General features: G+C 39.6%; 160 protein-coding genes, 2 tRNA genes and 2 rRNA genes (1 of these 164 only partly in view). 86 read left to right on the top strand and 78 right to left on the bottom strand.

The genetic code is table 11. From position 1 onward, the window contains the following. The 3 genes from ACH30E_RS15855 to ACH30E_RS15845 form a co-directional block, all read left to right on the top strand. Positions 1–2,191, top strand: a 23S ribosomal RNA gene (locus ACH30E_RS15855) (it extends 616 nt beyond the left edge of the window). Positions 2,192–2,261: 70 nt separating this feature from the next. After that, positions 2,262–2,372: ribosomal RNA gene (gene rrf, locus ACH30E_RS15850) — 5S ribosomal RNA — on the top strand. A 933-nt stretch (positions 2,373–3,305) separates the two neighbouring features. Further along, a complete protein-coding gene (locus ACH30E_RS15845; RefSeq protein ID WP_490825754.1) occupies positions 3,306–4,589 on the top strand; it encodes a sensor histidine kinase in 1,284 nt (427 codons plus the stop codon). A gap of 1 nt (position 4,590) precedes the next feature. Here the strand turns inward: ACH30E_RS15845 and ACH30E_RS15840 are convergent, their stop codons facing one another. From ACH30E_RS15840 to ACH30E_RS15815, 6 genes are all read right to left on the bottom strand, one after another. Continuing rightward, positions 4,591–5,475 carry an aldo/keto reductase gene (locus ACH30E_RS15840; RefSeq protein ID WP_294992038.1) on the bottom strand — a complete coding sequence of 295 codons (885 nt, stop codon included), beginning with the start codon at positions 5,473–5,475 and terminating at the stop codon, positions 4,591–4,593. Between the two features lie 103 nt (positions 5,476–5,578). Then, on the bottom strand, positions 5,579–5,968 hold the full coding sequence (gene rbp / locus ACH30E_RS15835; protein ID WP_294992035.1) for an RNA-binding regulator: 390 nt from the start codon (positions 5,966–5,968) through the stop codon (positions 5,579–5,581). A 260-nt stretch (positions 5,969–6,228) separates the two neighbouring features. Then, positions 6,229–6,675, bottom strand: coding sequence for a 50S ribosomal protein L9 (gene rplI / locus ACH30E_RS15830; protein WP_294992032.1), 447 nt, complete (start codon positions 6,673–6,675; stop codon positions 6,229–6,231). A 167-nt stretch (positions 6,676–6,842) separates the two neighbouring features. Next, on the bottom strand, positions 6,843–7,106 hold the full coding sequence (rpsR, locus tag ACH30E_RS15825; protein WP_133473151.1) for a 30S ribosomal protein S18: 264 nt from the start codon (positions 7,104–7,106) through the stop codon (positions 6,843–6,845). 2 nt (positions 7,107–7,108) lie between these two features. After that, the gene (rpsF, locus tag ACH30E_RS15820) at positions 7,109–7,462 is read right to left on the bottom strand and encodes a 30S ribosomal protein S6 (RefSeq protein WP_294992028.1); all 354 of its coding nucleotides are present in this window, start codon (positions 7,460–7,462) and stop codon (positions 7,109–7,111) included. 941 nt (positions 7,463–8,403) lie between these two features. Further along, positions 8,404–9,447, bottom strand: coding sequence for an endonuclease/exonuclease/phosphatase family protein (locus ACH30E_RS15815; protein WP_490825616.1), 1,044 nt, complete (start codon positions 9,445–9,447; stop codon positions 8,404–8,406). Positions 9,448–9,622: 175 nt separating this feature from the next. Here ACH30E_RS15815 and ACH30E_RS15810 point away from each other — a divergent pair, with 175 nt between their 5' ends. Both ACH30E_RS15810 and ACH30E_RS15805 read left to right on the top strand, forming a co-directional pair. Beyond that, a complete protein-coding gene (locus tag ACH30E_RS15810) occupies positions 9,623–12,121 on the top strand; it encodes a TonB-dependent receptor (protein WP_490825615.1) in 2,499 nt (832 codons plus the stop codon). Between the two features lie 9 nt (positions 12,122–12,130). Continuing rightward, positions 12,131–13,471: a DUF5689 domain-containing protein gene (locus tag ACH30E_RS15805; protein WP_490825614.1), complete on the top strand. Its 1,341-nt coding sequence runs from the start codon at positions 12,131–12,133 to the stop codon at positions 13,469–13,471. Between the two features lie 54 nt (positions 13,472–13,525). On the opposite strand, the gene ACH30E_RS15800 is transcribed toward ACH30E_RS15805, so the two are convergent. Beyond that, the gene (locus ACH30E_RS15800) at positions 13,526–20,068 is read right to left on the bottom strand and encodes a cadherin-like beta sandwich domain-containing protein (RefSeq protein WP_490825613.1); all 6,543 of its coding nucleotides are present in this window, start codon (positions 20,066–20,068) and stop codon (positions 13,526–13,528) included. 168 nt (positions 20,069–20,236) lie between these two features. On the opposite strand from ACH30E_RS15800, the gene htpG reads away from it, so the two are divergent. Together htpG and ACH30E_RS15790 are read left to right on the top strand one after the other, a co-directional pair. Continuing rightward, positions 20,237–22,081, top strand: a complete 1,845-nt coding sequence (gene htpG, locus ACH30E_RS15795; RefSeq protein ID WP_490825612.1) for a molecular chaperone HtpG — start codon at positions 20,237–20,239, stop codon at positions 22,079–22,081. A 106-nt stretch (positions 22,082–22,187) separates the two neighbouring features. Further along, positions 22,188–23,213 carry a 2Fe-2S iron-sulfur cluster-binding protein gene (locus tag ACH30E_RS15790; RefSeq protein ID WP_490825611.1) on the top strand — a complete coding sequence of 342 codons (1,026 nt, stop codon included), beginning with the start codon at positions 22,188–22,190 and terminating at the stop codon, positions 23,211–23,213. A gap of 1 nt (position 23,214) precedes the next feature. On the opposite strand, the gene recJ is transcribed toward ACH30E_RS15790, so the two are convergent. Continuing rightward, positions 23,215–24,912, bottom strand: a complete 1,698-nt coding sequence (gene recJ, locus ACH30E_RS15785) for a single-stranded-DNA-specific exonuclease RecJ (protein ID WP_490825610.1) — start codon at positions 24,910–24,912, stop codon at positions 23,215–23,217. After that, positions 24,912–25,874: a polyprenyl synthetase family protein gene (locus tag ACH30E_RS15780; protein ID WP_490825609.1), complete on the bottom strand. Its 963-nt coding sequence runs from the start codon at positions 25,872–25,874 to the stop codon at positions 24,912–24,914. Before ACH30E_RS15780 ends, recJ begins: the two co-directional genes overlap by 1 nt. Positions 25,875–26,083: 209 nt before the next feature. Between ACH30E_RS15780 and ACH30E_RS15775 the strand changes: the two genes are divergently transcribed. Then, on the top strand, positions 26,084–27,601 hold the full coding sequence (locus tag ACH30E_RS15775; protein ID WP_490825608.1) for an OmpA family protein: 1,518 nt from the start codon (positions 26,084–26,086) through the stop codon (positions 27,599–27,601). Positions 27,602–27,713: 112 nt separating this feature from the next. Here ACH30E_RS15775 and hxpB read toward each other — a convergent pair whose 3' ends face one another. Further along, complete coding sequence (gene hxpB / locus ACH30E_RS15770; RefSeq protein ID WP_294992004.1) at positions 27,714–28,379, bottom strand: hexitol phosphatase HxpB; 666 nt, start codon at positions 28,377–28,379, stop codon at positions 27,714–27,716. A 129-nt stretch (positions 28,380–28,508) separates the two neighbouring features. Here hxpB and ACH30E_RS15765 point away from each other — a divergent pair, with 129 nt between their 5' ends. Continuing rightward, positions 28,509–29,276: a lysophospholipid acyltransferase family protein gene (locus ACH30E_RS15765; protein ID WP_294992002.1), complete on the top strand. Its 768-nt coding sequence runs from the start codon at positions 28,509–28,511 to the stop codon at positions 29,274–29,276. 7 nt (positions 29,277–29,283) lie between these two features. Here ACH30E_RS15765 and ACH30E_RS15760 read toward each other — a convergent pair whose 3' ends face one another. From ACH30E_RS15760 to ACH30E_RS15740, 5 genes are all read right to left on the bottom strand, one after another. After that, on the bottom strand, positions 29,284–29,799 hold the full coding sequence (locus tag ACH30E_RS15760; RefSeq protein ID WP_294992000.1) for an acyl-CoA thioesterase: 516 nt from the start codon (positions 29,797–29,799) through the stop codon (positions 29,284–29,286). 67 nt (positions 29,800–29,866) lie between these two features. Then, entirely contained in the window at positions 29,867–30,970 is a 1,104-nt protein-coding gene (locus ACH30E_RS15755) for a mandelate racemase/muconate lactonizing enzyme family protein (protein WP_490825607.1), read from the bottom strand. Between the two features lie 16 nt (positions 30,971–30,986). Continuing rightward, the gene (locus ACH30E_RS15750; RefSeq protein ID WP_490825606.1) at positions 30,987–32,087 is read right to left on the bottom strand and encodes an FAD-binding domain-containing protein; all 1,101 of its coding nucleotides are present in this window, start codon (positions 32,085–32,087) and stop codon (positions 30,987–30,989) included. After that, entirely contained in the window at positions 32,084–32,566 is a 483-nt protein-coding gene (locus tag ACH30E_RS15745) for a flavin reductase family protein (protein WP_490825605.1), read from the bottom strand. The genes ACH30E_RS15750 and ACH30E_RS15745 overlap by 4 nt, the downstream gene beginning before the upstream one ends. 10 nt (positions 32,567–32,576) lie before the next feature. Then, complete coding sequence (locus ACH30E_RS15740) at positions 32,577–34,076, bottom strand: cryptochrome/photolyase family protein (RefSeq protein ID WP_490825604.1); 1,500 nt, start codon at positions 34,074–34,076, stop codon at positions 32,577–32,579. Positions 34,077–34,133: 57 nt separating this feature from the next. On the opposite strand from ACH30E_RS15740, the gene ACH30E_RS15735 reads away from it, so the two are divergent. The 12 genes from ACH30E_RS15735 (at position 34,134) to ACH30E_RS15680 (ending at position 46,040) form a co-directional block, all read left to right on the top strand. Beyond that, the gene (locus tag ACH30E_RS15735; RefSeq protein ID WP_490825603.1) at positions 34,134–34,847 is read left to right on the top strand and encodes an SDR family oxidoreductase; all 714 of its coding nucleotides are present in this window, start codon (positions 34,134–34,136) and stop codon (positions 34,845–34,847) included. Between the two features lie 400 nt (positions 34,848–35,247). Continuing rightward, positions 35,248–36,429, top strand: a complete 1,182-nt coding sequence (locus ACH30E_RS15730; RefSeq protein WP_294991986.1) for a proline dehydrogenase family protein — start codon at positions 35,248–35,250, stop codon at positions 36,427–36,429. A gap of 296 nt (positions 36,430–36,725) precedes the next feature. Further along, positions 36,726–37,520 carry a thymidylate synthase gene (locus ACH30E_RS15725; protein WP_294991983.1) on the top strand — a complete coding sequence of 265 codons (795 nt, stop codon included), beginning with the start codon at positions 36,726–36,728 and terminating at the stop codon, positions 37,518–37,520. 95 nt (positions 37,521–37,615) lie between these two features. Next, positions 37,616–38,110, top strand: a complete 495-nt coding sequence (locus ACH30E_RS15720; RefSeq protein WP_294991980.1) for a dihydrofolate reductase — start codon at positions 37,616–37,618, stop codon at positions 38,108–38,110. 11 nt (positions 38,111–38,121) lie between these two features. Beyond that, a complete protein-coding gene (locus tag ACH30E_RS15715) occupies positions 38,122–38,613 on the top strand; it encodes a hypothetical protein (protein ID WP_294991978.1) in 492 nt (163 codons plus the stop codon). Positions 38,614–38,617: 4 nt separating this feature from the next. Beyond that, a complete protein-coding gene (locus ACH30E_RS15710) occupies positions 38,618–39,415 on the top strand; it encodes an O-methyltransferase (protein ID WP_490825602.1) in 798 nt (265 codons plus the stop codon). A 156-nt stretch (positions 39,416–39,571) separates the two neighbouring features. After that, positions 39,572–40,693 (top strand): Re/Si-specific NAD(P)(+) transhydrogenase subunit alpha, encoded by a 1,122-nt coding sequence (locus tag ACH30E_RS15705; protein WP_490825601.1) that lies wholly within the window; start codon positions 39,572–39,574, stop codon positions 40,691–40,693. A gap of 134 nt (positions 40,694–40,827) precedes the next feature. Beyond that, on the top strand, positions 40,828–41,136 hold the full coding sequence (locus ACH30E_RS15700; RefSeq protein WP_294991971.1) for an NAD(P) transhydrogenase subunit alpha part 2: 309 nt from the start codon (positions 40,828–40,830) through the stop codon (positions 41,134–41,136). A 36-nt stretch (positions 41,137–41,172) separates the two neighbouring features. Beyond that, a complete protein-coding gene (locus ACH30E_RS15695) occupies positions 41,173–42,609 on the top strand; it encodes an NAD(P)(+) transhydrogenase (Re/Si-specific) subunit beta (RefSeq protein WP_490825600.1) in 1,437 nt (478 codons plus the stop codon). Between the two features lie 268 nt (positions 42,610–42,877). Further along, complete coding sequence (locus ACH30E_RS15690; RefSeq protein ID WP_490825599.1) at positions 42,878–44,233, top strand: methyltransferase RsmF C-terminal domain-like protein; 1,356 nt, start codon at positions 42,878–42,880, stop codon at positions 44,231–44,233. Between the two features lie 156 nt (positions 44,234–44,389). Continuing rightward, complete coding sequence (locus ACH30E_RS15685) at positions 44,390–45,331, top strand: LysM peptidoglycan-binding domain-containing protein (RefSeq protein WP_490839012.1); 942 nt, start codon at positions 44,390–44,392, stop codon at positions 45,329–45,331. A gap of 7 nt (positions 45,332–45,338) precedes the next feature. Continuing rightward, positions 45,339–46,040 carry a rhodanese-like domain-containing protein gene (locus tag ACH30E_RS15680; protein ID WP_490825597.1) on the top strand — a complete coding sequence of 234 codons (702 nt, stop codon included), beginning with the start codon at positions 45,339–45,341 and terminating at the stop codon, positions 46,038–46,040. Here ACH30E_RS15680 and fmt read toward each other — a convergent pair whose 3' ends face one another. Together fmt and ACH30E_RS15670 are read right to left on the bottom strand one after the other, a co-directional pair. After that, positions 46,041–46,961, bottom strand: a complete 921-nt coding sequence (gene fmt / locus ACH30E_RS15675) for a methionyl-tRNA formyltransferase (RefSeq protein ID WP_490825596.1) — start codon at positions 46,959–46,961, stop codon at positions 46,041–46,043. It abuts the gene before it with no gap. 84 nt (positions 46,962–47,045) lie between these two features. Then, complete coding sequence (locus ACH30E_RS15670) at positions 47,046–48,353, bottom strand: exo-beta-N-acetylmuramidase NamZ family protein (RefSeq protein ID WP_294991956.1); 1,308 nt, start codon at positions 48,351–48,353, stop codon at positions 47,046–47,048. A 171-nt stretch (positions 48,354–48,524) separates the two neighbouring features. Here ACH30E_RS15670 and ACH30E_RS15665 point away from each other — a divergent pair, with 171 nt between their 5' ends. Further along, positions 48,525–48,980 carry an FKBP-type peptidyl-prolyl cis-trans isomerase gene (locus ACH30E_RS15665; RefSeq protein ID WP_294991953.1) on the top strand — a complete coding sequence of 152 codons (456 nt, stop codon included), beginning with the start codon at positions 48,525–48,527 and terminating at the stop codon, positions 48,978–48,980. Positions 48,981–49,041: 61 nt separating this feature from the next. On the opposite strand, the gene ACH30E_RS15660 is transcribed toward ACH30E_RS15665, so the two are convergent. Next, positions 49,042–49,587: a hypothetical protein gene (locus ACH30E_RS15660; RefSeq protein ID WP_294991951.1), complete on the bottom strand. Its 546-nt coding sequence runs from the start codon at positions 49,585–49,587 to the stop codon at positions 49,042–49,044. Between the two features lie 91 nt (positions 49,588–49,678). Here ACH30E_RS15660 and pepT point away from each other — a divergent pair, with 91 nt between their 5' ends. Together pepT and ACH30E_RS15650 are read left to right on the top strand one after the other, a co-directional pair. Further along, the gene (gene pepT, locus ACH30E_RS15655; protein WP_490825595.1) at positions 49,679–50,917 is read left to right on the top strand and encodes a peptidase T; all 1,239 of its coding nucleotides are present in this window, start codon (positions 49,679–49,681) and stop codon (positions 50,915–50,917) included. A 48-nt stretch (positions 50,918–50,965) separates the two neighbouring features. After that, on the top strand, positions 50,966–52,678 hold the full coding sequence (locus tag ACH30E_RS15650; protein ID WP_490825594.1) for a GMC oxidoreductase: 1,713 nt from the start codon (positions 50,966–50,968) through the stop codon (positions 52,676–52,678). Between the two features lie 96 nt (positions 52,679–52,774). Here the strand turns inward: ACH30E_RS15650 and ACH30E_RS15645 are convergent, their stop codons facing one another. Together ACH30E_RS15645 and ACH30E_RS15640 are read right to left on the bottom strand one after the other, a co-directional pair. Continuing rightward, the gene (locus ACH30E_RS15645; protein WP_294991942.1) at positions 52,775–53,965 is read right to left on the bottom strand and encodes a Gfo/Idh/MocA family protein; all 1,191 of its coding nucleotides are present in this window, start codon (positions 53,963–53,965) and stop codon (positions 52,775–52,777) included. Positions 53,966–54,073: 108 nt separating this feature from the next. Then, complete coding sequence (locus ACH30E_RS15640; protein ID WP_490825593.1) at positions 54,074–55,249, bottom strand: nucleoside permease; 1,176 nt, start codon at positions 55,247–55,249, stop codon at positions 54,074–54,076. 122 nt (positions 55,250–55,371) lie between these two features. Between ACH30E_RS15640 and ACH30E_RS15635 the strand changes: the two genes are divergently transcribed. After that, on the top strand, positions 55,372–56,106 hold the full coding sequence (locus ACH30E_RS15635; RefSeq protein WP_294991937.1) for a ThuA domain-containing protein: 735 nt from the start codon (positions 55,372–55,374) through the stop codon (positions 56,104–56,106). A gap of 12 nt (positions 56,107–56,118) precedes the next feature. On the opposite strand, the gene ACH30E_RS15630 is transcribed toward ACH30E_RS15635, so the two are convergent. Then, on the bottom strand, positions 56,119–56,781 hold the full coding sequence (locus tag ACH30E_RS15630; RefSeq protein ID WP_294991934.1) for a cupin domain-containing protein: 663 nt from the start codon (positions 56,779–56,781) through the stop codon (positions 56,119–56,121). 70 nt (positions 56,782–56,851) lie between these two features. Further along, positions 56,852–58,015, bottom strand: coding sequence for a trans-sulfuration enzyme family protein (locus ACH30E_RS15625; protein ID WP_490825592.1), 1,164 nt, complete (start codon positions 58,013–58,015; stop codon positions 56,852–56,854). Between the two features lie 94 nt (positions 58,016–58,109). On the opposite strand from ACH30E_RS15625, the gene ACH30E_RS15620 reads away from it, so the two are divergent. The 3 genes from ACH30E_RS15620 to ACH30E_RS15610 are packed head-to-tail and all read left to right on the top strand — an operon-like array spanning position 58,110 to position 59,945. Beyond that, positions 58,110–59,153: a homoserine O-acetyltransferase family protein gene (locus ACH30E_RS15620; protein ID WP_490825591.1), complete on the top strand. Its 1,044-nt coding sequence runs from the start codon at positions 58,110–58,112 to the stop codon at positions 59,151–59,153. Between the two features lie 27 nt (positions 59,154–59,180). After that, a complete protein-coding gene (locus ACH30E_RS15615) occupies positions 59,181–59,357 on the top strand; it encodes a DUF6728 family protein (protein WP_490825590.1) in 177 nt (58 codons plus the stop codon). Positions 59,358–59,384: 27 nt separating this feature from the next. Then, a complete protein-coding gene (locus tag ACH30E_RS15610; RefSeq protein WP_294991923.1) occupies positions 59,385–59,945 on the top strand; it encodes a hypothetical protein in 561 nt (186 codons plus the stop codon). Between the two features lie 206 nt (positions 59,946–60,151). On the opposite strand, the gene lpxB is transcribed toward ACH30E_RS15610, so the two are convergent. Next, positions 60,152–61,264, bottom strand: a complete 1,113-nt coding sequence (gene lpxB, locus ACH30E_RS15605) for a lipid-A-disaccharide synthase (RefSeq protein ID WP_490825589.1) — start codon at positions 61,262–61,264, stop codon at positions 60,152–60,154. A 237-nt stretch (positions 61,265–61,501) separates the two neighbouring features. Between lpxB and ACH30E_RS15600 the strand changes: the two genes are divergently transcribed. Both ACH30E_RS15600 and ACH30E_RS15595 read left to right on the top strand, forming a co-directional pair. Next, complete coding sequence (locus ACH30E_RS15600) at positions 61,502–61,864, top strand: BlaI/MecI/CopY family transcriptional regulator (RefSeq protein ID WP_294991917.1); 363 nt, start codon at positions 61,502–61,504, stop codon at positions 61,862–61,864. A gap of 4 nt (positions 61,865–61,868) precedes the next feature. Further along, positions 61,869–64,631, top strand: a complete 2,763-nt coding sequence (locus ACH30E_RS15595; protein WP_490825588.1) for an N-acetylmuramoyl-L-alanine amidase — start codon at positions 61,869–61,871, stop codon at positions 64,629–64,631. 66 nt (positions 64,632–64,697) lie between these two features. Here the strand turns inward: ACH30E_RS15595 and ACH30E_RS15590 are convergent, their stop codons facing one another. Both ACH30E_RS15590 and surE read right to left on the bottom strand, forming a co-directional pair. Beyond that, positions 64,698–64,991 carry a hypothetical protein gene (locus ACH30E_RS15590; protein ID WP_294991911.1) on the bottom strand — a complete coding sequence of 98 codons (294 nt, stop codon included), beginning with the start codon at positions 64,989–64,991 and terminating at the stop codon, positions 64,698–64,700. Beyond that, positions 64,991–65,779 (bottom strand): 5'/3'-nucleotidase SurE, encoded by a 789-nt coding sequence (gene surE, locus ACH30E_RS15585; RefSeq protein WP_294991908.1) that lies wholly within the window; start codon positions 65,777–65,779, stop codon positions 64,991–64,993. The genes ACH30E_RS15590 and surE overlap by 1 nt, the downstream gene beginning before the upstream one ends. A 204-nt stretch (positions 65,780–65,983) precedes the next feature. Between surE and ACH30E_RS15580 the strand changes: the two genes are divergently transcribed. Together ACH30E_RS15580 and ACH30E_RS15575 are read left to right on the top strand one after the other, a co-directional pair. Next, positions 65,984–66,739: an XRE family transcriptional regulator gene (locus ACH30E_RS15580; RefSeq protein ID WP_294991906.1), complete on the top strand. Its 756-nt coding sequence runs from the start codon at positions 65,984–65,986 to the stop codon at positions 66,737–66,739. Between the two features lie 108 nt (positions 66,740–66,847). Then, positions 66,848–69,310, top strand: coding sequence for a DUF5916 domain-containing protein (locus ACH30E_RS15575; protein WP_490825584.1), 2,463 nt, complete (start codon positions 66,848–66,850; stop codon positions 69,308–69,310). A 12-nt stretch (positions 69,311–69,322) separates the two neighbouring features. Here the strand turns inward: ACH30E_RS15575 and ACH30E_RS15570 are convergent, their stop codons facing one another. The 8 genes from ACH30E_RS15570 to guaA form a co-directional block, all read right to left on the bottom strand. Next, the gene (locus tag ACH30E_RS15570; protein ID WP_490825583.1) at positions 69,323–70,225 is read right to left on the bottom strand and encodes a histone deacetylase family protein; all 903 of its coding nucleotides are present in this window, start codon (positions 70,223–70,225) and stop codon (positions 69,323–69,325) included. Next, entirely contained in the window at positions 70,222–70,875 is a 654-nt protein-coding gene (gene pdeM / locus ACH30E_RS15565) for a ligase-associated DNA damage response endonuclease PdeM (protein ID WP_490825582.1), read from the bottom strand. The genes ACH30E_RS15570 and pdeM overlap by 4 nt, the downstream gene beginning before the upstream one ends. Positions 70,876–70,910: 35 nt before the next feature. Further along, positions 70,911–73,376 (bottom strand): ligase-associated DNA damage response DEXH box helicase, encoded by a 2,466-nt coding sequence (locus ACH30E_RS15560; protein WP_490825580.1) that lies wholly within the window; start codon positions 73,374–73,376, stop codon positions 70,911–70,913. Continuing rightward, positions 73,373–74,971: an ATP-dependent DNA ligase gene (locus tag ACH30E_RS15555; RefSeq protein ID WP_490825579.1), complete on the bottom strand. Its 1,599-nt coding sequence runs from the start codon at positions 74,969–74,971 to the stop codon at positions 73,373–73,375. Before ACH30E_RS15555 ends, ACH30E_RS15560 begins: the two co-directional genes overlap by 4 nt. Next, positions 74,968–75,981, bottom strand: a complete 1,014-nt coding sequence (locus tag ACH30E_RS15550) for a ligase-associated DNA damage response exonuclease (protein WP_490825577.1) — start codon at positions 75,979–75,981, stop codon at positions 74,968–74,970. Before ACH30E_RS15550 ends, ACH30E_RS15555 begins: the two co-directional genes overlap by 4 nt. Positions 75,982–76,068: 87 nt before the next feature. Further along, complete coding sequence (locus ACH30E_RS15545; protein ID WP_366517231.1) at positions 76,069–76,242, bottom strand: DUF2256 domain-containing protein; 174 nt, start codon at positions 76,240–76,242, stop codon at positions 76,069–76,071. Between the two features lie 41 nt (positions 76,243–76,283). Beyond that, positions 76,284–77,480, bottom strand: coding sequence for an ABC transporter substrate-binding protein (locus ACH30E_RS15540; RefSeq protein ID WP_490847355.1), 1,197 nt, complete (start codon positions 77,478–77,480; stop codon positions 76,284–76,286). After that, positions 77,471–79,006, bottom strand: coding sequence for a glutamine-hydrolyzing GMP synthase (gene guaA, locus ACH30E_RS15535; RefSeq protein WP_294991883.1), 1,536 nt, complete (start codon positions 79,004–79,006; stop codon positions 77,471–77,473). Before guaA ends, ACH30E_RS15540 begins: the two co-directional genes overlap by 10 nt. A gap of 118 nt (positions 79,007–79,124) precedes the next feature. Between guaA and ACH30E_RS15530 the strand changes: the two genes are divergently transcribed. After that, complete coding sequence (locus ACH30E_RS15530; protein WP_294991880.1) at positions 79,125–79,847, top strand: head GIN domain-containing protein; 723 nt, start codon at positions 79,125–79,127, stop codon at positions 79,845–79,847. A 90-nt stretch (positions 79,848–79,937) separates the two neighbouring features. Next, positions 79,938–81,137: an MFS transporter gene (locus tag ACH30E_RS15525; RefSeq protein WP_490825573.1), complete on the top strand. Its 1,200-nt coding sequence runs from the start codon at positions 79,938–79,940 to the stop codon at positions 81,135–81,137. An 83-nt stretch (positions 81,138–81,220) separates the two neighbouring features. Here ACH30E_RS15525 and ACH30E_RS15520 read toward each other — a convergent pair whose 3' ends face one another. Continuing rightward, on the bottom strand, positions 81,221–82,945 hold the full coding sequence (locus tag ACH30E_RS15520; RefSeq protein WP_490825572.1) for a M14 family metallopeptidase: 1,725 nt from the start codon (positions 82,943–82,945) through the stop codon (positions 81,221–81,223). 30 nt (positions 82,946–82,975) lie between these two features. On the opposite strand from ACH30E_RS15520, the gene ACH30E_RS15515 reads away from it, so the two are divergent. Both ACH30E_RS15515 and ACH30E_RS15510 read left to right on the top strand, forming a co-directional pair. Continuing rightward, positions 82,976–83,656, top strand: a complete 681-nt coding sequence (locus tag ACH30E_RS15515) for a response regulator transcription factor (protein WP_490825571.1) — start codon at positions 82,976–82,978, stop codon at positions 83,654–83,656. Positions 83,657–83,669: 13 nt separating this feature from the next. Continuing rightward, the gene (locus tag ACH30E_RS15510; protein WP_490825570.1) at positions 83,670–85,049 is read left to right on the top strand and encodes an ATP-binding protein; all 1,380 of its coding nucleotides are present in this window, start codon (positions 83,670–83,672) and stop codon (positions 85,047–85,049) included. 56 nt (positions 85,050–85,105) lie between these two features. Here ACH30E_RS15510 and rpsT read toward each other — a convergent pair whose 3' ends face one another. Beyond that, positions 85,106–85,360 carry a 30S ribosomal protein S20 gene (gene rpsT, locus ACH30E_RS15505; RefSeq protein ID WP_294991865.1) on the bottom strand — a complete coding sequence of 85 codons (255 nt, stop codon included), beginning with the start codon at positions 85,358–85,360 and terminating at the stop codon, positions 85,106–85,108. Positions 85,361–85,717: 357 nt separating this feature from the next. Here rpsT and ACH30E_RS15500 point away from each other — a divergent pair, with 357 nt between their 5' ends. From ACH30E_RS15500 to ACH30E_RS15490, 3 genes are all read left to right on the top strand, one after another. Beyond that, positions 85,718–88,465 (top strand): 2-oxoglutarate dehydrogenase E1 component, encoded by a 2,748-nt coding sequence (locus ACH30E_RS15500; protein WP_490825569.1) that lies wholly within the window; start codon positions 85,718–85,720, stop codon positions 88,463–88,465. 43 nt (positions 88,466–88,508) lie between these two features. Next, a complete protein-coding gene (gene odhB, locus ACH30E_RS15495; protein WP_490825568.1) occupies positions 88,509–89,729 on the top strand; it encodes a 2-oxoglutarate dehydrogenase complex dihydrolipoyllysine-residue succinyltransferase in 1,221 nt (406 codons plus the stop codon). A 97-nt stretch (positions 89,730–89,826) separates the two neighbouring features. After that, the gene (locus tag ACH30E_RS15490) at positions 89,827–91,005 is read left to right on the top strand and encodes an RsmB/NOP family class I SAM-dependent RNA methyltransferase (protein ID WP_490825566.1); all 1,179 of its coding nucleotides are present in this window, start codon (positions 89,827–89,829) and stop codon (positions 91,003–91,005) included. 5 nt (positions 91,006–91,010) lie between these two features. Here ACH30E_RS15490 and mnmA read toward each other — a convergent pair whose 3' ends face one another. Further along, the gene (gene mnmA / locus ACH30E_RS15485) at positions 91,011–92,120 is read right to left on the bottom strand and encodes a tRNA 2-thiouridine(34) synthase MnmA (protein ID WP_294991854.1); all 1,110 of its coding nucleotides are present in this window, start codon (positions 92,118–92,120) and stop codon (positions 91,011–91,013) included. A 222-nt stretch (positions 92,121–92,342) separates the two neighbouring features. On the opposite strand from mnmA, the gene ACH30E_RS15480 reads away from it, so the two are divergent. From ACH30E_RS15480 to ACH30E_RS15465, 4 genes are all read left to right on the top strand, one after another. After that, a complete protein-coding gene (locus ACH30E_RS15480; protein WP_294991852.1) occupies positions 92,343–92,795 on the top strand; it encodes a single-stranded DNA-binding protein in 453 nt (150 codons plus the stop codon). A gap of 105 nt (positions 92,796–92,900) precedes the next feature. Further along, positions 92,901–93,983, top strand: coding sequence for an Ldh family oxidoreductase (locus ACH30E_RS15475; RefSeq protein ID WP_490825565.1), 1,083 nt, complete (start codon positions 92,901–92,903; stop codon positions 93,981–93,983). A 339-nt stretch (positions 93,984–94,322) separates the two neighbouring features. Beyond that, positions 94,323–95,642 (top strand): aspartate kinase, encoded by a 1,320-nt coding sequence (locus ACH30E_RS15470; RefSeq protein WP_490825563.1) that lies wholly within the window; start codon positions 94,323–94,325, stop codon positions 95,640–95,642. A gap of 82 nt (positions 95,643–95,724) precedes the next feature. After that, positions 95,725–96,972, top strand: coding sequence for a carboxypeptidase-like regulatory domain-containing protein (locus ACH30E_RS15465; protein WP_294991845.1), 1,248 nt, complete (start codon positions 95,725–95,727; stop codon positions 96,970–96,972). Positions 96,973–96,979: 7 nt separating this feature from the next. Here the strand turns inward: ACH30E_RS15465 and ACH30E_RS15460 are convergent, their stop codons facing one another. The 3 genes from ACH30E_RS15460 to bioA form a co-directional block, all read right to left on the bottom strand. Beyond that, the gene (locus ACH30E_RS15460; RefSeq protein ID WP_490825562.1) at positions 96,980–98,530 is read right to left on the bottom strand and encodes a hypothetical protein; all 1,551 of its coding nucleotides are present in this window, start codon (positions 98,528–98,530) and stop codon (positions 96,980–96,982) included. A gap of 36 nt (positions 98,531–98,566) precedes the next feature. After that, positions 98,567–99,058 (bottom strand): hypothetical protein, encoded by a 492-nt coding sequence (locus ACH30E_RS15455; protein ID WP_294991840.1) that lies wholly within the window; start codon positions 99,056–99,058, stop codon positions 98,567–98,569. Positions 99,059–99,221: 163 nt separating this feature from the next. Continuing rightward, a complete protein-coding gene (gene bioA / locus ACH30E_RS15450; protein ID WP_490825560.1) occupies positions 99,222–100,490 on the bottom strand; it encodes an adenosylmethionine--8-amino-7-oxononanoate transaminase in 1,269 nt (422 codons plus the stop codon). 119 nt (positions 100,491–100,609) lie between these two features. On the opposite strand from bioA, the gene ACH30E_RS15445 reads away from it, so the two are divergent. Genes ACH30E_RS15445 through ACH30E_RS15430 form a run of 4 tightly spaced genes read left to right on the top strand, consistent with a single transcriptional unit; the run spans position 100,610 to position 104,547 of the window. Then, entirely contained in the window at positions 100,610–101,170 is a 561-nt protein-coding gene (locus ACH30E_RS15445; RefSeq protein WP_294991835.1) for an RNA polymerase sigma factor, read from the top strand. Then, positions 101,160–102,623 carry a hypothetical protein gene (locus ACH30E_RS15440; protein WP_490825559.1) on the top strand — a complete coding sequence of 488 codons (1,464 nt, stop codon included), beginning with the start codon at positions 101,160–101,162 and terminating at the stop codon, positions 102,621–102,623. Before ACH30E_RS15445 ends, ACH30E_RS15440 begins: the two co-directional genes overlap by 11 nt. A 53-nt stretch (positions 102,624–102,676) precedes the next feature. After that, a complete protein-coding gene (locus ACH30E_RS15435; RefSeq protein ID WP_490825557.1) occupies positions 102,677–103,936 on the top strand; it encodes an LVIVD repeat-containing protein in 1,260 nt (419 codons plus the stop codon). Positions 103,937–103,953: 17 nt separating this feature from the next. Beyond that, complete coding sequence (locus ACH30E_RS15430; RefSeq protein ID WP_294991828.1) at positions 103,954–104,547, top strand: hypothetical protein; 594 nt, start codon at positions 103,954–103,956, stop codon at positions 104,545–104,547. 8 nt (positions 104,548–104,555) lie between these two features. On the opposite strand, the gene ACH30E_RS15425 is transcribed toward ACH30E_RS15430, so the two are convergent. After that, entirely contained in the window at positions 104,556–105,044 is a 489-nt protein-coding gene (locus tag ACH30E_RS15425; RefSeq protein ID WP_490825556.1) for a YdeI/OmpD-associated family protein, read from the bottom strand. After that, entirely contained in the window at positions 105,028–105,945 is a 918-nt protein-coding gene (gene queG, locus ACH30E_RS15420; RefSeq protein WP_490825554.1) for a tRNA epoxyqueuosine(34) reductase QueG, read from the bottom strand. The genes ACH30E_RS15425 and queG overlap by 17 nt, the downstream gene beginning before the upstream one ends. Before the next feature lie 198 nt (positions 105,946–106,143). Between queG and ACH30E_RS15415 the strand changes: the two genes are divergently transcribed. From ACH30E_RS15415 to ACH30E_RS15400, 4 genes are all read left to right on the top strand, one after another. Beyond that, positions 106,144–108,159, top strand: a complete 2,016-nt coding sequence (locus tag ACH30E_RS15415; protein WP_490825552.1) for a transglutaminase family protein — start codon at positions 106,144–106,146, stop codon at positions 108,157–108,159. A 285-nt stretch (positions 108,160–108,444) separates the two neighbouring features. Beyond that, a complete protein-coding gene (locus ACH30E_RS15410) occupies positions 108,445–110,448 on the top strand; it encodes a DUF3858 domain-containing protein (protein ID WP_490847354.1) in 2,004 nt (667 codons plus the stop codon). A 14-nt stretch (positions 110,449–110,462) separates the two neighbouring features. Then, positions 110,463–112,487 carry a transglutaminase family protein gene (locus ACH30E_RS15405; protein ID WP_490825550.1) on the top strand — a complete coding sequence of 675 codons (2,025 nt, stop codon included), beginning with the start codon at positions 110,463–110,465 and terminating at the stop codon, positions 112,485–112,487. A 5-nt stretch (positions 112,488–112,492) separates the two neighbouring features. Beyond that, entirely contained in the window at positions 112,493–114,388 is a 1,896-nt protein-coding gene (locus ACH30E_RS15400; RefSeq protein ID WP_490825549.1) for a DUF3858 domain-containing protein, read from the top strand. Between the two features lie 9 nt (positions 114,389–114,397). Here the strand turns inward: ACH30E_RS15400 and ACH30E_RS15395 are convergent, their stop codons facing one another. Further along, complete coding sequence (locus ACH30E_RS15395) at positions 114,398–115,426, bottom strand: serine hydrolase domain-containing protein (protein ID WP_490825548.1); 1,029 nt, start codon at positions 115,424–115,426, stop codon at positions 114,398–114,400. Between the two features lie 153 nt (positions 115,427–115,579). Here ACH30E_RS15395 and clpB point away from each other — a divergent pair, with 153 nt between their 5' ends. The 4 genes from clpB (at position 115,580) to ACH30E_RS15375 (ending at position 120,290) form a co-directional block, all read left to right on the top strand. Continuing rightward, positions 115,580–118,183 carry an ATP-dependent chaperone ClpB gene (gene clpB, locus ACH30E_RS15390; RefSeq protein WP_490825547.1) on the top strand — a complete coding sequence of 868 codons (2,604 nt, stop codon included), beginning with the start codon at positions 115,580–115,582 and terminating at the stop codon, positions 118,181–118,183. A gap of 336 nt (positions 118,184–118,519) precedes the next feature. Further along, complete coding sequence (locus ACH30E_RS15385; protein WP_490825546.1) at positions 118,520–119,044, top strand: YdeI/OmpD-associated family protein; 525 nt, start codon at positions 118,520–118,522, stop codon at positions 119,042–119,044. A gap of 45 nt (positions 119,045–119,089) precedes the next feature. Beyond that, positions 119,090–119,665, top strand: a complete 576-nt coding sequence (locus ACH30E_RS15380; protein WP_294991798.1) for a TetR/AcrR family transcriptional regulator — start codon at positions 119,090–119,092, stop codon at positions 119,663–119,665. A gap of 67 nt (positions 119,666–119,732) precedes the next feature. Then, entirely contained in the window at positions 119,733–120,290 is a 558-nt protein-coding gene (locus tag ACH30E_RS15375; RefSeq protein WP_490825545.1) for a hypothetical protein, read from the top strand. A 654-nt stretch (positions 120,291–120,944) separates the two neighbouring features. Here the strand turns inward: ACH30E_RS15375 and ACH30E_RS15370 are convergent. Together ACH30E_RS15370 and ACH30E_RS15365 are read right to left on the bottom strand one after the other, a co-directional pair. Next, on the bottom strand, positions 120,945–121,712 hold the full coding sequence (locus ACH30E_RS15370; protein ID WP_490825544.1) for an NIPSNAP family protein: 768 nt from the start codon (positions 121,710–121,712) through the stop codon (positions 120,945–120,947). A 9-nt stretch (positions 121,713–121,721) separates the two neighbouring features. Further along, positions 121,722–123,020: a M20/M25/M40 family metallo-hydrolase gene (locus ACH30E_RS15365; protein ID WP_490825543.1), complete on the bottom strand. Its 1,299-nt coding sequence runs from the start codon at positions 123,018–123,020 to the stop codon at positions 121,722–121,724. Positions 123,021–123,323: 303 nt separating this feature from the next. Between ACH30E_RS15365 and ACH30E_RS15360 the strand changes: the two genes are divergently transcribed. Both ACH30E_RS15360 and ACH30E_RS15355 read left to right on the top strand, forming a co-directional pair. Then, positions 123,324–124,208: a DUF4382 domain-containing protein gene (locus ACH30E_RS15360; RefSeq protein ID WP_490825541.1), complete on the top strand. Its 885-nt coding sequence runs from the start codon at positions 123,324–123,326 to the stop codon at positions 124,206–124,208. A 307-nt stretch (positions 124,209–124,515) separates the two neighbouring features. Beyond that, on the top strand, positions 124,516–125,730 hold the full coding sequence (locus ACH30E_RS15355) for a TCR/Tet family MFS transporter (protein WP_490825540.1): 1,215 nt from the start codon (positions 124,516–124,518) through the stop codon (positions 125,728–125,730). Between the two features lie 5 nt (positions 125,731–125,735). Here the strand turns inward: ACH30E_RS15355 and ACH30E_RS15350 are convergent, their stop codons facing one another. Together ACH30E_RS15350 and ACH30E_RS15345 are read right to left on the bottom strand one after the other, a co-directional pair. Beyond that, positions 125,736–126,251 (bottom strand): RidA family protein, encoded by a 516-nt coding sequence (locus ACH30E_RS15350; RefSeq protein WP_490825539.1) that lies wholly within the window; start codon positions 126,249–126,251, stop codon positions 125,736–125,738. Positions 126,252–126,519: 268 nt separating this feature from the next. After that, positions 126,520–128,343 carry a M61 family metallopeptidase gene (locus tag ACH30E_RS15345; RefSeq protein WP_490825538.1) on the bottom strand — a complete coding sequence of 608 codons (1,824 nt, stop codon included), beginning with the start codon at positions 128,341–128,343 and terminating at the stop codon, positions 126,520–126,522. A gap of 248 nt (positions 128,344–128,591) precedes the next feature. Between ACH30E_RS15345 and ACH30E_RS15340 the strand changes: the two genes are divergently transcribed. The 7 genes from ACH30E_RS15340 to ACH30E_RS15310 all read left to right on the top strand — a co-directional run bounded on the left by ACH30E_RS15340 (position 128,592) and on the right by ACH30E_RS15310 (position 134,513). Further along, on the top strand, positions 128,592–128,795 hold the full coding sequence (locus ACH30E_RS15340) for a cold-shock protein (RefSeq protein ID WP_294991776.1): 204 nt from the start codon (positions 128,592–128,594) through the stop codon (positions 128,793–128,795). A 125-nt stretch (positions 128,796–128,920) separates the two neighbouring features. Further along, complete coding sequence (locus ACH30E_RS15335; RefSeq protein ID WP_490825536.1) at positions 128,921–129,742, top strand: purine-nucleoside phosphorylase; 822 nt, start codon at positions 128,921–128,923, stop codon at positions 129,740–129,742. A 65-nt stretch (positions 129,743–129,807) separates the two neighbouring features. Continuing rightward, positions 129,808–131,841: a putative porin gene (locus ACH30E_RS15330; protein ID WP_490825535.1), complete on the top strand. Its 2,034-nt coding sequence runs from the start codon at positions 129,808–129,810 to the stop codon at positions 131,839–131,841. A 55-nt stretch (positions 131,842–131,896) separates the two neighbouring features. Then, the gene (locus ACH30E_RS15325; RefSeq protein ID WP_490825534.1) at positions 131,897–132,289 is read left to right on the top strand and encodes an HYC_CC_PP family protein; all 393 of its coding nucleotides are present in this window, start codon (positions 131,897–131,899) and stop codon (positions 132,287–132,289) included. 110 nt (positions 132,290–132,399) lie between these two features. Beyond that, entirely contained in the window at positions 132,400–132,861 is a 462-nt protein-coding gene (locus ACH30E_RS15320; RefSeq protein WP_490825532.1) for a heavy-metal-associated domain-containing protein, read from the top strand. Positions 132,862–132,986: 125 nt separating this feature from the next. Continuing rightward, positions 132,987–133,496 carry a heavy-metal-associated domain-containing protein gene (locus ACH30E_RS15315; protein ID WP_490825531.1) on the top strand — a complete coding sequence of 170 codons (510 nt, stop codon included), beginning with the start codon at positions 132,987–132,989 and terminating at the stop codon, positions 133,494–133,496. A 204-nt stretch (positions 133,497–133,700) separates the two neighbouring features. After that, on the top strand, positions 133,701–134,513 hold the full coding sequence (locus ACH30E_RS15310) for a hypothetical protein (protein ID WP_490825529.1): 813 nt from the start codon (positions 133,701–133,703) through the stop codon (positions 134,511–134,513). 7 nt (positions 134,514–134,520) lie between these two features. Here ACH30E_RS15310 and ACH30E_RS15305 read toward each other — a convergent pair whose 3' ends face one another. Continuing rightward, complete coding sequence (locus ACH30E_RS15305) at positions 134,521–134,670, bottom strand: hypothetical protein (RefSeq protein ID WP_490825528.1); 150 nt, start codon at positions 134,668–134,670, stop codon at positions 134,521–134,523. A gap of 651 nt (positions 134,671–135,321) precedes the next feature. On the opposite strand from ACH30E_RS15305, the gene ACH30E_RS15300 reads away from it, so the two are divergent. The 3 genes from ACH30E_RS15300 (at position 135,322) to ACH30E_RS15290 (ending at position 141,329) form a co-directional block, all read left to right on the top strand. Beyond that, positions 135,322–135,705: a hypothetical protein gene (locus ACH30E_RS15300; protein WP_490825526.1), complete on the top strand. Its 384-nt coding sequence runs from the start codon at positions 135,322–135,324 to the stop codon at positions 135,703–135,705. A 119-nt stretch (positions 135,706–135,824) separates the two neighbouring features. Next, the gene (locus ACH30E_RS15295; RefSeq protein WP_490825524.1) at positions 135,825–140,177 is read left to right on the top strand and encodes a CusA/CzcA family heavy metal efflux RND transporter; all 4,353 of its coding nucleotides are present in this window, start codon (positions 135,825–135,827) and stop codon (positions 140,175–140,177) included. A 9-nt stretch (positions 140,178–140,186) separates the two neighbouring features. Next, positions 140,187–141,329, top strand: coding sequence for an efflux RND transporter periplasmic adaptor subunit (locus ACH30E_RS15290; protein ID WP_490825523.1), 1,143 nt, complete (start codon positions 140,187–140,189; stop codon positions 141,327–141,329). Between the two features lie 126 nt (positions 141,330–141,455). On the opposite strand, the gene ACH30E_RS15285 is transcribed toward ACH30E_RS15290, so the two are convergent. Both ACH30E_RS15285 and ACH30E_RS15280 read right to left on the bottom strand, forming a co-directional pair. Further along, on the bottom strand, positions 141,456–142,094 hold the full coding sequence (locus tag ACH30E_RS15285) for a Pr6Pr family membrane protein (RefSeq protein WP_490825522.1): 639 nt from the start codon (positions 142,092–142,094) through the stop codon (positions 141,456–141,458). A gap of 78 nt (positions 142,095–142,172) precedes the next feature. Next, positions 142,173–143,396: a 4-hydroxy-3-methylbut-2-enyl diphosphate reductase gene (locus tag ACH30E_RS15280; RefSeq protein ID WP_490825521.1), complete on the bottom strand. Its 1,224-nt coding sequence runs from the start codon at positions 143,394–143,396 to the stop codon at positions 142,173–142,175. Between the two features lie 362 nt (positions 143,397–143,758). On the opposite strand from ACH30E_RS15280, the gene ACH30E_RS15275 reads away from it, so the two are divergent. After that, on the top strand, positions 143,759–144,487 hold the full coding sequence (locus ACH30E_RS15275) for a 3-keto-disaccharide hydrolase (protein WP_490825519.1): 729 nt from the start codon (positions 143,759–143,761) through the stop codon (positions 144,485–144,487). Positions 144,488–144,552: 65 nt separating this feature from the next. Next, positions 144,553–146,433: an ABC-F family ATP-binding cassette domain-containing protein gene (locus tag ACH30E_RS15270; protein WP_294991735.1), complete on the top strand. Its 1,881-nt coding sequence runs from the start codon at positions 144,553–144,555 to the stop codon at positions 146,431–146,433. A 9-nt stretch (positions 146,434–146,442) separates the two neighbouring features. Here the strand turns inward: ACH30E_RS15270 and ACH30E_RS15265 are convergent, their stop codons facing one another. The 3 genes from ACH30E_RS15265 to mqnB form a co-directional block, all read right to left on the bottom strand. Next, positions 146,443–147,543 (bottom strand): DNA alkylation repair protein, encoded by a 1,101-nt coding sequence (locus tag ACH30E_RS15265; RefSeq protein WP_490825518.1) that lies wholly within the window; start codon positions 147,541–147,543, stop codon positions 146,443–146,445. A gap of 62 nt (positions 147,544–147,605) precedes the next feature. Then, entirely contained in the window at positions 147,606–148,442 is an 837-nt protein-coding gene (locus ACH30E_RS15260; RefSeq protein WP_490825516.1) for a 1,4-dihydroxy-6-naphtoate synthase, read from the bottom strand. A 133-nt stretch (positions 148,443–148,575) separates the two neighbouring features. Further along, positions 148,576–149,244 carry a futalosine hydrolase gene (gene mqnB / locus ACH30E_RS15255; protein ID WP_490825514.1) on the bottom strand — a complete coding sequence of 223 codons (669 nt, stop codon included), beginning with the start codon at positions 149,242–149,244 and terminating at the stop codon, positions 148,576–148,578. 422 nt (positions 149,245–149,666) lie between these two features. On the opposite strand from mqnB, the gene ACH30E_RS15250 reads away from it, so the two are divergent. The 4 genes from ACH30E_RS15250 (at position 149,667) to fabD (ending at position 152,506) form a co-directional block, all read left to right on the top strand. Then, a complete protein-coding gene (locus ACH30E_RS15250; RefSeq protein ID WP_294996831.1) occupies positions 149,667–150,077 on the top strand; it encodes a 6-pyruvoyl trahydropterin synthase family protein in 411 nt (136 codons plus the stop codon). 328 nt (positions 150,078–150,405) lie between these two features. After that, positions 150,406–150,816 (top strand): 6-pyruvoyl trahydropterin synthase family protein, encoded by a 411-nt coding sequence (locus ACH30E_RS15245; protein ID WP_490825513.1) that lies wholly within the window; start codon positions 150,406–150,408, stop codon positions 150,814–150,816. Beyond that, positions 150,779–151,498 carry a GTP cyclohydrolase I FolE gene (gene folE, locus ACH30E_RS15240; protein ID WP_294996836.1) on the top strand — a complete coding sequence of 240 codons (720 nt, stop codon included), beginning with the start codon at positions 150,779–150,781 and terminating at the stop codon, positions 151,496–151,498. The genes ACH30E_RS15245 and folE overlap by 38 nt, the downstream gene beginning before the upstream one ends. Before the next feature lie 114 nt (positions 151,499–151,612). Next, complete coding sequence (gene fabD / locus ACH30E_RS15235; RefSeq protein ID WP_490825512.1) at positions 151,613–152,506, top strand: ACP S-malonyltransferase; 894 nt, start codon at positions 151,613–151,615, stop codon at positions 152,504–152,506. 55 nt (positions 152,507–152,561) lie between these two features. Here the strand turns inward: fabD and ACH30E_RS15230 are convergent, their stop codons facing one another. From ACH30E_RS15230 to ACH30E_RS15220, 3 genes are all read right to left on the bottom strand, one after another. Beyond that, on the bottom strand, positions 152,562–153,026 hold the full coding sequence (locus ACH30E_RS15230; protein ID WP_490825511.1) for a GNAT family N-acetyltransferase: 465 nt from the start codon (positions 153,024–153,026) through the stop codon (positions 152,562–152,564). Between the two features lie 16 nt (positions 153,027–153,042). Further along, complete coding sequence (locus ACH30E_RS15225) at positions 153,043–154,866, bottom strand: serine hydrolase (protein ID WP_490825510.1); 1,824 nt, start codon at positions 154,864–154,866, stop codon at positions 153,043–153,045. 65 nt (positions 154,867–154,931) lie between these two features. Further along, positions 154,932–156,155, bottom strand: coding sequence for a trans-sulfuration enzyme family protein (locus ACH30E_RS15220; protein ID WP_490825509.1), 1,224 nt, complete (start codon positions 156,153–156,155; stop codon positions 154,932–154,934). Between the two features lie 54 nt (positions 156,156–156,209). On the opposite strand from ACH30E_RS15220, the gene ACH30E_RS15215 reads away from it, so the two are divergent. Both ACH30E_RS15215 and ACH30E_RS15210 read left to right on the top strand, forming a co-directional pair. Further along, the gene (locus ACH30E_RS15215; RefSeq protein ID WP_490825508.1) at positions 156,210–156,701 is read left to right on the top strand and encodes a DinB family protein; all 492 of its coding nucleotides are present in this window, start codon (positions 156,210–156,212) and stop codon (positions 156,699–156,701) included. A 135-nt stretch (positions 156,702–156,836) separates the two neighbouring features. After that, the gene (locus ACH30E_RS15210) at positions 156,837–159,236 is read left to right on the top strand and encodes a hypothetical protein (RefSeq protein WP_490825507.1); all 2,400 of its coding nucleotides are present in this window, start codon (positions 156,837–156,839) and stop codon (positions 159,234–159,236) included. A 134-nt stretch (positions 159,237–159,370) separates the two neighbouring features. Here the strand turns inward: ACH30E_RS15210 and ACH30E_RS15205 are convergent, their stop codons facing one another. The 5 genes from ACH30E_RS15205 to ACH30E_RS15185 all read right to left on the bottom strand — a co-directional run bounded on the left by ACH30E_RS15205 (position 159,371) and on the right by ACH30E_RS15185 (position 165,215). After that, entirely contained in the window at positions 159,371–160,426 is a 1,056-nt protein-coding gene (locus ACH30E_RS15205; RefSeq protein ID WP_490825506.1) for a phytase, read from the bottom strand. A 65-nt stretch (positions 160,427–160,491) separates the two neighbouring features. Continuing rightward, entirely contained in the window at positions 160,492–163,347 is a 2,856-nt protein-coding gene (locus ACH30E_RS15200; RefSeq protein WP_490825505.1) for a TonB-dependent receptor, read from the bottom strand. 206 nt (positions 163,348–163,553) lie between these two features. Continuing rightward, positions 163,554–164,543, bottom strand: coding sequence for a beta-ketoacyl-ACP synthase III (locus ACH30E_RS15195; protein ID WP_490825504.1), 990 nt, complete (start codon positions 164,541–164,543; stop codon positions 163,554–163,556). After that, entirely contained in the window at positions 164,536–164,967 is a 432-nt protein-coding gene (locus ACH30E_RS15190) for a type II toxin-antitoxin system VapC family toxin (RefSeq protein ID WP_490825503.1), read from the bottom strand. The genes ACH30E_RS15195 and ACH30E_RS15190 overlap by 8 nt, the downstream gene beginning before the upstream one ends. Next, positions 164,964–165,215, bottom strand: a complete 252-nt coding sequence (locus tag ACH30E_RS15185) for a DUF6364 family protein (RefSeq protein ID WP_294996871.1) — start codon at positions 165,213–165,215, stop codon at positions 164,964–164,966. The genes ACH30E_RS15190 and ACH30E_RS15185 overlap by 4 nt, the downstream gene beginning before the upstream one ends. 66 nt (positions 165,216–165,281) lie before the next feature. Between ACH30E_RS15185 and ruvA the strand changes: the two genes are divergently transcribed. Both ruvA and sov read left to right on the top strand, forming a co-directional pair. Next, complete coding sequence (gene ruvA / locus ACH30E_RS15180; protein WP_490825502.1) at positions 165,282–165,872, top strand: Holliday junction branch migration protein RuvA; 591 nt, start codon at positions 165,282–165,284, stop codon at positions 165,870–165,872. Positions 165,873–165,910: 38 nt separating this feature from the next. After that, the gene (gene sov, locus ACH30E_RS15175; RefSeq protein WP_490825501.1) at positions 165,911–173,242 is read left to right on the top strand and encodes a T9SS outer membrane translocon Sov/SprA; all 7,332 of its coding nucleotides are present in this window, start codon (positions 165,911–165,913) and stop codon (positions 173,240–173,242) included. A gap of 278 nt (positions 173,243–173,520) precedes the next feature. On the opposite strand, the gene ACH30E_RS15170 is transcribed toward sov, so the two are convergent. From ACH30E_RS15170 to ACH30E_RS15150, 5 genes are all read right to left on the bottom strand, one after another. Continuing rightward, positions 173,521–173,594: transfer RNA gene (locus ACH30E_RS15170), tRNA-Pro, on the bottom strand. Between the two features lie 110 nt (positions 173,595–173,704). Continuing rightward, positions 173,705–173,793 (bottom strand) — tRNA-Ser (locus ACH30E_RS15165). A 135-nt stretch (positions 173,794–173,928) separates the two neighbouring features. Further along, positions 173,929–175,362, bottom strand: a complete 1,434-nt coding sequence (dnaA, locus tag ACH30E_RS15160) for a chromosomal replication initiator protein DnaA (RefSeq protein WP_294996551.1) — start codon at positions 175,360–175,362, stop codon at positions 173,929–173,931. Between the two features lie 141 nt (positions 175,363–175,503). After that, the gene (locus ACH30E_RS15155) at positions 175,504–176,436 is read right to left on the bottom strand and encodes a bifunctional metallophosphatase/5'-nucleotidase (RefSeq protein WP_490825500.1); all 933 of its coding nucleotides are present in this window, start codon (positions 176,434–176,436) and stop codon (positions 175,504–175,506) included. Then, a complete protein-coding gene (locus ACH30E_RS15150; RefSeq protein ID WP_294996555.1) occupies positions 176,426–177,169 on the bottom strand; it encodes a 5'-nucleotidase C-terminal domain-containing protein in 744 nt (247 codons plus the stop codon). Before ACH30E_RS15150 ends, ACH30E_RS15155 begins: the two co-directional genes overlap by 11 nt. A 111-nt stretch (positions 177,170–177,280) precedes the next feature. Here ACH30E_RS15150 and ACH30E_RS15145 point away from each other — a divergent pair, with 111 nt between their 5' ends. After that, positions 177,281–177,655, top strand: coding sequence for a DUF3127 domain-containing protein (locus tag ACH30E_RS15145; protein WP_294996558.1), 375 nt, complete (start codon positions 177,281–177,283; stop codon positions 177,653–177,655). A gap of 263 nt (positions 177,656–177,918) precedes the next feature. Next, positions 177,919–179,538, top strand: a complete 1,620-nt coding sequence (locus tag ACH30E_RS15140; RefSeq protein ID WP_490825499.1) for an NAD(P)/FAD-dependent oxidoreductase — start codon at positions 177,919–177,921, stop codon at positions 179,536–179,538. 605 nt (positions 179,539–180,143) lie between these two features. Here the strand turns inward: ACH30E_RS15140 and ACH30E_RS15135 are convergent. From ACH30E_RS15135 to ACH30E_RS15115, 5 genes are all read right to left on the bottom strand, one after another. Then, entirely contained in the window at positions 180,144–180,782 is a 639-nt protein-coding gene (locus tag ACH30E_RS15135; protein ID WP_294996564.1) for a response regulator transcription factor, read from the bottom strand. Then, positions 180,779–181,519, bottom strand: coding sequence for a sensor histidine kinase (locus ACH30E_RS15130; protein WP_294996566.1), 741 nt, complete (start codon positions 181,517–181,519; stop codon positions 180,779–180,781). The genes ACH30E_RS15135 and ACH30E_RS15130 overlap by 4 nt, the downstream gene beginning before the upstream one ends. 8 nt (positions 181,520–181,527) lie before the next feature. Next, positions 181,528–182,205 carry a hypothetical protein gene (locus tag ACH30E_RS15125; RefSeq protein ID WP_490825498.1) on the bottom strand — a complete coding sequence of 226 codons (678 nt, stop codon included), beginning with the start codon at positions 182,203–182,205 and terminating at the stop codon, positions 181,528–181,530. Positions 182,206–182,214: 9 nt separating this feature from the next. After that, positions 182,215–182,640 (bottom strand): hypothetical protein, encoded by a 426-nt coding sequence (locus ACH30E_RS15120; RefSeq protein WP_490825497.1) that lies wholly within the window; start codon positions 182,638–182,640, stop codon positions 182,215–182,217. A gap of 95 nt (positions 182,641–182,735) precedes the next feature. Further along, a complete protein-coding gene (locus ACH30E_RS15115; protein WP_294996576.1) occupies positions 182,736–183,731 on the bottom strand; it encodes a zinc dependent phospholipase C family protein in 996 nt (331 codons plus the stop codon). A gap of 150 nt (positions 183,732–183,881) precedes the next feature. Between ACH30E_RS15115 and ACH30E_RS15110 the strand changes: the two genes are divergently transcribed. Together ACH30E_RS15110 and ACH30E_RS15105 are read left to right on the top strand one after the other, a co-directional pair. Continuing rightward, entirely contained in the window at positions 183,882–184,817 is a 936-nt protein-coding gene (locus tag ACH30E_RS15110) for an ABC transporter ATP-binding protein (RefSeq protein WP_294996579.1), read from the top strand. A gap of 44 nt (positions 184,818–184,861) precedes the next feature. Then, entirely contained in the window at positions 184,862–186,202 is a 1,341-nt protein-coding gene (locus tag ACH30E_RS15105; protein WP_294996582.1) for an ABC transporter permease, read from the top strand. Between the two features lie 102 nt (positions 186,203–186,304). On the opposite strand, the gene ACH30E_RS15100 is transcribed toward ACH30E_RS15105, so the two are convergent. The 7 genes from ACH30E_RS15100 to ACH30E_RS15070 form a co-directional block, all read right to left on the bottom strand. After that, complete coding sequence (locus tag ACH30E_RS15100; protein WP_490825496.1) at positions 186,305–187,615, bottom strand: gluconate:H+ symporter; 1,311 nt, start codon at positions 187,613–187,615, stop codon at positions 186,305–186,307. Positions 187,616–187,640: 25 nt separating this feature from the next. Further along, on the bottom strand, positions 187,641–188,798 hold the full coding sequence (locus ACH30E_RS15095) for an endo-1,4-beta-xylanase (protein WP_490825495.1): 1,158 nt from the start codon (positions 188,796–188,798) through the stop codon (positions 187,641–187,643). Positions 188,799–188,819: 21 nt separating this feature from the next. Continuing rightward, positions 188,820–189,656, bottom strand: coding sequence for a fumarylacetoacetate hydrolase family protein (locus tag ACH30E_RS15090; protein WP_490825494.1), 837 nt, complete (start codon positions 189,654–189,656; stop codon positions 188,820–188,822). Positions 189,657–189,662: 6 nt separating this feature from the next. Next, positions 189,663–190,658, bottom strand: a complete 996-nt coding sequence (locus ACH30E_RS15085; RefSeq protein WP_490825493.1) for an SMP-30/gluconolactonase/LRE family protein — start codon at positions 190,656–190,658, stop codon at positions 189,663–189,665. 9 nt (positions 190,659–190,667) lie between these two features. Next, positions 190,668–192,386, bottom strand: a complete 1,719-nt coding sequence (locus tag ACH30E_RS15080) for an IlvD/Edd family dehydratase (protein ID WP_490825492.1) — start codon at positions 192,384–192,386, stop codon at positions 190,668–190,670. Positions 192,387–192,670: 284 nt separating this feature from the next. Then, positions 192,671–194,230 carry a SusD/RagB family nutrient-binding outer membrane lipoprotein gene (locus tag ACH30E_RS15075; protein ID WP_490825491.1) on the bottom strand — a complete coding sequence of 520 codons (1,560 nt, stop codon included), beginning with the start codon at positions 194,228–194,230 and terminating at the stop codon, positions 192,671–192,673. A gap of 10 nt (positions 194,231–194,240) precedes the next feature. Beyond that, on the bottom strand, positions 194,241–197,402 hold the full coding sequence (locus tag ACH30E_RS15070; RefSeq protein WP_490825490.1) for a SusC/RagA family TonB-linked outer membrane protein: 3,162 nt from the start codon (positions 197,400–197,402) through the stop codon (positions 194,241–194,243). Between the two features lie 219 nt (positions 197,403–197,621). Between ACH30E_RS15070 and ACH30E_RS15065 the strand changes: the two genes are divergently transcribed. The 5 genes from ACH30E_RS15065 (at position 197,622) to ACH30E_RS15045 (ending at position 203,463) form a co-directional block, all read left to right on the top strand. Beyond that, positions 197,622–198,500, top strand: a complete 879-nt coding sequence (locus tag ACH30E_RS15065; RefSeq protein WP_490825489.1) for a helix-turn-helix transcriptional regulator — start codon at positions 197,622–197,624, stop codon at positions 198,498–198,500. 18 nt (positions 198,501–198,518) lie between these two features. Continuing rightward, positions 198,519–200,036, top strand: coding sequence for a gluconokinase (locus tag ACH30E_RS15060; protein ID WP_490825488.1), 1,518 nt, complete (start codon positions 198,519–198,521; stop codon positions 200,034–200,036). 36 nt (positions 200,037–200,072) lie between these two features. Further along, complete coding sequence (locus ACH30E_RS15055; protein ID WP_490825487.1) at positions 200,073–201,161, top strand: bile acid:sodium symporter family protein; 1,089 nt, start codon at positions 200,073–200,075, stop codon at positions 201,159–201,161. Positions 201,162–201,379: 218 nt separating this feature from the next. Then, entirely contained in the window at positions 201,380–202,150 is a 771-nt protein-coding gene (locus ACH30E_RS15050; RefSeq protein ID WP_490839011.1) for an RraA family protein, read from the top strand. A gap of 32 nt (positions 202,151–202,182) precedes the next feature. Continuing rightward, entirely contained in the window at positions 202,183–203,463 is a 1,281-nt protein-coding gene (locus tag ACH30E_RS15045; RefSeq protein ID WP_490825485.1) for a mandelate racemase/muconate lactonizing enzyme family protein, read from the top strand. A gap of 60 nt (positions 203,464–203,523) precedes the next feature. On the opposite strand, the gene ACH30E_RS15040 is transcribed toward ACH30E_RS15045, so the two are convergent. Beyond that, complete coding sequence (locus ACH30E_RS15040; RefSeq protein ID WP_490825484.1) at positions 203,524–204,654, bottom strand: Gfo/Idh/MocA family protein; 1,131 nt, start codon at positions 204,652–204,654, stop codon at positions 203,524–203,526. Between the last annotated feature and the right edge of the window lie 4 nt (positions 204,655–204,658).

The following is a 204,658-nucleotide window of genomic DNA, read 5'->3' as shown; positions in this document are numbered from 1 at the left end:
CTGGCGAGGTTAAGTTCATATTTAACGGAGCCGAAGCGAAAGCGAGTCCAAATAGGGCGATTAGTCAGTTGGGGTAGACGCGAAACTTTGTGATCTATCCATGGGCAGGTTGAAGGTTAGGTAAAACTAACTGGAGGACCGAACCCGTTGACGTTGAAAAGTCTTGGGATGACCTGTGGATAGGGGTGAAAGGCCAATCAAACTGAGAGATAGCTCGTTCTCCCCGAAATGTTTTTAGGAACAGCGTTGCATATAGAAGTTTATTAGAGGTAGAGCTACTGATTGGGCTAGGGGGCTTCACCGCCTACCAAACCCTGACAAACTCCGAATGCTAATAAATATCTGCAGCAGTGAGGCTTTGGGCGCTAAGGTCCAGGGCCGAGAGGGAAATAACCCAGATTAGCAACTAAGGTCCCTAATACGTAGTTAAGTTGATCAAACGAGGTGGGATTTCTATAACAGCCAGGATGTTGGCTTGGAAGCAGCCATTCATTTAAAGAGTGCGTAACAGCTCACTGGTCGAGAGATCCTGCACGGAAAATAATCGGGCATCAAACTACGAACCGAAGTTCTAAGTTTCTACCTTGAGTAGAAGCGGTAGGGGAGCATTGAAATCTGCACAGAAGGTGTACGGCGACGTATGCTGGAGCGATTTCAAAAGAAAATGTAGGCATAAGTAACGATAATTAAAGTGAAAAACTTTAACGCGAAAAGTCTAAGGTTTCCTGATCAACGTTAATCGGATCAGGGTTAGTCTGGTCCTTAGGAAAACCCGAAAGGGGCATCTGATGGAAAGCTGGTTAATATTCCAGCACCTGCTATGCATTAAAAGTGACGCAGGGACGTGGTGGTTGCGTACGGACGGAAGTGTACGCCTGAGTGGAGTCTTCGGACAAAGCGAAATCATAAAATCCCTGCCAAGAAAAGCGAGTATAGCAGCCAGTACCGGAATCCGACACAGGTAGACGGGATGAGTATTCTAACGCGCTCGGGTGAGCCGTGGAGAAGGAACTAGGCAAATTGACGCTGTAACTTCGGGATAAAGCGTACCAGCCGCAAGGCTGGTCACAGTAAAATGGTACAACCAACTGTTTAACAAAAACACAGGGCCCTGCAAAAACGTAAGTTGACGTATAGAGCCTGAAACCTGCCCGGTGCTGGAAGGTTAAGGAAGGGTGTTCGGCGCAAGCCAAAGCTCCTGACTGAAGCCCCAGTAAACGGCGGCCGTAACTATAACGGTCCTAAGGTAGCGAAATTCCTTGTCGGGTAAGTTCCGACCTGCACGAATGGTCTAATGAGTTGTACACTGTCTCCTCCACGAGCCCGGTGAAATTGTAGTATCGGTGAAGATGCCGGTTACCCGCCACGGGACGGAAAGACCCCGTGAACCTTCACTACAACTTTGCATTGATTTTGAGCAACAAATGTGTAGGATAGTTGGGAGACTTTGAAGCAGTGTCGCCAGGCATTGTGGAGTCATCGTTGAAATACCAACCTTTTGTTGCTTAGAACCTAACCCTGAACAAGGGGACATTGCATGGTGGGTAGTTTGACTGGGGTGGTCGCCTCCTAAAAAGTAACGGAGGCTCGCAAAGGTACCCTCAGTACGGTTGGTAATCGTACGTAGAGCGCATTAGTATAAGGGTGCTTGACTGTGAGGCAAACACGCCGAGCAGGAGCGAAAGCTGGCTAAAGTGATCCGGTGGTTCTGCATGGAAGGGCCATCGCTCAAAGGATAAAAGGTACTCCGGGGATAACAGGCTGATCTTACCCAAGAGCTCATATCGACGGTAAGGTTTGGCACCTCGATGTCGGTTCGTCACATCCTGGGGCTGGAGAAGGTCCCAAGGGTTCGGCTGTTCGCCGATTAAAGTGGCACGTGAACTGGGTTCAGAACGTCGCAAGACAGTTCGGTCCCTATCTGTGGTGGGCGCTAGTAAATTGAGTGGACATGACCTTAGTACGAGAGGACCGGGTCGTACGTACCGCTGGTGTATCTGTTGTGCCGCCAGGTGCAATGCAGAGTAGCTATGTACGGACAGGATAAACGCTGAAAGCATCTAAGCGTGAAACCTTCCACAAGATGAGTTTACTTTTAAGGGTCGTCAAAGACTATGACGTTGATAGGCTATAGGTGTAAAGCTGGTAACAGCAAAGCCAAGTAGTACTAATTGCCCGTAAGCTTTATTTTTTTTCTTGTTATCATTTCCTTCCCAATATGTAACTTATTGTCACTGGTTTATTACCATGATTTAAAATCTTATGGTGGTTTTGCCGGGGGTGTTCACCTCTTCCCATTCCGAACAGAGAAGTTAAGTCCCCCATGGCCGATGGTACTTGCGTTTTGCTGGGAGAGTAGGTAGCTGCCATATTTATTGAGCCTCATCCGCCTTGTGCTGATGAGGCTTTTTTATTTTCAGAATTTCATCAGTCAAATAATAACGGATCAATTGTATGTTCAGCCTCATGAGCATAGGAGATTCGGTAGCTAAATATTTATTGAGCCTCATTGGCCTTGTGCTGATGAGGCTTTTTTATTTTCAGAATTTCATCAGTCAAATAATAACGGATCAATTGTATGTTCAGCCTCATGAGCATAGGAGATTCGGTAGCTAAATATTTATTGAGCCTCATTGGCCTTGTGCTGATGAGGCTTTTTTATTTTCAGAATTCCATCAGTCAAATAAATGCGGATCTATTGTGTGTTCCGTATCATGTGCATAGGAGATTCGTTAGCTAAATATTTATTGAGCCTCATCAGCCTTGTGCTGATGAGGTTTTTTACTTTCAGAATTCCATCAGTCAAATAAATGCGGATCTATTGTGTGTTCCGTATCAAGTGCATAGGAGATTCGGTAGCTAAATATTTATTGAGCCTCATTGGCCTTGTGCTGATGAGGCTTTTTTATTTTCAGAATTTCATCAGTCAAATAATTGCGGATCTATTGTGTGTTCCGTATCATGTGCATAGGAGATTCGTTAGCTAAATATTTATTCAACCTCGTTTTTTATTAAGGAGGGTTCTTCAACCTACAATTTATCCTGCCTCTGACTATTGGTATCCACCTATAATAGCATAAATGCTCAATAATTCTATTCTTGAGTCTATTACCAGGTTACGAATTTGCTGGAATAAGACAAGCTAATACACTATCATTTCTGATCAGCCCCTCAGTTATTTAGATTTTATTAGCTTGAATTAAAAATTTCCAAATATGTTAAGCAAGAATTTTCTTCTTAACTAATTAAAGCAATGGATTCTTCCTCTATATTTTGTTATTTTACACTAAGCCCCATTTTATCCAATGACCAAGGAAAAGAAACGTAACCTGCTCCAACAGTTTCTCCGCATAGGGGTTCATCCTGACTCGGGTTTTATTGAAACACAACAAACCCAAATGTTCAATCTCTTTATTTTGATTGGAGCACCTTTTGCCATAATTTCTCTGATTATAAACCTTAGTCATTTCGATTATTTCCCCGCCACAGTTAATATCGTACAATTAGTCAGCTTTTCAGTTGCTTTTTGGGTTTCTGTAAAAGGCAAATACAAACAACTTAGGGTGGTTATCCTTATTAGCCTTACAATAATGGCAATGATTGCTTCTTATAAATACCATAACTCAGGGGAATACCGCTTCCTGGTGATGATACTAGCTGCTATTATTTTCTTTGATAAAAACTGGCAATACCTATGTTATGCTTTAATAACTGCTGGCTTCTTTGTTTTTATAAGATTAACCTATAATCCTAATTTGGAGATCATGCCACTGGCTGAACTTATGGCTACCTGTTTAAAAATGTTCTTGCCACTTTTGCTCTTTATCCTTGCTTTACTTTTTTTTAAAATCATTTATTTCAAGAATCTCTACCAACTTGAAAATGCAAATATGGAACTCCGGTTTGCACGAGATCAGAAAGACAGGATACTCAGTACTGTAGCACATGATTTAAGAACGCCAATTTCAAATATTGCAGGCATCGCTAAACTGATGCAATCCGATACACTTTCAAAAGAAGAGCAGCAGAAAATGTTTACACTTATTGACCAGGCGGCCCACAGTGGATTGATGCTGATCAATGACCTATTACAACATAATGATAAACGCGATGCTGAATCGCAACAATCAATGGTTGACTTAAACGAGCAACTTAGTGATTGGTATCCTTCTTTTGAATTCAGGGCCAGAGGGAAAAAGATACGCATCAATATGCAATACTGCAGTGATGCCTTACCGGTAATTATTGATTGTGATAAAATGGAAAGGGTATTTGCAAACCTTATAACCAATGCCATTAAGTTTAGTACTGAATATTCAAATATCTTAATTTATACAAGGAAGGAAGATGATTTTGCAGTGGTATGTGTAGCGGATCAGGGTATCGGAATTCCACCAGAAAAACTAGAGAGTATCTTCGATTTATTCGGAGATGCTAAAAGAACAGGTACTGCAGGAGAGCAAAGTTTTGGTATGGGACTTTCCATTTGTAAACAAATCATAGAACAACATAAAGGCAATATTAAAGTAACCAGTGAAGATGGTAAAGGAACAAGTTTCTTTGTTCGTATCCCCTTAGCAGATAGCTGATTCAGGCAACATCTTCGCCACTTGATGCAGCTAATAATTTGAACCAATCTTCCCGATCTAATATAATAGCAGCAGCATTTTTGGCCTGTACCAGCCGTTCAATTTTCGTAGTACCTATAATGGGCAATATATTTGCCGGATGGCGATGTAACCAGGCTAATAAAATTTCGTTGATGCCCGTTCCATATTTTTCTCCAAGCTTTGATGCCATAGAAACAATACTTCTGAAGCGTGGATGACTGTCATCATTTAATATCCCTCCACCAAGCGGAGCCCATGCCATTGGAACTATTTTATGCTCCATGCAATGCTCAAGCATGCCATTACTAAATGGAGGAAGATGCAAAATCGAAATTTCCAATTGATTGTATTCAATCTGGGTATATTGCTGAAGCAGGTTTACCTGGTGAGGTAAAAAATTGGAAACACCAAATTGAAGAATTTTACCCTGCTGTTTTAAATGAGCAACAGCCGAGGCTACTTCTTCCGGATTTAATAATGGATCCGGTCTATGTATTAGTAGAAGATCAAGGTGATCTGTATTGAAATTTTCCAGTGACTGCTCTACAGAACTAATGATATGTTTTGCAGAGGTATTGTATGATTTAATTTGGTGCGAAGGTCTGTTATCACTCATCATCTGAATACCACATTTACTGATGATGCGTATATGGGCACGTAAGGCGAAATTATTTTTAAGTGCTTCGCCAAACTCTGCTTCAGTTGTATAATCTCCATAAATATCCGCATGATCAAAAGCAGTAACCCCATTTTCTAAACAAGCTTCGATCATAGCCTGGTATTCACTTGTAGTAAAACCTGCGCCCCATTTGCCCCAGCGCATACAGCCGGCTACAGGTGCTTTAATAACAGATGCTGCATTCATAGATACAAATTAATGAATCCGAAAGAAATAGCAATCTAACCTACTTCTATAAATAAAAAACCCCGACCAGGGTCGGGGTTAAAGATTCGTAGTTGTGTGTAGATTAATATCTGTTAAATCCACCGCCACCACCGTTTCCACGATCGCGGTTGTATCCGCCACCGCCTCCACGGTTTCCACCACCAAATCCGCCACGGCCACCGCCGCCACCAAAGCTTTTCTTTTTAAAGCCACCTCTTTCACCTTCAGGGCGTGGAGTAGATTCGTTTACTACAATTTTACGACCAAGCACTTCAGTATCGTGCAGGGCGCTGATTGCAGTGCGGGCTGCCTCATCATCAGACATTTCAACAAAACCAAAACCTTTGCTGCGGTCATTGTTGAATTTGTCGGTAACGATTTTGGCACTGGTTACTTCACCATAAGGAGTAAACAGATTCTGCAGATCATCACTGGTCATGTTCCAGTTCAGATTTCCAACGTAAATGTTCATTTTTTTAAAAAAATTAAGTGATCAAAAACCAATGAGAAATAAGTAACCAAAAATCCTGAAACATTTACGTGAAAACGTTCTGAGATATGGAAGACCTTTCATTGGACTACCGAAGATAATGAATTTGGGGGATTGACAAGTTTTTTTCAGTCTTCTGGCTGTTTAGGTCAAAAAAGGCAAAAAATACCGGTTTTTCGGTATAAAAAAGCCCCGATTTCCTAAAATCAGGAAAATCGGGGCCAAAATTGTATTTCAGACGACTATTCGCCTACTACTTCAAAGTCGATTTCAGTAGTGTTGCCATTACCAAAATCAATAGAAGCTTTGTAAGCACCCAGCTCTTTTACTTCATCCACAATGCTGATGCGTTTACGGTCGATCTCGTAACCTTTTTGGTCGCGGATAGCACGTGCAATCTGCAATGAGGTGATAGTGCCGAAGATTTTTCCGCTGGTACCAGTTTTAGCACCAAGCTTAACAGGTGATGCTTTCAATACATCGATCACTTTAGTGATCTCAGCCAGCATAGCTGCTTCTTTCTTCGCCTGAACCTTCAAACGCTCTTCCAGTTGTTTGAGATTTGACGGGTTTGCTTCTACAGCGAACTTCTGAGGAATCAGGAAATTCCTGGCATAACCATTCTTTACGGTTACCAGTTCATTACGACCACCCAGATTGTCTACGTCTTGAATTAAAATTACTTGCATGTTTGTTTTTTTAGTTCCCAAGAGCCCAGAGTAATTTTTGTCTCTGTCTCCCGATCTTTTCGGGGTTAGGGAAGGTGACTAATTGGATATAATTCAAAAATCAAAAGTCAAAAGTCAAAAGCCAAAACATTTTTTGATTTTTGACTTTTGATTTTTGACTTTTTAATTTATTTCAGCAAATCCGTTACATAAGGCAACAGCGCCATCTGGCGTGCTTTCTTAACTGCATCAGATACTTTACGCTGGTATTTCAGTGAGTTACCACTTAAACGGCGAGGCAATAATTTACCTTGCTCATTGATGAATTTTTTCAGGAACTCAATGTCTTTATAATCAACGTATTTAATGCCATATTTTTTGAAGCGGCAGAATTTTTTCTTAGGCTTCTCCTGTTTAATAGCGGTCAGGTATTTGATCTCATTCTTTGCCATGATTAACCCTCCGTTTTTTCAGTTACAGCAAATCCGCCATTTCTCTTTTTGTAGTTGTACTCGACGGCGTATTTATCGAGTTTAGTGATCATGTGACGCATTACCTGCTCGTCACGTAAAAGCTGAATTTTCAGCTTTTCATTGAAGTCGGTTGGCGCACTGTACTCCAGCACCCAGTAAATACCGGTTGTTTTCTTCTGGATTGGGTAAGCCAGTGATTTTAATCCCCATGGGTTGCTGAATACAGTAGATCCACCATTTTCTTTGATGAAATCTTCGTACTTCTTCTGAGTAGCTTTGAAATCTTCCTCAGAAAGCACCGGAGTGAAAATCACCATCAATTCGTAATTACTCATTACCTGAATTTTTAGGTTTTTAAATTGGTTTTTCCCAGTGGATTCCCCCAACAGTAACGAAGGGAGAAAATCTGCCAATAACAGATTTGGGGCTGCAAAGGTAAGGAATTGGGTGGAAATAGCGAAGGAAAATCCGAAACTTTGGACTATTTAAAGGTCCAAAAAAGCCATTTCAATGTAAATATAGCTGTGGTGAGCGTATGAGTAACAATTATTGCCGTTCTGGGAAAATTGACTGCGAGCCATCAGAGTTGCGTATGATTGAACGCAGATTGTCATGATTTTCAAGATTTATCATGATAAACTGGACCGATTAATAACAGACAATGCAATAGCGTTAATCTAATATTTTTATAACCAACCTATTATAAAATATCTAATTCGAAGGCCCAGATCATTGAAATAGTAACAGAAAGCCTAAAGTAACCACCGATTAAGGCTCGTGGCTCATAGCCATTGCTGTCCTGGGAAAATTTGCTAGCATCTTCTGAGCCACAGGCTACATGCCACAAGCTGCAAGCAATTAGTAAACCAGACATTAAACGGGAGCCAGGTAATTAGGGAAGATAAAAATGAATAAATACAATCAGTACCCGTGGACAGACCTTCATTGGCATTGGTGTCAAGCGCAGCGATGACAGACTAAATCATGCGTAGCAGATTTAGTCAGAGGCCAATGTAGTCTGGGAACGGGTACGGGGCCATTCGGCCCAGGAGTAATATTCAATTTTGACCAGACGAGTGATCGATTTTATTCAGTGTCAAAATGGAATAAAGATTGCTAAACCCTTAGTTAAGGCCGATTTAAAAAGTAAGGGTTCTATTTTCAACTTACGTCAAGATGATTGCTGCAGAAGCATTTCAGAGATAGATGCTTTTTTTACCGGACAGCAATGGCTCATAGCCAAATTTTCCCCGGACAGCAATTTTTTTATTCATTATTAATCCATTATACCCTTCAATAAAACCACATAAGTTGGAAAATGGTCACTATATCCGCCCCTGTACCGATTCCCATCCCAGGTTCTCATAGGGTAACCCTTGTATTTGCCCGTGAATTCTTTTAGATATGCCGGATTATAAATATGCTCACGATAAAAATGAAACCCCTCTTCTTGCTTACCCAGTAAACTCTGCGACAGTATTATCTGATCAAATAACCCCCATCTGTCCCGGTGCGCCAAAGTGCCTATTCCATTGTTGAACCACGAAACCCAGGGATTATACAATTCCCCCGGGTTTAATGCATCCTTCTTACCCTTTGCCTTTAAGCCAACACATATGCTTTTATCAATCGGGTCATCATTCATATCTCCCATAACAATCAACTTGGCAACTGCATTTTTCTTCTGTATAGAATCAATGTGCTTTCTGCAAACCGCAGCCGCAGCCATGCGGGCAGGTGCACTTCTTTTTTGGCCACCTCTTCTGCTGGGCCAGTGATTTACATAAATATGCACCGTGTCATTCTGCAATAACCCCTTACAGTATAAAATATCCCTTGTGTAATAGGCATCTTTACTGTTACCTGGCAACGACACAAATAATTTTTGCGCATCAAGCGGAGTAAAATAAGCAGGGTTATAAAGTAAACCAACATCAACACCTCTTACATCTTTTGAAGAAGCATGAACGATATGATAATTCCTTTTTTTGATCAATGGGTGCTGAACCAGAAACTGTAATACTGTATCATTTTCAATTTCTGCGACACCGAAAATAGCTAAACCATCTTCAGTATATGATTTTCCAATATCAGCAATTACACCTGCCAATTTATTCAACTTGTCTTTAAAAATAGTAGTACCATATTGCTTCAATCCCTTTGGTGTAAAATCATCATCATTGATCATTGGATTGTCAATAGTATCATACAAATTTTCAAGATTATAAAAACCAACCAACGCCAATTGATAACGCTTCAACTGAGCCGATGCACACAAGGCGAATATTAAAACAATACAACACAAAAAAAATGTTTTCATAGCGAATGATTATTTAATTATTGCGCTAAATACAATTTTTTGCGACCGTATTTTCCGCAAAAATGATCACTGGTGATGCATAATATTTTGCACCTGTTTATTTTGGCAGAAATAAATAATCATGATTCATTTTTTATGTGTAGTTGTGTGCTTGGTTAATATAAAGACATGCGCAGTGAATAGGATAAAAGCAGATACCATACCACTGAAATATGACAGCAGTATCTTACAGAATTTTTTTAATCAGGACGCAGTTGCATCAAATGCAGTTCTGCTTGATGAGGAGGAGAGAGGGTCAATAACTAATTCAATAGCTCCCTTGAATGGAGAAAAAGAAATTTTTCTTCAAATGGCAGCCTTTCAGTTCAGCGCCATGAGATACCGTTATCGGGGTTATGATGCTTCTTTATCCGCCACTGTAATCAATGGATTATGGATGAATGACCTGCATCAAGGTAATCCCGCCTGGTCATTATGGAGTGGCTTATCTCAGGTAATGCGAAATAGTATCGATTACACTTCGAACCGTTTTCAGGATAACTGGCTTGGCGATCCGGGAATAACAACATGTATTGATATGCGTGCATCGGCACAACGTAAACAGTTACAATGGGGTTATGCAACGTCAAACAGAAATTACACAAACAGGTATCATTTTTCTTTAGCAAAAGAAACAAATAGCAAAGGGTGGTCATGGGCAATCGCTTTTAATATGCGCATTGCAGACGAAACATATCGGATAGGCTGTAATTACAGATCAACATCCTATTATGTTGCTGTTGATAAACAACTGAAAAATGCCGGAATAATTTCATGCATTGTATTTGGGTCACCACAGCAATATGGAAAACAAGCAGGTATTACTATGCCTGTTGCAAATTTGTTTGGTACGCAATACAATCCCAACTGGGGATACCAACAAGGTCAGAAAAGAAATGCTGCAATGGTTAACCAACATTTACCCGCCGGTATTTTAATGCACCAATTAAACCTTAATAACCGTACAATTTGGGAAACCAGTTTTGGTGTGATTACCGGTAAACGAACAGATACAGGATTAGACTGGTATCAGGCTGCAGATCCACGACCTGATTATTACCGCTATCTGCCGGAGTTTCAGGATGATAGTGTATTGCGTATTCAGGTAAAAGATATTTTATTGGAACAAGAAAGTTTGCAACAAATTAACTGGCAGCATTTTTACTCTGTCAACCGAAATTCATTAGCGCAAATTGAGCAAATAAATGGATCGAATGAAAGTATTCGTGGAAAAAGAGCCCATTATCTGTTAGATCAAAAAACAATTCATACCCAAAAGTTTCAATTCAGTAGCACTTATAGATCCAGGTTGAATAACTCCTGGAATATAGCCACTGGCATTCAATACAGCTACCAGCAAAATCATTATTATAAAACAGTATTTGATTTATTAGGCGCAGATTTTTATGTAAACTGGAATCAATTTGCAGAAACAGTATTTCCATCAACGATTGATGTTAAGCAGTTTGATCTTGATAAGCCCAATAGGATATTATATAAAGGAGATAAATATGGTTACGATTACCTATCATCCATTTCCTTTTCCAATATTTGGGCACAATCAGCTTACACAGGTAATAAAATAGATTTGCTATTAGCTTTAAGACTATCAAAAACTGAATTTTTACGAAAGGGACTTGTCCGAAATGGATTATTTCCCAATCAATCGAAAGGCAAATCTCCTGCAAGCCATTTTTTTAATCCTTTAGCTAAACTGGGTATTCTTTTTAAACTAAATCCAAAAAGCAGTATAGGTTTTTTGATGCAAGTACTTTCAAAAGCACCGCAGTTCGACAACGTTTTCATTTCACCTCGGATGCGTAATACAAAGCAGGAAAACCCGGTGAGCGAACAAGTGTTGAATATAGAAACGAACTATAAACTGCTCCTGAGAAAATATAGAGTAGGTATCAGTTTTTATCATACGAATATTCGTAATGGGATGAATGTGCTTACTTTCTACCATGATGGATACCAGCAATTTGTAAACTACGCGATTCGAAATATAAACAGACAATATACTGGTATTGAGTCGTCATTGAGTTATGAATTGAATGAGCAGCTCGAGTTTGCACTGGTATTTGCGAAAGGATTCCATCGGTATACAAGCAGACAAATGGTTACAGTGAGTTTGGATAATAATGAATCCTTATTGGACAAAATGGAGGTTTACTCGCAAAATTTCCGGGTTGCAGGATCTCCGATGCAGGTGAGTGGAATAAGCTTTAAATACAGAACAAATAATGGATTATTAGTGCAATTAAATGGCAGTCATTTCCAGGATCAATGGCTCGAGTTCAACCCGCTTAGGCGGACCTACGAATTGCTTGATGGTATCGTAAAAGGATCAGAACTGTGGTATAAAATAATTTCTCAGCAAAAACTGCCGACCACTTTTTTAATGAACATGTTTATCGGAAAAGGATTTTCAATAAAAAAATTTTACCAGCGGACACCCTTACGCCTTTTTTGTTCACTCAGTATAAATAATCTCCTGAATAAGCAAGGCATCATTACTGGTGGGTATGAACAACTTCGTTTTGATCAGGAAATGAAAGATCCAGATAAGTTTCCACCAAAATTATTCTATGGGTATGGATTGAATTATGCTTTATCAATAACAATAAGTCTTTAAATCGCTAATATGATAACAAAAAATACCAGGTTCTTCTTTTTGTCGATACCTGTTCTTATGGGTATTTCCAATTGTAATAAATCATTTGATGAGCCGCCTGAATATACTGTCCCTGCTATAAAATCGAATAAAAGTATTGCAGGTTTGAAACAATTACATCTTTCGAACAACTTCGAAAAGATATTAGAAGATATCATTATTGAAGGTGTTGTAATTGCAAATGATATCACCGATAATTTCTATAAATCTATCGTAATACAGGATTCAACGGGAGGTATAACCATCCGTCTTGATGGTTACTCTCTATTTAATAAGTATCCGGTAGGTGAAGGAGTTTTTATTCGATTAAAAGGGTTATGGATGGGAGATTATGCTGGCATGATACAATTGGGTGGAGGAGTAGATCGTTCTGATCCATTGTCTCCTCAATTATATTCCATACCCCAACCTTTGTTCGACAGGGTAATTGTAAAACAACGTAAACAAATTGCTTTATATCCCAGAAAATTACAAATCAATGAGTTGGCAGATAGCTTGCAAAGTACCTTGATTACATTAACCAATGTTGAGTTCGCAGCATCTGATACAGGCAAACCTTATGCTGATGCCATCAATAAATTAACGGGTAGTCATACCCTGCGAACATGTGGTATAGGTACCGTATACGTTAGAACAGGTGGTTTCGCAAGCTTTGCCGAGGCATTAACAGCGAGGGGGAATGGTGAAATTACCGGCATATATAGCATCTTCAGGACCCAAAAACAATTGTTGCTTCGTGATACAAACGATGTGCAGATGAATGGACTTCGTTGTACCGAGGCTGGACCTAAACAATTATTTTATGAAGATTTTTCGGGGCAAAAAACAGATAGTAGTATTCAATTGATAAACTGGCAAAATATATCAGAAACAGGTGATCGGTTTTTTCTGGCAAAATCTGCATCTGGAAATACATTCGCAGAGATTAGTGCCTTTGCTACCAGAGAACAATCTGTCATCAGTTGGCTGATACTACCTTCTATTGATCTGGATCATTCAGCAAATGAATTCCTTCGATTTCAAACTAAAGATGGGTTTGATAACGGCGCAGTCTTACAGGTGCTTTACTCAACTAATTATGATGGAATTACTCCCTGGAAAGCCCGCTGGCATAAGCTTGATGCGGTTATTTCCAAAGGAACAGGCTCAGGTTATGCTAAGGAATGGATCAGTTCAGGCGACATTAACTTACATGCCTTAAAAGGAAAGATACATATTGCTTTTCGTTATGAAGGAAATGATCCTGCTGTGCAAGTGGCAAAACTTACTACTACATTTCGTGTTGATAATATAGAAATACAGGGGAACTAAAAATGCCCCGAAATTTCGGGGCATTTTATTATTCTGATTACTGGCAGGTTGGAATTACCTGATTTTTATAAGCTGCACTACTTTTCTTTCTTTTCCTTGCACCAGTTCGGCAAAGTAAACACCAGGATTAAGTTGATGGCCTACCTGAACTGTACTATTTGCATTAAGATTATTCCTGCTTTCAAGAGGCTGACCGGAAACATTGAAAATCCTCAACTGAACCGGTGTAGTAGCTTTAGCAGATATTTTTAATGTAAAGAAGGTACGGCTTGGGTTCGGCATCACTGTTACTTTCAGTGTTTCTGCATTTTCAGAAATGGCGACTTCTTCACCTAAAGTTTTACCACTTGTAATTAACAGGTTATTGCTGGAAGCTACTGTATTCTGTGTGCAATTGTTATTATTCCAGATAATGGTTCCTCCTTTGCTTTCAACTTGTTCGGCGATAAATAAGCCTGTCATATATATGGCTTCATTATTGCTGCTCCATTTTCCATTTCCTTTATTCTCAGCAGTAACTTTTAATTTACCATTTGGCATATACACATTAGCAGTTACGCGAACATCATCCCCTTTAACCTGGAATTTTTCATCATCACATTTGGTATCACCCATATAGAATGTTACTTTATAATTATCCGGATTCACCTGTACGCGATCCCCGATACTAACTTTCTTACTCACTTTCACCTGGGTAGTACCATTGAATCTTACGTTGCTATAACTGGTTTTTCCGCCCTCTTCTACTATCAACTCTTCAATGTTAACTATAGAAGCAGTGAATCGGATCTGCGCTCCTTTCTCAGCCTTTATGGTTCCAAATGTGTTGCCATGTAAAGTAACAGTCGCATTTTCTTTAATGGTAATATCATTGTAATTACCATTTAAAGTAGCCGTAGTATTCTTCTGAACACTGGTGTTTGCAAGATTCCGTGTATTACTTGTGTTATAGAACATTGTTGGTAATGTCACTATAGCTGAACCATATAGCCTGTTTGGAATTAGGATACCTGATCCATCTAATTTAATCATTGGAGCTTTTACGAAAGCTCCCGGAGCCGCAACAGAACTATTCTTATCGAACGACGCTTCTCCTCGACGATTCATTACCCCAACACTGCCACTGTTAACTTTATTTGATTCTCCAAGTTTTACTTCCTCATAAGCAAGAATGGTATAGCTATTCACCAGATTTTGTTTCTGGAAAGTATAAGAAGTTGCATTACTGCTGCTACATCCTGCCTGGTTGGTAATAACAAGCGTATAAACTCCATCAGCATTGGTTAATCCAAGGTTTAACTGAGCACCTGTACCCACTATTGTATTATTAAAGTACCACTGGTAAGTATAATTACCAGGATTGCCAGACAGTGTAAACTGATTACAGAAAACATCTGGCTGAGAAGTGGTTATGGTAGCTGTAGGCAGAGCAGAAATGGTTACAGTGAAGTTACAAGTGTTAGTATTGCCATTGATGTCTGTAACCGTAATCAATACGTTAGACTGCCCAGGGTTGAAAATACCACTGATGTCTCCACCATTTCCACTGCGAATAGTGGCGCCTGAGATACTATATTGAACAGAAGCTATACCACAATTATCGCTAGTGCCAATGGTTGGAATAGTATATTGGTTATTGGCTGTTTGACATAATGAAAGATTTGCAGAACAGGTAATTTGAGGTGCCTGATTATCAGTTACCAATACTGTTTGAATCACAGATTTGGTATTTCCATTTACATCCGTTGCAGTCCAATTAATAGTAGTCGTTCCAACAGGGAAAGCATCTGTTAATAATAAGCCATCATTTCTTATTCCCGTTAAAGTTGCGATACCACAATTATCTGTAGCCTGCGGAGGTTGAATACTAATTTGAGCATCGCATCTTCCTGTTTGTGCCGATATTGAAATAGAAGCTGTGCTGATAACAGGTAATTCATTATCAATTACGATTATTTCCTGTTTAGCAGTATCAGTAACATTGCCATGTATATCAGTTACAATCCAAGTAACTACTGTAGTGCCAATTGGAAACTGGCTAGGCGCATTATTAGTTACTGAAGCGATACCACAATTATCTGCAACAACAGGAGTTCCGAGAGAATTAATGGTCGCATAGCAAGTGCCGCTGTTATTTATAACGCTTACTGCCGCCGGGGCTTCTATAGTCGGTTTTTGGTTGTCGGTAACAGTAATTAATTGTTCTTGTGAACTTGTATTACCATAAATATCAACAGCAGTCCAGTTAACTTTTGTTACGCCAACAGGGAAAGAAGTTGGAGCATTGCTGCTGATCGAAACAATTGTATTAAATCCTGTAACGGTTGGTGTTGGTAATAAAGTTGTAGTAGTACATGCACCTGAGTCAGTGAAAAATCCTAGATCTGGCACAGATATAGTTGGTTTACTGAAATACCTCCAATCGTATTTAGTAATAATCGGGAAGTGATCTGAAGTAGTACTTGCAAAACTGTTGATCAAAGACAAAACATCTTTATAGACCTGCGCAGAATTTTGCACATAGGCCACGCTCATTTCATTTGAAGCAATCACATGATCGATCATATCAGGGAAGGAAGCTGTAGAGCTGTTGCCGGTTAAACTTAATGGTAAAGTTAAAGATGAATAACCTTGTACATCATTGAGGAAAGCACTGTAAGAGCTTGCCGTTACAGGAGCCATCTCTGTGGTGATTGTTTTATCCAGATCATCATTCAGATCACCGAGTATAAGGAAGCGGCTATTAGGGAATGCAGCATCAAGTGAATCTTTTAATTCATCAGCACCTGCTTTTCTCCTTCCGTAAGCTTCAATTTTATCGGCTGTATTACCCGTATTGGCTTTTGCATGAACCACAATAAAGTTTACCACACTGGTAGCCCCATTAAGGGTAACTTCTGCTTCCATCATAAATGGAAATCTTCCGCTAGCCCAACTATTGTAGGCATTACCTGCACTGGCTTTAAGAATTGGCCGGGTGCTTAATTTTTTTACGATGTCTTTATTATAAATAAATCCAAGTTTCTGGGCACCTGCATAATCCGGATCATTTACATCATCGGCATAAGAACCATAAGTATTTACAACATAGCCATAATTGCCCGGTAATGATTCTGCAACTGTTTTGAAACGAAGTGTATCAACAATTTCCACAAGGGCATAGATATCTGCATTAAGCGCGTTCAATACAGTTTGTACATTTTGTTGTTGTAAATCTTTATTGGTAGGTCCCAGTCCGGATGCTGTACTACCAAACCATTCCAGGTTCCAGTTAACCACTTTTAAGGTTCTGAGTGAAGTGCCGGATAAACTCATTCCCTGAATAATATCAGCAGCATCACCAATTACAGCGCTTACTGTTCCGTTATAGTTTTGGTCAGCGGTTGTTGGACTAAACCTTACATACACTGTTTGACGGCTGTTTGCGTTTGCAGCCGGGATAATAATGGTTGAAGTGAAATTATTGCCATCTATACTTAAACCAAATCCAGCAGGTACAGAAAGCGTGATAGCTTCATTTACATTATACCCTTCAACTGATATGGAGCGCGGCGTTGAGTTTTGTCCGTTAGCTATATAATCAAAAGCAATATTGCCTCCTCTAATATCAACACCAGGTTGGGCCGGTGTCGCAGAGTTAGTGATGCTGAAATCATCTAAAGTCCACCTGGCCGCATTTAGTGCAGGCGAAGAGGTATAAACAAAAGCGATGTAAACATTTGATGCTTTGTAAGCAGATAGATCTATTTGATCGCTGGTGGTCCATACATCAGATTCCGGTTCTGCAAAACGGCCATTAATTTCGGTCCATTGTGCCAGATTCGGATCACCTGCTCCTGTATAATTTGTAGACACCATCAATTTCAATGATGGTCCTGCAAAACGTACACGGGAAGCGAAACTTAAGATAGGATAGTCAAATCCTGCGATATCGAAAGCTGGTGAAATCAACCAATCTTCATTTGTTTGTGCACCACTCACAAATCCATTCATCTGTACTCCATTACCTGTTTTACCAAAAGTAGTACAACCCCATACCTGTGCACCTGTTACACTGTACTGGGTGAAACCTCCCGGTAAATTATTAACACAGTTATTAAAATTGAAACTGGTAGGAGCTGCACCTGTGCTAAAGCTCCATGCATTAGCGGCAATGCCTCCAAAAGCATTACCACCCAGATCGAGCACTGTACCTGCATCAAGCGTGATATAATAAGATTTGAATGCAGCCAGTTGCGTATTAATGCTGATGGTTTCAGCAGCAATGCTTACAGCAGCATCATTTATATCAAATACCTGACTACTTCCATTGGTTACATTATGGATAGTAATATTTCCAGATCCCGGAACAATTGTTTCATTAAATGCAATGGTGATTGCATCAGGCGGTGTAATGCCACTTGCTCCCTGATTCGGATTGTAACTTGTTACTACCGGAGCGGTAACATCACCAGGAGTATACCCACGAACGATCAGGTTATCGATACTGATTTTTGGTCTTGAACCCGTTGAGCCACCAGTTCCATTGTAATAATAAAAACGCAAACGGGCATTTGGATTATTACTAAAGTTCGCAGGAAGTGCTATGCCAGATACTATTCCACTTGAAGGTGTATTATTAGTGATGTTTAATACAGCCGCACCGGTCATTTCAGTAAAATTAATGCCGTCGATACTGCCATAAATACGAAGAGAACCTTTTCTGTCGCCCGTACTATTATTAATGGATGCCCAGTTGAAACTGATTGTTCCAGCATTTACACCAGTGAAATCGAGGAATAGATCAACTGCTACAGCAGTAGTATTATCCGATGAGCCGGTAGACAATAACACTAAATTTCCACTTCCTCTTTGAACACCACCTGAAGAGCCACTGCTAAAGCTTGCGGTGGAAGTGGTAGTTCTGATACCATTGGGTATTGTTCCAGTATTGTTGATGGTAACAGGACCAAAATTAATGGCTCCATTGTCTGAACTAAATCCATTAGACCAACTAGCAATATTGTCAAAGTTTTGCGAATAGGCTAGTAATGGTTGTTGAGCCATTATAACCGGTTGTGCGGTAGTAGCAAAACTTTGTTGAGGTCCATAAGCAGTTCCACCTTCATTAGTAGCAAATGCTTTTAAGTAATAAGTAGTATTAGGAGAAAGGTTGTTCAGTAATGCATTGAATGAATTGCCTGAAAGATTAGTTGCATTTACAACAATGCCTGTTCCATTGGCAAAATTGGCAGTGGTGCTATATTCAAATCCATAAGCGCTGATATTGGAGCAACCACTAAATGTTATGTCAGCACCAAGTATAGCACTTGAGGCAGTAATGTTTGAAGCCAATTGTGTATTAACAGAAGCGCTGCTGTTTACGCCTGTACCTAAAACAGGGTAAGTTAAGGTAGCGCCTCCTCCCGATAGGCTGAGGTTGTCATCATAAGATTGTATAGCAGTGGGAGTAAAGCGAACATAGACTGTTGTTAGACTTAAACTATTTCCCGAATAACTAATTGTTAATGTATTCGCATAAGTACCATTGGCTGCGTTTGATAAAGTAAAGCCCTGGGGGGCTGTAATAGTAATATCAGTTCCATTGAGATTATTACCATTTATGTTGAAATTGCTTTGGCCATTAGTATTTATACAAATGTTACCAAAATCAACCTGTGCCGGATTGGTAAACAGTGCCGGTATTCCCGGGGCCTCACGTGTTATTTCAATAGAATAGGTTGAAGTAGTAATACCATCTTGTGCAGTAACAACAATATTGATATTATTAATTCCTGTATTCAAGGAAACCGAAGGTGATGCTGTATTACTGGCAACATTTACACCATTCACCTGAATGCCTGAAAGCGGATCTGTAGAAACAGGTGTTATGGTGATTGCGTTTGTTGATGATGGTACTGTTGCGCTATATGTAAAAGTCCCCGAACTAAAAGATGGTGTAATACTACCTGTACTTAAAGTGATATTTGATAGGGTTGAAATATTGGTAGCTTGCGTAGCACTAACTGATAGAGATAAATCATCTATGCGCCAATTGCTGGTATTGGCAGAGGCAGAACCTGCTCCATTGAAACCATAAATACGAAAGGTAACAGCTTGCGTTGCACTAAAATTAATACCTGTATGACTTTTCAGCGACCAACTGCTATTGTTTGCAATGGTGCCTTGAATGATATCACTTGAAAAATTGTCTGCACTAGACCTGAGTGTATAAGCCTGAGGTCCTGTTCCTGTACTTCTTGTACCAAATTGTATACCTGTCAGGTTAATTCCAAATCCTCCTGATGGAGTAATGGTAAATTCAAAATAGGCAGAGCCATTTGCTGCCTGATTCAAAGTACCAATTCTTGCTGCTATACCAGCATTGCCACCAGCCGAAAAGCCGGTATATCCGCTGGATGCAGAAACTGTGGTGATTAAGTCATTTGTAGTACCATTATTATTTCCTCTGGAAAAATCAGAAGTAACAATATTTGCAGTGTTTATTGTAGGAGATGCTGTGTTGAAATTCCAACTGATTGTTTGTGAACGGGAAATTATACCAATCAGCAGCAGGCATAACATTCCCAGGGAACGGCCCAGGTAGAGTTTTCTCATGGATTAGGTTTGTTTTGGAAAACAAATGTAGCATTCCGCCTGAAATGACATTTTTTCCCGGGAATAAACTATTATTAATTTTCAATAAAGTGGATAACTTGTCAACCTGTCAGTTTTCCCCGGTTTGGTACTTTCTTTGCTCAGTAGCCCGAAAAATCAGTATAGTATATGCAAAAAGGCCAGATTCGTGTTCAAACAGAGAATATTTTCCCCATTATCAAGAAGTTCCTGTACAGCGACCATGAGATTTTCCTCAGGGAACTGGTAAGTAATGCAGTAGATGCCAGCCAAAAACTGAAAACCCTGTCTTCACTCGGAGAAGCCAAAGGTGAACTGGGCGATTTAAGAATCGATGTAATCCTTGATGCGAAGGAAAAAACCTTAAGTATTATTGACCGTGGTGTTGGTATGACTGGTGAAGAAGTAGACAAATACATCAATCAGGTTGCTTTTAGCGGGGCAGAAGAGTTTGTAAATAAATATAAAGATGCGAGCATTATAGGTCATTTCGGGTTAGGATTCTACAGTGCTTTTATGGTGAGTGATAAAGTAGATATTCACTCAAAAAGTTTTAAAGAAGGCAGTGGGGTATTCTGGAGTTGCGACGGTAGTCCGGAATTCGAGCTTTTTGAAACAGATTATAATGAAAGAGGAACTAAAATCGTATTGCATATTAATGAGGAAAGCAAAGAATTCCTGGAAGCTTCCCGTATAAAAAGTATCCTCGATCGTTTTTGTAAATTCTTACCGATACCCATCTATTTTTCAGAAGTTGGAGAGAAAAAAGAAGGGGAAGAAAAACCCATCAATAACAGTAATCCAATCTGGATTAAAAAGCCTTCAGAACTTACGAAAGAAGACTATGAAAATTTCTATCGTGAATTATATCCATTTGGCGAAACACCTTTATTCTGGATTCACCTCAATGTAGACTATCCTTTTAATCTTACAGGGGTGCTTTATTTCCCTAAGATTAAACAGAGTTATGAAATACAGAAAGACAAAATCCAACTGTATTGTAACCAGGTATTTGTTACAGATGAGGTAAAAGACATTGTTCCAGAATTCCTGATGTTATTGCATGGTGTAATTGATAGCCCTGATATTCCGTTAAATGTAAGCAGAAGTTATTTACAGGGTGATCCAAATGTGAAGAAAATCAATGCACATATCACCAAAAAAGTAGCAGATAAGCTTGAAGAAATTTTCAGAAACGAACGATCTTCATTTGAAGAAAAATGGGAGAGTCTTGGCTTATTTGTGAAATATGGAATGATGACCGACGATAAGTTCCTGGAGAAAGCCAATAAGTTTTTGGTGATGGAAGATACAGAAGGAAAATTCCATACAATTGACGAGTATAAGACAGCAACAGAGGCTTTACAAAAGAATAAAGACGGGAAACATATTATACTATACAGTACAAACCCGGTGCAGCAGGATGCTTATGTCCAGGCATGCAAAGGAAAGGGCTACACTGTAGTAAAAATGGAAACACTGGTAGATGCTGCTTTCATTAATACCATGGAAATGAAATGGGAAAATGTAAGCTTTGTTAGGGTAGATGCAGATATCGTAGATAACCTGATTGATAAACAGGAAGGAAATGAAACCATTTTAAGCAGTGAAGAAAAAGATCAATTAAAAGAATTGTTCAACCTCAATTTTGCTGACTTGCACGTGACTACAGAGATTAAGGGACTTAGTCCTGAATCAGCTCCGGTAATTGCCACACGTCCTGAATTTATGCGTCGTATGAAAGATATGGCAGGTGTAGGTGGTGGTATGACGGCCTTCTATGCACAGATGCCGGATGAGGTAACACTTACTGTAAATGGTAATCACCCTATATACCAGCAGGTGCTCAAGGCCGATGATGCAGCTTTAAAAGAAAAGCAGGTAAGAAACCTGGCGGATCTTGCATTGCTTTCACAGGGGTTATTAAAAGGGAATGACCTGACAAGTTTTATAAATAGAAGTGTAGAGTTATTGCAAACTGCATCAGGTAAATAATATAAAACGATACAACATCATAAAAGCTGTTCATGGAAACATGAGCAGCTTTTTATTTGCTCACCTGCTGAATATCATTATTTTCATATAGCACAATAGGAAGTTTATGGAATACCGCATTTTATCGATTATCAGAAATACACCAAATGCATCTTCCTTTGTGTTAGAGCCAATTGATCAGGAAATAAACTATGTTGCCGGGCAGTTCATCACATTAATTTTTAAGAATAGAAATAATGAGGAAGAGAGAAGGAGTTACTCTATTTCATCCTCTCCTTTGCTAGGGGAACCACTCAGGATAACAGTAAAAAAAATTCCTAATGGTATTTATTCCCGCCGGCTGGTAGACCATGCCAGACCGGGAGATGTTTTACAAGGATTACCACCTGCCGGTTTTTTTATTTTACCAGAAAAAGTTGAAGCAAAACAGCCATTCATTTTTTTTGCGGCAGGCAGTGGCATTACACCTATAATTGCCCAAATAAAAACATTGTTGCATTTGCAGCAGGAAAATGAGGTTGTACTTGTTTATAGTAACAGGTCGATGCAGGACACTATTTTCCATGAAGAATTACGAGCACTTGCTGTAGCATACCCACGGTTTTTAAAGATTCATTTTCTTTTTAGTGATGCAAAACATTTTAAAGAAGCTAGATTAAGTGCACCAATTGTCTCGGAAATAATCGGAAAGTATTTTCCGCATTCTCTTGAAAAACTACAGGTTTATTTGTGTGGCCCTTTTCAGTACATGCTGATGATTACATTGGTGTTAAAGGGACTTGGGCTAAAAGACGAGCAAATCAGGAAAGAGCAGTTTGAAGTTCACAAACCTGTTATCAACCCAAAACCACCTGATATGGATCCACATATTGTATACGCAAGTGTTGGAGGGAAAACATATCAATGGAGTGTGCAATATCCGGAAACAATATTACAGTCAGCAAAGAGACAACAAATTGAGTTGCCATATAGTTGTGAAAGCGGGCAGTGCGGTACCTGTGCTGCATTGTGCACAAGTGGGGAAGTATGGATGTTTAAGAATGAAGTATTAATGGATGATGCAATTAAGCAGGGAAAGATATTAACCTGTACAGGGTATCCGGTTGGTGGTGATGTTGAACTTCGTTATTGAGTTATTCGCTTATGCGCAGGTCGATCATTTTTAATTGAATATTTTTTTCACCGTTCCACTCATTTTCGTCAAGGGTAAATACAAGATCAAGAGGCTTTTGTTGTTGCAGTAAATGGAATTTATGTGCCATATTGAAACCTATTCCTGTGAAACTAATCTTTTGCTGTTTTACCACAAAGCGGATATGTTGTTCTTTTACAATTTTTGAGAAGCCTGTATCTGTAACTCCTCTTGCAATAAAAACGGGCTTTAGGTTTTCTGGACCAAAGGGTTCCATCTGGCAAAGAATACCAAACATAGTAGGTGTGATTTCCGAAAATTGAATAGGGGCATCAATAACAATTTCTGGAATAAGTTGAGCTGGTGTAATCTGTTGTTGAACGGCAGCTTCGAATGCGGCTGCAAATAAAGAGACTTGTTCTGGTAATAAGGTCATACCAGCAGCGGCGAAATGTCCACCATAACCTAATAAGTGTTCCCGGCAGGCATGTATGGCTTCATACAGATTAAACCCTGCTACACTTCTTGCACTACCTGCTACATAATCTCCACTCTTTGTGAGAACCACTGTAGGGCGGTAATGTTTTTCTATTAGTCTGCTTGCTACAATTCCTACAACACCTTTATGCCAATGTTCCTGGTATACAACGGTTGATTTTTTATTGTTGTGTTCAGGGTCGGCTTCAATCAGTGCCAGTGCTTCTTCCGTTATTGAACTATCTGCTTCTCTTCTGTCGGCATTATCGCTGTGTAACATTTCAGCAAATGATAAAGCTTTCTTTGGGTCTTTTTCAATAAATAATTGAACAGCTTTTCTTGCATCATCCATCCTGCCTGCTGCATTTACACGAGGGGCAATAATAAATACAAGGTTGGTGATATGCATGGTTTTTTGTACACCCGCAAGTTCCATTAATGCTTTGATGCCTGGACAGGGTTGTTGATTTACTTTTTGTAAACCATAATAAGCCAATATCCTGTTTTCATCTGTTATTGGAACAATATCTGCTGCGATAGCAGTGGCTACCAGATCGAGGTATGCTAAATGTGTTTCATCCGGCAGGTTAAGTTTATCACTAAGGGCCGACATTAACTTAAATCCCACTCCGCAACCACATAATTCTTTGTAAGGGTAGGGGCAGTCGGTTTGTTTCGGGTTAAGAATAGCTACTGCAGGCGGTAGTATTTTGTCGGGCAGGTGGTGGTCGCAAACGATAAAATCAATCCCTAATGTTTTTGCGTAGCTGATGAGGTCAGCAGATTTAATACCACAATCGAGTGAAACAATCAGCGTGAATCCGTGCTCTTTTGCGTGGTCAATTCCCAGCTTAGAAATCCCATAACCTTCGCGATAACGGTGTGGGATATAAAAATCAACACTGTCGTAGATACTGCTCAGGTACTGGTACATAGCGGCTACCGCAGTGGTTCCATCTACATCATAATCACCAAATACCAGTATTTTTTCATGTTGATGAAAGGCAGCTAATAATCGGTCAACTGCTTTTTCCATGTCCTTCATCAGCCATGGACTATATAACTGTGTAAGTTGAGGGCGGAAAAAATCTTTGGCTTTTTCAAAAGTATCGATACCGCGTTGAACAAGGATGGAACAAATAGTTTTATTGATCTTGAGTGCTTCGTATAAAGCTTCTGTACGGGTTGGATCAGCGGGTAATATGTTCCATCTTTTATCCATCAATAAGTTCTGTCTGTAGTGTAACGTACCAATTCTTCAAGGGCATCTCTAACAGGTGTTTGGGGGAAACCGTGCAATATGGTTAATGCTTCGTCGCGAAAGGCAAACATTTTTTCTGTTGCATATTGAATACCCCCTGTTTCTGTTACTGCGTCAATTACAAACTTTACTTTTTCTTTTTCGGTGTTTTCATTTTTAACGATATAAATAATCTTTCTTTTAAGATCAGCGCTACAGTTATTAAGGGTATATATTAATGGTAGGGTTAATTTTTTTTCCTTGATATCATTTCCGGTGGGTTTACCTATATCCATGCTGCCATAATCAAAGAGATCGTCTTTGATTTGAAATGCCATGCCAACTTTTTCTCCAAATAACCTCATTTGTTCCACTTTTTCGGGGTCGGTAAAGGTAGTGGATGCCCCTGCGGCGCAGGCGGAGGCTAAAAGAGAGGCGGTTTTGCCATTAATTATTTCATAATAAATGGATTCCTTAAGGTTCAGGTTACGGGCTTTTTCAATTTGGAGTAATTCTCCCTCACTCATCAGTCGAACAGCTTCGGAGAGTATCCGTAAAACCTCATGGTCTTTATTATTAAGTGATAACAAAAGGCCTTTTGATAGTAGATAGTCGCCTACCAGTACGGCAATTTTATTTTTCCAGAGGGCATTAATGGAGAAAAAACCCCTTCTTTCGAGGGCATCGTCTACTACATCGTCGTGTACCAGGGTAGCAGTATGTAATAGTTCCACAAGCGACGCTGCACGGTAAGTGCTATCATCAACCTCACCCCCCAGCCGGGCACTAAGCAGTACAAACATGGGTCTGAGCTGCTTTCCTTTACGTTTTACGATGTATTGCATGATCCGGTCAAGAAGGGCCACACGGCTTTTTACGGCCTCCCTGAAATGCACTTCAAACTGGATTAATTCCTCTGATATTATCTTTTTTGCTAATTCCATGGTCAGAATATGATGCAATATAGGCTGACGAACCCATAATAAAACGCAGAAAAGCAGCGTTTTAGGCTTGGTTTAAGTCTGGTATGATGATTGTAGTAAAAATGCTACAACAATATAAGGCAAGAAAATTGGGGATTTGTATCCTAAGACTTAAATTTGCAATGTTTTCTTAATATCAACAAGTTCTCATTAAATATCAATCAATTATTATGGCAAGCAAAAAGAACATCTTAGCACTAGCACTGATCGTACTGGTACAGTCGATCGGTATGGCTCAAACGGATTGGGGTTGGGATTGGAAGGACACATCCAAAATTTCGGTAAAGAAATTGCCCCAGCATAATGAGTTTATCAATAACCAGTATCCCTATCCTGCTAAACCACGTAGTCAGTGGGAATTAGGCTTCGGTTTAGGTACAGGTAATGTAATTGGGGATGTAAACAGCAAACTTGGTTTTACCGGTACTGTTTCATTAAGAAAAGCATTAAGTAATGTGTTTTCTTTAAGAGGATCTTACACCGGTATGGTTGGATCTTCTTCTCTGAAAGGTAATCCTCCTGCAGCAAGACCAATTGGTTCAAGAGGTTACAAAAACCAGAGCCACCTGCTTGGTTTTGATGTGATCGCATCTTTAAACACAATCAGCAACTACAGAGGTAACCCGAAAGCAGACATTTATTTACTTGCCGGTTATAGCTTTGTTGCTGCAAATGTTGCGTTTAAAGACATTGATCCTAACGGTAGCAGACGTTTTACACCAGGTTTAAATAATGGCAGATGGCCAGGCAGCAGCGAATCGCTGATTGGTACAAGTGGTGACTATGGTTTCTTCCATGGTTTTAATACCGGTTTAGGTTTTGCTTACAAACTGAGCAAAAAAGTAAATATTGGTTTAGAGCAGAAATTTGCTTTCATAGCAACTGGCGGATATGACTACCTCGATGGTTATGCTGTTGGTAATAATTCTGATTTCTACAGCTTTACTACTGCAAGATTAAACATCAATATTGGTAATAGTTCTAAGCGTGTTGAACCTTTGTGGTGGCTTAATCCAAACAACTTCGTTTACAACGAGTTGAACTCACCTCAGCACATGAAAATGCCTAAAGTGGTATTACCAGATGCTGATAAAGATGGCGTTACTGATCAGTTCGACCTCGAGCCTAACACACCTGCTGGTGCTCCTGTTGATTCTCATGGTCGTGCAAAAGATACTGATGGTGATGGTGTTCCTGATTACAAAGACAAAGAACTGTTGACTGCTCAAAAATGTTTCCCTGTAAACAATGATGGTATCGGTACTTGCCCTGAGCCAGCATGTTGCAAAGAGATCAAAGACATGATCGCTAACATGAAGCCTGTTGAAGCAGCTCCTCAGTGTAATATCGGAAGCTTACCAAGCATCCAGTTCAAAGGAAAAGCTACTTTATCTAAAGACGCTCAAAACATCCTGAATGGTGTTGCTGCAAGAATCAATGCTAACCCTGCTTGTAACATTAAAGTAATTGGTTACGCTGCTTCTAGCAAAGCTTCACAGCAATTAAGCTGGGATCGCGTTAATGCAGTTATCAAATACCTGGTTGAAAAACAAGGTATTTCTGAAAGCCGTTTCATCTTTAGCTATGGTCAGGATGGCGATGCTAACACTGTAGATCTTCAAGGTACTGTAGATGCAGGTCCAAACACTGTTCCTGCTCCACATCCAAATCTGAAAAGCAGAAACTAATCACCTGATTAGTTAACAATAACAAAAAGCCCCGATCATTATTATGATCGGGGCTTTTTGTTATTGTTGTCCATAGTCCATAGTCTATTGACAATTGACAATTGACCATTGACTAACTTCCTCCAACTAATTCAAAATGCAACTCGCCAAAATTCTGTAAGGAAGAAAGTTTTAAATCCGCCGCACCCCATCTTTCGTCTTTTAGCTGACTAACATGTGGTACAATAACACATTTCATCCTCGCCGCTTTAACGGCAATCATTCCATTAAATGAATCTTCAAAACAAATACAGGATGTAGGCTTACTATCTAATGATGCTGCACAGTTCAGGTACACTTGTGGATGAGGTTTTCCGTATGCAAGCGATTCAGCAGAAGCAGTGGCATGCAGGTATTTTTTTATCCCGCAGATCTCAACGACCAGATCAATCAAAGATGGAGGTGAGGAGGTTGCCAAACCAATTTTAAACGACTTACGTTGGAAGAAATCAAATATGTAAGGAACGCCCGGAAGAACTTTTCCTTTCTGCTCAATTTTAGCAAGAACCAACTCAACAATCTTTTGCTCGGCCCTTTTTTGCTCCCCTTCACCTATATTAAAATACTGAAACCACCACTGTACAAATTCTTTGGTTCTTAAACCTGTAGTGGTTTTATACTGCTCTTCTGAAAGACTAACGCCATATTCATGAAATAACTCAGTAGCTGCTTCATTCCATAATGGCTCACTGTCGATCAGTAAACCATCAATATCAAAAATTACGGTATCTAATTGCATGGCATTTTTTTACTCCGCAAAAGTATTTCTATGTACCTATTAAATACACCATTAACAGGCATTTTTTAAACAATCACCTAACAATTTGATTACATTCCTTATTTTGCAAAGATTGCCAATGTAAACCTTATGCGAATAACGGAGCGTTTGAGACATATAAAACTGGTTCGTTCAATAGTATATGCAGTTGTTGGAGCTTTTTCATATCCCGGACTTGCATGGATCAATAAAATAAAAATTGAAGGGACAGAGCACCTGGAAAAATTGCCCGGGAAAAACGTACTATTCGTAAGCAATCACCAGACTTACTTTGCCGATGTAATTGCATTCATACATATTTTTTGCGCTGTTAAATGGCGAAGACAAAACAAACTTGGTTTGCCTTTTTACCTGCTTAATCCTTTTACCAATGTTTATTTTGTGGCTGCAGAAGAAACCATGAACGGGAACTGGCTCAGCCGATTATTTAAACTGGCGGGTGCTTTAACAATAAAGCGTACCTGGCGTTCAGAAGGACAGGAAATCAGCAGAAACAGAGATGAAGCGGATACCCAAAAGATTGACCAGGCTTTAAACAAAAGTTGGGTAATCACTTTCCCGCAAGGTACTACCAAACCATTTGCTCCAGGAAGAAAGGGAACAGCACATATCATTAAAAACAACCAGCCAATTGTTGTTCCGGTAGTGATCAATGGTTTCTGGAGAGCCTTTAATAAAAAAGGACTCAGCTTTAAGAAAAAAGGATCTACCCTTTCTATCAGGTTTAAAGAACCGATGGTGATAGATTATACACAACCCGTTGATGAAATACTGAATCAGGTCATGGATGCAATAGAACAAAGCAAAGACTACATGATGCGTGGAAAACATCATTTGCTGTCAAAACTCGATAAATAGATTGTTCTTATTCTTTGATGAATAAAGCCTTAAGTTCATTTGCATCATCGGGCTTCATTTTCCCAGCAAGTATCAGCCTTATTTGTCTTCTTCTGAGTGCGCCGTCGAATAATTTCTTTTCCTCTTCTGTTTCAGGAACAAGCTCAGGAATTTTTCTTGGTTTACCATTTGGATCAAGCGCAACAAAGGTGAAAAATGCTTCATTGCTTTCGTATTTGTATTGGTGAAGAAGGTCTTCGCCCCAAACCTTGATATGGATTTCCATGGAGGTATTAAAAGCACGGCAAACCTTTGCCTCTATATGTACAACATTACCCAGTTTAATCGGATTCTTAAAACTCAGGTTATCAACTGATGCAGTCATGCTAGGAGTATTACAATGCCGTCCGGCAGCGATACCGGCAGCAATATCCATCCAATACATCAAACGTCCACCCATTAAATTACCAAATGTATTAGTGTCATTGGGTAACACCAACTCATTCATAATGGTAAAACTTTCACTCACTTTTTTTGCTTCCATTGGGCGCTAATTTCGGCAAAGATACGTTGACCATGCCTATTCCTGAAGGTTAATAACAGTTTTGCAATTATATAACGCAGTGAACACTTGCATGACGTTCAAAAAACGACTGGTCCACATCGGCACCAATACCGGGTGTTTCATCCAATAATAATTGCATGCCATCATATTTTACACCGCCAACTACGGGGTCTTCTTTATGGCCCAGTAAACAGGTGTCAAGGTCATAAAAACGGATATTCTCATAAGCCATGGCGAAATGAACTTTTGCGGTAAGTGCAACCCTGCTCTCAAGCATCCCACCCAGCATACACGGAATGTTATTAGCCTCTGCTACCTCGTTAATCCTAATAGCTTCACGTATTCCCCCGCTTTTGGCAAATTTTATATTGATGTAATGGCAGGCTTTATTTTTAATAATTCTTTTGGCATCATGGTGCGTGAATACGCTTTCATCTGCCATAACCGGAATAGGAGATAATGCACAGAGTTCAGGTAATAATTCATCGTTCCATTTACGCATGGGCTGTTCACAAAATTGTATCTGGTAATCACCCATTGCTGTTAATGCTTTTACTGCGTCTTCATAACTCCAACCCTGGTTGGCATCAATTCGTAGAATAATATCATTGCCAACAGCTTCGCGAATAAGTTTGATTCGCTCAATATCATCCTCAACTTTTTTCCCAAGTTTTACCTTAATCATTTTCACCCCTTTTTCTTTAAAAGAAAAAGCAGTTGCTGCCATTGACGCCGGATCACTGATGCCAATAGTTAAATCACTTTCAATTCTTTTCTGTTTACCTCCCAGGAATTGATATAATGGCTGTCTTGCATGCTGTGCAGCAATATCATACAAGGCAAGGTCGAAAGCACTTTTAGCTGTATAGTTGCCAGCAGTAAACAAATCGAGTTCTGCTAATCTTTCCTCTATCTCAAGTGGGTTCTTCCCTTTCCATAGCATCGCAAAATCTTTGGCCATCTCATAACAGGTAGCTTGTGTTTCTGCTGCAATCATGGGAAATGCAGAACACTCACCTTTACCGGTTATGCCTTCATTGGTATGAATACGGATAAACAAATTCTGCGCATATTCCATAGTGCCGGTGGCAATGGTAAATGGCACCATTGGAATGGAATATTTATAAATTTCAATAGAGGAAATAGTCATGCGCGAATTTCAGTAATTATTGCAAAAACCGTTCACATTTCTTCCAATAACTAAAAAATGAGGGATAATAGCCTTTGATTTCCGGAAACATCCAATTCCTTTCCTCTTTAATCCCACTGTAATGGTTTGATATGGGATGTTCTTTGTAATGAATGCTGGTAAAACCTGCACGGCTCACCAAATCATCAAAGGAGCCACAGAATATTCTTATACCGGGTATTTGTGCTTTTGCAAGCGAAATGATAAAGGATAAAACCCGATCACTCACCGGATATTTTTCAAAAAAATCAGGTTCCAAAAGCAATACCCTGTTACCCTTTTCATGCATATGCCATTTAGGATCTATCTGGTAACTATTGTATACAAACAATGGGGCATTGGGTAGGCTAACCGGTTCTTCAGATTCAGGTAGTGTAGTGGTTAAATGCAATGGTTCTGAAGCTTTAAGCTCATCAGGTACATCCAAACTGGCTAATGAGGTATAATCCACATCCAAATAGGTATTCGTTTGAACTGAACCCGTATAAGTATTGATATTCTCTTGATTGGCTATATATTTTTTACTACTAAAACTCCCTGTAACCCATTGCCAGCTAAGCGCATTACTGGCAAGGTCGCCATCAAGCAGGTGGTAATACATCCATTGTGCGGGAACCGACCAATGTGCTTTGCCAATATTACATGCAAGCATTGCAGCATACATCCTGCAATGGTTATGCATATAACCGGTTTGATATAACGTTTCAATTGATTGGTCGATAGCTTCTATCTTAGTATCCGCGTTTAATAAAGCGGTAGGCATTTGGAAATGTAAAACCCCAGATTGCGTCTGTTTTAGATCTGAGAAAATTGCTGTTCCTTTTACCTGCCATATTCTTTGGTAATATTCTCTCCAGCCTAATTCCTGTAATAATTTGATGGATTGGTTAATAGGGAATGAAGCCATTATCTTATCACGCAGTTGTGGTAGATCAATAACACCTCTTGATAAGTATGGGGATAGTCTGGTTACTGAACCATTTAAAAAATTCCTTGTCCTGGCATACGCCACAGGATCAATGGCATCAATCCATTCCTGAATATGTTCGAGGTCGGTGGGAAAGAGCGTAATACTCATATCCTGATCAACTTATGTGTTCTTAATGTATTCAAAGTGAGTGGCTCACCGTCGTTTAGGTTTTTCCAGGCAGTAACATCGCAGAGAAACCCAGTATGATCTCCGGCATTCAACTGTGTAATGACAGAAAGTTTCATAACTGCTAATGCATCTTTCAATACAGGAAAACCTTCCCAGGTAGAGAGTAATTTTCTTTTAGCTAATCTTCCAATCTTATCAATATCATGGCCTGATTTTTTACCCAGCAACTCAACAAGTCTGTATTGTTTAGCCGACAGCAATTGTAAAATGAAAACCGGATTTTGTTGTACATACTCCAGGGTTTTGGTGCCTTCATATATGCCACAGAAATACCTTTTTGGTTGCATACTGATCTGGCTGGCATATGTTATGATATGCATGTTATAATGTTCGAAACCATCGGAACTACTCACTGCATACACTGGCAGGTCTATTCTGTTCCACGGACGTTTAGGCATTTGTAAACAATTAATTTGATAAGCTATGTAAGAAGGTTGTTGCATGTTGCAGGTGCTTGTCTTGCTTTTCTTTTGGCATTTTATCGAATGTTTTCAAAAGCATTCCCAATCTCGGATTCGAGGCAAAAAAATCACGATGGGTATGCATAAAACGCCAAAACAATGCATCCCAGACTTCCTGCCATGGACCTGCAGGATAGTTGCTCATTTTGCGTATATAATTACTGCCACTGATATATGGCTTTGTGGTCATGAGTCCTCCGTCTGCAAACTGTGTCATACCATAAACGTTTGGAACCATCACCCAGTCATAGGCATCAATAAACATTTCCATAAACCATCGATATACTTCATCCGGATCAAATTCACACAGTAACATGAAATTACCCAATACCATCAGTCTTTCTATATGATGCGCATATCCACTTTGCAGTACCTGTTTAATTACGGTATCTATCGGCAGGATTCCGGTGTTGCCAGTCCAAAAGCTGGGTGGTATTTTTCGGGTGAACCCCCAATAATTTTTAGTTCTTTGTTTGCCTTGTTCTCTGATATATACGGCTCTTATAAATTCACGCCATCCTGTGATTTGTCTGATAAATCCTTCCAATGAATTTAAAGGGATATCTTTTCTGGCAGCATAACTAATGGCTTGATCAATAATTTCCTGGGGATTTATTAAACCAATATTTATTAATGGGCTAAGCACACTATGATGCAGAATGGGTTGATGCATTACCATGGCATCTTCATATAAACCAAAATCTGCAAAACGAGTTTCTAAAAAATCATGTAACCATAGCAAAGCATCTTTGTGGTTAATAGGATAGAAATGTGTCTTTTGCTGGTTAAATGGATTTCCTGCATTGCCGGGGTTGGTACCAAAAAATTGATCAACATATTCAATAGCCGAAATCACATAATTGTTAACCTCCGGTAATTGATAGTCAGGAGGTGTAGCTTTTGCAGGATATTTCGCCCTGTTGTCTACGTCGTAGGTCCAACGACCTCCAAGAGGTTGTTGGTTATTATTTACCAATAAATTTCTTTTCTTTCGCTGATAGATATAAAAATCTGTTTGAAAGTAATGCTTTCGTTGATTGAAATAGGCATGCAGTGTTTCAGAAGTATTTAAAAAATTCGGACTCTCATATATTACCTGTGTTAATCCAGATTCAATACATCCTTTTGTTATTCTTTTTTGAAGCCAGTCATCTACAGGGTCAACCAAATGCAGGGTGGTATAATTTTTTTGCTGTAGATATGGTATGAGTTTACGCAGATCGTGTAAAGAATCTGTTGCTTCAACATAAAACACCTGGTATCCTTTATTTCGTAGTTCATCTGCATAGTGCATCATAGAAGCCCTGTGGAAAACCAGTTTCTGTTTATGAAAACGGTATTGGGTAAAGAACAGTGATTCTTCTATTAGCCAGGTATCCCTGTTTGGTTTAATTGCTGGATTATTTTCAAATAACTGGTGCGGAAATACCAGGCATGCTTCTTTCATAATAGATTCCTAAAACAAATTCGATCCTGTATTGTTTATTTCATTTAAAAGCAAGGCATGGAAACATTAAAGGGTAAAACAGTATTATTAATTGGGGGAACAGGTGGAATTGGCAGTCAACTAGCAAAGTTGCTCACTGGCTCTGGGGCAAAAGTTTATATAACAGGTAGAAACAGCGAAAAATTAGCAGTTGCTGGTACAATTGCCGGCATACCCGCTGATAGACAACTTAGTTTAGATATAACCGATGAAGAAGGCATTAATAAAACAATAGCATTGGTACAGCAGGCTGGTCCGATCGATATACTCATTAATGCAGCAGGTATTGGTATTATCAAACCTTTGGAATCATTAACTATAAAAGAGTTTACGGATACATTGCAGGTAAACCTTATAGGCAGCTTTTTACTCATGAAGGCAGTACTACCGGGCATGAAGGAGACCAAGAAGGGTTTGATCATTCATATTCCAGGGGTATTGGGAAAAGTACCGATGGCTGGTGCAGCCGCCTATTCGGCCAGTAAATATGGCCTCGTAGGAATGATGCAGAGTATTCGGGAGGAGCTCAAGCGCACAGAAATCCGCATAACCAATCTTTTTTTAGGTGGGGTAGATAGCCCTTTTTGGGATGGTATCGACCTCCGGGTCCAAAGGGAGAAAATGATTGTTGCCGAAGAAGCAGCCAGGGCTATCTGGTTTCTTTGCCAGCAACCGCCCAGTGGCGTAGTAAGCGAAATGGTATTGCAGCCTTTTAACCATCAGGCAATTTGATATTATTTATCATTGTTGTCAGGGGAAAATAGGCTGCGAGCTTCTAGCCTCTAGCCTCTAGCCGCTAGCCTTGATTGGTGCTTGTTTTAGGCTATCTGCTTCTATTTGAATAACTGACAGGGCTTGCGAATTTGGTTTTTAAAAATCCTATTTAAAATAAATATTCAACTACCATATTTACGCTTGCGGATGGTTAAATTATTAGCAAAAAAAGGCTAGTAGCCAGCAGCTAGTGGCTAGAAGCTGTTTTTTCCCCTGACAGCAATGATTTGCAGCTTGCCGCTTGTGGCTTGCAGCCAAATTTCCCCGGATAATAGTGATTATTTATTCCTCCGATCCTGTAAAATCTTTTTTTTAAGCGATCTAGCACCGATATTCGCACTACGAACGAACGTTAGCAATGAATATTTCTTTTGACAATACCGAAAACGCATTTGCGTATAAGTCCGATAAGGAGCTGAAAAGTGCCAAATTACTATTCAGCAGCATGGGGTATCCATGGTTTGTGCAATTAGGCACCCGCCTTACTCCCTTTATTATGAAAACAGGACTACCTGTTCATGGGATTATCCGTAAAACGATTTTTAAGCAATTTGTCGGGGGAGAAACATTAGAAGAAACAGCGGGTGTAGGAGCCACTTTAGGAAAGTATGGAGTGCAGGTAATTCTGGATTATGGTGTTGAAGGAAAAGAAGGCGAAGAAAGCTTTGATCATGCAACGGAAGAATTTATCAGGGTCATCAATTACGCCGCAACCCAGTCTAATATTCCTTTTATCAGTATTAAAATAACCGGATTGGCAAGATTTGCACTATTGCAAACCTTGAATGAAGCCCCTCGTTTAAGAAGTGGTATTCATGACCATGAAGTAGAAATTGATGAGTGGGATCGTGTAAGAGAAAGAATGTACGCGATCTGCGAGATAGCCGCTGACAAAGGTATTGGTGTATTGGTCGATGCCGAAGAAAGCTGGATACAGGACCCCATCGACCGTTTAACCATGGAAATGATGGAGGCCTTCAATAAGAAAAAAGTAGTGGTTTATAATACCATTCAGCTTTACAGACATGATAGGCTGCATTTTCTGAAATTATCGCACCAGATAGCGGTAGAAAAAGGCTTTTTATTAGGGGTGAAACTCGTTCGTGGGGCCTATATGGAAAAAGAAAGGGCACGTGCAAAAGAGAAGGGGTATCTGTCCCCCATTCAACCAGACAAATCTGCTTCTGATCGTGATTATGATCTTGCAGTTAGGTATACTATCGATCATATAGACCAGATAGCCGTAATTGTAGCTTCCCATAATGAAACCAGCAACCTGCTGGCAGCCGAGCTACTCGACCAGAAAGGATTGGCGCACAATCATCCACATATTCATTTCTCTCAACTATATGGCATGAGTGATAATATTACTTTTAACCTGGCCAAAGAAGGGTTTAGCGTTAGCAAATACCTTCCTTTTGGACCAATAAGAGATGTTATCCCATATTTAATGCGTCGTGCCCAGGAAAACAGTAGCGTAAGCGGACAAACCGGCCGCGAACTTTCCCTTATTAAGCGGGAACTGGCAAGAAGAAAATAGGCTTCAAGCTGCAGGCCACACGCTGCAAGCCTTGATAGGTGCTTATTATAGACTTTCTGCTATTAATAGAACACAGATTTTCATGATTTTCAAGATATATCATGATAAATCCTGAAAATCATGAAGATCTGTGTTCCATCATACGCGACACCTAAAGTTCGCAGTAAAATTTCCACGGACAGCAATTGCTTGCCGCTGCGGCCAAATCCCCCTCTAACATCCTCCAAGAATTCACAGCTTCTCAACATTCTTTACGCAATGATTCATCATCAGCCTGAGTATTGTATTTTGCGCCCATGCAGCAATATCATCAGCTTCTTCAGCATATATTAGACAATGGGGTACAGAAAACCGATAGAACAGGTACAGGTACCATCAGTTGTTTTGGGTACCAGATGCGTTTTGATTTAGCAAAAGGCTTTCCGCTGGTAACCACCAAAAAACTGCATTTAAAAAGCATTATCTACGAATTACTCTGGTTTCTACGCGGTGAAACCAATATTCAATATCTCACCGAACACGGTGTAAGTATCTGGAACGAATGGGCAGATGAGAATGGGGATTTAGGTCCGGTGTATGGAAAACAATGGCGCAGTTGGGAAGGTGCAAACGGAGAAACCATCGATCAGGTAACAGATATCATTCAACAAATAAAAAAGAATCCGGATAGCCGTCGTTTAATTATCAGTGCGTGGAATGTAGCTGAATTACCTAAAATGGCACTAATGCCCTGTCATAGTCTTTTTCAGTTTTATGTAGCAGACGGAAAACTCAGTTGTCAACTATACCAGCGAAGTGCCGACGTATTCTTAGGAGTACCATTTAATATTGCTTCCTATGCATTGTTAACTATGATGGTTGCCCAAGTATGTGGTTTACAATACGGAGATTTTGTGCACAGCTTCGGCGACGTTCACTTATATAATAATCATATAGAACAGGCAAAACTTCAATTGAGCAGAACGCCATTTGATTTACCCGTTATGAAAATCAACCCGGAAGTAACCGATATCTTTGGTTTTAAGTTTGAAGATTTTACACTCGAAAACTACCAAAGTCATCCCCATATCAAAGCCCCGGTAGCTGTGTAATTTTTTGATCTTTGAATTTTTGATCTTTGATTTTTTGGGCTTACAGTACAATCAAAGATCAAAAATTCAAAGATCAAAAGAACTTATCTTTGGGTATGATCATTTCACTCATTGTGGCAGCCGGAACCAATAACGCAATTGGGAAAGACAACCAATTACTTTGGCATTTACCCAAGGACCTTCAGTTTTTCAAAAAAACAACCTGGGCCATGCCGGTAATTATGGGCAGAAAAACATTCGAATCATTATCGGGTAAGCCATTACAAGGCAGACTCAATATCATTATTACAAGGCAAAAAGACTGGCAACCGGAAGGTGTTACTGTGGTACATTCATTGAAAGATGCCATCTTTGTAGCCGCATCAGCAGATTATAAAGAAGTATATGTAGCCGGGGGAGGAGAAATATATAAAGAGGCATTACCAAAAGCGCACAAAGTGTACCTTACAAGGGTACAAACATCGCCAGAAGCAGATACCTTTTTCCCTGAACTTCCGCCAGATGAATGGCAGTTGTTATCTGACGAAACTTTTCCCCAGAACGAAAAACATGCCTATCCATATAGCTTTCAGTTATGGGAGCGTAGGTAAAATGAATTGATATGGCTTTTATAGAACCTGCATTCACTTTTACCGTCCCTTTTTTATTAGCATTTTCATTTTTGGGCAGTGGTGTTTATAAACAATATGCAAAAGCGATACTCGCAGCCACCAATCTTATATTTATTCTGTATGCCATTTTTCTAACAAATCAACTTGTTGAAATGGCTCGCTTTGGCCAAGAATTAATGCGCAATTCAGGAATAACTGTAGAAGAATTACCTCCTTTTGAACCTGATGCATTTTTTTACAGGTTAATGGCATTGATTTTATTACCCTGGTTATTTCTTATAAGAGTAGTGCGCAATACACCTTGGTTATCAATTATAATATTGTCTGTTATTTTTATGGGAGGAGCAGGTTCAGGCAATTATTTTGACCTAACCTTTAAGATACTACATTACGTTAGTTTACTTTGCGGCGTTTATGCGTTACTTTGGCTGCTCAAAGAGTTGCCGTTCCAAAGAAAGAAGCGGTTGATCAAAAATATTTGAGTCTATGTATTCACCTTTTAGCCTGGGATTAAAATACTTGTATTATTATCTTACCGCATCTAATGGCAAAGGACATGGAATTCATTCTCCTTTTGTGTTCGAGTTTACGATGCGGGTGTTAAACGACTCAAGACAGTTTTATGCTTATGAGCCAATCGAAGATCTAAGAAGCCAATTGCAAAAAGATCAACGCTCAATTTTAGTGGAAGATTTTGGTGCCGGATCAAGAAAAACAGCTTCTTCTCAACGCATTGTTTCAGCAATTGCAAACGCTTCTTTAAAACCCAAAAAATACGGGCAGCTATTATTCCGTATGGTAGATTTCTATAAACCTACTCATTTACTTGAATTAGGTACTTCTCTCGGAATAACCAGTAGTTACCTGGCAATGGCAAATGAAAATGCTTTCCTTACAACCATGGAAGGAGCATCCGCTGTAGCTAATATAGCGCGCGAAAATTTTCAAAAATTAGGGATAAAAAATGTCCGGCTAATAGAAGGAAATTTCGACCATACATTACCTGAATGGCTTAATGACAAACCAACAATTGATCTCGCATTTATTGATGGGAATCACCGTTTTAAACCTACCATGAATTATTTCAATCAATTGTTGCCCTACTTACATGAACATAGTATACTGGTTTTCGATGACATACATTGGAGCCGTGAAATGGAACAGGCATGGAGCGAAATCCAAAAGCATGAGGCAGTATCACTTTCCATTGATTTATTTTTTATTGGAATCGTCCTTTTTAAAAAGGATTTTCATGTAAAACAGGCAATCACTATACGGTTTTAAAGAATTGACCTTTAAGGGTGAAAAAAATATAAAGTTGGTTAAAATAGGGTAAGACTTTTTAATGTTTTAAAAGGGTAGAAAAGACCTTTGTCTGTTTATACCGATTGCATAAAGAAAGCCAGTCAGCCTTTGAGAAAAAACACCTAAATTGAATCCATGATTCTCGGCATATTAAGCGAAAAAAATAAAGACAAAAGAGTATCGCTCCTTCCAGAACAGGCAGATACACTGGTTAAAAAGAATATCACTGTTTGGATTGAAAAAGGGGCCGGAGAAAGCGCATTTGCTGCGGACCAAACTTATGTCGACAAAAATATCCTTGTTCAGGATAGGAACACTATTCTCAGCCAATCTGATTTATTATTATGTATACATCCGCTTGATGAACCAGATATCGCTTTACTAAAAGCAGGTCAGGTTATTATTGGGGTATTTCAACCTTTGTTTAATGTGGCATTGATGCAACAATTGGCTGCCAAACAGGTAGTATTGTTTAGTCTTGATATGATACCCCGCACAACCAGGGCGCAAAGTATGGATGTATTGAGCAGCCAGGCTAATATAGCTGGATACAGGGCTGTGTTATTGGCCGCCACTTTGTTTCCTCGATATTTCCCGATGTTTATGACTGCTGCCGGTAGTATACCTCCAGCGAAAGTGCTTATCATAGGTGCGGGTGTTGCTGGTCTGCAGGCAATTGCCACTGCACGAAGACTGGGTGCAGTTGTTGAAGTTTCAGATACCCGTCCTGCTGTGAAAGAGGAAGTAATAAGTCTCGGTGCAAAATTTATTGAAGTAGAAGGAGCGGCCGATGCATCGAAAGCTGGCGGTTATGCTGTAGAGCAATCGGAAGAATTCAAACAAAGACAGCAACAAAGACTCGCAGAATCAGTAGCAAAATCTGATATCATCATTACAACTGCGCAAATACCTGGAAAGAAAGCTCCACTGTTAATCAATGAAGCAATGCTGAAAACCATGAAACCTGGTAGTGTGATCATCGATCTTGCAGCAGCAACAGGTGGAAATGTGTTTGGATCAAAAAATAATGAAACAACTGAATGTTATGGCGTAACCATCATGGGTAACAGTAATCTTTCTGCTGATATGCCATGGGATGCCAGTAAATTATACGGAAAGAATGTCCTTAATTTTCTCCAATTAATAATTGATAAGGAAGGAACATTAAACCTCAATTTTGAGGACGATCTGGTGAAAGGATGTTGTATTACAAATGGAGGAAAGGTGGTGCATGAGAGGCTGATGGCTGATCGCTGATCGCTGATGTCGGATATTGGATATTCGATGTTGAATATTGGATGTTGGACAGGGTAGGGCGTGTAAATTAAATAATTTGACAATTTGCCATTGACAATTCACCATTGACAATTCACATATAAATAATCATATTGATGGAAGCAATACTAAACTGGGTACAAACGCATATCGAAATCATATACATCGTACTACTATCCATTTTTCTGGGTATTGAAGTGATCGGTCGTGTACCAAGTGTGCTGCATACTCCATTGATGAGTGGAGCCAATGCTATTCATGGAGTGGTTATTATTGGTGCTATTATCGTGATGGGAAAAGTAGAGCCCGGTAATTATGTAGCATTGGTTATTGGATTTCTCGCGGTTGTACTTGGCACTTTGAATGTAGTGGGAGGATTTGTGGTGACAGACAGAATGCTTGAAATGTTTAAAAAGAAGAAATAGAAAGTCCTTGTCTAAAGGATACAGAAAATAGTAGTTATGGAATTAAGTTTGCTCACCGTTTGTTACCTGATAGGTTCGTTGACATTTATCATCGGACTAAAAATGTTGTCGCACCCCGATACTGCAAGAAAGGGAAACCTGGTAGCTGCTGCAGGTATGGCAATAGCTATTTTCGGAACCATTTTTTTATACCAGGAAGAAGGTCACAAACTGGGCAATTATGGATGGATTTTTGGTGGATTGATTCTTGGAACCATCATTGGTGTTTTAGCAGCTAAAAAAGTAAAAATGACCGCCATGCCCGAAATGGTGAGTCTGTTTAATGGAATGGGTGGCGCCTGTGCTGCACTGATTTCATTTATTGAATTTGGACATATTAAAGAGTTGCTTTTAAGTAATTCGGCTGAATCGGCTTCAGGTATTGAAATAAATACAGGCACACTTATCACTATTTTCCTCGGATTAATCATAGGTTCCGTATCATTCGCAGGTAGTGTAATAGCCTGGGGTAAACTGAATGGTAAAATCAAAGATTTCTCATTTCCCGGACAACAGTTATTTAACCTGGTTTTATTTGCAGCCACTTTAATAACAGCCGGATACCTCGTTTTTAATCTCACTGCCGAAAACTATTGGCTGTTTTATTGTATCGCTGCCGCTTCGTTGGTATACGGGGTCTTATTTGTTTTGCCAATAGGTGGTGCCGATATGCCGGTAGTAATTTCCCTGCTCAATTCATTCACAGGAGTTGCTGCAGCATGTGGTGGGTTCTTATACGATAACCAGGTTATGTTAACCGGAGGTATACTTGTAGGTGCTGCAGGTACCTTACTTACCATCCTCATGTGTAAGGCAATGAACAGAAGTCTTACAAATGTTTTGATTGGCTCTTTTGGTGGTAGCGCATCTGGTGGCGGAGCTTCATCGCAGGGGCCACAGGGAAATTATAAAGAGATATCAATTTCAGATGCTGCGGTATGCATGGCTTATGCCAACAAAGTAATAATTGTGCCTGGTTATGGATTAGCAGTAGCACAGGCTCAACATACCTGTCATGAGCTGGAAAAATTACTCGAAGAAAAAGGGGTAACCGTAAGTTATGCAATACACCCGGTAGCAGGCCGTATGCCCGGACACATGAATGTGCTACTTGCAGAAGCAGACGTGAGTTATGATAAACTGCAGGAAATGGAGCAGGCGAATGATGAGTTTAAAACCACCGATGTGGTATTGATACTGGGGGCCAATGATGTTGTGAACCCAGCCGCAAAAACAGATCCTTCATCACCCATCTATGGAATGCCGATACTGGAGGTAGAGCAGGCGAAAACTGTGATCGTAAATAAACGAAGCATGAAGCCTGGGTATGCAGGTATTGAAAATGAATTATTCTTCCAGCCAAAAACATCGATGTTGTTTGGAGATGCTAAAGCTGCACTGCAGAAATTAGTTGCAGAGATCAAAGCACTTTAAAAAACAAATTAATACCATTGTTGTCTGGCGAAATTTAGCCACGAATTGTTAGTGTCGCGAAGGATGAAACACAGATCTTCATGATTTTCAAGATTTATCATGATATATCTTGAAAATCATGAAAATCCGTATTCTATTAATAGCAGAAAATCTATTATAAGCACCTATCAAGACTTGCAGCTTGCAGCCTGAAGCTTGAAGCCAAATTTCCCCGTACAGTACTGACTTAAAACCATATTTGTTACCATGAGTGAACTACCTTTGTAATATGCTAGTTCCACAGGCACTTATTGAATCATTGAAGGGTGTTCCAGGCTTTAATGAGACTTCCTTTTGCAATGTTCATGCCTCTGGCGAACAGGTAACTTCCATTCGTTTCCATCCCCAAAAAAAATCTTTAATAGCGGAACCCTGGGAAGGAGAAACTATACCATGGTGCCCAGATGGTTTATACCTTTCTGAAAGACCTTCCTTCACCCTCGATCCATCTTTCCATGGAGGAGGCTATTACGTACAGGATGCAAGTAGCATGTTTCTCTGGCAAATGTTACAACAATTAGTAGCAGATTCAACAGATAAAAGAGTACTTGATCTTTGTGCTGCACCCGGAGGTAAATCAACTTTATTGTCTTCCTATTTTAAGGGAAGCCTTGTTGTAAGCAATGAAGTAATCAAATCAAGGGCATCCATTTTAGTAGAGAATATTGTAAAGTGGGGTGATGAAAATGTTATTGTTACGAACAATGATCCTGCACATTTTTCTTCTCTCGGAAATTATTTTGATGTATTAGTAGTTGATGCTCCCTGCAGTGGTAGTGGACTTTTTCGCAAAGATCCTGATGCAGTTAATGAATGGAGTCCCGAGCATGTTCAGTTATGCAGCCAAAGACAACAAAGAATATTATCAGATATATTGCCTGCTTTGAAGGAGGGAGGTATTCTGATTTATGCTACCTGCTCTTATTCAAGTGAAGAAGATGAACAGATAGCTGATTGGTTGGTTGGAGAAATGAATATGACCTCTTTGGATATTACTACGGAAGAATCCTGGGGCGTTGTTTCAACCCATTCGGCAAAACATAATGCCAGCGGATATCGTTTTTATCCTGATCGATTAAAAGGGGAAGGATTTTTTATCGCTGCATTTCAAAAAAATAATAATGATGCAACAATCGGAAAAGGCAAAACTGCATCCATCACTAAACCTACCAGGCAGGAACTTGAACAGATTAATTCTTTTATTTCAATTGATGCTGCCCATCATGTATTTAAACAAGCTGACCAGTTTAAGCTAATCAATCAAAAATGGTTGGATGATTTGAGTATCCTTGCAGGCTCATTATATATACGTAAAGCAGGAGTTGAACTGGGAGCACTAAAGGGTAAAGATCTGGTACCCTCACATGAACTCGCAGTGAGTGTGATACCCAAAACTTCCTTTAATCAGATACAGGTAAATAAAGAGCAAGCCCTGCAATACCTCCGACGTCAGGATCTATCAATCGAAGCTCCAAAAGGGTGGAACCTTGTACAGTTTGGTAACCTCCCATTAGGTTGGATAAAAGCACTTCCCAATAGAATCAATAACTACTATCCACAGGAATGGAGAATATTAAAGCAATAATGCCGAAACTCCCTAATAATAATCCAGTTCCGATAAAGATTATTAACCAAAAAATAGTTACCGACTGAATACTTCAGATAGCGCTTTTCCCTGATTTATTCACCGATTCTCTGTTTTACTTCTTAAATTTGCCATTTCCATCCCCCCGATAGAGTTATGATGAAATATTGCTTTTTTATACTTGGACTTATATATGGATTTGCAGCTTTGGGCCAGCAAAAATTAGTAATTAAAGGGAAAGGAAATGCCAGATATATTGAACATAAAATAGGTGAAAAAGAATCATTGTCATCACTTGGCAGGGCCTATGGCATATCAGCATCTCAATTGGCAAAATTTAATGGTAAAAGTCCATCATCTCAATTATCAAAAGGAGGGATGATAAAAATACCTGTTAAACTACAGGATATTCAACTTAATGCCCAGGGAACAGCTGTATACCATGTTGTAGGAAAGGGAGAGAATCTTTTTAAAATTGGGCAGTTGTACAATAAAGCTACTGTTGCCCAACTAAGGAAAATCAATAAATTGAGTGTTTCTACAGTTAAGAATGGGCAGGAAATTATCGTAGGATATCTGAAAACCAATATCGATCCGCAACCAGCGCCAATCGTAAAAACAGCAACTCCTGAAGCAGTAGTTGCTGAAAAAAAGCAGGAGCAAACGCAAGGTTATCACCAGGAGAATGAAGCACAAGTAGAAGTGGAGAAAAAAACTACCTCAACTATAGTTGAGGTAAAGAAAGAAACGCCTGTTGTTAACCAACTCCAGGCCCCTGATGAAGGATTCTTTACCTCATTGTACGTAAAACCTGATGCAGCTTCTACACAAAAAACTGTTTCAGGTGAGGCTTCAACATTTAAAACAATCAGCGGCTGGACAGATCGCAAATACTATATTTTAATAAATGATATTGCGCCTGGTACTATTGTTCGCATTACTGCTTCAAACAATAAAAGCATATGTGCAAGAGTACTGGGATCTTTGCCTGTTACAAAGGGAGCGGAAAACCTTTTATTGCGTATGAGTAATTCTGCAGCTTCCGTTTTAGATATGAAAGATGCTCAGTTTACCGTAACGCTCAGTTTTTTTGAATAATACCATTATGAAAAATCTAGCCTACTGCCTTTTTGTATTCCTCTTTGGTATCGCATCCTGCGACGGGAATGCACAGGCCAAATTGTCTGTTGAAGTAGCTTCTTTTGATGAGAAACTACAAATTGGTCAATTTCAGTTGCTGGATGTTCGAACAGCAGGTGAGTATAAATCCGGGCATTTGGCAAATGCGCTGCAGGCAGACTGGTTAAACAAACAACAATTTGAAGAAAGAACTAAACACCTAGACAGATCGAAACCTTTACTGGTATATTGTGCTTCAGGTGTAAGAAGTGAGCAGGCAGCAAAATGGTTATTGCAGCAAGGTTTTAAAGAAGTGTATAATTTAAAAGGTGGAACATCAGCCTGGCAGTTAGCAGGAAAAAAACTCGAAGCTGCCGAGGCAACTAAACAAATGGAACTTGCAGATTTTGAGAAGAAAATAAAAGTATCCGGTTTTGTTTTGGTGGATGTTGGCGCTGAATGGTGCCCTCCCTGTAAAAAAATGGAACCAGTACTTGCTCAATTAAAACAAGAACTCGGAAATCAATACCAATTGGTAAATGTAGATGGTGGAGCAGATATAGATGTAATGAAAGCTGCCAAAGCCTCCGTTTTACCCACATTCATACTTTATAAAGATGGAAAAGAAGTTTGGCGCAAAGAAGGTATCGTGGACATTGAGCAATTTAAAGCTGCACTTAAACTGTAACTATTTTACCCGGTAACCACGCAGGAATTCAGAAGTAGTCATTCTTTTTTTGCCTTCTAACTGAAGATTCAATACATCAATATACCCATCGGCACAACTGAAACGTAGATAGGTTTTTCCATCTGTTTGCATTGTGCCAGGAATGTCCTGAACAGGATCCGCTATTTTTTTACTTCCAAAAATTTTCAAAACCTTTCCATCCAAACTGGTTAATGCGCCAGGGTAAGGAGAAAGACCACGAATCAGGTTGTGTATTTCCGTAACAGATTTATGCCAATCAATTTTACAGGTATCAGTAAAAATTTTGGGAGCATGTTTGATTGAAGCAGTTCCAATTATTTCATCCTGTGCCTGTTCTTTTAGTGAGCCTTGTTCAAGTTGTTGAATCGTTTTAACTAAAAGGTTGGCACCGAGTATTTTCATTCGATCATGCACTTCCCCCGCAGTTTCATCAGGACCAATAGAAAAACGGTCTTGCAATAAAATATTACCGGTATCTATTTCATGTTTTAGCTTAAATGTTGTTACCCCGGTTTCTTTCTCACCATTTATTACGGCCCAGTTTATGGGTGCCGCACCACGGTATTGGGGTAATAAAGAGCCATGGAGGTTAATGGTTCCCAAAGGAGGCATGTTCCATACTATTTCGGGTAACATCCTGAATGCAACAACAATTTGTAAATCGGCTTTTAACTCCTGCAATTGAGCGATAAAATCAGGACTCTTCAACTTTTCCGGTTGAAGTACGTTCAAGTTTTGCGCAACTGCATATTGTTTCACTGCACTCTGTTGTAATTGCAGACCCCTTCCTGCTGGTTTATCAGGTGCGGTTACAACAGCAACAATATTGAATCCGGCTCTTACCAATGCATCTAATGATGCAACTGCAAAATCGGGAGTGCCCATGAATATGATACGCATAGAGGAGAGGGGTGAATGGTCAATTGTGAATGGTGAATTAGCATAATGTTTCTATTCACCATTCACAATTGACCATTCACAGTTTTATTCAAAATCTAAATACAATAAATACTTCTTCCTGATTTTTTTGAAAGATTCAATACCAGGAGCCCAGCTATCCCTGATTTCTTTTTCGGTTTTGCCGCTTTTTATCTGTTCCATCAGTTCATTACTTCCGGCGAGTTTGTTAAAGAAGTAGTCCGTAGGTTTTTCACTTTTTGGTTTGATGAAAAAGTTTTCTTTGTCCGGGAAAAGTTTGTAAGCTTCCAGCAGGTATTTCAGTTGAATCTTATTATCTACTTTCTTCAGTACATCTTCATTTTTACCGTACAGGTTCCATCCATAACTCTGTCTGTCTTTTAATTTAGGCTCTTTTGCACCATCTCTGCTGGTAGGCGTGAAAGCGTACATGTTTTTTGGAAGATATGGATGTCCAAAAATTGAAAATGGATGATCCGTTCCTCTGCCTTCACTCAATACCGTTCCTTCGAAGAAACAGGTACTTGCATACCAGTAAATAGAGGGCATATCAGGGAGGTTTGGAGAAGGTTTTACCGGTAATTCATAATGACTCTTATGGGTATACTGTTGGTTTTTGATCACCTGAAAATGGAAAAGGGTATCAGGTGGAGAATTTTTAGCACGCTGATAATATTCATAGCGTTCATTTGCTTTAGGCGACAACCATTTCTCACCGGCGAGCATCAATGCATATTCGGCCATAGTCATGCCATATACAACAGGTATAGGTTGCATACCAACAAAGCTTTTATAGGCGGTGTCTAAAATAGGTCCATCCACATAAAACCCATTCGGGTTTGGTCTGTCAAGAATCATCAATGGCTTGCCGTATTCAAATGCAGCTTCCATGAATTCTTGTAGGGATGAAATATAGGTATAGAAACGCGTACCTACATCCTGAATATCGAATAGTAATACATCAACATCTGCCAGGTCTTCCGCACTTGGTTTTCTTTTCTTGCCGTATAATGATACTACCGGAATACCTGTATATGGGTCAATATAATTATCAATCTTTTCTCCTGCATCAGCAGTTCCCCTGAAACCATGTTCTGGTCCGAATGCTTTGGTGATTTTTACACCTAAGGTAAATAAGGTATCGACCAGGTGGCGTTCGCCAATAGTTGCAGTATGATTGGCGAAAATACCTACACGCTTTCCTTTTAATAAGGGGAGGTATACTTCTGTTCTATAGGCGGCTGGAATAATTTTAGCCTCTTTTTCTTCTTTTTTGGCAGCAGGCTTGGTCTTCAGGTCTTTTGCATTTTGCACTTGAGCATTGAGACTCAATGCAATAGAAACAGAACAAAACAGTGAGAATATTTTCATCATATAAGGTCTTTAAAATGCGAAAGTTAACAAAAAATACTTGCCTGCACTTGCTTTACAGGTTGTACTTTTGCCGTCCGGCACGTTTTAATAACAACTTAACCTTTTCCCCCGTTTTTCGGATGTCAATGCTAAGCTGCGCGTTCCGTATTCTTTATCTTATAACAAAATAGTATGCAACAAGTAAAAAAAGGTGATACTGTAAAAGTTCATTATCACGGCAAATTAACCAATGGAACTACATTTGATTCTTCTGAAGGAAGAGAACCATTGGAATTTGAAGTGGGCGGAGGAATGGTTATTCCTGGCTTCGACGAAGGTGTTACCGGAATGGCAATTGGCGAAAAGAAAACAATACATATTCCTGCAGATCAGGCGTATGGTCCAAAGCAGGAAGAAATGATCATGGAATTTCCCCGTGATCGTTTTCCGGAAGATATGGTTCCTGAAGTGGGTATGCAACTGAATATGAGTAATGGTTCTGGACAAAATTTTCCAGTTACGATTGCTGAAGTGCGTGAAGTAGTTGTGGTGCTCGATGCTAACCATCCACTTGCAGGGGAAGACCTTATTTTTGACCTTGAACTGGTAGCAATTGAAGGTGGAAGTCCATTGATTATTATGCCTTAATAAAATAATACAGCAATAAAAAACCCCGATTTATCGGGGTTTTTTATTGCTGTATACTTAATCAGGGTCTTCGTAACCACCATCCCAGCCAGAGCCCTGTCAGGCCCCAACCTGCAATTGCATCAATCAGGTGTGCCATTAAATCGCGGCTTTGAAACCAGATATGGTTCGTGTATGGGCCCTGAAGAAAAATAATTAACCCAACGGCCAGACTTGCCGATAAAACCGTCATAAAAGACATCGTTCCCATTTTCTTAAATAGCCAACAAACGAGCAGGAGTATTACAATATTTGTGGCTAATCCCCTTGCCATATTCATACCCATATTCATGTTCATAGACTTGTGGTAATGAATCTGTGCCCATGGCTTTCCATCCATTTCTTCATACAATTTCTCCTGTTCTTCACTCGATGCATTATCAGGGGTGTTGGGCAGAAAATAACTTCCATCTTCTGTAAACTGGCTATTCAGGTATTGCATAATACTATCCTGCTTAGGTGTATAAGCTTCAGCAGATCTGTGTAAACCAGAGGCTGTCCAGGAAACAAATTGCCAGAGGAAAAGAATAATGGCACCTACTAAGGAACCAATAATGGTTTTTTTCATATGGTTGTTTTTGATTGCTTACAAAATATAAAACGAATTGCTTATTTGCAAGTATCCGGCTATACGGCATTTGTTTTTATTATTTTGCAGCATGTTTCAACAATATCAATTTACAGTAGCAGAAAGGTTTATGCGTTATGTACAGGTTGATACGCAGAGCAACCCGGAAAGTGAAAGTTTTCCCAGTACAGAAAAACAAAAAGACTTGTCGGTAATACTTGCCCATGAATTGCATGCGATAGGTATTGAAGCGGTAGAAACGGATAATTATGGATATGTCTATGCAACCATACCAGCCACTACCACAGAAAAACTTCCTGTAATTTGTTTCTGCAGTCATGTGGATACTGCTCCTGATTGCAGTGGCACAGGTGTAAAGCCATTATTGCATAAAAATTATCAGGGGCAAGCGATCATTTTACCAGATGATCCTACACAGGTAATTACAATGGAAGATTATCCTTACCTGCAAACACAGATAGGGAAAGACATTATTACTGCAAGTGGATTGACGCTTTTAGGCGCAGATGATAAGAGTGGTGTTGCTATAATAATGGAGATGGCACAATTTTTAATGCTTCACCCAGAACTGCCACATGGAACCATCAAGATATTGTTTACTCCAGATGAAGAAGTGGGTAGGGGAACTGATAAAGTAGATATCCAAAAAATCGGTGCCGATTTTGCCTATACACTTGATGGAGGCGCTTTAGGAACTTATGAAGATGAAACCTTTAGTGCCGATGGTGTGGTAATTACCTTTTTTGGTGTTAGCGCCCATCCAGGATATGCAAAGGGTAAGATGGTGAATGCACTAAAAATTGTATCTGAATTGCTTGCAATGTTGCCAACTAATGAATGGTGTCCTGAAGCAACAGAAAAACGAGCGGGCTTTGTTCATCCTGTTCACATAGAGGGAATAGCTGAAAAAGCAAAAGTGGAATTTATCATCAGAGATTTTGAAACAACAAAACTGGCTGTTTATAAAGAACGTTTGCAGAACTTGTGTGAACAGCTATTGCAACGTTTCCCCGGTGCTACCTATAGTTTTGAAATAAAAGAGCAATACAGGAATATGAAGGAAATCCTCGACCAATATCCTGAAGTGAACAAGAGGGCTGAAAAAGCCTATAAAGCTGCCGGTTTAACCCTTCAGAAGGAACCAATAAGAGGAGGTACAGACGGAAGCAGGTTAAGTTTTATGGGGTTGCCAACAGCGAATATATTTACGGGTATGCAAGCCATACATAGTAAGCATGAATGGGTTGGTGTATACGATATGGAAAAAGCAGTGGAAGTACTGGTTAAATTAGCTTGTAATTTGGACTGAATGATGTAATTTAAATGGCTTTTAAACATACACCCAAAACGATTAGCCATGTCCGATACTGCATACCTGAATAACAAAGCCAATAATCAAAATAGTTTTGATGCCATTGTAGTAGGTTCAGGCATTAGCGGTGGTTGGGCCGCAAAAGAATTAACAGAAAAAGGACTAAAAGTGTTGATGCTTGAAAGAGGAAGACCTTATGAGCATATAAAAGATTACGACACTGCAAATAAAGATCCCTGGGAAATTCCACATCGAGGTAAAACAACTGCCGCACAGAAAAAAGCTTTTCCCGTGCTCCATAGAGGTTGGGCTGCAAGTGAAGTGGTAATGGATGATTGGGCAAACGAACAGGATTGTCCCTATACAGAAATAAAACCCTTTACCTGGTGGAGGAGTTATCAATTAGGTGGTCGCTCCGTTTTATGGGGACGCCAGAGCTATCGTTTAAGTGATCTTGATTTTGAAGCAAACTTAAAAGACGGCATTGCAGTAGACTGGCCAATTCGTTATAAAGACATGGCTCCATGGTACGATTATGTTGAGCGCTTTGCAGGTATCAGTGGATCAAAAGAAGGATTGGCGCATTTACCTGATGGACAGTTTCTGCCTCCCATGGAATTAAACTGTGTTGAACAGGATGTTGCAGCAAGAATAAAAAAAGCATACAACAACAACAGACGACTTATCATTGGTAGGGTAGCTAATCTTACAGCGCCAATTGAAGGAAGAACACAATGCCAGTTTAGAAACAGGTGTTGGGAAGGTTGTCCTTTTGGAGGATATTTCAGCACCCAATCATCTACCTTACCTGCAGCAATGAAAACGGGAAATTTAACCGTGAGACCATTTTCAATAGTCACTAAACTGATCTACGACAAAGACAGTAAAAAAGCAACCGGCGTTGAAGTGCTTGATGCAGAAAATAATCAGACCTATGTCTACAATACAAAAATAATTTTCCTTAATGCTTCTGCGCTAAACTCTACCTGGATACTCTTCAATAGCGCTACTGATATTTGGCCAGGTGGCTTAGGTAGTAGTAGCGGCGAATTAGGACATAATGTAATGGATCACCATTATAACCTTGGCGCATCAGGAAGGGTTGAAGGATTTGATGATAGATATTATTCAGGCAGAAGGGCAAATGGTTTTTATATTCCCCGATTTGTAAATATGGGTAATGATAAACGTGATTACCTCCGTGGGTTTGGATACCAGGGAAGTGCCAGCAGGGCAGGATGGAGCAGAGATGTTGCCGAATTATCTATCGGAGCAGATTTTAAAGATACCTTAACTGAACCAGGTAACTGGAGCATTGGTGGTACTGGATTCGGTGAAATATTACCTTATCATGAAAACAGGATCATGCTCGACAAACAGAAAAAAGATAAATGGGGTTTACCGGTTCTGGCTATGGATTGTGAGATGAAAGAGAATGAATTGAAAATGAGAAAAGACATCATCGCAGAACTGCAATCAATGCTTGACGCTGCTGGTGTAAAAGATATCAGAACTTGGGATAGTGGCCATGCATTGGGTCATGGTATACATGAAATGGGCACAGCCCGAATGGGTCGTGATCCCAAAACTTCCGTACTTAATGGTTTTAATCAAGTATGGGATGCACCAAATGTTTTTGTAACAGATGGCGCTGCTATGACATCCTCCGCCTGTCAAAACCCATCCCTCACCTACATGGCCCTAACAGCCAGAGCCGCCGACCATGCAGTAGCTGAATTGAGGAAGGGGAATTTGTAGGGGGCAGACCATGGTCCATAGTAAGAATTAAACTGAGAAAATCTATAATGTTTTCCTACCATGGTCTATTGACTATGGACTATGGTCTATACTCCACTATATAATCCGCTCACTAATCTTTCCTGTCTGCTTGTCTTTGAGGATTAATTTCTTAGTTCCGAAATGGGTCATTTCTTCTTTGATGAGGTAATGTTGGTCATCAAATGAAACGAGATGACTTCCTTTACTTAATCCGGTTTGTCCACGCCAGATGTCTAATGCAACAGGCTCCCATTGTTTGGTTTTAGCAGATTTGTAAGCTGCATCAAGGATCGCATTTACAACATACCCGTCATAAAATGTTTCTTTAGGGTCTATACCTTTTTCCATGGCGTTGAACATGTCCATAAACATGTGGTTATACCCAAGTTCATTGAGTTCATCACCAACGGGGAAAAGCCATCCGGTATTGCTTTCAGCTTTTTCAGCAACGTAGTCTGCACCTTTACCGGTAGTAAACATATCGAATCCAGTACGTAGAAAACTGTTGATCCAAATGGTGCCTTCACTTCCCATTACTTCATCACGAAGATCGAGGCCACCACGAAAAGTCCAGCTAACTTCAAACTGACCAATCGCTCCGTTTTCATATTTTACCAATCCAATGGCATGGTCTTCTGCATCTATTGGTTTAACCTGCGTATCGGCCCAACACATTACTTCAACTGGTTTGATGTCTTTACCAATATAACTTCTGGTAATTTCTACGCAATGGCATCCCAGGTCAAGGATACATCCACCACCTGCCTGTTCAATATCCCAGAACCAGTCACTATGTGGGCCAGGGTGTGTTTCCCTTGATTTCGCCCATAGTATCCTTCCTAAAGCGCCATTCTTAACGCTTTCCATTGCCTTGATAAATTTCGGGGTATATACCAGGTCTTCAAGGTATCCATTGAAAATACCTGCTTCTTCTACGGCAAGTAGCATGCGTTTAGCCTCTTCCGCATTGCGTCCCAAAGGTTTGGTGGTAATAACTGCTTTTTTGTGTTTGCAGCACAACATAACAGCAGCTTCATGGAGGTTATTGGGTAATGCAATACATACTACCTCAACATCAGGATGCGCAATGGATTCTTCCATGTTAGTGGTCCAATGATCGCATTGATAATCATCGGCAAACTTTTTTGCACTTTCCTCTCTGCGTGAATAAATGCTGGTGATTTTATCCCGGCTTCTGTAACCCTGTAAAGAGTCGGCATAAAACCGACCAATAAAACCGGAACCGAGCATGGCAATTTTTTTCATAGTGTATGTTTGTGAGATGTGAATTGTCAGTTGTGAATGGTCAATTGTGAATGGTCGGTTCGAAAATATAAATAATTCACCATTGACCATTGACCATTCACCTATCGCTTATTTCTTTTCTTTAAAAAACAATAAAAAGTAAACCAGAACGCCCATTGCTATGTAGGCAGGAACGTACCATATATTCAGCCAGTTATGTGTTTCTCCTGTTTTATAGAGGTCTACAATATATCCGCTGAACCATGTTCCTATAAACATACCAACACCATAGGTGGCGAAAGTGAATAGTCCCTGTGCCGCATTTTTTATTTTGGCACCTGCTTTTTTCTCCGTGTACATATATCCTGTTACGAAAAAGAAATCATAACAAATACCATGTAAAACAATTCCCGCATATAACATCCAGTTATTCGAGCCTGCATCGCCATAAGCGAAAAATATATAACGCAATATCCATGCACTCATGCCCAACAGTAGCATATTTTTTACGCCGATTCTGTTAAAGAGAAATGGTATCGCGAGAATAAATACTGCCTCTGAAACCTGACCCAAGGTCATTTTACTGGCAGCATTTTCAAAATTCATTTCATTCAGAAAAGGATTGGCAAAACCATAGTAAAAAGAGAGTGGAATACAAACCAGAATGGCTGCGATAAAAAATATCAGGTATGGTTTCTCTTTAAATAACACAAATGCTTCTGTTCCCAATGCTTTGGAAGCAGAACCATCAGCACCATTGGGTGGCGTATTTGGAAGCACAAAACTTAAGATGCCAAGACAAACAGATACTGCGGCGGCCATATAAAAAGTGGATGCTGTTTTCTCAATTCCCAACTGGCCAATCAACACTCCTGCAACTATCCAGCCAAGCGTACCGAATACCCTGATCCATGGGAACTGTTTACCCGGATCGGTCATTTGTGAAAAAGCTACACTATTACTTAGTGCTATGGTAGGCATATATAATAGTGAATAACCAAGTATTACCCAATAGAATATGGTGCTATCTGTTATTTGCGTTGCGAGAAAAAGCAATACTGCCCCTATTAAATGAAGTACACCCATTATTTTTTGGGCGGCGAAATATCGGTCAGCAATCATACCAACAAAAAATGGAGAGATCATGGTGGCAATTGCCAGGGCGCTATAAGCGGCACCTATTTCAACACCCGTTGCATTTAAATGGGTACCCATATAGGTTCCCATGGTAACATACCATGCACCCCATATAAAATATTCGAAAAACATCATGGAGGCCAGTAAGGATCCGGTTTTGTTGTTCATAAAGCTGTTGGTTTATCTTTTTAGTCGGTAAAAAATAAATGTAAACAATATTCCCGATCCATATCCGATTAGTCTGATAGCACTTATTGTATTTTTCGGCGTATCTTGTTACAAACTTATTTATGAAAAAGTATATATCCAGACTGGCAATCTGTATTGGAGTTGTGATGGGTTGTTTGCTGGTATCGATGACCCCATTTAAAAAGACAAAATCTGTCCTGGTGTTTTTTGAAACCAAGGGGTATTACCATGAGTCAATACCAACTGGTGTAGCGGCCATTCAATTATTGGGGCAGCAGCATAATTTCACAGTTGATACATCAAGAACATCAGATCCATTTACAGATGATCAGTTGGCAAAATATGATGCAGTAATTTTTTTAAGCACAACGCAGGATGTATTGAATGAGGAAGAACAGGCAGCATTTCAACGTTTTATAAAAAAAGGGAAAGGTTTTGTAGGTATACATGCAGCCACTGATACTGAATACAAATGGCCCTGGTATAATCAATTAGTAGGTGCTTATTTTAAAAGTCATCCAAAACAGCAAGATGCAGTATTGCATATTGTGAACAAGAAACATAGTGCTACCAAACATCTTCCAGATACCTGGAAACGCTGGGATGAATGGTATAATTTTAAAGATATCCAACCAGGTTTAAAAGTTCTGATCACACTGGATGAAACAAGTTATACCGGAGGTGAAAACGGAACCAATCACCCAATTAGCTGGTACCATTCTTTTGATGGTGGAAGGGCTTTTTATACAGGATTAGGTCATACACATGAATCCTATGCAGATCCTTTATTCCTGCAACATCTGTTGGGCGGAATAACTTATGCAATGGGTAAATAACGGGGAGAATATTTACGGTAAATTGAAGAAATCGATTTCGCTATTGTATTTCAGTTTGGTAGCGGCAGACCATTCATAAATACTGGCCAATCTTTTCCATTCACCTTCAACCTTTTCATAAATCCAGAAAGTACCTTCTTTCGAGAAAATATTACTTTTTCCGAGATAGAAAAAGCAGAGTGTGTTATTTCGTAAGAAGAACGGCACGCTGAAATGTTGTATCTCCATGCATATCTTCTGCTGCGGCTTTAATTTGCTATTGTCTGTTTTACTAAGCAGTGGATCAATATTTTCCAGGGGAATCATGTAGGCAAAGGGAAACATTTTTGGTGGCCAGCTCATTTTTTTGATGGCATCCAGTTGTGTTACAATATACCTTCTTTCTTCCAGCGTAAACCTGGTTTTTCTTTTTACATAAGTAGCCTGATCGGGATCCCACTCTTTATATACTTTATCAGATAAGAAAGTCTCCTTTACTTTATTGATAATATTCGAATCAACCTTATTAGAATAGAAGAAAGTATCACATTCCTGGTAAGTAAATGGACGGTCATTAAACCAATTGCTATAAATATCCCTGATTAAGGAGGCAGACGATGAGCTTTCCTGTGCAGCAATCTGCTGGAAAACGGTCAGCAATAACAAAACGAGATATGTTTTTTTCAGCAATTTCATGAATAGGATTACGAATCCTTAAAGATATCCATGATTTCTATACGAAATACCGATCAGTATTAGAAGGTTATTAGACCAATGCCTGTAAAATATCTGCCAAAATATCCTCTTTATGCTCAAGACCCACTGAAATCCGGATCAGTCCTGGCGTGATATTCACTGCCTGTCTTTCCTCTTCCGTAAGCTTGGCATGGGTTGTACTGGCAGGGTGGGAGGCAATACTGCGGGTATCTCCAAGGTTGGCGGTTAAGGATAGTATCTGAAGCTTGTCCAGAAAACGGCGACCTGCTTCTATGCCACCTTTTAGCTCAAAACAAACAATGCCCCCGCCATTTTCCATTTGTTTTTGGGCAATAGCGTATTGGGGATGACTCTTGAGAAAAGGGTATTTTAACCAGCTAAGAGAAGGGTGGTTTTCCAATGCAGTTGCAATATGCAAGGCATTGGAAGCATGTCTTTCCATACGAACATCCAGTGTTTCAAGGCTTTTACTCAAAACCCAGGCATTAAAAGGAGAGAGCGCAGGACCGGTACTTCTGCAAAAAAGGTAGATATCTTTAATCAATTCTTTTTTACCTACAACCACGCCGCCCAATACACGACCCTGACCATCAATCCATTTGGTAGCGGAATGAACAACCAGATCGGCACCGAATTCAATAGGACGTTGATTAACCGGCGTAGCAAAACAGTTGTCTACATTCAGTATAATGCCATGCTTCTTAGCCAGTTTGCCAATCATATCAAGATCAAGCAGATCCAGTCCGGGGTTGGTTGGCGTTTCCAGATAAATCATCCTGGTATTAGGTTTTATGGCCGCTTCCCATTCATCGGCGGTAGCCGAGGCTGCAACATAAGTATGCTCAATACCATATTTAGGAAGGTATTTTGAAATGACTGTATGGGTACTGCCGAAAATCGAATTGCAGGAGAGCAGGTGATCGCCTTGCTTCATCAAGGCCATAAATGAACCGAAAACAGCGCTCATGCCCGAAGCTGTTGCATAACCGGCTTCAGCTCCTTCTAACACACAAATTCTGTCAACAAATTCCTGTACACTTGGATTAGAGAACCGACTGTAAATATTGTCATCAGTTTCATCTGCAAATGCGGCTCGCATAGATTCAGCATCTTCAAAACAAAAACTACTGGTCAGAAACAGGGGAGAAGCATGTTCCATTTCATTGGTTCTTTCGATCTGTGTTCTGATGGCATTGGTAATTTTATGGGGCATGTTGACTATTTAAAATGGTATTAAATGGAATGATTGGGATATTTGTCAAGATTTTTACAAATGTAATTCACTCCTGCCCTTATTTTGCTGTTGAATGAGTAATAATCAATTGAAATACTTTGATAGTAAAGAGCCCTTTATTTTAGAATCCGGCTCTACATTACCTGCGCTTACTATAGCTTACCATACTTATGGCACATGGAAAGGTAATGCCTCGAAAGTTGTATGGGTTTGTCATGCCTTAACCGCAAGTGCCGATTGTGCCGATTGGTGGAAGGGCTTAATTGGAGAAGGCTATTTGATTAATCCGGATGAATATTTCATTGTTTGTGCCAATATACTCGGCTCCTGTTATGGAACAACTGGTCCGGTGAGCATTAATCCGGAAACCTCGGCTCCTTACTATGCCAGTTTTCCGCAGGTAACTATCCGTGATATGGTGAATGCGCATACTTTGTTAAGGCAGCACCTTTCAATTGATACGATCCACTTACTGATTGGCGGGAGCATGGGCGGATACCAGGCATTAGAATGGGCACTGATGGAACCAACCGTAATTGAAAAAATGTTTTTAATTGCTACTTCTCCATCTGAGAGTGCCTGGGGAGTTGCAGTGCATACAGCACAGCGACTTGCCATTGAAGCCGATTATACCTGGAAAAATGCGGATGAAAAAGCAGGAGCTGCCGGGTTAAAAGCAGCCCGTGCCATAGGCATGCTTACCTATCGGAATTATGGAATATTTCAGGAAGCACAAACCGATCCCGATCCTGAAAAAATTGATGGATTCCGGGCATCTTCATATATCAATTACCAGGGCGAAAAACTGGTGAAACGATTCAATGCATATTCATACTGGCTGCTGACCAAAGCGATGGACAGCCACCACCTCGCCCGCAAGCGGGGAGGCGATTTAATAGAAGCCTTACATCGTATTAAGCAACCTGTATTAATTATTGGTATCGATAGTGATATACTTTGTCCGGTAGACGAACAAAGATTTATGAAGCAGCACCTTCCCAATGCTACACTTGTAGAAATTGGATCAACTTATGGCCATGATGGATTTATTATTGAAACCCAGCAAATTACTGCTCATTTGGGCCCATGGTTACATAAGCAGAAAACTCCCGAATAAGCAGTAATTTTGTATAAACAGGTAGTTATGGGCATTTTCAGACAACTCGCAGAATACCTCTACATCAAAAAGAAAGATCCGAACCAGGAACGTACCCAATGGATGAAATACATGCATGGGATGAACCGGATCTCACTACTAATGTTTATTGCAGCAGTATGTATCATTATTTTTAAACTGGTAATACTCCCTCTTTTCCGATAATACATCCCTTTTTTTATAAATTCAAGGATGAAATCTGGAGCTGTGATACTACTGCTTGCATCCTGCTTATACGGAGTATTATCCAATGCTCAGGTAGCAGATACCATTCCGTGGCAATCTAAGCAAACCCTCAATTGGACAGATTATAAGGGATTACCTGATGATCAATCTCATTTTACTGCACTCACACATGCTGAAATTAAATACAAAGTTACTGTTTATAAAACCCTTGCTAGATTTGAGTTTGTTACTTTGTTCATGAAGAAAAGTTCCTGGACAAAAACCAAGCGAGACGCTGTATTACTTGAACATGAACAGATTCATTTCAATATTGCAGAATTACACAAGCGAAAGATGATGGAGATATTGAGTACAGAAAAGTTCTCTTATAATGGGTTTGAAGCAACGATAAAAAGTATTGGTGACTCAATTAATTTGTTACGACATCGTATGGATAATGCGTTTGATGCAGAGGTTGCAAATATGCAGGATAATATACTGGTAAATAAATGGAAGAAAGAAATCGGGGAAGCATTGGACAAGCTTCGTTTATACGACCGCAACAATATATTTATCTCCTTTAAATAATTATTTTATTAAAAGAAGGAGAAGGGGTACTGTACGCGGCAGCTCTTTACTTCATTTTAGCGTTGGATAGAACACGGATTATCATGATTATTATGATTTGTCAAGATAGATCTTGAAAATCATGATAATCTGTGTTCTATTAATAGCAGAAAGCTTTAATGTCCGTCAATCAAAGCTCGCAGCTAGAGCTTAGTCAGTAGACTCCCTTAAGAAGCTAGCAGCCAAATCTCCCGAGCGGCTAGTTGAGAAGCATTACCTCCTTCCGACAAAACCTGCCATAAAGCATCATAGTCTGATAATATTTTTTGACGGTATTGATCGTCATTAAGGATAAGCGACAATTCAGTCACCAGGTTTTCAGTATTTAATTCATGTTGAATCAATTCTTTTACCACAAGTTTATCCATAATGAGGTTTACCAGGGAAATATATTTTATACTGATTAGTCGTTTAGCAATCTGGTAACTGATATTACTTCCTTTATAACAAACAACTTCGGGTACTTTTAGTAAAGCTGTTTCAAGTGTTGCCGTTCCGCTGGTAACAAGAGCGGCTTTTGATTTTAATAACAGATCATAAGTTTGATTGCTAATACTGCTAACATTTGGAGCTGTTGAAAGGAAGGGCTGGTAAAAATGGTCGTCTAACCCCGGTGCTTTAGCTACCACAAATTCGTAGTCAGGAAAATGACTGGCTACACTGAGCATGATGGGCAGTTTTTTAGCTATTTCCTGTTTGCGACTTCCCGGAAGTAAAGCAATAATATTTTTGTGTTGATTTGGATCGCTAATTTTTTCTGCATCCTTTGTTTTCTGTTCAATTACTTCTACCAGTGGATGTCCGACATATTCAACATCCCAGTTCCATTTGTTTTTATAGTAATTTTTTTCAAAAGGAAGTATACAAAGCATTTTGTCGATGCATTGTTTCATTTGTTTAACCCTGTTTTCTTTCCAGGCCCAAACTTGCGGCGAAATATAGTAGGCAATTTTAAATCCTTCTTGTTTTGCCCATGATGCAATGCGAAGGTTAAAGCCGGGGTAATCAATTAGTACCAATACATCAGGTTGCCACTGCTTAATATCGGTCTTGCAAAATTTGATATTGCGTATGATAGTTGGCAGGTTCATTACTACTTCGCTAAAACCCATAAAAGCCAGGTCCCGGTAATGTTTAACAAGCGTGCCTCCTGCATTTTGCATAAGGTCGCCACCCCAACAGCGGATTTCTGCCGAAGGGTCTTGTTTTTTTAAAGCCTTTATTAGGTTACTGCCATGCAAATCACCACTGGCTTCACCGGAAATGAGGTAATATTTCATTGTCAATTGTGAAATTTGAAGCGTGAATGGTGAATGGTGAATTGTGAATAAGAAGGATTAAATAGCCGCTTTACAAATTCACCATTCACCGTTGACAATTCACATATCATCCCGCAAATTACATTCCTACCTACGCATAACAGCCTTAATGGGAATTTATTTTTTATTTAACTAAAAAAATAGTTGTAAAACTAAAAAATTAGTTTTAGGTTTGTAATGAGTTTAAAATAATCCCCCATGAAGCCATTAACAAAAGCAGAAGAGCAGATAATGCATAGTATCTGGAAACTGGAAGAGGCATTTTTAAAAGATATTCTTGACCAGCAACCGGAGCCCAAACCACATTCAAATACCGTAGCCACTATATTAAAAATATTGGTAGAAAAAGGGTTTGTGGGTATAACACCGGTGGGCAGGATGCATCGTTATTATCCATTGGTATCTAAAGAAACCTATTCATCGAGTAGCATACGTAACCTGGTGGAAGGATATTTCGAGGGGTCATTCAGTGAGGCGGTTTCATTTATGGTGAAACAGAAAGATATCAGTGTACGTGAATTAGAATTGTTGTTACAGGAGATTAAAAACGCTAAAAAATAACCCTATGCTAAGTGCTGCCTATTATTTCCTGCAGGTAATACTTTGTAGTGCCATCATGATGGGGTATTACTGGATTGCATTACGCAATAAAAAGTTTCACCAGTATAACCGGTTCTACCTATTGACAGTCGCTGTTTTTTCATGGATGGTTCCACTGGTAAAAATTCAGTGGGTAACAGAATCTGCAAGCCAGCAACAAGTTTTTCGTTTTTTATCGGTAGTAGCAGATAACAATTCAGAAATAGAAGCAGCGATAGGTACGAAGGGATATCACTGGAGCCTGGAGGGCATTGTGGAAATTGTTTATTTAACGATATCTGTTTTATTATTATCGTTCATGGTTAAAGCAGTGTACCGGATTTACCAACTGCTTAAAACGCATTCCTGCAAACAGGTAGGAGATGTATTTCTTATCATCACCCAGGTTAAGGGGACGCCCTTTTCTTTTTTCCGATATATTTTCTGGAATGAAGCAATCGATATCCGAAGCGCATCGGGTAAACAGATACTTCAGCATGAATTAACACATGTGCAACAAAAACATTCTATTGATAAGTTGCTCATTCAGCTTATGCTGATACCCGGATGGTTCAATCCATTTTTCTGGCTACTCAAAAAGGAAATGGAAATGATCCATGAATTCATTGCAGATAAGAAAGCGGTTGGGGATGGCGATACGGCTGCTCTGGCGCAAATGTTGTTAACGGCTGTTTATCCAACACAACGTTTCGAGCTTACGCATCCGTTCTTTTTTTCACCCATAAAAAGGAGGTTGCAAATGTTAACCAATCATAAAAACCCAAAATTCAGTTATATCCGCAGGCTACTCATTTTACCACTTTTGGCAGTAGTTATTGTTTTATTTGCTTTCAGAAACAAAGAATACAGATCACTACATCCGATTTCAGTAAAGAATGTGCTGGAAAGTGTAATACAGGATGTCCAATCTTCACAACTAAAGGATGTATTTGTAACGGGGAATAAAATAGACGTTTATGCCCCCGTAAAATTGTCACGCACCTATCGCGTTGTAATTCATCCAGGTCATGGTGGCGATGATAAAGGGGCAAGAGGTATTAATGGTACAACAGAGGCAGTCTTAAATCTGCAATTGGCGAAAATGTTAAAGGAGAAAAACCAAAACCCCAATCTGGATATTGTACTAACAAGAAATTCAGATGCCTACCAACCAGTTGAGCAAACAGCAAAGGCAGCCAATGAATTATCTCCTGATCTGTTCCTGTCTATTCACATGAATAGCTCAGGAGCTGTCCAACAAAATGGAAAACTAAAAGGAGATGCTTCACTAAAGGGAGCGGAAATATTTGTTGCTGAAAAATCTAAAGCCTTTGATTATGAAGAGAGTTATCAATTGGCGAATTGGATCGGCAATATGTTTAAGCAGTCACAGATTACGTTTTCTGGAATCAAAAGCAGGCAAAAAGGTATTTATGTATTACAGGCAGTAAAAAGTCCTTCGATACTGGTAGAAGCGGGCTATTTAACAAATAAGGACGAAGCTTCTTTATTAGAAAACCCTGAATACCAGGAAAAAATTGCGCTTGCTTTATTGAAGGGTATTGAACAATATTTGGCGACAAATAAAACCAATCGAAAATATACTGTTACGGATGCTCCGCTTGACTCAAAAAGTATAATAGGAACACCTATAAATACGGCAATGTTAACAGGAGATAAATCGACCATATTTACGTTTGCTGGAAATGTCCAAACAATAAAGAAAGATGAGAAAGGTAATTTGCAATACATAAGTCTTGAAGGTAACCCATCTGTAAGGGTTATTGGGAACGGCCAGTCTGCAGATAGTATCTTGTATTTGCTGGATGGAGATAAAATAAGCTACCAACAATTGAATGGAATTAATTCAAACAGCATTAGTAAAATTGATGTCATCAAAGATCCGACTTCGGTAAAAATGTATACTGAGGATAATGTGAAAGGAGTGGTATTAATAACTTCAAAGAAAAGAGCAGATTTTGAAGCAGTGCGTGAAACACATGTAAATAAGGCATCTGGTGAAACTTCTACGAACACTAATATCTCAATAAATACAAATCGATCAGATAATGGGGTTATTCAAAAACAAGAACCCGTATCATTTCCTGGCGGAGAAATAGCTTGGCGGAAATACCTGGAGCGAAACCTGAATACGGCCATTCCTGTTGAAAATGGAGCTGGGAACGGGAAGTATATTGTAAAGGTTTCGTTTATTGTTGATAAGCAAGGAAAACCAAGTGAAATAAAAGTTATAGATGATCCGGGATATGGCACTGCTGCGGAAGTAGTTCGTATAATTTCAAAAGGGCCGAACTGGGTGCCTGCAAAAGTAAATGACAAACCTGTTATATCAAGGTTTGAGAAAACAGTAACTTTTGTGATTAGTGATGGAGATGAAGGGACATCAAAAGTGAAAGATGTTCAATTAGAGAAGGTTTATGCAAAACTAAAGGAGCCCCCTTATTTTCCTGGCGGAATTGCCGCATGGACAAAATACCTTGACAGAAACCTTGATAAAAATATTGTGAAACATAAAGGTGGGCCAATCGGAAAATATACTGTTCTATTAACATTTCAAGTAGATGAACAGGGAAGAATAAGTAATATAACTTCCAATGATCCAGGTTATGGTGCCAAAGAAGAAGCAGAAAGAATGTTGAAAAAGGGGCCAAATTGGAAACCTGGAATCTACGAGGGTAAACCTGTTAGGGCTGAGCACACACTAAGTATTACTTTCGTGAATGCCTGATTTTTTATAGCCACAGATTCACAGATTAGAACCGAATAATCTGTGAATCTGTGGCTATAAAAAATCCTACACAAACCACTTAAATGATAAAGCTACCAGTGCATAGATACAAGTAGCTATAAATACCCCTTTGGCTGTTTGGTCTTTCTGGCGATTAATATAGAGGGTAAAAACAATTGCATTTGCAATCAGCGACAGACTGATTATACCAGTAAGCATCGAAGGGTTTTTACGTATCAGTTGTAAAAATTCCTCAAAACTAAACAGCCTGAATTTTACCAGGTAATACACAAAGAATCCTAGCACAGGTGCCAGAAAACCCAATATCAATCCAAGCCGGAGATGATCTTTTTTAAACATCAGAATTTCCATTTGGTTTCGAGTTGCTGTTTTAGCTTATAATTTGTCAGGTCAAACTGAACAGGAACCACACTTACAAAATTATTTTTCAAGGCCCACACATCGGTATCTTTTCCTTTATCGAAATTTACAAACTCACCAGTGAGCCAATAGTATTTTTTACCATGGGGGTCCTTACGCTCATCAAACTCTTCTTCGTACTTAGCATAAGCCTGTCTGCAGATTTTGATACCCTTAATCAATTTTTCCTCTACTGCAGGAATATTTACATTGAGGCACAAGTGTTTGTCCAGACTTTTGCCTTTTAATAATTGCTGAACAATGATTCTCGCGTATTTTCCGGCAGCGCTAAAGTCTGCATCTATACTCAGGTCCAATAAACTGAATCCAATACTGGGAATACTTTCAATCGAAGCTTCCAGTGCTGCAGACATAGTACCGGAATAAATAACATTGATGGAATGATTGGCGCCATGATTGATTCCGCTCACACATAAATCGGGCTTACGATGTAGGATTTTGTCAACGGCAATTTTAACGCAGTCGACCGGAGTACCACTACAACTATAAGCTTCTATTCCATCAAAAGTATTCGACTTCTGTAATCGCAGCAGTTGCCCAATGGTAATAGCATGCCCCATTCCGCTTTGCGGTTTATCAGGTGCTACTACTACTATTTTACCTAATCCTTTAACGGCTTCTACGAGCGCCCTAATTCCCGGAGCATTAATGCCATCATCATTCGTAACGAGAATAACCGGTTCTTTCTGTTTACTTGTTTTAGACATAGATGCAAGATACAAACTGTAGGCGGTGAATGGTGAATTGTGAATTGTCAAATACTTGCTAACGCAAATCAAAATTCAAAAATCAAAAATCAAAAGTCAAAATTGTGGTTTTGGGGGCTTAGCCGTTTTTTTTGCCCAAAGAGGGAAAAAAATAAATTTGGTAAAACTAAAAAAATTAGTATTTTGCAGCTAAATCAGTTAGCTATGTCAAATGCTGGAAAGAATTTACGCTACCTCCGCAAGCTTCGTGGCTGGACACAGGAGGAGTTCGCCAATAAGCTCAATATTAAAAGGTCGCTGGTAGGGGCCTATGAAGAAGAGCGGGCGGAACCAAGACTGGAAGTGGTAAAACAAATTTGCCACATATTTAAGCTGAGTATGGAAGAATTTCTGCTCAAAGACCTTACTGCAGCCAAATCTGGAGGCTCCTACATGGAAAAACGCCGACAGCTTAAAATGGAAGCCGCGGTTGCAGAAGTAAGGTTTGTACCTGTAAAAGCTGCAGCAGGCTATCTGGCAGGTTATGCAGATCCTGAATTTGTAGATGAGCTGAATACTTTTACCTTACCCATGTTATCACCCGGACAATACAGGGCTTTTGAAATAATTGGAGACAGTATGCTACCCACACCAAGTGGAAGCGTAATCGTAGGTGAAAAAGTGGAAGACCTTGAAGATGTGAAAAACAGCAATACCTATGTTGTATTATCCAAAAATGAAGGGGTTGTCTACAAACGCATCATGAAAAATAATCGCCTCAAGAATAAAATCACCTTGATCAGCGATAATCCACAATATGAGCCCTATAATGTAAGCTCAGAAGATGTACTTGAAGTTTGGAAAGCAGTATATATACTCCAGAAAGCAAATGCAGGCCCACGTTGGGATGTAAACCAACTCGCCGGCATGGTGAATAACCTTCAGGAGCAGGTAACCACACTGAAGAAAAAATTAAATTGATAATTAAGATGAATGAAACTCCCGGTTAAACTTCAACCGGGAGTTTATTTTTCTGCCGCTGATACAATTTAATTGATCAGCAAGGTTGATCTACTATTTTTGCGATAGATGAGAAAATTAACAATATTGCTTGCCTTCATGGGCTATACTTCTATTGCCCCAACCCAAGCTCAGGAAAGATCTGTTGCCGCTTTAAAAATAAACTCAATCATCAAAATTGACGGCCGCCTGGAAGAATCAGCATGGAAAGATGCTGCAAGGGCGGACAGCTTCATACTCAACAGCCCTCAATTCGGTATTCCCGCGAGTCAAAAAACGATTGTACACGTATTATACAACGATCAGGCCATTTATATAGGCGCATATCTTTACGATGATCCCACATTGATCAGAAAACAACTTACCTCAAGAGACGGAGAACAAAGAAATGATGTAGATTATTTCAGCGTATTCCTCGATACCTATAACGACGACCAAAATGGTTTTCAATTCCTGGTAACTTCAAGAAATGTGCAATCAGACGGAAGACTACTACCCAGTCTTAACTCACAGTTTGGTCCTCCTTCCGATTATACATGGGATGCTGTTTGGGAAAGCAGGGTTCATATGCAGGAAGATGGATGGTCGGTTGAAATGAAAATACCCTATTCAGCTATTCGATTTTCTAAAAAAGACATACAAGACTGGGGTATAAATTTTCAACGCTACAGCCGCAGAAACAATGAAAGCTCCTATTGGAATAAGGTAGATCCTAACCAAAATGGTTTTGTAAATCAGTTCGGAAATATTACCGGGATAAAAAACATCGTACCACCTCTGCGACTCTCTTTTCTTCCCTATGTTACGGCAGGAACAAGGATCGTTCCCTATGCCAAAAATCCCACAAAAACAGAATTCCTGAGAAATGGTGGGATGGACCTTAAATATGGTATCAATGAAAGCTTCACCTTAGATGCCACATTGGTACCCGATTTTGGACAGGTTATTTCAGATAACGTAGTACTTAATCTATCTCCTTTTGAAGTGCAGTTTCAGGAGAATAGGCCCTTTTTTACAGAAGGTATTGAACTGTTTAATAAAGCGGGTTTGTTTTATTCAAGAAGGGTCGGTAATACACCCGGAGGGTATAACACAGTACGGAACATGGTAAACAATGATCCCAACCTGAAACTGATTTCAAACCCTGGGATCACACAACTATACAATGCTTCCAAATTTTCCGGTAGAAATAAAAAGAAACTGGGTATCGGCATTTTTAACGCACTTGCAGCACCCATGTATGCGGAAATAGAGAACAAAACGACAGGAGCCATTACACAGGTTGAAACAGAGCCTTTGACCAATTATAATATCATGGTGTTTGACCAGGCATTGGCTAACAGATCGTCCTTTACTTTTACCAATACCAATGTATGGAGAAGTGGGGGAGCAAGAAATGCAAATGTGAGCTCGGCAGATTTAAACCTGTTTGATAAAAGCAACCGGCATAATTTTAAATGGAGTGGACGATTCAGTAATATTACCGGAAAAGATCCTTATAGTGGATTTACCCATGTTTTATCCTATGCTAAAGTAAGTGGGAAACTTCAATACCTGTTTCAGAACGTTGTTGAATCAGATAAATACGATGCCAACGATCTTGGTTTTTTATTGGCACCAAATGAAGTTACTACAGTGGGAAGAATCAGTTATAACCAGTTTACACCCACTAAAAAATTCCTCAGTTACAACTACAGTTTAACGCTTACACCTACCTATCTGTATAAACCTTTTGCGTACTCCAATTTTACCATTCAGGCGAGGGCATTCTGGTTCTTTAAAAATTTCTGGGACCTGAGTATCAACTTTAACTGGCAACCCGATTGGCAAAGAGATTATTTCGATTTACGTACACCAGGCCGAATGATCCGCAAAACCCCTTATTGGTTTACCAGCGCAAGTGGAAGCAGTGATAGCAGAAAAAGATATTTTTTTAGGTTTAATCTCGGATTTGCCGAATCTCCTATTCCTAATGATCCATATTTTGCAGCTACTATCGGACAACGTTACCGGTTCAACGAGCATTTTAGTCTTGATCTTGAACTTCGACGCGATATAGACAATGGACAATTTGGTTATGCTTATCGCGATGCAGGTGGAGAGCCGATTGCAGGCAGACGAAAAATTACCAATTTCACTACATTGATTAATGGGATCTATAATTTCACACCACGAATGAATCTTACACTTCGTGGAAGACATTATTGGAGCAAAGTAATTTACCAGAGCTTTCATAACGTAACAGCCGATGGGTGGTTAACACCCAGACCATACGTAAATGGCTATGACCAGAATTTTAATGCGTTTAACCTCGATATGTTTTATACCTGGGATTTCAAATATGGCAGCAGGTTTGTAATTGGCTGGAAAAACTGGCTGGGTACCGATTTCCCGATTTCAGGTGCCTCAAACAAAAATTACCTGAATAATTTCAGACAGGTATTTCAGCAACCACATGGTAATGAAATTACCTTCAGGCTCATCTATTTCATTGATTACCTGAGTCTGCAAAAAAGAAAAAAAGAAAGTTAATCGGCCAACCTGTTATTGATACATAGCAGCAGCAAGTCTGAAAGTGTTACAATGTGCTTCAACAATGGTTAATACATTAGGCGAGTAGCCGCCACCCATTGCAACAGTTACTGGTATTTTTTTATCGCGAAGTAAGGTGAAAACAAACTCATCGCGTTCTTTGCATTCGTTGAGACTAACTTTTAATTTTCCAAACTTATCCGTTTCAAGAATATCCACACCTGATAAGTAAAATGCAAAATCAGGTTTTACTGTTTCGATTAAGTGTGGAAGATGCTTGTGCAATAAAGCTAAATATTCTTTTCCTGTAATACCATCTGCTAATGGAATATCCAGATCAGATACTTCTTTGTGAAAGGGGTAATTATGTGCCCCATGCATACTGAAAGTAAAAACCGAAGCATTGTTTTCAAAAATTTTCGCAGTGCCATTTCCCTGATGCACATCGAGATCAATGATAAGAATCTTACTGGCTCGCTTGACAAATAACAAATGATTAGCTGCAACCGCCATGTCATTTAATAAACAAAATCCTTCACCCCTGTCTCTGAATGCATGGTGCGTTCCACCCGCTACATTAAGCGCAATGCCATTGTTTAAAGCATGATAGCAACAATCGATCGTACCCTGGGTAATTATTAATTCTCTCTCTGTTAATGCAGGTGATTGTGGGAAACCAATTTTTCGTTGCTCAGAGGCAGTGAGTGTTTGTAGGAGCAGCTTATCCAGGTATTCCTTAGAATGCGTAAGTAATATTGTTTCTTCTTTACAGGGTAGGGGAGCAAAAATATTCTCTTCCGTAATGCATCCTTCATGCAATAATTGACCAGGAATAAGTTCATACTTAAGCATAGGAAACCTATGTCCTTCTGGTAAAGGGTGAGCATATATGGGGTGGTGTGCAATGTAGATCATTGAATCTTTATGATTGACTGATTCACAATGGCAAAAACATGATCCTTTTTCTTTGGTTCAACAATTGCCAAACCAGAAAAATGACTAAAAGCGGGAAGTATACAATTCCTGTCGGTAAAATAAAAACACGGAAAACGCAATGATTGTTTGCCAGCTCCTCTGATTATACATCCAGGATGAAGATGTCCTGAAAAAACAAACAAATCCTCAGTACCATCAAAATCAGCATCGTCATGAATAAAAAGGAAAGATTTCGAATGATATTGATCCACCAGATCAATCGCTGCCTCCTGGTACCACTCTTTTCGAAGGATATCGTGATTACCTTGTACGAGGATAAAAGGAAGAGATTGAAGATCATTTCTCCACTTAAGAAAGAAGTCCATTTCCCTGTTTTGCAGGCTATGGAAAAAGTCGCCAACTATTAATACTTTATCAGGTTTAAAAAAACTGATCTGGTGAAATAATCGTTGCAAATCCTGCTGATACACAGATTGAGGAACAGCAATGCCGCTTTTTCTGAAATGTCCGGTCTTGCCAAAATGCAGATCGGCAACAATCAATATTTTTTCTTCCTCCCAAAACAAAACCCTTTCTGGCGATAACCAGAAATGTTGTTCACGTAAAGTATGTAAAACAGGGGCTGTCATGAAGTTTGCAAAGATAATGGGGAAGATGTGATTGATCAGAGAAGTTGTTGTTGCATCCGCCTTACCCTGTCTTCTAATTGTTCAGACGACATATTTTCACGCATACTGTCTACTTTTATCGGAAAACAGAATGGGGTAAGTTGTTTAGGAAATTGAAGGATAATTTTTCCATGTACAATCCTGTTTAAGGCATTTCTTAGTCTTATTTCTTCCATCTGCTGGTCGAACACTTCCTGGTAAGCCTGTCTGAGTAAAAGATTATTGGGCTCATAATCACTGAACACTTTAAATAGTAAAGATGCAGATGACTGCAGGTGCCTGGCTTTTTTCTGTTCACCCGGAAACCCTTGAAATATTAATCCGCCTATAACGGCAATATCCCTGAACTTTCTTTTGGCCATTTCAATGGAGTTCACGCTTTGCGTGATATCCTGTAATAAATTATCGGTACTGAATAATTCTTTTACATTGCTGTCATCTAACGGAATAGGCTGATCACTCAGGAGTTCAAAACCATAGTCATTCATCACAAAAGAAAAAGTAATGGGCATTAATCTGCTCATCCGCCAGGCGAGCAATGCTGCCATGGCTTCATGAACAAGCCGGCCTTCAAACGGGTATACAAATAAATGAAAACCATCTTTGGTTTCAATTTGCTCTATCAGTAGCTCATTTTCTTTCGGAATATGTGACAAAGATTCCTGCAATTCAAATAATGGTGCAAGTGCCAATAATTCTGGTTCATCAGCGTTAGCAAGAAGTGCCCGGTCGAATGTTTTGCGTAACATGAGCCCGAGATTAGCACTTAAAGGCATACGACCACCCATCCAACTTGGTACGATCGTTTTTTTTGAATTAGAAAGTTTTACAGTTACCGTCATTTCCTTGATGCCGATCAACTCCAAATTGCGACCAGCAAGTGTAAATACAGTTCCTGGTTCTAATCTACTGATAAACCACTCTTCAATTACACCAATGAATTTGCCATTCATCAGTTTTACTTTCAGCATGGCATCGCTTACAATGGTACCAATATGCATCCGATGGCGCATAGCTATTCTTCTGCTTGTTATGCTATAAATGCCATTGATGATTTCTACTTTCCTGTATTCATCATATTGCTGAAGTGCCGTGCCACCCTGGGTTATATGAAGTAGGGTGTCTTGCCATTCCTGCTCCTGTATATCGGCAAAGCAATAAGTACTTTTTATTTCTTCCAATATTTCATTTGGCCTAAAACCTTCGCTGATGGCAAGGGTGCAGAGGTATTGTAAGAGAACATCATAGGCAAGTAAAACAGGGTCGCGACTTTCAATAACATTTGTTTTTGTAGCAGCTTTTAAAGCCGCTGCTTCTACCAGTTCGAGTGAATGGGTTGGAAGAAAAAATATGCGGCTCACTTCACCCGGTCCATGGCCACTTCTTCCGGCACGCTGTAAAAAACGGGCAACCCCTTTGGGCGATCCGACTTGTATTACCGTATCTACCGGACGGAAGTCAACACCCAAATCAAGACTGGCAGTACAAACAACTGCTTTTAATTTTTGTGTATGTAAAGCGTCTTCCACCCATTCCCTTAACTCCTGTTCAATACTTCCATGGTGCAGAGCAATAGCGCCAGCAAGTTGAGGGGCAACAGTTAGTAGTGTCTGATACCAGGTTTCTGTCATGCCCCGCGTATTGATAAAAATCAAAGTTGTATTGCTTTCTTCAATGATGGGTACAATTTGGTGAGCCAGTTTTATACCCAGGTGACCAGCCCAGGGGTACTTTTCTATTTCATCCGGAATAATCGATTTTATGTCAATTTGCTTTTCTACCTGTGCACGTATAATCACTCCTTTTTTCTTTAAGGGTGATAACAAAACATCTTTGGCTTGCTCGAGGTTACCGATAGTTGCACTGATACCCCATAGAGAAAGTGTTTGTTTATTTATTTTGGAAAGAGCGGTCAAACGCGAAACAGCAAGCTCAACCAATACGCCTCTTTTGCCCCCTAATAACTCATGCCATTCATCAATGGCGATTATTTGCAGGGTTTTAAAAACATCAGGATATCCTTTTTGTGCTAACAGTAAATGCAGGCTTTCTGGTGTAATAATCAATACCTCCGGCATATTTCTTTTTTGGCGCTGTCTTTCAGCGGTATCAGTATCGCCATTACGAACACCAACCTGCCAGGGAACATCAATTTCACGCAAAGCTTCCTGCATTGCACGTGATATATCTTTTGCAAGTGCCCTTAGCGGGGTTACCCATAATAGTTGTAATCCATTCTTTTTAACGGAGCGAAAATCTGTTGGGTGCTGATTGATATAATTGATGAGGGCACCCAAAAAAACAGAAAATGTTTTACCACAACCAGTCGGTGCATTTACCAATCCGCTTTCACCTTGTATTATATGCTTCCATGTTTCTTCCTGAAATGCAAAAGGCTTATGTCTTTTAGAAGACAACCATGCAGATATTATTTTATAACCAGGTGTTTGTTGGAGCTTCATTTTCCGTATACAGCCAGTAGCTGTTTTAAGTCGTCTAAAGTATTGATTTCATCAGGTTTTTTATCTTTCCGCCACCTGTTTATTCTTGGGAACCGTAGAGATACTCCACTCTTATGCCTGTTAGAAGCTGCAATTCCTTCAAATGCAATTTCGAAAACAAGTTCCGGTTTAACTGTTCTTACAGGCCCGAATTTTTCAATGGCATTGTTTTTTACAAAAGCATCTACTAAAGCAAATTCTTTATCTGTGAGTCCGGAATAGGCTTTTGTAAAACTTACCAATTTATCGCCATCTCTTACAGCGAATGTATAATCCGTATACAGGTTGCTTCTTCTTCCATGTCCTTTTTGGGCATAGATCATAACTGCATCAATGGTTAATGGATCTATTTTCCATTTCCACCAATCCCCTGTTTTTCTACCCACTTGGTAGCTGCCAGATTTTCTTTTAAGCATTAGTCCTTCAGCAGCCTTATTTCTTGCATTTGTTCTGATTACCGTTAATTCCTGCCAATTGGTAAATGCAATGGCATCAGAAAGTAAAAGGGTAGGGCTGTCGCCAAATTGTTTTAGTAATGCTTCAAGATATTTTCTTCTTTCTGTAGTAGGTAAATGTCTTATGTCATTTCCTTCCCATTCTAATATATCGTAGGCGAAAAATGCTACTGGTGCTTCCTGGAGTTGTTTTTTACTGATGTTTTTTCTTCCTATCCTGGTCTGTAAAACACTAAAGGGAAGGGGTACACCATCTTTTGCGGGCATTATTTCTCCATCCAATACTGTTCCCTCTGGCAACTGTGCAGCAAATGCAAGGTATTCGGGAAATTTATCGGTCATTAATTCTTCTCCGCGGCTCCATACATAATGTTCGCCATTCCTTTTAATAATCTGACCACGTATACCATCCCATTTCCATTCTGCTAACCATTCATCCGGAGCACCTAATTCTTCCAATGATTTATCCAGTGCATGAGCTAAGTAAAAAGGGTATGGCTTTGAGAAATCAGTAGCTGTATTACCTTCTAATACCAATGATTCAAAAGTCATCTGCTGCGGATCCCAATTTCCACTGATCCTATGAGCAATCAAAGAGGCATCGGTTTTAGTTAATTTCGATAAGGCATTTACCATCATTTTTTGTGAGATGCCAATCCGAAATCCTCCTGTAATTAATTTATTGAACACAAATAGTTCATCTTTCGATAATAATGACCAGGCGTTTGTGATGAAAGATTTTTTATCTGCTTCATCCTTACTTTGTAAATCAATAAGGGCTTCAACATAATGATATAATGGTAGACTTTCCTTATCTAATTCAGGCGCAGGGATGAGTAAGCCAATTGTTTCGGCAAGATCACCTACCGTATGATAACATTCTTCAAACAGCCATTCTTTAATATCCGTTATTTCAACGCACCATTGTTTGAGTTGTGTAGTGGTAACAGTTCGTTTGGGTCTTCTACCTGTGAATAAAGCAATTACCCATACTTTGTCTTTTGAAGCTGCAGTAGAAAAATAGGCAGAAACTGCCTGTAGTTTTTCGTTTGTACCTGAAGAACTGCCCAATTCTTTTACCAATGATGCAAATGCTTTCATATTTCATCATGGTTTTCTTTGAGTAATATATCTTCCTCTCCATAAGCCGTTTTAACTTCTGCGGCCTCAATACCTTTTTCATTTAGATAGCGACTTAATACCGACTGAAACCCATGTGTTACAAAAACTTTTGAAGCACCAGTCGCATTAATAGCTGCAAGTAATCCATTCCAGTCGGCATGATCACTTAAAGCAAATCCTGCATCTGTATTATTTCTTCTAAAGTTTCCCCTTACCTGCATCCAACCACTACATACTGCAGTGGAATAAGGTTGAAATTTCTTCATCCAGCTACTTTCAAGAGCGCCTGGTGGAGCTATGATAACCGATTTGCTAAATGTTGCTTTGGGCATTTCTGGTGTAACTTTTTGTACCTGAGGAAGTGAAATGCCATGATCCTGTAAGGCCTTATGTGTGTTCCAGATAGCACCATGTACAAAAATTTTATCCGTAACAGGACTTATCGCCTGCAAAATTCTTTGTGCCTTTCCTAAGCTGTAGGCAACCAGTATACTGACTTTATTATTTTCCTGGTTTTGACTAATCCATTGCCCGATTTTGTCGAACATTTTTTGTTGTGGTTCCCATTGATAAATGGGTAATGCAAAAGTGGATTCTGTAATGAATGTATGGCAGGGTACCGCTTCAAAGCTACCGCTGATACCATCGGGTTCTGTTTTATAATCACCACTCACGACACATATTTCACCTTTATATTCAAGACGTATTTGTGAAGAGCCAATGATATGTCCGGCAGGATGCAAGGAAATTTTTACGCCGTTTTTATAGAGCGGTTCACCCCAATTTATGGCTTGTGCATTGATGTTACCAAGTCTTAGACCTAATATTGGCAGCGTATCTGTATGACATAAATAATGTGCAGAACCCCAGCGTGCATGATCGCTGTGTGCATGGGTAATAACGGCAAAATCAACCGGACGCCAGGGGTCAATATAAAAGCCTCCTGGGTTACAGTAAAGTCCTTTTTCTGTAAAACTAATTAGTGGCATTTCCGGTTATTAAATTGGCAAATAAAATGGCAGACTTGTAATAGTTGAACTAAAGCCATACCCATAAATTTAATCAGATTGTATGAGTCAGGGTGCAGGTTTATAAGGATTGACTGATATTTTTAATTTCCGGCATTTGTCCGAACAATATTTCACTTCATTCCAGACTTTTTCCCATTTTTTACGCCAACTAAATGGCCGATTGCAGGTTGCGCAGGTCTTTTGGGGTAGCTGTGATTTATTGCCTTTGAATGTTTTCACATCCTGATCAACAAGTAAAAGAATATTTTGTTGAATGCTGTTTAATTAACGGAGCGAATTTGCCCATCTATTTTGCGGATATAATAGAGCTTTTTATTTTCCAGGTAATCAACCGCATTTGGGCTTGTACTGTAAGGATGAACTGGTTGGATGTTTAAATCATTAAACTGTTTAAAACTATTGTCGTTGATATTAGCCAGGAACTGATTACCATGTTTCAATAATAGTTTGGTAAAATGGTACATTGCTTCAAAACCTTTGAATACCATATCACTTGGCCTGCCAGAAAATTTGGTACGGTATGTATTGGTGATTTCAAGTCCAAGTTTATCTGTCCTAACAAAATGATAAGGCGTTGTATAAATGATTTCAATATTTCTGTCTACCCCTCTTAAAGCATCCCAGGTAGGCATACCCATTGCAATACTTCTGTATCGTTTCGATTCACTTAATGATTTTACCAGATTGATACCAAAAGTTTCATTGAGTGAGCCGCAAATAATGAGGTTTTGTTTGTTGCTGTCTAAATATTGAATTACATCGCTGGTAGTAAAACTATCTGTTAATTCAACCGTTTTAATTTTTAAAGGAACGCCTGAATTGCTTTTGCCAATTTCATTGAATGTGGATTGTATCAGGTCTTCAACGGCACCATTTCTTCTGAACATGGTAAAATTGCTGGTAGGGTAAACACGTTGCAGGTAGCGATAGATGCCTTCCAGGTGTGTTTTTAGCGTGGGGTTGATGATTATAAAGTACGGGTTTTCTGTAATGCCGCCATCATTTGGGTAGGTTGGTGATATCAGAGGAATTTCAAACTCCAGTGCAAAATTGGCCAGTTCCTGGATTTCGGTTCTGCTGCTAAAAGAGGCAATAATTAATGACGCCTCCTTTAATGTGCTGTCAGCTATTGCGGTACTAATTCCGTTTGGTGCTTTGGTATCATAAAAGACTACTTCAACCGGAGCCTCTTCATTACCAAGTGAATCTATGGCCAGCATCACTCCATTATAAAAATCCAGACCGGGCATCATATACCTGGGAAGTATCTGGCTGCCTAACCTGTAAGTACCATCTTGTGTAAATACAGAGTCCAGATACACTGGTGCAAATACAGCAATCTTGTGTATTTTTTTATCGGTTGTTTGTGCAGTAAGACTTACACTCACCAATAAAAGGCAAAGCACTAATTGTATGATATTTGGTCTTAACCCCATGTATTTTAAAACTATTCCCATTCAATGGTTGCAGGTGGTTTACTGCTGATATCGTAAACAACCCTGTTTATTCCTCTTACATTGTTAATGATTTCATTAGAAACATGTGCAAGGAATTCATAAGGCAGGTGTGCCCAGTCTGCGGTCATACCATCTACTGAAGTTACGGCTCTTAATGCAACTGTGAACTCATAAGTACGCTCATCTCCCATAACGCCTACACTTTTAACAGGTAATAGAATAGCGCCAGCCTGCCAAACCTGGGTATATAGGTTATGTGATTTGAGTGCTTTGATATAAATATCATCAGCGGCCTGTAATAATGCTACTTTCTCCGCGGTAACTTCTCCTAATATCCTGATAGCCAATCCAGGTCCAGGGAATGGATGTCTGTTAATCATATCTGCAGGTATGCCCAGTTCAAGTCCAACTCTTCTTACTTCATCTTTAAACAAATAACGTAATGGTTCTACCAGATCAAGGTGCATGGTGTCCGGTAAGCCGCCTACATTGTGGTGCGATTTAATTGTCTGAGATGGACCATGTACACTTACGCTTTCAATTACATCGGGGTAAATGGTACCCTGACCGAGGAATCGAACACCTGCTACTTTTTTTGCTTCTTCCTGAAACACATCAATAAACAATCCACCAATTACTTTTCGTTTAGCTTCAGGGTCTGTTTTGTCTTTAAATGCATCGTAGAATAATTGTTTGGCATCTATTCCCGTTACATTTAAGCCGATTGTTTTATAGGTATCCAGTACTTGCTGAAATTCATCTTTTCTCAATACGCCATTATCTACAAAAATTCCGTGCAGTCTATCGCCGATGGCTTTACTGATTAAAGTAGCTGCAACCGTACTGTCAACTCCACCACTCAGCGCCATGATTACGTGGTGGTCGCCGATTTGTTGTTTTAACTGTTCAACAGTTTCATGGATAAAAGAAGCGGGAGTCCAATCTTGTTTACATCCACAAATATTCACCAGAAAATTGCGGATTATTTTTTTGCCCTCTGTTGAATGATAAACTTCCGGGTGAAACTGGATGCCGAATAAAGCACAGGTATCATTGGTTGTTTTCTTGAAAGCTGCAATTGGAATACTTTCAGTAATCGCAGTTATTTCAAATCCTTCAGGTAAGGCAACGATTGAGTCGCTGTGGCTCATCCAAACCTGTGAATGGTTGGCAATTCCCATTAATAACTGGTCTTCTTGCTGAATTTCCAGTTTAGCCCTTCCATATTCTCTTTTATTAGATTTATCGACCCTGCCGCCAAAGTTTTTTGCGGTTAACTGGGCTCCATAACACACTCCGAGTACAGGTACTTTACCGATCATTGCGGCAATATCAACATTTGGTGCATTTTCCTCATTTACGCTGAATGGTGATCCACTTAAAATGATGCCTTTTAGGCCTTCTTCAAAGGTAAAAGCCTTATGAAAAGGGATGATTTCACAGTATACATTGGCTTCACGAACGGCGCGGGCAATCAGTTGGGTATACTGACTACCAAAATCAAGTATGAGGATTTTTTCTGTCATGGCGCGAAGGTAAATGAATTTTTGGAGGCGCTCAAGTGTATCAGCGGTTATAAAAAGACGGGGAATGGTATAGGATTCCCTGAGCTTTTTGATATTTTCGGGTTCTTAAAACAATGCTATGAGAACTTTATTGGTGATTTTGGCCATTATGGTCACTGCTGCTTCCTGTATATTTCTGGATGGCGAACGGGTAACAGGAAACGGGAACATCACTGTAGAAGATCGTGTTGGTTTGAATGCACATCGGATAAAACTGGCCGGTTTTATGGATGTGGAGCTTCGTCAGGGAACCGGAACAGAGGTAAAAGTAGAAGCAGATGATAACCTGCAGGAATATATCATTACAGAAATGGATGAGGGTGTTTTGGTGATTAAAACCAGAAATAATGTGCGGATGATCAATAGTGAGCGGATTAAGATATACATCACTACGGACCGACTGGAGCTCTTAACCTTATCCGGATCCGGTAATATCATTGGTATGGATAAGTTTACTGGTTCAGACAGGTTGAAATTGCGGGTTTCGGGAGTTGGTGACCTGAAGTTGGATCTGAATACGCCTGAACTTGAAGCTGAAATAAGTGGTAGTGGATCATTGGCTTTATCAGGTGAAACCCGGGATGCAAAAATCACGATTAATGGGGTAGGTAATTGTAATGCAGACAATTTAAAGGCAGAAAATGCCACTGTGAAAATATCAGGAAGTGGAGACGTGAAAATATTTGCCGATAGCAAGCTGGATATAACCATTCGGGGAGTTGGGTCTGTTTATTATAAAGGTGAGGCCTCCGTATCACAAAAAATAAGTGGTAGCGGGGAGGTCAAACGTTTGGAAGAATAAAAGATCAGGTAACTCAAATGGGTTACCTTTTTTATTTGAAGTAATTAACCTTATCCCCTGAAAATATAGTACGACGTTAAAGCCGATGTTATGAATTGGAAAGAAAGGATTTTATTGATATTGCTGGCCAGTGTAAACTTTACCCACATCCTCGATTTTATGGTGATGATGCCCCTGGGTAATTTCCTGATGCCTTACTTTAAAATTAGCCCCGCACAGTTTAGTGTAATAGTAGCTTCCTACAGTATCAGTGCTGCAACATCTGGTTTTGCCGCCGCTTTTTTTGTAGATCGTTTTGATCGAAAAAAGGTATTGTTATTTGGATATACCGGGTTTATAATCGGAACCATTTGCTGTGGTATTGCACCTAGTTATCTTCTTCTGCTTGCGGCACGTATTACTGCAGGATTATTTGGCGGTCTAATCGGGGCGCAGGTATTAAGTATTGTGGCAGATAGTTTCCCTTATGAGAAAAGGGGGGAGGCAATGGGCATACTGTTTTCAGCCTTCTCACTTGCATCCATCGTAGGTGTACCGGCAGCCTTATACCTTGCAGGATGGTCAGGATGGCATACACCATTTTTGGCTATTGGTGGATTAGGGGTACTCATTATTATACTTTTGAGCAAATACCTGCCAGCCATGTCTGGTCATATTCACGGTGTTAGGGTAAAGCCATTAGAAATGCTGAAAAATGTGGTTAGTAGCCGAAAACAATTAGTAGCACTTGGATTGTCAGGTGCATTGATGTTGGGGCACTTCCTGATTATTCCTTTCTTAAATCCATACATGGAATTCAATGTTGGATTTACGGATACACAGCGGAATATGATTTATATGGTTGGTGGACTCGCAACATTTTTTACCTCGCCGCTGATAGGAAAGCTTGCAGATAAGTATGGTAAGCATAATACATTTATCTTTTTTGCCCTCGTATCACTGGTGCCAATCTTCTTAATAACCAATATGCCGGCAATTAAATACTATTATGTATTGATGGTTACCGGTATCTGGTTTGTATTGAGTACTGGTAGGGGTATTCCGGCGCAAGCTATTATCAGTAATGTGGTACCCGCAGAGCAAAGAGGAAGTTTTATGAGCTTCAATGGTTCAATACAACAACTATTTTCAGGTATAGCATCGCTGATCGCCGGTGCCATAGTTATCAGCAAACCAGATCATACCATCGTGCATTATTCCTGGGTAGGCTATCTCAGCATAGCTATCGTGCTAAGCTCAGTATTCATTGCGCGTAAGTTATTGCAGTATGAAAGGGCAGGGAGTTTATAGTCGATAGTCCATGGTCCATGGTCCATAGTCCATAGCAGAACAACTACTATGGTCTATGGACTATCGACTATGGACCAAGATAACTACCTCAATCTAAACACCGGATACCTCATGTGTGCGGGTTCGTAGTAGGGTGATTGCTTGTAGACAAAATCCAGTTGCGCATTTGCGTTGGCGGCAAATTTTTCGTCGGCTTTTTTCTTGTTTTCCAATTCGGTTCTTAAGGCAGGATTTGCGGCCAGATATGCTGCTGCAACATCTTCCCAGCGATAATTACTGTAACCTTCTTTTTGTTGCAGTATCGCATCAAAAAAGTTCCAGGAAAAATAACTGTCGTCTGCTCCTGGTTCCAGGGTTTCAATTAAGAAACGGTCGGCGGCCTGACCGGTATAAATAAGGTAGTCGCCTTTCAGGAATTGTATTTTTTCGGTATGGGTAGTAAACTTCATGCCCGATTGTCTGTAATGCTTTTCAAAAACCCTTGTAGAAGTACGGTAATCGCCCAGTTTAGCTACTTCCACTTCAATAACCGTATCAGCTTTCAGTCTTTGCATGTTTACCTTATTGATCTCCAGCAAACTGATTACTTCATGCCAACCTTGTGGAATCAGGTAAGCTGTTGGTTTTTTAACCCATTGCTCGCCTTTAAAATAATTGTAGTATTTGATTTCTTTGGTGTAAGGCTTTGTTCTGTCGTAATAGGTACGTTTCATACCTGTTACATCACTGATTTTTTGGCCTGATTCATATCCGAGGAATTTCACTATATCATGTTTAGAAGTATCAACGCGGTATGTCAAAGGGAATTCCTGTTGATTACGAACAGATTCAATGGCTTTTTTTCTTGTTTCTTTAATAGCAGTAGCTTGCTTGGTGGTTTCTTCAATAAAAGTCTGCATCAATGCATAAGTGCTTTTAACCCTTTGTTCAAAGGGTTTCAGCATATGCGTTTCGGGCATAAAAGCCATTGTTTGAAAAAGGGTTGCATAACCACTACTGTACCTTGGGGCATCATAAAAACCCACCCAGTTTCTTTCCGGATTTCCTCCTTCAAAACTTACATAAGGCACCAATGGCCAGTTTTTTTCCTGCATGCCTTTATATAATGATGGCTCTAATACATCATGCAGGTATTCACCCATTACAGTTCCTAATTTACTATGCTGTGAAGTAAGCAGGGTCATGGTATGCTGGTAATCGGCACCATCGCTTACATGGTTGTCGACAAGTATATCCGGATTGAGGAAATGAAAGATTTTAGCGAATTCTTTAGCGTTCCTGCTATCACTTTTAATAAAATCCCGGTTCAGGTCGAGGTTCTGCGCATTGCCCCTGAAGCCATAACTGAGTGGTCCTTCCTGGTTTACCCTTGAAAAACGATTCCTGTTCAAACTGCCTCCTATATTGTATATAGGAATAATGCCCAACACCACATTGTTAGGTGCTTTTATTTTTCCAGTCACGAGATCACGCAATAACATCATACTTGCATCAATACCATCAGGCTCACCTGGGTGTATCCCATTATTGATCATAATCACCACTTTATTTTCCTTGTGCCATTGAATGGGATCGTGTTTTCCGTCTGTGCTGAAAAAAACGAGGTGCAGGGGATAACCCGCATCTGTTAACCCGAATTCCTTGATTTTAATGGTCGGAAATGCGGCATCCAATGCTTTGTAATAACGGATACAATTTTCATATGTAACCGTTTCCTTGCCAGCTGTTTTTTCAAAAACAGTTTCCCATTTCTGGGCAAATAATGCAGTTGCGAAGAATAGTTGTAGGAGAAGCAGTATTTTTTTCATTACTTTCAAGTTGAAAATTTATTCAAAGTAATGGAAAACCCGCATAGTATTTTACTTGTTGAGGATGAGGCAAAGCTGGGACAGATTATTCGTGATGAATTAAAGCGTCAGGGATACCTGGTTGACCTGGCTATAGACGGCCGTGAAGCCGAACAGGCTTTTAAGACTAAAACCTATTCTATTATACTGCTCGACGTAAACCTGCCCTATAAAAGTGGGCTTGAACTTTGTAAGGAATTCAGGCAGGCGAATAAAACTGTACCGATTGTGATGTTAACTGCAATAGGACAAATACAGGATAAAGTGGAAGCTTTTGATTTAGGAGCGGATGATTATCTGGTTAAACCATTTCATTTTGAAGAATTATTTGCCCGCGTTAAGGCATTACTGAAAAGAGCCGAAAAATCTCCCGAAGAAGAAAAGATAATAGTTGAGGACCTGATCATCGATATGAAAAATAAATCTGTGACAAGGGGAGAGCTGGAAATCAATCTTACGGCAAAGGAATTTACCCTGCTTACCTTGTTGGCCAGAAATCGCGATAGGGTGATCTCAAAGCAGGAAATACTGGAAAAAGTATGGGACCTCAGTTTTGATACAGGCACAAATACGATTGAAGTATACATTAGTTTCCTACGCAACAAAATTGATAAACCATTCGAACATAAACTGATCCTTACCAAACCGGGATTTGGTTATTATATCAAATAAATTATAACCAGGGATGAGTTTCAGACTCCGTTTTGCCCTTCGGTTCACTTTAGTCCTTGGACTGATACTGCTGATTAGTTTCGGTAGTATTTATTTTATTTATGGAAGTTTTCGTCAGCATGATTTTAGCAACCGGCTTAGTGCAGAAGCGGTAGATATGCATGATGTATTATCAAATAGCAGACATGCCGATTTGAATAGAATGGTGAAAGCAATTAATGAATTACATGGCGGGATCAGTGAATCGAGGGTTATAGCCATACGGGATTCTGCTAAACGGGTTTTTGTTACCGATCCAACTTATTCTGATAGTAATATTGTAGCGTCGCTTTTCGATAAAATCCAACCCGGTACCGATATATCTGAAAAATATGGTGACCGTCAATATATCGGGATGCATTTTACAAAGCCCAATATTCAAATGATCATTTCTGGTATCGACAAACCTGGCATGAAACGATTGCAGGTGCTTAGTATAATTCTGTTGGGTGTGTTTGCTGTGGCATTGATTGGTGCTGTATGGCTTTCATTTATTTTCAGCAACCAGGTGGTAAAACCCATTCTGGCACTGAGCAAACAAATGGAAGCAAGTTCAGTAGTAGATCTCCGCAAACGAATTCCTGAAAATGGAGAATTCGCAGAAGTGAACCTGATTGCAAAAAATTTCAATGAAATGCTGGTCAGGCTGGAAAAAACCTTCGAATTCCAGCGAAGTTTTGTACACCATGCTTCGCATGAACTAAGAACTCCGCTTGCCACCATGCTGTCGCATACAGAATCTGCATTGGCTAACCGCCTTACAGAAGAAGAATACCGGATTGTTTTGGGCTCATTAAGACAGGATCATGAGCGAATGATCGAACTAACCAATTCTTTGTTGTTGATTTCTCAGTTTGAACAGCAAGGGTTTGATCAATCATGGCCAGTGTGCAGGATAGATGAAATTTTGTACGATAAGATCAGTATCAACATGAAAATGTTTCCTGATTTGAGTATTTCCCTTGTGTTCCTCAATACTCCCTCTTCTGATGATGATCTTACAATAAAAGGCAATGAAGCATTGCTGAAGTCAATGTTCAGTAACCTCATTCGCAACGGATATTATTACTCTACGAATAAAAAGGTGGAGATATTATTGGAAATAGCAGACAAGTCAGTGATGGTTCATGTAGATACGAAAGGGGAGCATCTGGATGAAACAGAGCGGGAAAAGATCATGATGCCTTTTTTCCGTGGAAATACTGCCCGTCAGAAAAAAACCGCTGGAGCAGGATTGGGCCTCACCATTGTTCAGCGAATCATTAACATGCATAAGGGCTCATTGAAATATTCCGCTATGCCAAACCAGGTAAATCGGTTCACAGTAATATTGCCTAAAGCAAAAGATGTATAAATAAAAAAAACCAGCCAAAGGCTGGTTAGTTATTTTTAGACTTAATTACTTAATAATTAAGCAGTTGCTGTAGCTTTCTTAGCCAGTTTGCTCTTCAGGTTAGCAGCTTTGTTTTTGTGGATAATACCACGCTTTGCTAACTTGTCGATCATAGAAACAACGTCAGGAAGTTGCTCGGTATACGCCTTTGCATCGGTACCGGCTTTCAGGTCGCGGATAGCGTTACGGGTTGTTTTACCATAATAACGGTTACGATCGCGACGCTTAGCAGCTTGTCTCACATCTTTCTTAGTAGCTGAATGATTTGCCATGTTCTGTTTTTTTCAGGACGGCAAAGGTAAGGACTGGAAGCCAAAAAGGGAAATTTTTTTTAAAAAAGTCGGAAAGTCCGGGAGTCCGGAAGTCCGAAAGTACATATTTTGGACAGGATAATGCCCTCCCCCCTCAATTCTCCCGGACTTTCGGACCTTCCGACTTCCGGACTCTCCCCCCATTTCTTTCTGACTTTCCGACTTCCGGACTATTCCTCCCTCATTTCTTCCGGACTTTCCGACTTTCCGACTTCCGGACTCTCCCCCCCAAATTGGTTAAAATTTAGGCATTTTTTCTGCCTTCAATGACCGATATTTGCCAACCTGAATTTTCAATAGGAAGTATAATATCTACCCATGAAGGATTTTTCGTATATCACAAACTCACATCCAGCCTATATTGAGCGTCTTTACCAGGAATTTATTCAGAACCCGGAGTCTATCGATCCCGATATGAAAAAGTTCTTTGAAGGGTTCGATTTCGCCGTAGCAAATGGTTCTGGTGCACAGGCAAATTTGAATGGAGCATCTTCAGGAACAGATAGTGGGATTGATTGGATGAAAGAGATTAAAGTATACCGTTTAATCCTGGGGTATCGGAACAAAGGACATTTACTTTCTAAAACAAATCCAATCCGCGCAAGAAAAGACAGAGGCGCTAACCTTGAGTTGTCTTTTTTTGGTTTATCAGAAGCGGATATGAACACCGTTTACCAGGCAGGTAACCTGATTGGTTTAGGGGCAACTACACTTAAAAATATACTGAACCATCTTGAGAAATGCTATGCATCAAATGTTGGTATAGAATTCAAATATATCAGTGATCAGAAAAAAATAGACTGGCTCACCAATGAGATGGAAAGCAAGTTTACACAACCACTTTCACTCGATAAGAAAAAACGCATCCTGGAAAAACTTAACCAGGGCGTTATGTTTGAGAAGTTTCTTCATACAAAATATATTGGTCAGAAAAGGTTTTCACTCGAAGGTGGAGAAACAACCATTGCTGCATTGGATAGCATCATCAATGTTGCTGCCAACAATGATGTACAGGAAGTAGTGATTGGAATGGCGCATAGGGGACGATTGAATGTTCTCGCCAATGTAATGGGAAAAACCTACGAACAAATATTCAGTGAATTTGAAGGCACTGCAGTAATGGATCAGACCATGGGTAGCGGCGACGTAAAATACCACATGGGATATGGCAGTGAAATACAAACACCCGACCAAAAAACCATCCACCTGAAACTGATGCCCAACCCTTCACATCTTGAAGCAGTTGATCCGGTGGTCGTTGGTTTTGCAAGAGCAAAAGCAGATGTTTTGTACAAAAGTGATTTCGATAAAATTCTTCCTATCCTGATACACGGTGATGCGTCTGTTGCCGGACAAGGTATCGTTTATGAGGTTTTGCAAATGAGCAGACTGCATGGTTATTACACAGGAGGAACCATACATTTTGTCATAAATAACCAAATCGGTTTCACAACCGATTTCGATGATGCAAGAAGTGCGGATTATTGTACTTCTATTGCTTCAATGATTCAGGCACCAGTGCTCCACGTAAATGGCGATGATGCTGAGGCCGTTGTGAAATGTGCAGAAATAGCCACCCGTTACCGTCAGGAATTTAATGCGGATATTTTCATTGACATGGTTTGCTATCGCAAACACGGACACAATGAAGGCGATGATCCAAAATATACCCAGCCTCAACTTTATGCACTGATCGATAAACACCAGAATCCACGCGAAATCTATACCCAGTTCCTGATGCAAAACGGTGAACCCGATGCACAACAACTGGCAAAAGAAATGGAGAAAAAATTCTGGGCCGATTTACAGGAACGTCTGGATGAAGTAAAACAAAATCCACTTCCCTATAAATACCAACAACCAGAACTGGTTTGGAAAAGCCTGGGCAAAGCTACAGAGGCCGATTTCGAGCAATCTCCTGATACGGCGATTACCCCTGAAGTATTCAAAACCTTGTTTGAAAAACTAATGCAATGGCCCGCTGATTTCAAACCGTTGAAAAAAGTGGAGAAACTGTTGCAGGATAAAATCAAACTCCTGGAAACAGAACAAAAAATTGACTGGGCAACCGCTGAACTACTTGCCTATGGATCAATATTGTTGGATGGAAATATTGTACGCATGAGCGGACAAGATGTTAAGCGTGGTACATTCAGCCATCGTCACGCAGTGTTGAGAGATGAAAACACCAATGAAGAATACAATCGCCTGAATCATTTTCAGGAAAACCAGGAAAAATTCAGGATTTACAATTCCTTATTAAGTGAATACGGTGTTTTAGGATTTGAATATGGATATGCCATGGCTAACCCGAATGCGCTCGTTATTTGGGAAGCTCAGTTTGGTGACTTCTGTAACGGTGCACAAACTATGATTGATCAGTTTATTTCGGCTGGTGAACAAAAATGGCAGCGTCAGAATGGAGTGGTGATGTTATTACCGCATGGATACGAAGGTCAGGGTCCGGAGCACAGTAGTGCCCGATTGGAGCGATTCCTGCAAATGTGTGCTGAACTGAATATGGTGATAACCAATATTACCACAGCCGCCAACCTGTTCCATTCACTTAGAAGACAACTCGCCTGGAACTTCCGTAAACCAATGATTAATTTTTCACCAAAAGCGAATCTCAGAAACCCTGGCACATACAGTAAAACGACTGATTTTACCAGTGGTGGTTTTAAAGAAGTAATTGATGACGCTTATGTTACTGATCCGGCACAGGTTAAAAAAGTGTTGCTCTGTAGCGGTAAAATATTCTATGAACTGGCAGACAAACAGGAAAAAGAAAACAGGGGAGATGTTGCTGTTGTAAGACTGGAACAAATCTATCCGTTGCCTCATAAGCAATTGGAAGCACTGTATAAGAAGTATAGTAAAGCAACCTGGTTCTGGGTTCAGGAAGAACCATTGAATATGGGAGCAGCTTCCTTCTTGCAAATGAACCTTAAAAACATCAATTTCGGAGTAATCAGCAGAAATGCGAGCGCTGCAACGGCAACAGGTTATGCTAAAGTGCATGCTGCAGAACAAGCAGAAATTATTAATACAGCTTTCGGTATCTAATCAATAAATAGAATTGAATTTATAATTATAAACAGGTAATTCGATGATCGAAATAAAAGTACCAACAGTAGGAGAATCCATCAGTGAGGTTACATTACTTAAGTGGACCAAAAAAGATGGCGAATGGGTTGAGCGCGATGAAGTAATTGCCGAACTAGAAAGTGAGAAAGCCACTTTTGAGGTAAATGCTGAACAGGCAGGTATACTAACTACAGTTGGTAAGGAAGGAGATACACTCAATATTGGAGATGTACTGGCAAAGATTGATGAAACCGCTGCTAAACCCGAAGGGCAGCCAGCACCAAAGGAAACACCGGCTGCTGCAGCTCCGGCTGTAAAAAATGAGGCACCTGTTACCGCTGTTTCAAATGATATCAAAGCAACGCCTGTTGCTTCCGCAATTATCGCAGATAAAAAAGTTGATCCAAGTTCAATCAAGGCAACCGGTGTTGGTGGTAAAATCGTAAAACACGATGTACTGGAAGCTTTATCAAACCCTGGTAAAAAACCATTGGTTGCCGGAGGAGAATTGTTTAGCAGAAATGTACGTCAGGAGAAAATGAGCAACCTGCGTAAAACCATCAGTAAGAGACTGGTGGAAGCAAAGAATACTACTGCTATGCTAACAACCTTTAACGAGGTTGACATGACCAGGATCATGGATGTGCGTAAGCAATACAAAGACAAGTTCAAAGAATTGCACGGGGTTAACCTCGGGTTCATGAGCTTTTTTGCCAAAGCTTGTGCCATAGCACTGGGAGAATGGCCTTCTGTGAATGCTTATATTGATGGCGACCAATTAATTTACCATGATTATGCTGATATCAGTATAGCAGTAAGTACCCCCAGAGGACTTACCGTACCCGTTATGAGAAATGTGGAGAGCCTGAGCATGGCAGATGTAGAGAAAAAAGTGGTTGAACTGGCAGGTAAAGCAAGAGATAGTAAATTAACCGCGGAAGATTTACAGGGAGGAACATTTACCATTACCAATGGAGGCGTTTTTGGTAGCCTGATGAGTACCCCTATCATCAATATTCCACAAAGTGCTATCCTGGGTATGCATAAAATCCAGGAAAGACCAATGGCCATAAACGGACAGATAGTTATCCGTCCAATGATGTACCTGGCACTTAGCTACGATCACCGCATTATTGACGGAAGAGAAAGCGTAAGCTTCCTTGTTCGTGTGAAAGAATTACTCGAAAATCCAGAACTACTTCTTTTCGGAAAAGATCCGGTTAAAACCTTACTGGAAGTCTAAGCTTTATAATTCTCACGAAATTGCTGTAACTTAATTGGGAGGATCGCTATGATGGAAATCATCATAGCGATCCTGATACAACCTTGATTTGTACACCATGATGCGATTCCAGTCTTATTTCAATACGGCAATATCCCTTATTCAAGGGTATAATGGAGTTGTGCCATTGGTGCATTATCTCAAACAGTATTTTTCAACAGAGAAGAAACACGGCTCGAAAGACAGAAAATATATTTCACATCTTTGCTATAGTTATTACCGGCTCGGACATGCATTAAAAGAGTTGAGTGTAAAGGAACGTTTGCGCATTGCACTTTTTTTTGCTGAAAAAGCACCGGGTTATTGGGCTGGCTTGTATAAACCAGATTGGATCAAAAACTGGAGCGAAGATCTTGTAGAAAGAGTGGCTTATGTAGAACAACAATTCCCCGTATTCAGTATCCAGCATATTTATCCATGGAAAGATGAAATTAGTTTCGGTGTTGATCAGGCAGCATTATGTTATGCGCAGTTTACACAACCCGATTTATTTATCCGAATCAGACCTGGTAAAGAAGCTTTGGTTAAAGAAAAATTACGCGCAGCAGAAATTCATTTTAAAGAAATTGCAAATGATAGTCTGGCTTTGGCGAATGGCACCAAATTGGATACTGCTTTACAAATAGATGAAGAAGCTGTAATTCAGGATCTGAATTCGCAAAGGGTAAAACAATTCTTTCCTGAAAAATTGGAACAATCACCAGTGCGTGTTTGGGATTGTTGTGCAGCAAGTGGAGGGAAATCAATACTAGCTACAGATTATTTTAAGCAAATTGATTTAACCGTTTCAGACACACGCAGTACTATACTTCAAAACCTGGGGACACGTTTTGAAAGGGCAAAAATCACCGGCTATCAATCTTTTCAGGCTGATATTTCCACCTCTACTTTTACACCACCCGAAAATGGATTTGATTTAGTTATCTGTGATGCGCCTTGCACAGGTAGTGGTACATGGTCGAGAACTCCGGAACAATTGTTCTTTTTTGGTCCAGATAAGATTACCTTATTCACTACTTTACAGAAAAAGATCATTCTTAATACTGCAAAAGCAGTAAAACCTGGAGGTTATCTATTATACATTACCTGTTCTTTATTCAAAAGAGAAAATGAAGAGGTAATTACCCATCTCCTTGCAGAGAATGACTCACTGGAATTGGTTAAACAGGAATTGTTGACAGGGTATAACCAAAAATCGGATACCATGTTTGTTGCGTTGCTTGTGAAAAAAGCCTGACCTGATCAAAGATTCATTAGCGCGCCGCGCTGAATGATTCCTCCACCGATTACATCATTCCCTTCATAAAATACCGCACTCTGTCCGGGAGCTATGCTCTTTACATTTTCGTAAAAATGTGCCCTTATGCCATTCTCGCTGGTATATAAATTAGACAAAGCGCCGCGATCTTTATAACGGATTCGGGTGATGGCTTCCATACCATCAGTAATACCATCGTATTTTATCCAGTTGATTTTTCCAACCTGCATATCGTTTTGTTCGAGGTCTGTTTCTTCTCCAAGCGTAACGGTATTGGTATCTGGGTCAATTGCGGTTACATAAGCAGGTTTACCTAATGCAATGTCTAATCCTTTGCGCTGGCCAATAGTGTAGAATGGATATCCTTTATGTCTGCCTAATTGTTTTCCCGTTTTATCAACAAACCAGCCGCCATCAACTTTAGCTTCCAAGCCGTCTACATTTCTTTTCAGGAAACCGCGGTAATCATTATCAGGCACAAAACAAATTTCGTAACTCTCACTTTTTTTCGCCAGTTCAGGATAGCCCATATCCATGGCCATCTGACGAATATCTTTTTTGTGGTATTTACCCAGGGGCATCATGGTGCGACTTAACAATTCCTGATCAAGTCCCCATAAAACATAGCTCTGATCTTTGGTTTCGTCAAGACCCTTACTGATTACATAGCGTCCGTTATCATGTTGTCTTACTTCAGCATAATGTCCGGTAGCAATAAAATCGCAGTTCAGCGCATTGGCTCTTTTGAGTAATGCCCTCCATTTAATATGGGTATTGCACATTACGCAGGGATTGGGAGTGCGGCCTGCGAGGTATTCTTCAACAAAATTTTCAATGACAAAACCACCGAATTCCTCGCGGATGTCTAAAATAAAATGCGGAAACCCATGGTGCACTGCTGCCTGTCGGGCATCGTTAAAAGAATCGATATTACAACAACCTGTTTCCTTTGAACTGGTGCCACTGCTTGCATAATCCCATGTTTTCATGGTGATACCCACCACTTCATACCCTTCATGGTGTAACATGAGTGCCGTAACGGTACTGTCAATACCGCCACTCATTGCCACCAACACTTTTCCTTTACGGCTCATGATAAAAATTATTAGTCTGCAAAAATACGATAACCCACTGAATTGCCTCTAAGAAGCGCTTTTCAAAGCCGCCGTCAGGCTTTCGAAAAACGAAAAATCACTAAAACGGCCATATTAAGGTTCAAAATCAGGAAAACCACCGATATCCGGTCTGGTAAAATTTGCGGTAAATACGCTAACCGGGAAACATCATTTTCCCGATATTTACCAAAATTGATCGTTATGATAAAACTATTGGTAATCGGAAACCTGGGTAAAGACGCCGTTTTAAATTCGGTAAATGGAAAGAATGTGATCAACTTTACCGTTGCACATACGGAAAGATACAAGGATGCCCAGGGTGTTCAAAAAGATCGTACTGTTTGGGTAGATTGTTCATACTGGACAGATCGCACAGGTGTGGTTCCATACCTTAAAAAGGGAACACAGGTTTATGTAGAAGGTAATCCGGATGTAAGAACCTATACCACACAGGATGGAAGAAATGGAGCAACCTTAACACTAAGGGTGCTTACCATCCAGCTAATTGGTTCAAAAAATAATGAAGGAGGAAGTCCATCACCACAAGGTAATTATGGAAATAGTTCGGCCCCTTCTGCACCGGCTTATAATAGTCAGCCTTCAGTAAGTACACCAAATGAACTTACTGAACCAATGGATGATTTACCATTCTAGTAACAGTTATACTACTTAAAAAATAGGGGCTCAATATAATTGGCCCCTATTTTTTTTGACGACCCCCAACCTAAACTTCATTAAACAGTTTTGTACCTTGCGCCAATGAATCAACAGTTTTCATACCAGGAGCTCTATCAATTTACCTATAACGTATTTAAAGCAATGGGTTGCTCAGAAACGGATGCAACTACTGCAACAACCGTATTGCTATCAGCAGATTTAAGAGGTATTGATAGTCATGGTGTGGCAAGACTCAGCGGGTATGTACGTTTATGGGAAGTAAACCGAATCAATACCAAACCCGATATTAAAATTGTACACGAAACACCATCAACAGCAGTCGTAGACGGAGATGCTGGTTTAGGTCTTGTTGTAGCTCCTTTCGCAATGCAGGTAGCCATTGAAAAGGCAAAACTGGCAGGTACCGGATGGGTATCGGTGCGTAATACCAATCACTTTGGTATTGCAGGCTACCATGCGATGATGGCGCTGGAACACGAAATGATTGGTATGGCTATGACCAATGCCAGTGCACTGGTAGCACCTACTTTTTCTATTGAAAGAATGCTAGGTACCAACCCGATAGCAGTAGCCATTCCCGCTGGAACTCAACCTCCTTTTGTTGCAGATATGGCAACAACAACTGCAGCAAATGGGAAACTGGAAATACTACAAAGAAAAAATGCAGAAGCCCCTTTAGGTTGGGTGCAAGACAAAGAAGGCAACCCAACAACCGATGCTAATATCCTGAAACAGCAAGGAGCGCTTTTGCCACTTGGTAGCGATAGAGAGCATGGTAGTCATAAAGGTTATGCCCTCGGAGCCATTGTAGATATTTTCTCCGCCGTATTAAGTGGTGGTAGTTATGGTCCATGGGCCCCACCATTTCCTGCTTATGTACCAATGCCTGAAAATATGCCGGGTAAAGGATTAGGACATTTCTTCGGCGCCATGAGAATAGATGCTTTCAGACCTGCGGAAGAATTCAAACAGCATATGGATAACTGGATCGATAGATTCAGACAAGCTAAGCCCGCTCCCGGACATGAAAAAGTGCTTATTCCCGGAGATCCTGAAAGAGAATATGAAGCAGATAGAATGGAAAAAGGAATTCCGATCGTAGCACCAGTAGTTGCCGATCTTAAAGCAGTAGGAGAGCGTTTTGGGATAAAGCTGGTAAATTAAAGGCATGGCTGTCCGGGGAAAAGAGCTTCTAGCCTCTAGCTTCTAGCTTTTTTTTACTATTAATTCAACCGTCAACAAGCATAAGGGTGGTAATTAAATATTTCTTTAAGTAGGATTTTTACAAAACAAATTCACTAGCCCTGTCATTTATTCAAATAATAGCAGAAAGCCTAAAATAGGCACCATTCAAGGCTAGAAGCTAGAGGCTAGAAGCTTGCCGCTATTTTTCCCAGACCCCCAGGCACTAACGAACGTTCTTTAAAAACCTTGACTTTTTTAGACACCTTAAGTTACCTTTGCCCCTCATTTAACAACCATCTAAACCGGGGAGGAGTAGCTATGAAAATAATGAAGTTCGGCGGTACAAGTGTAGGTAAGCCGGAACGCATGCATCAGGTATCTCAGTTGATTACAAAAGATGCTGAATCTAAAATTGTGGTATTGAGTGCACTTAGTGGCACAACCAATGCTCTCGTGGAAATCAGTAATAACCTTTCTTCAGCAAACAGGGATATTGCCAAACAAAAGATCGATCTCCTCGAAGCGCACTATAGAAATTTTGTACTGGAACTGGTAAAAACAGATACTGTAAGGGCAAAAGCAAATGCAGTTGTTTCTGAACATTTTGAATTCCTGAATATTATTCTTCGTATTTCATTTAGTGAGGCTTTGAATAAAGATATCCTTGCACAGGGTGAGCTGATGAGTACCAAGCTTTTTTCTTGTTACCTGGAAGAGCAGGGTATTGACCACATGTTATTACCTGCATTGGAATTCATGACTATTGATGCCAATGAAGAACCACAACTTGGCGTAATAAAAAGCAAGCTGAATAATATTTTACAACAGCATACCGATAAAAAATTATTTATTACGCAGGGTTATATCTGCCGCAATGCAAAAGGGGAAGTCGATAACCTGAAAAGAGGTGGTAGCGATTATACAGCATCGCTGGTCGCCGCAGCTATTAATGCTTCTGTGTGTGAAATTTGGACAGATATCGATGGTATGCACAATAACGATCCAAGGATTGTAAATAAAACAGTAGCAATTGAGCAACTTAGCTTTGATGAAGCGGCGGAGTTGGCTTATTTCGGGGCTAAAATTCTGCACCCCACCTGTATCTGGCCCGCACAACAAGAAAATGTGCCCGTTAAATTATTGAATACCATGCAGCCCGAAGCCGCAGGTACCGTAATTACCAAAGAAGCCGGAAGTGTTGGTGTAAAAGCAGTAGCCGCAAAAGACGGTATCATTGCTATTAAAATAAAAAGCAGCAGAATGTTGCTTGCTTATGGCTTTCTGAGAAAAGTATTCGAAGTGTTTGAAAAATACCGCACTTCAATTGATATGATCACTACATCTGAAGTAGCTGTATCTGTTACCATTGATAATGATGAAGCATTAGCAGGCATTGTAAAAGAATTAGAACCCTTTGGAACTGTTGAAGTGGAGAAAGGACAAACCATTGTTTCTATTGTCGGCAATGAAATTGCTAAAACAGATCATGTACTTCAAAGACTCTTTAATGCCATCCAGGAAATTCCGGTGACTATGGTAAGCTATGGTGGAAGTCCTCATAATATTTCCCTCCTGGTACCAAGTGATCATAAAACAAAAACATTGCAGCTATTAAACAGCGGTTTATTTGGTCTGTAAGAATGTTAAATAAGGTTAATATTTAAGCCATCCTTTATACAGGATGGCTTTTTTATAAGAACTTGGTTCTTTAAACATGCTTATGAATCTTGGGAAACTACTGATTTTCTTTGCTATCTGGTTAATTCCATCTTCAATTCTTGCACAACAAACGCTTAAAGGAAGGGTGTTAGCAGCAGATACCAAACAACCCATTCATTTGGCCAATGTTTTTTTGAGCAATACATCGATCGGAACTGTAACTAATGCCGAGGGTTATTTTACCATTGAACATTTCCCGCAAGGAAGGTATGATGTGGTAGTATCCTGTATTGGATATGAATCTTTTGTCACTACAATTCAGAGCGCTCAATTACCCAAAACCATTGATATTAATCTTGTTCCTAAGGTGAATATTTTACAGGAAGTAATTGTAGAACCCTATGAAAAGAATGGATGGGATAAATACGGGAAATTCTTTCTTGATAATTTTGTAGGTACTTCTGCATTTGCTAAAGAATGCAAATTAAAAAACCCGGAAACCATTCGGTTTAGATACAACAAAAAAGAAAATATTTTAAGGGCATTTGCCGATGAGCCAATAATACTTGAAAACAAGGCATTGGGTTATATACTGAAATACGATCTTAAAACCTTTGAATACAATTACAGCACCCGTATTTTTTATTTCCAGGGATATCCTCTTTTCGAAGAAATGGAAACAGGACGGAAAAGGTTACAGGAAAGATGGGAAAACAGAAGGGCAGATGCTTATTATGGATCACTCATGCATTTTATGCGTTCCTTGTTCCGTAATCAATTAATACAGGAAGGTTTTGAAACCAGGAAACTGATTAAAATAAGTGAGGAAGAAAAGAAAAGGGTAAGAACATTATATAATAAACGAGCCTATACTAATGGTGTTGGTAATATTGTGGTAAACGACAGTATATTAGGACAAGGAAATGCCGATAGTGCAGCTTATTATAGAAAAGTAATGAGGCAACCGGAAAAAATGAATGTGCTGATTGATAAAGTGCTGCCTGGTGATAGTATCGCATTTGCGATAGATAGTCTTACTGCCGGACTTTATTTCGAGGACCACTTACAGGTTATTTACCTGTATAAGCAAGTGCCAGATGAATATGTGCAGGCAAATGGGTTATCGGTAAGGGCTAAATCTCCAGTGGTTTCTGAAATATTTCTAACCCGTAAAAATACCATAGCAGTGCTGTCTAACGGCAGTTACTACGAAGGTATTGACCTCATTTCATCAGGTTATTGGGGATGGTGGGAGAAGCTGGCTACCATGTTGCCGTACGACTATAAACCACCTCCCCGAAAAAAATAAACATGGCTTAGTTCAATATCTTTTCAAGCCAGTTTACATTACTGGTACCTTTTACAGCATCCAGGTCTTCTGCACTTAAGCCTCTTAAAAAGCTTTTGTATCCGGAAAGCATACTGCCATCTGAAAAAGTAGTTTCACAGTATGAGTTGAAAACATTATAGTTATAAGACTTGGCGGATGAAGCAATTTTTTCTACACAACCAGATACATCATTCCAGTTCGCATTAATTTTTCCCCTTATTTCATTGAATACCCCACAAGATACTTTTTGTGAAGCCGCAAGCATCCGATACACTTCTTTTTCAACAAGATTATGATAGTCTTGATTTTTTAATCGGTATTCACTGTTTTTACTGCTAAAAACTGATCTTGCACTACTAACATCTGCGGCACTTTTTGTTGCTTCGAGATTAGCATCTGCTTTTTTTCTATCGTACCCAGGTTTTATTTTCGCAATTTCTGCATCCTGCACTTTTGAAAGATTGATGGTCAGGTCCCAGACTTCCTTTTTCAGTTGTTGATTTTCTTTTTCCAGTTGCGAAATTTTGTTCTTTGTATTTGTCTTATAGGTCAGTATTTCTTTTTCAAGTGCAACAATATCTCTTACTAATTCGGTTTGTTGAATTTTAAGCACCTGTTTAATGCTGTCTTTGAGATTAATGGTTCTGAGTTGAGCATCAACTTTAATCTTTTGTCCTTTTAATGTACCCAATTGCTCATTTAGAGGTCTTAGGTATTCTTCTTCATCCAATTTCAACTGGTAAATATTCTTTTCATTTATAGTAACCTTCTCGTTTCGCTTTTGTTTTTCGTTTTCGGTTTTTTCTTTTACAGCTTCACGAATTGAATCAGAAGCGGTTCTGAATTCATTTTCATATCGTATAATACGGGCTTTATAAATGGCTACTTTATCTTCTGCTATAAGTATAGTGGTTACATAGTTCATGAGATCCTGGGCCCATGATTTGTGTTTAGCTTTAGCTTCTGCGTAAACTTTTGTATCGTACGAGCGACTATGTGCAGTTATTTCTTTACAATAATTCTGATTAGCGGTTTCCAGGTCATTTATCTGTTTCTGCTTGGCTATTTTACCATTGTCATTTTTCTCGTAATTCTGTATTTGAACACGCTTTAATGCGATACGCTCATTGTATTTCTGTCTTGTAGCTTCAAGTTCAGGTGTAGTGGCTGGTATTGCATATCCTTTAACCTCACCGAGGTGTTTCACAAAATCAATCCCTTGTTTTTCAAATTCAGACTTATACTTGCCACACTGACTGCACTTTGCACCCTTTTTCATATCATCTATCAATGCATCTCTTTCCTTAATGATAGCCGCTAATTCTGCCTGCATATCGCGCACTTTTGCTCTCATGGCACTGTCAAGCGAAATCAACTGTTTTTTATATAGCTCAATTTTCAATTTATTTTGCTCTATCATATTCGCCTTGCTTTCTATAGAAGAAACTTCACTACTGCCAGCGGTTTGACCATATGCTATTTGTTGAAAAATGCACAACAGAAAAGTAAAGGCAAGCGATTTGTATATAGAAGGCATATTCATAAGAAAAAGACTTAAGCAAATAAATAAAAATTATTGTCCGAATGGATCATCTTCAGCGGCAAGCAAAGCTTTCAAATGATTAAAGGCTTTGGATATTTTTTGGAAATTATCCGGATCAGCTTTCAGGTAAGGCATATTTCCATAGCTCACACTACTCGTTGTACCATTATTATAGTGAATACATACATTTCCTTTTAAAGAAAGCCTGAGTTCATTAATAGGAGAATTGGATCCATTTGAGTATTCAGTGATTGAACTAATGAGTTTAGGGTTAAACTCATAACTTACCAAACGCTGACTGTTAATCCAGAATTCGATTTTAATTCCTTTTTCTGTTTGTGTTACATTGCAGGTAGTTATCTTTCCAATCGACCCATTATTATTTGACCATTCATGTCCTATGGTTTCTTTTAATTTCTTGCTCAGGTAAGAAATGGTTTCACCTTTTGTCAGGGTTGGAGTTTGGGCCTTCAACTGTACAGCGAATAATACCGGAATAAGCAGGTAAAAAAATTGTTTCATAAAAAACTTTTTCAAAACTTAATAATACGAATTGGGGTATTGTATTGCACAAAATTGTCACAAGGTCAGTATTACATGTCAGGAAATTCGAAATTACCAGATTATTCGCAATTTGAAATACACATAAATGGTTATTTATACAGGCTCCGATATAACCGGATTGTTATATCGCATTTAGTATTTCTACTATGCATTGCTGTACTTTGCTCATTTCATCGCTGGTAATACAGTATGGAGGCATCAGGTAAACTGTATTGCCGAGGGGTCTGATATATATTCCTGATTGCATGGCTTTTTGTGTAATGGTACTACTGATTTCATTCAGGTATTCTTTTTTTCCCTGTGTAATTTCGAAAGCAAGGATCGTTCCGAGTGTTCGTATATCTTTTACGGGAAAATCGCCTTTTTGTATAATATCGGCCAACTGTAATTGCTGTGCAGATATCCAGTCAATTTGCGTGTAACAATCAGCTGTTTCTAATAGATCCAGGCTTGCTATTGCCGCTGTACAAGCTAATGGGTTTGCTGTAAATGAATGTCCGTGGAAAAAAGTTTTTAAGGCGTCGTCGTTCACATAAGCCTGATAAATTTCATCTGTACAGGCAGTTACGCCAAGCGCCATAGTGCCTCCCGTTAATCCTTTACTCAGACAAATAATATCTGGTTTATTTTCCATGTACTCGCTGGCAAAAAGCTTACCCGTTCTGCCAAATCCGGTCATGACTTCATCCGCAATACAAACAATATTATGTTCTTTGGCTTTGCCCAATAATTGGTCCAGTAAAGTGGGCTCATACATGTTCATACCGCCTGCACCTTGCACCAGTGGCTCATAGATAAATGCGGCTGTTTGGGCAGCATGGGCATCTATGGTTGCTTTTAATGCGGTTATATTTTCAGTGGTTGGCGTATCTATAAAAATCACATCAAATAATAAATCATGGAATGCGAGGGTAAATACACTCCGGTCGCTAACACTCATAGCACCAAAAGTGTCTCCATGGTAACTATTGTTGAAAGCGATGATTTTATTTCTTTTTTTTTGCTCCTTGTTCCACCAGAATTGAATGGCCATTTTAAGGGCCACTTCAGTAGAAGTAGAACCATTATCGCTGTAAAAAATCCTGGCAAAATCGCCGGGTAATTTAGGTATTAATCTTTCCGCAAGGGTAACGGCTGGTCGATGGGTAAAACCTGCGAAAATTACCTGCTCCAATTCAAGTGCCTGCTGGTATATTTTTTCGGCAATATAGGGATGGGCATGTCCATGTAGGGTAACCCACCAGCTACTAATGGCATCAATATAGGTTTTGCCATTTTCGTCGAATAACAGGCTTCCTTTTCCCTTAATAATGGGAATGGGGGCCGACATGTTTTTCTGCCTCGTGAAAGGGTGCCAGATATACTTTTGGTCCTTTTCAATTATACTCATACGGCAAATGTAATATGTAAACGGCAGCAGAACAGCCTTTCTGCGAGGTAGTTTTGCGCTGTTTTAAGGTTGATGCAACGTAAGCGCATAACCTTGTGTCAAAACCTCGAATTCATTGCATGCAGGACGAACAAAAACTGGTAAAAGACTGCCTGAGACAGGTGCCAGCGGCCCAAAAGCTGCTGTATGATTCCTATGCGGAGCAGATGCTCGGTACCTGTTACCGTTATACGAAAAGCATGAATGATGCGGAAGAAGTATTACAGCAGGGATTTATTAAGGTATTTCAGAACCTGCACCAGTTCAGATCGGAGGGAGACTTGGGTGCCTGGATAAGGCGGATTATGGTAAATACTGCCATTAATTACCTCAAACGAAAGCCCCGTTACCAACTCGATCTTGCATTTGAAGATGCTCAATTACACCCTGTAGATACACAACAACCGGATATTCATCTGAATATGAAGGATTTATTGAATTTGATACGCCAGCTACCAGCGGGGTATCAGACCATCTTTAACCTTTATGCAGTGGAAGGATATTCACATGTAGAGATCGCAAAAATTTTAGGCATCAGTGAGGGAACCAGCAGGTCACAATATGCAAGGGCCCGGGGTTTACTGATTAATTGGCTGGAAAAACATTCGCTAACAGGAAAAAAAGATCGTTATGTCCGATAAGTCTTTTGAACAACAGGTTCGGGAAGAACTTTCTGACTTGCGCATAAAGCCAAATGCAGCAGTATGGGATTCTGTTGCTGCAAGTTTAAAGAAAGAAAAAAAACGTCGCTGGGCTTTATGGATGTTTTTTTTATTGGCGGGGTTATCTGTTGCCTCTTTATGGTGGATGTCTCAATTTAATAATAAGGAAGAAGTAATTAGTCAACAAAAACATGCAACAGAACCAAAACATAATACTGAAACAAATTCAATGCCGCCTGCTACCTTACAACCTGGCATAGAAAAGACTGATATAGTGACTGGCAATATTCAATCTGCAAAAAATCTTACAGCAAAAAGTCGTGTCAATTTTAATGGATCAAATATTACTTCGAAATCATTGGCAGATGCACCTGTTGGTAAAATTGAATCTACTTTGAAGAAGGATGGATTGATCACCCAGATTCCTGTTACAGAAAAATTAACGGAAAGAAAATGGATGGATACTTCTCTGAATAAAATTGCCACTAAAAAAGAAGCGCTAGAGGAAACATTTACAAATGCTAATACAACGATAACAACTGACTCTTCGGCTAATACTTCAACTCAAGATATCAATAAGGCTGATTCTACAATAATCCAACAAAAAAATGAATCGCAAAGATTAACAGAAAATGCAGATTCTGTTGTAACAAAAAAAGAATCGAAAAAAAATAAATGGCAATGGCGAGCCGGAACGAATTTTGGTGTTAGTGGTATCCGTAATTCTCTGGGTTCATTGTTTGAAAGAACGAATGAAAATGCATACAATAATGCATACATGGGTAATGCTTCGCCAATAACGGGTCCGCCGGGATCTTCAGGTTCAGTTGGTTCAGGTAATAATAAACCTGTAGTAAGGGATGCTTATTCTTTTGGGGCTTTTCTGGAACTTGCAAGGCCATTCGGAAAACGTTTGCAACATGCGGTTAGTTTTACTTCTGGGTATCAATTATACACTACAAGAACGGGTATTGGGGCTTTTAATAATGACACGGTTCAATCAAATAATCCAAACCGTTCAAATGAAGCGAACCGTTATTATTCAATTAAAGACAGTGCTTCCTACACATCCAATTATCATTTTCTTCAATTAGGTATTCGTTATGCCCATAGTTTGAACTGGTTTAAAAAAACCGATATGCATTGGTATGGTGGCATTGGTGCCAATATACTTATAGCCGGTAATGGATTACACCTGGGCTACCATGGGTCAGGAGGCACCTACTTGTTCCAAAATAAGTCGTTGATTCGCTCGGTACAAATGGATATATCTGTAGGTATCGACATCGGACTGGGTAAAACGAAAACAATCTATGTGGGTCCACAGGTGCAATATTTCCTGAGTAACCTGTCGAAGCAACCAGGTGTAAACCAGCATTTATTTCGCCCTTCTATTAAAATGGCTGTAAATATTAACCGAATCAATAAGTAATCATGCAACGGTAGTAATAATGGTGGAGTCAGACAGATATAAAACATATTTGTATGAAAACACAATACTACTGTTTATTGGCCATCCTGATTTTTTTTACCGGATGTATGAAAGATACGGTGGAAGAATCATACAGTTTTTATCGGCCCGTTTATCAAACAAAAGATGAAGTAAAAGCAGGGATTAAAAATGCTCCACCTACTACTATTGAAAATCCTGGCAAAATTGTTTTATTGGGAAATTATCTGTTTCTCAATGATGTAGACAAGGGTATTCACATTATCGACCTTTCCGATATTACAAATCCTCAAAAGATCAGTTTTATTCATATACCCGGATGTATTGATCTGGCGATCAATGGAAATATCTTGTATGCCGATTGTTATACAGACCTTGTTGCCATCGATATTGCAGATCCGCACAGGATAGAAGTTAAGCAATTTCTCAATGGTGTTTTCCCTCACCGTTATTATGGATCATTTGCAGCAGATACTGCACGGGTCATCCAAAAATGGGTAAAAGTTGATACTACTGTAAAAAGAGATTTCCGTGGAAACATCAATGGAAACAATTTTGAATTTATGAGTGGTGGGTTAATGTCATGGTCTTCATTTCGTTCTGCCTCAGCAACTTTAGCAGGTACAAAAGCTATCGGTATCGCCGGATCAACTGCACGCTTCGGGCAGCAGCAGCAGCGGCTGTATACGGTAAGTCATGATGACCTCAAAGTATTTAATGTTACAGTACCCGAAGCTCCAGTTTATGTTAAGGAAATTGGGCTAAACAGGGGTGATATTGAAACCATATTTCCCTATCAGCAAAATTTGTTTATTGGCGCACAAACGGGTATGTACATCTATAATGCCTCGAATCCGGATAATCCGCAACCACTTGGTCAATTTGTTCACACAAGGGCCTGTGATCCTGTAATTGCAGATGGTGATTATGCATTTGTAACATTAAAGGGATGGGGTTTATGTGGCGGAGTCAACAACCAGTTAGACGTTATAAATATCAAAAACCTTCTATCGCCCCAGCTATTAAAAACATATCCTTTAACCGCCCCAAGGGGATTGTCTAAAGATGGAGCCATATTGCTTATTTGTGATGGTACCGATGGTTTGAAAATATTTGATGCCAATAATGTTTCTGCTATCACACCTATTAAAACAATTGGCGGGTTTGATGCAATAGATGTTATTGCTTACCAGGGTTTAGCAATAGTTGTAGCAACAGATGGTATTTATCTGGTAGACTATCAAACACCTGCAGATGCAAAGCTGGTGAGTAAAATTCAGGTTTCTAAAAATTAATAGTTAAAAGCAGTGATATGAAATATTTACTTTCTCTTTTGCTTTTATGTTTTTGTGTAATGGCTGTAGCACAAAAATCGAAACAAACTAGATCATACCTGATGCCACAAATAGGAGTGTTAGATGGAGACCACTCAACAAGCTTTCAATTTCAGGTAGTTGGTGGTATCCAAAAAAATAACTGGCAATTTGGAATTGGAACGGGATTAGACTACTACAAGATTAGGTCTTTGCCGTTATTTCTGGATACCCGATATTTTTTTGGCAAAGACAAGAGAGCATTTGCGGTTGTGAACCTTGGGTATAGTATTCCCTGGCCGTTAGAGGAGCAATACAAAATTGTTTACCTAGCAGGGGGAAACATAAAAAGCGAATTCGAAATGGGTCTTTATACAGATGTTGGTATTGGATACCAAATCCCATTAGGGAAAAAGCAGTTGCTTTCATTCAGCTTAGGTTATTCCGTAAAGAAGAACACAGAAATCTACGATAGGCGTTATGATTGGATATGGGGGTGGCCGGTACCTCAACCCGGATCACTGGATAATGAAAGGCGTATGGATTACACGTTCCGACGGTTATCGTTTAAAACGGGCGTCAGACTTTGGTAAATAAAGCGCTAATCTTTTTGTTTGGTTTTGAAGCGGGTCAACCCTTTTGATGCATTTGATACAGTAATGGCAATGCGATCAATTCGGGTTGATTCTTTTTTTGCTGCTTTAATCCAATCCAGGTATTCCTTTTGAAAACTTTCTTTGAACTGCATAAAGTTTTGGTAGGCAGTTGGTTCATCTTTTAAACAGGTCAGTAAATCATCCGGTAATTCCAGCGGGCCATCATCCGGGTAAATGGAAACAATGATATAATCTCCGGCCTGTTTTGCAATTTTTTTTCGGAGGGCAGCATTTACCGGTAAGAATAGCTGTCCATTACCCATGGGCATAAGTTTGTATTTTTCGAATGGCACACCATCAATACTTCCTTTTACTGTTACCCAGCCAAATGGATTTTTTTTGTTTTGTTTTATTTCAGGAATGCGGGCAAATGTCCAACCACCTTTACCCGGAAATTTTTCCAGTAAATATTGTTTATCAGTGATTGATTTCATCTTTTAAAAAATGGAGATTTCGCTGAATGCCTTTGAATTTGCTTCTTTTTAATGGAGAATGTTTGAATAGTTGTTTGAAATTTTCTTCAGACATTGCTTCCCATTCTTTGGTACTAAGGTTTAGGATAGCAGGAATCGGATTAAAGGCCGGTTCATGATGTGGTTTACTGAAACGGTTCCAGGGACATACATCCTGACAGGTATCGCAGCCAAACATCCAGTTTTCAAATTTCCCTTTCATTTCAGCAGGTATCAATGCATCTTTTAATTCTATTGTATAATAGCTGATGCATTTACTTCCGTCGATGGTTTTATTGTCGAGAATGGCATCTGTTGGACAAGCATCAATGCATTTCGTGCAGGTGCCGCAGAAGTCTTTGGCAAAGGGGTCATCGTAGGGGAGTTCTATATCAACGATTAATGTTGCGATAAAAAAGAAAGAACCATTACTTTTTGTAATCAGGTTGCCATTTTTGCCGATCCAACCTGCACCACTTCTGGTAGCCCAGCTTCTTTCAAGAACAGGTGCAGAATCTACAAAACCGCGCCCCTGGATATCACCATATTCTTTTTTTATTAGATCAAGAAACTCATGGAGTCTAGCACGGATTACTTCATGGTAATCATTTCCCCAGGCGTATTTAGATATGCGAGGGGCATCTGAGGATTGTTCCGCTGAGGGGTAATAATTTTTTAAAACTGTAATAACCGATTTTGCGCCGGGTACCAGTTTTGTTGGATCAATTCGCAGATCGAAATGATTTTCCATGTAATTCATACCGCCATGATAGTGCTGGTTTAACCATCTTTCCAGCCTTCGTGCATCTTCATCTAATACAACAGCTTTTGCAACTCCACAGTAGTCAAAGCCTAAATCGTAAGCTGTTTGTTTAATGCTCATAGAAAAATGACTACTTAAATTTGGTATTTATTTTTTGCCTATATATCTTCCCACCCAGTTAGCTGTAGCAGTATTAATAATACTGTTGATTGTCCCCCCCTAGTTCAATGGCTAATAAGATCAAAACAATATAATTTTTGTTTTGAATCCAGGCAATACTGGTTGCTTCTATATATAACTCAATAAAGATAATGCGCTATGAGTAAATTGATTTTATTTATCTCAGTATTTGTTTTTGTAGTACAGTCTTTTGGGCAGACAAAGTACCCAACTAAGTTTAAAAAGGTAGCCTTGGAAGATTTTGCACCAGTTTCTTCTGTAATTGATTCCTCGACAGATGCGGTAGTTTTGTTTGATGTTGCCAGTTCAGATTTTGAAGGAAATAATGCCGGTGATTTTTCCCTTATTTTTAAAAGACATAGACGTGTTTTAATAAAGAAGAGAACAGCTTTTGATCAGGCCACGGTTTCTGTTGCCCTTTTTTCTTTGGGATCTTCAACTACTACCGAAAGGCTCACCGATCTGCAAGCTTCCACCTATTATATGGATAATGGGAGGATAGTAGAAAAGAAGATTGAAAAAACGGCTATTCTATCAGAGAAAGTGAACAGTGCACTTAGTTTAACAAAATTTACCTTCCCAGATGTACAACAAGGGTGTATCCTTGATTATTCTTATGTTATAAAATCTCCATTTTACGACAGGTTGAAATCATGGGTTTTTCAAGGAAAACATCCTATTCTTTGGAGCGAGTATACAGTTACCATTCCTTACCTCTTTGATTATGTTACAACCCAATATGGTTATCTTCCATTTAATGTAGATACCTTATCAAAGAAATTTCAGAATTATACAATTAATGTCCCTAACACTAATTCTGGTATGTCTTCAGAATTATATAGTCTTTCAGGAGATGCTATTACCAATACATGGGTAATAAAAGATGCTCCACCATTCAAGGACGAACCATACGTTTCAACCATAGATAACCATCTGTCACAAATTAGATTTCAATTACAAGCCATATTGTATTCTGAATCGAATATCAAAAAAATCGTAAAAGATTGGCCAACAACAGCCGAGGACTTGATGAAAAGTGAAAACTTTTCGAAAGATATTTACAGCAGTAATGATTGGCTAAATAATCAGCTTGCAACATTATCAAAAGATGCTACCGGATTAGATTTAGCTATGAAAATTTATGCATTTGTGCGTGATAATTATATATGCAACGATAAGAATGCACAATATTTGTCTCAATCTTTGAAAAAAACATTCCAGGAAAAGTCTGGAAATGTAGCAGATATTAATTTGTTATTAACCGCAATTCTGCGTAAAGCCGGGTTACAGGCATTCCCAATAATACTAAGCACCAGAGATAATGGAAAGGTAAATGACGAAGTACCTTTGCTTTCTCAATATAATTATGTAATCTCAAAGTTAGAAATTGATGGTACAGTTTACTTGTTAGATGCCTCAGAGAGCAAAGCTGGTTTTGGACATTTAACAGCAGCTTGTTATAACGGAACTGGCCGGACTATTGACAAAATGCCTTATTTAGTTCAGCTTAGTGCAGACTCGGTCACTAATTTTAATAGCATAAATATCAAGTTGAAAAATGGGCAAGATGGAAAACTTACCGGAAACGCCTATGTCCAGTTCGGTAAATTCGAGAGCATTGATTACAGGAATAAATATGCAACAAGCCAACCCGATGAAATAGTAAAGTCTATTGGGCAAGAGTACTCAACCATATTCAAGGTAAGTAACCTCATTATGGATGATTTTAAGAATTATGACGCGCCGTTATCGATGAAATATGATTTGAATACTGCTGGCGTTGATAGTGATGAAGAGATTATTTACTTTAATCCCATTATCACTAAAGGGTACACAAAAAATCCTTTTGCGTCGTCCAGTCGTTTATTTCCGGTAGAAATGCCCTATTGTATTAATGATAATTATTCCCTCGAATTAGAAATTCCTAAAGGGTATTCAGTAGATGAAATTCCAAAGGGAGCCCGCATTAACTTTAATGATGGAGAAGGTATCTATGAATACCTGATCAGTAAACAAGACTCAATTATTAAAATCAGAACAAAACTGTTCTTTAAAAAGGCAAATTTTCCTCCAGATGAGTATGAGGTTTTAAGAAACTTTTTTGGGTTTATTGTTAAGAAGCAGAATGAACAAATTGTGTTTAAGAAAAACTAACCCTTTATGCTAAAATATATAAGTTGCTTTTTTGCTTTTGATTACGCTCCTCGTAGCAGCAAATGCCCGGGAATATACTGTTTGTTTAAAAGTCATAAAAAGTCCCAAGTTCTATATACACTTATCAAAAATTTATATATTTTCGGTGTGATTTAACTAAAATAAGAAACAAGATTGGCAGATAGTTAAATTATGTTTTTACGGCCTTTTGTATATTAAAATTTGACATTACCCCTGGTCATTTTTATACTAGTGTAAGTTATTCCTGAAATAATATTTTATATTATGCGCATGCGATTATTCGTGTTTATAGTTAGCTGTTTGTATATTTTTGCAGCTACTGCACAATTAAGGCAAAGTATACAATTCGGAAAGATCAACCCCGCTGAATTTAATACACGAGCTATTTTTGAAGATAGCACTACTCCCGCAATCGTATTATCAGATATTGGATCAACTGAATTTGAAGGAAACAGTAATGGTAATTTTACACTTGTTTACAAACACCATAAGCGAATACTAATTAAAAATCGAAAAGGGTTTGATGCTGCAACAATACTTATTGCATTATATAATGGGGATAATACAGCGAGCACCGAAAAACTGGATGATTTTGAGGCGACCACTTATACATTGGAGAATGGGAAAATTGTTTCAACCAAGGCAAAGAAGAGCGATGTAATGGTTGATAAAACTTCCAAGGAAAGTGTGTTAAGAAAATTCACTTTTCCAAATGTTCAGGAAGGTTGTATACTGGAATTTCGTTTTAAAATTAAATCGCCCTTTTATAATAGGCTTCGGTCCTGGAATTTTCAGTCTGAATACCCAACATTATGGAGCGAATATAAAGTAGTGATACCTCCACTGTTTGATTATTTAAGCTCATCGTACGGTTATCTTGATTATGCAATTAATGAACTTTCTTACTTACCTAAAACATATACTATTCGGGATCCGATAAGTAAAACACAGGATAATACTACTTATTCAATATCTGGCGAGGCACTTGTAAATGTTTGGGCTGTTAAAGATGCGCCTCCATTTAAACAAGAGGCATTTGTATACTCACATTTGAATCATATTAAACGTATCCAGTTTCAGTTAAAAGCAATTAATTATTCAGCTACAAGCTCCGAAAAAAAGATAAAGAGTTGGCCTGAAGTGGCAAAGGAACTTCTATCCGACGAAGATTTTGGCGCTAATTTGTCTCAGCCAAATAACTGGTTAAACGATGAGATCAGTAAAATAAACAAAGATAACCCACTCGAATTATGCAAACGCATATATGAATTCGTCCGAAATAATTTTGTATGTACTGATTATGAATCCAAATGGTTGTCGCAATCGATTAAAAAAACTTTTGAATCAAAAACCGGAACTGCGGCAGACCTGAATATGTTGCTTGTAGCAATGCTTCAGAAAGCAGGAGTTCAAGCCGCTCCATTTATTGTTAGTACAAGAGAAAACGGGTTTACCAATCAAAATTATGCGCTTCCTTCGCAGTTTAATTATACACTTTGCTATGTAAAACTTAAGGATAAACCTTTTATCCTTGACGCATCCCATAAACGAATAGGTTTTGGCGATATCCCGATGTATTGCTACAATGGTATAGGGAGAGTAATTGATCAGCAGGCATCTCCAGTTGCATTAACACCAGACATGTTACTGGAGAATAGTTCGATTAACGTAAAAGTTACCAACGAGAAGGAGCAAATGCAGTTAGCAATAATAATTAACTACGGAAAAATTGAAGGATTAAGGCTAAGGGAAAAAATAGCAAAACAAAATGAGTCTGAGGTGGTTAAAAGTATCATTGCAAAAATCCCAGCCGAATTTAAACTTATCAGATTTTCGTTTGATTCTTTGGATTTGTTTGATAGGACATTACAGTTAAGGATGACAATGCAATACACACCAGAAGCAGAAGCTTCCAATCTTTATTTTAATCCGATTTTATTGAATGAATGGGTGAAAAATCCTTTTATTTCAACAACAAGAAATTATCCGGTTGAACTTCCGTATAAAATTAGAGAAAGCTATAAAATGGAGATGGAAATTCCAGGTGGGTATAAAGTAGAAGAACTGCCGGTAAACATGAAACAAACGCTGAATAATAACGATATTCAATTTGAATATAATGCTAAAACACAGGATCGTACAATTAGTATTAATTCCTCATTAATTATCAATAAAACAGTTTTTCAGAAAACAGAATATAGTGCATTGCGTACTTATTTTATGAACCTGATTAAAAAATATGAGGAACAAATAGTTTTTAAAAAGTAAAAATGATCTTTAAAATGAGAATGCTTACAAGGAAGATTGCTTTAGTATTAATCTTGTTTAGTAGCCTGGATACAATTCTGGCTCAGCAACCGGAAACTAAGTTTGGAAAAATTACCACAGGTGATTTTTCCGTTATTTCACCTATAGTTGATTCTGGTTCGGCGGCTATAGTGCTATCTGATATTGCCAGTTCAGATTTCGAAGGGAACAATAATGGTGATTTTACGCTTGTTTATAAAAGACATAAAAAGATACTTATTCGTAAGCGCACTGCTTTTGATGAAGCTACCGTATCTATACAATTGTATTCGGGGGGCAATTCAATTTCAACGGAACGTCTTTCTGATCTGAAAGCATCAACTTTTTTTATTGAGGATGGAAAAGTAATTGAAAAGGAAGTAGGTAAGGATGGATTGATGACTGAGAAAGTTAATAATGAAGTATCACTCAGGAAATTTACGTTTCCTGATGTCAAGGAAGGGTGTATACTTGAATATGAGTATGTAATTAAATCTCCGTTTTATACCAGATTAAAATCTTGGCAGTTTCAGGATAATTATCCGGTGTTATGGAGTCAGTATACGGTGTCAATTCCTTTCATTTTTGATTATTTAATTACCAAATACGGGTATCTTCCATACACGGTAAACCAAACTTCAAAAAAATATAAGACATACACGCTTCGTCTCCCAACTACTAATGCAGGATATTCTTCAGATGTTTTAACATTGTCGGGGGATGCTGTTACAAACACATGGGCTATTAAGGACGTGCCAGCATTTAAATCTGAAGCCTACATTTCTACACCCAGTAATCATTTAAGCCGAGTTCACTTTCAGCTTAGGGCGATTAAATATTCTGAAACAAGTATTACTTATGCTGTTAAAGACTGGTTTAGTACGGCAGATGATCTTATGAAAGATGTTGATTTTTCAAAAGAAATTTATGAAAACCCTAATTGGATAAAAGATGAACTTAAGCTGCTTACAAAAAATACTGACACTGAATTTCTGAAAGCAAAATCTGTATTTGAATTCATAAGAGATAAGTTCACTTGTACAGACTATGATGCCAGATGGCTTTCTCAGCCACTTAAAAAAACATTTCAAACAAAAACAGGAAATGTAGCAGATATAAATATGCTATTAACAGCAATGCTAAGATCGGCAGGATACCAGGCAGTTCCTGTATTATTGAGTACCAGGGATAATGGTCTTGTGAATGAAGAGGTTGCATTATTGGCACAGTATAATTATGTGATTGCCAGGGTTAAAATCGGAGAACAATATTATTTACTTGATGCTTCCAGGAACAAAATCGGGTTCGGTTATTTACCATCAGACTGTTATAACAGATCTGCCCGTATTATTGATAGAATCCCGTCCTTAATACCACTTACAGCCGATTCAGTTACGAATACTGATATAACAAGTATACAATTGACAAATGATGAAAACGGAAAGATGAAAGGGAGCTACTATAGCCTGGCTGGCACATTTGAAAGTATGAATCTCCGTAACAAATTTTCAGATAAAAAAAATGAGGAAATTTTGAAAATGTTGACCGATGGTTACCCTCAAGGGTTTTCTTTTGATAACATCAGCATTGATTCACTTACCTTATATGAGTTTCCTCTTACAGTTAAATACAATATAAAAGCAAATATCAGCGATGAGGAAGATATTATTTACTTTAATCCTATGTTAAAGGAGGGGTATGGCAAAAACCCTTTTGTGTCAGCAGAACGCCTTTACCCCGTTGAAATGCCATATTGTATTAATGAAACCTATTTGCTAACTATGGAAATTCCAAAAGGATATCGTATTGAAGAATTACCCAAAAGTGCCAAAGTTAATTTTAATGATAATGAAGGGGGATTTGAATATATAATAGCAAAACAAGGTGAATACATAATGTTACGAAGTAAACTGTTTTTTAATAAGGCAATTTTTTTACCCGAAGATTATGAAGTGCTTAGAAATTTCTTTGGGTTTATAGTTAAAAAACATGCAGAACAAATAGTATTCAAGAAAAATTAAATTTCATGGGTAAATATATTTATTGCCTTCTATTCATTTTAGTATCTAAAGCTTACGGGCAAGAGTACGCATCATCACTTATAGCAGACTCTTTAACTGTTAATGCAGATGTAATTAAACGAAATGAAATCATTTCTGTAACCATTAAATCAATCTCAAAGGCAGTAGTAAAACATAAATATGCTGTCACTATTTTAAATGAACGAGGCGACGAATATGCAACTTATACAAATGGTTACACAAAATTCATATCACTTAGCGACATAAGCGGAAAACTGTTTGATTCAAAAGGTAAACTAATAAAAAGTATTCGGAAAAAAGATATTTCTGATATGAGTGTTGGCGACGATGTTAGTTTGCTTACTGATCTTCGCTCTAAAAGTTTTTCATTTTATCATAAAACATACCCATACACAGTAGAATTTGAAGATGAACAGGTTTACGACGGTATTTTCTTTCTTCCCAAATGGGTGCCGGTTGAAAGCGATCGCATGGCTGTTCAGGCAAGTAAATTTATTGTTGAAGTTCCAAATGACTACACACTCAGGTATAAGCAGTTCAGCTATGTTGATGAGCCGGTAATAAATCAAGGTAAAAACAAGATATACACCTGGGAAATCACTAACTATCGGGCAGTTCCGGATGAAGTGTTAAGGCCTGACTGGCGCGACATTACCCCTACTGTTTATATTGCTCCGGCCGAATTTGAAATTGGTGAATATAAAGGCAATATGGCTACATGGAAATCGTTGGGCAAATTTTTTAATGAACTCAATGCTGGTAAAGACGAGTTGCCTGACAACATAAAACAGGTTGTAAAAGAAATTGCTGGAAAAGTCAACACTACAACTGAAAAAGTGCAAGCATTATATGACTACCTTCAAAAGAACACCCGATATATAAGTATTCAACTCGGAATTGGAAGCTGGCAACCTTTTGATGCGAAATATGTTGCAACTAATAAATATGGAGACTGTAAGGCATTGTCGAATTTCATGATCAGTATGCTCAAAGAAGCTGGAATAAGGGCACATTACGTGCTGATAAACTCCGGGGAGAATGCTAGAGGGTTAGTTGAGGAATTTCCTTCAGTAAATTTTAATCATGTAATAGCCTGTGTGCCAAATGGGAAAGATACTATCTGGTTAGAATGTACCAGTCAGTCAAAAGCCATGGGATATATGGGAACTTTTACAGGAAATAGAAACGCCTTATTAATTAATGAAGAAGGAGGGCATGTTGTAATGACAAAAAATTATTCCAGTAAGGAAAATATACAGGCCAGAAGGGTAGAAGCTGCAATTGATCAAATGGGTAACCTGAATGCTACCGTGTATACCTTATTTTCAGGGGAACAACAAGAGCTTCAGCATTCGTTGATCCATGAAGCCACAGGCGAGCAAAGAACCCAATACCTCAATCAGGTAATTAGCTTGCCAACTTATAAAGTGGTGAACGTTGTATACAAAGAAGAAAAACAGCAAATACCAAAAATATATGAAGAATTAAAGATCGAATCGCCCGGATTTACATCGGTTTCAGGCAAAAGACTGTTTATTCAACCTAATTTATTTAACAAAATGGGAGCCAGGTTGCCAGAGTCGATATTTCGTAAGTACCCTATTGTTTTCAAAGCTAATTATGAAGATATTGATACTGTAACTATTACAATTCCTGATGGATATAAAACAGAAAGTATTCCCAGGCCTGTACAAATAAAAAGTGAGTTTGGCGAATATTCAGTTGTCTTCAAAGTATCGGATAATCGAATTGAGATGATTCGTAATAACAAGCGAAACAAGAAAAATTTACCGCCATATGCATATCCGGAAGTGGTAAAATATTTCGACACAATCCGCAAGGCAGATAATGCCCGGATAGTTTTTGTAAAGAATGAATAATGAAAACGCTTATTTACAACCCGAAGGAATCACCCCATCAATCAATTCTTTTAATTGAAGAAACAAAGCTCTTTTTTCTTCTCCCAGTTTTCCTTCGGTAAAAAATATACAGGCATAATTCCTGCAACGGTCGATCATGGGCCAGGTACCAAATAAACCTGGTGAGGTAAAGGATGTGCCCTTACCATTAATATCTGTACTCATGATCCATTGACCAAATCCATACTGAAAACCTTGTGTTGCTTTAGGGGCATACTTAATCATTTCAGTTGTAGTATAAGGTGTCTCCATTTGTTCAATGGCTTTCTCACTTAGTATTCTTTTTCCGTTATGTACCCCTTTATTTAGTAGCATAGCAAGAAAAGTCATATAGTCAGCCGCTGAAGACTGTGCACCACCTGAAGGATTTACCGCATTGAAATTGCTGAAATTGGTATTACGCATTTGAAGCGGCCGGGTAATTCTTTCCGCCATCAATTGCTCAAAACCTCTGCGGGTTATGATTTCCAAAACCCTGGCAGCCATATTTAATCCAATATTATCGTACCTGAACTCAAGACCGGGATTTGAAGCTATTTCTCTGTGAGAAACGATATCCGTAATCTCTTCTTCCAGGTTGCTGTACTTTTTCCTGTTTAACTGCTCTTTCAAACTCTTTATCGGCTCAGATTCTATACCCGTTAAATGTGCCAGACAATCACGAATAGTTATGTATCCTTTGGAGTATTTAGTGAGTAATGGGATGTATTTGCTTACTTTATCATCCAATGATAGTTTGCCCTGATCAACGTAAGTCATAATAAGTGCAGCCGTTAACCATTGACTCGCACTCGCTATCGGAGCCTGTGTTTTTGCATTAAAATCTGTTCCGATTGCTTTCTGGTAAATAATCTTACCATCTTTATAAATCAGGGCCACTACATGACCTTCCAACTGCTTTTTTTCTGCTTCCAGCCTGCTGTCAATGGCACTAAAATCATATTGCGCAATAAGTGACTGAAAGAATAACAGGAAAACCATAGCCAGACTGACTTTCATACAGGTTATTTTACGATTTACAGACATATTTTCAGGTATTTGGGCCCTATTTTATTATTTATAGGATTAGAACAGTTTTTGCATACAATTTATCACTTGATGAGCAAATTTGGCCATAAGTTTTGATAAGCATCAGTTAAAACAAACAACGATATGAATTTAAATAATTATACCATTAAAGCGCAGGAAACCATACAGGCTGCCCAGCAATTGGCATTTAATGCCGGGAATCCTGCAATTGAAACCGAGCACCTTTTAAAAGCATTGCTTTCAGATAAAGAGAGCCCAATCGTTTTTTTACTTAAAAAGAACAATGTGGCTATTCCATTGCTTGAAACAAAGCTGGAAGAAGCCTTGTCCAAACTACCTAAAAATCAGCAGGGCGAACCGGCTCAATCTATCAGTCGCGACCTGAATACTGTTTTTCTCAAAGCAAACGCAAGCCTGAAGGATTTCGGCGATGAATTCATCAGCCCGGAACATTTTATGCTGGCACTATTACAAACAAATGATGCTACCGCGAAAGCTTTGAAAGATGCCGGACTAACCGAAAAAGGATTAATCGCTGCTATTAAAGATTTACGTAAGGGTGATACCATAAAGTCTCAAACACAGGAAACACAGTTTAATGTGTTGAATAAATATGCACGTAACTTAAATGAAGCTGCCCGTCAGGGTAAACTTGATCCGGTAATCGGCAGGGATGAAGAAATCAGACGTACCCTGCATATATTATCACGCAGAAGCAAAAACAATCCGATTCTTGTAGGTGAACCTGGTGTGGGTAAAACAGCCATCGCTGAAGGATTGGCCATGCGTATCATCAATGGCGACGTTCCTGATAACCTTAAATCAAAAACCATTTTTACACTTGATATGGGTCAACTGATTGCAGGTGCCAAATACAAGGGTGAATTTGAAGAAAGATTAAAAGGTGTAGTAAAAGAAGTGGCAGCAAGCGATGGTGAAATTATTCTGTTTATTGATGAAATACATACACTGGTAGGTGCAGGCGGTGGTGATGGCGCAATGGATGCTGCCAATATACTTAAACCAGCACTGGCAAGAGGCGAATTGAGGGCAATTGGTGCAACAACTTTAAATGAATACCAAAAACATTTTGAAAAAGACAAAGCACTTGAACGTAGGTTCCAGAAGGTAATGATCGAAGAACCAGGTATTGAAGATGCAATTTCAATTTTACGTGGGTTGAAAGACAGGTACGAAGCTCACCACCATGTACGTATTAAAGATGAGGCGATTATTGCAGCGGTTGAATTATCGAACCGTTATATAACCGATCGCTTTCTGCCTGATAAAGCCATCGACCTGATCGATGAAAGCGCAGCCAAGCTTCGTCTTGAAATGAATTCAATGCCGGAAGAACTGGATACACTAGAACGCCAGATCCGTCAACTTGAAATTGAAAGAGAAGCCATTAAACGTGAAGATGATGAAGAGAAACTCAGGGAACTTAATATAGAAATCAGTAACCTGAGTGTGCAAAGAGATACCCTGAAAGCCAAATGGAGAAATGAAAAGGAAATAGTGGAGAAAATTCAACAGGCTAAAACAGCCATTGAATCCTTAAAACTCGAAGCAGAGCAGGCTGAACGAAATGGCGAGTATGGAAAAGTAGCAGAGATCCGTTATGGTAAAATAAAAGAACAGGAAAGTCAGATAACAACTTATACTGAACAGCTTAATCAGCTTGGTGAACAGAGCAGGCGCCTAATGAAAGAGGAAGTAGATGCGGAAGATATTGCCGAAAACGTCGCCAAAGCAACTGGTATTCCAGTAAGTAAAATGATGCAAAGCGAAAGGGAAAAATTATTGCATCTTGAAGAAGAATTACATGAGCGTGTGGTAGGACAGGAAGAGGCTATTACCGCTGTTGCAGATGCTGTTCGCAGAAGCAGGGCAGGATTGCAGGATCCAAGAAAACCAATCGGATCGTTTATTTTCCTTGGTACAACCGGTGTAGGTAAAACTGAACTGGCAAAAGCCCTTGCTGCTTACTTATTTGATGATGAACACCTCATGACCAGGATAGACATGAGCGAATACCAGGAAAAACATACGGTTTCAAGACTTGTGGGAGCCCCTCCGGGTTATGTTGGGTATGATGAAGGTGGACAGTTAACCGAAGCAGTACGCAGAAAACCATACAGTGTGGTGTTACTGGATGAAATTGAAAAAGCACACCCAGATGTTTGGAACGTATTGTTGCAGGTGTTGGATGATGGCCATTTAACCGATAATAAAGGTAGAACAGTGAATTTCAAGAACACCATTATTATCATGACAAGTAATATTGGTAGTCATCTGATACAGGATGCATTTGAAAATGTTACTGATACAAATGTTGCCGCAGTAACCGAGAAGGCAAAGAATGAAGTGATGGAATTATTAAGAAAAACAATCCGACCAGAGTTTCTAAATAGGGTAGATGAAATCATCATGTTTAGTCCGCTGCTCAAAAAGCAGATCATGGGTATCGTTAAGATTCAGTTGGATGGTTTGAAGAAAATGGTAGCATCTTCGGGTATACAACTCGAATTCAGTAAATACTTGTTAGAGTTCCTTAGCGAACAGGGCTACGATCCACAAATGGGTGCAAGGCCATTGAAAAGACTTATTCAAAAGCAAATCGTAAATGAGCTGAGTAAGAAAATCCTGGCCGGTGAAATCGATAAATCCAAAAAAGTACTGGTGGATGCATTTGATGGAGTAGTGGTTTTTCGGAATGAGGATTGAATTTTTTAACTAACAGTTTGTAGCTTCGAGCCATTCTTTTTCTGCGAAATTTGGCGGCAAGCTTCAGGCTGCAGGCTATAATTAGTGCTCGAGTTTTGGTTTCTGCTCTTAATGGAATAAAAGAGTGGCCTGAGAATTAGATAGTGTAAAATCAGTTGGTTAAAACAATATTGGATTACCTTTAAATTCACAACCTGTTAAAAATAGAACACAGATCTTCATGATTTTCAAGATCTATCATGATAAATCTTGAAAATCATGAAGATCTGTGTTCTATCCTACGCTTAACTTGTACCGCCCTTCCAATTTGCTAAAACAAATCGTATTTTACATGCCATGATACGTTTTGAAACCATCTTGCAGCAGTTTGAAGAAAAAGGTGAAAAGACTGGTTGGACTTACCTTCAGGTTCCTCAAGACATTGCTGAGCAATTGCAGCCAGGTTCTCGAAAATCATTTCGGGTAAAAGGAAAGCTCGATCTATTTCCAATTAGCGGAGTGGCACTGATGCCCATGAAAGACGGTTCTTTTTTGATGCCGGTAAATGCAACAATGCGAAAGGGGATACAGAAAAAGAAAGGTGCAAAAGTGGTTGTATCAATTTCAGTTGATAAAGCTCCGCTTCAAGTTCCCCCGGCTTTGCAGGAATGTCTCGACGATGAGCCAGTAGCAGCTCAATTCTTTAAACAACTTCTTCCATCACAGCGCAACTATTTTATAAAATGGGTTTCTGGCGTTAAAAATGAAATGGGACAGGCAAAACGCATTGCGCAAGTGATTGATGCACTGTTGCTTGAACAAAATTTTGTGGAAATGATACGCGCGCAAAAGGCTCGTAAACAGCAGCAATCAGACTGGTAAATAAAAAAAACTTACTACTTAGTAAGTTTTCATTATTTTTATACTGTGACCTCCCGTAACAAAGATACCAGAGAAGAAATTGTACGCATTGGTACAGCATTGATTAAAAGTCATGGGTACAATGCTTTCAGTTATGCAGATATCTCTCATAAGTTACAGGTAAAAAATGCGGCCATTCATTATCATTTCAGGGGTAAGGAAGACTTGCTGACCGAAATCATTGAACAGTATATATCGTTATATACTTCATTAGATAAACAGCTTAAAGCTGCAGGAGCCAGTGCAACTGTTACCCTGGAGAAATTTATTGACCGGTATACTTGTTTGGTTGATGCAAGTAGTATTTGCATTATCGGCTCCATTGCTTCCGACTATAATACACTTCCGGATTCTGTGAAAGAAAAAGTACAGGAGCTGGTAAACCTGGTATTAAAACTGGTGGAACAAACGCTCGCAACAGGGAAAAAAAGAGGGGAGTTTAATTTTAAAGAAACTGCCCGTACGCAATGCCTGTTGGTAATGACCAATCTGGCAGGAGGGGTGCAGTTAGCCAGAATTACCGGGAAAAAGGATTACGATACAATAAAAAGGGCCATCATTCGTCAGGTCAAAGAAGGATAAAATTTTTTTGCCTATAAAACTTACTTATTAGTAAGTAAATATTTATATAAACACTAAAACCAAAACCATGAAAAAAGTATTGATTATGCTGACTTTCATTCTGGGAAGCTCAGTAATCGTTGCATCCGCACAAACAGCTACCAAATCAACGATCACCACTTCGGCCAATGAAGTGCTGGAAGGAACCATAAAAGATCAAATGCAGAAAAAGGGGGAAATTATTTTTACAGATGCTGCAGGATCCAGTAAGCGCTATTCGCCTGCCGATATCAGTGGGTTTACCATGGATGGGGTTAAATATATTTCTTATGCCAATGATTTTTATAAAGTTGTTTCAACTGGCACTAAAGCAAGTTTATATGTTCGGGTAACCGACAACAGTGGTAAAACCATTTTCAATGGTGCGGAGCCAGTTATGTTAACCACGGCCGAAGGTCGCAAAGGAGATTATTACCTGCAGATTAAAGCAGACGGAAAATTTAATCACGTTAACAAGAAAAATTTTCTGGAAGTAGTAGGAACAGCCTGTGCCGATTGCAGCCTTGTTCAAAACAGCATTAAATCCGGACAGTTAGGATACGATCAACTGGCTAAAGCGGTTGAGCAATATAATAATTGTTTGTAATTTTAAGCTACTAGCTACTAGCTTCTGGCTGCTAGATATTGAAAGCTAATGCTAGTTGCAGAATTAGAAGATATATGGTTAAAGGATTTTTAACCAGCATGTAATCGTGCAAAAAGAAATAGCCAGAAGTTTTATCTTCTGGCTATTATCATAAATAAACAATATTAATTTATACTAGCAGCTAGCAGCCATTGCTGTCCAGGGAAAATTTGCTAACATCTTCTGAGCCACAGGCTACATGCCACAAGCTGCAAGCAATTAGTAAACCAGACATTAAACGGGAGCCAGGTAATTAGGGAAGATAAAAATGAATAAATACAATCAGTACCCGTGGACAGACCTTCATTGGCATTGGTGTCAAGCGCAGCGATGACAGACTAAATCATGCGTAGCAGATTTAGTCAGAGGCCAATGTAGTCTGGGAACGGGTACGGGGCCATTCGGCCCAGGAGTAATATTCAATTTTGACCATACGAGTGATCGATTTTATTCAGTGTCAAAATGGAATAAAGATTGCTTAACCCTTAGTTAAGGCCGATTTAAAAAGTAAGGGTTCTATTTTCAACTAACGTCAAGATGATTGCTGCAGAAGCATTTCAGAGATAGATGCTTTTTTTACCGGACAACAATGGCTAGAAGCTAGCAGCTATAAAACTACAAATCAGAATAACTGCAAGGGCGTAATAATATGATATCTAATTTACTCACTGTATGCTGGTATTCTGGTAGAGCTGATAATTTCTTCCATTCCGGATCGTCGCCAAAAGTTTTCCAGTGTTTGTTGCGTTCTTCAATATTATCGAAGCTGGTCATATACATAAGGTTTGGCATACTGCTTCCGGCCAGCACTTCAGCATAAAATACAGCATTGAAACCTAGTCTTTTGAAAAGCGAAATTTCGCCTCCTTTATTAAACATTTCTACTTTTTTGCGGTAGAGTTTTTCTGTTGCTCCTTCATAACTTCTCAATTCATAAATATGTTCAGCCAGGTTTCCTTTAAGTGAAGGCTTTTCATATTTAGGCATATCTGGAAAAGCCCTTAATACAATTGTTTCCATACGCGCAAATGTTGGCTGGTCATAGGCAGCATTTAAGTAGCCCTCACCCTTGGCCAGGTAATCAGCATCTTTCAATACTGCATCATCTAACTGGTGAATGGCATTGATAGAATTTAGTGGAATAAACAGGTACAGTTTTTTTCTTGAAGCGGTATCGTTACCAACGGGAGTAAAAGCACCTATTTGTTTTACACCTTGTCTGTGTATGGCAGGAATCCATGCTTCTTCTAAAAATTTAGCTGTTTTCTGAAGTTGTGCTGCATCATTGAAATGATACACCCTTATCTCGTAAAAGGAACGTTTGTCTTGCGCTTCTGCTGAAACAATGAATAGAAGGCATATTGCCAGAATTATATTTCTCATATACAGTATTTATTTGGCGTTACTGAGGCGGTAAATTAATATAGCGGCTCTTTGTATCAATAAAGGTAATTCTTTGAGGTTAATGGTTTCTCCGGCAGCATGCGCCCCTTTTCCAGAAGCGCCCAAACCATCAATACAATCCAGGTATTTGGCAACATAAGAAATATCACCCGCTCCTCTTGAACCCGGGTCACCTGCATTTGCCGGGCCCATACCCAGATCACGAGAAACTTTATCAACCCATAGTCTTAATGCATCGTTTCCCTTTGTTGGTTCCATGGCAGGAATGCCATCGGTAAAAGAAATAGTTGCTGAAGTACCGTGCAGGTTTTTAGTAGAAACGATTGATTTCATGTTCAATCTTGCCTGTTCGCGTTGTTTCTCGGTAAGGAAACGAAGATCACCTTCCACCACAACTGAGGGTGAAATAATATTGGTTTTACCTGAAACAGTTGCCTGCATTTTTTCATCATTGTATGTCATTTCAGATCCACCCGCAATGATGCCTGGGTTAAATGTGAGGTATTTTTCATTGGATAACTGTTCTCTGAAATTATCCAGTATTCTGCTGGTTTCATAAATGGCCCCATACCCGGAACCCTTACCAAAAATACCAGCAGAATGACCTGTTTTGGCTGTTACATCAAGTTTCCAACTACTGAATCCGCGCCGGCCGATGGCAATGGTATTTAATCCTTGTGCGGTTTCAAAACCCAACGCAAGGTCACAATTTTTTGCCCGCTCAATAAAATCTTTTCTGCTTACACTTGTTGGCTTGCCGGATTCTTCTTCATCGCCGGTAAAATAAACTGTAATAGCAGCATCTTTTAAAAGATCCATTGCTTGTAAAGCCTGAAGCGCCATCACCACAATTACATCACCTCCTTTCATATCATTTACACCTTGACCGGTAGCAGTAGAGTCGTTTATTCGGGTAAATGGTCCTGCGGGCATTGCCGGTTCAAATACGGTATCAAGATGCCCGATGATGAATATCTTTTTGCCTTTATTGCCTTTTGTAGTTGCAACAAGATGCCCCGCTCTTTTTAATGAATCAGGTAATAGTACCCATTCCGTTTGTAATCCGGCTTTTTGTAACTCTCTTGCAAAAACATCCCCCGTTTTTCTTACTCCCTCTAAATTGAAAGTGCCACTATTTATATTGACCACTTCTTCCAATAATTTTTCCGTATCTGAACGATGTGCATTGATCCACGCAACAACTTTTTTTTCCATATCACTGAGCGACTGAGAAAAAATATTATTACACAGAAGCAACGCAAGTACAAATGCCGGTATCTTTTTCATGAACACAGTTTAATGACGACCAAGTTAAGCAAGATTTAACTGTTTGTCAAAGTTCGGCTACTGCTTCAACGCATGGATGATCCAATGCGGATAATTACCAGGGAAATAGATGAAGAATTTCTGGCATGGAAATGTACCCATGCCTAACAGGTAAGTTATGGCTGGTCATGAAAATGGTTAGACAAAATCATAAAAAAATGCTTTAACAAACTCTTAATAAACAGTTGGCATTCTTTTTGGCTCTAAAAACAAACAGGAAAAAAATGCCGATGATAGAAATGCTACGCTAAAAACCAAGCACACATGAAAACAAAACACTTATTTCTCGGATTAATGATGTTCATCGCAACAACTATGGCAATGACATCCTGTAAAAAATCAGATTCAGCCCAAATTCCGGCTGGTAAACAAAACCTCAGCCTGTACCTTACAGACGGGCCCGGTTTTTTTGATCAGGTATTTGTGGATATTAAATCCATTCAGGTATTGGTTGACACCACCAAAGACACACGTAAAAATGATACTTGTAACTGGGATCGATTGGGCGCTTATATTGGTTCTACATTCGGCAACAGAAAAGATTCTGGTCTTGTTTGGACGAACCTCAATATCAATGCAGGTGTGTATGATATCTTAAACCTGCGTAATGGCGTTGATACCTTACTGGCATCAACAGAAATTCCAAAAGGTGCTATTCGACTGATCAGGATTGAAATCGGATCAAATAATTCTGTGGTAAAAGACAGCGTTACCTATCCCTTATACTGGCCTGATAACCTGCCTAAATATATCCTGATAAAACTAAAAGGACATGAATCAGAAGAATACATGCCGAATAAACTTCGTCTATGGCTCGATTTCGATGTTAACCGTTCGATCATCGTACTCAATAACAACAAGTTTTACCTGAAACCAGTATTCCATTTCTTCATCGAAAAAACTACTGCAAGTGTTTCCGGTAAAGTAAAACCAATGGATGCAAAAGCAGTACTGACTTTATTCAATGGTACCGATACAGCTTATGCATTACCAAACCGAAATGGTGAGTTTAAAATGAGGGGATTGAAAAACGGAACTTACTCACTTTACATAAATGCATCTAACAATTATAAAGACACCACCATCAACAATATCGTGGTTCAGGCACCTAAGAATACCAGCGTTGGTGTGATTGAACTGAAAAAATAGTAGGGTTTTTCAAGAGCAAGGGTTAGGAGGGGCTTTCATGCCCCTCCTTTTGTATGTTATAATAAAGCAGATATATTAACTTTAGAGCCTGTTTAAGATTTATTCTACTAGTTTATTATGAGCTATTTTCGAGCGAGCCGAGGCGAATTTTGCAGCCATAGTCTAAACGCCTAAGGCGAAAAATTCAACGAAGGCGTAGCCGAAAAGAGCCATAAGAAACTGGTAGAATAAATCTTAAACAGGCTCTTAGTAGAATATTATTTATTCCTGGAATAAATAAATCAAATTTGCATCCTTAACAACTGTTATGATTAAAAACCGGAAAGCCGCCATCGGCTTTATTTTTATTACCCTACTTATTGATATTACCGGAATAGGATTAATTATCCCCATTATTCCAGACCTGATAGAAGAATTGCTCCACACTTCCGATAACAGTAAAGCATCTGAGTATGCTGGATTATTAACCCTGGCATATGCGGCCACCCAATTTATTTTTGCTCCTGTATTAGGTAACCTGAGCGATAAATATGGCAGAAGACCGGTTTTATTGCTTTCCTTACTCGGCTTTGGGATCGACTATATCTTTGTTTCCCTCGCACCCAGTATCGGATGGTTATTTGTTGGAAGAATAATTGCTGGTATTACCGGTGCCAGCTTTACTACCGCTTCAGCCTATATTGCCGACATCAGCACACCTGAAAACAGGGCGCAAAATTTTGGTATGATCGGAGCCGCATTCGGACTTGGTTTTATTCTTGGTCCATTGATTGGTGGCCTGCTTGGAGAACTTGGAACAAGGGTTCCGTTTTATGTCGCGGCCGGACTTGCGCTATTGAATTGTTTATATGGGTATTTTATTCTTCCGGAGTCTCTTGATAAAAAACATCGCAGGGAATTTGATTGGAAAAGAGCGAACCCTTTGGGGTCGCTTTGGCAGTTGAAAAAATATCCTGCTGTTGGTGGACTGATCATTTCCCTAATCCTTATTTATATCGCTGGTCATTCCGTACAAAGTATCTGGAGTTTCTTTAACCGTGAAAAATTTGGCTGGACACCTAGAATGATTGGTATATCATTAGGTATTGTAGGACTGTTAGTCGGAGTGGTGCAAGGATTATTGGTACGTATTGTTAATCCTAAAATAGGAAACGAAAAAAGTATATACCTGGGGTTAAGTTTATATGCACTAGGCTTGATACTATTTGCATTTGCAAGTCAGGGTTGGATGATGTTCGTATTCCTGGTGCCATATTGTTTGGGTGGAATAGCAGGACCTGCATTGCAGGCTATTATTTCCGGACATGTACCGCCCAATGAACAGGGAGAGCTGCAAGGTGCTTTAACCAGCTTGATGAGCGCAACTTCTATTTTCGGCCCATATCTAATGGCCAAAGTTTTTGCGTTCTTCACAAAAGAAACAGCGCCTGTTTATTTTCCAGGCGCCGCATTCTTTTTGGGAGCTATATTAATGATTGGCAGTACTTTTTATGCTTATAGGGCATTGCATACAAGAAAGTAAACAGCTTAATCTTCCACTTCTACAATCATTTCAATTTCAACCGCCATATTCATGGGTAGAGAACTCATGCCTACTGCGCTGCGCGCATGTTTTCCTTTTTCACCAAACACTGCTACCATCAGGTCAGAAAAACCATTGATAACTTTTGGCTGATCTGCGAAACGATCCGTGCAGTTTACCATACCCAACACTTTAACGATACGTTTCACTTTAACAAGATCGCCAACAGCTTGTTTGAGGGTAGCCAATAAATTGATACCTGTTTGCCTGGCTGCTGCATAGCCTTCTTCAATACTGAGATCTGATCCGAGCTTACCTGTTATATAAGACCCATCTGTTTTGGATGGACCATGTCCCGATAAATATATGAGGTTGCCGGTACGTACAAACTTTACATAATTGGCAACAGGAGTTGATGGTGCAGGTAATACTATGTTTAGGCTTTTAAGTTTCTCCTCCGGTGTTTGGGCAAGAAGACCTGAAGACCAACACATAACAGCAAGCAGGAAGCAGATTCTCATGGTAGAAATTTTGATTAATACTTTAGTTAGTTCGCGATTACAGTGCTGGGGAAAACAGCTATTAGCCATTAGCTTTTTTTTGCTATAAATTTAACCATCTACGAATAGAAGTATGGCAATTAAATACTTCTTTAAAGTAAGGGTTTTACGAAACAAATTCGCAAGCCTTGACATTTTCCGATAATAGCAGAAAGCCTAAAATAACCACTAATCAAGGCTTGCAGCTTGCAGCTTGAAGCATGCAGCCAAATTTCCCCAGCCAGCAACCCTATTGCGCCTTCGATTTAAACCAACTATCCCTGATTTTTTTCATTGAATCAGTTAGAGTTTTACCGCTATTCTCTATATCAGTTAAACTTAAACCGGTGTTTTCTTTAAGCACCAATGTTGTTTGCTTCTCTTTTCCACGGTGTTTGTATACTACATTTATGCTTTCACCAGGTTTTTTTTGTGCGATATAATTATTGATATCTCCTGGTGATTTAACCGGTGTTTGATCAAGCATTAAAATTTCATCATTAATATCCAATCCGGCTTCATAGGCTGAACTTCCTCTGCTAGTATTACTACTTACAATTAATTTACCTTGTTCATTGGCCCTGGTGTTCAGTCCAATTGAAGCTTTCCCCTCATTTGATTTTTTCAATTCATAACCAGCTTTTGCAAAAAGTCCGGCATAGTCAACCGCTTCATGACCAGTAATATATTTTGAAAAAAACTGCTCGGCGAAAGCGGCATTGGTAATAGAAGCCAGTGTTTTTTGCATGGCTGGAATTGTGTACGGGATTTCTGTCTTGCCATAGGTAAGCCACATCGCTTTCATATAATCATCCAGTGATTTGTTTGTTTTAGTTTGCAATTCCAGATCAAGCGCTAATGCCAATGCTGCTCCATAGGTATAGTAAGAAGTAAACATGTTGCCGTAATTCGATTTATCAATCGATACACCTGCGTCAACAAACACTGCATGGTTGCTGGCATCTACGGGTGAATAGTATACTGCGCCAGGATTATTCAATTTTGCATTCGCAAGACTACCTGCGGTGCCAATAAATCTTTGAGGGGTGCTAAGACCAGCCCGTGCAAGCAATAATTCTCCATAGTATTGGGTGAAACCTTCCGCAAACCATAACTCATTACTCATATTGCTTTTCTCAAAATTGAAAGGCTCCAGGGTTTTAGGTCTTATTCTTTCCACGTTCCAATTATGAAAAAACTCATGAGAAGTAACACCCTGTAAAAATGCCGGATTGAAAGTAGATGTTGGAGAAGAAATCATAGTAGAATTTCTATGCTCCATGCCATCACCTTGAATATATGGGTTAGCACTCATGATAAAAGTATACGTGCCTGTTTCATAATTCGGGAACTCACCAAAAACAGCTTTCGCTTCTGCAACAATTTTTTTGGTTCTTTCCATCAGGTCATCTGCCTGCTCTGGCGTAGCATTTGCTTCGAGGGCAATTCTGATCGAGTATTTTTTTCCATCAGGATTACTTACCTGCCATTCACGGATGATCAGGTCGCCAATTTTAGTTGGACTATCCATGAAGTATTGGAGTCCAGGTGCAGTAAACGTATGCGCATTACTGGTAGGGAATAACTGGGTTGCAATTACACCTTTATTCTCTTTAGGCAGATCGAAACTTATTTCTATCGGTGCTTTATCATACCCTTTGATCCACATAAAAGTGGCAGGCATATTAAAATGAATGCTTTCAGGATCAATGCCGGCATAAGTACCATCTGCATGATTGGCAAAAAGTGTATAGGTTACTGTAACTGTTCCATTATGTGATGGCACTTCATATACATCACCATCAATGCGTTGAAGGGCAATTTTGTTCCCGTTTTTATCAGTTGCTTTTACATCATAAATGTTCTTACCAAATTCATGGGTAGCATACCTGCCTGGAGAAGAACGGCTCATCCTGAAAATAGCAGGTTTTTGTTGAATGCCAGTAGCTGTAATACTGATAACAGCTTCGTGGTGTATAGCATTTGGGAAACTCACTTTATAAGATATCTTTTGTGCATGTACCAGCACAACCAATAATGATAAAGTGAAAAGAGTGGTGATTTTTTGAAACATATAAATAGATTGTATGAGTGCTAAGATAAACGACAATATGGATTTAACAGATCATTCTGATAATAGCGATGTTATTATATTCCATTGACGATAAATGAATTAAGGGGCTTTTTAGCTGATTGTTAACAGGTTATCGTATAAAATGACTGTTTGGTACGAAATAAAATGCAGGTATCATCCGAATAAGTTGGCAGACGATTTATTTAACCGTACCTTTGCATCCTTAATTTACAATTTCAATTTTACAAATGAACACACAAATTCAGGGAACTGTAAAGTTCTTCAATGAGGAAAAAGGTTTTGGATTTATCAAGCATGACAATTCAAGTCAGGAAACTTTCGTACATGCTAATGGTCTGGTTGATCAGATCGAAGCTAACGATAAAGTAGTTTTCGACGTGCAGGAAGGTCGTAAAGGCCCTAACGCCGTTAATGTTAAGCGTATCAACTAATCAGCATACCTCTTAACCTATCGAACCATCCCGATTATTTCGGGATGGTTTTTTTATGTCCGGCAAGCCTCTCATTGGCCTGATGGGATACTATGAACTATATTTGCAACCAAAACAAGCAATAGATGATCAGCCTGATGCAACAACTTGAAGAAACAGTAAAATTCATTAAATCCCGTATTCAGGGAGAAGCCCATATTGGTATTATCCTCGGAAGCGGATTGGGAAACCTTGCGAATGAGATAAAAATTGAATTTGAAATAGCCTATAATGAAATCCCTCATTTTCCAGTTAGTACTGTGGAAGGACATAAAGGCAAGTTGATGTTTGGAGAATTGGGTGGTAAGAAGGTATGGGTAATGGGTGGTCGTTTTCATTATTATGAAGGCTATACGGCCCAGCAGGTAGCATATCCTGTACGGGTAATGCATTTATTGGGTGTAAAAACCTTATTGCTTTCAAATGCCGCTGGAGGTGTTAACCAGCACTTTAATGTGGGTGACCTTATGATCATCAACGACCATATTAGTTTCTTTATCGTAAACCCATTATTAGGTAAAAATGAAGAAGCACTGGGTACCAGGTTCCCTGATATGAGTGAACCATATGACAAATCACTGATCAATAAAGTAATTGCAATAGCAGCAGAACATAATATCGCCTTGCACCAGGGTGTATATACAGGCGTAACAGGCCCGACATTTGAAACAAGGGCAGAATATAAATTGATTAAAGCATTGGGTGGCGATGCGGTTGGAATGAGTACCGTTCAGGAAACCATCAGCGCAGTGCATTGTGGTATGAAAGTGTTTGCCATGAGTGTAATTACCGATCTTGGAATAAGAGAAGAAGAAAATGTAATTACACATGAAGAAGTTTTACAAGCAGCACACGAGGCAGAACCTAAACTAACTTTATTATTTACTGAACTGATAAAAAGTCTTTAACCAGCATTTTCAGTTTTAACTTACTGCAAATAAGTTTCAGCTTATTTTGCAGGATATTCAAAAACATGCGTGTACAAAAAAGCCAGGTCTTAACAGTTATGTTGATATGCATGGTATGCTTTGTACATGCACAGAGTGGCAATTACCGTACAAGAGGTTCCAGTGGACAAAGATCCGGTATCACCACAGATCCACAGGGTAGACCGATAAGGCGAAATACGGGCAACGATTCACTTAAAACCAGGAATAGCCTCGCAGATTCAATCACTATTTATTATCGTTTTTTTGATTCAACACGTATCAGAACCATTGATTCTTCTATCAATGATTTTTATACCCGGTTTCCACTTCCTTACCGATACCACACATTAGGTAATTATGGAACTGCCGCACAACCACTGGTTTTTGAACCATTCATGCGGGCAGGTTTTGATGCAGGCTTTCATGCTTACGATGTTTACCGTTTTACACCCGAGAATACTAAATTTTACCAGACTACAAGACCTTATACGGAATTGGCTTATTTATTAGGAAGTAAGGCTGAGCAGTTGATTAATTTTGTGCATACGCAGAATAAGAAAGACAATTTTAATTTTTCCATCGAGTATCGATTCAGTAATGCACCAGGTAATGTAAAGAACCAAAATGCCAGTCATAATAACTTTAGGTTTACGACCAGTTATCGTTCATTGAATCGTAAATATGGACTGAATCTGATCTATCTTTCTAATAAAGCAGCTTCCTCTGAAAATGGCGGATTGCAGGATATACGTAAGCTTGATAGCCTAAGACTAAATGACCCCTATGAATTGGAAACAAGATTGGGCAGGGCAGGAGCAGCCAACCGTAACCCTTTTAATACAGGTGTAAATACAGGTAATCAGTACAAAGAAACAATGGTGCTGTTACGCCAGTTCTATGATTTTGGTAAAAAAGATTCTATTGTAACAGACTCCACCATCTACAAAATTTTTTATTCAAGGTTCAGACTGGAACATACATTCAGGTTCACGGCAAGCGATTACCAGTTTTTTGATTTTGCAGTAGATTCCTCCAGTTACCTGCAATATTTCAACAGAACTGTACCAGATAAATTAAATATCGGCTACCGGGATCACTGGAATGATATTACCAATCAATTCAGTATCCTAACATTCCCGGATAAAAATAACCAGAGTCAATTTATAAAAGCAGGAATTGCATTGCAAAACCTGTCCGGAAAATTTGATTCGGTAATCCGCAAGAACTATTATAATGTATATGCATTAGGTGAATACAGGAACCGCAGCCGAAATCAGGTTTGGGATATTGAGGCAAGGGGCGAATTATACCTGAATGGGTATAATGCTGGTGATTATGAAGCCTTCATCAGTATGAAACGTTTACTGGGTAAGAAAGCTGGTTACCTGAATATCGGATTTCATAATGTAAACAGATCGCCTTCATTCATCCTTAATCCATTAAGTAGATTTCCGATTGATAATAGGGTTAATTATAATAAGGAAAACACCATTCGGTTGTTTGCCAGGTATGAAAACCCGAGAAGTGGATTTGCATTATCAGGTTCCTATTATGCCATTAGCAATTACATGTACTTCGATAGCTTTTTTCAGGCTAAGCAGGAAGCCACTTTATTCAATGTAATTCATATCAGAGCGGAGAAAAAAATTAAACTATCCCGCTACTGGAACTGGTATACAGAAATAGACCTTCAGCAAACAACCGGACAGCCGCCCGTAAATGTTCCGCTTCTTCTTACCCGTAACCGAATTGCTTTTGAAGGCAATTTTTTCACCAACCTGTTTTTGTCTACCGGAGTAGAATTGCGCTACCATACCGCCTATAAAGCCGATGGATATTCTCCGTTCCTGGGGAAATATTTCTACCAAAATACCCAAACCCTCAGTAACCGGCCGGATATCAACCTTTTCCTTCATTTCAGGATCAAGAGTTTTAAAGGTTTTGTACGCTTCGAAAACCTTAATTCATTGAATACCAGCAAAGGATTTGAATTTAGTAAACCGAATAAAGTGTCGGAATTATACCCATCTACCAGTCTTTGGACAAGGGTAGGTATCTGGTGGAATTTTGTGAATTAAGCATTAACAGAATTTTTGACTGGGTATTCTAAGTCTTTGTTAACTTTGTGGTGTAATGAAGCGCATTTTAACTTCTATCATAGCCTTGGTGTATTTCGTTATCAGCAGTGGTCTGGTAATGAGTGTGCATTATTGCATGGGGAAAATTAGTAGCGTTGATTTAAATCATAATAGCACAGAAACCTGTGTTTGTGGCATGTCATTAAAGGAAACTTCCAGTAAGGGCTGCTGCAAAACTGAGTTTAAAATGATGAAGCTGGAAGATAATCATAAAGCAACCTATGCTTTTTATGATATTCAAACTCCGGTTATCCTGCTTCCCCAATCAGTTAGCTTGTTTGAGCAAATTGATTTGTTAACCACTTCAAAGGTTTATGCCGACATCAATGGCCCGCCTTTATTGTCTGAACAAGATACTTATCTGCTTAATTGTGTTTTCAGAATCTGATACCCTTAAAAGGGTCCTAATGCTGTATTAATAGTATTAATACGGTACTCTTATTGCTATTCCTATAGCACCATCAGATTTATTTACATCATTTTATAAACTTTATTGTCATGAAAACACAATCACTATACTTAAGCATATTATGCACTTTCATCTCCTTTTTTGCAGTTGCGCAAACTAAAACTACCGCTTTAAAATCTGAAGAAATTAAAGTTTGGGGTAATTGTGGTATGTGCAAATCAACCATTGAAAAGGCCGCAAAAGCAGGTGGAGCCAGCACTGCCATCTGGAATGAGGATACCAAAATACTCAAAGTGAAATATGCTGCTTCGAAAACAAACGGAGCAAAAATCCAGGAGAAGATTGCCGCTGCAGGATATGATACCAAAGACCAGACAGCGAACGATGCAGCCTATAATAACCTGCACGAGTGCTGTAAATACGATCGCAAAGCTGTTACCGGTATGAAGCATGATAAAGCATGTTGCAGTGATGCCAATTGTACAGATGCAAAAGACTGCTGTACCGATAAATGTGCTAAAGACGCCAAAGACTGCTGTAAAAAAGCATAATTCATCCATCCTATTATAAGCAGACACCAGATAGGTGATGCTTTACGGGAAAATTTAGCTGTGACCTATGGTCTATGGTCTATGGACCATAGGTCCGCAGCTTGCTTAACCTTAAATTTTCAATCATGAAAAAGTATTTATTATTCCTGTTTATTATATCGGCTATTACAACAAGCGCCCAGGTAAAAAAAGTAAACCTTCGTGCTAGTGGACTTACCTGTGCAATGTGTTCTAAGGCAGTATTCAAATCGCTTTCAGATGTGCCATTCGTAGATAAGATTCAGGTTGATATTCAAAAGTCAACCTATGAAATCTATTTCAAGGATAATAAAACAGTTGAATTCGATGCATTAAGCAAAGCGGTTACAGACGCAGGCTTCTCTGTTGATGAGTTAATCGTTACTTCCAATTTTGATGGAATAAAATTGCAGAAAGGAACCAAGGTTCAACTTGGTAATCAAACACTTCAATTCATCAACAGCAATGACCAAACGCTTAAAGGAGAAAAAGCTTTCCGGTTAATTGATAAGAAATTCGTTTCAGCCAAACAATTTAAAGAATACAAACTAACAGCCGGAAAAGCCTATGCGACGGGATTCCTTGATGGTAAACGCGTATACCATGCCGTGCTCTGATAACTTAGTTTAATTCGTGGATCATGTGTTGAGGTGCTGGGTACTAGGTACTAGGTATTAGGTATTAGGTATTAGGAAGGAGACCTTTTAATGCAAAATTATCCTAACTTATTATATTCCCCAGTACCCAGTACCCAGTACCCAGTACCTAGTACCTAACACCTAACCCCTAATACCTAACCCCTAACCCCTTCATAAGGTAATATGAAATACTTAACAACTTTAATAATAGTGCTTGCAGGTAATATTGCAAGTGCGCAGGAATTGTATGTGTTTACCGAGCCAGCCAGTAATATGCCCTCAAAATCTATCGGCGTAAAACAATCTGCTAAATGGTTGCGCAATACTTTCTCTGGAAGAACAGAAAGCAGACATACTTCTGAAGTAATGTTTGGCATGAACAAAAACCTGATGTTGCATGGTGCTGTTACATTTTCAAATATGTACAGCAGGTCACAACAATTCGAAAGTTTTCGAACCTATGCAAAGTATCGCTTTCTAACCCTGGATGGAATGTATAGTCATTTCAGATTGGCTGCATTTGCTGAAGCTTCTCATAGCCGTAACATTTCTTCATTTGATGAAATAAGTCTGGAAGGCGATCAGAGTGGTGTACAGGCTGGTATTATAGCCACACAGCTCCTGCATAAATTGGCAATTTCCACCACACTTAGTCTGACTGAATCATTGCAAAAGGGAAGAAGCCTTCCGGGGCCTAAATCTGTTCCGTATCAGGCGTTTAATTATTCATTGTCTGCAGGATACCTGGTATTGCCTAAGAAATATACCAGTTACGATCAAACCAATTTAAACTTGTATGTAGAATTACTTGGACAGCGTACTTATGATAAGAAACGATATTTTGTAGATATCGCACCGGCTGCTCAATTGATTTTCAATAGCCAGGCCAAGTTAAATTTGGGATATCGTTTTCAACTGGGAGGCAATATGAACCGAATGGCAGACAGAAGCTGGATGCTAAGCTTTGAGTGGCTCTTTTTGAACGCTTTTAAGTAGGGGTAGCTTATGGTGTATCGGTCATAGCAAATAGTCCATAGTCCATGGTCCATAGTCCATGGTAAACCCATGAACCTTCGGATATATGCTTTAAGATACGACCTGCAAGTCTCTCGTAGAAGGAACGCAGATTTTCATGATTTTCAAGATCTATCATGATAAATCATGAAAATCATGAAAATCCGTGTTCTATTAATAACAGGTTGTGCATTAGTAACAATCTAGTATTTCACTAACCAGTTCATTTTAAATTATCTCCCCCTCATCTATTCCATTAAAAGCTAATGGCTAATGGCCATTGCTGTCCGGGGAAAATTTGCTAGCATCTTCTGAGCCACAGGCTACATGCCACAAGCTGCAAGCAATTAGTAAACCAGACATTAAACAGGAGCCAGGTAATTAGGGAAGATAAAAAAGAATAAATACAATCAGTACCCGTGGACAGACCTTCATTGGCATTGGTGTCGAGCGAAGCGAAGACAGACTAAATCATGCGCAGCAGATTTAGTCAGAGGCCAATGTAGTCTGGGAACGGGTACGGGGCCATTCGGCCCAGGAGTAACATTCAATTTTGAGCAACCGCGTGATCGATTTTACTCATTGTCATAAGGTGATAGATATTGCCCAAGCCATCGTTACGGCTTATTTTAAAAGCAGGGGTTCTGTTTTCAAACTGCGACAGAATGATTGCTGTAGAAGAATTTCAGAGAAAAATGATATTTTTACCGGACAGCAATGGCTAATGGCTAACAGCTTATAGCCCAAATTTCCCCAAACATCAATGCCCGGAAATCAGTACCTTTAACCAGTGAGAAAACTGGCAGCCATATTTATTGTAGTAGTTTACCTTTTCGGTGCTACTGAGGCAAGTCAATTACTGAAACTTCCTGTTTTGGTGCAACATTATTATGAGCACAAGGCAGGCAACAAATCAGTAACACTAGTACGTTTTCTCCAGATGCATTATATGGGGCAGGATGATAATGACAACGACAATCTCCGCGACATGCAGCTACCCTTCAAAACAATGGACGATTGTTGTATGATAGCTTCTAACAGTCTTCCTCCTCAACGTATACAGATCAGTGAAGTATTATCCTACGAAGTTCAACAGGAGTTTACTTTATTAAATGACGCTGCACCTTTCACCATTGCAGTGGCCGATATCTTTCAACCCCCTCGAATAAGCTAATACCTCCCGCTTTTCACATCATACTTTCGATGTGTATTGAAAATAAGCTGTTCACCGATTTACCATGCGGAGAACAGCCAGGTCATGTATCTTGATAACAAAAGAAAATTCATACTCGCATGTTAAATGCTATTATTCATTTCTCCGTCAGGAATAAATTGATGGTGGGTTTAATGGTACTTGCACTCATTATAGTGGGTGTCATTGAAACCACGCGCCTTCCAATTGATGCAGTTCCTGATATTACCAATAATCAGGTATTAGTAATTACCAATGCACCCAGTCTTGGTGCGCCAGATGTAGAGCGGTTTATTACTGTGCCTATTGAACAAGCCACCCGGAATGTACCCGGTATTGTGGAGCAAAGAAGTTTTTCTCGTTTTGGCTTAAGCCTTGTCACCATTGTATTTGATGATGGAACTGATGTTTATTGGGCACGTACGCAAATCAATGAAAGACTATCACAGGTGCGCCAGCAAATACCCCAGGGCATGGGCAGCCCTGAATTAGGTCCGGTAACAACGGGTTTAGGGGAAATATTTCAATACGTAGTACGTCCCAAACCCGGCTACGAAGGAAAATACAGTATGGCTGAACTACGAACCATACAGGATTGGGTAGTAAGAAAGCAGTTATTGTCAACAGAAGGCATTGCCGATGTAAGCAGTTTTGGTGGCGAGCTCAAACAATATGAAGTTGCTGTTAAATCAGATAAACTCCGCAGCCTGAATGTTACCATATCCGATGTCTTTCAATCACTTCAGGCCAATAACCAGAATACAGGAGGGGCTTATATAGAAAAAGGTCCGACTGTATTGTTTATCCGAACAGAAGGACTCACAAAAAGCATCGGCGATATTGAAAACATTGTTGTTAAGCAGGTTAATGGTATTCCTATTCTGGTGCGAGACCTGGCCGAAGTAAAAATAGGAAGTGCCACCCGTTATGGTGCTTTGGCTTATAATAATGATGGAGAGGTAGCTGGTGCAGTGGTAATGATGCTGAAAGGAGAGAACAGTAATAAGGTAATCAAAAACATCAAAGACAAAATTACCCAGATTGAAAAGACTTTACCGGAAGGAGTAATGATTGATCCATTTCTCGATCGTACAAAAATGGTGAACAATGCCATAGGTACCGTTGAAACCAATTTGCTGGAGGGAGCATTGATTGTTGTTTTTGTATTGGTCTTATTCCTGGGAAATTTTAGGGCTGGTTTTATTGTGGCAACGGTTATTCCTTTATCCATGTTGTTTGCCATTATCATGATGAATGCATTTGGCGTTAGTGGAAACCTGATGAGCCTTGGTGCACTTGATTTTGGATTATTGGTAGATGGAGCAGTAATAATTGTGGAAGCCGTTATGCATAAAATGTCGAAACAGAATGGCTTTGCAATGGGCACAAAACTCAGCAAGGATCAGATGAATCATACGGTTGAAGATGCAAGTGGAAAAATGATGAATGCTGCGGTATTCGGTCAGATTATTATTCTGATTGTTTACCTGCCGATCCTCACTTTACAGGGTATTGAAGGAAAAATGTTTAAGCCAATGGCACAAACTGTATCCTTCGCCATCCTCGGCGCATTCCTGCTCTCTGTTACTTATGTGCCCATGATGAGTGCCTTTTTTCTCAGTAAGAAAATCGGGCACAAGGAAAATATATCAGACCGTATGATGAAAAAATTACAGTCTTGGTACAGTCCAGCTTTAAAGCGTATACTCAAAAGACCTTCCCTGATCATTACCGGATCCGTAGTTTTATTTGCTGCAGCCTTGATTATTGTGAATACCCTGGGAGGAGAGTTTATACCGAAACTGGAGGAAGGAGATTTTGCAGTTGAAACGCGCGTACTAACTGGCTCATCACTTACTACCACTCTCAGGGAAAGCCAGAAAGCAGTTAAAATAATCCTGAAAGAATTTCCCGAAGTGGAAAAAGTAGTAACAAAAGTGGGAACAGGAGAAATACCCGCAGACCCTATGCCCATTGAATCGGCAGATATGATTGTGGTATTGAAGGATAAGAAGGAGTGGACATCCGCAAAAACCTTTGACGAACTCGCAGAAAAAATGGGAGAAAAAGTTTTGGCTGTGCCCGGCGTAACTACCGGGTTTCAATTCCCTGTTCAAATGCGTTTTAATGAACTGATGACAGGGGCAAGACAAGACGTGGTCTGTAAAATATTTGGTGATGACCTCGATAGTCTGGCATCCTATGCTGCTAAAGTAGGTTCTGTAATTGGTACGGTTAATGGTGCCAAAGACCTATATGTTGAAACTGTTACCGGTATCCCTCAAATGGTCGTTACTTATAACCGGGAAGCTATAGCACGTTTTGGTGCCAGCATTGAATCGGTAAACCAAACCATTCAGGCAGCTTATGCCGGTAGCGTGGCTGGTCAGGTATTTGAAAACGACCGAAGATTTGATTTGGTTATCAGGCTTGATAAAAACCAGCGTAATGAAGCCGAGGATATACAAAACCTATTGGTTGGGTTACCTAATGGACAACAAGTTCCCCTGAACCTGCTGGCAACTGTTGCAATGCAGGATGGCCCCTACCAGATACAAAGAGAAGATGCACAAAGAAGAATTACCATCGGATTTAATGTTCGTGGTAGAGATGTGCAATCAATTGTAAATGAACTTCAGGCAAAAATTAACCAGCAAATGAAATTACCTGCCGGTTATTTTATTACTTATGGCGGACAGTTTGAAAACCTCCAGGAAGCTACCAAAAGACTTACCATTGCTGTTCCGGCAGCCTTGCTACTTATTTTTCTGATGTTATTCTTTGCCTTTAGAAAATTCAAATATTGTCTATTGATTTTTTCTGCTATACCCCTATCAGCTATTGGTGGTGTTTTTGCATTATGGATTAGGGGTATGCCATTCAGCATCTCGGCAGGTATCGGTTTCATTGCATTGTTTGGGGTGGCTGTGCTTAATGGTATAGTATTAATTACTGAAATGAACAGGCTTAAAGCAGAAGGCGAACTAAACCTGAATGATATTATACTACGCGCTACAGAAACAAGGTTAAGGCCGGTATTAATGACAGCAGCAGTGGCATCATTTGGTTTCTTTCCTATGGCATTAAGCAATGGGGCAGGAGCAGAGGTTCAAAGACCACTGGCAACAGTTGTTATCGGCGGATTACTGACAGCCACTTTTTTAACCTTGTTTGTTTTACCTGCACTCTACCTGATTTTTGAAAAAACAAAACCAATACGGCCAATGAAAACAACCCTTATAATTTTAGGAATGCTATCTATGTCAACCGTATTTGCACAGCCGGTTCGTCAAATGAAATTGGAAGAAGTAACAGAAATGGCCATTCAGCAAGCGCAAATGATCAAAGTGAGTAAGTTGCAGGAACAATATTACAGCACATTGAAAGGAACAGCCCGTGAAATACCCAAAACCCAGATACTGACAGAATTGGGTAACTACAACAGTTTTAATTTTGATAGCCGTATTTCAGTTACTCAAACTTTGCAGTCTGGGGCCTTATATCAAAAACAGGAATCGGTGTTGAATAATTACCTGGCCTCTGCCAATATTCATACAACCATCCAGAAAGCGCAATTAAAAAAGCTGGTTGCACAACTTTACCTGAATCTTCAGTTTTTAGCTGCCAGAAACAAAATACTCGTTAAAACAGATAGTATCTATGGTAGTTACCAGAAAGTTGCTCAGCTAAGATTTGAAAAAGGAGAATCCAATCTGTTAGAAAAAACAACCATTGATAACCAGGTAATGCATAATAAACAGTTATTGTTGATGAATCAATCTGATACCAGAACGGTTCAACTGGAATTGGCAATTTTACTGCAACAGGAATTGTTGGTAGAACCAGCGGAAGCCTTAACTGCACAGCAAAACCTGTATGATACAGCACTGTTAAACCAGCATCCGGAAATTCAATTTTATCAAGCACAATCAGCAAGGGCTCAGTCAGAAACTGAATTGGAAAAAACCAAATTAAAACCAGAATGGCTTGTTGGGTATAATAACCAATCTCTGATGGGTTGGATGACTTATAAAGACAGGACTGAAAAATATTTTAATGCAGGCAATCGATTTTCATCTGTTACATTGGGCGTGTCGGTACCCTTTTTTAATAAAGCAAGAAAAGCACGTATTCAGGCAGCCACCATCCACGAAGAAGTAACGAAAGCTGAAACTGAACTGGCATCAATGCATTTAAAGACAAGACTAATGCAGTGTTTGCAGCTCAGGGAAAAATTCAATGCCAGTCTATTATACTATAAGAATAGTGCTATTCCTCAATCTAATACCATGATCCAGACTGCAGGGTTACAATACCGTAACGGCCAGATCAATTATATTGAATGGGGCACACTAATGACACAGGCTCTTTCGATACAGTTACAATATGCTGAAGTGCAACGCGAACAACAGCAGAATGAAATTGAACTTGATTACTTATTGCAAAACAAATAACCTAATTATATGCGGAAATATATATTCATAGCAGCACTACTAGGTACTATAGCCTGTGGTACAAAAAAACAGGAAGCTACTGGTGAGCCAACAGCAACTGTGGAAGAAGATAATAAAGTAAGCTTAACAGCAGAGCAGATCCGAAATGCCAATATTGAAATCGGAATGGCAAGCGAAACAAACATGAGTGCTACTATTAAAGTGAATGGCGTAGTTGATGTACCGCCACAAAGTATGGTTTCAGTTAGTTTTCCATTGGGCGGGTACTTAAAAAATTCTCATTTGTTACCTGGAATGGGTGTCCGCAAAGGGGAAGTGATTGCAACACTGGAAGACCAGAGTTATGTACAATTGCAGCAAGACTTCCTCATGGCCAAAGCCAGGATGGATTTTCTTTCAACCGATCTGGAAAGACAGAAAGATTTATCTGCTCAGGATGCAACGAGTAAAAAAATATACCAGCAGGCTTTAGCAGATTTTAAAACCCAACAGGTGCTGATAAAATCATTGGAGGAAAAACTCAGGATAGTCGGTATCGACCCCGATAAATTGACCGTAAGTAATATTTCCAGAACCATTAACCTGCGTTCACCTATCAATGGGTTTGTAACCAAGATTAATGTGAATATTGGTAAGTATGTAAATCCGGCTGATGTATTGTTTGAGTTAGTAGATCCTGATGATATACACGCGGCTTTAACGGTTTTTGAGAAAGATATCATGCTTATCAAAAAAGGTATGCGGGCAGAAGTTTCTCTGGCAGATAAGCCAGGAAAAAAATATGAAGTGGATGTAATCCTTGTTACCAGAAATGTAGACGAAGCAAGAGGTGGACTTGTACACTGCCACTTTGAACAAGCTAACCATGAATTATTACCAGGCATGTTCTTAAATGGAACATTCGAATTGGAAAACAGGAAAGTTAAAGCAGTGCCTGAATCTGCCATTGTACGCTTTGAAGGCAAAAGCTATGTTTTTATTGCCAAAGACAGCAGCAATTTCGAAATGACTGAAATAGAAACAGGTGTAATCCAAAATGGAATGGTTGAAATAAAAACCGGAGAGTCCATAAATATTAATGAGCATAAACTGGTATTAAAGAATGCGTATAGTCTTTTGGGGAAATTAAAGAATAAGGCAGATGAAGATTAAGTAGCGCATACAACATAAAATGTCGATCCCAACTATTTAAATGGCAGCGCTGATTGAATAGTTGGGATTTTTTTGTATCCAAAACTTAATAGAAAATTCAGCTAAGTAATTAATTCAAAGGTTAGCTCATTTTTTTTGAAGACGATTTCCTATTACAATAAAGATGTAAAACAACACCAGGAATACCGCAGCAACACCAATGCAATTGATGAATACACGAGGATATCCTAAAATATTTACATCAATAAAAGGATAGGGATAAGTATGAGAAAATGTTCCCCTGATCAAGGTATATACCATATAAGCCAGGGGATATAGGGTCCAGTATATGGAACTACGAAAATGTAGTTTTGATTTTTGTACCATGAAAAACCAATACCATAAAAAATATATTGGAGTGATGGTGTGTAATAATTCATTCGAAATTCGCCCCCATCCTGTAAAAGTCCAGATTTGACGTAATAACAAGTTGTAAATAATTCCAACAACTAAAATATATACGGTAATAGCAGTGGTGGTGGTATATTTTCGGAAGAATTGAGTTATAGAAGCCTGTTTTAAAAAAAGAAGGGAAGTAAAATATATCGCAACCAGTAGATTCGTAAGAATGGTAAAATAGCTGAAGAATTTAATTAAGGAAGCGAGCAGCGGTTGCTGTCGATTCATCAGCATATCTGTAAGCTGTATGATGATCCCGGCCCAGGACAAACATGCTCCTGCAAGGGGCATAAGTATATCCTTCTTTTTCTCAGTGGCATGCATCATGCTACTAAAAATAAGCAATTATGGGCATTCGAACCAAGCCGTTCTTTATCATTTAGCAGGTGTTAGCCTCCCGGATAGTTACTGGTTTATATAGGTAGACAAGGCAGCTTCAACATCATAAAAGGATGATAGTTTGCGGATGACAGATTCAACAACTGCATCCGGGCAACTGGCTCCACTAGTCATAAGTATGCGCACAATAGGTTGCTGCGGTAGATAATTTTCTACCATAGCTTGTTCTTTGGTTCGCCAGTTTCGGTTAAGTATTTCCTGCTTACTTATTAATTTATCTACGGCATCAATAAAATAAGTGGGCAGTTTAGCTTCGCATAATTCTACCAAGTGAGAGGAGTTGCTGCTATTATATCCTCCAATTACAATAGCAAGATCAGCAGTTGTGCTGGCCAGCATGCTGGTTACAGCTGTTTGATTATCATTTGTAGCATAACAGAGTGTATCTCTTGTATCGGCAAAACGATCTGCAATGGTATCGGCAGTTAATGTAAAGTGTTTGATAAAGACAGCTTTCAGGTAATCTGAAATAGCCTGGGTATCTGTGGCGAGTTGGGTAGTTTGGTTAACTACACCAATACGCTGTAAATCTTTTTCAAGAGAAAAGCCTTCAGAATAACGCCCTTTAAACTCCGTATAGAAATCCTCCCCGGTTTTTTCACCAGTAATATATTTAGCCAATTCAATGGTTTCTTCCATATCATTCACTACCACAGTTGGCGTATGATAGGATGCATGTGAAAAAGTAGCCCTTGTTTCCTCATGTTGAGGTTTGCCATGAACTATAATACTGTAACCTTTTTTGGCAATTTGCTCACTTCTGTTCCATACTTTTTCTACAAATGGACAGGTAGTATTATATTTTTCTGTGGGAATACCTTTTGCTGTGAGCATTGATTCAATTTCCAGCGTGGTGCCAAATGCCGGGATTATGACAACATCTTCCTTTGTCAGGCTATCAAATGGAATGAGCTGGTTTCCTTTTGTATCCTGTAAAAATTGAACACCCTTATTTTGAAGATCCTGATTTACCTGCGGGTTATGAATCATTTCACTGAGCAGAAAAATACGCTTACCTGGATTTTCATCTATGGTACGAAATGCGATTTCAATGGCATTTTCTACCCCATAACAAAACCCGAAATGACGTGCAAGGTAAATCTGTAAAGGGCCTAAATCTAGTAATGTAGGCGAAAAATCTTTCTTCAGCTTATCCTGCTCTTTTCTTGTCTGTTTGATGCTCCCAATCAAAGGGCTCCGATACCCAACCGGCACATTAAACTGCTTCATAAAGCAAAGATAGGGAATAGGCGGGTGCAAGTACTGTCCGGGGAAATTTGGCTGCAAGCTTCAAGCTTCAGGCTGCAAGTCAAGCGTAGGATGGAACACAGATCTTCATGATTTTCAAGATCTATCATGATAAATCTTGAAAATCATGATAATCCGTGTTCTATTAATAGCAGAAAGTGTATTTACGGTAACCAAATATTTCTTTAAGCAACTGACCTTAAATTTTCTCCCCCTCTATTATTCCATTAAAAGCAGAAAGTCCATATTAAGCACCCATCAATGCTTGTAGCTTGAAGCTTGAAGCTTGCAGCCAATTTTCCCCCATTTTCCCTATCTTCCCCCTACCAAACGAACTGTTGCTCATGTCGAACCATATGTTTCTGCAAGCTTGCCTTATCGTAAGCGGCGGTGTTGTTATTGGAGCCGCCCCAAAAGAAAAAACCATTTTTACCACCATCGCCCGCCAGCGCGAGAGCCAGCAAAAAGGGTGGAAGTCATTATTTAATGGACAATCACTGTCCGGCTGGAGAACGTATCAGCGAAAACCGGCGGACTCATGGCAAGCCAAAGACGGATTACTTTATTGCAAGGGGAATAAAGATGCTAATACAAAACATGCCGATCTGATTACCGAGGAACAATATGAAAACTTCGAATTATCACTGGAATGGAAACTTGCACCAGCAGCCAATAGCGGTATATTATACCTTGTTTCAGAAGCTTTTCCTGCGAGTTACGAAAGTGGACCGGAATACCAGCTTATTGATGATAGGGGCTATCCTGCCAAATTAGAAGCCTGGCAAAAAACCGGGGCCAACTATGCCATGAATATTCCTTTGGAAGATGCAACTAAACCCGCCGGTGAATGGAACCACACCAGAATTATTGTAAACAATGGAGCAGTGGAGCACTGGCTCAATGGCAAAAAAATTGTTGCTTATACTTTGTGGGATAAAAACTGGGAAGAAAACAAGCAAAAAGGCAAGTGGAAAGATGTACCTTCTTATGGAAGCACTAAATCTGGCCATATTGCTTTGCAGGACCATGGCGGGGAAGCCTGGTTTCGGGACATTAAAATTCGGGTGCTTTAGTAAGCAATACCAGCACCCTTTCACAACAAGTTTTATTAGCCTCTCAGGTTCATTATCTTTGCCGGATGCATTATGTGTCTGTAGAAGGTCTTACCAAGAGTTATGGGATCAACCCACTGTTTCGCAATATTGGTTTTCATATTAATGAAGGAGATAAAATTGCGTTAATCGCCCGTAATGGTGTGGGTAAATCAACTTTATTACGCATTCTTGCCGGGCAGGAAACTGCTGATGAAGGAAAGTGTTGGATCAATAAGGAAGTAACAGTTGCCTTATTTGAGCAGGAGCCTGAATTTGATGAGTCTAAATCAGTACTCGAGAATATTTTTCATATTGAACACCCCATCATAACGGCTATCCGTGCTTATGAAGCAGCCGCTGAGGCTGAGGATGGCCACCTAATTGCCGAAGCCATTACCCGAATGGATGAATTAGGAGCCTGGGATTTTGAGGCCAAGGTAAAACAGATACTGGGTAAGCTAAATATCCATCACCTCCACCAGCCCGTTAAAAATTTGAGTGGCGGACAACGAAAAAGGGTTGCACTTGCAAAAACACTTATTGATATAGGGTTTGAACATAAGCATACATTATTGATGATGGATGAACCTACCAACCATCTGGATGTGGAAATGATTGAGTGGCTGGAACATTACCTCAACGCTGAAAATATCACGCTATTATTGGTAACGCACGACCGTTATTTTTTAGATGCAGTCTGCGATGAAATCTGGGAGCTGGAAAGGGAAAACATGTATGTGTATAAAGGCGATTATGAAAATTACGTGGAGAAAAAAGCGGCACGGATAGAAAGTGAACAGGCCAGTATAGATAAAGCCCGTAACCAATACCGGAAAGAACTGGAGTGGATGCGTAAACAACCCAAGGCAAGAACCACCAAAAGTAAAAGCCGACAGGATAATTTCTACGAAGTAGAAGCCAGGGCAAAACAAAAAATAGAAGATGCCAAACTACAATTGGAAGTGAAAATGAATCGCCTGGGCGGCAAAGTAGTGGAAATGAAGAAGGTCTATAAATCTTATGGAGACCTGCCGATTTTAAAAGGATTTGATTATACATTCAGCAAAGGAGAAAGAGTAGGCGTAATTGGAAAAAATGGTGTTGGTAAATCTACCTTCCTGAATATTATTCAACAAATTGAAACAGCGGATAGCGGTAAAATAAATATCGGTGACACAGTCATTTTCGGCAATTTCTCTCAACAGGGATTGCAGATTAAAGAAGACCTCCGTGTCATTGAGTATGTGAAAAGTTTTGCAGAAAGTTTTCCGCTTGCAAAAGGAGGAAGCCTAAGTGCAGCGCAGTTTCTGGAACTTTTTCTTTTCTCACCCGATAAACAATACACTTATTTGTCGTCGTTAAGCGGAGGAGAAAAGAAAAGACTTCAACTACTTACCATTCTTTTTCGCAACCCTAACTTCCTGATACTCGATGAACCTACCAACGACTTAGATCTTCCTACGCTGGCAGTTCTCGAAAACTTTCTCAGCGATTACCAGGGTTGTGTGATGATTGTTTCGCACGACCGTTATTTCATGGACAGACTGGTAGATCATTTGTTTGTATTTGAAGGTAATGGTGAAGTGCGAGACTTCCCCGGTAACTATACCCAATACCGGATATGGCAGAAAGAACAGGAACAGTCGAATCAGGTGAATACAGCGGTCATTCCGGAGAAAAAGCAGACAGAAACGACAGAGGTTGTAGCGAAAAGGAAAATGAGTTTTAAAGAAAAACGCGAATTCGAGATACTGGAGAAAGAATTGCCTGCGCTTGAAAAAGAAAAACAGGACATTACAGAACAAATGAGTAGTGGAAACCGCTCATTCGATGAAATCTCAAAACTCAGCGACAGACTATTGGAGATTAACCAGGCACTTGAATCCAAAGAAATGCGTTGGCTTGAACTTAGTGAAATGGTCTAATTAAAACAATTAAACCAATTCGAAAGATAGGGATTTGCTTTCTTGTCCATTCATAATAACTGATACCAAATGTTCTCCTTTATAGAATACCCTTGTCGTAATGGGTTTGAAACTTTGTCTGCGGTTTATTTTAACGGTTTCTCCTGGTTGAATCATTCTTTCGCTGATCTTGAATACTTTTTTGGATAAACTACCATTGTTTTTCCGATACTGGATCGCGTATTCCAAACGTAATAAGGTCGGTTTTTTACCGGAATGATGTATAGCGCATTCAAATTCAAGATAATCTCCCACACGGATGGCTGGTGTATTAACTTTAAACTTGCTGATATTGAAATGTTCTGCGCTCAGCTTATAGAATGATAATGCCGAGGCATCTCCTGCTTTCAATAAAGTTCTCAATCCATGTTTAATGATCGCATCGGTATCTGCGCTAAGTCCTTTCCACTGCTTAGCAATTTTTAGTACAACCTGTGGATTGTCTTTTGAAATATCATTCAGGTTATTGGCAACACTTCTTCTTACCACTTCACAATGGTCTTGTTTCAGGTTTTCGAGTATCGGTAAAATGGGGCCGGGGTCTTTTTTCAAAAAAGGCAATGCCATTGCCCAGGGTAAGCGTGGTCTTGACCCCTCACTTGCAAGTCTTCTAACATGCCTGTTTTTATGTTTGGACCATTTCAGCAATTGAGGAATCATCTTTTTCTCATAACGAAGTATAAAGGGTCGAATCGCAAATTCACAACTAATAAATTGTGTTACTGATTCCATCGCGGCTATGGATGATGAGTAATCATCCAGGCCATAGAGGTGAATATATTCGGGTAAAAAAAGATATTCTATACTACTGGCTGTTGGGCCCTCTTTTTTTACCTGATCTATCAATTTAGTAAGGTATACAGAAGCATTCGCATAAGGCTGTGGTAAAAACCTGTGCAGCACATGTGCGATATGGGCCATTCTTTCCTTTAACTCATAACCGGCAAATGCGGGTGTATTGATTTGTTCGATGAATTTTTTTTTGTTGACAGTCGGCAGAACTTTTTGAAAACTGTCTGCAAATTGTGCAATGAATAAAGGAGAATAGAGGTCTTTAAGTAAAGTGCTCATTAAAACCGTTTTGCGTAATAATAATATTTGTTCATTCCATTCATATTCAATTCATGGAACAGTTATTGGAGAAACACCGAACCTGGTTCAGGTAAAGAACCGTTTATTCCGGCATTTGCAATAGCCAGTAGTTGGTTTACGGCCTTTTTGCCAGATATTCCCAGGTCAGCACTAAAATCATTCACATATAAACCGATATGTTGACGCATTACTGTTTCGCTCATTTCCTGTGCATGCATCCGAACATAATCTGAAAGTTCAGGATAATGTTTAAATGCATAAGCAAGACTTTTTTGTATCAACCTATTTATTTGGAGGGCAACTTCTTTGGGTATTCTGTTATGTACTACAATGCCACCAAGCGGAATCGGAGAAGCTGTTTTAGTTTCCCAATAATTTCCGAGGTCCATCAGTTTATTTAACCCTTTGAGATGATAGGTGAACCGGTTTTCATGTATAATTACTCCCGCATCTACAGCGCCCGATAAAACCAGGTCCTCTATTTCATGGAAAACATGAAAGCTTTTATTCTGTGCATTTGGAAAGGCAAGTGAAAAAAGTAAATGGGCGGTCGTGTTTTTTCCAGGTATCGCAATACGTGCCTCATTAATTTGTTCAATGGTTATAGACGGATCTTTTGTAATCAGCAGTGGCCCCACGCCCATACCTAAAGCACCACCACTATTGAGCACTTTATATTGATTCAGTATAAGTGGTAAAACGCCATAGCTTATTTTAGATACATCCAGTTTCCCTTCTAAAGCCCACTGGTTCAATGTTTGTACATCTTCCAATACTACGTCGAACGATAATCCTTCTGTATCAATGCGCTTATTAACCAAGGCATCAAATATAAAAGTATCGTTGGGACAGGGGGAGAAAGCTAGGGTGAGGGTCATTGAAATTTGAAAATTTGGAAATTTGGAAATTTGGAAATGGGATGCTGAAAGCAATTTGTTTGAATTTGAAAATGCAGTTAACTTATTTCAAAAACAAAACTACATTCACAATTCACCATTCACCATTCACCATTCACTTAATCTTATACAATTTATCCAGGTATTTAATCAGCGTATCATTCAGTGCGTCGAGTGCTTCTTTTATTTTCCAGTTGGATTTGTTTCTTTCGCCTACATAATTTGAAATGGCCCTTATTTGTATAAATGGAATATTGGCTTCTCTGCAGATATAATGCAAAGTAGCGCCTTCCATACTTTCAATGGTGGGCTTATATTTTTTTGTAAGTAATTCAATCCTTTTTTTCGAGGTTGTTATTTCATTAACGGTTATTGCAGCATGTTCCGGTAGTTTTAGCAGGTTGTAAGTACTGAGCCATGGGTTCGGTAATTTTTTCTTCTCGTAAGGATGGTAATTGCTTTTTTCGAGTTTAAGATCAAAAATATCTTTCCATTTTCCTTCTTCTTCCACACCCATATCACCTAATATTTCTTCCCTGATAGCCACCACTTTTCCAAGGGGCAAATTGTTATTAAATGCTCCGGCAATGCCAGCCTGAATAATCAGATCAGGTTTCTCCTCAGTAACCAAACGGGTAAGTGAAACTGAACTGGCCAGCATACCCACACCTGATTGATGAAACCGCACTTTCAAACGCTGACTCTCACCCGTATAGAGGTTATTGATGTTTAGAAAGCAGGGCATCCATTCTCCAACTGTTGCCGCAGTAATGATAACACGCATAGGTTCCGATTAAGGATAATAAACAATAAAAGTACAGTTTTTAGACTGTGTGGGGAGTGTAATTGGTAATATGCTACAAGCCTTTGCTGACTGGGGAAAAACAGCTGCTAGCTGCTAGCCTCTAGCTTCTAGCTTTTTTTACCGTGAATTTAACTACCCACTAACTTAAGTGTGCTAATTAAATATTTCTTATAAGTATGGCTTACAAAATAAATCTCAAGCCCTGTCATTTATTCCACTTGTAGCAGAAAGTCAAAAATAAGCACTAATCAAGGCTAGCAGCTAGGAGCTAGAGGCTAGTAGCTGTTTTTCACCGGAAAGCAATGGCTTGAAGCTTGTGGCTCATAACCCATAGCTTACAAAAGATAAAGCCCTTGCAAAACCCCTAACTTTCTTAACTTTGCAAAAATTTTGGTGTTTGCATGGTGTACTTAACGAGGCAGGAGCATTTTAACGCAGCTCATAAACTATATAATCCCCGCTGGAGCAAAGAGCAAAACGATGCTGTTTTCGGGGTTTGTGCCAATGAAAACTGGCATGGGCATAACTATGACCTCTTTGTTACCATTAAAGGGCACCCCGATCCGGATACAGGTTTTTTATATGATGTGAAGAAGCTGAGTATACTCATAAAAGAGCATGTAATCGATAAACTCGACCATAAAAACCTGAATCTGGACGTAGATTTTATGAAAGACCAGCTTTGCAGTACCGAAAATCTGGCTATCGCTATCTGGCAACAATTAGCACCCCATTTACCACAACAAGTTGAATTACATTGCATTAAGTTGTATGAAACTCCCCGTATCTATGTGGAGTACTTCGGGAATTAAATTACTGTTTAAATAATTATTGATTTTACTTAAACAAAACAACATCGCTTTTGTTATTTAGATCGTATGTACCTTTGTTATCAGGATGTCTGACATTCCTGGAAACAGATCGGGTATAGACATTCAAGCGATGTTATTAATAAGCAGGCTCACTATCGGTCAGGCCACTTGATCAGCACACTTCTGAAACAGTGCCAGACCATTAATAATTAACTCACTTGATTTTCGGATGATTCTTATTGGATTATTGTAGTTGAAGTGTGCAACGCAAAAGTGTTGACGAATAAAATACTGCCTGGATATTTTTTAAACCAGGTGGCAGCAAAACATGGAAAAAGTAGCAGTTTTTAGAAAAGAACATTTTAACGCGGCACATCGTTTGCATAATCCTGCCTGGACGGAAGAAAAAAATAAGCAGGTATTTGGTTTATGTAATAACCCACATTATCATGGACATAATTATGAATTGATCGTGCAGTTAACAGGAGTGCCAGATGAAGAAACAGGTTATGTGTTTGATATGAAATTGTTGAGTGAAATAATTCATGAAGAAGTAATTAAAAGATTTGATCATAAAAATTTGAACCTAGATACGGTTGAATTTGCCAACTTAAATCCTACTGCAGAAAATATTGCTGTAGTGATTTACAAGTTACTCAGGGCGAAACTGGATGGGGGATTAGATTTAAAAATTAGACTGTATGAAACAGAACGAAACTTTGTTGAATATCCGGCTTAATGGTGAAGAAATTGCCTTAAGTGAACTGCATATCGACAATATGGGAGATGACCATATAGGTTCTAGTGCAAACACACCATTGCGTGAAGATGCATTTGAAAAATCAGATGACGAAAAGATTACCGCAATCGAGGCACATTTTCGTTCTATTATGGAGATACTGGGATTAGACCTTACAGACGATAGTTTAAAAGGCACACCCAAGCGCGTGGCTAAAATGTATGTGAAAGAAATTTTCCAGGGACTTAATCCGGCTAATAAGCCAGCCATGACTTTGTTTGAAAACAATTATAAATACAATGAAATGTTGGTTGAAAAGAACATTTCATTTTACAGTAATTGTGAACACCATTTTGTACCTATCATTGGTAAGGCCCATGTTGCATATATCAGTAATGGGAAAGTAGTTGGATTAAGTAAACTCAACAGACTGGTAGAATATTTTGCCAAACGTCCGCAGGTGCAGGAAAGACTGACCATGCAAATTGGTCAGGAACTGCAAAAAGACCTTGAAACAGAAGATGTGGCTGTTATTATAGATGCCAAACACCTTTGTGTGGCAAGCAGGGGAGTGGAAGATGATACATCATCCACAGTAACAGTTTTTTATGGCGGTAAGTTTAAAGAGGATAAGGTAAAAGATCAGTTACTCAAATTTCTTGAACTGAAAACGGAATTTTAAACAGTCCCTAAAGCAGCATTAGCTGCTTTTTTCATGGAATGAAGGCCAACTGAAATAAAAATTTTGTGATATTGTGTGGAATCGATTTCTTTTGCGTTCCTAAAATTCTCCTACATGAATAAACACGCTTATATATTTCCCGGACAAGGTTCCCAGTTTAGCGGAATGGGTAAAAACCTCTATGAGCAAAATGCCTCCGCCAAACGTTTGTTTGAAAATGCCAATGAGATCCTTGGTTTCAGAATCAGTGATATCATGTTCAATGGAACAGAGGAAGAACTGAAACAAACCAATGTAACCCAACCTGCTGTTTTTTTGCATTCTGTTGTAGCCTACAGAACCATTGAAGGTGCAACACCTCATATGGTAGCCGGGCATTCACTTGGTGAATTTTCTGCGCTGGTTGCTAACAATACACTCAGCTTTGAAGACGCATTACAACTCGTAAGCATTCGTGCAAAAGCTATGCAAAAAGCCTGTGAACTGGTGCCATCTACCATGGCAGCAGTACTTGCATTGGATGATGCTAAAGTAGAAGAAATTTGTGCAGCCGTTCAGGCAGAAACAGGAGAAGTAGTAGTGCCTGCCAATTATAACTGTCCAGGTCAGTTAGTAATCAGTGGCTCAGTGAAAGGAATTGAAATAGCCTGTGAAAGAATGAAAGCTGCTGGCGCAAAAAGAGCATTGGTACTACCAGTTGGCGGAGCATTCCACAGTCCACTAATGGCACCAGCCAGAGAAGAACTGGCAGCAGCCATCGAAGCAACAAGCTTTCACAACCCAACATGCCCGGTTTACCAGAATGTAGTTGCAGCAGCTGTTACAGAACCGGATATGATCAAACAAAACCTCATTAACCAATTAACAGGTGCCGTAAAGTGGACCCAAAGCGTTCAGGCAATGGTAACTGATGGGGCTACTCATTTTACAGAAGCAGGTCCGGGTAAAGTTTTACAGGGACTGGTACAGAAAATATTCAAAGAAGCCGTTGTTGACGGCGTTAACTAATAAAAAAGGGCTGTCCGGAAATACAGCCCTTTTTTATTAGTTAAACCTGTTGTAATCAGTTATGATCAACTTTAAAGTCCAGTATGCCATTTACCCATTCGGGATCAAGGGTGGCATTATATTTTTTATAAAAATTTATTGCAGGCTCATTCCATTCAAGCACCTGCCAGACCATTCTTGAAAAGCCTTTTTCTTTTGCTTCTTGAATGATACGATCGAATAAAAGTTTGCCAGCCCCCTTGCCCCTGAGTTTCTCCGTCACAAGAAAATCTTCCAGGTACAAGCACTGTCCCTTCCAGGTGCTATAGCGAATATAATAAAGTGCAAAACCTTCTACTTTTCCGTCAATTTCTGCAACAAATGCCCACCATACCGGTTTTTCACCAAAGCCGCTTTCTTCAAAATGCGCCAGTGAAACGGTAACTTCCTGGGGCGCTTTTTCATAGTCTGCCAGTTCCTGAATAAGTTCCAGTAATCTTTTGCAATCTGCTTTTTCCGCTCTTCTTATAACAATATTCATAGTAATAACTAAAACTTTATTTTTTTCTTTTCGCAACAAAGTTACCATTTGGTTGCTGGAAAGTAAGTTGGGTTACTTCAGTGTCTTTTACTTCAAACTGTACATAATATCCCGGTAAAATTTTTAAACCAAAACGGTCATTGCCCAAGGCAGACAGTTCATATTCTGGCTGTCCAGGAATAAGTACATACAGTGTATTGTTTTTAACTGAAACAGTTACGTCAACACCACCAAGTTCATACTTACCCGCATATTTCTGTAAATCATTTGCGGAGGTCTTTATAGTTCTTGGTGTTCTGTTGAATTTTAATGCATCCAGTGTAGGTTCCAGTTTCAATGAAAGACTGCTGATATCTCCTGCTTCATTCATGAAAAACTGAAAACGCATCGGACTGCTTATGCTCGTATCAATACTTCCATCTTTTGACACATCATAAGGGACAAAAATATCATAATGAAAATGTTTTAACCAGGTAATATCATTACCAGGAAAATGGGCAAATAGTGAATCATTTCTGCTTATCAGTTCGGCACTTCCATATCCGGGATGATTGTAAATGCCTTCGTAATCTTTTAAGGCATGACTGGCTTTGGCATCCTTGTGTTGATTTGAACTTACTGTTTTGCCAGCTTCCTTGGCAGCCTCTTTTGCTTTTTTGGTGGATGATAGTATATCCCTGCTCCAGTTGAAAAAAGGAAGTTTAAGTAAACGATCTGCAATCGTATTTCTAACAATTGATGTGACAGAAGATGCGTTCTGATTGGTCAATACAATAATACCGATACTGTCTGTTGGAAAGAAGGATGTACTGGCCGAAAAACCATCAATATTGCCCCCATGTTCTACCCTGTAATGACCTTTATACGAAGCCAGCGACCATCCAAAACCATAATTTGAAAAGAATACATCGGGTCTCTCTGAAGTGGGCAAACCGGGTGATGAAACCATTTGTGCGCTCATGGCATTGGCTACATAATTAGCAGGTAATATTTCTTTGCCATTGAATTTTCCTCCATTGATCCAGGTAATTACCCAATTGGCCATTTCAGTTACGCTACTATTGATGCTTCCGGCGGGGCCCATTGCATCGATATGGTAATAATCGAGTTTATCTATGATGGAATCTTTTTTAATGCCATATCCCAAAGCCGCGTCAGTATCCCTGGTTAATGCTTCAATACTTGTATTGGTTCTTTTCATACCCAATGGAGAAAGCAGGTTGGTTTGTATATTTTCTTCCCAGCTTTTACCGGTAATTTTTTCAGCAATCATACCCTGAGTGAGGAACATGAAATTATTATACTGCCATCTTTCCCTGATACCTGCACTGGGCTCCTGGTAACGGATGCGTTGCAACAGACTATCTCTTGATTTCGATTTAAAAAGATACCAGGAAAAATCATGGCGTGGTAAGCCTGTTCTATGGCTCATCATATCACGAAGCGTGATCATCCGGTTCATATCATCATTATAAAACCGGAGTTCAGGTAAATAATTGATGGCTGGTTTATCAATACTCAGTTTGTTTTCTTTTTGCAACAAACCGATTAAAGAAGCGGTAAATGCTTTGGTGCAACTGCCAATGGCAAAAAGGGTATTAGGTGTTACCGGTAATTTTTTCTCATAATCACGATAACCAAATCCTTTAGCGTAAATAATCTTATCTTTTTCTACTACTGCAACTGCAAAACCTGAAGCCAAATGGTCTTTTAGAATCTGTTCAAAACTGGTATCCAGTCCGGCGAAACGATCGACTGGTTGGCTGTTGTTTATTTTCTTTTTTTGTGCGTAGGTGCAAAGCGACAGACAACAGGCTGACACCAATAATAATTTTCTCATGACACAATGTTTTAGCGGTATTTGCAAATTAGTAGCCTATAAGACTAAATTATTACAAGCAGTAATTACTTTAAAGCCTGCTCCAGATCATTCAGAATATCATTGCAGTTCTCAATTCCCACACTCATCCTGATTAAACCATCGGTAATACCGTATTTAATTCTTTCTTCCCTGGGTATTCCAAAATGACTCATACTGGCAGGGTGCGAAACCAGTGTATCCACCGTTCCGAGTGAAATGGCCCGTACACACATCTGTAATTTATTGATAAATTGTTTACCTGCTTCCAATCCACCTTTTAATTCATAACTCATTACGGCACCGGGCAAACGCATTTGTCTGGCACTCAATGCATAATCAGGATGGCTGGGCAATCCGGTAAAATTTACTTTAGCAATAGCGGGATGTTGTTCCAGGAATTCAGCTACTTTCTGTGCATTCTCACAATGTTTTTCCATCCTTAATTCCAGCGTTTTCATGCCTTGAGCGAGGAGAAAGGCATCGAAAGGATTACTATTTCCTCCCAACAACACATGCCATTTCCAAATGCTGGTGCTCATTTTTTCTATGTCTTTTCCTATTAACACACCACCAATGGCGGTTCCATGTCCGTTTAAGAATTTTGTAGTGGAATGAAATACATAATCCACCCCGTATTTAAATGGCTGTTGCAGGTAGGGTGTTGCAAAAGTATTGTCAACGCTTACAATCAGTCCCCTGCTTTTAGCGATACCGGTAACAGCAGCAATATCTACACATTGAATAGTAGGGTTGGCGGGTGTTTCAATATGAATCATTTTAATATGCGGATATTGTTGAAGGGCTTCTTCCACCTTATTTAGATCGCGCATATCAACGATAATCGCTTCAATACCGGTTGCTGCCAATACCTTGGTCATCAGTTCCTGCGTACCGCCATATAATGAATAATGAGACAGAATTGCATCACCCGTTTTCAAGTTACCCAGGAAGAGGGTAGTCATAGCGGCTTGTCCGCTTGCATGTAATAATGCTTTTAACTGAAGTGGTGCACCATTTTCGTCTTTTAAGCCAAATGCTTCGAGTGCAGCAATGGTTATTTCTGCAGCGGTAAATGTGGGATTTCCCCAACGACTATAAACCCTGGTTTTATCTGATCCTGCAAAGCGGTTCATACCATCTTCGGCAGTATCAAAAGTGAAGGTAGAAGTAGCAAATATGGGGGTTAGATGTGCATCTTCTGCATTTTGGTGACCGCTGGCATGCATGGCAACGGAACTAATACCGCTTAGTTGAAATTTTTCGGACATTATTTGTAAATTGTCTGGATAAATAATTCTTCTTCCTCAAATGTAAGACGAATCATGAAGCAATTACTGATATCCTATACAGCTTATGAAATTTGGGCCAATGAGCAGTTATTACAGCTCACTACCGACTTGTCTCCCGAACAGCAAAATCAGCCTATTCTAAGCAGCTTTCCTTCCGTTCATAAAACATTCCTGCATATGTGGGATGCTGCCAGTGCATGGTGGCAAAGGCTTCAGATGCATGAACAGGTAGTAATGCCCAGTCTAAGCTTTCACCCAAGTATGAAGGATATTGCCAATGGATTATTACACCAAAACCACCAATGGTACTCATTTGTAAAGGAAGCATCAGAAGAAATGCTATTGGCATCATTGCCCTACAAAAATATCCGTGGGGAACATTATACGCAGCCTGTTGCAGAAATCGTGTTACATCTTTCGAATCATGGTACTTATCACCGTGGGCAGATAGTTACTATGCTACGGCAATTGGGAGTTGAAAGAATTCCGCAGACCGATTATATTTTATTTACCCGGCAAAAATAAATGGGCATTGCCTCTTCATTGATTTTCTGCGACGGTTATTCCGCTAAATTAGACAGAAGTTAAAATCGTATCCAGGACCTTTAAGAGCGATGGTCACGCTGTATTATTGTCTATCTTAGCGCAAAAGAGAATGCGATGAAGCGTATTGTTTACTTAGCTACTGTTTTTGTTTTATGGAGTTTTAGTCAGTCTGCAAAGGCTCAGTTTATGGATTCGATCATGGACGCACATGCCAGTATCTTTCCCAAAGAAAAAATGCATATTCATTTTGATAAGCAATTATATAATAAAGAAGAAACCATCTTTTATAAACTCTACCTGCTGATGGAACAAATGCCCAGTCCGGCGAGCAGAAATGTTTATGTAGACTGGTACGATGTAAATGGTAAAATGTTGCGTCAAACAGTGGCACCACTTTTTCAGTCAACCGCGAAAGGGTCTTTTGATATACCCGCCAATTATGCCGGAGAATTCATTCGTGTAAAAGCCTATACGAGATGGATGTTGAATGATGATACCAGTTTTATATACCAGAAAGATATACAGATTAATAATGGTAAACTTCCCGCTAAAAAAGTAACTGTCATACGCACCCGTGTGGAAGTTTTTCCCGAAGGAGGTAACCTGGTGCAGGGTTTAACAGAAAAAGTAGCTTTTAAGGCAACCAATCAGTTTGGTAAACCCATGTTTGTGAAAGGCGCTGTATTGAATGATAAGAATCTGGTACTCGACTCGCTCAGGATCCTACACGATGGTATGGGCTTTTTTACGCTGCGGGCTTTGCCGGGAGAAAATTACCGTGTTGACTGGCTCGATGAAAATGGCACAAGGGGTAGTACGCCTATCAAGGGTATACAGGAAAAAGGAGTAGCCCTCAGTATTCGTGGCACAAATGATAAAGCCATCATACAGGTACAGCGTTCGGAGCAGGTTCCTGATAACCAGAAAGAATTGTTTTTATTGGTTCACATGAATGAGCACCCTATTTATAAAGTGCAACTTAAAATGCCCGAAAAAACCCTGCTCAATACAGCCGTTCCGATTGATGAATTACAAACCGGTATTTTACAATTCTCGTTATTTACGAGCGACTGGCAACCCTTAGAAGAAAGGATATTATTTGTGAATAACCATCTTCATGAGTTTAATGCCAAAGTAAATCCAGGTATAATTAATCTTGAAAAAAGAGGTAAAAATATCCTGGAAATATTTGTTTCAGATACAGCCGAAACAAATATGTCGATATCTATTACAGATGCTGCACTATCCGGACAGGAAACCTTTAATATTTTTTCAGACTTTTTGTTAACCAATCAGTTGAGGGGGTATATACATAACCCTGCTTTTTATATGATCAGTGATGCTGATAGTATTACCAGCAGACTTGATCTTGTTATGTTAACCAATGGATGGAGAAAATTTGACTGGGATAAAATAAAAGCTGCTAAAGAACCAGTGCTACAATTTCCACCAGAAACAGACTTTATGAAAATTGAAGGAAAAGTGTATGGTCTGGAAAATAGCGGTGGTGCCGGCACACAGCTCAACCTGGTGATGGTTAACAAAGACAGTAGTGTAAGTATGTATTTTGTTCCCGTACAAAAAGACGGCGGGTTTGAAGAAAAAGATGTTTTCTTCTTTGACACGGCTCGGGTTTACTACAATTTAAATGATACCAAAAAACTAGGAGGAAGGGTTACACAGGTTCAGATGAACAATGGACTCTTAAAAAAACAACCAGGCAGCACCACTAAAGTAGATGAACAGTCGAGTTTGCAATTAAGTTCTGACAGCCTGGCTTTGGCACGCATGAATTTGTTTTTACTGGAGGAAGAAAAACTGAGAAAAAGTATGGCTTCTGCAACACTTCAGGAAGTAGTTGTGAAAGCCAAAACAAAAAGTCCCATGCAGATCATGGATGAGAAATATGCATCCGGACTTTTTTCCGGCGGAGATGCTTATAGTTTTGACCTTACACAAGACAGAACCATTGGCGCATTTAATGTGCTGTCTTATCTGCAGGGAAAAGTGGCGGGATTGCAAATTACCGGCTCGGGCTCAAATATGTCGATGAGCTGGCGCGGTGGTACTCCTTCTTTATACCTGAACGAAACCCCCGCTAACCTCGATTTCATACAGACTTTACCCATGAGTGATGTTGCCTATATTAAAGTGTTACGCCCTCCGTTTTTTGGATCAGCAGTAGGTGGCGGATCAGGCGCTATTGCTATTTATACCAAAAAAGGAGATGATGCGCGAAAATCAGATCCAAATAAAAAAGGAATGGAATCAACCATATTGGCCGGTTATTCGCGTTTCAAAGAATTTTATCACCCTAATTACGAGCAAGACCAGACCTACGATGCCGACTCAAGGAGCACACTGTACTGGAACCCATACATCCTTACCAATAAAAAATCACCCAGGTTCAGGGTAGAATTTTATAACAACGATTTTTCCAAAAGATTACAAGTTGTACTGGAAGGAATCAATGCAGACGGGAAGATTACACGTACGGTGAGGTATTTGGAGTAAGGTGTTAGGTGTTAGGTGTTAGGTATTAGGTGTTAGCCATTAGCCATTAGGCGCAAACTAGTACCTAGCACCTAATACCTAACACCTAACACCTAGCACCTAACACCTAACACCTAACACCTAATGCCTAACCCCTATTCCTCCTTCAACCCTGCTTTCTTAGCAATTATTTCCCAGGGATAGAATTGAAATGTTTTGTCTGTACTCATTGCAACAAATAGTCCACCTTTAAAACCAGGTAACGTAAAAGAAGTAACATCACTTCCATCGCTTTGGTCTGTTGAAACAGGTACTGATTTGATCAGCGAATGATTATGGGGCTGATTATTTCCACCTTCTCTTGCATAAATATTGAATCGATTGGCTGATTGGTCAGATACAAGTATATATCCAGTGCCATCGTTGAATTTATAAATAGAGATACCTTCATTATCTTCTTTAAAATCTCCCTTTCCGAAAACAGCCAGTTCCTCATTTCCTTTTTCGGGATCTGCATAATATTTTCTGATACCAAACTGCTCATCTGAATAATAAACATAACCAAGTTCATTATCTACTGCAATCGACTCTATTTCTTTCTTACCGGAAAATTTGCCGAATGTTCTCACGAGTGTTCCTATTACTACTCCATGTCCATTGTCTGATAGGAGGTACTGCTCAAGATATCCTTCAGCAGGTCCTGATTTACGGCCAACAATGGCAAAGATGGCATTATCTGCAGGGCGCTTATACAAAGCAATACCCATTGGGTGACGCAGGCTGTCTTTTACGAATACTTCAATACCACCGCTGTCTATTGCAGCCATATCGGGCAAACGAAAAATCCTGATGCTGTTTATGTCTCTTTCTGTGGCTACTGCAATATCTGTCTTTGTTCCATTGAGAATGAGACCATAAGCAATATCAACATTATTCATTCTTTTGAGTCCGGTGATTGACCTGTTTCGGTCGATTTTTCCATCAAGTCCAAATACATATAAACCACCATTTTCTTTGTGCTTATCTGTACCAATGATGATACTATTGGATGGATTGACGCTATCGATCCAGATAGCGGGATCGTCGCTGTCATCAAATACGGTATCTGTTACCACCGTTGGTTTTAGTGCAGCTTCATCATTTTGTGCTGGTTCATTTTTGCAGGCAAAAGCAAATAGTATAACTGCAATGGGGAAGATTTTTTTTTGCATTTGAATCAGTTAAATAAAACCCCGGAATTACCCGGGGTTTATGATAAAATTAAGCGGTATGCGTATTATTTGTAAATATCAAATTTCAATCCAAAGTTAAACCTTGGTCCATAATACTCTAATTGAGCAGTTCTCGACTTATCGCCCTGGTAATATCGCAGTGGCTGGTTGGTAAGGTTATTGGCTTCTGTAAATATTCTTGTCTTAGGCGTAATGGCATAAGATGCATTGAAGTCAAGGAAGAATTGTTTGTCGTAAAAACGATCATTAAACGCATCTGCATTGTATCCTGCATCATCACTGTCATCAACATAAGCCGACGTGAAGTTGGCAGAAAGTCTACCTACGAATTGTTTATTCTCATATGAAACCGATAAGTTGAACATATGTGGTGCCGCACCCGGTAATTTTACATCGTTTCTTACCAGTGCACCCGATCCGTCATAGATACCATCTGCTTTTGAATGGGTATATGTATAGTTTGCGTACACACCGAATCCTTTCCAGATACCAGGTAAGAAATCAAGTTGTTTTTGTGCAGCCAGTTCGAAACCAAATAAACTTGCACCGTCACCATTTCTGCGCTGCGTAAACTGCCAGTTTTCACCTGCGCCGATTGGATTGGTAACAGTTGGGAAATCGCGTGAAAATTCAGACTGGGTATATTGCTGATCAAGGAAAGTAAAGAAGAAACGGTCGATTTTCTTATAGAATACACCTCCAGAAATCAAACCTACAGATCTGTAATATTTCTCAAACATCAGATCCACATTCCATGATCTTACCGGTTCCATTTTCGGATTACCTGCACTCAACTCCTGGTCATTTGGATTGATGTTGAAGAAGGGCACCAGGTCATAGTATCTCGGACGGGCAATAGAACGGGTGATGGCAGATTTTAAAACGGTGTTATTATCAAACTTGTATTTAAGGTTAAGGTTTGGTAAGAAATCGGTATAGTTGTTTTTCAGGTTTGCAATTCCTTTAAACTGATCACCGTCTTCCACAATATTACCAGTATAGTTGATACTGGTACGTTCGATGCGCAAACCTACATTCGCAAATAAGCGATCGTTGAACTGTTGCTTCAAAGCGATATATCCTGCAGTAATGGTTTCTTTTGCAGTGAAATTACCGGAAAGGTATTCAGACGGTTCATCACTCTCATCAAATCTTGTAGCGTCTTTAAGATTCAGACCGCCAAGAAATCCAGGGGCAACAAATAAACCTGCAGCAAATTTTTCACCCGGATAAAACTCAGAAACTGTTTTATCAACTAGTGGTAATAAGCTGATGTTGGCAAAATTTGCGGTAGAAGCACCGATAGGAGTATAGGAGAAGAAATTATTGTTCCTTATTTTTTCTTTGGTACGTAAACGGGCACCAAACTTCAGCGAACCATTTTGCCCTTTTACAATAGAAACGGGAATTTCGAAATTCAGTTTTGCGTTGATATCTTTTTCAAACTGATCCTGGAACTGTTCTGTCAGTTCGTTTCTTCTGGTATAAGCTGTTAATGCTGTATTGTCTGTGAGATAAGGACGTTGAGGATCGGTTATATCCTGTGTTACAGTGATATTTCTTCTTCCCATAGAAACATAGCGCTCATGTGGCCTTACTTCAGATGCTCTTGCGAATTGTACACTCCAGTCTGTTTTCAACTTACCAAAAAGGTGCTCACCTTTTATGGCGAGTGAACGAACACGCTGATCTTCCAGTCTTCTGTTATCGTTGCGGTTATCGTCAATTCCACCTTTTGTTTGTCTGAGAACTTCACCTACATTATAACCGCTGATATTACCTGCTCCATCATAAATCAGGTCTGTAGCAGCATTGCCACGAAAACGGTGGCGAAGACGGAAACGATTTTCTTTATCATCGCGCCAGTTATAACTACCTGTTACAAAGATGGTATGTAAGGGACTGATTTTATAATCAACCGTAGCAGTTACACTTCTGCGAACCCTCAATACATCGTATATACGCTGATCATGATCACTTACATAAACTTTGCCATTGGCATCTTTGCTCCATGTCGCTTCAATATTATCGGATCCATAATCATTTCTGTTGAAAGAGCCACTAACTACATAGCCAAGTTTATCTTTTGCAAAGCGGCTTCCGGCAATTAAGTTAACAGTGCCTATGAAAGAAGAGCGAATTGGATTGTATCCTCCGGCAACTGTAGCAGAAAAACGTTTGCCATTTGGAGCAGAACGTGTTACCAGGTTTACAGAACCACCAATGGCATCGGCATCCATATCTGCCGTAAGTGTTTTACTTACTTCAATGGTTTGAATCATATCAGCAGGAATAAGGTCGAGCTGAACCCTTCTGTTATCGCCTTCTGCAGAAGGAATTCTTTCTCCGTTGAGGGAAACAGCGTTGAATTCAGGTCCCATGCCCCTAACAATGATATTACGTGCTTCGCCCTGATCGTTCTGCATGGTAACACCAGGTACACGTTTGATTGCGTCTCCGATATTCGCATCTGGAAAACGACCAATCTGATCTGCGCTGATGATATTGGTAATATTATCACTGTTTTTTTGCTGGTTAAGGGCTTTGGATTGTCCTTTCAAACGATCACCCAGTACAATAACGCCTTTAAGTACGTTAATACCAGACTCGAGTGAAACAGTGAATTCAGACACAGTACCTGTACTGTTAATTGTTTGCGTATAATCTTTGTACCCCAGATAGCTGATGGTGAGGGTATGTTTACCGGCAGGTATGTTATAGAACACTGCTGTACCGCTGGTATTAGATACTGCATTAAATTTCTTATCGTCGAGTGATACATTGGCTCCGGGTAAATTGAGCTTCTGTTCATCGATCACTTTTACTTTGATAACTCCGTTTTGTGCAAAAATGGTTGATGCCAATAAAAGGCATAACACACTAATGTAGATATTTTTCATATTCAGCGTTTGGTACACAATTTTTAATTGCGTGCAAAACTATCTGCTATGAACAGCCGTATTATTTATACTGGGTTATGAATTTGTAATCTAATTGTTACGGCAATGTGAATTGTCAATGGTGAATAGTCAATAGATCCGGAATTTATATTCCCTTCTATTCACCATTCACCATTGACAATTCACACTAAATCAAAGATCAAAGATCAATACCCCCATTTCACCCAGGTAGCTCCCCAGGTAAAGCCACCGCCGAATGCGGCGAGTACTATGTTGTCGCCTTTTTTGAGTTGTTTTTCCCAGTCCCATAGGCAAAGCGGCAGCGTTGCGGCGGTTGTGTTGCCGTATTTCTGGATATTGATCATGACTTTTTCTTTGGGCAATCCCATGCGGTTGGCGGTTGCATCTATGATACGCAGGTTGGCCTGATGTGGTACCAGCCATGCAATATCATCACCGGTGAGTCCATTTCTTTCTAGTAGTTCTGCACTTACGTCGGCCATACCCTTTACGGCAAATTTGAATACAGCCTGACCTTCCTGGTAAGCAAAATGTTCTTTGGCCATTACCGTTTCAACAGTGGCGGGTTTTACAGAACCGCCGGCTTTCATGTGCAGGTAATGACGACCACTTCCATCGCTTCTTAAAATGCTGTCCTGAATTCCTGAACCATCATTGGTAGGTTCTAGTAAAACGGCACCTGCTCCGTCACCAAAAATAATACAGGTGGCACGATCGGTATAGTCAATGATGGCACTCATTTTATCAACGCCTACTACAATTACTTTTTTAAACCTGCCACTTTCAATATACATGGCCCCGGTGGTGAGTGCATACAGAAAACCACTGCAAGCAGCACTCATATCATATCCCCAGGCATTGGTGGCACCTATTTTATCGCAGATGATATTTGCTGTTGCAGGAAATACCATATCGGGGGTAACAGTAGCGCATATTACACAGTCGATATCGAGTGGATCAAGGTTTTTCTTCCTTAATATTTCCTGGATGGCGGGAACGGCCATATCGCTGCTGCCCTTACCTGGTTCTTTTAAAATTCGTCTTTCTTCTATACCTGTACGCGTGCGGATCCATTCATCATTCGTGTCTACCATTTTTTCAAGATCAAAATTGGTAAGCTTGTCTTCCGGAACATATCCGCCAACCGCTGTAATAGTTGCTGTGAGTTTATTCATTTATCGTTTGATTAATCGTGTCTAAAAATTCTTTAGGTGTTTGTACGAGTAGTCTTTTTGTTTTGAAAAGTTTTGGGTTTCTGGTTACTATTGCCTGAATGTCTTTTATAGTATGTGCGCAAGCTATCTGGATAGCTTCTTCAAAATCGGGGAATGTATTTTCAAGGGCTTTATCAATAATCGCATTATCAACCCTGATTGTATTGATTAATTCGCGCAAGTCTCTGATTGCCTGGACAGATTTTACCTTTCCTTTTAATTTTGCCAGGAGGTAAAATAAAGTTGTGTAGCTGGTAGCTGCACAATACAGTTCAATCTGCTTTTCATAAGCCAGTTCCATCATTTCTTCTGCTTCTTTGTCGAAGGGTTGTCTTTCTGCAAAGAAATCAAACAATACATTGGTATCAATAAAAATTTTCCTCATGGATTGTATTTCTCCCAAATAGTTTCGTTCATCAACTCCTGACAAGCCCTTTCATCCTCCATTTTAAAGGCGCCATGCCATCTTTTGAGGTGGGGAGGGAGTTTCGATTTTTGCTTTTTGGAAGGGCTGGTAATGGCTTTCAGGTAAGATTCTACCAGTTGAGAAACACTTCGACCCGTTTTTTGTGCGTACTCTTTTGCGTCTCTAATGACAGATTCGTCAATCGAAAGCGTGAGTTTGGTCGACATACGTATAATTTATAAGCAAAGATACGTATCAATTTTGTTTTTTTAGCCCTATTTTTGAATCCTGCTATGATCGCTTTTGTAAGAGGAAAATTTGCAATCAAAACGCCTGCCCGAGTGGTAGTGGATGTGAATGGGGTTGGCTACGACCTGCAAATCAGTCTGAATACCTATGAAGCCATCAGTAAGGTAGAAAACGGACAATTACACACTTATTTACATATTACCGAAAATGCACAAACATTGTTCGGATTTGCCGATATTGCAGAGAAGGATCTGTTCCTTCAATTGATCAGTGTATCCGGAGTGGGTGCTTCAACGGCCAGGATGATGTTATCTGGGATGAAACCTGATGAAATTATCCGGGCAATTGTTCAGGGCAACACTAAGCAGTTGGAAGGAATCAAGGGTATTGGAAAGAAGTCGGCAGAAAGATTAATTGTTGAACTCAGGGATAAACTGAGTAAACAAACAATCGACCAGCCACTGGGAGGTTTTGCTACGGGAGTAGTAGGAATAGATCAGGATGCGGTTCATGCACTTGTGGCATTGGGTATCGCCAAACCACAGGCAGAAAACGCTATTAAAAAAACGATGTCAAACATACCTGCAGATGCATCACTCGAAATGGTGATCAAGCAGGCACTTAAAAACCTTTAGTCTATCGCATAAATTTCTACTTAACTAAGTGTACTACTTTGCGTTTGCGACTTCTCTTTATTATTATTATAGCCCTGACCTGGCATAACGATCTGCTTGCCCAGCAACGCGACTCATTGCGTTATCCCATCAGTGACAGAAGAGGCGATGCATTATCCAATAAAAGCAGGAATCCTTTTGACCTTCGCGATACAGCCCTTATCAAAAGAACCATAGAATACGATCCTAAAACCAAACAATATGTGATCGTAGAAAAAATTGGTAACCAATACTACCGCACCCCAACAACACTTAGCTTCGAAGAATTCTGGCGCTTGCAGGCAAGAGAACAGGAACGCGATTATTTTAAGAAACGCGCCGACGCTTTAACCCGACTGAATAAAAAAGCAGAACGTCCGCCATTACGGGCTTATAACACTTTATTCGACCGCATATTCGGTTTAAATGAACTGGCCAACAGATACGCTGGCGACCTGGGCAATGCAATAGGTGATGTAAAGAATGCCGCAAATGACCTTGCCGCCCAGAACAGGTTGAAGATTGATATTCGTCCAACAGGCGATGTAAATATCATTGCAGGTTACCAGGGACAAAATATCAAAAACCCCACTTTACCCGAACGTGCAAGAAAGAATGGTGGTTTTGATTTCGACATGAATGCCAATCTGAATGTGAATGCGAATATTGGTAACAAACTAAAATTCCCCATCAACTATAACACTTTATCTAACCTGAACTTTGATAACCAGATTAAACTGGATTATAAAGGAATGGATGATGAATTGATCAAAAGTATTGAAGCAGGAAATATTTCTTTTCAATCGCGCGGTACACTGATACCAAGCGCCCAGAATTTGTTCGGTATTAAAACTCAATTACAATTCGGCAAACTATATGTTACAGGTGCATTAGCCAATCAGCGGTCGAGCAGACAATCTGTTGCATTGCAGGGTGGGGCCGCTTCGCAGAATTTCCAGAAAAGTTTAAGCGATTATGAAGAGAATCGTCACTTTTTAATGGGACAGTATTTCTACGACAATTACAACAAAGTAATGCGCAACCTGCCTGTGGTAAACTCACAGGTACAGATACAGAGAATAGAAGTATGGGTTACCAATCGCACCGGTGCAACTACAGATGCACGTGATATTGTGGGTTTGATGGATCTGGGTGAATCAAGACCCTTCAACCCCGCAGTTACCCCACTCACCAATAATCCATTGCCTGCGAACCAGTCCAATAATTTATATGGGTCCCTTGCGGGTGATCCCAATAGTCGTAACCCTTCATTCATCAACACACTTTTATTATCCAAAGGATTAAGACCGGTTGATGATTACGAAAAAACTTTTGCAAGAAAATTATCTCCTACGGAATATACTTTTAACCCACAAGTAGGTTTTTTATCGATCAATACCCAAATGCAACCCGATGAAGTATTGGCCGTTGCATTCCAATATACTTATAATGGTCGCGTGTATCAGGTGGGTGAATTTTCTCAGGATGTTGCCCTCGATTCTACCAGCGGTGTACAAAAAGTACTGTTCCTGAAATTGTTGAAAGCTACTTCACAACGCATACAGTTACCTATCTGGGACTGGATGATGAAAAACGTTTATTCACTGGATGTTTTTGGTGGCATACAACGCGAAGATTTTAAACTGAATGTGCTATACGAAGAACCTAGCGGCGGATTGAAAAGATACCTTCCTGAAACTTCTTCGGCTGTTGATGGACAACCACTATTACGTATTCTTAATCTCGATAGACTTAACAACCGTAACGATCCACAGCCTGATGGGGTATTTGATTTTATAGATGGGTTTACGGTATTGCCGCAAACAGGTAAAGTGATTTTTCCTGTGCTGGAACCTTTTGGTCGTGATCTTGATACACTTGCTTTTGCCGGACTTCCCTCGTCCGTTAAAAATAAGTATGTGTATTATTCATTGTACGATTCCATCAAGGCAATCGCACAAACCTATGCCAACCTTAACCGTTTTGTAATGCAAGGACAGGTAAAAGGGAATAGCAGCGGCTCAGAAATATTCCTCAATACATTCAATATTCCTCAGGGTTCTGTAACAGTTACTGCAGGTGGACAAATACTGAAAGAAGGAACAGATTATACGGTTGATTATAACCTTGGAACAGTACGTATTTTAAATGCGGGCATATTGAATTCAAATGTACCGGTGAACGTATCATTTGAAAACAATGCTGGATTTGGTATGCAGCAGCGTGGCTTTAGTGGTTTGAGACTTGATTATATCGCCAATAAAAAACTAACACTAGGGGCTACCGCAGTTAAGTTGGGCGAAAGACCATTTTTTACTAAGATGGGTTATGGGGATGATCCGATTAATAACTCCATGTACGGACTTGATTTCAGCTACCAGTCTGAGTTGCCGGGGTTGACAAGGTTCTTAAACAAACTTCCTTTTTATTCAACGAAAGCAAGTTCAGGTATCAATGCATATGGAGAAGCAGCTTTCCTGAAACCGGGGCACCCATCTCAGATAGGTAAGGGTGAACAGGGTTTGATATTCCTGGATGATTTTGAAGGAACAAGAACCAGCATCGATTTACGTTTCCCTTTTGTGGCATGGGCACTTGCATCTACACCGCAAGGCAACCCTAAATTTCCGGAAGCCACTTTAACTGATTCAATTGATTATAATTTCAACAGGGCAAAATTAGCCTGGTATAATATTGAACCAAACCTGCAGGATAAAAACAGTAGTAATAATCCGTTGAGAAGAAACCTGGCTGAGTTGAGTGACCCAAGGGTACGTCAGGTATTTACCAATGAATTGTTCCCGCAACGCACAACCAATATCACGGATGTACAAACCGCAACTTTTGACCTTGCTTTTTATCCCACAGAAAAAGGGCCATATAATTTTGAAACAAGACCTTCGGAATTTACGGCCAATGGCCGGCTAACCAAACCAGCTAATCGTTGGGGTGGTATTATGCGCGCAATTGATCAAACAGATTTTGAAACAGGCAATATTGAGTTTTTTGAAATCTGGATGCAGAATCCATTTATCCTGAACCCTACCAGCAGGGGTGGTAAACTGTTCCTAAACCTGGGTAATATCAGTGAAGATATTTTAAAGGATGGAAAAAGGTTTTATGAAAACGGCATGAATACACCTAATATTCCTGCATCTGTTGACAGCTCGAATACATGGGGTAAAACACCGGTAAACCCTATTCAGATAACACAGGCATTTAGTAATGACCCCAACGACAGAACTTATCAGGATGTTGGTTTTGATGGATTGGATGATGATGGCGAACGCAGAAAAAAAGGATATATCTTAAATCGTATAGCACAAAATTTTGGAACAGGCTCTCAGGCATTTATACAGGCGCAGGCCGATCTTGCACGCGATAACTATAAATGGTTCCGAGATAATTCTTTCGACCAGACAGGAACCGGAATTTTAGGTCGTTATAAAAACCACAATAACCCTCAGGGTAATTCTCCGATTGCAACAACCGGTGGACAATTTACTCCTGCCGCTACTTTATATCCAGATAATGAAGACCTCAATCGGGATAATACACTCAACGAAACCGAAGCTTATTATGAATATGAAGTAAACCTGCGTCCGGGTATGGATGTAGGCATTACACCTTATATAACTGATAAGAGAAGAATAACGGTGAATGCAGCAGACGGTACCACCAAAACAGAAGACTGGTTTCTTTTCCGAATCCCTATCCGTTCTTTCTCAAATAAAGTAGGCAGCATTGCCGATTTTAAATCTATTCGTTTTGCCAGGTTATACCTTACAGATTTTGAAGATTCGGTAGTGATTAGGATGGCGCGTATGGACCTGGTTCGTAACCAATGGCGACAGTTTTCTTTTAACCTGGATACTACAGGTTCTTATACACCGGTAAACAACGCAGCAGGTACATCCTTCAATACCCTTGCGGTGAACCTGGAAGAAAACAGCAGCAGAACGCCGGTAAACTATATTATGCCTCCTGGTGTTGAGCGTGTACAATTATTGAGCAATAATGGTGTGAACCTCCAGCAGAACGAACAGGCAATGAGTCTGCAGATCAGGAGTCTTAGTACTGGTGACGCAAGGGCCGTATTTAAAACACTGAACCACGACCTCAGACAATACGGTAACCTCAACATGTTCCTGCATGCTGAATCTGTGCCAGGCCAGCGTCCGGTTGAGAATGATGAATTACAGGCGGTTATCAGAATCGGACAGGATTTCCTGAATAACTATTATGAGATTAAAGTACCGTTGAAAGTTACACTGCCTGGTAATTATCCTAAAGGACAGGAAGAAAAAGTATGGCCATTAGCGAATGAGTTGAATATTAGTTTGAGGGATTTGATTGACCTAAAATTGCGCAGGAATAATTTAGGTGGTACAGTAACAAATATCTATCGCGAGAAATTTGGTGAGAAAACCTATTCGATCAGGGGTAATCCAAACCTCGGTGAAGTAAGGGGCATATTGGTAGGGGTTGAAAATCCTTATCGACCCGATGGTCCATCGCTTAGTGCAGAAGTATGGGTGAATGAATTAAGACTCTCTGATCTTGATGAACGTGGCGGATGGGCCGCATTAGGTCGGGTAGACTTATTACTCGCGGACCTTGGTACGGTATCTGTTTCTGCCAACACACGTTCACAAGGATTTGGTACAATAGAACAACGCGTGAATGAGCGTGCAAGAGATAACCTCATGCAATTTGATGTCGCCGCCAATATTGATGCCGGAAAATTGTTACCCAAAAAAGCAAGGATTTCATTACCGGTTTATGCAAGCATCAACCGCACGGTACTGACACCCGAATATGATCCATTTGATAAGGACGTTAAGTATAAGGAGAAGCTGAATAATAGTCCGGCAGATAAAAGAGATTCTATCAGGAAAGCTGCAGTAGATCAAACTACGATTCGCACACTGAATTTTACCAATGCAAGAATATTACCGGGTAATAAAACAGGTTTGCTGAGTCTGAGTAATTTTGATTTCAATTATTCCTTCACACAAACAGAACAGAATAGTCCGACAATCGAACAAAATAAAGTTACCAGACATCGTGGTGGATTTGGATATACCTACAATTCACAAAGTCGTTATATCGAACCATTTAAAAGGTTGATGAAAACAAATTCGCCCTGGTTTGCGCTGGTAAAAGATTTCAACTTTAACCTGAGACCGTCTTATATTAGTTTCAGAGCAGATATACAAAGACAGTTTGGAGAATTCATACCACGTATTGTAAATACCTTCGATGGTAAGGTAGATCGTGTTGATACCACTTACGATAAGTATTTCACTTTCGATCGTTTCTATAACCTGCGTTGGGACCTTAGCCGATCCTTAAACCTTGATTTCTCTGCAACCAATAATGCCCGCGTAGATGAACCATTCGGCAGAATAGATTCAAAAGTTAAACGTGACTCTGTCTGGAAAAACTTATTAAAAGGTGGTAGAAATACCTTGTATACACAGAAAGCGGCACTGACTTATACATTACCACTGAATAAGTTCCCTTTGACAGACTGGATAACGGCACGATACGGATACACTGCATCCTATAACTGGATTGGTGCCAGCAGACTTGCGTATAACCTGGGTAATACATTGGAGAATTCACAAGAGAATAATATCACCGCACAGTTCAACTTTGCGAGTCTTTATGCCAAATCGAGATGGATGCGTGCATTAGACAATATACCTCCGCCACGACAAAAAGGGGATACTACCAAAAAACAAAAATCTCCATCAAACCTGCTTGGCTCTACACTACTGCCTAAGTCAGTGGCATTGCAGGGACTGGCAGGAAAAGACAGAAAAGATGCATTGAAAAAATGGCGGGCGCAGCGAAGAGATGAACGTATTGCGCAAAAATTATTAAGGGCAAATCAATTACCTGAACTAAGTGGGTTGGAAAGAACCGGAGGTAAATTGCTAACCATGTTAAAGAATGTATCGTTAACTTATTCAGCTAATTACAGAAGTCGATTGCCAGGCTATATGGATAGCACAAGATTTATAGGTCAGAATTTCAATAGTATGGCACCTGGGCTTGATTATGTATTCGGTAAACAACCTGATACTGCCTGGCTCAATAGAAAAGCAGCACAGGGATTATTATCAAAGGATACAACATTCAACTTTTTATTCCGCCAGAGTTTTGAACAACAATTCAGGGTAACGGCGCAACTGGAACCAATCAGAGAATTAGTGATCGACCTGAACATAGATAAAACGTTTACCAAAGATTATTCAGAATTATACAAGGATACTTTGGGTAACGGAAAGTTCAGTCACCTTAACCCATTAGCAAGCGGAGGATTCAATGTATCTTATATCTCATTTGGTACTTTGTTTGGGAGCTATAATCCGAATGAAATATCCAAAACCTTTAAAACATTTGAAAATAACCGACTGATTGTATCGCGCAGGGTAGCAGAAGCCAATCCTTATTGGCAGTCGTTACCAGCAGGACAGAAATTTACTGCAGATGGTTTTGCTACGGGTTATGGACGATATGCGCAGGATGTGTTACTGCCATCCTTCCTGGCAGCATATACTGGTAAGGATCCGAATAAAGTGGCATTGGTAAAACAATCGAATCCGAATATATCATCCAATCCATTCAGTGGTATACTTCCAAAGCCAAATTGGAGAATGACATATACCGGATTGAGTAAGTTAACAGGATTGGAATCCATCTTCAATAATATTACTTTGTCGCATGGGTACAAGGGTAACCTGAGTATGAACAGTTTTAACAGTGCATTATTGTATACTGATCCATTCCGATTAGGAGGCCCGGCATTTATTGATACGGTGAGTGGTAATTTTGTGCCATATTTCCTGGTGCCAAATATTACGATGCAGGAAAGTTTTGAGCCATTGATTGGTTTTGATATAACCACCAATGATCAGATGAACATAAAGTTCTCTTATGCAAAAGGCCGCAGACTGAGTTTGAGTCTGATAGATTATCAACTGAGTGAAACACGCAATACCGACTGGGTATTTGGTTTTAGCTGGCGCAAGAGAGGGGTGAACCTGCCATTCAAATTACCGGGTGGTAAGGGTAAAAAGCTGGAGAACGACCTTACTTTAAAGATCGATATATCCATGCGTAATGAATCGCTAACAAACAGTAGACTCGATCAGTCAAATGCCTATGGAACGGGAGGGCAGAAAGAAGTATTGATACAACCATCAATTGATTACATTATAAACAACAGGGTGAATATCCGTCTCTTCTTCGATCAACGAAGGGTAACACCATATATTTCGACCTCCGCGCCGAGTGTAAACACAAGGGCTGGGGTTAGTGTGAGGGTGTCGTTGGCACAATAGACTTATCGCTGATGTCGGATGGCTGATGTCGGATTTGGAGTGCTTACTTTTGGAAAGTTTTAAGACTTTCCAAAAGTTTCACTTTAGCAGCATCTCTAAAAATCCGACATCAAACCTCCGTCGCTGAAGCTATGGAGGTCGAGGACCTTAAATAAAAAACCTCCGTCGCTGAAGCTATGGAGGTCGAGGACCCAAATAAAAAACCTCCGTCGCTGAAGCTATGGAGGTCGATGCCCAAATAAAAAAGCCCTCCATCGCTAAAGCTATGGAGGGCTATGTCGGGAAGACAGGATTCGAACCTGCGACCCCCTGGTCCCAAACCAGGTGCGCTACCGGCCTGCGCCACTTCCCGATTCACCCATCGAAGCCTTGGCGAAGATGGGTTCTGTTTGCTTTTATTCCTCGCCCATCGAAGCCTTGGCGAAGATGGGCCACCTACGCTAAAGCTTCGGTGGACAAGTGCGGTGAGGGCGGGATTCGAACCCGCGGTACAGTTTAACCCGTACGGCAGTTTAGCAAACTACTGATTTCAGCCACTCATCCACCTCACCGGGCTGTTTAAAAGCCTATCCTTTCTTTTCAGAGAGGGCTGCAAAAATAGGTAGGTAAAACTTATCTGCCAAAAAATAAAACCCGGTAAATACCGGGTTTTAAAAATATTTCTTTCAAAATCGCTTTGAATGTTTCTACATCGCTGCTAATTGCACTTTCTGGGTCAGTTCCATCACGTTTTCCCTGAAGATAGAATCGGTATCCATCAGGTCTTTTACTGTTTGACAGGAGTGAATTACAGTGGTATGGTCACGTCCGCCAAAATGCTCTCCGATGGTTTTCAGTGAGTTTTTGGTAAATGCCTTTGCTAGATACATCGTTATCTGACGGGCCTGTACTATCTCACGTTTACGGGTTTTCTGTAATAATTTGTCGTAAGGCACATCGAAATATTCACAAACCATTTTCTGGATAGCGTCGATAGTGATTTCCTTACTGCTGGTTTTTACAAAATTGCGCAATACCTTCTTGGCCAGTTCTACGTCAATATCTTTTTTATTCAATGACGACTGTGCCAGCAATGAAATAAGTGCACCTTCCAATTCCCTTACATTAGTATTGATATTGTAGGCAACATATTTAACTACTTCTTTGGGCATATCAAGACCATCATTCTTCATTTTGCGCTCAAGGATCTCAATACGTGTTTCATAATCTGGTACCTGTAAATCGGCACTCAAGCCCCAGCGGAAACGACTTAACAAACGTTCCTGCATACCATCAAGGTCCTTAGGAGGTTTATCAGATGTTAGTACCAATTGTTTACCACTCTGGTGAAGGTGGTTGAAGATGGCAAAAAATGCATCCTGACTTTTTTCCGCCCTGCTGAAGAACTGTACATCATCAATGATCAGGACATCTATCAACTGGTAAAAATGGATAAAGTCGTTAATAGCATTATTACGGCTATGATCCTGGAACTGGTTGATGAATTTTTCACTGCTTACATATAAAACCACTTTACCAGGATGGGTTCTTTTTACCTCATTTCCAATGGCTTGGGCCAGGTGGGTCTTACCAAGACCTACACCACCATATATAACCAATGGGTTAAAGGAATTAGCACCTGGTTTTTCTGCTACGGTTTTACCAGCTCTGCGTGCAACCCTGTTACAATCGCCCTCAATAAAAGAATCAAATGTGTACATGTGATTCAATTGCGGATCGATCTGCATTTTTTTCAAACCAGGAATAACGAATGGATTTTTTACCGGGTTATCAATAACCAGCGGAAAATTCATTTCATTATTGTTGTAAGTTTTCATGTTGCTCGCAGGCACATCCATAGAACCACTTCTTCCATTGGTGTTTCCGCTATCAACCATGATCCGGTATTCGAGTCTTGCATCCTTACCTAATTCACGCTTAAGTGTTTTTGCAAGCAGGTTTACATAATGCTCCTCCAGGTATTCATAAAAGAATTGACTGGGCACCTGAATCATTAAAACGTTTCCTTTCAGCTCTACAGGATTAATCGGTTCAAACCATGTTTTAAAATGTTGCCATTCTACAATGTCTTTGATGATCTTCAAACAATTGCTCCAGACTGATTCAGCATTTTTAGCCATACAAAAAATGAACAATTTTATAATGAGTTAACGTATTCGCTTAGCCTTCAAGTTATCTTATTTTTCCCACATGTGGAAATGTTGAAAAAAAACAGATACAGGGGTGCGAATATGTAGACTTTATGTTGAAAAAAAAATTTTTTATTCACTTGTTTTTTTCCCTACAACCACAGTATGGGATTTTGCGAGATTTTTTTTCCCGAAACGAGAAAAATGATACTCCAATCTGCCAAGCTGAATCCCGCCAAAACCCACCTGATTTACCAGTACATCACCGCCTTTCTTATTCGTATACTTCCTGGGCTCTTCAAAAAAGCGATGTGTATGTCCGCCAATAATCAGATCGATGTCGAAACTTTCTTTTGCCAATACTTCATCACTTACCTTATTATCGGTATATCTGTCGCCCAGGTGCGACAAACAGATAACCAGATCACATCCTTTTTTATGCAATAATTCCGCTGTGTTATTGGCCGCAACGATTGGATCCTGGTATACAGTTTTACCATACAGGTTATCCGGTACCAATCCTTTTAATTCAATACCTATTCCAAACAGACCGATTTCAAGTCCACCTTTTTTAATAATCTGGTAAGGCAATGTTTTGCCTTCCATGGGTGTTCCGGAAAAATCGTAGTTCGACATCAATATGGGGAAAGAAGCATGTTTTAGCTGGGTAGCAAAATTTTCCAATCCCAGGTCAAAATCATGATTCCCCATGGTAGATGCATCATATTGCATGGCCGCCATGGCTTTTATCTCAAGTTCTCCCTTATAAATATTGAAATAAGGGGTACCCTGAAAAATATCCCCTGCATCCAACAGTAATACATGCTCATCTTCCTCCCTTATTTTTTTAATCAGGGCTGCCCTCGCCGCAACGCCTCCGAGTCCCTGGTTGCGGCTCCCATCCATCGGGAAGGGGTCAATACGGCTGTGCACATCATTGGTGTGTAAAATGGTCAGCTTTTTTACCGGATCAGCCATTGCAGCCAGATCGCCAGGTGCAATTAGGGAAGAAGCCAGTATTGCGGCTCCAGTTTCTTTGATAAATTTTCGTCTATTACCGGCCATTTGTTACTCTGTTTTCAAGTACAGGGTTTACTGTTAGTCCTTTCCCTGTTAATTCTGTGATATAATCTATAATCGCATCCCTCATCAAATACCCGCGGTTTATTTGAGGGATGGGTTTTAACATCGTACAATCTTCTCCTCCATTTGCGATATAATCGGAATGGGCAACTACATAAACAGCATTCGGATCTAATGGCTTGCCATTGATCATTACCTGTGTGGCTTTTTTATTGCGAATAACCATCTGAACACCTTTTGAAACCGGCCAGCCACCATCTTCTGCCATTTTATCGAGGTAAGCCTGTAAAACAGTTCCTTTCAGTTCCTGTAAAACAAGCATATTATCGAAGGGCATTATTTCAAATACTTTTCCTACGGTAATATTACCTTTTGAAAAATAAGATCGTATACCACCTGCATTCATAAACCCGGCATCTATTTTACGGTTGAAATTTTTTTCTGCCATTGCTTTATAGGCATCCGCAAGAAAATTTCCTATCTCACATTCAGGTCTGTTTCTATCGTATTGATTTGCACTGGTGCCAATTACCTTATTCATCGTTACATTAAACTCTTTTGCATAAGGTGAGATTAATGCAACCATAGATGAATCTTTTTTCAGGTCTGGTTGAATACGATATTGTGTGTATTGTAGCGATGTAGGTTGGTAGAAACTGGAGCAGGAGCTTAGCAAAAAGACAATAGAATAGAAGAGGTATTTTCTCCTGTACATAGCAGTTAAAGGTTAGTTTCGGAAGGTACAATATAATTCATAGCCTCCCAGCATTTTTTCACTTAAAAGCAAATTTTAATGCTACTTTTACGGCCATTAAATTATAAATGAATGTCTTACGAAATTACCGGAAAACTAGTCGCCAAATTTGATATCGTTCAGAGAAGTGAAACCTTCAAAACAAGGGAATTTGTGCTGGAAAAATCAGAAGATATTGGCGGTAGAGTTATTACCAATTATGTAAAGTTTCAATGCGTTCAGGATAAGACAGCTATGCCCGATCGTTTTAATATTGGAGATGAGGTAAAAGTTCAGTTCAATATCAAAGGATCTAAATGGGTAAAGGACGGACGCGAGAATTATATCACCAACCTGGATGCATGGCGTATGGAAGCCATTAAACTTGGACAACAAGATGCCGGCTCCGGAAATGCCTATAATGATATGCCTCCTCCGGCGGATGTGGTGGATGATTTGCCGTTTTGATTTTTTTTATAGTCCGGGGTCCGAAAGTCCGGAAGTCCGAGAGATGGTGGTTTTTAGGTAAGTATATTACTAACGAATTATCTCCCGGACTTTCCGACCCCCGACTCCCGGACTAAAATTCTGGAAGTCCGAAGTCCGAAAGTCCGAGAGACCGGAAGATGATTCGTTAGAAAAGTGACTTACCTAAAAACCATCATCTCCCGGACTTTCCGACCCCCGACTCCCGGACTTCAAATAACTTTTTAGGCTAAATACCTAACAGTATGCAAAAACAATTATCACTCAAACTAAAGCCTGCGGAAGCGGCTGATGAAAAAATTATTCGATCTTATATCGCTCGTGCAAGTGGTGTAAAGACGGAAGCTATCTCTGGCTTTCATTTATTGAAAAGGTCTATCGATGCACGAAGCCGGCAACAAGTATGGATTAATATAACTGTACAGGCTTTTATTGATGAACCTTTTTCTAACCGGGCAATCAACTCCATTCAATTTCAGGATACAGGCAATGCTACGAAAAGCGTCATTATTGTTGGTGCTGGTCCGGCAGGATTATTTGCTGCATTGCGCTTAATCGAGAAAGGAATTCGTCCCATATTACTCGAAAGAGGAAAAGATGTTCGGGCCCGCAGACGGGATCTTGCTCAATTGAATAAAGAGGGAATAGTTAATCCAGAGAGCAATTATTGTTTTGGGGAAGGAGGTGCAGGTACTTATAGCGATGGAAAACTTTATACCAGGAGTACCAAAAGGGGTGATATCAATCGTATTCTTCAACTCTTGTATCAATTCGGTGCATCAGAGTCTGTACTCTTTGATGCACATCCACATATTGGAACAAATAAACTTCCGCACATCATCACCGCCATGCGCGAACAGATACGCAATAGCGGGGGGATATTTTTATTTGAAAAGAAAGTAACGGACCTGCTGATTGCAGGATCAACCCTGAAAGGGGTGATAACGGCAGATGGTGATGAATTGTTAGCTGATGATGTAATTCTTGCAACGGGTCACTCGGCAAGGGATATTTTTTTCCTGCTTAAAAACAGGGGGATTAAAATCGAAGCAAAACCATTTGCGCTGGGCGTGAGAATCGAACATCCCCAGCAGTTGATAGATTCGATACAATACCACTGTGTTATCAGAGATGTCGATTTACCGCCTGCGGCTTATGGACTGGTTGAACAGGTAAATAACCGGGGTGTGTTTAGTTTCTGTATGTGTCCGGGAGGTATTATAGCCCCCGCTGCTACCAACCCTGGCGAACTGGTTGTAAATGGATGGAGCCCAAGTAAAAGAAATAATCCGTTTGCCAATAGTGGGATGGTGGTACAGGTTGAACAAGCCGATGCGGTTCGTTTTTTTGAAAGAAATAAAAATTTGCTTGATGCTGTTTACCCTAATAGCAAAGATGGGACCTGGAAAGAAGATGCTTTATTACTGATGCATTTTCAGTCTGTGGTTGAGCAAACAGCTTTTCAATCGGGTGGGGGTGGTTTTGTTGCACCTGCACAAAAAATGGTAGATTTTTGTAACAATAAATATTCTACAAATTTACCTGAGTGTAGTTATCTGCCCGGTGTTGTTTCCTATCAGTTAGGTGCTGTGCTGCCTGATTTTATACATAGCAGTTTACAGGGTGGATTTAAAGCATTCGGCAATAAGATGCGTGGTTATTATACCAATGAAGCCCTGGTTGTAGCTACAGAAAGCAGAACCTCTTCGCCGGTTCGTATACCAAGAGATGCGGTATCACTGGCACATCCTCAGTTCAGTAATTTATATCCATGTGGTGAAGGCGCTGGTTATGCAGGCGGTATTGTCAGCGCTGCAATGGATGGGGAAAGGGTTGCAGATACCATCATAGCGAAAAGGGGATAAAGAATTATCCCCCTTTCATTGTCCTTGTAATCCTATTAAAAACTGAAAACTCAGGAAAGAGATAGGCTACCAGTATTCCCCCCGGTCATGGCAGCTATCTCCTGCGTTAACAGTGTTATTGAACTGCTGTAAACGCCCCTTCATGATGTAAAACTACCATGAGCAGTTTCCGCCAACAATGTGAAAAACACCCATTTTTTGGAGATTAGCTGAAAGTAGCAGAATTGTCAGGGGAATTTGGCTGCAAGCTGCAGGCTGCAAGCTTTGATTGATGTTTGTTGTAGGCTTTCTGCTATAATTGGAATAAATTAACGGGGCTTGAAATTGGATCATTTAAAATGAACTGGTAGTGAAATATTTGCTTGCATTAAATGCACTACCTGTTATTAATAGAACACAGATCATCATGATTTTCAGGATTTATCATGATAGATCTTGAAAATCATGATAATCTGTGTTCCATCCTACGCTCAACTAAATACCCCATATAGCAATAACTTGAAGCCTGCAGCCTGTAGCTTGCAGCCAAATTCCCCCATATAGCAATAGCAATAGCTAGAAGCTAGCAGCTAGTGGCTAGAAGCTTTTACTTGCTAACAACGAACTCAAAGTGTCACCAATTCATGCCGAATAGCATAAATAGCAAGCCCTACTCTTGTGGTAACCTGTAGTTTTTGAAAAAGAGCATCGCGGTAACCATCTACGGTTCGGGCACTTACACCCATTTCATCCGCAATTTCCTTGTAAGTTTTTTCAGTGCACGCCCAGCGTAGAAAAGATAATTCACCTTCATTAATCATGCTTTTTTGTAAAGGCTCTTCTTTGTCTACTTCCTTTACTTTCATACGTGGAGTAACGAGTTCATTATAGAAATATCCCTTTTCATACACTTCACGAAGTGCGTAACGTAGTTCTTCAGGTTCACAATCTTTAAGGATATAACCACGAGCACCATTTTTAAGCATACGTATGATGATCAGGTCGTTTTTAATCATGCTGAGTGCCACCACCTTTATATTCGGATGATTTTGTTTGATCCATTTGGTGGTTTCAACTCCATCCATTACCGGCATGGTAATATCCATCAGCACTATGTCGGGAATATTATCTTTATTCAGTTGATCAATAAATTCTTTACCGTTGCCGGCTTCCATCATCACATTGAAATCCTGGAGCATACCGATAAGTACCGATAAGCTTTTTCTCAGGATTACATGATCATCAACCAATGCTATTTTTATCATGATGCTGCTTCTAACTTAAAATTCAGGTTGAAAGTGGTGCCGATACCCGATTCGCTATCAATTTGTGCAGATGCGCCAATCATTTCAGCCCTTTGTCTGATACTGCTTAACCCAATGCCAGGCTTGAAATTTTCTTTTAATTCATCGAATCCTTTTCCATTGTCCTTTATTTGTAAATTGATCTGGTCGCCTTTTTTCATGATAGCTACATCCACTTTAGTAGCATCGGCATGCTTTAAAATATTATTACAGATTTCCTGAATCATACGGTACAGGAAAATGGTTTTACTTTTATCGATCTGCAGACGGTCTGTTTCGGTATAAAATGAGGTAGTTAGTAGTCCGGTTTTTTCTAATTGTTGTAATTCGTGTTTGATAGCAATTATTAAGCCTTCTTCAGCAAGACGGTCGGCATAGTATCCGGCACTCAGGTCCCTTAGTTCGCGGATGGCTTTGCCGACGAGTTCGGCTATATTGGTGATTTTTGGGTCACGTTGGCCTTCCATCATGAGGATATTGAGGTTTACTTTTGCAAGACTCAATATTTGCCCTACATTATCATGTATTTCCTGGCTGACTATTTTAAAGGTATGGTCCTGCATCTCAAGCTGCGTTTGTAAAAGCTCTTGCTGAAACTGAACCTCCCTTACTTTCTTTTCGTAAAACATTTTCTTTTTTCTTCGGAAAAAATTTACCAGCACCAGCATAGTTACAATGCTGAATAGCAGGATGAACATTGTGGCTGTTATGATGCCGACAAGGACTTCTCTCGATACTTTTTCCATAAGAATATAGCTACGGTGATAAATCCGTATAAAAATACGCTTAAAACCCTTGGGAAAAAGTGATAGATTTTTACTCCCCAGATCATAATAGGTTCACCTTTCAGAAAATAATGTAAAGCGAAACTGATACTGTTGCCAACATAAAATAATAGAATACCCATTACCAACCAGAAGTCTGGTACATGAAAAAGATTTGTTTCGTAGTCATCGCTCACGATAAACTGTTGGTACATAAATGCACAGGAAATGCAACAAAGGAAAAAACCTCCTATTACATAGGTGTTGAAGTATAGCTGTATATAAACAGGTAAAAAGCAAAAATAGGAGAGCATGGCCAATACCAGCAAAGTAGTACCTACTGCAGTGATCCACTTCCATAGTTTAGACTGGAAGATTTCATAAAACTGGTAGCCAAAGAATATAAATCCAAAAACGACTACCCAAAGGTATATATGGGTATTACCTGTTACATAGTCTGCATAATATTTTGCAAAATGTGATCCTCCAAATTCACCCAATAAAGTAAAAGCCAGAAATGGGATGAAATAGAAGTAACGGGTATTCCTGATATGCTTCAGGTTATATAGAGCCGCCAGCAATGCCAGCAGCTCTACGATGAAATTACTTAATATAGGCATCTTATAAAATTATGGTGCAGTATTTCCAGTATTATAGGCATTCATCAAATCTTCTTCCGGAACATCATTGAAGAGGTTGTCGGGATCGGGCAAACCAGGAGTTCCCTGCATTTGTCCAAACCTTCTCTTAAACATGTGTTTAAAAATGCCATTTTCATTGGCCTGTAAAGCCATATAAGAAGGCACTAACAACACATTTAGTTTCTGATCTTCCTTACTGAGGCAGGGAAGAAAAGTTACACACTGTTGTTCAACTTCTTTCACTCCGAGTTCAATTAGACATAACCTGGCTCTGTCGAGATAGGCCTGAATTTCACCTATAGAATAAGTGATTGATTCACGGTAATAAGGAGTTTTCCCGAAAATCTCCCGATACTCTTGTAATTCTTCTTCTGCCAGGGGGTAGGGTACATGGCTTCCGTAATGTGTACTCATTGCAGTTTGTATTTAAAGGTTAAAAATAAAAAACGGCTGTGCTCCCACAACCGTTTTTTCACCCATTTTTTTGTGGTGTAATATAAGATAGTTAATTATTCTCCTGCAGCTTTTTTAGCAATCAGTAAATTTTGTTTGATCAGCTCATTTTTCCTGAATGACTCGAGTTCGCTATCCAGCTGTTTTTGCATTGCCGATGATAAATTGCCTCCTAATGAGCTAAGATCTGGTTTGCCCGCATCTACCCAGGCTGTATACCAAAAATCGGCAATCAGTTCAGAGGCCTGTAATAACCGGTCATTGATACTGGTTTTTAAAGCAGCGGCATATGCTTTTGCAAATTCAGATGTATATGATTTCGATTCTTTACCTCTCCTTATTTGTACCCGATATTTTTGTTCGTCTGTAAAATGGGCAGAAACCTCTTTTTCTTTTGCGAGCATTTCCGGAACCATATCAAACCCGGTCCTTACAGCTTTCCAAACTGCCGCTGTGGGGTCTTTCAGATAAGTTGCCTGATGCGATGTATACAAGTTATAATTTCCGATTTCAATTTCGGGTATCATCGATTCCCATAAACTATGTAATCCTTTCTGGTCAGTGAGTTGTCCGTCATAATTAACGGTTGTATGTAATGGCACATGGGCATCTCCGATATAATGTCCTAAATCAGCTGCATAGAAAAGGATACTGTCTTTTTGTTTCATTTTGAAAGCTGCAGTAAGTTTCGCCTGCATATATATAATATGGTATGGTACATAACCATATTTCAACAGGCTGTCTTTTGAATAAACCTGTATGGCTTTTTCCCATTCTGTGGGCATTTTATGTGAAGCATCGGGACCATACATTTCAAAATCAATAAAATGCTTAGTGGCTTCAGTACTATCGGTGTTTCTTCTTTGGTCGGGTCTTGGGGCATTGGAAACCAGGTTTTCCATGTTCTGGTAAAAAAATGACCTCACCGGATCCGGTAATTCATAAACAGCCAATTGGTGAATGGTTCTGTGTACCAGGAATCCCCATCCGGAACTAATAATCGTTACGAAAAGTAAAATGGGGAGAATAAGTAGTTTTCCAGCTTTTTTCATAGTATTTTTTGTAGAATGGGAGCGAAATTAGGATTTTAAGTACCTCAAACTGTAATATTTGATCATATTGAACTACAAATGGCCTGGGTGAAGCGCTTTTATTACCTTCAATCCCGGAAATTGTATCCATTACCATAACCAAACATGAATATGAGTAAGATTCTTGAACTGCAGGCATTAAGAAAATATTATGCTACCCAGAAAGCCGTCGATGATGTCAGTTTCTCCATCGAAAAAGGGAGCATATTTGGCCTTCTTGGTCCGAATGGAGCGGGTAAAACCACGCTCTTGCGTATGATCACAGGTATATTTTATCCGGATATGGGTGAAATTATACTGGATGGCAAGAAATTCGATGCCTTGAATGATGTACAGCTTATCGGATACATGCCCGAAGAAAGAGGTTTGTATAAAAAAATGAAAATTGGCGAGCAGGCACTATACCTGGCCCAATTAAAAGGATTGAGTAAGGCGGAAGCCATGGAAAAAATAAAGTTCTGGTTCAAGAAACTTGAAATGGAAACATGGTGGAACAAAAAGGTAGAAGACCTTAGTAAGGGGATGAGCCAGAAATTACAGTTTGTAACTACAGTGCTTCATGAGCCTAAACTGATTATTCTCGATGAACCATTCAGCGGATTAGACCCTTTGAATGCTAACCTGATTAAAGATGAAATCTTTGGTCTGGCACAGCGGGGATCTACCATTATATTCAGTACCCACCGTATGGAACAGGTGGAAGAAATCTGTGATCATATTGTGCTGATGAATCTCGGCAAAAAAGTATTAGATGGAACTGTTTCTGCAATCAAGCAAAGTTTCAAGGAGAATAAGTTTAGCATCAAAGCATCTGGCGAACAGATAAATACGGATAACCCGGCTTTTTCTCTTTTAGAAACTACTGCTAAAGGATATGTGGTAAAAATTAATGAAGGATATACAAGTAATGATATTTTAAAACATTTTTTACAGCAGGGTGCAAGCATTGAAGCATTCAATGAAATATTGCCATCATTAAATGAAATATTCATTCGTTTGGTAGAAGGCAGTAGCGCACGTACCAGATCATTTCAACAGGTAGATTAATCATTGGATTATTTATCACTTATCAACCACTAACGCTATAACTCATGAATAAAATATTATTAGTAGCAAGAAGGGAATTTTCAACCAGGGTACAGAAAAAAACATTCCTGTTAACAACCATCGGTGTTCCCGTACTCATTTTTGCATTTTATGCAGCAATGATTTTCTTCTCGGTTAAATCTGCCGATCATTTTAATATCGCTGTATTAGATAATGCCAATGTATTTAATGGTGTAATAGAAAGCAAGAAAGGCGGCGATATCAATTTCGAATTTGTAAAAGACGATACCAGCATACTTAAATCCAAACTGGATAAAAAAGAGTATGATGCCTATTTATATGTTCCGGCTACTTACACTATTACCGGTAATACAAACGATTCTCTACAGTTCAGGTCTGCTAAAACAGTCGGTCTGATGACCCGCGAGAAAATTGAAAGCCGTATCAGTAAAGCCCTCGAGGAAAAAAGACTGATGTCTATGAATATCTCCAAGGCACAATTGGATAGTATTCAGAACCAGAAAGAATCAATCACTTTTGCCAGTTCATCAGGTAAAACAGAAAACCAGACCAAAGTTGGACTCAGCTATGGCGTTGGTTTTGTTTCCGGATTTATGATTTATATTATCCTGTTTATCTACGGAACAATGGTAATGCGCGGGGTGGTGGAAGAGAAAGTTAGCCGCATTGCAGAAGTAATTGTGAGCAGCGTTAAACCTTTTCAATTGATGATGGGTAAGATTGTTGGTATTGGTGCAGTCGGTTTGCTACAGTTTATAATCTGGGGTGTATTAATATTTGGTATACAATTATTGATACCGGTATTATTCCCTCAATTATTCGAGCAAATGCAATCACAGCCAGTTCAGCCTGGTATGATGGCGGCCGCTACTAGTGCTAAACAATCGGGTGCCCTAAGCGGCATTATGGCTGGATTAAGTGAAATAAACTTCCCGCTTATCATTGGTTGTTTTGTGTTTTATTTCCTCGGTGGATATTTTATGTATGCATCCCTTTTCGCAGCAGTAGGTAGTGCAGCCAATGAAGACATGCAAGATGCTCAGAGCCTTCTGTTACCTATTATGATGCCCATCATTTTCTCCATCGTAATCATGATGCAGGCCGTAAATAATCCAAATGGCAACCTGGCAATTTTTGGTAGCTTATTCCCACTTACTTCACCCATTGTAATGATGGCAAGGGTTGCACACGGTATCCCAGACGGCGTAACCGTTTTCCAATTAATCCTAAGTATGGCATTCCTGATCCTCGGATTCTTCGGAACCACCTGGATCGCCGCTAAAATATACAGAACAGGTATTCTTATGTACGGTAAAAAAGTTACCTGGAAAGAACTTTGGAAGTGGGCGGTGAGGAAGAACTGACATTGAAAATAACGAATAAGGAATAAGAAATAAGGAATGAGAAAGTGAGATGCTGCTTCTACTTTCTCATTCCTTATTTCTTATTCCTTATTCCTTATTTCTTTATATCACCAGATTCAACACCAGTACCCCCACAATCCCCAGCACCGAAATAATCGCTTCCATTACGGACCAGGATAGGAAGGTTTGTTTGAGGGTGAGGTTGAAGAATTCTTTAAACATCCAGAAACCGGAGTCATTGATATGCGATCCAAAAACGCTTCCGGTTCCTATAGCCAGTACCATTAGCTCTGGAGAAACTGCACCTGCTGTTACCAATGGTGTTACAACACTTGCAGCGGTAATACCTGCAACCGTTGCCGATCCGATGGCGATTCTGAGCATCGCCGTTATGATCCAAGCAAAAATAAGGGGAGGCATTTCCCATTTACTACTGAAAGAAGCAATGTACTGATCAGTACCACTGTCTTGTAATACTTGTTTGAATATACCTCCGGCAGTAATAATCAACAGGATAACAGCAATCCCCGAAATGGCTTCATTCAACCATTTGGTGATGGTTTCCATATTGTTCCCGCCTTTTATACCGAAAAACCAGATGGCCATAAAAACAGCAATAAGCAAGGCAATCGTTGGGTCGCCAATAAATAAAACCGCTTTTTTGAATAGTCCATCTGCTAAAAAATATTGAGCCAGCACTGCCAGCGTAATAAGTATAACAGGCAGGAGTCCGATCAGAAAACTTGGCAATGTGCCGGGTAGTTTTTTGTTTTCTTCTGTTGAAGTACTAAACAGAAACGACGAAATATTCACTTCCGTTTTTTTCAATAACCTTCCAAGCATAGGGCCCGCAACTATTACAACAGGTATCGTTATAATCATTCCATAAACCAGTGTTTTTCCCATGTCTGCATGGAATGCATTTACCAGAAATACCGGACTCGGATGGGGTGGAAGAAAGCAGTGGGTAGTAGATAGCGCGGCAGCCATTGGAATAGCCACATATAATAAAGGGAGTTTTGCTTTATGTGCCACAGAAAATACCAATGGTACAAGTATTACAAAACCTGCATTATAATAAAGCGGAATGCCGATAAAGAAACCTGTTAACATAATGGCCCACTGGATATTTTTTTCACCAAATCCATTAATCAGGGTCGTCGAAATTTTTTCTGCAGCACCACCTGTTTCAAGCAATTTTCCTAAAATAGCACCCAGGCAAATAATTAGTGCCAGTCCTCCCAAAGTATTTGCAGCTCCTTTCTCTACTGATTTAATTATTTCAGCCGGTTGCATGCCCAAACAAATACCAGATAGAATAGCAACGATCAACAGTGATAAAAAAGGACTCACTTTTTTATAAGTAAGGAATAGTTGCAGGCAGATGGCTAAAAAAATGACAAGCAGTTCCATAGAATACTTTAAAAAGGTGAAATATTTATTTCGATGATGGAATAGCCATCACAGCTTCCAGAGCGGGCTTTGGTTGTTTATTTCTATCCCATAATAAAGGATAATTGGTTCTGTTTGGAATAGGGTAGTCGTTTTTCCAACTCATTCCATCATGAATTCCCCAGCAGGTTACACGGGCTATTTTATCGCGTCTGCCATAAAAAATACCAAATAGTTCTTTGTACCGGTTGGTTAATGCCTTTTGTACATCATCCGGCAATCCTTTTTGGTAAGGGTCTAAAAATGTTTTGAATTCTTCCAACTGAAATTGTTTATCGCTCATGCCTTGCCCGATAATCTGTCCTTCTTTGGTCAATGGTAAAACATCTACATCCAGTTCAGTGATCATTACTTTTACGCCCGTAGCAGCATAAGCATCAATGGCAGATTCAATGTATTCGGTTTTAGGGAAGTTAAGTCCCCAGTGACCCTGAATACCGACACCATCAATCCTGATACCTTCCTTCTGCAACATTTTTACCATTCGAACAATGCCATCTCTTTTGGTGGGGCGCCATGCATTGAAATCATTATAATACAATTCGGTATTAGGTGCATATTGACTGGCAAATTTGAATGCATACTTTACAAGCGTATCGCCATTACCAAATGCATTTACCCATGTTGTGGGCCTGTAACTACCATCGTTGTCGATTACTTCATTAACTACGTCCCAGGCATGAACCCTGCCAGCATAACGACCGGCTACTTTTTCAATATGACTGCGCAGTCGTTCAATCTGTTCTGCTTTAGTGTTTGGCTGCCCATTTGCATTAGTGAAAAACCATGCAGGCACCTGATTATGCCAAACCAGGGTATGACCCACAATAAACATTTTATTTGCTTCGCCAAAAGCAACAAAAGCATCTGCCGGACCGAAATTGAATACACCGGGTCTTGGATTAACCAGTGCAGCTTTCATAGAATTTTCCAGCGTAATACTGTTGAAATGCTTCACCACAATAGCTTGTGAAGCTGCATCGCTTCCTGATACGATAGCATCGTTAACTGCTGCGCCAATAAGGAATGTATTTTTATAGGCATCTTTTAATCCAATTGTATCCGATTTTCCCTTACCGGTAAAACTTACAATCGCATAAAGTACAAAACCATAAGCTGCAATCAGGAGCCATTTTTTTTTCATATAGCTGGTATTTCTTTTCAATCAGGCAACTATGTTAACCAATGTGCCGATTGATTCGATGGAAATGCTTATTTCGTCTCCGCTTTTTAAAGTGAAGCTGCTATCTGGTACAATACCGGTGCCCGTCATCACCAAGCAGCCGAAGGGAAAACTCGCTTCTCTGAATACAAAAGATACTAATTCTTCCGGAGTACGTTTCATTTGTGACAATGTAATTGATCCTTCAAAGACAGTCTTATCAGCTCTATTAATAGAAAGCGCTATTGCTGTTTCTTTACTAAGTGGTTTGTCGGTAAGATAAATACAAGGACCAACTGCAGCACACGCATCATAAGTTTTTGCCTGTGGCAGGTACAAAGGGTTTTCTCCTTCGATGCTTCTGCTGCTCATATCGTTTCCTATAGTATATCCAATAATTTTACCTGACGAGGTAACTACCAGTGTAAGCTCTGGCTCCGGCACATCCCATGTACTGTCTTTTCTGATCCTTACTTTTTCACCATGCCCTACAACCCGATGAGGAGTTGACTTGAAGAACACTTCCGGTCTTTCTGCTTCATATACTTTTGCATAAAAATCTGCCCCACCACTGTCTTTACTTTCTTCCTGCCGGCCTATTTTACTTCTCAGATAGGTAACACCGCAAGCCCAGAGTTCCTGCTGGTTCCCTATAGGCGCTCTTAATGCGTCATCCTCTATATGGTTAATAGGTTGAGCCTTTCCCGAATTGATCCATTCGGTTGACTGAATTAACGCATTATCGTTATTGATAAAGCTGTTCCAGTCTTCTCCGGCTGCAAAGAAAAATTGACTGTCTTGTTCTAATGCAATGCCATGCTGTAAGTGATAGGCCTTCATCTGTTTTTATTTTAACTTAATCCTTAATAAATACATATCATTGGTAACAAATAATGTCTTTTCATCGGCAGATAAAGCGACATTGGATGCTGCTTCCTGGAGTTTTATTTTACCAAGTAATACCGCTTTACTGTCGAAGATCCAAATGCCACCCGGACCGGAAGCAAATACAATTCCTTTGCGGTTTATTTTAAGTCCGTCGGGTAAACCTCTTTCACCTTTTTGCATTTGTGCACGATAAAATATTCTTCCGTTTTTGAGTTGATCACCTGATACATCATAAATATACCAGTTTGGTTTTGCAGGGTCTGAGTTTGCAACGATCAATTGTTTTTCACCAGGCAGAAAAGCAATACCATTTGGACGGGTAATACTGTCAGTAAGTAAAACAACTTCTCCAGATTTATTTACTTTATAAACGCCATTGAACGAAATTTCTTTTGCCGGATCCTGATCGTTTTGCATGGGCAATCCATAAGGAGGATCTGTGAAATATAATTCACCTGATTGACTGAAAACAGCATCGTTTGGACTGCTGAATTTTTTACCATCATAATTTCCGGCAAGGGTTGAAAAAACAGGCTTAGGGTCATTTAATCCAGCTTCCATTCTCGCCATTTGTCTGTTTCCATGTTGACATAATACGAGGTTACCGTTTTTATCTAATAATAGTCCATTACTACCTGGCTCTTTACTTTTTGAATTGGTACCACTAAAACCAGATGGGGTGAGGTAAACCTCTGTTCCTTTTGCGGCTGTCCATTTATAAATCGTATTCTTTGGCACATCTGAGAATAAGAGCATATTATATTTAGCAATCCACAGTGGCCCTTCACTCCAATCAAAACCTTCTGCAATAATTTCGGCCTTGCTTTCAATATCAATGACTTTGTCCAAAGAACTGTTTAATCGTTCAATCGAACCTGTTGTTTTATATTGTGCGAATAAAGAAAAGGGTAGAGCAAGCGAGACTAATAAAAGAACGATAGTATTTTTTTTCATGCTTTGTAATTAATGTGAATCTCTGGTAACTACTGAACCGGAGCTTCCCTGTAAAAAGTCGAGGTCTGCGCCTGTATCTGCTCCCATTACGTGTTTAATATATAAGCTAACATAACCGCGGGTAGCAGCAGGAGGAGGGGCAATCCATTTACTTCTTCTTTCTGCAAGTTCTTCTTCAGAAACATCGAGATGAAGTTTTCTTGCTTCAACATCCAGCTCTATCAGGTCGCCGTTTTGTACCAGTGCCAGATTTCCACCGATAGCCGATTCAGGGGAAACATGTAGAACAGCTGTTCCATAAGCTGTTCCGCTCATGCGGCCATCACTTATACGAACCATGTCTTTGATGCCTTTTTCCAGTATTTTTTTGGGTAATGCCATATTACCAACTTCAGGCATGCCTGGGTAACCTACGGGCCCCACATATTTTAACACCATCACACAATTTTCGTCGATATCCAGATTGGGGTCATCTATACGGGCATTATAGTCTTCAATGCTTTCAAAAACCACAGCCCTTCCTTTGTGTTTCATTAAATGAGGAGACGCTGCAGATGGTTTTATAACGGCTCCATTTAATGCAAGATTTCCTTTAACAACAACACAGCCTGCTTCCTGAATCAGGGGCTCGTTATAAGTGGAAATTACTTCTGTATTATAGCATTCTGAATGGCCTTTTATATTCTCATGATGGTTCTTTCCTGTTACCGTAATTACATTCTTGTGTAATTCGTTACGTAGTTCATTTAATATTACCGGTAATCCGCCAGCGTAATAAAAGTCTTCCATTAAAAACTTTCCGGACGGCATCAGATTCAACAGCAAAGGTATTTTGCTTCCTAAGGTGTCAAAGTCGTCGAGTGTAAGTGGTACACCTATTCTTCCTGCAATTGCCATCAGGTGAATGATAAAGTTTGATGAGCCACCAACAGCAGCGTTTACTTTTATGGCATTTTCAAAAGCTTCGCGTGTGAGTATTTTGTCGATGGTAAGATTTTCTTTCACCATTTCAACAATTCTTCTGCCACTCAGTTGTGCCATTACTTTTTTTCTTGAATCGGCTGCCGGAATAGCAGCAGCGCCGCTGAGTGTAAGTCCAAGTGACTCTACCATACATGCCATAGTAGATGCAGTTCCCATCGTCATACAATGACCAATACTTCTGCTCATACAGCTTTCTGCATATTCACATTCTTCCTGGGTCATTTTGCCCGTCTTCATGTCTTCATCAAATTTCCAGACATGTGTTCCACTGCCAATGGTTTGTCCTTTATAACGTCCATTCAACATAGGTCCACCAGGAACTACAATGGTTGGAAGTCCCACACTTGCAGCGCCCATTACAGTAGAAGGTGTAGTTTTATCGCATCCGGTAAGTAGTACTACACCATCCATCGGATTTCCCCTGATTGATTCTTCTGCATCCATGCTTGCCAGATTTCGGAAAAGCATGGCAGTTGGTTTAAGCAATGTTTCACCCAAACTCATAATCGGAAACTCAAGCGGGAAGCCACCTGCTTCTAATACTCCTCTTTTAACGGCTTCTGCATGATCGCGGAAATGAGCATTACAAGGAGTTAATTCACTGAATGTATTACAAATACCAATTACGGGTCTGCCATCAAACATATCTGTTGGCATACCCTGGTTTTTCATCCAGCTTCTGTAAATAATTCCGTCTTTATTCTTTTTGCCAAACCAATCCTGGCTGCGTAATTTCTTATCCATTTGAACAATTTTGAATCATCTTCATAAAAATAGTTAAACCCGCCATTCATCTACGTTATTATTCAAATAATCGGTGAGTTTATTAGTCCAAAAAGACCTCATGTAGAAACACAAGGTCTTATGGTTATGTAAAACCTCTCAAGCGAGACAGTTTAATCTTTGCCTGATATATGTTCAAATGTTTTTTACAAATTTTTCCTATTTGTTAAACGGTGTTCTGTATGTAATGAACATGCTGTATAACGTATCAGGCTATTTTAAGAGCTACCAGTTGTTAGTATTTATTAATTCTTATCCCAAAAAACCCTTGTGGTTAAATTGTCATTTCCTCCGATACTGGCAACTGCTTCAGAATAATTGGCATTGTTTCTTGATGATTCTTCATTCGGGTATGCGAAACGTCTTACGAACCCACCCTGAAGATTATTATTATAGGCGTTCGGTGTTAGTGTTGGAAAACCGCTTCTTCTAAAGTTGGCGAATCCTTCTGCACCATTACCAAAACATGCAATCCAATATTGTGTATTGATTTGTTCCAATGCATTTACTGCTGAATAGGCTACTGTAGGATCAGTTAAATAGGCATTTTGTAAGCCAACAGCAATAGCCGGGCTTGGCACATTTGGATACAACGAGTATTCATCCATTGATGAACGTACACCAGCCTCATAATACTGTTGAGCTGTTAATGCTCCGGTAAGTCCTGTTAACCAACCCCTGAATGCTGCTTCTGCAAGTAAAAATTTGGTTTGAGCATTGGTTACAAAAAACACTGGCGCAATGGCACTACCAAAAACGGTAAAATTGAGTTGAGAATAATTCTGCCCGGTACCTGCTGTACCCCTATAACCAGGCGCATTCAATACACTTGTTTGATCGTACCCAACAGGGAAGCCAAATTGGTTGTCGGTTGTTGTATCCGGAACAAGTGCAAGCACCTGATTAGGGTTGGCATATTTGCCTGAAACATATTTAAGTCTTGGGTCCCTGGTATTTTTTAATTGCGAAACAAATGGCTGGGCCAGGTAATAGAAATAGGGATTGGTTCCTCTTGGGCCTGCATTTAACGAGTTGTTATAAACCGCATCGAATTTGATTAACACATTATCCGAATTGGTCTGCATTACGCCTCCATTGTATGCTTCCTGTACAATTGACCTTGCTTTTGTAGCATCTAATTTTGAATAGCGCATGCCTAATCGAAGAAGTAATGAATAACCAAGTTTTTTCCATTGTGCTACCTGTACCGCAGCCGAGCTGGAGGTTCCGAAAAACAAGTCTTCTCTTACCAGGTCTTTAGACGGATCAAGTGCCGCAGTAGCATTTTTGAATTCGTTGTACAATGCATCATAGATCACTTCATCCTTATCATATTTCGGATAAAATACCGCTTCCAGGTAGGCCTTGCCTGATTGGCTGTATGGAATATCGCCATAAGTATCTACCAATACCATATATTCATAAGCCTTCCAGATCCGGGCCATATTATACAAATTGGTACGTGTGGTAGTAGTTTTTAATTCATTTACAATATGCTCTAATAACTTTATCGTTCCCGGATACAAAGTATTCCATGGTGGTGTATTAAAGTTGTTATTGTCTTCATTGAAGTTAAAACCGGCTGTTGCCCCGGTATTGTATGCATTTACAAATTGCTGAACTATTGTTTGTTCTCCTTCCCAGAATCCGGTATAGGAAGTGCGTTGTGCATTGGTAAAAACAAGTGCAGGATCTATACTGGTTAATGCATAAGGGTTAGTATTAATTTCTTCGAAATTTTTACTACACCCCGTTAAGAGGGAAATAGCAAGTGATATGATTAATAATGAATGGAACTTTTTCATGTGGTGGTTTTTAGAATTTTACATTAAGTGTTACACCATAGTTGCGGGTTGTTGGTAGTGTTGTTTGTTCGTAACCAACCCTGTTATCACCGGAAGAAGCAAATGCTTCCGGATCAAGATCAGCAATGTATTTTTTAATGATCAGTACATTGCGGCAACTAGCTGAAAGTGTTAATCCTTTAATGAATTTCACATTTCGGTTCATGAACCTGGTAAAATCATACGTAAGGGTAATATTCCTTAGCTTGATGAAGTCGGATTTAAAAATAAAAGGATCAGCAATTTGCAGGTTTCTATAATCTGTATAGAATAGCTGTGGGTCTACGGCAACAGTGTTGGCCGTACCTGCAGCATTAACACCAGGGAAAATTACTCCTCCGTTTCTTCCAACCAACGATGCTTTTGTATGACCTTGTCTGAGGCCATTTAAAGCAGTTGATGATAAAATTTTGCCTCCGATTTTATAGTCGATATGAACAAGTAAGCTGAGGTCCTTGTATTTGAATGTATTATTCCATCCACCTGTATATTTAGGAAGTGCACTGCCAAAAAGCACATCAGGACCGGTACTTGCCAGTAACCTGCCATTATTGTCGAGCATAATTTCTCCTTTCGCATTTCTGCGATATGTTTTAGCTGCCAACTGATTTAAAGGCTGTCCTACTTCATAAACCAAAGAACCAATAAATTCATTGCCGCCAAAAGATGTTACAATTATACGGTTCGTATTTGGTGCAAGAGCCAGCACTTTTGTACTATTTGTAGCCATGTTGAAAGAGCTGGTCCAAATAAAGTCTCTCTTCTTAACAGGAACTACTTCCAGTGTAAACTCCAAACCTCTATTCAATAATGAACCAAGATTTAGTGGAGTACCATTATATCCGGATGCGTTTGATATTTGAACAGTGAGTATCTGATCAATTGTTTTTTTCTCATAAGCAGCAATATCTACATTCACCCTGTTATTGAACATTTTCAGTTCCACACCAATTTCTTTGTCCTTTACACTGAATGGTTTAAGTAAGGAGTTTGGACTGTTACCATTTGCAATATTACCAAGTGCCAGACCATTGAATGGGTTAGGGAGAATACTGTAAGTGAGTAAACCTGAAAATGCATTGATACCATTTGCACTACCTACATCCGCATACGATGCCCTGAATTTACCATAATTCAACCAGCTTGCTTTTTTCAGGAATTCAGAAAAAATAAAGCTACCGCTCACAGAAGGATAGAAATAGCTATTGTTTTTTGGATTCAATACCGTAAACCAGTCATTACGACCTGCCAGATTCAGGAATAAAAAGTTTTTGTAACCCAATTCGGCAAATGCGTAAACCGAGTTTACCCTCTCCCTGTATATGCCATAACTGGTTGGGTTATTAGGATCTGATTTTGTTATACCATTTTCAAATGAGTAAAGGTTTCTTACTGTGAAATCCTGTACACTCAGGTTTGAACCTCTTGAATAATTGGTATATACGTTTCCTCCTGCACTCAGGTCAACGGATAAATTTCCAAACTTACGGTTGGCACCTACCAGGATATCCATGTTTAATTGTCTGTTATTGCCATTGTTTACGCTATAAGTACCATTATAACCTGTTCCTGCACCATTGAGCGGAGTTGAAGTACCTACGCCTGTTGGCAGATTTTGTTCCAGGAAGGTTACGCCATAATCCATATTCGCCCGACCTTGTACATACAACCATTTAAATGGTTCATACCTTACAGTTGCCGTAGTTAGGAAGCGATCTCTTTTATTGGTGATGAATTGGCGTGGCATGATAAAATAAGGATTGATCAATGTAGACTGAAACCCAGATGTTTGCGTTTCTGTACCATTAGGAGCAACCGCTTTTTCACGGAGTACATCAAGGCTGATTGAATTAGCCATTCTGTATAAGAAATTCGGTGAGCCTACGCCCTGAACACCTACCTGAGGCGGATTCATATTCTGTTCATTGGTATAGTTTACATTCATCTGAACAGAAAGCTTGTCTGTGATAGAATGACTAACGCCAAGGTTTACGATCTTCTTTTTGTAGGTATTATTGGGAGAAATACCCTTCGCTTCCATATTGGAGAATGAGGCTCTGAAACTTCCTTTAGCATTTCCTCCGGATAAAGCGATTGTATTGGTAAAAGATGTACCTGTACGATAGAAATCTTTGATCCTGTTTTTGTGTGCAACATAAGGTCTGGATACACCATCAAATTGTACGGTTGGACTTCCATCTAATTTTGCGCCCCAGCCAAATTGTCCTGTAGTTACTGCCTGACCTTGTGTAGTTGGTTTAACACCGGCTTGTCCCTGTCCGTATTCATATTGAAAGTCAGTTAAATCAATAACTTTATCCGCAGAATAGTTTGAAATATATTCAACACCTATACCGCTATTTTTAGAACCATTTTTAGTAGTAATAATAATGGCACCATTGGCAGCCCTTGATCCATATAGAGCCGCAGCAGTGGCACCTTTCAGTACAGTCATACTTTCAATATCATCAGGGTTTATCTGTTGCATATTATCTCCCAAGTCAATTGAAGCATTTCCATTTGCACCTCTGGCATCCTGATCCATCGGTAAACCATTGATTACAATCAAAGGAGAGTTATTTGCACCACTAAAAGCAGATTGTCCCCTTAACCTGATTTTTGTACTGGATCCTGCGCCAGAAGAGGGTGGAGAAATATCTAAACCGGCTACTTTACCTTCCAGTGCACTCATGATATTATTTGTACGATTTTGCTGAACTTCATTTAATCTCACATTTTCTGCGGCATATCCCACTTTTTTGGCTTCTCTGCGAATACCTAAAGCGGTAACAATAACGGCATCCAGTTCTGAGCCATCATTTCTTACCATATTAACCGCAATAGATGAGCGATTGTTTACGGGGATCTCTACTGTAGTAAAGCCTACAAAACTTACGACAATTGCGTCGCTGGCTTTTGCTGCAATAGAAAAACTTCCGTTGGGGGCAGTGGTAGTTACTTTCGTAGTACCCTTAACCGTTACGGTAGCGCCGGAAAGTGGTTTGCCACCATCGTCTACAACGGTCCCGGTAACAGTCTGGGCCTTTGCTGTTGTAAAAATGGTGAATAGTAAAATGATTGATAAGAACCTGATAAACAATTGGTTTAGTCCAGGCATAGAATTTTCCTTCATACGGCAAGTCGTTTTGATTAATGTATAAATACCAGCATTTGGCAACAGCTGGCCTATCAAAGCAGCACTAAAGTAGGAGAGTGTTTTCCGGATAGCTACCAAAAAAAAACTTTGTTGGTTTTTGTAAATGACCCTCAAATAAATTTCCTTACTTTAAATACCTATATTAAAGCATTGCGATTGCCTTAACAGCCTTTAAGTAGTCTGTTCAAATTGCCTATGAACCAGTTTGTACTAACTCAGCAAAAAGATCCGGAACTGCGTCTCTTTCCGCATATTTTGGAAATTGGTGTTCTGAAGAACACGGCAATCAGGTTAAGCGGGTTCTCCAAATCCTGTTGTTCAGGGGTAAGGATTTATTTTATTCAGGAAGGGAAATTTGAATGGTTTATTAATGACCTGTCATACTCGCTGTTTCCCGGCGATTTATTATTTATATCTCCCAATGTAGTCCTTTCAAGTTCCAACGATGTATTGGAAATAGGCAGCTTTTCATGGATACAGATTGCTACTGATATGAATGATCATAATGAAACGGGTAAACATTCATGGACTGCGCTTTCTAAAAAGGAAAGAGATGAAATAAAAGGGATATTGTATTTAAACAATGCATCTGTTGTTCAAAAATTTACAGAGGCCGGCACTATTTTTAAATGTATCCAGAAAGAAATTTTTGATCAGCAGATAGGTTATCAGACCAGAATTAACCACCTGATTGATGAAATGTTTATACTCATCACCAGGAACCTGACATGCATTTCGAATTCTGTACGCGACTTCCCTTCAACATTTATGAAACTTGAGCAAGAGCTTCGGCGCGACCTTGCTCGTCAATGGACTGTAGAAGAAATGGCCTCTTTTGTTGGGCTGGGTACAACCCTTTTTAATGAGAAAGTAAAAAGCTATTCTGGGTTTACTCCGCTGGCCTATCTTATAAATATAAGGGTGTCAGAAGCAATCAAATTATTAAAACAACCCGATATTAATCTAACAGATATAGCACTTGATACCGGCTTTTATTCATCGCAGCATTTTTCTACCACTTTTAAAAAACTTACCGGGTACACACCTAGCGAGTTTCGCAAAAACCATTTATAAACACATCAACTTTTTTATATGGAATGTATTGTAACCATTGAGCTCGGAACAAATGCAGTAAGGGTTTACGCATTTGATATAAATGGTAATCAGATTGGTTCCTTAAAAGGTTATTGCCCCACATTTCATAGTGAGCCCAATTTCAGCGAACAGGATCCTGACCAGATTTTTATAACCATGTTGTATGTACTTAAAAATCTTTTGAATGATGTTGTTCATCCAAAAAATTATAAAGTGGTTTGTATCTGCTTTTGCTCTTCTATGCATAGTTTACTCGCCGTAGATAAACGGGGTAATCCGATCGGTAATGCAATTATGTGGGCCGATAACCGGGCTATTAAAGAAGCCGCTGACTTAAAATCTTCTGATCTGGGAGCTGATATATACACCGCAACAGGTACTCCATTGCACCCCATGTCGCCACTGGCAAAGATTACCTGGATAAAAAATAATGAGCCTGAGAAGTTTAAGCAGGTGGATAAATTCCTTTCATTAAAATCATATATACTGCAGCAACTAACCGGAGAGTATATGATAGATCATAGCATTGCCTCTGCAACCGGTTTATTAAATATTCATAAGGTTGCCTGGCATCCTGAGTCATTGGCCTATGCAGGTATTCATACAGGTATGCTACCAGAACTGGTACCTGTATTTACAAAATCAGGAAAGCTGAATAAGGCTTACCAAACTTCATTAGGACTATCAGCAGATACTAAAATACTAGTGGGTTCAAGTGATGGTTGTATGGCTTTACTCGGAGATGGTGTTATTAAAGAAGGCATGGCTACTATTACTGTAGAGGATAGCGGGGCTGTAAGGGTGATGGGAGATAAAGTACTGCAGGATCAACAGAAAAGATTTTTTAATTACCTGCTTACAGAAGGCAGGTATATATCAGGAGGTCCTACCAATAACGGCGGTATCATTTTCGAATGGTTTACAAGGCAATTTGGTGATTTTAAAAATCCATTCGATATAGAACACAGCATGCTAGCGCTGATCAATGAAGCTGCAACTGTTAATCCTGGTTCCGATGGGTTGATATTCTTACCTTATTTACTGGGTGAAAGGGCACCAATATGGAATGCCAATGCCAGAGGGATGTTTTTTGGTATGAATATAAAGCACAAAAAATCTCACTTTATCCGCGCTGCCATAGAAGGTATATTGTACGAGATATATAGCATCGGTAAGATCCTGGAAGAACATTCTAATATCCACACATTAACCATCAATGGAAGTTTTGGTTCGCTACCTTTTTTCTCACAAATGGTAGCAGATATATATAATAAACCGGTTCGTCTTAGCCAGGATTACCATAGCGTGAGTTATGGTTCCTATTTACTAAGTGCAACTGAAATGGGTATTTATCAATCTCTAGACGAAGCAGTACAGAAAGTAACGCTTACCGATACCTTACTTCCCGATAAGAAAAACCACAAAACCTATTTGCAGTATTATCAAATATTTGAAAGGCTCAGTTACAAATTAGCTGATGAATTTGAACAGATATCCAATTTGCAGCAACAGTAAATAAATAGCATCATATAGTCAGGAAAATTTATGCCCATGAAAAAGTTTAAGCTCATTATTTTATATAACCTCACTTTTCTCTCGCTTATTACTGCAACTTTTAGTTGGTTAAATGGGTTGAGTCAAATTGCAGGCTGGTCATTAGCAGTATTTTTTCTTTTGCTTTCCCTGGTTTGTAGAAATGTACAGGCTTTGCGTGGTATAGCTTTTACCATGATAATTTTTTCTGTTGTAACCATTGCTTTTATTCATCCCGATTATTTTATTTCCTGGTTCGGGTTTCCGTTGAGCAGTGCTATCATTCCATTAATTCAACTGCTGATGTTTGGCATGGGGTCTTCGATGGGCATTCGTGATTTTGAAGCAGTGATAAAATCTCCCAAGGCAGTAGCGATAGGTGTAGTCTGTCAGTTCACCATTATGCCCCTATTAGGGATGGCACTGGCTTTTGCCACAAATCTTCCGGCTGAAATAGCAGCAGGTATTGTTTTAATTGGTTGTTCGCCTAGTGGACTGGCATCAAATGTGATGTCTTATCTGGCTAAAGCAAATCTTGCATTATCGGTTACGGTAACTTCTGTTACAACTTTACTTGCACCACTTGTAACCCCATTACTGATGAAGTTAATTGCAGGAGCTTATATTGAAATTAATACCCTGCAAATGATGTGGGATATTGTAAAAATGATCCTGATTCCAATAGGTGCAGGTTTACTCTTTAATAAACTTGTAAAAGGAAAATCCAAATGGCTGGATGATTTCATGCCCTTCTTATCCATGTTTAGTATCGCCTGTATCGTGCTCATTATTTCTGCAGCAGGAGCAAAATACCTGATGCAAATGGGGTTTGTATTAATTATTGCAGCGCTGATTCATAATTTATTCGGATACCTCCTGGGATATTGGGTAAGCAGGTGGTTTAAATTACCAGAAAAGGATTGCCGGACAATTGCCATAGAAGTTGGTATGCAAAATGCCGGACTGGCTTCTGGTATAGCCAAACAACTGGGGAAAGTTGCTACTGTAGGATTAGCGGCCGCTGTATTTGGCCCTGTAATGAATGTTACCGGATCGATTCTGGCAAGTTGGTGGCATAACCGGTATCCTGAGGATAAGAATAAGTGAATGAACAGCACAATAAATTGGTTAATCTTAAAACAAGCTATATGAAAATGAAATGGAAATTACTCTGGTCTTTTTGCTCATTACTACTATTCAACACACAAATTCATTCGCAGAATGTGCAAATTAGTAAGGAGCAACTTTTGTTGCTAACTCCTGAATGGAAAGGGGAACGTTTCCCGGATGGCCGGCCTAAAGTTTCTGACAAAATTTTAGCGCGGATGAAAAATGTTAGCGTTGAAGAAGCCTGGGCGGTAATGAAAAATGCCGGCTATGCTTATCAGATTGCTGAAGGCTGGTTGACTATTAACCCTGACAGTACATTGGTTGGAAGGGCTGTGACTGCAACATTTATGCCTGCAAGACCAGATGTATGGAAAGCAATAGATTCAGCCGGAAAAAAACAGGGCAAACGTGGACAAAATACATGGCCTGTAGACCTTTTGCAGAAAGGGGATGTATATGTTGCAGATCAGTTTAGTGCGCATAAGAATGGCCCCACCATTGGAGATAATGTAGGAAACGCCATTTATGCACGCACAGGAAATGGCATTGTATATGATGGAGCATTAAGAGACCTTGAAGGATTAAAAGAAATAGGAGGCTTTACTTCTTTTTACACCAGCTACGATCCTTCTTTTCATAACCCGCCCGGCGACCTGAATACCATGATTGTTGGTATCAACCAACCTACACGTATTCGTAAAGTCACTGTTATGCCTGGTGATGTTGTTCTTGGAAAACTAGGGGTTGTAGTTTTTATTCCGCCACATCTCGCAGAGAAGGTAGTTACCACTTCAGAAATCGTTAGCCTTAGAGATATGTTCGGGCACCAAAGATTACGAGAAGGAAAGTACACTGCCGGACAAATTGATACAAGATGGTCTGCGGAAATTGAAAAGGATTTTTCGAAGTGGTTAAATGAGCATATAGATAAACTTCCTGTACCCAAAGAATTTATCCAGGAATATTTAAAAGACAGGACTTGGTAATCTTAAATTATTAAACAAAGCAATTTACTTATATGGAAAATACTAAATCACGAAGATCCTTTCTCAGCAAGGCTGCATTAGCATCAGCAATGCTACCCTTCACAAGTTTCAGCAGTTTCGGAAACGGCTACCAGCAAGCTATTGAAAATACAGAGAAGAGATCTGTGCCCAAAGATCTTAAGATAACAGAAATTAAATGTGGTTATATCAGGGGTAGCTTATTTGTAAAGATTTTCACTAATCAGGATATAACCGGAGTTGGCGAAGGCGTGGACGCTGTTGCAGGAACATACCATTTGGTGAAAAATTTTGAAGCCAGGTTAAAGGGCAGAAATCCTTTAGATGTGCACAGACTATTTGAAGAAATCAGGCGAGGCGGTTTCTTTCAAGGGGCGCAAGCAGGCATGTATATCGCTGTATTGTCTGCTATAGAAACTGCGCTATGGGATGTTGCAGGGAAGGCTTTAAACCTGCCTGTATATCAATTGCTGGGCGGCAAATTCAGGGATAAGATTCGTGTCTATTGTGATACTGCATTGTATCAACGTAACCTTCCCCAGGCCAAAGACTTTGCTGATGCTGCTTTGAAATCAAAAAGTATGGGGTTTAATGCTATTAAGTTTGATCTTGATCAGGCAAATGATCCTAATAAATATGATCGATATAACTGGACTGCCAGTCCGGGTGAATTGAAAAGAATGTACGACCAGATTGCTGCTGCCCGCGAGGCAGTGGGCCCGAATGTGGATATATTGGTAGATATGCATGGCCGATATGATGCAGTAACCGGTCATGCTGTAGCAAAACTTATGGAACCGCTTAATTTATTATGGCTGGAAGAACCAACACCTGCTGAGAATGTTGAAGTGTATAAGTCAATCACTGATTCAACCAGCACACCCATTGCTGCGGGAGAAAACCAATACCTTGCACATGGTTTCAGGCGCATGCTTGAAATTGGAGCAGTAGATATTGTAATGCCTGATTTACAAAAAGCGGGTGGATTGGGTGAGGGGCAGCGAATCGCAAACCTGGCAAATCTTTACTATACACCTTTTGCACCACACATGGTAGCTTCTTTCCTTGGATGCATGGCAGCCTGCCATGTTTGTGCTTCAGTTCCCAACTTCCTTATTCTTGAGTGGCAGTCTTATTTTCATACCGATCCGATGTACAAAGAAATTGTGCAGTATGATGGTGAATGGGTAAAAGATAGTTTTATCACTTTATCTGAAAAACCAGGTATTGGGGTAGATATTAATATTGATGCGATGAAGAAATATGCTGTTCGTAATGTGCCCTTTTTTGAATAACTGACCTGTTCGGCCTGCTTATAGTTCTTCTATTTTGCAGGCCGAACATTATTTTGTTCATTAGGCTTTATCTAATAAAACGCGTTCTCCGGTTCTCATAGCTTTATAGATAGCCTGTAAATATTTTACATCTCTTCTGCCCATTTCACCAGGTACAATGGAAGGTTGGTTATTTAATATGGATAAGGCAATGGCATCCATTTGTCTGGCCTGTTGATTTACCTGCGGAAAGCCCATGTTACCTTCGGGTGTTTTGCCGCTTAGTCCCCCATAATTATAGGCGGTAGTTAATTCAAAAACACCTTTCTCAGCTTCGGCCTTTAAAAAATTCATATTATCATCGTAGCTGGCATATCCTTTACCAATAAGGCCATCCGGGAACTCAAATTGCCAGCTAAGTGATTGTTCCACTTCACTGAATCTTTTAAAATCTGTTTTCTTTCCTTCCTGTGCACTTACGGCAACAGGTTCCATGCCAGTTGTATAACACATGCCCTGAACTGCGTAAATGCCAAGATCCATCAATGGCCCGCCACCTGCATATTTCTTTTGTAAGCGCCATTGATTTGGTGCGGCTTTAAATCCAAAGCCGCCACTGATTTGTTTTATACGTCCATATATTTTTGAAGTACCCAGTCTGGCCATTTCAAGATTATAGGGCTCAAAATGCAAACGATAACCGATGGAAAGAAACTTATTTGCTTTTTTTGATGCTGCAATCATTCTGTCGCAATCCTCTACAGTAATAGCCATAGGTTTTTCACAAATCACATGTTTGCCTGCTTCAAATGCACGAATGGTATATTCAGCGTGCATATTATTCGGAAGTACTACGTAAATAATGTCTATATCCGGGTTGTCTTTAATCTGATCAAAAGTTTCGTAATTATAAATATTCCTATCATTCAAATTATATTTTGCTTTCCAGGCCGGAATTTTAGATGGGGTACCAGTTACTATACCTGCCAGATAACAATTTTCCGTTTGTAACAGAGCCGGGCCAAGCTGACCTGTAGCATAATTACCTAATCCTACCAACGCAATGCCAAGCTTTTTACCTTGTCTCATACCTATTGAATTTAAATCCGAAAGAACCGATGTTTCTGCTAATCCTAATAAGGGAGCGGCTAATCCTGCCATACCAATGGTATTGATAAACCTACGTCTGGAGAAATTCTTATGCTCTTTCATTGCT

This window comes from Sediminibacterium sp. FW305-C-61 (assembly GCF_058231065.1).
Note: the sequence above shows the minus strand (reverse complement) of the source record. Positions and strands in the feature narration are given on the sequence as shown.

What these genes read in the sequence shown, in the direction of transcription:
- ACH30E_RS15845 (WP_490825754.1), top strand. Translation starts at nt 3,306, where the DNA reads ATGACCAAGGAAAAGAAACGTAACCTGCTCCAACAGTTTCTCCGCATA.
- ACH30E_RS15840 (WP_294992038.1), bottom strand. Translation starts at nt 5,475, where the DNA reads ATGAATGCAGCATCTGTTATTAAAGCACCTGTAGCCGGCTGTATGCGC.
- rbp (WP_294992035.1), bottom strand. Translation starts at nt 5,968, where the DNA reads ATGAACATTTACGTTGGAAATCTGAACTGGAACATGACCAGTGATGAT.
- rplI (WP_294992032.1), bottom strand. Translation starts at nt 6,675, where the DNA reads ATGCAAGTAATTTTAATTCAAGACGTAGACAATCTGGGTGGTCGTAAT.
- rpsR (WP_133473151.1), bottom strand. Translation starts at nt 7,106, where the DNA reads ATGGCAAAGAATGAGATCAAATACCTGACCGCTATTAAACAGGAGAAG.
- rpsF (WP_294992028.1), bottom strand. Translation starts at nt 7,462, where the DNA reads ATGAGTAATTACGAATTGATGGTGATTTTCACTCCGGTGCTTTCTGAG.
- ACH30E_RS15815 (WP_490825616.1), bottom strand. Translation starts at nt 9,447, where the DNA reads ATGAAAACATTTTTTTTGTGTTGTATTGTTTTAATATTCGCCTTGTGT.
- ACH30E_RS15805 (WP_490825614.1), top strand. Translation starts at nt 12,131, where the DNA reads ATGATAACAAAAAATACCAGGTTCTTCTTTTTGTCGATACCTGTTCTT.
- ACH30E_RS15800 (WP_490825613.1), bottom strand. Translation starts at nt 20,068, where the DNA reads ATGAGAAAACTCTACCTGGGCCGTTCCCTGGGAATGTTATGCCTGCTG.
- htpG (WP_490825612.1), top strand. Translation starts at nt 20,237, where the DNA reads ATGCAAAAAGGCCAGATTCGTGTTCAAACAGAGAATATTTTCCCCATT.
- ACH30E_RS15790 (WP_490825611.1), top strand. Translation starts at nt 22,188, where the DNA reads ATGGAATACCGCATTTTATCGATTATCAGAAATACACCAAATGCATCT.
- recJ (WP_490825610.1), bottom strand. Translation starts at nt 24,912, where the DNA reads ATGGATAAAAGATGGAACATATTACCCGCTGATCCAACCCGTACAGAA.
- ACH30E_RS15780 (WP_490825609.1), bottom strand. Translation starts at nt 25,874, where the DNA reads ATGGAATTAGCAAAAAAGATAATATCAGAGGAATTAATCCAGTTTGAA.
- ACH30E_RS15775 (WP_490825608.1), top strand. Translation starts at nt 26,084, where the DNA reads ATGGCAAGCAAAAAGAACATCTTAGCACTAGCACTGATCGTACTGGTA.
- hxpB (WP_294992004.1), bottom strand. Translation starts at nt 28,379, where the DNA reads ATGCAATTAGATACCGTAATTTTTGATATTGATGGTTTACTGATCGAC.
- ACH30E_RS15765 (WP_294992002.1), top strand. Translation starts at nt 28,509, where the DNA reads ATGCGAATAACGGAGCGTTTGAGACATATAAAACTGGTTCGTTCAATA.
- ACH30E_RS15760 (WP_294992000.1), bottom strand. Translation starts at nt 29,799, where the DNA reads ATGGAAGCAAAAAAAGTGAGTGAAAGTTTTACCATTATGAATGAGTTG.
- ACH30E_RS15755 (WP_490825607.1), bottom strand. Translation starts at nt 30,970, where the DNA reads ATGACTATTTCCTCTATTGAAATTTATAAATATTCCATTCCAATGGTG.
- ACH30E_RS15750 (WP_490825606.1), bottom strand. Translation starts at nt 32,087, where the DNA reads ATGAGTATTACGCTCTTTCCCACCGACCTCGAACATATTCAGGAATGG.
- ACH30E_RS15745 (WP_490825605.1), bottom strand. Translation starts at nt 32,566, where the DNA reads ATGCCTAAACGTCCGTGGAACAGAATAGACCTGCCAGTGTATGCAGTG.
- ACH30E_RS15740 (WP_490825604.1), bottom strand. Translation starts at nt 34,076, where the DNA reads ATGAAAGAAGCATGCCTGGTATTTCCGCACCAGTTATTTGAAAATAAT.
- ACH30E_RS15735 (WP_490825603.1), top strand. Translation starts at nt 34,134, where the DNA reads ATGGAAACATTAAAGGGTAAAACAGTATTATTAATTGGGGGAACAGGT.
- ACH30E_RS15730 (WP_294991986.1), top strand. Translation starts at nt 35,248, where the DNA reads ATGAATATTTCTTTTGACAATACCGAAAACGCATTTGCGTATAAGTCC.
- ACH30E_RS15725 (WP_294991983.1), top strand. Translation starts at nt 36,726, where the DNA reads ATGCAGCAATATCATCAGCTTCTTCAGCATATATTAGACAATGGGGTA.
- ACH30E_RS15720 (WP_294991980.1), top strand. Translation starts at nt 37,616, where the DNA reads ATGATCATTTCACTCATTGTGGCAGCCGGAACCAATAACGCAATTGGG.
- ACH30E_RS15715 (WP_294991978.1), top strand. Translation starts at nt 38,122, where the DNA reads ATGGCTTTTATAGAACCTGCATTCACTTTTACCGTCCCTTTTTTATTA.
- ACH30E_RS15710 (WP_490825602.1), top strand. Translation starts at nt 38,618, where the DNA reads ATGTATTCACCTTTTAGCCTGGGATTAAAATACTTGTATTATTATCTT.
- ACH30E_RS15705 (WP_490825601.1), top strand. Translation starts at nt 39,572, where the DNA reads ATGATTCTCGGCATATTAAGCGAAAAAAATAAAGACAAAAGAGTATCG.
- ACH30E_RS15700 (WP_294991971.1), top strand. Translation starts at nt 40,828, where the DNA reads ATGGAAGCAATACTAAACTGGGTACAAACGCATATCGAAATCATATAC.
- ACH30E_RS15695 (WP_490825600.1), top strand. Translation starts at nt 41,173, where the DNA reads ATGGAATTAAGTTTGCTCACCGTTTGTTACCTGATAGGTTCGTTGACA.
- ACH30E_RS15690 (WP_490825599.1), top strand. Translation starts at nt 42,878, where the DNA reads ATGCTAGTTCCACAGGCACTTATTGAATCATTGAAGGGTGTTCCAGGC.
- ACH30E_RS15685 (WP_490839012.1), top strand. Translation starts at nt 44,390, where the DNA reads ATGATGAAATATTGCTTTTTTATACTTGGACTTATATATGGATTTGCA.
- ACH30E_RS15680 (WP_490825597.1), top strand. Translation starts at nt 45,339, where the DNA reads ATGAAAAATCTAGCCTACTGCCTTTTTGTATTCCTCTTTGGTATCGCA.
- fmt (WP_490825596.1), bottom strand. Translation starts at nt 46,961, where the DNA reads ATGCGTATCATATTCATGGGCACTCCCGATTTTGCAGTTGCATCATTA.
- ACH30E_RS15670 (WP_294991956.1), bottom strand. Translation starts at nt 48,353, where the DNA reads ATGATGAAAATATTCTCACTGTTTTGTTCTGTTTCTATTGCATTGAGT.
- ACH30E_RS15665 (WP_294991953.1), top strand. Translation starts at nt 48,525, where the DNA reads ATGCAACAAGTAAAAAAAGGTGATACTGTAAAAGTTCATTATCACGGC.
- ACH30E_RS15660 (WP_294991951.1), bottom strand. Translation starts at nt 49,587, where the DNA reads ATGAAAAAAACCATTATTGGTTCCTTAGTAGGTGCCATTATTCTTTTC.
- pepT (WP_490825595.1), top strand. Translation starts at nt 49,679, where the DNA reads ATGTTTCAACAATATCAATTTACAGTAGCAGAAAGGTTTATGCGTTAT.
- ACH30E_RS15650 (WP_490825594.1), top strand. Translation starts at nt 50,966, where the DNA reads ATGTCCGATACTGCATACCTGAATAACAAAGCCAATAATCAAAATAGT.
- ACH30E_RS15645 (WP_294991942.1), bottom strand. Translation starts at nt 53,965, where the DNA reads ATGAAAAAAATTGCCATGCTCGGTTCCGGTTTTATTGGTCGGTTTTAT.
- ACH30E_RS15640 (WP_490825593.1), bottom strand. Translation starts at nt 55,249, where the DNA reads ATGAACAACAAAACCGGATCCTTACTGGCCTCCATGATGTTTTTCGAA.
- ACH30E_RS15635 (WP_294991937.1), top strand. Translation starts at nt 55,372, where the DNA reads ATGAAAAAGTATATATCCAGACTGGCAATCTGTATTGGAGTTGTGATG.
- ACH30E_RS15630 (WP_294991934.1), bottom strand. Translation starts at nt 56,781, where the DNA reads ATGAAATTGCTGAAAAAAACATATCTCGTTTTGTTATTGCTGACCGTT.
- ACH30E_RS15625 (WP_490825592.1), bottom strand. Translation starts at nt 58,015, where the DNA reads ATGCCCCATAAAATTACCAATGCCATCAGAACACAGATCGAAAGAACC.
- ACH30E_RS15620 (WP_490825591.1), top strand. Translation starts at nt 58,110, where the DNA reads ATGAGTAATAATCAATTGAAATACTTTGATAGTAAAGAGCCCTTTATT.
- ACH30E_RS15615 (WP_490825590.1), top strand. Translation starts at nt 59,181, where the DNA reads ATGGGCATTTTCAGACAACTCGCAGAATACCTCTACATCAAAAAGAAA.
- ACH30E_RS15610 (WP_294991923.1), top strand. Translation starts at nt 59,385, where the DNA reads ATGAAATCTGGAGCTGTGATACTACTGCTTGCATCCTGCTTATACGGA.
- lpxB (WP_490825589.1), bottom strand. Translation starts at nt 61,264, where the DNA reads ATGAAATATTACCTCATTTCCGGTGAAGCCAGTGGTGATTTGCATGGC.
- ACH30E_RS15600 (WP_294991917.1), top strand. Translation starts at nt 61,502, where the DNA reads ATGAAGCCATTAACAAAAGCAGAAGAGCAGATAATGCATAGTATCTGG.
- ACH30E_RS15595 (WP_490825588.1), top strand. Translation starts at nt 61,869, where the DNA reads ATGCTAAGTGCTGCCTATTATTTCCTGCAGGTAATACTTTGTAGTGCC.
- ACH30E_RS15590 (WP_294991911.1), bottom strand. Translation starts at nt 64,991, where the DNA reads ATGTTTAAAAAAGATCATCTCCGGCTTGGATTGATATTGGGTTTTCTG.
- surE (WP_294991908.1), bottom strand. Translation starts at nt 65,779, where the DNA reads ATGTCTAAAACAAGTAAACAGAAAGAACCGGTTATTCTCGTTACGAAT.
- ACH30E_RS15580 (WP_294991906.1), top strand. Translation starts at nt 65,984, where the DNA reads ATGTCAAATGCTGGAAAGAATTTACGCTACCTCCGCAAGCTTCGTGGC.
- ACH30E_RS15575 (WP_490825584.1), top strand. Translation starts at nt 66,848, where the DNA reads ATGAGAAAATTAACAATATTGCTTGCCTTCATGGGCTATACTTCTATT.
- ACH30E_RS15570 (WP_490825583.1), bottom strand. Translation starts at nt 70,225, where the DNA reads ATGATCTACATTGCACACCACCCCATATATGCTCACCCTTTACCAGAA.
- pdeM (WP_490825582.1), bottom strand. Translation starts at nt 70,875, where the DNA reads ATGACAGCCCCTGTTTTACATACTTTACGTGAACAACATTTCTGGTTA.
- ACH30E_RS15560 (WP_490825580.1), bottom strand. Translation starts at nt 73,376, where the DNA reads ATGAAGCTCCAACAAACACCTGGTTATAAAATAATATCTGCATGGTTG.
- ACH30E_RS15555 (WP_490825579.1), bottom strand. Translation starts at nt 74,971, where the DNA reads ATGAAAGCATTTGCATCATTGGTAAAAGAATTGGGCAGTTCTTCAGGT.
- ACH30E_RS15550 (WP_490825577.1), bottom strand. Translation starts at nt 75,981, where the DNA reads ATGCCACTAATTAGTTTTACAGAAAAAGGACTTTACTGTAACCCAGGA.
- ACH30E_RS15540 (WP_490847355.1), bottom strand. Translation starts at nt 77,480, where the DNA reads ATGGGAATAGTTTTAAAATACATGGGGTTAAGACCAAATATCATACAA.
- guaA (WP_294991883.1), bottom strand. Translation starts at nt 79,006, where the DNA reads ATGACAGAAAAAATCCTCATACTTGATTTTGGTAGTCAGTATACCCAA.
- ACH30E_RS15530 (WP_294991880.1), top strand. Translation starts at nt 79,125, where the DNA reads ATGAGAACTTTATTGGTGATTTTGGCCATTATGGTCACTGCTGCTTCC.
- ACH30E_RS15525 (WP_490825573.1), top strand. Translation starts at nt 79,938, where the DNA reads ATGAATTGGAAAGAAAGGATTTTATTGATATTGCTGGCCAGTGTAAAC.
- ACH30E_RS15520 (WP_490825572.1), bottom strand. Translation starts at nt 82,945, where the DNA reads ATGAAAAAAATACTGCTTCTCCTACAACTATTCTTCGCAACTGCATTA.
- ACH30E_RS15515 (WP_490825571.1), top strand. Translation starts at nt 82,976, where the DNA reads ATGGAAAACCCGCATAGTATTTTACTTGTTGAGGATGAGGCAAAGCTG.
- ACH30E_RS15510 (WP_490825570.1), top strand. Translation starts at nt 83,670, where the DNA reads ATGAGTTTCAGACTCCGTTTTGCCCTTCGGTTCACTTTAGTCCTTGGA.
- rpsT (WP_294991865.1), bottom strand. Translation starts at nt 85,360, where the DNA reads ATGGCAAATCATTCAGCTACTAAGAAAGATGTGAGACAAGCTGCTAAG.
- ACH30E_RS15500 (WP_490825569.1), top strand. Translation starts at nt 85,718, where the DNA reads ATGAAGGATTTTTCGTATATCACAAACTCACATCCAGCCTATATTGAG.
- odhB (WP_490825568.1), top strand. Translation starts at nt 88,509, where the DNA reads ATGATCGAAATAAAAGTACCAACAGTAGGAGAATCCATCAGTGAGGTT.
- ACH30E_RS15490 (WP_490825566.1), top strand. Translation starts at nt 89,827, where the DNA reads ATGATGCGATTCCAGTCTTATTTCAATACGGCAATATCCCTTATTCAA.
- mnmA (WP_294991854.1), bottom strand. Translation starts at nt 92,120, where the DNA reads ATGAGCCGTAAAGGAAAAGTGTTGGTGGCAATGAGTGGCGGTATTGAC.
- ACH30E_RS15480 (WP_294991852.1), top strand. Translation starts at nt 92,343, where the DNA reads ATGATAAAACTATTGGTAATCGGAAACCTGGGTAAAGACGCCGTTTTA.
- ACH30E_RS15475 (WP_490825565.1), top strand. Translation starts at nt 92,901, where the DNA reads ATGAATCAACAGTTTTCATACCAGGAGCTCTATCAATTTACCTATAAC.
- ACH30E_RS15470 (WP_490825563.1), top strand. Translation starts at nt 94,323, where the DNA reads ATGAAAATAATGAAGTTCGGCGGTACAAGTGTAGGTAAGCCGGAACGC.
- ACH30E_RS15465 (WP_294991845.1), top strand. Translation starts at nt 95,725, where the DNA reads ATGAATCTTGGGAAACTACTGATTTTCTTTGCTATCTGGTTAATTCCA.
- ACH30E_RS15460 (WP_490825562.1), bottom strand. Translation starts at nt 98,530, where the DNA reads ATGCCTTCTATATACAAATCGCTTGCCTTTACTTTTCTGTTGTGCATT.
- ACH30E_RS15455 (WP_294991840.1), bottom strand. Translation starts at nt 99,058, where the DNA reads ATGAAACAATTTTTTTACCTGCTTATTCCGGTATTATTCGCTGTACAG.
- bioA (WP_490825560.1), bottom strand. Translation starts at nt 100,490, where the DNA reads ATGAGTATAATTGAAAAGGACCAAAAGTATATCTGGCACCCTTTCACG.
- ACH30E_RS15445 (WP_294991835.1), top strand. Translation starts at nt 100,610, where the DNA reads ATGCAGGACGAACAAAAACTGGTAAAAGACTGCCTGAGACAGGTGCCA.
- ACH30E_RS15440 (WP_490825559.1), top strand. Translation starts at nt 101,160, where the DNA reads ATGTCCGATAAGTCTTTTGAACAACAGGTTCGGGAAGAACTTTCTGAC.
- ACH30E_RS15435 (WP_490825557.1), top strand. Translation starts at nt 102,677, where the DNA reads ATGAAAACACAATACTACTGTTTATTGGCCATCCTGATTTTTTTTACC.
- ACH30E_RS15430 (WP_294991828.1), top strand. Translation starts at nt 103,954, where the DNA reads ATGAAATATTTACTTTCTCTTTTGCTTTTATGTTTTTGTGTAATGGCT.
- ACH30E_RS15425 (WP_490825556.1), bottom strand. Translation starts at nt 105,044, where the DNA reads ATGAAATCAATCACTGATAAACAATATTTACTGGAAAAATTTCCGGGT.
- queG (WP_490825554.1), bottom strand. Translation starts at nt 105,945, where the DNA reads ATGAGCATTAAACAAACAGCTTACGATTTAGGCTTTGACTACTGTGGA.
- ACH30E_RS15415 (WP_490825552.1), top strand. Translation starts at nt 106,144, where the DNA reads ATGAGTAAATTGATTTTATTTATCTCAGTATTTGTTTTTGTAGTACAG.
- ACH30E_RS15410 (WP_490847354.1), top strand. Translation starts at nt 108,445, where the DNA reads ATGCGCATGCGATTATTCGTGTTTATAGTTAGCTGTTTGTATATTTTT.
- ACH30E_RS15405 (WP_490825550.1), top strand. Translation starts at nt 110,463, where the DNA reads ATGAGAATGCTTACAAGGAAGATTGCTTTAGTATTAATCTTGTTTAGT.
- ACH30E_RS15400 (WP_490825549.1), top strand. Translation starts at nt 112,493, where the DNA reads ATGGGTAAATATATTTATTGCCTTCTATTCATTTTAGTATCTAAAGCT.
- ACH30E_RS15395 (WP_490825548.1), bottom strand. Translation starts at nt 115,426, where the DNA reads ATGAAAGTCAGTCTGGCTATGGTTTTCCTGTTATTCTTTCAGTCACTT.
- clpB (WP_490825547.1), top strand. Translation starts at nt 115,580, where the DNA reads ATGAATTTAAATAATTATACCATTAAAGCGCAGGAAACCATACAGGCT.
- ACH30E_RS15385 (WP_490825546.1), top strand. Translation starts at nt 118,520, where the DNA reads ATGATACGTTTTGAAACCATCTTGCAGCAGTTTGAAGAAAAAGGTGAA.
- ACH30E_RS15375 (WP_490825545.1), top strand. Translation starts at nt 119,733, where the DNA reads ATGAAAAAAGTATTGATTATGCTGACTTTCATTCTGGGAAGCTCAGTA.
- ACH30E_RS15370 (WP_490825544.1), bottom strand. Translation starts at nt 121,712, where the DNA reads ATGAGAAATATAATTCTGGCAATATGCCTTCTATTCATTGTTTCAGCA.
- ACH30E_RS15365 (WP_490825543.1), bottom strand. Translation starts at nt 123,020, where the DNA reads ATGAAAAAGATACCGGCATTTGTACTTGCGTTGCTTCTGTGTAATAAT.
- ACH30E_RS15360 (WP_490825541.1), top strand. Translation starts at nt 123,324, where the DNA reads ATGAAAACAAAACACTTATTTCTCGGATTAATGATGTTCATCGCAACA.
- ACH30E_RS15355 (WP_490825540.1), top strand. Translation starts at nt 124,516, where the DNA reads ATGATTAAAAACCGGAAAGCCGCCATCGGCTTTATTTTTATTACCCTA.
- ACH30E_RS15350 (WP_490825539.1), bottom strand. Translation starts at nt 126,251, where the DNA reads ATGAGAATCTGCTTCCTGCTTGCTGTTATGTGTTGGTCTTCAGGTCTT.
- ACH30E_RS15345 (WP_490825538.1), bottom strand. Translation starts at nt 128,343, where the DNA reads ATGTTTCAAAAAATCACCACTCTTTTCACTTTATCATTATTGGTTGTG.
- ACH30E_RS15340 (WP_294991776.1), top strand. Translation starts at nt 128,592, where the DNA reads ATGAACACACAAATTCAGGGAACTGTAAAGTTCTTCAATGAGGAAAAA.
- ACH30E_RS15335 (WP_490825536.1), top strand. Translation starts at nt 128,921, where the DNA reads ATGATCAGCCTGATGCAACAACTTGAAGAAACAGTAAAATTCATTAAA.
- ACH30E_RS15330 (WP_490825535.1), top strand. Translation starts at nt 129,808, where the DNA reads ATGCGTGTACAAAAAAGCCAGGTCTTAACAGTTATGTTGATATGCATG.
- ACH30E_RS15325 (WP_490825534.1), top strand. Translation starts at nt 131,897, where the DNA reads ATGAAGCGCATTTTAACTTCTATCATAGCCTTGGTGTATTTCGTTATC.
- ACH30E_RS15320 (WP_490825532.1), top strand. Translation starts at nt 132,400, where the DNA reads ATGAAAACACAATCACTATACTTAAGCATATTATGCACTTTCATCTCC.
- ACH30E_RS15315 (WP_490825531.1), top strand. Translation starts at nt 132,987, where the DNA reads ATGAAAAAGTATTTATTATTCCTGTTTATTATATCGGCTATTACAACA.
- ACH30E_RS15310 (WP_490825529.1), top strand. Translation starts at nt 133,701, where the DNA reads ATGAAATACTTAACAACTTTAATAATAGTGCTTGCAGGTAATATTGCA.
- ACH30E_RS15305 (WP_490825528.1), bottom strand. Translation starts at nt 134,670, where the DNA reads ATGATAGATCTTGAAAATCATGAAAATCTGCGTTCCTTCTACGAGAGA.
- ACH30E_RS15295 (WP_490825524.1), top strand. Translation starts at nt 135,825, where the DNA reads ATGTTAAATGCTATTATTCATTTCTCCGTCAGGAATAAATTGATGGTG.
- ACH30E_RS15290 (WP_490825523.1), top strand. Translation starts at nt 140,187, where the DNA reads ATGCGGAAATATATATTCATAGCAGCACTACTAGGTACTATAGCCTGT.
- ACH30E_RS15285 (WP_490825522.1), bottom strand. Translation starts at nt 142,094, where the DNA reads ATGATGCATGCCACTGAGAAAAAGAAGGATATACTTATGCCCCTTGCA.
- ACH30E_RS15280 (WP_490825521.1), bottom strand. Translation starts at nt 143,396, where the DNA reads ATGAAGCAGTTTAATGTGCCGGTTGGGTATCGGAGCCCTTTGATTGGG.
- ACH30E_RS15275 (WP_490825519.1), top strand. Translation starts at nt 143,759, where the DNA reads ATGTCGAACCATATGTTTCTGCAAGCTTGCCTTATCGTAAGCGGCGGT.
- ACH30E_RS15270 (WP_294991735.1), top strand. Translation starts at nt 144,553, where the DNA reads ATGCATTATGTGTCTGTAGAAGGTCTTACCAAGAGTTATGGGATCAAC.
- ACH30E_RS15265 (WP_490825518.1), bottom strand. Translation starts at nt 147,543, where the DNA reads ATGAGCACTTTACTTAAAGACCTCTATTCTCCTTTATTCATTGCACAA.
- ACH30E_RS15260 (WP_490825516.1), bottom strand. Translation starts at nt 148,442, where the DNA reads ATGACCCTCACCCTAGCTTTCTCCCCCTGTCCCAACGATACTTTTATA.
- mqnB (WP_490825514.1), bottom strand. Translation starts at nt 149,244, where the DNA reads ATGCGTGTTATCATTACTGCGGCAACAGTTGGAGAATGGATGCCCTGC.
- ACH30E_RS15250 (WP_294996831.1), top strand. Translation starts at nt 149,667, where the DNA reads ATGGTGTACTTAACGAGGCAGGAGCATTTTAACGCAGCTCATAAACTA.
- ACH30E_RS15245 (WP_490825513.1), top strand. Translation starts at nt 150,406, where the DNA reads ATGGAAAAAGTAGCAGTTTTTAGAAAAGAACATTTTAACGCGGCACAT.
- folE (WP_294996836.1), top strand. Translation starts at nt 150,779, where the DNA reads ATGAAACAGAACGAAACTTTGTTGAATATCCGGCTTAATGGTGAAGAA.
- fabD (WP_490825512.1), top strand. Translation starts at nt 151,613, where the DNA reads ATGAATAAACACGCTTATATATTTCCCGGACAAGGTTCCCAGTTTAGC.
- ACH30E_RS15230 (WP_490825511.1), bottom strand. Translation starts at nt 153,026, where the DNA reads ATGAATATTGTTATAAGAAGAGCGGAAAAAGCAGATTGCAAAAGATTA.
- ACH30E_RS15225 (WP_490825510.1), bottom strand. Translation starts at nt 154,866, where the DNA reads ATGAGAAAATTATTATTGGTGTCAGCCTGTTGTCTGTCGCTTTGCACC.
- ACH30E_RS15220 (WP_490825509.1), bottom strand. Translation starts at nt 156,155, where the DNA reads ATGTCCGAAAAATTTCAACTAAGCGGTATTAGTTCCGTTGCCATGCAT.
- ACH30E_RS15215 (WP_490825508.1), top strand. Translation starts at nt 156,210, where the DNA reads ATGAAGCAATTACTGATATCCTATACAGCTTATGAAATTTGGGCCAAT.
- ACH30E_RS15210 (WP_490825507.1), top strand. Translation starts at nt 156,837, where the DNA reads ATGAAGCGTATTGTTTACTTAGCTACTGTTTTTGTTTTATGGAGTTTT.
- ACH30E_RS15205 (WP_490825506.1), bottom strand. Translation starts at nt 160,426, where the DNA reads ATGCAAAAAAAAATCTTCCCCATTGCAGTTATACTATTTGCTTTTGCC.
- ACH30E_RS15200 (WP_490825505.1), bottom strand. Translation starts at nt 163,347, where the DNA reads ATGAAAAATATCTACATTAGTGTGTTATGCCTTTTATTGGCATCAACC.
- ACH30E_RS15195 (WP_490825504.1), bottom strand. Translation starts at nt 164,543, where the DNA reads ATGAATAAACTCACAGCAACTATTACAGCGGTTGGCGGATATGTTCCG.
- ACH30E_RS15190 (WP_490825503.1), bottom strand. Translation starts at nt 164,967, where the DNA reads ATGAGGAAAATTTTTATTGATACCAATGTATTGTTTGATTTCTTTGCA.
- ACH30E_RS15185 (WP_294996871.1), bottom strand. Translation starts at nt 165,215, where the DNA reads ATGTCGACCAAACTCACGCTTTCGATTGACGAATCTGTCATTAGAGAC.
- ruvA (WP_490825502.1), top strand. Translation starts at nt 165,282, where the DNA reads ATGATCGCTTTTGTAAGAGGAAAATTTGCAATCAAAACGCCTGCCCGA.
- dnaA (WP_294996551.1), bottom strand. Translation starts at nt 175,362, where the DNA reads ATGGCTAAAAATGCTGAATCAGTCTGGAGCAATTGTTTGAAGATCATC.
- ACH30E_RS15155 (WP_490825500.1), bottom strand. Translation starts at nt 176,436, where the DNA reads ATGGCCGGTAATAGACGAAAATTTATCAAAGAAACTGGAGCCGCAATA.
- ACH30E_RS15150 (WP_294996555.1), bottom strand. Translation starts at nt 177,169, where the DNA reads ATGTACAGGAGAAAATACCTCTTCTATTCTATTGTCTTTTTGCTAAGC.
- ACH30E_RS15145 (WP_294996558.1), top strand. Translation starts at nt 177,281, where the DNA reads ATGTCTTACGAAATTACCGGAAAACTAGTCGCCAAATTTGATATCGTT.
- ACH30E_RS15140 (WP_490825499.1), top strand. Translation starts at nt 177,919, where the DNA reads ATGCAAAAACAATTATCACTCAAACTAAAGCCTGCGGAAGCGGCTGAT.
- ACH30E_RS15135 (WP_294996564.1), bottom strand. Translation starts at nt 180,782, where the DNA reads ATGATAAAAATAGCATTGGTTGATGATCATGTAATCCTGAGAAAAAGC.
- ACH30E_RS15130 (WP_294996566.1), bottom strand. Translation starts at nt 181,519, where the DNA reads ATGTTCATCCTGCTATTCAGCATTGTAACTATGCTGGTGCTGGTAAAT.
- ACH30E_RS15125 (WP_490825498.1), bottom strand. Translation starts at nt 182,205, where the DNA reads ATGCCTATATTAAGTAATTTCATCGTAGAGCTGCTGGCATTGCTGGCG.
- ACH30E_RS15120 (WP_490825497.1), bottom strand. Translation starts at nt 182,640, where the DNA reads ATGAGTACACATTACGGAAGCCATGTACCCTACCCCCTGGCAGAAGAA.
- ACH30E_RS15115 (WP_294996576.1), bottom strand. Translation starts at nt 183,731, where the DNA reads ATGAAAAAAGCTGGAAAACTACTTATTCTCCCCATTTTACTTTTCGTA.
- ACH30E_RS15110 (WP_294996579.1), top strand. Translation starts at nt 183,882, where the DNA reads ATGAGTAAGATTCTTGAACTGCAGGCATTAAGAAAATATTATGCTACC.
- ACH30E_RS15105 (WP_294996582.1), top strand. Translation starts at nt 184,862, where the DNA reads ATGAATAAAATATTATTAGTAGCAAGAAGGGAATTTTCAACCAGGGTA.
- ACH30E_RS15100 (WP_490825496.1), bottom strand. Translation starts at nt 187,615, where the DNA reads ATGGAACTGCTTGTCATTTTTTTAGCCATCTGCCTGCAACTATTCCTT.
- ACH30E_RS15095 (WP_490825495.1), bottom strand. Translation starts at nt 188,798, where the DNA reads ATGAAAAAAAAATGGCTCCTGATTGCAGCTTATGGTTTTGTACTTTAT.
- ACH30E_RS15090 (WP_490825494.1), bottom strand. Translation starts at nt 189,656, where the DNA reads ATGAAGGCCTATCACTTACAGCATGGCATTGCATTAGAACAAGACAGT.
- ACH30E_RS15085 (WP_490825493.1), bottom strand. Translation starts at nt 190,658, where the DNA reads ATGAAAAAAAATACTATCGTTCTTTTATTAGTCTCGCTTGCTCTACCC.
- ACH30E_RS15080 (WP_490825492.1), bottom strand. Translation starts at nt 192,386, where the DNA reads ATGGATAAGAAATTACGCAGCCAGGATTGGTTTGGCAAAAAGAATAAA.
- ACH30E_RS15075 (WP_490825491.1), bottom strand. Translation starts at nt 194,230, where the DNA reads ATGAAAAAGTTCCATTCATTATTAATCATATCACTTGCTATTTCCCTC.
- ACH30E_RS15070 (WP_490825490.1), bottom strand. Translation starts at nt 197,402, where the DNA reads ATGAAGGAAAATTCTATGCCTGGACTAAACCAATTGTTTATCAGGTTC.
- ACH30E_RS15065 (WP_490825489.1), top strand. Translation starts at nt 197,622, where the DNA reads ATGAACCAGTTTGTACTAACTCAGCAAAAAGATCCGGAACTGCGTCTC.
- ACH30E_RS15060 (WP_490825488.1), top strand. Translation starts at nt 198,519, where the DNA reads ATGGAATGTATTGTAACCATTGAGCTCGGAACAAATGCAGTAAGGGTT.
- ACH30E_RS15055 (WP_490825487.1), top strand. Translation starts at nt 200,073, where the DNA reads ATGAAAAAGTTTAAGCTCATTATTTTATATAACCTCACTTTTCTCTCG.
- ACH30E_RS15050 (WP_490839011.1), top strand. Translation starts at nt 201,380, where the DNA reads ATGAAAAATGTTAGCGTTGAAGAAGCCTGGGCGGTAATGAAAAATGCC.
- ACH30E_RS15045 (WP_490825485.1), top strand. Translation starts at nt 202,183, where the DNA reads ATGGAAAATACTAAATCACGAAGATCCTTTCTCAGCAAGGCTGCATTA.
- ACH30E_RS15040 (WP_490825484.1), bottom strand. Translation starts at nt 204,654, where the DNA reads ATGAAAGAGCATAAGAATTTCTCCAGACGTAGGTTTATCAATACCATT.